Source organism: Corynebacterium sp. CQ3829_602738 (assembly GCF_054478435.1).
Genome location: NZ_CM137003.1, coordinates 2,212,266 through 2,439,065, shown reverse-complemented (window position 1 = coordinate 2,439,065; position 226,800 = coordinate 2,212,266). Strand labels below are relative to the sequence as shown.

The 226,800-nt window shown below is 65.3% G+C and carries 206 protein-coding genes, 1 tRNA gene, 3 rRNA genes, 9 pseudogenes and 1 riboswitch (1 of these 220 cut by a window edge); of the genes and pseudogenes, 122 read left to right on the top strand and 97 right to left on the bottom strand.

Going from position 1 to position 226,800, the window contains the following annotated elements:
* The 3 genes from ACX1NL_RS11690 to ACX1NL_RS11680 all read left to right on the top strand — a co-directional run.
* Nucleotides 1-660, top strand: the 3' portion of a protein-coding gene (locus tag ACX1NL_RS11690) for a M20 family metallo-hydrolase (protein WP_181889343.1). Its footprint begins 600 nt before the window's first position; the window shows 660 of its 1,260 coding nt (coding positions 601-1,260); the start codon falls outside the window, past its left edge; it ends in the stop codon at nt 658-660.
* Between the two features lie 64 nt (nt 661-724).
* A complete protein-coding gene (locus ACX1NL_RS11685) occupies nt 725-2,116 on the top strand; it encodes an aromatic amino acid transport family protein (protein ID WP_239356515.1) in 1,392 nt (463 codons plus the stop codon).
* Between the two features lie 13 nt (nt 2,117-2,129).
* Entirely contained in the window at nt 2,130-3,167 is a 1,038-nt protein-coding gene (locus tag ACX1NL_RS11680; protein WP_181889341.1) for a histidinol-phosphate transaminase, read from the top strand.
* Nucleotides 3,168-3,234: 67 nt separating this feature from the next.
* On the opposite strand, the gene ACX1NL_RS11675 is transcribed toward ACX1NL_RS11680, so the two are convergent.
* On the bottom strand, nt 3,235-3,687 hold the full coding sequence (locus ACX1NL_RS11675) for a hypothetical protein (protein ID WP_181889340.1): 453 nt from the start codon (nt 3,685-3,687) through the stop codon (nt 3,235-3,237).
* Between the two features lie 171 nt (nt 3,688-3,858).
* On the opposite strand from ACX1NL_RS11675, the gene ACX1NL_RS11670 reads away from it, so the two are divergent.
* Nucleotides 3,859-5,178: an amino acid permease gene (locus ACX1NL_RS11670; RefSeq protein ID WP_269952709.1), complete on the top strand. Its 1,320-nt coding sequence runs from the start codon at nt 3,859-3,861 to the stop codon at nt 5,176-5,178.
* Nucleotides 5,179-5,181: 3 nt separating this feature from the next.
* Here the strand turns inward: ACX1NL_RS11670 and ACX1NL_RS11665 are convergent, their stop codons facing one another.
* Nucleotides 5,182-5,598: a DUF488 domain-containing protein gene (locus ACX1NL_RS11665; RefSeq protein WP_458898231.1), complete on the bottom strand. Its 417-nt coding sequence runs from the start codon at nt 5,596-5,598 to the stop codon at nt 5,182-5,184.
* Between the two features lie 341 nt (nt 5,599-5,939).
* On the opposite strand from ACX1NL_RS11665, the gene leuS reads away from it, so the two are divergent.
* A complete protein-coding gene (leuS, locus tag ACX1NL_RS11660; RefSeq protein WP_458898230.1) occupies nt 5,940-8,768 on the top strand; it encodes a leucine--tRNA ligase in 2,829 nt (942 codons plus the stop codon).
* Between the two features lie 402 nt (nt 8,769-9,170).
* Complete coding sequence (locus tag ACX1NL_RS11655; RefSeq protein ID WP_458898229.1) at nt 9,171-10,175, top strand: hypothetical protein; 1,005 nt, start codon at nt 9,171-9,173, stop codon at nt 10,173-10,175.
* Here ACX1NL_RS11655 and ACX1NL_RS11650 read toward each other — a convergent pair.
* Nucleotides 10,165-11,103, bottom strand: coding sequence for an acrylyl-CoA reductase family protein (locus ACX1NL_RS11650; protein WP_239356510.1), 939 nt, complete (start codon nt 11,101-11,103; stop codon nt 10,165-10,167). The two genes, ACX1NL_RS11655 and ACX1NL_RS11650, sit on opposite strands and share 11 nt — an antisense overlap.
* Nucleotides 11,104-11,157: 54 nt before the next feature.
* Here ACX1NL_RS11650 and ACX1NL_RS11645 point away from each other — a divergent pair, with 54 nt between their 5' ends.
* A complete protein-coding gene (locus ACX1NL_RS11645) occupies nt 11,158-11,442 on the top strand; it encodes a hypothetical protein (protein WP_070472274.1) in 285 nt (94 codons plus the stop codon).
* Between the two features lie 345 nt (nt 11,443-11,787).
* Here ACX1NL_RS11645 and ACX1NL_RS11640 read toward each other — a convergent pair whose 3' ends face one another.
* Nucleotides 11,788-12,186, bottom strand: coding sequence for an SHOCT domain-containing protein (locus tag ACX1NL_RS11640; RefSeq protein WP_458898228.1), 399 nt, complete (start codon nt 12,184-12,186; stop codon nt 11,788-11,790).
* A 174-nt stretch (nt 12,187-12,360) separates the two neighbouring features.
* On the opposite strand from ACX1NL_RS11640, the pseudogene ACX1NL_RS11635 reads away from it, so the two are divergent.
* Nucleotides 12,361-12,609 (top strand): annotated as a pseudogene (locus ACX1NL_RS11635) (integrase core domain-containing protein); the annotation flags it as partial.
* Here the strand turns inward: ACX1NL_RS11635 and ACX1NL_RS11630 are convergent.
* The 4 genes from ACX1NL_RS11630 to ACX1NL_RS11615 all read right to left on the bottom strand — a co-directional run bounded on the left by ACX1NL_RS11630 (nt 12,596) and on the right by ACX1NL_RS11615 (nt 14,644).
* Nucleotides 12,596-13,072, bottom strand: coding sequence for a hypothetical protein (locus tag ACX1NL_RS11630; RefSeq protein WP_202032106.1), 477 nt, complete (start codon nt 13,070-13,072; stop codon nt 12,596-12,598). The pseudogene ACX1NL_RS11635 and the gene ACX1NL_RS11630 overlap by 14 nt on opposite strands.
* On the bottom strand, nt 13,069-13,512 hold the full coding sequence (locus tag ACX1NL_RS11625) for an HIT family protein (protein ID WP_141741251.1): 444 nt from the start codon (nt 13,510-13,512) through the stop codon (nt 13,069-13,071). Before ACX1NL_RS11625 ends, ACX1NL_RS11630 begins: the two co-directional genes overlap by 4 nt.
* Nucleotides 13,509-13,982, bottom strand: a complete 474-nt coding sequence (locus tag ACX1NL_RS11620; RefSeq protein WP_181889333.1) for a TIR domain-containing protein — start codon at nt 13,980-13,982, stop codon at nt 13,509-13,511. The genes ACX1NL_RS11625 and ACX1NL_RS11620 overlap by 4 nt, the downstream gene beginning before the upstream one ends.
* Nucleotides 13,983-14,218: 236 nt before the next feature.
* Nucleotides 14,219-14,644 carry an excisionase family DNA-binding protein gene (locus ACX1NL_RS11615; protein WP_070472254.1) on the bottom strand — a complete coding sequence of 142 codons (426 nt, stop codon included), beginning with the start codon at nt 14,642-14,644 and terminating at the stop codon, nt 14,219-14,221.
* A 129-nt stretch (nt 14,645-14,773) separates the two neighbouring features.
* Here ACX1NL_RS11615 and ACX1NL_RS11610 point away from each other — a divergent pair, with 129 nt between their 5' ends.
* Genes ACX1NL_RS11610 through ACX1NL_RS11600 form a run of 3 tightly spaced genes read left to right on the top strand, consistent with a single transcriptional unit; the run spans nt 14,774 to nt 15,950 of the window.
* A complete protein-coding gene (locus ACX1NL_RS11610) occupies nt 14,774-15,277 on the top strand; it encodes a VanZ family protein (protein WP_181889332.1) in 504 nt (167 codons plus the stop codon).
* On the top strand, nt 15,274-15,639 hold the full coding sequence (locus ACX1NL_RS11605; protein ID WP_181889331.1) for a YidH family protein: 366 nt from the start codon (nt 15,274-15,276) through the stop codon (nt 15,637-15,639). The genes ACX1NL_RS11610 and ACX1NL_RS11605 overlap by 4 nt, the downstream gene beginning before the upstream one ends.
* Complete coding sequence (locus tag ACX1NL_RS11600; RefSeq protein ID WP_181889330.1) at nt 15,636-15,950, top strand: DUF202 domain-containing protein; 315 nt, start codon at nt 15,636-15,638, stop codon at nt 15,948-15,950. The genes ACX1NL_RS11605 and ACX1NL_RS11600 overlap by 4 nt, the downstream gene beginning before the upstream one ends.
* Nucleotides 15,951-15,966: 16 nt before the next feature.
* Here the strand turns inward: ACX1NL_RS11600 and ACX1NL_RS11595 are convergent, their stop codons facing one another.
* The 5 genes from ACX1NL_RS11595 to ACX1NL_RS11575 all read right to left on the bottom strand — a co-directional run bounded on the left by ACX1NL_RS11595 (nt 15,967) and on the right by ACX1NL_RS11575 (nt 21,073).
* A complete protein-coding gene (locus tag ACX1NL_RS11595; protein WP_239356508.1) occupies nt 15,967-17,253 on the bottom strand; it encodes a plasmid pRiA4b ORF-3 family protein in 1,287 nt (428 codons plus the stop codon).
* A gap of 17 nt (nt 17,254-17,270) precedes the next feature.
* A complete protein-coding gene (dcuC, locus tag ACX1NL_RS11590) occupies nt 17,271-18,695 on the bottom strand; it encodes a C4-dicarboxylate transporter DcuC (protein ID WP_181889328.1) in 1,425 nt (474 codons plus the stop codon).
* Between the two features lie 86 nt (nt 18,696-18,781).
* On the bottom strand, nt 18,782-19,324 hold the full coding sequence (locus ACX1NL_RS11585; protein ID WP_181889327.1) for a pirin-like C-terminal cupin domain-containing protein: 543 nt from the start codon (nt 19,322-19,324) through the stop codon (nt 18,782-18,784).
* A gap of 10 nt (nt 19,325-19,334) precedes the next feature.
* The gene (locus ACX1NL_RS11580) at nt 19,335-19,937 is read right to left on the bottom strand and encodes a response regulator (RefSeq protein WP_458898227.1); all 603 of its coding nucleotides are present in this window, start codon (nt 19,935-19,937) and stop codon (nt 19,335-19,337) included.
* Nucleotides 19,934-21,073: a sensor histidine kinase gene (locus ACX1NL_RS11575; protein ID WP_458898226.1), complete on the bottom strand. Its 1,140-nt coding sequence runs from the start codon at nt 21,071-21,073 to the stop codon at nt 19,934-19,936. The genes ACX1NL_RS11580 and ACX1NL_RS11575 overlap by 4 nt, the downstream gene beginning before the upstream one ends.
* A gap of 91 nt (nt 21,074-21,164) precedes the next feature.
* On the opposite strand from ACX1NL_RS11575, the gene ACX1NL_RS11570 reads away from it, so the two are divergent.
* The 3 genes from ACX1NL_RS11570 to ACX1NL_RS11560 all read left to right on the top strand — a co-directional run bounded on the left by ACX1NL_RS11570 (nt 21,165) and on the right by ACX1NL_RS11560 (nt 23,300).
* Nucleotides 21,165-22,142 carry an ABC transporter permease gene (locus ACX1NL_RS11570; RefSeq protein WP_458898225.1) on the top strand — a complete coding sequence of 326 codons (978 nt, stop codon included), beginning with the start codon at nt 21,165-21,167 and terminating at the stop codon, nt 22,140-22,142.
* Complete coding sequence (locus tag ACX1NL_RS11565; protein ID WP_458898224.1) at nt 22,142-22,783, top strand: ABC transporter ATP-binding protein; 642 nt, start codon at nt 22,142-22,144, stop codon at nt 22,781-22,783. Before ACX1NL_RS11570 ends, ACX1NL_RS11565 begins: the two co-directional genes overlap by 1 nt.
* A gap of 106 nt (nt 22,784-22,889) precedes the next feature.
* On the top strand, nt 22,890-23,300 hold the full coding sequence (locus ACX1NL_RS11560) for a hypothetical protein (RefSeq protein ID WP_458898223.1): 411 nt from the start codon (nt 22,890-22,892) through the stop codon (nt 23,298-23,300).
* Here ACX1NL_RS11560 and ACX1NL_RS11555 read toward each other — a convergent pair.
* From ACX1NL_RS11555 to ACX1NL_RS11530, 6 genes are all read right to left on the bottom strand, one after another.
* A complete protein-coding gene (locus ACX1NL_RS11555) occupies nt 23,210-24,322 on the bottom strand; it encodes an MFS transporter (RefSeq protein ID WP_255711198.1) in 1,113 nt (370 codons plus the stop codon). The two genes, ACX1NL_RS11560 and ACX1NL_RS11555, sit on opposite strands and share 91 nt — an antisense overlap.
* Nucleotides 24,323-24,400: 78 nt before the next feature.
* Entirely contained in the window at nt 24,401-25,309 is a 909-nt protein-coding gene (locus ACX1NL_RS11550; protein WP_239406326.1) for a hypothetical protein, read from the bottom strand.
* Between the two features lie 919 nt (nt 25,310-26,228).
* Entirely contained in the window at nt 26,229-27,863 is a 1,635-nt protein-coding gene (locus ACX1NL_RS11545) for an IS3 family transposase (RefSeq protein ID WP_181889013.1), read from the bottom strand.
* 219 nt (nt 27,864-28,082) lie between these two features.
* The gene (locus ACX1NL_RS11540) at nt 28,083-29,039 is read right to left on the bottom strand and encodes an NAD(P)-binding domain-containing protein (RefSeq protein WP_458898222.1); all 957 of its coding nucleotides are present in this window, start codon (nt 29,037-29,039) and stop codon (nt 28,083-28,085) included.
* Nucleotides 29,032-30,603 (bottom strand): bifunctional ADP-dependent NAD(P)H-hydrate dehydratase/NAD(P)H-hydrate epimerase, encoded by a 1,572-nt coding sequence (locus tag ACX1NL_RS11535; protein WP_458898221.1) that lies wholly within the window; start codon nt 30,601-30,603, stop codon nt 29,032-29,034. The genes ACX1NL_RS11540 and ACX1NL_RS11535 overlap by 8 nt, the downstream gene beginning before the upstream one ends.
* 21 nt (nt 30,604-30,624) lie before the next feature.
* Nucleotides 30,625-31,431, bottom strand: coding sequence for an Fpg/Nei family DNA glycosylase (locus ACX1NL_RS11530; protein ID WP_458898220.1), 807 nt, complete (start codon nt 31,429-31,431; stop codon nt 30,625-30,627).
* A 25-nt stretch (nt 31,432-31,456) separates the two neighbouring features.
* On the opposite strand from ACX1NL_RS11530, the gene ACX1NL_RS11525 reads away from it, so the two are divergent.
* The 4 genes from ACX1NL_RS11525 to trhO are packed head-to-tail and all read left to right on the top strand — an operon-like array spanning nt 31,457 to nt 34,969.
* Nucleotides 31,457-32,950: a DUF1846 domain-containing protein gene (locus ACX1NL_RS11525; protein ID WP_239307186.1), complete on the top strand. Its 1,494-nt coding sequence runs from the start codon at nt 31,457-31,459 to the stop codon at nt 32,948-32,950.
* A 54-nt stretch (nt 32,951-33,004) separates the two neighbouring features.
* On the top strand, nt 33,005-33,340 hold the full coding sequence (locus ACX1NL_RS11520) for a helix-turn-helix domain-containing protein (protein WP_181889315.1): 336 nt from the start codon (nt 33,005-33,007) through the stop codon (nt 33,338-33,340).
* Nucleotide 33,341: 1 nt separating this feature from the next.
* Complete coding sequence (locus ACX1NL_RS11515) at nt 33,342-34,040, top strand: PIG-L deacetylase family protein (protein WP_239307184.1); 699 nt, start codon at nt 33,342-33,344, stop codon at nt 34,038-34,040.
* A gap of 38 nt (nt 34,041-34,078) precedes the next feature.
* Nucleotides 34,079-34,969: an oxygen-dependent tRNA uridine(34) hydroxylase TrhO gene (trhO, locus tag ACX1NL_RS11510; RefSeq protein WP_239307183.1), complete on the top strand. Its 891-nt coding sequence runs from the start codon at nt 34,079-34,081 to the stop codon at nt 34,967-34,969.
* Here the strand turns inward: trhO and ACX1NL_RS11505 are convergent.
* The 3 genes from ACX1NL_RS11505 to ACX1NL_RS11495 form a co-directional block, all read right to left on the bottom strand.
* A complete protein-coding gene (locus tag ACX1NL_RS11505) occupies nt 34,959-35,417 on the bottom strand; it encodes a hypothetical protein (protein WP_181889313.1) in 459 nt (152 codons plus the stop codon). The two genes, trhO and ACX1NL_RS11505, sit on opposite strands and share 11 nt — an antisense overlap.
* Before the next feature lie 10 nt (nt 35,418-35,427).
* Nucleotides 35,428-36,306 carry a universal stress protein gene (locus tag ACX1NL_RS11500; RefSeq protein ID WP_181889312.1) on the bottom strand — a complete coding sequence of 293 codons (879 nt, stop codon included), beginning with the start codon at nt 36,304-36,306 and terminating at the stop codon, nt 35,428-35,430.
* Between the two features lie 167 nt (nt 36,307-36,473).
* Nucleotides 36,474-36,938, bottom strand: a complete 465-nt coding sequence (locus ACX1NL_RS11495) for a MarR family winged helix-turn-helix transcriptional regulator (protein ID WP_311389932.1) — start codon at nt 36,936-36,938, stop codon at nt 36,474-36,476.
* 67 nt (nt 36,939-37,005) lie between these two features.
* On the opposite strand from ACX1NL_RS11495, the gene ACX1NL_RS11490 reads away from it, so the two are divergent.
* From ACX1NL_RS11490 to ACX1NL_RS11435, 12 genes are all read left to right on the top strand, one after another.
* Nucleotides 37,006-37,368 carry a DUF5318 family protein gene (locus ACX1NL_RS11490; protein ID WP_239307182.1) on the top strand — a complete coding sequence of 121 codons (363 nt, stop codon included), beginning with the start codon at nt 37,006-37,008 and terminating at the stop codon, nt 37,366-37,368.
* Nucleotides 37,369-37,470: 102 nt separating this feature from the next.
* Nucleotides 37,471-39,732 carry a transglycosylase domain-containing protein gene (locus ACX1NL_RS11485; protein WP_458898219.1) on the top strand — a complete coding sequence of 754 codons (2,262 nt, stop codon included), beginning with the start codon at nt 37,471-37,473 and terminating at the stop codon, nt 39,730-39,732.
* Nucleotides 39,733-41,274 (top strand): glycosyltransferase family 87 protein, encoded by a 1,542-nt coding sequence (locus tag ACX1NL_RS11480; RefSeq protein ID WP_301614882.1) that lies wholly within the window; start codon nt 39,733-39,735, stop codon nt 41,272-41,274. It begins immediately after the preceding gene.
* Between the two features lie 3 nt (nt 41,275-41,277).
* Nucleotides 41,278-41,466: a hypothetical protein gene (locus ACX1NL_RS11475; RefSeq protein WP_181889309.1), complete on the top strand. Its 189-nt coding sequence runs from the start codon at nt 41,278-41,280 to the stop codon at nt 41,464-41,466.
* A gap of 275 nt (nt 41,467-41,741) precedes the next feature.
* Nucleotides 41,742-42,038: a 30S ribosomal protein S6 gene (rpsF, locus tag ACX1NL_RS11470; RefSeq protein ID WP_181889308.1), complete on the top strand. Its 297-nt coding sequence runs from the start codon at nt 41,742-41,744 to the stop codon at nt 42,036-42,038.
* Nucleotides 42,039-42,089: 51 nt separating this feature from the next.
* Entirely contained in the window at nt 42,090-42,734 is a 645-nt protein-coding gene (locus ACX1NL_RS11465) for a single-stranded DNA-binding protein (RefSeq protein WP_181889307.1), read from the top strand.
* Nucleotides 42,735-42,782: 48 nt separating this feature from the next.
* On the top strand, nt 42,783-43,235 hold the full coding sequence (gene rplI / locus ACX1NL_RS11460; protein WP_181889306.1) for a 50S ribosomal protein L9: 453 nt from the start codon (nt 42,783-42,785) through the stop codon (nt 43,233-43,235).
* 127 nt (nt 43,236-43,362) lie between these two features.
* Nucleotides 43,363-44,124, top strand: coding sequence for a chymotrypsin family serine protease (locus ACX1NL_RS11455; protein ID WP_181889305.1), 762 nt, complete (start codon nt 43,363-43,365; stop codon nt 44,122-44,124).
* 54 nt (nt 44,125-44,178) lie between these two features.
* Complete coding sequence (locus ACX1NL_RS11450) at nt 44,179-44,466, top strand: antitoxin (RefSeq protein WP_181889304.1); 288 nt, start codon at nt 44,179-44,181, stop codon at nt 44,464-44,466.
* 8 nt (nt 44,467-44,474) lie between these two features.
* Nucleotides 44,475-44,873: a type II toxin-antitoxin system VapC family toxin gene (locus tag ACX1NL_RS11445; RefSeq protein WP_181889303.1), complete on the top strand. Its 399-nt coding sequence runs from the start codon at nt 44,475-44,477 to the stop codon at nt 44,871-44,873.
* A gap of 2 nt (nt 44,874-44,875) precedes the next feature.
* Nucleotides 44,876-45,562, top strand: coding sequence for an AAA family ATPase (locus ACX1NL_RS11440; RefSeq protein ID WP_311389933.1), 687 nt, complete (start codon nt 44,876-44,878; stop codon nt 45,560-45,562).
* Between the two features lie 163 nt (nt 45,563-45,725).
* Nucleotides 45,726-46,400: an AAA family ATPase gene (locus tag ACX1NL_RS11435; protein ID WP_458898218.1), complete on the top strand. Its 675-nt coding sequence runs from the start codon at nt 45,726-45,728 to the stop codon at nt 46,398-46,400.
* Here ACX1NL_RS11435 and ACX1NL_RS11430 read toward each other — a convergent pair.
* Together ACX1NL_RS11430 and ACX1NL_RS11425 are read right to left on the bottom strand one after the other, a co-directional pair.
* Complete coding sequence (locus tag ACX1NL_RS11430) at nt 46,397-46,771, bottom strand: type II toxin-antitoxin system death-on-curing family toxin (protein ID WP_458898217.1); 375 nt, start codon at nt 46,769-46,771, stop codon at nt 46,397-46,399. The genes ACX1NL_RS11435 and ACX1NL_RS11430 overlap by 4 nt on opposite strands.
* Complete coding sequence (locus ACX1NL_RS11425) at nt 46,768-46,974, bottom strand: CopG family transcriptional regulator (RefSeq protein WP_239307176.1); 207 nt, start codon at nt 46,972-46,974, stop codon at nt 46,768-46,770. Before ACX1NL_RS11425 ends, ACX1NL_RS11430 begins: the two co-directional genes overlap by 4 nt.
* Before the next feature lie 71 nt (nt 46,975-47,045).
* Here ACX1NL_RS11425 and ACX1NL_RS11420 point away from each other — a divergent pair, with 71 nt between their 5' ends.
* Nucleotides 47,046-49,106 carry a RecQ family ATP-dependent DNA helicase gene (locus ACX1NL_RS11420; RefSeq protein ID WP_448231423.1) on the top strand — a complete coding sequence of 687 codons (2,061 nt, stop codon included), beginning with the start codon at nt 47,046-47,048 and terminating at the stop codon, nt 49,104-49,106.
* Here the strand turns inward: ACX1NL_RS11420 and ACX1NL_RS11415 are convergent.
* Nucleotides 49,095-49,439 carry a hypothetical protein gene (locus ACX1NL_RS11415; RefSeq protein ID WP_181889299.1) on the bottom strand — a complete coding sequence of 115 codons (345 nt, stop codon included), beginning with the start codon at nt 49,437-49,439 and terminating at the stop codon, nt 49,095-49,097. The genes ACX1NL_RS11420 and ACX1NL_RS11415 overlap by 12 nt on opposite strands.
* Nucleotides 49,440-49,876: 437 nt before the next feature.
* Between ACX1NL_RS11415 and dnaB the strand changes: the two genes are divergently transcribed.
* Both dnaB and ACX1NL_RS11405 read left to right on the top strand, forming a co-directional pair.
* Complete coding sequence (gene dnaB / locus ACX1NL_RS11410; RefSeq protein ID WP_181889298.1) at nt 49,877-51,394, top strand: replicative DNA helicase; 1,518 nt, start codon at nt 49,877-49,879, stop codon at nt 51,392-51,394.
* Between the two features lie 106 nt (nt 51,395-51,500).
* On the top strand, nt 51,501-51,689 hold the full coding sequence (locus tag ACX1NL_RS11405) for a hypothetical protein (RefSeq protein WP_070844554.1): 189 nt from the start codon (nt 51,501-51,503) through the stop codon (nt 51,687-51,689).
* Nucleotides 51,690-51,707: 18 nt separating this feature from the next.
* Here the strand turns inward: ACX1NL_RS11405 and ACX1NL_RS11400 are convergent, their stop codons facing one another.
* From ACX1NL_RS11400 to ACX1NL_RS11385, 4 genes are read right to left on the bottom strand one after another with little or no spacing between them, the layout of a single operon-like run.
* Nucleotides 51,708-53,021, bottom strand: a complete 1,314-nt coding sequence (locus ACX1NL_RS11400) for an MFS transporter (protein ID WP_458898216.1) — start codon at nt 53,019-53,021, stop codon at nt 51,708-51,710.
* Between the two features lie 41 nt (nt 53,022-53,062).
* Entirely contained in the window at nt 53,063-55,327 is a 2,265-nt protein-coding gene (locus ACX1NL_RS11395) for a heavy metal translocating P-type ATPase (RefSeq protein ID WP_458898215.1), read from the bottom strand.
* A gap of 21 nt (nt 55,328-55,348) precedes the next feature.
* Complete coding sequence (locus ACX1NL_RS11390; protein ID WP_301614897.1) at nt 55,349-55,549, bottom strand: heavy-metal-associated domain-containing protein; 201 nt, start codon at nt 55,547-55,549, stop codon at nt 55,349-55,351.
* Nucleotides 55,550-55,561: 12 nt separating this feature from the next.
* Nucleotides 55,562-55,762, bottom strand: coding sequence for a heavy-metal-associated domain-containing protein (locus ACX1NL_RS11385; protein WP_070472153.1), 201 nt, complete (start codon nt 55,760-55,762; stop codon nt 55,562-55,564).
* Nucleotides 55,763-55,883: 121 nt separating this feature from the next.
* On the opposite strand from ACX1NL_RS11385, the gene ACX1NL_RS11380 reads away from it, so the two are divergent.
* Together ACX1NL_RS11380 and ACX1NL_RS11375 are read left to right on the top strand one after the other, a co-directional pair.
* Nucleotides 55,884-56,255, top strand: coding sequence for a thioredoxin family protein (locus ACX1NL_RS11380; protein ID WP_181889294.1), 372 nt, complete (start codon nt 55,884-55,886; stop codon nt 56,253-56,255).
* 88 nt (nt 56,256-56,343) lie between these two features.
* On the top strand, nt 56,344-57,309 hold the full coding sequence (locus ACX1NL_RS11375; RefSeq protein WP_181889293.1) for a PspA/IM30 family protein: 966 nt from the start codon (nt 56,344-56,346) through the stop codon (nt 57,307-57,309).
* A 311-nt stretch (nt 57,310-57,620) separates the two neighbouring features.
* Here ACX1NL_RS11375 and ACX1NL_RS11370 read toward each other — a convergent pair whose 3' ends face one another.
* Nucleotides 57,621-59,027, bottom strand: coding sequence for an NYN domain-containing protein (locus ACX1NL_RS11370; protein WP_458898214.1), 1,407 nt, complete (start codon nt 59,025-59,027; stop codon nt 57,621-57,623).
* A gap of 183 nt (nt 59,028-59,210) precedes the next feature.
* Here ACX1NL_RS11370 and ACX1NL_RS11365 point away from each other — a divergent pair, with 183 nt between their 5' ends.
* From ACX1NL_RS11365 to eccB, 10 genes are all read left to right on the top strand, one after another.
* Nucleotides 59,211-59,585, top strand: coding sequence for a GntR family transcriptional regulator (locus tag ACX1NL_RS11365; RefSeq protein ID WP_458898213.1), 375 nt, complete (start codon nt 59,211-59,213; stop codon nt 59,583-59,585).
* Nucleotides 59,582-60,340: an ATP-binding cassette domain-containing protein gene (locus ACX1NL_RS11360; protein WP_458898212.1), complete on the top strand. Its 759-nt coding sequence runs from the start codon at nt 59,582-59,584 to the stop codon at nt 60,338-60,340. The genes ACX1NL_RS11365 and ACX1NL_RS11360 overlap by 4 nt, the downstream gene beginning before the upstream one ends.
* The gene (locus ACX1NL_RS11355; RefSeq protein WP_458898211.1) at nt 60,340-61,338 is read left to right on the top strand and encodes a hypothetical protein; all 999 of its coding nucleotides are present in this window, start codon (nt 60,340-60,342) and stop codon (nt 61,336-61,338) included. Before ACX1NL_RS11360 ends, ACX1NL_RS11355 begins: the two co-directional genes overlap by 1 nt.
* Before the next feature lie 554 nt (nt 61,339-61,892).
* Nucleotides 61,893-63,409, top strand: a 16S ribosomal RNA gene (locus tag ACX1NL_RS11350).
* 402 nt (nt 63,410-63,811) lie between these two features.
* Nucleotides 63,812-66,892, top strand: a 23S ribosomal RNA gene (locus ACX1NL_RS11345).
* 171 nt (nt 66,893-67,063) lie between these two features.
* Nucleotides 67,064-67,181 (top strand): 5S ribosomal RNA (gene rrf / locus ACX1NL_RS11340).
* Together the 16S, 23S and 5S rRNA genes form the textbook arrangement of a ribosomal RNA operon.
* Before the next feature lie 368 nt (nt 67,182-67,549).
* The gene (locus tag ACX1NL_RS11335) at nt 67,550-68,788 is read left to right on the top strand and encodes an IS256 family transposase (protein ID WP_458898199.1); all 1,239 of its coding nucleotides are present in this window, start codon (nt 67,550-67,552) and stop codon (nt 68,786-68,788) included.
* A gap of 59 nt (nt 68,789-68,847) precedes the next feature.
* Nucleotides 68,848-69,675, top strand: coding sequence for a tRNA pseudouridine synthase A (locus tag ACX1NL_RS11330; RefSeq protein ID WP_458898210.1), 828 nt, complete (start codon nt 68,848-68,850; stop codon nt 69,673-69,675).
* 48 nt (nt 69,676-69,723) lie between these two features.
* The gene (locus ACX1NL_RS11325) at nt 69,724-71,883 is read left to right on the top strand and encodes a DUF6541 family protein (RefSeq protein ID WP_458898209.1); all 2,160 of its coding nucleotides are present in this window, start codon (nt 69,724-69,726) and stop codon (nt 71,881-71,883) included.
* A 98-nt stretch (nt 71,884-71,981) separates the two neighbouring features.
* Nucleotides 71,982-73,277, top strand: a complete 1,296-nt coding sequence (eccB, locus tag ACX1NL_RS11320; protein WP_458898208.1) for a type VII secretion protein EccB — start codon at nt 71,982-71,984, stop codon at nt 73,275-73,277.
* A 333-nt stretch (nt 73,278-73,610) separates the two neighbouring features.
* Here eccB and ACX1NL_RS11315 read toward each other — a convergent pair.
* The 8 genes and pseudogenes from ACX1NL_RS11315 to ACX1NL_RS11280 form a co-directional block, all read right to left on the bottom strand.
* Nucleotides 73,611-73,955: pseudogene (locus ACX1NL_RS11315) on the bottom strand (integrase core domain-containing protein); the annotation flags it as partial.
* Nucleotides 73,861-74,763: a transposase gene (locus tag ACX1NL_RS11310; protein WP_087117185.1), complete on the bottom strand. Its 903-nt coding sequence runs from the start codon at nt 74,761-74,763 to the stop codon at nt 73,861-73,863. The pseudogene ACX1NL_RS11315 and the gene ACX1NL_RS11310, both read right to left, overlap by 95 nt.
* 470 nt (nt 74,764-75,233) lie before the next feature.
* On the bottom strand, nt 75,234-77,006 hold the full coding sequence (locus ACX1NL_RS11305) for a penicillin-binding transpeptidase domain-containing protein (protein ID WP_458898207.1): 1,773 nt from the start codon (nt 77,004-77,006) through the stop codon (nt 75,234-75,236).
* Between the two features lie 111 nt (nt 77,007-77,117).
* The gene (locus tag ACX1NL_RS11300) at nt 77,118-77,864 is read right to left on the bottom strand and encodes a serine hydrolase (RefSeq protein WP_458898934.1); all 747 of its coding nucleotides are present in this window, start codon (nt 77,862-77,864) and stop codon (nt 77,118-77,120) included.
* 134 nt (nt 77,865-77,998) lie between these two features.
* On the bottom strand, nt 77,999-78,880 hold the full coding sequence (locus ACX1NL_RS11295) for a LysR family transcriptional regulator (RefSeq protein WP_458898206.1): 882 nt from the start codon (nt 78,878-78,880) through the stop codon (nt 77,999-78,001).
* A gap of 346 nt (nt 78,881-79,226) precedes the next feature.
* Nucleotides 79,227-79,631 carry an NADPH-dependent FMN reductase gene (locus ACX1NL_RS11290; RefSeq protein ID WP_458898205.1) on the bottom strand — a complete coding sequence of 135 codons (405 nt, stop codon included), beginning with the start codon at nt 79,629-79,631 and terminating at the stop codon, nt 79,227-79,229.
* A gap of 4 nt (nt 79,632-79,635) precedes the next feature.
* The gene (locus ACX1NL_RS11285) at nt 79,636-79,788 is read right to left on the bottom strand and encodes an NADPH-dependent FMN reductase (RefSeq protein ID WP_210400808.1); all 153 of its coding nucleotides are present in this window, start codon (nt 79,786-79,788) and stop codon (nt 79,636-79,638) included.
* A gap of 47 nt (nt 79,789-79,835) precedes the next feature.
* A pseudogene (locus ACX1NL_RS11280) lies at nt 79,836-80,346 on the bottom strand (integrase core domain-containing protein); the annotation flags it as partial.
* 75 nt (nt 80,347-80,421) lie between these two features.
* On the opposite strand from ACX1NL_RS11280, the gene ACX1NL_RS11275 reads away from it, so the two are divergent.
* The 8 genes from ACX1NL_RS11275 (at nt 80,422) to ACX1NL_RS11240 (ending at nt 86,644) form a co-directional block, all read left to right on the top strand.
* The gene (locus tag ACX1NL_RS11275) at nt 80,422-80,658 is read left to right on the top strand and encodes a transposase (protein WP_087117188.1); all 237 of its coding nucleotides are present in this window, start codon (nt 80,422-80,424) and stop codon (nt 80,656-80,658) included.
* Between the two features lie 315 nt (nt 80,659-80,973).
* Nucleotides 80,974-81,342, top strand: a complete 369-nt coding sequence (gene rpsM / locus ACX1NL_RS11270) for a 30S ribosomal protein S13 (RefSeq protein ID WP_005286639.1) — start codon at nt 80,974-80,976, stop codon at nt 81,340-81,342.
* 3 nt (nt 81,343-81,345) lie between these two features.
* Nucleotides 81,346-81,750, top strand: a complete 405-nt coding sequence (gene rpsK / locus ACX1NL_RS11265; protein WP_458898204.1) for a 30S ribosomal protein S11 — start codon at nt 81,346-81,348, stop codon at nt 81,748-81,750.
* A gap of 29 nt (nt 81,751-81,779) precedes the next feature.
* On the top strand, nt 81,780-82,385 hold the full coding sequence (gene rpsD / locus ACX1NL_RS11260; RefSeq protein ID WP_458898203.1) for a 30S ribosomal protein S4: 606 nt from the start codon (nt 81,780-81,782) through the stop codon (nt 82,383-82,385).
* Nucleotides 82,386-82,448: 63 nt separating this feature from the next.
* Nucleotides 82,449-83,462, top strand: coding sequence for a DNA-directed RNA polymerase subunit alpha (locus tag ACX1NL_RS11255; protein WP_458898202.1), 1,014 nt, complete (start codon nt 82,449-82,451; stop codon nt 83,460-83,462).
* Nucleotides 83,463-83,512: 50 nt separating this feature from the next.
* Complete coding sequence (rplQ, locus tag ACX1NL_RS11250; RefSeq protein ID WP_458898201.1) at nt 83,513-84,100, top strand: 50S ribosomal protein L17; 588 nt, start codon at nt 83,513-83,515, stop codon at nt 84,098-84,100.
* A 143-nt stretch (nt 84,101-84,243) separates the two neighbouring features.
* Nucleotides 84,244-84,957, top strand: a complete 714-nt coding sequence (locus tag ACX1NL_RS11245; protein ID WP_458898200.1) for a hypothetical protein — start codon at nt 84,244-84,246, stop codon at nt 84,955-84,957.
* Between the two features lie 448 nt (nt 84,958-85,405).
* Nucleotides 85,406-86,644 (top strand): IS256 family transposase, encoded by a 1,239-nt coding sequence (locus ACX1NL_RS11240; RefSeq protein WP_458898199.1) that lies wholly within the window; start codon nt 85,406-85,408, stop codon nt 86,642-86,644.
* Nucleotides 86,645-87,295: 651 nt separating this feature from the next.
* Here the strand turns inward: ACX1NL_RS11240 and ACX1NL_RS11235 are convergent.
* Nucleotides 87,296-88,276 carry a pseudouridine synthase gene (locus ACX1NL_RS11235; protein WP_458898198.1) on the bottom strand — a complete coding sequence of 327 codons (981 nt, stop codon included), beginning with the start codon at nt 88,274-88,276 and terminating at the stop codon, nt 87,296-87,298.
* A 22-nt stretch (nt 88,277-88,298) separates the two neighbouring features.
* Between ACX1NL_RS11235 and ACX1NL_RS11230 the strand changes: the two genes are divergently transcribed.
* The 6 genes from ACX1NL_RS11230 (at nt 88,299) to ACX1NL_RS11205 (ending at nt 91,513) form a co-directional block, all read left to right on the top strand.
* Nucleotides 88,299-88,445: a hypothetical protein gene (locus ACX1NL_RS11230; protein WP_458898197.1), complete on the top strand. Its 147-nt coding sequence runs from the start codon at nt 88,299-88,301 to the stop codon at nt 88,443-88,445.
* Nucleotides 88,446-88,504: 59 nt separating this feature from the next.
* Nucleotides 88,505-89,401: a universal stress protein gene (locus tag ACX1NL_RS11225; protein WP_458898196.1), complete on the top strand. Its 897-nt coding sequence runs from the start codon at nt 88,505-88,507 to the stop codon at nt 89,399-89,401.
* 102 nt (nt 89,402-89,503) lie between these two features.
* The gene (locus ACX1NL_RS11220; protein ID WP_239356149.1) at nt 89,504-89,773 is read left to right on the top strand and encodes a GlsB/YeaQ/YmgE family stress response membrane protein; all 270 of its coding nucleotides are present in this window, start codon (nt 89,504-89,506) and stop codon (nt 89,771-89,773) included.
* Nucleotides 89,774-89,885: 112 nt separating this feature from the next.
* Complete coding sequence (locus ACX1NL_RS11215; RefSeq protein ID WP_070475886.1) at nt 89,886-90,512, top strand: TetR/AcrR family transcriptional regulator; 627 nt, start codon at nt 89,886-89,888, stop codon at nt 90,510-90,512.
* A gap of 24 nt (nt 90,513-90,536) precedes the next feature.
* Entirely contained in the window at nt 90,537-91,358 is an 822-nt protein-coding gene (locus ACX1NL_RS11210; RefSeq protein WP_458898195.1) for a class E sortase, read from the top strand.
* Nucleotides 91,359-91,360: 2 nt separating this feature from the next.
* Complete coding sequence (locus ACX1NL_RS11205; protein ID WP_168160630.1) at nt 91,361-91,513, top strand: hypothetical protein; 153 nt, start codon at nt 91,361-91,363, stop codon at nt 91,511-91,513.
* A gap of 4 nt (nt 91,514-91,517) precedes the next feature.
* Here the strand turns inward: ACX1NL_RS11205 and ACX1NL_RS11200 are convergent, their stop codons facing one another.
* Both ACX1NL_RS11200 and ACX1NL_RS11195 read right to left on the bottom strand, forming a co-directional pair.
* Nucleotides 91,518-92,459: a TIGR00730 family Rossman fold protein gene (locus ACX1NL_RS11200; RefSeq protein WP_458898194.1), complete on the bottom strand. Its 942-nt coding sequence runs from the start codon at nt 92,457-92,459 to the stop codon at nt 91,518-91,520.
* Nucleotides 92,456-93,013, bottom strand: coding sequence for a DUF2020 domain-containing protein (locus ACX1NL_RS11195; protein WP_458898193.1), 558 nt, complete (start codon nt 93,011-93,013; stop codon nt 92,456-92,458). The genes ACX1NL_RS11200 and ACX1NL_RS11195 overlap by 4 nt, the downstream gene beginning before the upstream one ends.
* Here ACX1NL_RS11195 and ACX1NL_RS11190 point away from each other — a divergent pair.
* Nucleotides 93,012-94,289, top strand: a complete 1,278-nt coding sequence (locus ACX1NL_RS11190; protein ID WP_458898192.1) for a sensor histidine kinase — start codon at nt 93,012-93,014, stop codon at nt 94,287-94,289. The two genes, ACX1NL_RS11195 and ACX1NL_RS11190, sit on opposite strands and share 2 nt — an antisense overlap.
* Entirely contained in the window at nt 94,267-94,905 is a 639-nt protein-coding gene (locus ACX1NL_RS11185; protein WP_181889282.1) for a LuxR C-terminal-related transcriptional regulator, read from the top strand. The genes ACX1NL_RS11190 and ACX1NL_RS11185 overlap by 23 nt, the downstream gene beginning before the upstream one ends.
* Before the next feature lie 3 nt (nt 94,906-94,908).
* On the opposite strand, the gene ACX1NL_RS11180 is transcribed toward ACX1NL_RS11185, so the two are convergent.
* Nucleotides 94,909-95,544 (bottom strand): DUF6474 family protein, encoded by a 636-nt coding sequence (locus ACX1NL_RS11180; RefSeq protein WP_448238294.1) that lies wholly within the window; start codon nt 95,542-95,544, stop codon nt 94,909-94,911.
* Between the two features lie 88 nt (nt 95,545-95,632).
* Here ACX1NL_RS11180 and ACX1NL_RS11175 point away from each other — a divergent pair, with 88 nt between their 5' ends.
* Nucleotides 95,633-97,108, top strand: a complete 1,476-nt coding sequence (locus ACX1NL_RS11175) for a TM0106 family RecB-like putative nuclease (protein ID WP_458898191.1) — start codon at nt 95,633-95,635, stop codon at nt 97,106-97,108.
* 5 nt (nt 97,109-97,113) lie between these two features.
* On the opposite strand, the gene ACX1NL_RS11170 is transcribed toward ACX1NL_RS11175, so the two are convergent.
* A complete protein-coding gene (locus tag ACX1NL_RS11170; protein WP_458898190.1) occupies nt 97,114-98,286 on the bottom strand; it encodes an MFS transporter in 1,173 nt (390 codons plus the stop codon).
* 278 nt (nt 98,287-98,564) lie between these two features.
* A complete protein-coding gene (locus tag ACX1NL_RS11165; protein ID WP_311389065.1) occupies nt 98,565-99,167 on the bottom strand; it encodes a superoxide dismutase in 603 nt (200 codons plus the stop codon).
* 90 nt (nt 99,168-99,257) lie between these two features.
* On the opposite strand from ACX1NL_RS11165, the gene msrA reads away from it, so the two are divergent.
* Nucleotides 99,258-99,911, top strand: coding sequence for a peptide-methionine (S)-S-oxide reductase MsrA (msrA, locus tag ACX1NL_RS11160; RefSeq protein ID WP_458898189.1), 654 nt, complete (start codon nt 99,258-99,260; stop codon nt 99,909-99,911).
* Here the strand turns inward: msrA and ACX1NL_RS11155 are convergent, their stop codons facing one another.
* Nucleotides 99,912-101,828: an alpha/beta-hydrolase family protein gene (locus ACX1NL_RS11155; protein WP_458898188.1), complete on the bottom strand. Its 1,917-nt coding sequence runs from the start codon at nt 101,826-101,828 to the stop codon at nt 99,912-99,914.
* A gap of 64 nt (nt 101,829-101,892) precedes the next feature.
* Between ACX1NL_RS11155 and ACX1NL_RS11150 the strand changes: the two genes are divergently transcribed.
* From ACX1NL_RS11150 to ACX1NL_RS11140, 3 genes are read left to right on the top strand one after another with little or no spacing between them, the layout of a single operon-like run.
* Nucleotides 101,893-102,648, top strand: coding sequence for a glycerophosphodiester phosphodiesterase (locus ACX1NL_RS11150; protein WP_338025182.1), 756 nt, complete (start codon nt 101,893-101,895; stop codon nt 102,646-102,648).
* A gap of 9 nt (nt 102,649-102,657) precedes the next feature.
* The gene (locus ACX1NL_RS11145; RefSeq protein WP_181889276.1) at nt 102,658-103,347 is read left to right on the top strand and encodes a glycerophosphodiester phosphodiesterase; all 690 of its coding nucleotides are present in this window, start codon (nt 102,658-102,660) and stop codon (nt 103,345-103,347) included.
* A gap of 37 nt (nt 103,348-103,384) precedes the next feature.
* Complete coding sequence (locus ACX1NL_RS11140) at nt 103,385-104,308, top strand: DUF5926 family protein (protein WP_458898187.1); 924 nt, start codon at nt 103,385-103,387, stop codon at nt 104,306-104,308.
* On the opposite strand, the gene hutI is transcribed toward ACX1NL_RS11140, so the two are convergent.
* A complete protein-coding gene (gene hutI / locus ACX1NL_RS11135) occupies nt 104,305-105,498 on the bottom strand; it encodes an imidazolonepropionase (RefSeq protein WP_269952609.1) in 1,194 nt (397 codons plus the stop codon). The two genes, ACX1NL_RS11140 and hutI, sit on opposite strands and share 4 nt — an antisense overlap.
* Nucleotides 105,499-105,590: 92 nt before the next feature.
* Nucleotides 105,591-107,282, bottom strand: coding sequence for a urocanate hydratase (gene hutU / locus ACX1NL_RS11130; protein ID WP_181889268.1), 1,692 nt, complete (start codon nt 107,280-107,282; stop codon nt 105,591-105,593).
* Nucleotides 107,283-107,488: 206 nt separating this feature from the next.
* On the opposite strand from hutU, the pseudogene ACX1NL_RS11125 reads away from it, so the two are divergent.
* Nucleotides 107,489-107,917, top strand: a pseudogene (locus tag ACX1NL_RS11125) (transposase); the annotation flags it as partial.
* A gap of 150 nt (nt 107,918-108,067) precedes the next feature.
* A complete protein-coding gene (locus ACX1NL_RS11120; RefSeq protein ID WP_458898929.1) occupies nt 108,068-109,177 on the top strand; it encodes an IS30 family transposase in 1,110 nt (369 codons plus the stop codon).
* Nucleotides 109,178-109,405: 228 nt separating this feature from the next.
* Here the strand turns inward: ACX1NL_RS11120 and hutH are convergent, their stop codons facing one another.
* Together hutH and ACX1NL_RS11110 are read right to left on the bottom strand one after the other, a co-directional pair.
* A complete protein-coding gene (gene hutH / locus ACX1NL_RS11115; RefSeq protein ID WP_458898186.1) occupies nt 109,406-110,947 on the bottom strand; it encodes a histidine ammonia-lyase in 1,542 nt (513 codons plus the stop codon).
* Nucleotides 110,948-110,980: 33 nt separating this feature from the next.
* Nucleotides 110,981-111,715 carry an IclR family transcriptional regulator gene (locus ACX1NL_RS11110; protein ID WP_458898185.1) on the bottom strand — a complete coding sequence of 245 codons (735 nt, stop codon included), beginning with the start codon at nt 111,713-111,715 and terminating at the stop codon, nt 110,981-110,983.
* Nucleotides 111,716-111,752: 37 nt separating this feature from the next.
* Between ACX1NL_RS11110 and hutG the strand changes: the two genes are divergently transcribed.
* Nucleotides 111,753-112,703, top strand: coding sequence for a formimidoylglutamase (gene hutG, locus ACX1NL_RS11105; protein WP_458898184.1), 951 nt, complete (start codon nt 111,753-111,755; stop codon nt 112,701-112,703).
* Nucleotides 112,704-112,714: 11 nt separating this feature from the next.
* Here hutG and ACX1NL_RS11100 read toward each other — a convergent pair whose 3' ends face one another.
* Nucleotides 112,715-114,223: a YjiH family protein gene (locus ACX1NL_RS11100; protein WP_458898183.1), complete on the bottom strand. Its 1,509-nt coding sequence runs from the start codon at nt 114,221-114,223 to the stop codon at nt 112,715-112,717.
* A 190-nt stretch (nt 114,224-114,413) separates the two neighbouring features.
* On the opposite strand from ACX1NL_RS11100, the gene ACX1NL_RS11095 reads away from it, so the two are divergent.
* On the top strand, nt 114,414-115,967 hold the full coding sequence (locus tag ACX1NL_RS11095; protein ID WP_181889260.1) for an amino acid carrier protein: 1,554 nt from the start codon (nt 114,414-114,416) through the stop codon (nt 115,965-115,967).
* 189 nt (nt 115,968-116,156) lie between these two features.
* On the opposite strand, the gene ACX1NL_RS11090 is transcribed toward ACX1NL_RS11095, so the two are convergent.
* From ACX1NL_RS11090 to ACX1NL_RS11080, 3 genes are all read right to left on the bottom strand, one after another.
* Nucleotides 116,157-116,483 carry a heavy-metal-associated domain-containing protein gene (locus ACX1NL_RS11090; protein WP_458898182.1) on the bottom strand — a complete coding sequence of 109 codons (327 nt, stop codon included), beginning with the start codon at nt 116,481-116,483 and terminating at the stop codon, nt 116,157-116,159.
* Between the two features lie 111 nt (nt 116,484-116,594).
* Nucleotides 116,595-117,722 carry a sensor histidine kinase gene (locus ACX1NL_RS11085; protein ID WP_181889258.1) on the bottom strand — a complete coding sequence of 376 codons (1,128 nt, stop codon included), beginning with the start codon at nt 117,720-117,722 and terminating at the stop codon, nt 116,595-116,597.
* Nucleotides 117,719-118,441 carry a response regulator transcription factor gene (locus tag ACX1NL_RS11080; protein WP_181889257.1) on the bottom strand — a complete coding sequence of 241 codons (723 nt, stop codon included), beginning with the start codon at nt 118,439-118,441 and terminating at the stop codon, nt 117,719-117,721. Before ACX1NL_RS11080 ends, ACX1NL_RS11085 begins: the two co-directional genes overlap by 4 nt.
* A 403-nt stretch (nt 118,442-118,844) precedes the next feature.
* Here ACX1NL_RS11080 and ACX1NL_RS11075 point away from each other — a divergent pair, with 403 nt between their 5' ends.
* From ACX1NL_RS11075 to lnt, 5 genes and pseudogenes are all read left to right on the top strand, one after another.
* Nucleotides 118,845-119,420 (top strand): CueP family metal-binding protein, encoded by a 576-nt coding sequence (locus ACX1NL_RS11075; RefSeq protein ID WP_085957612.1) that lies wholly within the window; start codon nt 118,845-118,847, stop codon nt 119,418-119,420.
* A 71-nt stretch (nt 119,421-119,491) separates the two neighbouring features.
* Nucleotides 119,492-120,976 carry a multicopper oxidase family protein gene (locus ACX1NL_RS11070; protein ID WP_181889256.1) on the top strand — a complete coding sequence of 495 codons (1,485 nt, stop codon included), beginning with the start codon at nt 119,492-119,494 and terminating at the stop codon, nt 120,974-120,976.
* A gap of 79 nt (nt 120,977-121,055) precedes the next feature.
* Nucleotides 121,056-121,292, top strand: a pseudogene (locus ACX1NL_RS11065) (TlpA family protein disulfide reductase); the annotation flags it as partial.
* 10 nt (nt 121,293-121,302) lie between these two features.
* A pseudogene (locus ACX1NL_RS11060) lies at nt 121,303-121,608 on the top strand (apolipoprotein N-acyltransferase); the annotation flags it as partial.
* Between the two features lie 284 nt (nt 121,609-121,892).
* Nucleotides 121,893-122,669: an apolipoprotein N-acyltransferase gene (gene lnt, locus ACX1NL_RS11055; RefSeq protein WP_338025183.1), complete on the top strand. Its 777-nt coding sequence runs from the start codon at nt 121,893-121,895 to the stop codon at nt 122,667-122,669.
* A 230-nt stretch (nt 122,670-122,899) separates the two neighbouring features.
* Here the strand turns inward: lnt and ACX1NL_RS11050 are convergent.
* Nucleotides 122,900-123,499, bottom strand: a pseudogene (locus tag ACX1NL_RS11050) (M23 family metallopeptidase); the annotation flags it as partial.
* A gap of 241 nt (nt 123,500-123,740) precedes the next feature.
* Nucleotides 123,741-123,992: a type II toxin-antitoxin system prevent-host-death family antitoxin gene (locus ACX1NL_RS11045; protein WP_070471922.1), complete on the bottom strand. Its 252-nt coding sequence runs from the start codon at nt 123,990-123,992 to the stop codon at nt 123,741-123,743.
* 185 nt (nt 123,993-124,177) lie between these two features.
* On the opposite strand from ACX1NL_RS11045, the gene ACX1NL_RS11040 reads away from it, so the two are divergent.
* The 3 genes from ACX1NL_RS11040 (at nt 124,178) to ACX1NL_RS11030 (ending at nt 127,526) form a co-directional block, all read left to right on the top strand.
* On the top strand, nt 124,178-124,387 hold the full coding sequence (locus ACX1NL_RS11040; protein WP_034997583.1) for a heavy-metal-associated domain-containing protein: 210 nt from the start codon (nt 124,178-124,180) through the stop codon (nt 124,385-124,387).
* A gap of 170 nt (nt 124,388-124,557) precedes the next feature.
* Nucleotides 124,558-126,894, top strand: coding sequence for a heavy metal translocating P-type ATPase (locus ACX1NL_RS11035; RefSeq protein WP_458898181.1), 2,337 nt, complete (start codon nt 124,558-124,560; stop codon nt 126,892-126,894).
* A gap of 290 nt (nt 126,895-127,184) precedes the next feature.
* Complete coding sequence (locus ACX1NL_RS11030) at nt 127,185-127,526, top strand: metal-sensitive transcriptional regulator (protein WP_269511641.1); 342 nt, start codon at nt 127,185-127,187, stop codon at nt 127,524-127,526.
* A 314-nt stretch (nt 127,527-127,840) separates the two neighbouring features.
* On the opposite strand, the gene ACX1NL_RS11025 is transcribed toward ACX1NL_RS11030, so the two are convergent.
* Nucleotides 127,841-129,115, bottom strand: coding sequence for an LCP family protein (locus ACX1NL_RS11025; protein ID WP_458898180.1), 1,275 nt, complete (start codon nt 129,113-129,115; stop codon nt 127,841-127,843).
* 31 nt (nt 129,116-129,146) lie between these two features.
* The gene (locus ACX1NL_RS11020; RefSeq protein ID WP_458898179.1) at nt 129,147-129,845 is read right to left on the bottom strand and encodes a CPBP family intramembrane glutamic endopeptidase; all 699 of its coding nucleotides are present in this window, start codon (nt 129,843-129,845) and stop codon (nt 129,147-129,149) included.
* A gap of 17 nt (nt 129,846-129,862) precedes the next feature.
* On the opposite strand from ACX1NL_RS11020, the gene ACX1NL_RS11015 reads away from it, so the two are divergent.
* From ACX1NL_RS11015 to ACX1NL_RS11000, 4 genes are read left to right on the top strand one after another with little or no spacing between them, the layout of a single operon-like run.
* Nucleotides 129,863-130,765 (top strand): DUF2891 family protein, encoded by a 903-nt coding sequence (locus ACX1NL_RS11015; protein ID WP_458898178.1) that lies wholly within the window; start codon nt 129,863-129,865, stop codon nt 130,763-130,765.
* 21 nt (nt 130,766-130,786) lie between these two features.
* Nucleotides 130,787-131,677 (top strand): hypothetical protein, encoded by an 891-nt coding sequence (locus ACX1NL_RS11010; protein WP_239356119.1) that lies wholly within the window; start codon nt 130,787-130,789, stop codon nt 131,675-131,677.
* Entirely contained in the window at nt 131,674-132,501 is an 828-nt protein-coding gene (gene pheA, locus ACX1NL_RS11005) for a prephenate dehydratase (protein WP_311389080.1), read from the top strand. Before ACX1NL_RS11010 ends, pheA begins: the two co-directional genes overlap by 4 nt.
* A gap of 2 nt (nt 132,502-132,503) precedes the next feature.
* Nucleotides 132,504-132,911 (top strand): hypothetical protein, encoded by a 408-nt coding sequence (locus ACX1NL_RS11000; RefSeq protein ID WP_458898177.1) that lies wholly within the window; start codon nt 132,504-132,506, stop codon nt 132,909-132,911.
* Nucleotides 132,912-132,917: 6 nt separating this feature from the next.
* Here the strand turns inward: ACX1NL_RS11000 and ACX1NL_RS10995 are convergent, their stop codons facing one another.
* The 3 genes from ACX1NL_RS10995 to ACX1NL_RS10985 are packed head-to-tail and all read right to left on the bottom strand — an operon-like array spanning nt 132,918 to nt 135,124.
* Entirely contained in the window at nt 132,918-133,265 is a 348-nt protein-coding gene (locus tag ACX1NL_RS10995; protein WP_239356117.1) for a metallopeptidase family protein, read from the bottom strand.
* Nucleotides 133,266-133,267: 2 nt separating this feature from the next.
* A complete protein-coding gene (locus ACX1NL_RS10990; RefSeq protein ID WP_458898176.1) occupies nt 133,268-134,386 on the bottom strand; it encodes a septum formation family protein in 1,119 nt (372 codons plus the stop codon).
* Nucleotides 134,387-134,395: 9 nt separating this feature from the next.
* Complete coding sequence (locus ACX1NL_RS10985; protein WP_239306127.1) at nt 134,396-135,124, bottom strand: GntR family transcriptional regulator; 729 nt, start codon at nt 135,122-135,124, stop codon at nt 134,396-134,398.
* Between the two features lie 80 nt (nt 135,125-135,204).
* On the opposite strand from ACX1NL_RS10985, the gene serS reads away from it, so the two are divergent.
* From serS to ACX1NL_RS10970, 3 genes are read left to right on the top strand one after another with little or no spacing between them, the layout of a single operon-like run.
* The gene (gene serS, locus ACX1NL_RS10980) at nt 135,205-136,458 is read left to right on the top strand and encodes a serine--tRNA ligase (protein WP_458898175.1); all 1,254 of its coding nucleotides are present in this window, start codon (nt 135,205-135,207) and stop codon (nt 136,456-136,458) included.
* Nucleotides 136,458-137,288: a lysophospholipid acyltransferase family protein gene (locus ACX1NL_RS10975; protein WP_458898174.1), complete on the top strand. Its 831-nt coding sequence runs from the start codon at nt 136,458-136,460 to the stop codon at nt 137,286-137,288. Before serS ends, ACX1NL_RS10975 begins: the two co-directional genes overlap by 1 nt.
* Before the next feature lie 4 nt (nt 137,289-137,292).
* The gene (locus tag ACX1NL_RS10970) at nt 137,293-138,126 is read left to right on the top strand and encodes an HAD family hydrolase (protein WP_458898173.1); all 834 of its coding nucleotides are present in this window, start codon (nt 137,293-137,295) and stop codon (nt 138,124-138,126) included.
* Here the strand turns inward: ACX1NL_RS10970 and ACX1NL_RS10965 are convergent.
* Nucleotides 138,123-139,004, bottom strand: coding sequence for a hypothetical protein (locus ACX1NL_RS10965; RefSeq protein ID WP_458898172.1), 882 nt, complete (start codon nt 139,002-139,004; stop codon nt 138,123-138,125). The two genes, ACX1NL_RS10970 and ACX1NL_RS10965, sit on opposite strands and share 4 nt — an antisense overlap.
* A gap of 313 nt (nt 139,005-139,317) precedes the next feature.
* Here ACX1NL_RS10965 and glpK point away from each other — a divergent pair.
* Nucleotides 139,318-140,778, top strand: a pseudogene (gene glpK / locus ACX1NL_RS10960) (glycerol kinase GlpK).
* On the opposite strand, the gene ACX1NL_RS10955 reads toward glpK, so the two are convergent.
* Nucleotides 140,775-142,706 carry an N-acetylmuramoyl-L-alanine amidase gene (locus tag ACX1NL_RS10955; protein ID WP_458898171.1) on the bottom strand — a complete coding sequence of 644 codons (1,932 nt, stop codon included), beginning with the start codon at nt 142,704-142,706 and terminating at the stop codon, nt 140,775-140,777. The pseudogene glpK and the gene ACX1NL_RS10955 sit on opposite strands and share 4 nt — an antisense overlap.
* Nucleotides 142,707-142,865: 159 nt before the next feature.
* Here ACX1NL_RS10955 and glf point away from each other — a divergent pair, with 159 nt between their 5' ends.
* The 3 genes from glf to ACX1NL_RS10940 all read left to right on the top strand — a co-directional run bounded on the left by glf (nt 142,866) and on the right by ACX1NL_RS10940 (nt 146,219).
* Nucleotides 142,866-144,056, top strand: a complete 1,191-nt coding sequence (gene glf / locus ACX1NL_RS10950) for a UDP-galactopyranose mutase (RefSeq protein WP_458898170.1) — start codon at nt 142,866-142,868, stop codon at nt 144,054-144,056.
* 12 nt (nt 144,057-144,068) lie between these two features.
* Nucleotides 144,069-144,320: a hypothetical protein gene (locus tag ACX1NL_RS10945; protein ID WP_301614837.1), complete on the top strand. Its 252-nt coding sequence runs from the start codon at nt 144,069-144,071 to the stop codon at nt 144,318-144,320.
* Between the two features lie 186 nt (nt 144,321-144,506).
* On the top strand, nt 144,507-146,219 hold the full coding sequence (locus tag ACX1NL_RS10940; protein WP_458898169.1) for an RNA-binding domain-containing protein: 1,713 nt from the start codon (nt 144,507-144,509) through the stop codon (nt 146,217-146,219).
* A 303-nt stretch (nt 146,220-146,522) separates the two neighbouring features.
* On the opposite strand, the gene ACX1NL_RS10935 is transcribed toward ACX1NL_RS10940, so the two are convergent.
* Nucleotides 146,523-146,666, bottom strand: a complete 144-nt coding sequence (locus ACX1NL_RS10935; protein ID WP_458898168.1) for an ATP-binding protein — start codon at nt 146,664-146,666, stop codon at nt 146,523-146,525.
* A gap of 215 nt (nt 146,667-146,881) precedes the next feature.
* On the opposite strand from ACX1NL_RS10935, the gene istA (ACX1NL_RS10930) reads away from it, so the two are divergent.
* Nucleotides 146,882-148,504, top strand: a complete 1,623-nt coding sequence (gene istA / locus ACX1NL_RS10930) for an IS21 family transposase (RefSeq protein ID WP_448239028.1) — start codon at nt 146,882-146,884, stop codon at nt 148,502-148,504.
* Nucleotides 148,446-149,186 (top strand): annotated as a pseudogene (locus ACX1NL_RS10925) (ATP-binding protein); the annotation flags it as partial. The gene istA (ACX1NL_RS10930) and the pseudogene ACX1NL_RS10925, both read left to right, overlap by 59 nt.
* Here the strand turns inward: ACX1NL_RS10925 and ACX1NL_RS10920 are convergent.
* Both ACX1NL_RS10920 and istA (ACX1NL_RS10915) read right to left on the bottom strand, forming a co-directional pair.
* The gene (locus ACX1NL_RS10920) at nt 149,151-149,960 is read right to left on the bottom strand and encodes an ATP-binding protein (RefSeq protein ID WP_458898167.1); all 810 of its coding nucleotides are present in this window, start codon (nt 149,958-149,960) and stop codon (nt 149,151-149,153) included. The pseudogene ACX1NL_RS10925 and the gene ACX1NL_RS10920 sit on opposite strands and share 36 nt — an antisense overlap.
* Nucleotides 149,957-151,600, bottom strand: a complete 1,644-nt coding sequence (istA, locus tag ACX1NL_RS10915; RefSeq protein WP_458898166.1) for an IS21 family transposase — start codon at nt 151,598-151,600, stop codon at nt 149,957-149,959. The genes ACX1NL_RS10920 and istA (ACX1NL_RS10915) overlap by 4 nt, the downstream gene beginning before the upstream one ends.
* 173 nt (nt 151,601-151,773) lie before the next feature.
* Between istA (ACX1NL_RS10915) and ACX1NL_RS10910 the strand changes: the two genes are divergently transcribed.
* The 6 genes from ACX1NL_RS10910 to ACX1NL_RS10885 all read left to right on the top strand — a co-directional run bounded on the left by ACX1NL_RS10910 (nt 151,774) and on the right by ACX1NL_RS10885 (nt 158,540).
* Nucleotides 151,774-153,363 carry a cation:proton antiporter gene (locus ACX1NL_RS10910; protein ID WP_181889235.1) on the top strand — a complete coding sequence of 530 codons (1,590 nt, stop codon included), beginning with the start codon at nt 151,774-151,776 and terminating at the stop codon, nt 153,361-153,363.
* Nucleotides 153,364-153,516: 153 nt separating this feature from the next.
* Nucleotides 153,517-154,737 carry an ATP-binding protein gene (locus ACX1NL_RS10905; protein WP_311389091.1) on the top strand — a complete coding sequence of 407 codons (1,221 nt, stop codon included), beginning with the start codon at nt 153,517-153,519 and terminating at the stop codon, nt 154,735-154,737.
* Nucleotides 154,738-154,849: 112 nt separating this feature from the next.
* Complete coding sequence (locus tag ACX1NL_RS10900) at nt 154,850-155,752, top strand: siderophore-interacting protein (protein WP_269951900.1); 903 nt, start codon at nt 154,850-154,852, stop codon at nt 155,750-155,752.
* Nucleotides 155,753-155,758: 6 nt separating this feature from the next.
* A complete protein-coding gene (locus tag ACX1NL_RS10895) occupies nt 155,759-156,778 on the top strand; it encodes a FecCD family ABC transporter permease (RefSeq protein ID WP_311389092.1) in 1,020 nt (339 codons plus the stop codon).
* Complete coding sequence (locus ACX1NL_RS10890; RefSeq protein ID WP_311389093.1) at nt 156,775-157,773, top strand: FecCD family ABC transporter permease; 999 nt, start codon at nt 156,775-156,777, stop codon at nt 157,771-157,773. The genes ACX1NL_RS10895 and ACX1NL_RS10890 overlap by 4 nt, the downstream gene beginning before the upstream one ends.
* The gene (locus ACX1NL_RS10885; RefSeq protein WP_448237279.1) at nt 157,773-158,540 is read left to right on the top strand and encodes an ABC transporter ATP-binding protein; all 768 of its coding nucleotides are present in this window, start codon (nt 157,773-157,775) and stop codon (nt 158,538-158,540) included. Before ACX1NL_RS10890 ends, ACX1NL_RS10885 begins: the two co-directional genes overlap by 1 nt.
* 6 nt (nt 158,541-158,546) lie before the next feature.
* Here ACX1NL_RS10885 and ACX1NL_RS10880 read toward each other — a convergent pair whose 3' ends face one another.
* The 4 genes from ACX1NL_RS10880 to ACX1NL_RS10865 form a co-directional block, all read right to left on the bottom strand.
* A complete protein-coding gene (locus ACX1NL_RS10880; protein ID WP_458898165.1) occupies nt 158,547-159,494 on the bottom strand; it encodes an ABC transporter substrate-binding protein in 948 nt (315 codons plus the stop codon).
* Between the two features lie 112 nt (nt 159,495-159,606).
* The gene (locus ACX1NL_RS10875; protein ID WP_458898164.1) at nt 159,607-159,945 is read right to left on the bottom strand and encodes a hypothetical protein; all 339 of its coding nucleotides are present in this window, start codon (nt 159,943-159,945) and stop codon (nt 159,607-159,609) included.
* 27 nt (nt 159,946-159,972) lie between these two features.
* Nucleotides 159,973-161,511, bottom strand: a complete 1,539-nt coding sequence (locus ACX1NL_RS10870; protein WP_458898163.1) for a SulP family inorganic anion transporter — start codon at nt 161,509-161,511, stop codon at nt 159,973-159,975.
* A 125-nt stretch (nt 161,512-161,636) separates the two neighbouring features.
* Complete coding sequence (locus ACX1NL_RS10865) at nt 161,637-162,326, bottom strand: GAP family protein (RefSeq protein ID WP_458898162.1); 690 nt, start codon at nt 162,324-162,326, stop codon at nt 161,637-161,639.
* A 73-nt stretch (nt 162,327-162,399) separates the two neighbouring features.
* Between ACX1NL_RS10865 and ACX1NL_RS10860 the strand changes: the two genes are divergently transcribed.
* From ACX1NL_RS10860 to ACX1NL_RS10805, 12 genes are all read left to right on the top strand, one after another.
* Nucleotides 162,400-162,975 (top strand): TetR/AcrR family transcriptional regulator, encoded by a 576-nt coding sequence (locus ACX1NL_RS10860; protein ID WP_311389099.1) that lies wholly within the window; start codon nt 162,400-162,402, stop codon nt 162,973-162,975.
* An 87-nt stretch (nt 162,976-163,062) separates the two neighbouring features.
* A complete protein-coding gene (locus ACX1NL_RS10855; RefSeq protein WP_458898161.1) occupies nt 163,063-165,012 on the top strand; it encodes a glycosyltransferase in 1,950 nt (649 codons plus the stop codon).
* Nucleotides 165,002-165,502 (top strand): phosphatase PAP2 family protein, encoded by a 501-nt coding sequence (locus ACX1NL_RS10850; protein ID WP_458898160.1) that lies wholly within the window; start codon nt 165,002-165,004, stop codon nt 165,500-165,502. Before ACX1NL_RS10855 ends, ACX1NL_RS10850 begins: the two co-directional genes overlap by 11 nt.
* Nucleotides 165,502-166,497: a decaprenyl-phosphate phosphoribosyltransferase gene (locus ACX1NL_RS10845; protein WP_458898159.1), complete on the top strand. Its 996-nt coding sequence runs from the start codon at nt 165,502-165,504 to the stop codon at nt 166,495-166,497. The genes ACX1NL_RS10850 and ACX1NL_RS10845 overlap by 1 nt, the downstream gene beginning before the upstream one ends.
* Nucleotides 166,498-166,522: 25 nt before the next feature.
* The gene (locus ACX1NL_RS10840; protein WP_458898158.1) at nt 166,523-168,334 is read left to right on the top strand and encodes a hypothetical protein; all 1,812 of its coding nucleotides are present in this window, start codon (nt 166,523-166,525) and stop codon (nt 168,332-168,334) included.
* A 66-nt stretch (nt 168,335-168,400) separates the two neighbouring features.
* The gene (locus ACX1NL_RS10835; RefSeq protein WP_239356091.1) at nt 168,401-169,414 is read left to right on the top strand and encodes an alpha/beta hydrolase; all 1,014 of its coding nucleotides are present in this window, start codon (nt 168,401-168,403) and stop codon (nt 169,412-169,414) included.
* A 276-nt stretch (nt 169,415-169,690) separates the two neighbouring features.
* Nucleotides 169,691-171,637, top strand: a complete 1,947-nt coding sequence (locus tag ACX1NL_RS10830) for an alpha/beta hydrolase-fold protein (protein ID WP_311389103.1) — start codon at nt 169,691-169,693, stop codon at nt 171,635-171,637.
* A complete protein-coding gene (locus ACX1NL_RS10825; protein ID WP_458898157.1) occupies nt 171,637-172,128 on the top strand; it encodes a hypothetical protein in 492 nt (163 codons plus the stop codon). The genes ACX1NL_RS10830 and ACX1NL_RS10825 overlap by 1 nt, the downstream gene beginning before the upstream one ends.
* Nucleotides 172,129-172,152: 24 nt before the next feature.
* The gene (locus ACX1NL_RS10820; protein ID WP_301614812.1) at nt 172,153-173,109 is read left to right on the top strand and encodes a cutinase family protein; all 957 of its coding nucleotides are present in this window, start codon (nt 172,153-172,155) and stop codon (nt 173,107-173,109) included.
* Between the two features lie 36 nt (nt 173,110-173,145).
* A complete protein-coding gene (locus tag ACX1NL_RS10815) occupies nt 173,146-174,963 on the top strand; it encodes a FadD32-like long-chain-fatty-acid--AMP ligase (RefSeq protein ID WP_458898156.1) in 1,818 nt (605 codons plus the stop codon).
* Nucleotides 174,964-174,998: 35 nt separating this feature from the next.
* Entirely contained in the window at nt 174,999-179,708 is a 4,710-nt protein-coding gene (pks13, locus tag ACX1NL_RS10810; protein ID WP_458898155.1) for a polyketide synthase Pks13, read from the top strand.
* A complete protein-coding gene (locus ACX1NL_RS10805; RefSeq protein ID WP_458898154.1) occupies nt 179,705-181,246 on the top strand; it encodes an acyl-CoA carboxylase subunit beta in 1,542 nt (513 codons plus the stop codon). Before pks13 ends, ACX1NL_RS10805 begins: the two co-directional genes overlap by 4 nt.
* Before the next feature lie 121 nt (nt 181,247-181,367).
* Here the strand turns inward: ACX1NL_RS10805 and ACX1NL_RS10800 are convergent, their stop codons facing one another.
* The 7 genes from ACX1NL_RS10800 to trmB are packed head-to-tail and all read right to left on the bottom strand — an operon-like array spanning nt 181,368 to nt 189,309.
* Nucleotides 181,368-181,718 (bottom strand): DUF3054 domain-containing protein, encoded by a 351-nt coding sequence (locus tag ACX1NL_RS10800; RefSeq protein WP_458898153.1) that lies wholly within the window; start codon nt 181,716-181,718, stop codon nt 181,368-181,370.
* 10 nt (nt 181,719-181,728) lie between these two features.
* On the bottom strand, nt 181,729-183,015 hold the full coding sequence (locus ACX1NL_RS10795; RefSeq protein WP_458898152.1) for a class I SAM-dependent methyltransferase: 1,287 nt from the start codon (nt 183,013-183,015) through the stop codon (nt 181,729-181,731).
* 16 nt (nt 183,016-183,031) lie between these two features.
* Nucleotides 183,032-184,483 (bottom strand): FAD-binding protein, encoded by a 1,452-nt coding sequence (locus tag ACX1NL_RS10790; RefSeq protein WP_458898151.1) that lies wholly within the window; start codon nt 184,481-184,483, stop codon nt 183,032-183,034.
* Nucleotides 184,484-184,541: 58 nt separating this feature from the next.
* Nucleotides 184,542-185,537, bottom strand: a complete 996-nt coding sequence (locus tag ACX1NL_RS10785; RefSeq protein WP_458898150.1) for a lysylphosphatidylglycerol synthase transmembrane domain-containing protein — start codon at nt 185,535-185,537, stop codon at nt 184,542-184,544.
* Nucleotides 185,527-187,851: an MMPL family transporter gene (locus ACX1NL_RS10780; protein WP_458898149.1), complete on the bottom strand. Its 2,325-nt coding sequence runs from the start codon at nt 187,849-187,851 to the stop codon at nt 185,527-185,529. Before ACX1NL_RS10780 ends, ACX1NL_RS10785 begins: the two co-directional genes overlap by 11 nt.
* A 10-nt stretch (nt 187,852-187,861) precedes the next feature.
* Nucleotides 187,862-188,536, bottom strand: coding sequence for an NYN domain-containing protein (locus ACX1NL_RS10775; RefSeq protein ID WP_239306160.1), 675 nt, complete (start codon nt 188,534-188,536; stop codon nt 187,862-187,864).
* Nucleotides 188,537-188,538: 2 nt separating this feature from the next.
* The gene (trmB, locus tag ACX1NL_RS10770) at nt 188,539-189,309 is read right to left on the bottom strand and encodes a tRNA (guanosine(46)-N7)-methyltransferase TrmB (protein ID WP_239356079.1); all 771 of its coding nucleotides are present in this window, start codon (nt 189,307-189,309) and stop codon (nt 188,539-188,541) included.
* Between the two features lie 271 nt (nt 189,310-189,580).
* Between trmB and ACX1NL_RS10765 the strand changes: the two genes are divergently transcribed.
* On the top strand, nt 189,581-191,407 hold the full coding sequence (locus ACX1NL_RS10765) for a phosphoenolpyruvate carboxykinase (GTP) (RefSeq protein ID WP_392398707.1): 1,827 nt from the start codon (nt 189,581-189,583) through the stop codon (nt 191,405-191,407).
* Between the two features lie 182 nt (nt 191,408-191,589).
* Here the strand turns inward: ACX1NL_RS10765 and ACX1NL_RS10760 are convergent, their stop codons facing one another.
* Nucleotides 191,590-192,333 carry a class I SAM-dependent methyltransferase gene (locus ACX1NL_RS10760; RefSeq protein ID WP_392398708.1) on the bottom strand — a complete coding sequence of 248 codons (744 nt, stop codon included), beginning with the start codon at nt 192,331-192,333 and terminating at the stop codon, nt 191,590-191,592.
* A 35-nt stretch (nt 192,334-192,368) separates the two neighbouring features.
* On the opposite strand from ACX1NL_RS10760, the gene ACX1NL_RS10755 reads away from it, so the two are divergent.
* Genes ACX1NL_RS10755 through ACX1NL_RS10745 form a run of 3 tightly spaced genes read left to right on the top strand, consistent with a single transcriptional unit; the run spans nt 192,369 to nt 194,099 of the window.
* Nucleotides 192,369-192,659 (top strand): type II toxin-antitoxin system Phd/YefM family antitoxin, encoded by a 291-nt coding sequence (locus tag ACX1NL_RS10755; RefSeq protein WP_181889207.1) that lies wholly within the window; start codon nt 192,369-192,371, stop codon nt 192,657-192,659.
* 1 nt (nt 192,660) lies between these two features.
* Complete coding sequence (locus tag ACX1NL_RS10750) at nt 192,661-193,044, top strand: type II toxin-antitoxin system VapC family toxin (protein WP_392398709.1); 384 nt, start codon at nt 192,661-192,663, stop codon at nt 193,042-193,044.
* Nucleotides 193,041-194,099 (top strand): glycosyltransferase family 4 protein, encoded by a 1,059-nt coding sequence (locus ACX1NL_RS10745; RefSeq protein WP_458898148.1) that lies wholly within the window; start codon nt 193,041-193,043, stop codon nt 194,097-194,099. The genes ACX1NL_RS10750 and ACX1NL_RS10745 overlap by 4 nt, the downstream gene beginning before the upstream one ends.
* On the opposite strand, the gene ACX1NL_RS10740 is transcribed toward ACX1NL_RS10745, so the two are convergent.
* The 4 genes from ACX1NL_RS10740 to ACX1NL_RS10725 all read right to left on the bottom strand — a co-directional run bounded on the left by ACX1NL_RS10740 (nt 194,091) and on the right by ACX1NL_RS10725 (nt 197,340).
* Nucleotides 194,091-194,543 carry a DIP1984 family protein gene (locus ACX1NL_RS10740; RefSeq protein ID WP_239306166.1) on the bottom strand — a complete coding sequence of 151 codons (453 nt, stop codon included), beginning with the start codon at nt 194,541-194,543 and terminating at the stop codon, nt 194,091-194,093. The two genes, ACX1NL_RS10745 and ACX1NL_RS10740, sit on opposite strands and share 9 nt — an antisense overlap.
* Nucleotides 194,544-194,879: 336 nt before the next feature.
* Nucleotides 194,880-195,116, bottom strand: a complete 237-nt coding sequence (locus ACX1NL_RS10735) for a three-helix bundle dimerization domain-containing protein (RefSeq protein WP_181889203.1) — start codon at nt 195,114-195,116, stop codon at nt 194,880-194,882.
* Between the two features lie 168 nt (nt 195,117-195,284).
* Nucleotides 195,285-196,703 carry a hypothetical protein gene (locus tag ACX1NL_RS10730; RefSeq protein WP_448237241.1) on the bottom strand — a complete coding sequence of 473 codons (1,419 nt, stop codon included), beginning with the start codon at nt 196,701-196,703 and terminating at the stop codon, nt 195,285-195,287.
* Entirely contained in the window at nt 196,687-197,340 is a 654-nt protein-coding gene (locus ACX1NL_RS10725; protein ID WP_448237239.1) for a hypothetical protein, read from the bottom strand. The genes ACX1NL_RS10730 and ACX1NL_RS10725 overlap by 17 nt, the downstream gene beginning before the upstream one ends.
* A gap of 37 nt (nt 197,341-197,377) precedes the next feature.
* Here ACX1NL_RS10725 and ACX1NL_RS10720 point away from each other — a divergent pair, with 37 nt between their 5' ends.
* The gene (locus tag ACX1NL_RS10720; RefSeq protein WP_458898147.1) at nt 197,378-198,430 is read left to right on the top strand and encodes an acyltransferase family protein; all 1,053 of its coding nucleotides are present in this window, start codon (nt 197,378-197,380) and stop codon (nt 198,428-198,430) included.
* Here the strand turns inward: ACX1NL_RS10720 and ACX1NL_RS10715 are convergent.
* Together ACX1NL_RS10715 and ACX1NL_RS10710 are read right to left on the bottom strand one after the other, a co-directional pair.
* Nucleotides 198,337-201,246 carry an alpha-(1->3)-arabinofuranosyltransferase domain-containing protein gene (locus ACX1NL_RS10715; protein ID WP_458898933.1) on the bottom strand — a complete coding sequence of 970 codons (2,910 nt, stop codon included), beginning with the start codon at nt 201,244-201,246 and terminating at the stop codon, nt 198,337-198,339. The two genes, ACX1NL_RS10720 and ACX1NL_RS10715, sit on opposite strands and share 94 nt — an antisense overlap.
* Nucleotides 201,247-201,261: 15 nt before the next feature.
* On the bottom strand, nt 201,262-201,471 hold the full coding sequence (locus ACX1NL_RS10710) for a DUF2613 family protein (RefSeq protein WP_239306170.1): 210 nt from the start codon (nt 201,469-201,471) through the stop codon (nt 201,262-201,264).
* 104 nt (nt 201,472-201,575) lie between these two features.
* On the opposite strand from ACX1NL_RS10710, the gene ACX1NL_RS10705 reads away from it, so the two are divergent.
* From ACX1NL_RS10705 to ACX1NL_RS10695, 3 genes are all read left to right on the top strand, one after another.
* On the top strand, nt 201,576-202,763 hold the full coding sequence (locus ACX1NL_RS10705; RefSeq protein ID WP_458898146.1) for a glycoside hydrolase family 3 N-terminal domain-containing protein: 1,188 nt from the start codon (nt 201,576-201,578) through the stop codon (nt 202,761-202,763).
* A 129-nt stretch (nt 202,764-202,892) separates the two neighbouring features.
* Complete coding sequence (locus ACX1NL_RS10700) at nt 202,893-204,548, top strand: VanW family protein (RefSeq protein WP_458898932.1); 1,656 nt, start codon at nt 202,893-202,895, stop codon at nt 204,546-204,548.
* Between the two features lie 282 nt (nt 204,549-204,830).
* Nucleotides 204,831-205,598, top strand: a complete 768-nt coding sequence (locus tag ACX1NL_RS10695; protein WP_458898145.1) for a hypothetical protein — start codon at nt 204,831-204,833, stop codon at nt 205,596-205,598.
* A 61-nt stretch (nt 205,599-205,659) separates the two neighbouring features.
* Here ACX1NL_RS10695 and ACX1NL_RS10690 read toward each other — a convergent pair whose 3' ends face one another.
* Nucleotides 205,660-207,183, bottom strand: coding sequence for an HNH endonuclease signature motif containing protein (locus ACX1NL_RS10690; protein ID WP_458898144.1), 1,524 nt, complete (start codon nt 207,181-207,183; stop codon nt 205,660-205,662).
* Nucleotides 207,184-207,334: 151 nt separating this feature from the next.
* A complete protein-coding gene (locus ACX1NL_RS10685) occupies nt 207,335-208,156 on the bottom strand; it encodes an esterase/lipase family protein (protein ID WP_458898143.1) in 822 nt (273 codons plus the stop codon).
* Between the two features lie 79 nt (nt 208,157-208,235).
* Nucleotides 208,236-208,370, top strand: a riboswitch (SAM riboswitch).
* A gap of 16 nt (nt 208,371-208,386) precedes the next feature.
* Between ACX1NL_RS10685 and ACX1NL_RS10680 the strand changes: the two genes are divergently transcribed.
* The gene (locus ACX1NL_RS10680; protein WP_458898142.1) at nt 208,387-208,965 is read left to right on the top strand and encodes a hypothetical protein; all 579 of its coding nucleotides are present in this window, start codon (nt 208,387-208,389) and stop codon (nt 208,963-208,965) included.
* Between the two features lie 29 nt (nt 208,966-208,994).
* On the opposite strand, the gene ACX1NL_RS10675 is transcribed toward ACX1NL_RS10680, so the two are convergent.
* A tRNA-Gly gene (locus ACX1NL_RS10675) sits at nt 208,995-209,065 on the bottom strand.
* Nucleotides 209,066-209,126: 61 nt separating this feature from the next.
* Between ACX1NL_RS10675 and dcd the strand changes: the two genes are divergently transcribed.
* The 4 genes from dcd (at nt 209,127) to ACX1NL_RS10655 (ending at nt 214,505) form a co-directional block, all read left to right on the top strand.
* Entirely contained in the window at nt 209,127-209,690 is a 564-nt protein-coding gene (gene dcd / locus ACX1NL_RS10670) for a dCTP deaminase (RefSeq protein WP_293831829.1), read from the top strand.
* 51 nt (nt 209,691-209,741) lie between these two features.
* Nucleotides 209,742-211,070 (top strand): UDP-glucose dehydrogenase family protein, encoded by a 1,329-nt coding sequence (locus ACX1NL_RS10665; protein WP_239306176.1) that lies wholly within the window; start codon nt 209,742-209,744, stop codon nt 211,068-211,070.
* Nucleotides 211,071-211,150: 80 nt separating this feature from the next.
* Entirely contained in the window at nt 211,151-212,689 is a 1,539-nt protein-coding gene (locus tag ACX1NL_RS10660; protein WP_458898141.1) for an FMN-binding glutamate synthase family protein, read from the top strand.
* A 292-nt stretch (nt 212,690-212,981) separates the two neighbouring features.
* On the top strand, nt 212,982-214,505 hold the full coding sequence (locus ACX1NL_RS10655) for an ABC-F family ATP-binding cassette domain-containing protein (protein WP_458898140.1): 1,524 nt from the start codon (nt 212,982-212,984) through the stop codon (nt 214,503-214,505).
* 9 nt (nt 214,506-214,514) lie between these two features.
* On the opposite strand, the gene ACX1NL_RS10650 is transcribed toward ACX1NL_RS10655, so the two are convergent.
* The 11 genes from ACX1NL_RS10650 to ACX1NL_RS10600 form a co-directional block, all read right to left on the bottom strand.
* Complete coding sequence (locus ACX1NL_RS10650; protein WP_448230874.1) at nt 214,515-215,756, bottom strand: pyridoxal phosphate-dependent aminotransferase; 1,242 nt, start codon at nt 215,754-215,756, stop codon at nt 214,515-214,517.
* Nucleotides 215,757-215,777: 21 nt separating this feature from the next.
* A complete protein-coding gene (locus tag ACX1NL_RS10645; protein ID WP_202032101.1) occupies nt 215,778-216,392 on the bottom strand; it encodes a DUF1707 SHOCT-like domain-containing protein in 615 nt (204 codons plus the stop codon).
* A gap of 55 nt (nt 216,393-216,447) precedes the next feature.
* The gene (locus tag ACX1NL_RS10640) at nt 216,448-216,657 is read right to left on the bottom strand and encodes a hypothetical protein (RefSeq protein WP_181889189.1); all 210 of its coding nucleotides are present in this window, start codon (nt 216,655-216,657) and stop codon (nt 216,448-216,450) included.
* Nucleotides 216,658-216,677: 20 nt separating this feature from the next.
* On the bottom strand, nt 216,678-218,633 hold the full coding sequence (locus ACX1NL_RS10635; protein WP_458898139.1) for an ABC transporter ATP-binding protein: 1,956 nt from the start codon (nt 218,631-218,633) through the stop codon (nt 216,678-216,680).
* Nucleotides 218,630-220,336 (bottom strand): ABC transporter ATP-binding protein, encoded by a 1,707-nt coding sequence (locus ACX1NL_RS10630; RefSeq protein WP_458898138.1) that lies wholly within the window; start codon nt 220,334-220,336, stop codon nt 218,630-218,632. The genes ACX1NL_RS10635 and ACX1NL_RS10630 overlap by 4 nt, the downstream gene beginning before the upstream one ends.
* Before the next feature lie 111 nt (nt 220,337-220,447).
* Nucleotides 220,448-221,686, bottom strand: coding sequence for a DUF418 domain-containing protein (locus ACX1NL_RS10625; RefSeq protein WP_458898137.1), 1,239 nt, complete (start codon nt 221,684-221,686; stop codon nt 220,448-220,450).
* On the bottom strand, nt 221,683-222,378 hold the full coding sequence (locus ACX1NL_RS10620; RefSeq protein ID WP_458898136.1) for a hypothetical protein: 696 nt from the start codon (nt 222,376-222,378) through the stop codon (nt 221,683-221,685). The genes ACX1NL_RS10625 and ACX1NL_RS10620 overlap by 4 nt, the downstream gene beginning before the upstream one ends.
* Nucleotides 222,379-222,396: 18 nt before the next feature.
* Nucleotides 222,397-223,248: an ATP-binding cassette domain-containing protein gene (locus tag ACX1NL_RS10615; protein ID WP_181889184.1), complete on the bottom strand. Its 852-nt coding sequence runs from the start codon at nt 223,246-223,248 to the stop codon at nt 222,397-222,399.
* An 82-nt stretch (nt 223,249-223,330) separates the two neighbouring features.
* Complete coding sequence (locus ACX1NL_RS10610) at nt 223,331-223,993, bottom strand: response regulator transcription factor (RefSeq protein ID WP_458898135.1); 663 nt, start codon at nt 223,991-223,993, stop codon at nt 223,331-223,333.
* On the bottom strand, nt 223,990-225,138 hold the full coding sequence (locus ACX1NL_RS10605; protein WP_458898134.1) for a sensor histidine kinase: 1,149 nt from the start codon (nt 225,136-225,138) through the stop codon (nt 223,990-223,992). Before ACX1NL_RS10605 ends, ACX1NL_RS10610 begins: the two co-directional genes overlap by 4 nt.
* A 190-nt stretch (nt 225,139-225,328) precedes the next feature.
* Nucleotides 225,329-226,699: an FAD-dependent oxidoreductase gene (locus ACX1NL_RS10600; RefSeq protein WP_458898133.1), complete on the bottom strand. Its 1,371-nt coding sequence runs from the start codon at nt 226,697-226,699 to the stop codon at nt 225,329-225,331.
* Nucleotides 226,700-226,800: the final 101 nt, after the last annotated feature.

Genomic DNA, 226,800 nt, shown 5'->3' with positions numbered 1-226,800 from the left:
AACGGCAACCAAATCGGCCTGGTCACCGCCACCTGGGGCGCAAGCAAGTTCGCCGCCACAGTTCGCGGCGAGCAGGGCCACACTGGATCCACCATGATGCGGGACCGCCGCGATGCCCTGTTCGGCGCCTCGTTGGTGATTGCCGGCGTGCGCCGCCTGACAGAAGAGTTTGAGGAAGGGCAGCTGCAGGCGTCGGTCTCGCAGCTCACGCTGGAGCCCAACTCGCCGGTGACCATCGCGCGCGAGGTCCGCTTCAACGTCGACCTGCGCTCCCCTTCCGCGCAGGTGCTGGAGAAGGCGCGGGCGCGTGTGGACGAGATCGTTGCCGCCGCCTCCGACGAGGCAAAGGTCGATGTCGACCTCGAGCTCACACACGAATGGGCGCTCAACCCCTACCCCGAGGCCGGCGTAGAGCTGGCGCGCACGTGCGCAGAGGAACTCGGACTGTCCCACCAAGAGATCTTCACGGTGGCGGGCCACGACTCAACGAACATGAAGGAGCACTACCCCACCGTCATGCTGTTCATCCCCAGCGTCGACGGCATTTCCCACAACGAGGCCGAGTACACCACGGATGAAGACTGCCTCACCGGACTGGCTTTGCTTACCCGGGTGGTCGAAGAGTTGGCGGTTGGCAAGCTCGCACCCGATGAACGCTGATGCTCACCTGATTCAAACCAACCAATTCAGATGGCAATAGCCCCTACGAAAAGGATCCACACTTATGTCCACTACGTTTAGCCGGTCTTCTTCCGGCGAAAAGATACATGGCGGTCTGCCTGAGCTGCACAGCGACGAACACATCGCGCAGTCCCGAGCCGAGTTTCAGATGGACCAGCTCTCGGCGGCTGATGCTGAGGTGATCAAGGAAAACCGGGCTGGAGACGTTCCCGACGGCAACTTCTTGTCCTGGGCCATCACGCTGTTCGGCACCGCTGTCGGCGCCGGCATTCTGTTCTTGCCCATTGATGCCGGAAGTTTCGGATTCTGGCCGCTACTCATTGCCACGTTCCTCGTGCTGCCGCTCGTGTTTTTCTCCCACCGCACGTATGCGCGCATTGTGTCCGCGTCCCCGGAAAAAGGGCTGGATGTCTTGCAGGTCGTCACAGCCTTAACCGGGCGCAAGCGCGGCCTGGCTACAGCCATCCTCTACTGGCTCGCCATCTACCCGACGGTGCTGATCTACGGCATCTCCATCACCAACACGGTGGACAGCATGATCGTCAACCAACTCAACGGGCCGCACGTGAACCGTGTCGTGCTCGCCACGATTTGCGTGGGCCTGATGACGGGTGCGTTCGCCCTGGGCAAGAAAGCAACCCTGTGGCTGGCCAACATCCTTGTCTACCCCCTCATCATCGCCCTCGCCGCGGTGTCCATCTACCTCATTCCTAAATGGGACCTCGCCGGCTTCATGGAGTACGAATCTGGCACTCCGCTGTGGAAGTCCATGCTGCTGCTTCTGCCGGTGATGGTGTTCTCCTTCAGCCACATGGCGGCGCTGTCCCAGTTCGCCCTCGACGTGCAAAAGAAGAAGAAGGGCGACGTCGCGGCCACCGAGCGCGAAGTGTCCAAGATTGAGCTGATCACCGCGATCATGCTCGTGTTCTTCACCATGTTCTTCGTGTGGTCCTGCTCGCTCACCCTCGGCGCGGAGGGCATGGATGAGGCCCGCGCGCAGAACATCCCGATCCTGTCCTACTTCGCCAATGTCACCAACACCCCGTTCATGGCGGTGATCAGCCCGGTGATCGCCATCTGCGCGATCGCATCTTCCTACTTCGGCCACATGCTGGGCACCGAGGAAGGAACGTCCTACCTCATCCGCGTGGCGGCTCCGAGCGTAGCGGACAGGATTAACCCGCAGGCGTTGCGCTGGTGCATCTACGTCTTCGTGTTCGTGACTACGGTTCTGGTGGCAGTGCTCAACCCGTCGATTCTGACGCTGATTTCCGCGGTCGGCGGCATCTTCGTCGCCTTCCTCGTCTACATCGTGCCCAACCTGCTGTTTAACAAGGCCACCGCGTTCAAGCATTACGCTCGCCGTCCAGACACGATTTTCGTCCTCATCATGGGATTGATCATCATGGGCGTGACTATCTGGCAAATGTTCTAAGAAAGGACCGCTTGTGCTTCGTGCAGATCTTTCCCTCTTCCCGGACTACAAGCCCGGAAAGTCCGACGAAACAAAATTGAAGTTGTCCGCCAACGAGGCGAACTTCGGGCCCCTGCCTACCGCGCTAGAAGCGATCCGTGAATCGGCGTTGCGGGCGAACCGGTACCCCATCTCCGGCTCGCCGGTGTTGCGAAAGGCGTTGGCTGATCGCCTAGGTCTATCGGAAGAGCAGGTTGCGGTCGCGCCCGGGGCGTCGGCGGTGATCCAGCAGGCCGTACTGATGACGTGTGCGGCAGGCGATGAGGTCCTCTTTCCCTGGCGCAGCTTCGAGGCATACCCGCTCTACGCTCGCGTCGGCGGGGCCACCCCGGTCCAGGTCCCACTCGGCGAGGATGAGGCGATTGATTTGGATGCGGTTGCAGACGCAATCACAGACCGCACCCGCCTCATCATCATTTGCAACCCGAATAACCCCACCGGCCTGACCATCACCAAAGACGAGTTCACTGAATTCATGCGGCGGGTTCCGGAAGACATCGTGGTGGTGTTGGATGAGGCGTATTACGAGTTCAACGATGCCAAGGACACTCCGGACGGCGTCGAGGAAATCGCGAAGTATCCAAACCTTATCGGTGCGCGTACCTTCTCTAAGGCCTACGGTTTGGCGGGGTTGCGTGTCGGCTACGGCTTCGGCAACCCGGAGCTGATTCGCTCGCTCGGTCTAGTTGCGCTTCCGCTCACTGTCACCGAACTTTCGGAGCTTGCAGCCGTCGCGTCGCTGGAGGCGCATGATGAACTCATGGTGCGAGTTAAAGAGACTCAAGCCCAGCGCGACCGGGTCTCTGAGGAGCTCGGCGTACAGCGTTCTCACGGAAACTTCGTCTGGATTCCAGGCGTGAACGGCGCTGAGATTGAGCAGAAGATCAGTGCCGAGGGCATCATCATCCGCAGCTACCCAGATTCGGGAGCGCGCGTGAGCATTACCGACGAGGCAGAGACTGATCAGTTCCTTACCGCATGGCGGCGCGCGGGACTGCCTGTTAGCACGTAAGACAGCCTGCTGTTCGCCCGTTCCTGCCGTAAAATAGCGCTATGACCAGCGTCTTCTACACCACGTATTAGCGGCCGAGCTTCGGCAGCTGGATTGCGCCGGACTGCAGCGCGAAGTTCGCGATTAGGCCGAGCACCGCGAGCACAACAGTGGCGATGATGCCGCCCTTGATGCCCGCCTCCAGCGGCTCGGACTTGTAGTCCTCGCCGTCCAGGCACGCCTGTACAGCCTGGGCGTTGTTCGCCTTCTGCTGCGCCGCGGTGTCGGTGGAACCGAATGCCTCGCCGACGGCCGCGGCGGTGCGCTGGATGCCGGTGAGCTTGTTCAGCTCCACGCCCTCGATCCCCTTCTCCGCCACGATTTCCTGGGTGACGCTCTTGGAGCCGATGCCGTCGAGCTCAAGCTTGCACACCGGAGTGTTCTTGCTGCCGGCCATGGTGTTGGACGCGGCGTCTGCGGGGCCGGCCGCCAGGGAAACGGCCATCGTGGCGGCAACCGCGGCGGCGGTGAACTTCTTCATGGGAAACTCCTGTTCAGGGGCGGGAAACAACAATAGTCAATATATCCTGCGCCGAGACGGCTGTCCGCAAGAGGCCGTGGTGTACACCCGTGGTCTCCCCAGTTATTGCTGCGCGTTGTGGTGCCTTATGATTCCGTGTGGCTTAAACCACTCACGTCTTAAGGAGTACCTTTGACCACAGCGGGCAAAGAGTTCAATTTGGACCACCTCACCGTCGCCGACAAACGGCAGGTGGAGGAAAACCGGTCCGGCGCCGTCCCCGACGGCGGCACCCTGTCCTGGGCTATCACCCTGTTCGGCACCGCCGTCGGCGCCGGCATCCTGTTCCTCCCCATCGACGCCGGCAGCTTCGGCTTTCTCCCACTACTGCTGATCACCCTGTTCATCGGCCCGATGGTGTTCTTCTCCCACCGCACTTACGCCCGCATCGTGGCCGCCTCCCCGGTCAAAGGCTTGGACGTGCTGCAGGTGGTCACCGCGCTCGCCGGCCGCAACCGCGGCCTGATGACGGGCCTGATGTACTGGCTGTCCATCTACCCCATCGTGCTCATCTACGGCGTGAGTATCACTAACACCATGGACAGCTTCGTGGTCAATCAGCTCGGCGGCCCCGAGGTGCCGCGCTGGCTCATGGCCATCCTGTGCGTCGGCGTGCTCACCGGTGCCTACGCCTTGGGCAAGAAGGCCACCCTGGCGTTTGCGAACCTGCTGGTCTACCCCCTGATCATCGCGCTGGCCGCGGTGTCGTTCTACCTCATCCCCCAGTGGGACCTGGCCAGCTTCCGCTCCTACGAGTCCGACGTGCCGTTCTGGAAAGCGATGCTGCTGATCCTGCCGGTGTTCGTGTTCTCCTTCAACCACATGCCGGCGATGTCCCAGTTCGCTCTGGACGTGCAGAAGAAGTACCCGGATGACCTGGAGTCCACCAAGAAGGCCGTGGCGAAGACCGAGCTCATCACCACCGCGCTGCTGGTGGTGTTCACCATGTTTTTCGTGTGGTCCTGCACCCTGGCGCTGGGCGCCGACGGCATGGACGCCGCCCGCGAGCAGAACATCCCCGTGCTGTCCTACCTGGCCAACGAGACCCACACGCCGTTCCTAGCGATCCTCTCCCCGATCGTTGCCCTCTGCGCGATTGCGTCGTCCTACTTCGGCCACGTCATGGGCGCCGAGGAAGGCACCACGTACCTGGTGCGTGCCGTGGCGCCTGGCGTCGCTGAGCGTATGGACCCGAAGAAGCTGCGATGGGGCATCTACGTCTTCATCTTCGTCACCACGGTGATCGCCGGCATCCTCAACCCGTCGATCCTGGACCTGATCTCCGTGGTCGGCGGCGTGTTCATCACCTTCCTGGTGTACATCGTGCCGATGCTGCTATTCCGCTACGCCAAGGACTACCAGCGCTACGCCAACAAGCCGGAAACCTGGTTCGTGTTCGTGCTCGGCGTGGTCATCATGGGTGTCGCCATCTGGCAGATGTTCGCCGGTTAACGCCTAGAGGTGCACGACCTCGAAGTCGCCGTGCTCGGCCAGGTAATCCGCCGCCACGGATCGGTGGCACACGGCGGGGTCGGGTTCTGAACAGAGGAGGGCGGAGCCGTCGATAAGCTTTGGCATTGTGCGCTCCGCGAACTCGGCGCGCAACCGCTTCGCAAACGTGTCGAACGGTAGGCCCTCCTTGCGGTACGCGCGCATGAGGTCCTCGCTGGGCGCGAGTGCTAGCTCGTGGGAGTAACCGATGCCCGCGATGGTGTCGAGGAACCACGGCAAATCCGACTTCTTGGTAAAGCCGGCGAGCTGGTTTGTGTTGTGCCGCCGGATATCCACGACCTGCTTTACGCCGTTGTCCCGGAGGATGTTGAAGAACTCCTCCGCGGTCTTCTTGCTGTAGCCGATGGTGTAGAGCTGCATATTTGCGACCATAGCGGTGTGGCTCGCGGTACGTTGGCGCGGTTGCGGACTCCGCATTGCGGACAATTTCGGGTGGACCAACTATTGGTAATCGCCAACGAAAAGTGGGTCGAGACTGTCGGAACTCGAGCGGCAGGAACTGTGATTTTGTAAAAGTTTACATGCGAAACAGTGCATAAGCTCTCTACCTGCAGTGTTAAATCTGGACGCTCGTCTGAATTGTCGATTCGTACAAAACCACCTAGAACCCGCCCCCACCGAGAGCCCACCCAGAACCTGCTCCGCCCCGGACCCCGCGCCGGGCGCCTGCATCCAAATGCCCTTAACTACACTGCATAACCATGACTGAGGCGACCCCGCACCGCTATACGGCCGAGCTGGCCAACACCATCGAGCAGAAGTGGCAGGCGTACTGGCGCGACAACCAGACGTTTTACGCCCCGAACCCGGTCGGCGACCTTGCCACCGGCGACGAGCTGCCCAAGGACAAGCTCAACGTCCAGGACATGTTCCCCTACCCCTCGGGCGCGGGGCTGCACGTGGGCCACCCGCTGAGCTACATCGCCACGGACGTCTATGCGCGCTACAACCGCATGCTGGGCAAGAACGTGCTGCACACGCTGGGCTACGACGCCTTCGGCCTCCCCGCGGAGCAGTACGCCATCCAGACCGGCACCCACCCGCAGGTGACCACCGAGGCGAACATCGCCAACATGCGCCGCCAGCTGGCCATGCTGGGCCTCGGCCACGACCCGCGCCGCTCCGTGGCCACCACGGACCCGGAGTTTTACAAGTGGACGCAGTGGATCTTCCTGCAGATTTACAACGCCTGGTTCGATGAGGATCTGCAGAAGGCCCGCCCGATCGAGGACCTGGTCAAGGACCTCATGTCCGGCGCCCGCACCACCAAGGACGGCCGCAACTTCCGCGACCTGACCACGGAGGAGAAGCACAAGGCTATCGACGAGTTCCGCCTGGTCTACCTCTCCGACTCCATGGTCAACTGGTGCCCGGGCCTGGGCACGGTGCTGGCCAACGAGGAGGTTACCGCCGAGGGCCGCTCCGAGCGCGGCAACTACCCGGTCTTCCGCAAGCGCCTGCGCCAGTGGATGATGCGCATCACCGACTACTCGGACCGCCTGCTCGACGACCTTGACCTGCTCGAATGGCCCGAAAAGGTCAAGAGCATGCAGCGCAACTGGATCGGCCGTTCCCGCGGCGCGGACGTGCATTTCGCCTCCCCCGCCGGCGACATCACGGTCTTCACCACCCGCCCGGACACGCTCTTCGGCGCGTCCTACGTGGTGCTTGCGCCGGAGCATCCGCTTGTCGACGAGCTGGTCACCGCCTCCTACCCTTCCGACGTAGACAGCCGCTGGACCGGCGGCACCGACACCCCGCGCGAGGCAGTCGATGCCTACCTGCGCTCGATCGCCGCGAAGTCTGACGTGGAGCGCCAGGAGAACAAGGAAAAGACCGGCGTGTTCCTCGGCTCGTATGCCGTGAACCCGGTCAGCGGCGAAGAGGTCCCGATCTTCATCGCCGACTACGTGCTCACCGGCTACGGCACCGGCGCCATCATGGCGGTGCCGGCGCACGACGAGCGCGACTTCGAGTTCGCCACCGTCTTCGGCCTGCCCATCACCCCGGTGCTGGACGGCGACGTTACCGAGGCGGCGTTCACCGGCGACGCGGAGCACATCAACTCCGCCAATGACAACGGCCTGGATTTGAACGGCTTGGGCAAGGGTGAGGCTATTGAGCGGGCGATCCTTTGGCTCGTCGATAGGCAGAGGGGCTCCGAGAAGATCCAGTACAAGCTGCGCGACTGGCTGTTCGCGCGCCAGCGCTACTGGGGCGAGCCGTTCCCGATTGTGTACGACGAGAACGGCCAGGCGCACGGGCTGCCCGAGGACATGCTGCCGGTGGAGCTGCCGGAGGTGGAGGATTACAACCCCGTCGCCTTCGACCCCGACGACGCCGACTCCGAACCCGCCCCGCCGCTGGCTAAGGCCACCGACTGGGTCGAGGTGGAGCTGGACCTGGGCCACGGCAAGCAGAAGTACTGGCGCGACACGAATGTGATGCCGCAGTGGGCCGGTTCCTCCTGGTACCAGCTGCGCTACATCGACCCGACGAACGCTGACGCATTCGTGGACATCGAAAACGAACGCTACTGGACGGGTCCGCGCCCCGACGCGCACGGCGAAGGCGACCCGGGCGGCGTGGACCTCTACGTCGGCGGCGTGGAGCACGCGGTGCTGCACCTGCTCTACGCCCGCTTCTGGCACAAGGTGCTGTTTGACCTGGGCTTTGTCACCTCCCAGGAGCCGTACCGCCGCCTGTTCAACCAGGGCTACATCCAGGCCTACGCCTACACCGACTCGCGCGGCGTGTACGTGCCGGCGGCCGAGGTGGAGGAAAAGGACGGCAAGTTCTTCTACGACGGCGCCGAGGTCAACCGCGAGTACGGCAAGATGGGCAAGTCCCTGAAGAACTCCGTCGCGCCCGATGATGTGGTGGAAGAGTACGGCGCCGACACCCTGCGCGTCTACGAGATGTCCATGGGGCCTTTGGACACCTCCCGCCCGTGGGCGACCAAGGACGTCGTCGGCGCGCACCGCTTCCTGCAGCGCCTCTGGCGCCTGGTTGTGGACGAGGCGACCGGTGAGACGTCGGTCGTGGACACCGCGCTCACCGACGAGGACTCCAAGACCCTGCACCGCACCATCGCCGGCGTGCGCGACGACTACGAGCACCTGCGCGACAACACCGTCGCCGCCAAGCTCATCGAATACGTCAACTACCTGACCAAGACCTACCCGAACGGCGCGCCGCGCGCCGCCGTCGAGCCGCTGGTGCAGATGGTCTCGCCGCTCGCGCCCCACATCGCCGAAGAGCTCTGGTCGGTGCTGGGCCACTCTGAGACCATCACGTTCGAGCCGTTCCCGGAGTTCTCTGAGCAGTGGCTTGTCGACGACACCGTGGAAGTGCCCGTCCAAATCAACGGCAAGGTCAAGGCGCGCATCGACGTCGCCACCGACGCCTCCAAGGACGACCTCGAGGCCGCAGCACTTGCCGACGACCGCGTGGCCGGCCTCATCGCCGGCAAGAACGTGGTGAAGGTGATCGCCATCCCGGGCCGCATGGTCAACCTGGTGGTCAAGTAGGGGTCTTGGGCTTTGGGGCGGGGGCCGCCCGGCCCCGGCCCGCCCGACCCCAATTTATTCACCCGCCGGGGCCTCCTCGGTGAACAAATCCCTTTTTGGGCGGTTGATTTGTTCATTTTCCCCAGGTCGCTGCGGCCACGAGGGTGATCTATTCATCGCGAGGTGAATGAATTTGCTCGGGCGGCGAAAATCGGGCGGGCCGGGGCCTGCCCCGCGCCACTCCTCCCGACACATCGCGGCTGAATCCGTCAGGCGGCCCGCAAACCCCCAGGTCGGCGCAAACGGCTGCCGTGATGTGTCAGGAGCCCGGCCGGCCCGGCCCCGCCTGCCGCCCGGGTCTGTGACTGGTGTGACTGATAAAGTCCCAAGTGAACGGAACCCACGATCACGAAGGATGAGTGCATGTCCACCCCTTATAACGGCGGCGGGTACGAGCCGTACCCGGAACACCCGGAAGGCAGCCACCCGGAAAACGGCAACTACCCCACCTACGGCAACCCCAACACCCAAAACACCGAAAACGCCTACGACGCGTTCGAGGTGAACTCGGCGGCGTCGATGGCCGGCGCCTCCGCGTTGCGCTTCCACGGCCAGCAGCTCACTGACAACGCCCCCGGCGACGGCGTGTCCCCGCACCCGATCAACGACCCGGCGTCGAACGGCTGGTTCCACGTGAAGGGCAACGGCAAGCTCGAGATCATGGAGGCGCTGAGCTGGGGCGGCAAGGCCCTGTTCGCCAACGCCAAGCTGTGGATCCCGTTGGGCGTGGCCTACACGTTGCTAGCGGTGTTGGGCCAGTTTTTGCCGGGTGCGGGTGCGATGATCGGCTCGATCGGCATGCTGCTGCTCGCGCCGTGGATGGTCGGCGTGGCGTTGCAGCAGACGTTGGTGAAGCAGTTCACGTACAACGAGGCGAAGGCGCCGGCGTACGGCAAGACGCTGGGCGTGACGGCGTTGCTCGGCGTTGTAGCGATGATCGTCTCCATGATCCTGCTCATGGTGCTCGCGTTCGGCGCGCTGACCACCATCGACCCGTCCACGCTGCCGGATAACCTGGAAAACCTCACCCCGGAGGAGATGTGGAACATCGTCCGCCCGATTCTGGGCGCGTTGGCCGTCACGGGTGTGATTGGCCTGCTGGTGCTGCCGTTTTTCACGTTCCAGGCGTGGTACGCGGCGGATAATAACGGCTCGTTCGGCAACGCTATTTCCGCCGGTTTCAAGGCTGGCGCGTCGAATTACCTGAAGATCCTGGGCTTCGTGGTGCTCGCCGGGTTGATCAACATCGTTGGTGCGGCGCTGTTCTTCGTCGGCCTGATTGTCACGATGCCCGGCACCATGCTCGCCGCGGCGCACGCGTACCGCCAGATCTCCGGCGGTCCGGTGCCCAAGGAAGCTACAGCGTAACGACGGCGCGTCCGCTCCACCCACCATCGAGCAGCGAACGCCCAACTTCTTTAACGCCGTCCAATCCGACTTCTTCGGTGCGGATGGCGTTGGTGTCTACGGATTCGTCGAGGAGCGACCACGCCTCGTCGCGAAGCTTGTTCGGCGCGTCGACGGAGTTGATGCCCACCAGCTGCACCCCGCGCAGGATGAACGGCAGGACGCTGGCGGGCAGGTCGTTGCCGGCGGCCATGCCGCAGGCGGTGGCCACGCCGCCCCACTGCAGCTGCGACAGCGCGTTGGCCAAAACGGTGGAGCCGACGGTGTCCACCACGCCGGCCAGGCGAGCCTTCTGCAGCGGCTTGCCGGCCTCGGCGAACTCGGCGCGGTCCACAACCTCAGCGGCGCCGAGCTCCTTCAGCCAGGCGCCATGCTTATCGACGCGCCCCGTCAACGCCCACACCTCATACCCCCGCGCCGCCAGGAGCTGCACCGCGATAGATCCGACGCCGCCGGTGGCGCCGGTGACGAGCACGGGGCCGTCGAGAGGCGAAAGCGCGACGCGCTCCAGACCTGCGACCGAAAGTGCTGCGGTGTAGCCCGCGGTGCCGATCGCGGCCGCCTCGAACGCGGAGAAGCGCTCGGGCACGCGGGTGATGTCTTTAGCGTCGATACGCATCTGCGGGGTGTAGCCGCCGTGGCGGCGCTCACCGATGCCGCGGCCGTTGACGGTGACCAGCGTGCCGTCCTCGAGGGTGCCCACCGCGTCGATGCCCGGCACCGTCGGCAGTTCGCGCAGGATGCCGCGGTTGCCGGACAGCGCCATCGCGTCCTTGTAGTTCACCGACGAGTGGCTCACGTTGATCAGGGTGTCGCCCTCACCCGCGAACGCCGCTTGCGGCTCTATGATCTCCGGTCCATTTTCAGTGACAATCAAGCTGCGATTCATGGCCGCCAGCATAGGCGCACAGGCTGATGTCTGCGGACAGTTTAATCTGGTGTCATGGTTTCCGTGCGGCCGACGACTAGGGTGCTGAAGACGCTCAACGGATCTGACAAACTTCCCCCGCGAACTGCCGCGGCGTACCGATGTGCAACGCGAGTCGACGATCCAGATACGCAGGTCAACTACCTGCGGGAGGCGGTTTCACACGCCCAAGAGGAGCTCGCATTAGCCACCTACATTCAGAAGAGATTCGACCAGGGCATCTTCGAACGGCACCGCAGTTTCGCGGATCCCATCTTCGAGTCGCGCGACACGGCGCGGCCAGCTGGCGCGGCGCTGTAGTGCACGCGGGAGGCGAGTATGCCTGGCTTGTCTATGTGGCAATCCACGACCACTTCCACTCGGAAGTGAAAGCTGCATTGCAAGGTATGCGGCGGGCCGGCACACTTGGACCAAGCGGCGCCGCGGGTGGCGGGCGCGACCTTACGCTGTGAACCGGTGCACAACCAGAGCCATCGAGTGACCCCCAAGGTCAGGTGGCGCCCCCTCGATGGCGGCGCGGCACCCGGAGCCTAGGAGCCAAGCTGGCCAGCGTCCGGCGAACCGCGAATTCGCCCCGCGACAAGGCCGCGCCGGATGGTCGCCCTCGGACCGCGACGCTGCGGCTGTCGAGGGAGCGGACCAGGGTCAGACCGAGGAGAGCGCCCTTGCCTTGATCTGGTCGAACTCCTGCTGGGTAATCGCTCCCGAGTCGAGAAGGGCCTTCGCCGAGGCGATCTCATCGGTCGGGCTCGATCCGGCGGAGCCGCCGGCGACGGACTTGATGTACTCATCCTGCCGCTGCTGGAGCTCCTGGCGCGCCTCGACCGCGCGGTCGGTCATCCCCCGACCTCGAACAAGCAGGTACGCGAGCATTCCGATGAACGGCAGCACGATGATGACCACCACCCACAGCGCCTTCGCGAAGCCGCCGAGGTCCTTGCTGCGGAAGAGATCTCCGAAGATCCACCACAGGGACATGAACCATGCGAAGAAGATGAAGAACTCGAACATGGCGAGTAGGAATGAGCCGTTGTCGTCGAACATCTGCTGACTGCCTCCTGACTGGATGGACGCTGGCCGAGCGGTCCACGCGGACCCCAGCGCACGACGGTTAGGAACAAGGACGTGCTCGGGCCATCGCCGAACCACATTAGCAGCTCTTCCTCACCAAGTGTGGTAGCCGGGTTGCGACACGCTGACCGGGTTGGGCTGGTGAAGAACATCAAACACAAGCGGACCCGGCCCTACAGACCCCAGACCAACGGGAAGATCGAACGCTTCCACCGCACCCTGGCCGATGGCTGGGCCTACGCACGCTGCTACACCTCCGAGGCCGAGCGCCGCGGAGAGCTCGACGGCTGGCTCCACTACTACAACCACCACCGCCCCCACACCGCCTGCGGCAACCAGCCACCCTTCTCACGATTGACGGGCATTGAGGCCAAGTCAACTGCTAGGCAGCCATGAAGATCGCCATGCCGACCAGGAGAAGGACCCCGTAGAAGGGTGCAATCGACCATGAAGCCCACACGCGCCCGCGAGGGATCCAGCAGTGGAGCCGCGCCAAGGTGCGTTCCCATCGGGTAACGGGCTCAGGAGTCGGATCGGAAGCGTGCGCAACATCCAAGGAGAAGAGTGGTACATCGCGAGTTCCATTTGCCACCGCGTCGTAGAGCGCGCGATACGCCTGCTCCTGCCGGAGGTAGTTCGCGTCGAGGAAGCCGAATAGTCCAGCCGCCAATACCCCCAAGAGCGCGACAGTTCCTGCATGTTGAGTCAACGCGTAGCCATATGTCGCAGTCACAATAGGGAGAAGCCACGCCTTGGCATTCGCGGAGGCGGCTGACATCCTGGTGACCACCGCCTGGATGAAGTCGAGGTGCTTGCGCACGTCCTCGGCCTTCGCAGAACCACCTTCGGCGGCCGTCATGAGGGCGGCACCTGTCGACAAGCGATTCGCAGCTTCTCCCATGCAGCGTCCTTCTGCTCCTCGGTGTAGTTCGTTATTGGCGGCCAGATGCGACCAACGGAGTCGTTGCTCCATCGAGGGACGATGTGAACGTGGAGGTGGAACACAGTTTGCGTGGCAGCTCTCCCATTCGACTGGATGACGTTGAGGCCCTCAGGACGCAGCACGTGCTTGACCACTTGAGACAATCGGGTGGTCGCAACGCCTAGGTGCCGCGCGAGCTCGTCGTCGAGACTCCAGATGTCCGAGATATGGTGCCGGGGAACCACCAAGGTGTGCCCCAGTGTGGCAGGCTCCAGCGGGAAGAAGGCAACTACGTGTTCGTCTCGATACACCTCCCGCGCATCCGGATCCTCCCGCTGCACGATCTCGCAGAAGGGACACTCTTGAACGTCGATCATGGCCGCACAACCCCCTGCGCAGACCACCGTTCCAAGTTGTCGACCAACTTGCCGTACGTGGCCTTCGAATCGATGCCACCGGTCCAACTCAGGACGGTCGGATCGAAGACCGGGATGCCAGCAGCGGGATTGAAGGGACTCCGCCCCAGGGAATCCACGCTTCCCATCGAGGACAGTCCGTGGATATGGACGCCAAGAAGGGGTTTCCTGTCGGCCCATGCCTTCTTGATCTCGTACTTGACCCAGGGGCGACTGGCTGTCTCTTGACCGATGAGCACGATCACTGCCTTCTTGTATGCCATCTCCTTCTGGATCCAGTTCTTGATCGCCTGATCGCCCTGACGGCGAACTGATTCCCATCCCTGAGCGTTCAGCAGTGGCTGCCCCTCCAAGGCGTTGATGTTGCGCACCAACTGGACGCGGTGAACGTCGCGGAGATAGTGGAACGAGTAGAAGACGGACTTAGCCATGATTCCCGAGCGCCTTCCTTTCCCTGCGGCCAGAGCGTCCCGGACGAGCCATGCTTATCAGCTCCGTCTGACACTTCGCCCGAACCGTCTTCGAACTGCTGCAAACGCGAAGACTGCCTTGACTGGTTGACAGGCGCAGCGGTGTTCCCGCTCCGGTGGCACTGCTAGAAGACTAGACCTGAGACCCAACGCACCCAAGGCCGCCAGTTTTCGACCAACGTCTTCGGTCAGTACACCTAGAGGTCCTCCAGCTCCGACAGGGCATCGCCCGAGTATTTGGAATGCGCAGAATCATGGGTGTCGTGCAACGCGTTGGCGACGAACTCCGCCCCAGCCTCACGAGTCGCCATGAAATCGCGGAGATCGGACATCTTTAGGCGCTGGTGGCTGCCCACGAGGTGGAAGGGAAGGTCACCGTCCCTCATAAACTTTAGCAGGTGCGGGCGGCTCATTTTCATGAGCTTTGCAGCCTGGTTCGGGGAGAGCTCCGCATCGTCGGCAAGCAAGTTCACGGTGATGCCGTCTTCGTTTGCCTCCGCGACCCGCTGAAGAAGGACACCCAGCGGGGAATCTTGTTCCTTGCGTATGAATTCGCGCAGACGCTCAAGTTCCGCCTCGCCGAGCGAATTCCCCTCCAACTGACCAAGCAGTGCGTTGGACATGGGGTCCTCCTTCCATCGTTCATCTGTAATAACTGTAACTGCGGGCCGGCGGGAAGTGCAACCCCACGGTTATCCACTTCATATGCACCATCCAAGCCGCAAGCAGAATCTGCGCCTACGGTGGGCCGGGTGAAATCAACGAGCAAAACCAACGACGCCGCTACCCACGTCGCGGCGGTGGTGACCGCGCTGGTCGTGCTCGCGTTCACGGTGGGCAAGGCGTTCGTGTCCATCCCAGGGTTGTGGTCGGCGGAGTCGCACCAGGTCAGCCAGATCCGCCTGAACCCGCTGGAGACCTTCGAGTACGCGCGCGTGTGGTGGGGCCCGTGGTTGAACCTGTTCGGCAACATTGCGCTGTTTCTGCCGGTCGGCTTCGTCGCGTACCGGGGGTCGGTGGGGCGGGCGGTACTGTTCGGCCTGGTGTGCAGCCTCGGCATCGAGGTTGCCCAGTACGTGTTCTCGTGGGGCTACAGCGACACTGACGACGTGCTCTGCAACGTCGTGGGTGCGTGGCTGGGGGCGGGGGCGGCCGGAGGGACGTCGAGAGGCAATCGCGCAACGGTGCTGTGGTGCATCGCCGCGGCCGGTGCGGTCGTGCTGGTTGTGTGGGCGGCGCTAGGGTTGAGCGCATGAGTGAGCGCGGATGGTTTACCAGGCGGGTCTTCCCCGACGGCGGGGAGCCCGACCCGCGCTTCACCCTGGCCAACGAGCGCACCTTCCTCGCCTGGACCCGCACCGCGCTGGCGTTTCTCGCGGGCGGGATCGCGCTCGAGGCGTTTGAGCTGCCCGGCATCGAACCCGGCGTGCGCAAGGTCGCGGCCGCTGCGGTCATTCTGATCGCCATGGCCATTTCCGCAGGTGCGGCGGTGCGGTGGGTGCGCATCGAGCGGGCCTTGCGTCACGACGAGCCGCTGCCCGCCCCCGCCATCATCCCCGTCTTGTGCGTGGTGGTGTTCGTCGCGGCGATGGTTGTGGCGGTGAGCCTGCTCGCATGATCGCCGTCGCCGACCCCGGCCTGCAGCCGGAGCGCACCGCCATGAGCTGGACGCGCACCGCGCTGGCCATGCTCGTCTGCGCGGCCACGCTGCTGCGGTGGGCCGGTGCTTACCCGGCGCTGATCGTGGTGGCGTCGGTGGTGCTGGCGGCGGGCGCGCTGGTGATCGTGGCGCTGAACCGGCGGGCGTACCGCTTCGAGGCCTCCGCGCTTGCCGACGAGCGCAGCGCCCCCAACGCCGCAGCCGTGTTTTTGCTGACCGCGATGATGCTCGGCACCGGCGGGCTGGGGCTGTACCTGGTGGTGGGGTGAGGGGCTGCCCGCGCCGCTAGCCGTTACGGAAGCGTTTTGTCTGCTGGTAGTTATTGCGGTGGACGCGCATCATCGCGCGGCCCTGGTCGGAAAGGTGGGAGTGTCCGGGGGAGGTTTCCTCCACGACGTTGAAGGCGTAGAGCCAGGGGATGAGGAAGTCCATTGACTCGGGTGGCGTGGCGCCGCCGTCGCCGATGAACCATTCGATGGTGGCTTCCCAAAGCTCCCACCCCACCAGTGCTTCGAACAGGCGGAGCGAGTGCTCGACGTAGAACCTGTGGGTGGAATCGTCAGCCAGGAACTGTTCGCCCGCCTTGGTGAGGGTGATGACGCCCTTGCGCTTTTTCAGCAGCCCGGATTCCACGAGCACGTCCGAGACCTCGTCGGGGTCCCGTAGCTCGGTGATCGCGACGATCCCGCGCGCAGTCTCAAGCGGCAGGAGTCCCCTTTTCAGCGTGACGCCGTCGGCGAACAGCTCCACGAGCTGCTCGACTACACCGGTGAGGGTGAGCGGGGGCAAATCGTCGAAGGAGCCCGGCACCTCTACCCCGTCCGGCCCGCCAAGCATGTCGCCGAAGAACTCGGTCACGGCGTTGATCATGGTGGGGTTGCGCTCCGGGTGCGGGTCCATGTCGATGATCTGGAGCAGGTCGGGGCGGGACTGGAGGAAGTCGTCGAAGTGCTGGGCCAGGCCGGGGCCGTCGCCGTGCTCGTCGGCGGCGGCGACCTCGTCGAAGAACATCTCCTCGGCGACGTTGCCGATGCGGGTGGCCACGGACACCGGGTCGGCCTGCGTCATGCGGTCGAGCATCCGCTCCGGCGGCATGACGGGCAGGTAGGAGAACATCAGGGTGATGGTCTCTAAGTCCGGCTCGATGCCGGCGGCCAGCAGGCGGGCTTGGTTGCGGAAGGTGGTCATCAGCTCTGGTCCCGAGCAGGCTTCGACGACGTCGGGCCCGGCGGCGTCGATAAGCATGGGCGTAGGCCCCTCGATGTTGGAGGGGCCGAGGACCTCGACGTGGATGTTCCAGTTGGCGGCTGGGTCGTAGACGTAGGTCATGGGCCGCATCTCGGCGACTGTGAGCTCGTTTTCCTGGTGCTCGCCGGGGCCGGGCACGGCAGTAAAGACGGAGCGCTGCGTGCCCTCCTGGCTGACGTAGAGGTGGGTGGCGGCGCCGGTGAAACCGAGGGATGCGTCGATGATCTGGGAGAGTTCGCCGAGCGTCATCGTTTCCTCGACGTTGACGCAGCGGGAAATTTCGGGCGAGGTGCCTTCCACGATCATGAGCACTGAAACGGTCATACCGGCAACCTTACGGCCTAAACCACGAACAGGAAGGCACACACGACGGCAGTCACCGCGCCCGCGGTCAGCGGCACGGCGGTGCGGCGGACCACATCGATCGGGTTGACCTGCAGCGCACCGGCGACGATGAGCACCGCCGCGTTAACCGGGGAGGCCTGGCGCATGGTGTTGGAGGCGGCCCATATGGAGGTGAGCATCTGCGGGGCGGACACGGCGGAATCGGCGGCGATGCCGGGCACCATCTCGGAGAACGCGAAGTAGGGCGCCACGCCGGAGCCGGTGAGCAGCGCCATCGCGGCGGTGGCGAGCACGAACACCAGCACCATCAGCACGGCGGCGCCGGAGGAGGCCTGGGCCAGGTTGGTCAGGGCCTCGATCACGCCCATCTGCGTGATGCCCTCCACCAGGATGGCGGCGGCGACGATCAGGGAGACCACGCCGGCGGCACCCTCGCCCAGGCCCTTGAAGAACTCCTGCAGGGAGTCGGTGGCGTAGTTGACGTCGCGCAGGCGGATGGCCTCGATGATCATGGTCACCATCAGCGAGACCACGGTCACCGGCAGGATGCCGGCCTCGAAGGAAACCACGCCCAGGCGGTTCAGGGCGGCGGAGACGATGATCAACAGCAGCGGCAGAAGCGGCAGGATGGCGTAGAAGCCGGGCAGGCCCTCGGCGCGCTCGACGGCTTCGCGGATGCGGCGCTCGGACTCGCTGTCCTTGGCCGCCTCAAGCTCGGCGTCCGACGCGCCGGCACCGGACTTGACCAGGTCTTTCTTGTCGCAGTGGCGCTGCCACCACATGTGCACAAACGCGATGACCACCAGCGCGGGGATGGTGGCTTTGGCCACGTTGCCGAAGGTGAACTCGGTGACGGTCATGCCGGTCAGCTCCGCGCCCTGGATCAGGCCGGCCTCCAGCGGCGACGGCGCGATGGTGGAGGCGGTGGCCACGATCGCGCCGACGGTCAGCGGCGTCAGCCCCGCGGCGATCAGCGCCGGCATCAGCGTGGCCACGAGCAGCAGCGACAACGCACTGGCAGAAGGCACGACGAAGGACAACAGCGTAGCGACGGCAAACCCGATGGGCACGAGCCAGTAGGAGCCGTGGAAGCGGCGCAGCGGGCTGGACAGCGCCACCACCGTCTTGGCGTCGGCGCCGATGTGGCGCATGTAGCCGACGAAGCCGAACAGCACCATGATCGCCATGCCGGTGCCGGCGAAGCGGGACTTGAACAGGGACTCGATGATCAGCAGCTCGTCGTAGAACGCGTTGCCGGAGGACTCGATGTCCGCGGTGGAGTGGTCAATGCGCCCGGTGGCTGCGGCGATCATCAGCAGCAGCACGCCGACAGCGAAAATGGAGGAGGCCGCGTGGACCTTCTTGGCAATGAAGTAGCCGACGGCAATGACGGCGAGAATGGCAAAGAAAATATAAAGCACGCTGCGATTATGCAGTGCGAAACCACACCCCGCTGGGCGAATGCGTAAGGTGTGGCAAATCTCTCGGCGAAAACCCGCCGCAAACGCTAAGCCGGCTGCCCGCCCAGGATGAGCACGTGAGCGATGTTCTCGGAGCGGTTCTTCAGCCCCAGGGTGCGGTGGCCGGCGTCCAGCATGCCGGCGGAGTGCGGCGGCACCGGGGTGTTGTTCACGGTGATGTCTCCGTCGGGGGCGACCACGGCGTACTCGAACTCCTCGTAGACCGTGACCGCCAGTTCGGTCTCCGGCGCGATGGTCAGCTGCGCTGCCACGCAGGGCTCGTCGGTTTCCACCGCACCGGTGCGGCCGAACATGCGCCCGGCGAAGACGAAGGCCTCGCCCGCGGATTCGGTGGTCACGCTGCGCAGGCCAAACGCGTCCGGTTGGGCGCGCTGGATCTTGTCGGGGACCGCTTCAGCGTCGATAAGCACCTGCACCTGCGCGCGCTCGAGCACGCCGCCGAGGCGCGCGGTGCCGTCGTGCCGCCATGCGAAGGATTTGCAGCCTGCGGGGGTGTCGTCGGGGCCGCCGAGGCCCCTGAGGAATGCGACCCCGCGCCAGGGGCCCGCGTTCAGCTCAATGAATGACATGGTGGCAAGCTTATATGATCCGGCGCTGCCGGGCTTCCTCCACAGCGGCGGTGCGGTTGTCCACCCCGAGTTTGGAATAAATGTGGATCAGGTGCGTCTTCACGGTCGCATGCGAGATGAACAGTTGCTGGGCGATTTCCTTGTTGGAGGCGCCGGTCTGCACCGCGCGCAGCAGCTCAATCTCGCGCGCGGACAGCGCCTCGGCCGGGTTGACCAGCCGGTCCGCCAGCACGTTGGCCACCTGCGGGGAGAGCACCCTTTTGCCTTGCGACGCGCTCCGCACCGCTTCGTACAGCTCATCTTCCGGCGCGTCCTTGAGCAGGTAGCCCATGGCGCCTGCCTCCACCGCGGCGACCACGTCCGCCTGGGTGTCGTAGGTGGTCAGGATCAACACCGGCGGCCCGCCGGCGGCGACCAGGCGGCGCGTCAGCGCGATGCCGTCCGCGCCGGGCATCTGGATGTCGGAGACCACCACGTCCACCCCGTCGGGCACCTCGGCGTTGCCGTCGGAAGCCTCGGCGGCGACTTCCACGCCGTCGAAGGAATTCAGCACGGCGCGCAGGCCGGCGCGGACGACCGGATGGTCGTCGATAAGCATGACGTTCAGTGTCATCCGTTCTCCTCCACAGGCAGGGTTGCGGCGAGGACGTTGCCCTCCACCGTGAGCTCGCCGCCGACCTCCTCCACACGCGCGCGCAGGCCCTTCAGGCCGTAGCCCTCGGGCCCAGTGATGCCGCGGCCGTTGTCGAAGACGTCGATGGTTGCGGTCGCACCAAGCCTATCGACGGTCACCACCGCCGACGAGGCACCCGCGTGGCGCACGATGTTGCTCAGGCCCTCCCGCACAACGCGCTCCGCCACCGACGCGCACGGTTCCGGCAGGTCAACGGCCTGGACGCGGACCCCGAGCTGCTCGCCGAGCGCGCGCTGGCGGTCCTGGGCGTGACGCGCCAGGCGCTCAAGGCGCACCGGCAGCGTCTCGCGCTTCGGGGCCTGCGGCTGCGCGGAGTTCTCCGCGACGAAACGACGCGCCTCCGCCAGGTTGTCGGAGGCGGTGGAGCGGATCACGCCCAGCGTCTCGCGCGCCGGGTCGCCCTCGCCGAGCTGCTTGTCCATCGCCCGGCCCAGCAGCACGATGGAGCTCAAGCCCTGCGCCATGGTGTCGTGCACCTCGCGCGCCAGACGCGCCCGCTCCTCCGCCACGCCCGCCGCGTGCTCGGCCTTCGCGGCCTCGCGCTGGGCGGCCTTGAGGTCCTCGGCCATCTGCCGGTAGTGGTCCGCCTCCGCGCGCAGCGCCTGGTAGGCGTGCACGATGATCACCGCCAGCACGGTGCCGATGGTGGGGCCGATGACCGCGCCGGGCCCGCCGCCGGGGGCGGTGGCGGAAAGCGCCACGGCCAGAAACGCCGCCGCGGCCGCGAGCTCCCACCACGCGGGCAGCAGCACGCAGGCCAGCATGACCAGCGGGAACTCCAGCCAGACGAACTCTTCGGACATCTGCACCAGCCCCACCCACAGCGCCGCCACGACCGCGAGCCACGCGTAGGGCGCCCACGCCGGGTAGTCCTTGCCGTGGAAGTGCCAGACGGTGCCGGCCATGTACACGCAGGCGAACGCCAGGGGCAGGGCGAGGGCGGTCACGGGGGCGTCGCTACGCAATTGCCCCACGAGCCCCACCGCGAGCAGCACGGCGACGAGCACGTGCAGGCTCACGCGCAGAAAATCGAGCAGGCGGGTGGTGGACAACATGCGTCTGAGCGTAGATCAACCGATCGGTTGAGCGGGATTTCAACCGCCAGCGCGATGTATCAAGGTGCAGGTCAACGGCAGGATTTACACCATGTTCGTAGGAATCAGAGAAATCACGTCAGCCAAGGGGCGCTTCGGGCTGATCGCAGGCACCGTGGCGCTGATTACGCTGCTGGTGGTCGTGCTCACTGGCCTGACCGCCGGCTTGGGCAAGCAGAACACGTCCGCGCTGGAGGCGCTGGACCCGAAGTCTGTGGTCTTCCAGGACCCGGAGGACATCTCGTTCACCACCTCCCGCGTCGAGGCGCGCGACGGGCTCACCCCGCTCGGCGCCAGCCAGATGCTCATGACCAAGGGCAACGGCGAGGACGCTGCCGTGGCCATCCTGTCGCTGCCGAAGGGCACCGAGCTTCCCGGGGGCCAGAAGCTTTCCGACGAAGCCGTGGCCGCACCCTCCCTCGACGTCGGCGAGGGCGAGACCGTGACCGTCGCCGGCAACGACATCACCGTCGGCGCGATTGGCGAGGACCTCGCGTTCTCCCACTCCCCCGTCCTGTGGGTGCCCACGGAGTTCTGGCAGGCGGCGATGCACACCGATGCTGACGGCTCGGTGCTGCTGGCGGACCACGACGTCGACGGCGGAGTGAGCCTGAAGGAGGCCTTTGACGGCCTGCCGGCGTACTCCTCGGAGCAGGGCTCGCTGAAGCTCATCCAGGGCTTCCTCTACGCCATCGCCGCGCTGGTGATCATCGCCTTCCTCACCGTGTGGACGATGCAGCGCACCCGCGACCTGGCCATCCTGAAGGCCATCGGCGCGTCCAACACGTACCTGCTCAAGGACGCCCTCGGCCAGGCCGCGGTGATTTTGGGGCTCGGCGCGCTCATCGGCGGCGTCGCCGCCTTCGGCCTGGGCCTGCTCATGCAGGGCGGCGCGCCGTTCTCGCTGACCGCGCTCACGGCGGTCGCTCCCCCGGTGGCCATCTGGGCCCTGGGCATGGTCGGCGCCCTGATCGCCACCCGTTCCATCACGAAAGTTAACCCTCAGGCGGCTCTTGGAGGTGTCGCATAATGCTCGAACTCAACGATGTCACCGTCGCATTCAAGGACGGCCAGGAAATGCGCACCGTGCTGGACCACCTGGAGTTCACCGCCAAGCCCGGCGAGATGACCTTCATCGTGGGCGAGTCCGGCTCCGGCAAGTCCACCCTGCTCTCCGTGGCGGCCGGCCTGATTCAGCCGGACTCCGGCACCGCGAAGCTCAACGGCCAGATCGTGGACAACGACGTGCGCCGCGACAAGATCGGCATGATCTTCCAGCAGGCAAACCTCATCGCCGCGCTGAACGTGCGCGACCAGCTGCTGGTCACCGACCACATCCGGGGCATCAAACCCCGCCGCGGCCGGGCCGAGGAGCTGCTGGCCACCGTCGGCCTGGAGGGTCTGGGCGACCGCCGCATCGGCGAGATGTCCGGCGGCCAGCGCCAGCGCGTCGGCATCGCGCGTGCGCTCATGGGCGAGCCGTCGCTTCTGCTTGCGGACGAGCCCACCGCCGCCCTCGACGCCGACCGCTCCCAGGAGATCGTGGCGCTTCTGCGCCAGCTCACCACCGAGCGAAACATCGCCTGCGGTTTTGTCACCCACGACCGCTCCTTGATCGAGAGCAGCGACGAAGTCTTCGAACTCGGCGTCAACGCCCCCGCTTACGCCTAAACTGGCGCGCGTGTTCTACCGCGCCACAGGCCCCGCCCCGCTCGACCCCGCCCTGCTCGCCAGGGAGATCGAGCGCAGGGCGGGGCTTTCGTCGTGCGGGCCCCAGGTGCGCACTCTTCCGCAGGTGCCTGACGACGCGCTCGTGGCCGGCGATGGCTATTGGCTGGCGGGGCGGAGCGCCGTCGATAAGCTGCGCGCTTTCGACCGCAACGTGGTCGCGTACGCGGTGGGCGAGGCGTTCATCGTGACCTCGCTGCAGGAAATCGGCGCGACGATGCTGCGCGGCCGCGACCTCGTGCGTGTGCCGCACGGCATTTTCCGCGTGCCCGAGTGGGGCCAGCGCACGTTTGTCGCCGGCGAGACCGCGGAGTTTCTGCGCGGCTACCTGGAGCTGGAGGCCGCCGGGCGGTTCGTGGAACCCGCGCGCTACCGCAGGAGGGACCGGGAACGGGTGGCCATGACGGTAAACGCCAACGCGCCGAGCACCGCCGTCGACAGCAGCGTGCCGCCCAAGTAGCCCAAGTCCACGGTGGCGGCGCCCAGCGCCGAGCCGGAGGCGATGCCCACCTGGAACGTGACCACGTACACCGAGCTGGCCAGATCCTGGTTGCGCTGGCCGGCGAACAGGAAGATCGTTGTGGCCACCGTGGGCAGCGCGCCCGCGGCGATGCCGAAGACTACGATCACCGCGAACATGCCGATCCCCGTGTTGTAGTGCAGCGCGAGCAGGCCCGCGATGCCGGAGGCCACCAGCGTGGCAGTGGCGATGCCGTTGAGGCGGATCATGCGCGCATCCACCAGGCGGCCGGACAGGGTCACGCCGACCAGGCCCGCGATGCCGTACAGCGCCACGCCGTAGGGCACGAACTGGTGGCCGGCCGTGGCCTCAATGAGCAGGGCCAGGTAGGTGAAGGTGACAAAGATCGCCATCACGGCCAGCACTAGGTAGATGACCAGAGACGGAATGGCCGACTTCGTCGCCTGCGCGTCGGCCTGCTGGGCCGGCGGCTTCGCGGGCAGGCTGGGCAGGGAAATCACCATCATGACCAGTGCGCCCACCACCGCGGCGCCGAGCACCCAGGTGGAAGCGCGCCAGCCGATCGCCGAGCCCATCGCCGTGGTCAGCGGCGAGCCGACCACCATCGACAGCGTTGAACCAAACGACACCGCAGCGACCGCCTTGCCCATCTGCCCCGGTGGGGCGATACGCGCGGCAACAGGGTTGACCAGCGACCAGAACAGGCCGTGGGTGAACGCCGCCGTCACACGGCCCGCCACCAGCGTGGCGTAGCTCGTGGCCGTGGCCTGCAGGACGATGCCGCCGAGCAGAAACACCAGCGTGGCAATGAGCAGGTAGCGCCTGTTCACCTTCCGCGTGACGTGCATCAGCGGAATGGTCACCACCGCGACCAAGCCAGCGTAGACGCTCATGAGCAGGCCAATCTGGCCCTCAGAGACGTTCAGGTCCCGCGCCATCGGAGAAATCAGGCCGATGGCGAACATCTCGAATGTGACGTACACGAAAGCAGCGAAGCTCATCGCCGTCAGCGGGACGACGGGGAACTTCGCTGCTTGCTGCGGAGATTGCTGCGTGTTTCGCACCGAGCCAAGATACGGCTACTGGTCAGACAGCGCAAACGCTGCGCCTGCGGCGCCAAGGGCCACCAGGATCGCCACGATCACACCGATGATCGTACCCGTGCTCGCGGAAGAGCCGCCGGACGCGGCTTCCATGGTCTGCTCAGTCCTGTGGGTGGTCTGGGATACGGTCAGGCTGGTCAAAGTGTCGGTGGTCACCGAAGTGGTGACGTTGCCGTTGGTGACCGTGTGAGTCACTGTGTCCCTGCTCTTGCCTTCCTGCCCACTCGGAACCGCGTTGGTGCTTGTCGTCGGCGTGGTGGTCGGGGCGTCCGGGTTCGGGCCGTCGGTAGGCAGCAGTGCGTTGCCGCCACCTTTGGCACAAGTCTGACGAGCCTCCTCGAACGCCACCATCAACCTTGCCACACGACGAGCCTGCTTCACGTCCGGCAGCTGCTCATACGCATCAACCCACGCCTCGACCTGGTCCTTCGGCATGGCCGGGTAATCGCGAGACTGCTGCTCAACCAGCCCCTCGCGGTCCGGGATCAACGCGAACTCCGCGAAGCCGTCGCGAGCCGGCACAGTGATCTCGCCGTTGCTCACAGCGGTATCAATGATGTTCCAGTACTTGGTCATGTCGAACGCCTGGTGGTCGCTGACCGCCGCCGAATTCCACACCTGCGTGAAGTACGCGCGGGAAGAATCGATGTCCGCCCCAGTGTCCTCAGCGACTCGCTGAGCCCAGTTCTCGATGTTGGCCTCAAGGTTGCTGTTGAAGTAGGTCACGTACGAGCCGGTGAACAACTCCAAAAACGGTGCGACGGTGTCCGGAGCAGCCGGGTACAACTGCTCAAACGCGGACGCCCAGCGGGCCCGCTCATCAGATGCGCCGACGCCGACACTGCGGTCGAGCGAATCAATGTACTTACGTTCAGCGTCATTCACCTTCAGCGAGCACACGCCATCGCTGGGTTCGCCCACGGTAGCTGCACCGGCGGAAGGCACGACAAACGCGGCCGCTGCAGTTGCGACTGCGCATGTGAGCGCTGCTATCCTCCGATTTTTTAACATACCGATAGCGTAGCGCAGAGGAACAACATTTCAGTATCCGAGAGAGGGGTGACGTGGCTCTCTTAAACGGCTCGACCCGTTTAAATTCGGGGAAAGTGCAGGTTACCGGAACGTTAACTCAACTTTCTAAGCAAAATAAAAGGTAAGTTTTGGGGTTTGATACGCCCTTTAAGGGGCATTTGCGCTTGTCAGTGGGTAAGTTACACGCTTGTAATTCAAAGGTATCGACGTTTTTTATGCGTCTGGGGTGGCTGTCGGGGGGGGGCGTTCTCTTTTGCGGTTTCTGCTGTTTGCGGTAGCTGGTCGGGTCAAGGGGGCGGCAGCCGGGGGCCCGGCTACTGTGGGGGCCGAGGTCCAGTCGGCTGTTCCCAGCTACAAGGTTCCAGCTATTCGGCATAAACGACGATTGTCGAGGTCCTGATAGCTGGATCCGCGGCTATGGGGCGGGCGGTCACAGCATCTGTGCGGTGCTTTTGCTCGAGCTTGCGGACTCCGCAACTCCGCAGTGCGGACAACTGGAGGTGGGCCAACTATTGGTTGCGGACAAACGATTTGAGGAGCAAGGCGCGGATGGCGGTTTCGATGTTGGTGTCATCGGTGCTGAGCTTGCGGACTCCACAACTCCGCATTGTGGACAATCAAGCAGGGACCAACTATTGGTCCGCACCCACCAAATTCGAGCCGGGATGTCTGGGTCGGTGGGCTGTTTCCAGCTACAAGGGCCCAGCTATTCGGCGTAAAACGGGGATGCGGACAAATTCTTGGAGTGCATTTGGGGGACTTTGTCTCGTTGTTATGCACTCAGTGCTTGTCGGTGTTCGGCGATGGTGGTGTAGCCGTCGCCGAGTGTCGACTTCAATCGTCTGTGAATGTAGAAGTCGATGTAGGTGTCAATATAGTCGCGCATTTGCTCCACCGTCATCGTTGACACCACAGGCCTGCCTTTGAGCAGTTCTTGTTTCATCGTGCCGAAGAACCCTTCGGTGCGCGCGTTGTCGCCGCTGGTGGCTTTGCGTGACAGTGACGGGATGTATCGCCACCGGGTGTCGCACCACGCATCGGCCTGGCAGTCGGGGCAATCCAGGATGTTGTGGGTGTGGTCGGTGATCAGGCTGACCCAGCGTTCACTGCGGTAGAGCCCGCCACGGTCGGAATGGATAATCGGTTGCGCACCGTCGGGTTTTACCTCGTCGATTCGCGCGATCATCTCGGCGACCAAGTCGTGATTCGGCGACGTCGACATGGTGACCGCAATCGGCATCCCGTCGTAGAAATCGATCGCTGCCGACAGGAACAACTTCCCGTCTGGGCAGTGGATTTCGGTGACGTCGGTGCCGATTTTCTCCCACGGGGCATCCGCGTGGAAATCGTGGGTCAGCCCCTGAGTGTCGGCGTGGTCGATGAAATACTGCGACGGTGCAACAACCGGCCGGGCCGCATCCGAATCCGCATCCCCGTCGCTGCTGTCGGGTGGGGTGATCAGCAGCAGGTTTGCCGGTTTGTGGTCGGTTTCACCGGTGTAGGAGGAGTACTTGCCCGACGCCTTCGCCGGCGGGCGGCACCCAAGCTCTTTCATGAGGGTGCGCACGATCTTTTCCGACACTGTATGCCCCATGATCTTTAACCAGGCGTGGATGCGCCGGTAGCCGTAGCTTTGCCCGGATTCGGCGGCTGCCTGCAAGATCAGCGGTTTGAGTGCAGCGTGGCGCTGTTCGCGCTGTTGCACTACCTGCGTGTGTTTGTGTCGGTGGTAGTAAAACGTCGACTGCGCAATCCCAACGACCGCGCATGCTCGAGCGATGGAAAACTCGTGGGCGTCCGTGAGGGCAACCACCACTGCGGCTTTCGCCGCGGTGGACAGCTCACCGTCACGGACGTCGTCTTTTCCCCGCGACTCACCGTCGCGGACGTTGTCTTTTCCCCGTGGCTCACCATCGCTCATGAGCACGTGGATAATGGCGTCTTTGACCGTTTCCCGGTCGCGCATCTCAACAACGAGTTTTTTCAGCTCGTCCATGTCACTGGGTAAATCAGCGATATCGTCTATCGGCCCAGGCCCTGGCAGCCACTCGTTGACTGGCCGGGGTGGTTTCTTCGCATTGGCTGCCTCATCGACTCGCTGCTGCTGATGGTTGCGTTGGACTTTGCGGTGTTTGCTCACGCGTTCCATTGTCGCCGCATAGGCCTCGTCGAAAGTCATCGACGCTGCCGAATCGCGTTCGTCATCGTCGGGCCAAAACCGCTTCGTCCAGGTCAGTGCCGCGGTGTCGTGGACATCGAACTCCACGGCAATGTCACGCACTGTCGCCTGCGAGGTCAATCTGCGTGCGACAACTTTTGCGATGGTCTCAGCGTCGTAGGCGCGTCGCGTACCGTCCAAGCTCTGGCCACGACGCTTGGCCGCAACCCAGTTGCCGACCGTGGCCACCGACGGTCGGCGACCACACGCGTGTTCAGCCCAGTCGCAGACCTCACGGGCAGACGACCCAGCCAAAAACCTCTCAACCGCACCAACGCGGATATCAGATGGAAAACCTGCGGGCATCGGAATACCTTCCAGCCCCCAACACTCCAACTTTTTGTCCGCGCTCCCAACAGCGATTGTTGAGGACCTGATAGCTGGATCCGCGGTTATGGGGCGGACGCGCTAGCCCTTGCTCGCGATGCGCCGGGCGATGTCGCGGGCGAAGGGGCTCACACCGCCGATGGTCCCGGCGCCGGGGCCGTTGAGCGAGTCGAAGCCCAGGACGAACAGGCCGGGCGTGTCCAGGCCGCGCTCCAACCCCCGCACGGGAGACAGTGCGGGGCGGAAGCCGGTGGCCCAGATCAGGGCGTCGAAATCCGAGAGCTCGTCCAACGACTCGACCATGGGTTCGGCGTCCAGCAGATCGAGTGATCGGGCCCGGCGGACTTCGGGGACGAGGACGATGTCGCCGCCGAAATCGGCGCCTCCGGGATCGTCCTCGCCGCGTGAGATGGCGACGAAGCGCTCGCGGTTACGGCGGAAAAGCTGCTCGCCGTCGACATCCTCCGGCATGAACGCGGGCGGTCGGCGGGTGAACCATTGCACGTCCACCCCGCCGAGTGCGAGGTCCGCGACGATCTGCGCACCGGAGTTTCCGCCCCCGACGACAGCGACGCGCTGCCCGGCGAAATCCTCCGGCCGCCGATACTGAGCCGAGTGCCCCTGCTCCCCCGCGAACGACCCGGGGATGAAGGGCACAAACGGTGCGGACCAGATGCCGGTGGCCATCACCACATTGCGGGTGGAGTGGCCGTTGAGGTGGAAAGCGGAGCCGTCGTGAAGCACGTGTTTGACGCGCTCACCTCGTCGGATGGGCAGGTCGTAGCGCTGCTCGTAGTCGGACAAATACTCAACGACGTGATCGCGCGGCGGGTAGCCGTCGAAGTGGGGCATGGGCCAGCCGGGCAGGTTAGAAAACTCCGCGCGGGAGAACAGAGTCAGTGCGTCCCAGTAGTGCGGCCATGCCCCGCCGGGCTCATCGGAGGCGTCGAGAACAACAAACGAAGCGCCATATTTACGCAGGTAGTACGACACGGCCAGGCCGGACTGGCCGGCGCCGACAACGACGGCGTCAAGCATGGGTGTCCCGGGTGCATAGCGCGGTCGCGGGGCGGACAAATTCGGCGATGCGGCTAGCCGGCGCGGTGGCGGGGCCGAACGGGGTCTCGGCGGCGAGTGACGCTGCGAGCGCGTGGACGGTCACCGCCCCGGTGGTTGTGGCGGCTATGGCGGCGTCGGCGTATGGGGTGCGTGCCGCAGCCAGCGCCAGGTGCGCACCCATGATGCCAGCGAGCACGTCGCCGGAGCCGGGTGTCGCAGCCCAAGAATGGCCGGCGTCGACGGCGTGGATCAGGTGCGGCTCGTCCTCCGGCGCGACCAGGGTGATTCGGCCCTTGCGCACGATGGTCGCGCACAGCGTTGCAGCGAGAGCGAGTGTCTCTTCGAAGCGGATTCCCGCGGCAACTCCGGCCGCTTTCTGGAGGCGCGCGAACTCGCCGTCGTGGGGCGTGAGCACTGTAGTCTGCTGCCGTTTCGCCACCTGTTGGCGCAGGTCAGGGTGTTCGGCGAGGAGGGTGAGGCCGTCGGCGTCGATGAGCACTGGCACCTCCTGGCGCAAGATCCAGGAGAGCTCAGCGGCGGCCACCTTGTCGGTGCCGGCGCCAGGGCCGAACACCCAGGCCTGCACCCGTCCCGCATCCTCGAGCGTTTGCGTGACGACGACCTCCGGATGCGCCCGCACCACCTCAGTGGCCTGCGGCCCGACGTAACGGACCATGGCGGGCGTGGCAAGCACCGCGCCGGACACGGCGAGCACCGCAGCCCCCGGATACCCGGTACTGCCTGCGCGGATGCCCACTACTCCCCCGCTGTACTTGTCGTCGTACGGACCTGGCTCGACGGGTTGGACTGGCGCGGCTGGCAGCGGAATCAGGGAGCTAGGCCACTGGCCGGGGCCTGGCACGGCCCGGTTGGCAAGCACGAGCTCAGGGCCCTCGTGTGCCCATTCCGGCAGTGTGTCCAGCAGGGTGCCGTGCAGCGGACGCCCCGGCAGGCCGATGTCCGCGAGCAGCTGCACACCGCACTCCGGGGCAAGCGCGTGCGCACGACGAAATCCGCCGAACGTGATGGTGGCGTTGGCAGTGACGTGCAGCTCGCCAGCCTCGCCGGTGTCCGCATCTACGCCAGAGGGCACGTCCACGGCCAAAACCTTTACGCCCCGCAGCCATGCGACCGTGTCCGTGAGCTCCTCGCGTAGACCGCCGGATCCGCCGATGCCGGTGATGCCGTCGATGGCAAGGGCGTATTCCGCGGAACCTTCGGGCAGCCGTTCCAGCACAGTGCCGCCGGCGTTGGTGAACGCCGAAAGGGCCCGCTCTTGGGCGTGTCCGGCAGTCAGCAACGCATCCACGTTGTGGCCGGCGAGCTGCAACTCGGCACCGGCGTAGAGCGCGTCGCCGCCGTTGCCGCCCGGCCCGGCAAGCACGAGCGTGCGGCCGCCCGTGCCGTCCGCAAGCATCGCCTTCGCCGCCTCGAACACCGCGTGCGCCGCCGACTGCATGAGCTCGTCGGGGTGTGACTGGGCTTCCAACAGCGGCGCCTCCGCCGCCCGAATCTGGTCTGCGGTGAAAGTCGTGGCGTGCATGCGCACCACACTACCCGCGCCCTAAAGTGCCTGGCAGGACGGGCAAAAGAACAGGTTGCGGCCTTCGAACTGCTGCTTTTCGACGGGGCGCCCGCACACGTAGCAGGGCTCGCCGGTGCGGCGGTAGACGTAGACCTCTCCCCCGTGGTCGTCCTCCCGTGGCGCGCGCGACATCGCCTCGGGCAAGTGTTCAGGCCGCACTGTGTCTATGCGCCCGGTGGCCACCCCGTCGGCCATGAGCGCGACCAGGTCGGCCCAGATGGCGTCGAAACGCTCGCGGCCCAGCTCGCGCCCCGGGGTGAACGGGGAGATGCCCTGGCGAAACAGCGGCTCGGCGCGGTAGATGTTGCCCACCCCGGCGAAGTACGCCTGGTCCATCATCAGCGAGCCGATGGCGCGCCGGGAGCGCCGCACCCGCTCGAACAGTGCGTCCGGGTCTGCGGCGGGAGAAAGCGGGTCCTCGCCGGCGGCGTCCAGAATCGCCTGCTGCTCCGCCGGGGTGATGTAGGCGCATGTCTGTGGTCCGCGCAGGTGGGCGGCTATATCCCCTGCTCCCCCGTCCGGCACGAGCCGCAGCCGGATCTGGCCGCGCAGCGTGTCGGCGGGCTCGAAGGACAACTTTCCGATCAGGCCCAGGTGCACGTGCACCATCGCGTCCGTGAAATGCAGAAACAGGTGCTTTCCGTGGGCTGCAGCGTGGCTCAGCGGAGTGCCGTCGATAAGCGAAGGCTCGAAGCGCCCCTGCGGGGAGCTCGCGGAGACCGGCGCGGGCCGGAAATCCGTGTTGAAGCGGCGCGCAAGCCGGTGAATGACATGACCCTCAGGCACGGTCGCTGACTGTACTATTGCACCCATGCCGTATGAGATCGGGTTCGACCGCGAAAAATACATCCAAATGCAGTCCGAGCACATCCAGGAACGGCGCGCGGAGGTGGGCGGCAAGCTGTACCTGGAAATGGGCGGCAAGCTTTTCGACGACAACCACGCCTCCCGCGTCCTGCCCGGATTCACGCCCGACAACAAGATCGCCATGCTGGACCGGATCAAGGACGAAGTGGAGATTGTCATCTGCTTCAACGCCGGCGACGTGGTGCGCCAGAAGATGCGCGCTGACCTGGGCATCAGCTACGAAGACGACGTGCTGCGGCTCGTGGACGTGTTCCGGGACCGCGGGTTTTTGGTGGAAAACGTTGTGGTCACGCAGCTGGAGGGCCACAACCAGAACGTGGAGGCCTTTGTGGAGCGCCTGGGCCGGCTGGGGCTGAAGGTGGCGCGCCACTACATGATCCCGGGCTACCCGAACGACACCGCGAAGGTGGTCAGCGAGGAAGGCTTCGGCCGCAACGACTACGTGGAAACCTCCCGCGACCTGGTGGTCATGACCGCGCCGGGGCCCGGTTCCGGCAAGCTGGCAACCTGCCTTTCCCAGGTGTACCACGAGCACAAGCGCGGCATCGACGCTGGTTACGCCAAGTTTGAGACGTTCCCGATCTGGAACCTGCCGTTGTCGCACCCGGTGAACCTGGCGTACGAGGCCGCCACGACGGACCTGGACGACATCAACGTCATCGACCAGTACCACCTGGACGCCTACGGGGAGAAGGTCTCCTCCTATAACCGCGATATCGAGGTTTTCCCGTTGCTGAAGACGCTGCTGCGGGAGGCCACCGGTGCGGACCCGTACCAGTCGCCGACCGACATGGGCGTGAACATGGCGGGCTACTGCATCTCCGACGACGCCGCGTGTCGCCACGCCGCCGAGCAGGAGATCATCCGCCGCTACTACGCGGCGCTTGTGGACGAACGCCGCGCCGACGCCGACTCCACTATCTCCGACCGCAACCTCAACGTCATGCGCAAGGCGGACCTTTCCGTGGAGGACCGCGTGGTGGTCGCGCCCGCGCTCGAGGTGGCGGAGCGCACCGGCAAGCCGGGCGCGGCGCTGGAGCTGCCGGACGGGCGCATCGTCACCGGCAAGACCTCCGACCTGCTCGGACCGTCCGCCGCGGTGCTGCTCAACGCCTTAAAGCTGCTGGCCGGCATCGACGACGACGTGCACCTGCTCTCCCCCGATTCCATCGAGCCGATCCAGACGCTGAAGACCCGCCACCTGGGCTCGGTGAACCCGCGTCTGCACACCGACGAGGTGCTCATCGCGCTGTCCGTGTCGGCGTCCGGCAACCCGGACGCGGCGCTGGCACTGGAGCATTTGAAGTCGCTGCGCGGGTGCGACGCGCACATCACCACGATTCTGGGGTCCGTAGACGAGGGTATCTTCCGCAACCTTGGCGTGCTGGCCACCTCGGAGCCGAAGTACTGGCGCAAGGCGTTGTACCACAAACGCTAAGTTTTCCAACACTAACTATTGCGCTCGTTTCGGTTGTGGTTTATTGTCGAGCGCATGCGGGAACAGCAATCGCCGGTGGAAGACGCACTAGCAGAGCTCAACAACAACCTTGCCGTGGCGCGCACGCGCGCAGAAGACCACGTCACGCTGCCGAAACAGACCGCCGTGTGGGTCCGTGACCTGCTCGAGGACCTCGCGGAGGGCCGCCTGGTGCGCCCGCCCGAACCGGACGAGGAGATGACCACCCAGCAGGTGGCCAACCTGCTCGGCGTCTCGCGCCCGTTCGTGGTCAAGCTCATTGACGACGGCAAGCTGCCCGGCCACAAGGTGGGCACCCACCGCCGCGTGTACACGCGCGACGCCCACGCGTTCAAGGAAAAGCGGGGTTAAGGTGCGGGAGCTTTCGCTTAGCGACGGCGCACGCGTCCTCGCCGTCGTCGCCCACCCCGACGACATGGAGTACGGCGCCTCGGCCGCCGTGGCCAAATGGGCCGAAGACGGTATCGAGGTGGCGTACCTGCTGCTCACGCACGGCGAGCACGGCATCGCGGGCGGGGATCCTGTGCAGGTGCGCGAGATCCGCGCGAAGGAGCAGCGCCGCGCCTGCGACATCGTCGGCGCAGGGGAGCTGGAGATGCTCGACTTCACCGACGGCCTGCTGGAACACACCCTTGAGCTGCGCAAGGCCATCGCCGGAAAGATCCGCACCTTCAAACCCACCGTGGTGCTCACCCAGGACTGGAGCGTTGTCGCCCCGTGGGGCCTGAACCAGGCGGACCACCGGGTGGCGGGCATAGCGGCGGTGGACGCCGCGCGCGACGCTGGCAACGAGTTCCTCTTCCCGGAGCTGGGCCCGCGCCACCAGGCGGAAACGCTGCTGGTCACCGGAGCCCACGAGCCGGACGTCGCGGTGGCGGTGGAGCAGCGGCACGTGGAGAAAGGCGCACAGTCGCTGGACGCCCACGAGGCGTACTTCCAGGCGCTACCGGACCACCCCAGCGGCGCGGAGATCGTCGGCGGGGCGGCCACGCAGGGCGGGGAAGCGCTGGGAGTGCCGCTGGCTATCGCGTTCAAAGCCTTCGACCTCTAACTTTCCCCGCTGGCCTGGGTGGACATAGACTGCCAGGCATGACCAGCAAGATCCTGCTCTACTACAAGTTCCAGCCCATCGCCGACCCGGACGCGGTGCGCCTGTGGCAGCGGGACCTGTGCGAAGGACTGGGGCTGACTGGGCGCATCATCGTGTCCAAGGACGGCATCAACGGCACCGTCGGCGGCGACATCCGCGCCTGCAAGACCTACGCCAAGAAAACCCGCGAGTACTTCAAGGGCATCGAGTTCAAGTGGTCCGAAGGCGGGGCAGAAGACTTTCCCAAGCTCAGCGTCAAGGCCCGCGAGGAGATCGTCTCCTTCGGCGCGCCGGGCGAGCTCAAGGTGGACGACAATGGCGTGGTTGGCGGGGGAGTGCACCTCACCCCGGAGCAGGTCAACGAGCTGGTGGCCGACAACCCCGAGGCCGTGTTCTTCGACGGCCGCAACGCCCGCGAAGCAGAGATCGGCAGGTTCAAAGGCGCGGTGGTGCCGGACGTGGAAACCACCCACGACTTCATCAAGGAGCTCGACTCCGGCAAGTACGACTGGATGAAGGACAAGCCCGTCATCTCGTACTGCACCGGCGGGATCCGCTGCGAGGTGCTCTCCAGCCTCATGATCAACCGCGGGTTCAAGGAAGTCTACCAAATCGACGGCGGCATCGTCCGCTACGGCGAAAAGTTCGGCAACTCGGGGCTGTGGGAGGGCTCGCTGTACGTCTTCGACGACCGCATGCACACCGAGTTCGGCGCGCCGGGCGACCCGGACTACGTGCAGCTCGGCCACTGCGTGCACTGCGGCGCGGCCACGAACCAGTTCTACAACTGCGCCAACGAGCCGGAGTGCCGCCGCCAGTACTTGAGCTGCGAGGACTGCCGCGAAAACAACCCGTACTGCGGGGAGTGCGCCCAGCGCGCTACTGCGTAGCCAAGATCCCCAGCGTGATAATCAACCACGCCATGGTGAAGGGCACCAGCGGGATCCAGAACACGCCGATCCAGGGGATCCAGCGTTCGTAGCGGTTGAGCTTGCGCACGGTGATCACCGCGCAGGTCAGTAGCCCCACCACCGGCGGGATCGAGGTGGTCACGGCCCACCACGTGCGCCAGGACTCGGTGCAGAGCCAGGCGGAGCTGCCGTCGCAAAGCGGACCGCCCTGCGCGCGCGAGATCACCGCAAGAATGAACGCCAGCAGTAGGGTCACGGCTACCGTGCTCATCGCGAACGTGATCGCCTGGCGGGTGGAGCGGCGGTTTTTCCGGTCCACCTCCAGCGGATCCGGCTGGTCCGCGAGCTCGTCGAAGGAGCGCGGCTCGGGCCGCATACGCGAGAAACGGTCGGCGGGGGAGTGAAGGTCGTTCTCCGGGTGCTCCATGGAGCCCAACCTACTGCGCCTTCGGGGAGTGCGGGCACACCACCACAGGCACCGAGGCGTAGCGGATGAACTCGCCTTCCAGCGTGCCCACAAACACGCTGGTGAACTGGGGCGACGGATGGGTCCCCAGGAACATGATGTCGCCCTTTTTCCACTTCACCGAATCAATGGAGCGCTTCCAGCTCTTCGCCGCCGAGACGGAGCTGGTGACGTGGAAGGTGTCGCACACGTCCGGCGCGACCTCCGCCGCCAGCGCCCACGCGTAGTCGCGGGCGTGGTCGAGCATGCCCAGCGTCTGCTCGTTCCAGGTGGACGTGTGCTTCTCGTAGGCGGTGGGGGAAAACGCGATAATGCGCAGCGGCAGCCCCAACTTGCAGGCCAGAGCGGTGGCGTAGTCCAGGCCGGAAAACTCCGGCTCAGCTGGGTCGTCCTCCGCCACGATCGCGTACGTCACGCGGGTGATGCCCTTCTTGGAGAGCTTCACCCCGCGTGGCGCAAGCCCCAGCGGGACGGGGCAGGAGCGCATCATCTCGTCCGCAACGCTGGACGGGCGGAACCGGCCCTTCGGCGTCTTCGCGCGAGAGCCCATCAGGATCAGGTCCGCGCCGAAGTCCTTCGCGGTCTCGTACAGGGAGCGCACCCTGTCCTTGCTGTCCACGAGGCGGGAAACGTCCTTCGACCACTGCTCGCGCGGGATGTGCTCCGTCAGCGCCTTCTCCACGCGGGAGTCGAAGGTGGCCTGCGCCTCCTTCATGCGCTTCTTGCGGCCCTTGGTGGCGTTGGCCAGGGATTTTGTCCATTTGGACTGGGTGCTGGACATCACCTGCACGGTCACCGGCAGCGAGCGGCCGAGCCACGCGGCGAATTCCACTGCCTCGGTGTTTGCCACGTCCCAGCCCACAAGCACGCGCAGGGGAAAGGCAAGGGCCGCAAGATGGGCGCTGTCAGCGCTTGGGGAGCTGCTCAGGGCCTTCCTCCTTGACACATGTCCGCATACGCGAGTTTTCAGATAATACAGACATCATAAACATGTGCCGTCCTGGAGACGGAAAGCGGTTAGTCCGCGGAACCGGTGGCGTACGCGCGGGCGAGGTCGTTGAGGACCCCGGTCAACGAGTCCAGCTTCTCCAGCGCCTCCGCATCCAGCGCGCTGAGCATCTGGGCGAGGGAGCGGGTGCGTTCTGCGCCGACGCGCTCCAGCTCAGCGCGGCCGAAATCTGTCAGCTCCACGGACACGCCGCGGCGGTCGTCCACCGAACGCACGCGCCGCACCAAATTGCGCTTTTCCAGCTGGTTGACGGTGTTGGAGGCCGTGGGCAGGCGCACGCCTTCCTCGGCGGCCAGCCTGCTAATTCGCGTGGGGCCGCTGAAGCCAAGCCTGTGCAGCACGGACAGTTGCGGGCCGGTCAGGTCCGAGTCCTCCGCGTTGCGGAAGTACGCCACGTACAGGCTGGTCATCGCGGGGCGGATGTCCGCCGCGATCCGCATGGCTTCCGCGGAGGGTTCGTCGTGCGCCGCCACTGTGCACCTCTTTCTTCCAAGTACTTTTCAAAATTTAGCAGCAAGGACTGGGGTTATGATGGCCGGGATGTTCACGTACGAGCACGAGGTGTCCCACGAGTGGCAGCGCCGCCAGACGCTGCGCGAGCTCAAGCGGGGGCATTTGCCTATCGACGAGGTGTGCGACGCCGACTTCCTGCTCCGCGCCGCCGCGCAGCACCACGGCGAGGATTCCGCCCGGCCCTGCCCCGTGTGCGGCGAAGTGATGCGTGACGTGCGCTGGGTCTACTCCGAAAAGTTGGGCAGGCGCACAGGCACCGCGCGCAGCGAGGAGGAGATAGACAGACTCGTGGGCGAGGTGGGGGCGCTGACCGTCCACGTGGTGGAGGTGTGCCCGTCGTGCAAGTGGAACCATCTGTTACAAGAAGTCACAGCCGTACCAGTAGTGTGAATCCGAACTGGGCAGGTAGGGTGTCCGGTAGGAATGTAGTAGGTAGCTCGCCCGTTTGCCCTCCCCGCGGGCGCGGCGGGTGCAATTGTGCAGGGAAAACGTGTGACTGAACAGAGCGCTGAAAAGAATACGGCGAAGGCGAAGGGCTCCAGCGGCACCACGGCCGTGAAGAAAAAGAAGAAGTCCCGCGCGTGGCAGTGGGTGCTTGCCTTCTTGCTGTTCCTCCTCCTGCTCGCCTGCGTGCCGGTCGGCTGGTTTATGTGGAAGTACTCCAAGGCCGAGGTCCCGGGTCCAGGCGAGATTGAGACGGCGCAGATCTCCTCGATCTACTTCAACGACGGCGAAAACGAGCTCGCCCGCCTCGTGCCGCCCGAGGGCAACCGTGAGCAGGTGCCCCTCGAATCTGTGCCCGAGGAGGTGCAGAATGCTGTGCTGGCCGCGGAGGACCGCGACTTCTGGACCAACTCGGGCTTCTCGCCGACCGGTTTCGCCCGCGCGGCGCTGGGGCAGATCACCGGCAACACCTCTGCAGGCGGCGGCTCCACCATCACCCAGCAGTACGTGAAGAACGCGCTGGTGGGCAACGAGCACTCCTACGAGCGCAAGGCCAATGAGCTGGTCTACTCCGTGAAGATGACCAACCAGTGGTCCAAGGAGGACATCCTCCGCGCCTACTTGAACACTGTGTACTTCGGCCGCAACGCCTACGGCGTCGAGGCCGCCGCGCACGCCTTCTTTGACAAGCCGGCGTCCCAGCTCACCCTCGAGGAGGGCGGCGTGCTGGCCGCCTCCATCCAGCTGCCCAGCGAGCTGGATCCGTGGACGAACCGCGAGGCGGCGGAGCAGCGCTGGAACTACGTCATGGACGGCATGGTGGAGATGGGCAAAATCACCCCGGAGCAGCGCGCCGGCTTGGTGTACCCGGAAACGCGCGACCCGGCCTCCTACTCCGCCTACACCGAGGCCACCGGCCCGAACGGCCTGATCAAGAACCAGGTGATCCAGGAGCTCGAGGCACTGGGCATCACCGAAAGCGACTTGACCAACCGCGGCCTGCAAATCACCACCACCATCGACGCCGCCTCCCAGGCCAACATGGAGCGCATCGCACGCGAGCGCCTGACCAACCTGCAGGAGGACGCGCGCACTGGTGCGGTGGCCGTGGATCCGTCGACAGGCGCAGTGCGCGCGTACTACGGCGGCGACGACCCCTCCGGCTGGGACTACGCCAACGCCGGCCTGCAAACGGGCTCGACGTTCAAGATCTTCGCCCTCGCGGCCGCCCTGCAGCAGGGCATCCCGCTGACGTCCATGTTCGATTCTTCCCCGGTGACCCTGCCGGGCAACCACGTCGTGACCAACTGGGACGGCGGCGGAGGCGGAATGCTGTCCATGACTGAGGCCACCCGCGTGTCCTCCAACACCGCCTACATGCGCATTCAAGACGAACTGGACAACACCACGCAGGACACCGCCGACATGGCGCACGCCCTGGGCGTGGCCAAGTCCATCCCCGGCATCCCGCTGACCTTGCGCGAAAACGGCGGCCAGCCGTACGAGGGCATCGTGCTGGGCCAGTACCAGTCGCGCGTGCTGGACATGGCCACCGCCATGGCAACCCTGACCAACCGCGGCCTGATGCACCCGACCCACTTCGTGGAAAAGATTGAGGACGCCACCGGCGAGGTCCTCTACCAGGTGGACAAGGACTACACCGAGCGCCGAGTGGCCGAGCAGGTCGCCGACAACACACTGCAGGCCATGCAGGGTGTGGCTGGCTACTCCAACGCCGTCCTCGCAGGCGGCCGCCAGTCCGCGTCCAAGACCGGCACCGCCCAAATGGGCGACACCGGCAACAACAAGGACGCCTGGATGGTCGGCTCCACCCCGCAGCTCGCCGTGGCCGTGTGGGTGGGCACCGCCGACAACACCTCGCCAATCTTTAACGAGTGGGGCGGCATCATGTACGGCTCCAACACCCCGTCCCAAATCTGGAAGCAGTTCCTGGACACCGAGTTGGAGGGCCAGGAGTTCATGAGCTTCCCCAACGCCAACCCCGTCTACTGGGGCGTGAACCCGTACTCCGGCGGTGTCGGCCTGGGCGGCTACTACTCCAACCCGACGCCGAGCTACACCGGCGGCACCGGCCAGGCGCCGTCCGCCCCGAGCTCCGCGGCACCGGCGGACCCGTCGGCCCCAGCAGCGCCCGAGGCACCGGGCGGGGAGGAGGCACCGGCGCCCGCACCCGCACCGGCGCCAGCCCCGGCACCCGCGCCAGCCCCCGCGCCGGCACCGGCGCCAGCGCCGAACCTCAACGACACGATCAACGACGTCCTCGATCAATTCCAGGGAGCGTTCCAATAAATGACTGAGCCGACGCAGACTACGCAGGTCACCTGGCCGGACCCGGCGGACCGTGTCCAGCCCGGCCGCACCGAGCCGCTCGCGCGCGGCTGGGTGGAGTTCCTCGGCGGGCCGATGGGCCGCTTCGCCCAGATCGGCCGCGCCCGGTTCTGGACGCCGCTGCGCTCCATCCTCGCCGTCGCATACGTCTTCTTGTCCTTCGGCCTGCTGCAGAAGGCGCACTGCGCCGGCGGCAAAGCCGACGACAACGGCATCATCCAGCTCAACTGGGACGGCAACCGCCAGTACACCGCCGCCTGCTACAACGACATCATTCCGCTCTACGGCGCCCGCGGCCTGGACCAGGGCGGCTTTGTCTACGACTACTCGTGGGTGGAAGACGGCCTGACCCGCTACATGGAATACCCGGTACTCGCCGGCCTGTTCCAGCAGCTGTCCGCCTGGCTGTCGCGCAGCACCTACTTCCTGGTGGACAACTTCGTGCCGGATTCCGGCTGGTACTTCTACGTCACCGCGCTGCTCATGTCCATCATCTGGGTGATCACCATCCGCATGGTCGCCGAGCTCGCGGGCAACCGTGTCTGGGACACCCTCCTGGTCGCCGGCTCTCCGCTGCTGATCGTCCACGCGTTCACCAACTGGGACATCCCGTCCATCTTCTTCGCCGTCGCCGCGATGCTGGCCGCCCGCAACCGGAAGTTCTGGCTCGCCGGCGTGCTCATCGGCTTGGGCACCGCGTTCAAACTCTGGCCGATCTTCCTGCTCGGCGCGTACCTCACCGTGGCGCTGCGCAAGCGCGACCTGGCCCCGTTTGGCAAGATGCTCGCCGCCATGGTGGTGTCCTGGCTCGTGGTCAACGTGCCGGTCTACCTGCGCAACCCGGATGCCTGGGGTGAGTTCAACCGCCTCAACACCGACCGCGGCTGGGAGTGGACCACCATCTACGCGGTCATCTCCCGCATGACCGGCTGGACCGGCTTCGACTCCGGCGAGGGCGCCCCGGTGATCCTCAACGCCGTGACGCTGATCCTGTTCCTGCTGGGCTGCCTGGGCGTGCTCATCCTGGGCCTGAAGGCGCCGCAGACCCCGCGCATCGCGGAGCTGGTGGCGCTGATCGTCGGTCTGTTCCTCATCTTCAACAAGGTGTGGAGCCCGCAGTACTCCCTCTGGTTTGTCGTCCCCGCGGTGCTGGCGCTGCCGTACTGGCGCCTCCTTTTGTCCTGGATGGTCGTGGACATGGCCGTGTGGCCGGTGCTGATGTGGCACATGATGGGCGCGGACAACATGGGCGTGCCGGGCTGGTTCCTCAACATCGTGATCATCTCCCGCGACGCCTTCATCATCGCCATCATGGTGCTGGTGGTGCAGCAGATCCTGGGCAAGCGCCGCGACAAGGTCCGCGACGCCCACAACGGCCACGACCCCCTCATGTCGCTGCCGTACCAGTGGAAGGAGCCTTTGCCTATCGACGCCCCTCCGGCCGACCCCGTTTCCGAACCCGCCGACGCCGAGCCGGCCGGCTCCACGGTCGCCAAGGTCTAGCCGATGAACGCCACCACAATCCTGGGCATTGCCTCCATCGTGGTGGCGTTTTTCCTGTTTTGCGCCTCGTTCTATTTTGCGGTGAAGGGGCGGAAGCAAGCGTCGATAAGCTTCGGCTTGATCGCCTTCCTCTTTATGACCGTGATCCCGGTCTCCCTCGCCCTCTTCTCCGCGGTGCCCAACCCGCACTAGGCGGATTTTGTACGAATCGACATTTGGGCCGCTTCTGGCGTTGCAAACGCCCAGGTCAGCATTTTGCCGCGTTGATTCGTGCACAACGTGGGTCCGCACCAATAATTGGTGGTGGCGGGATTGTCCGCAATGCGGAGTCCACACGAGCGCACCCGAAACCCAAGGTTTTGAGCTGGTCAAACCGTGGGGTAGTCTGTTCGGGTTGCTTGACGCAACGACCCTCCTGCCATGACCACAAGGGTGATGGCCGAAAACAACCGAGACCATAGGAGGTGATGAGGTCCGTGCGTCACTACGAAGTAATGATCATCCTCGATCCGCAGCAGGATGAGCGCACCGTTGCCCCGTCCCTGGACAAGTTCCTGGAGATCGTCCGCAAGGAAAACGGCAAGGTGGAAAACGTTGATGTGTGGGGCAAGAAGCGTCTTGCTTACCCGATCAACAAGAAGGAAGAGGGCATCTACGCCGTTGTCAACCTCGACTGCGAGGCAGACACGGTCAAGGAGCTCGACCGCGTGCTGAACCTGAACGAGAACGTTCTGCGTACCAAGGTTCTGCGTACCGACAAGTAAGAACCGGTAGGCTCAGAAACCACACGATCAGCAGGTAGGAAGGTTTAGGACATGGCTCAAGGCGATACCCCAATTACCGTTGTCGGCAACTTGGTTGCGGACCCGGAGCTGCGCTTCATCCCGAGCGGCGCTGCCGTTGCGAATTTCCGCATCGCGTCCACGCCCCGCACGTTCAACCGGGAAACGAACCAGTGGGAAGACGGCGAAGCCCTGTTCCTCACCTGCAACTGCTGGCGCCAGATGGCGGAGAACGTCGCGGAGTCCCTGACCAAGGGCATGCGCGTCGTGGTCACCGGCAAGCTGCGTCAGCGTTCCTACCAGACCAAAGAGGGCGAAAACCGCACCGTGTTCGAGGTCGAGGTCGACGAGGTTGGCCCGTCCCTGAAGTACGCCAGCGCGTCTGTCACCCGCAATCCGCGTGAGGGCGGTGCGGGCGGCTACGGCGGCGGCAACCAGGGCGGCCAGCGCGGCGGTTTTGGTGGAAACCAGGGCGGTTTCGACCAGGGTGGCCAGGGCGGCCAGGGCCAGAATCAGGGCCAGGGCGGCTACAACCCGGCGAACGGCGGCTTCGGCGGCCAAAGCCAGGGCCAGACCCAGGGCAACCCGAACCAGTCCCAGCCTCAACATGATCCGTGGGGTTCCGCTCCGGATGCCGGCGGTTTTTCCGGCGGCGCGGGCGATGAGCCACCGTTCTAAACGACAACCACACATCAAGCATTTTTCACCATAAGGAAGGTTAGGATTATGAAGCTGATCCTCACCGCTGCCGTCGAGAAGCTTGGCGAGCCTGGAGAGGTCGTCGAGGTCAAGGACGGTTACGGACGCAACTTCCTGCTCCCGCGCGGCCTGGCTATCCCGGCTACCCGCGGCGCAGAGAAGCAGATTGAAGACATTAAGCGCGCCCAGGCTGAGCGCCAGGTCCGCGACCTGGATCACGCGAAGGAACTGCGTGACCAGCTCGACCAGCTCAAGGGCGTCAAGGTTGCTGTGCGCACCGCTAACAACGGCAAGCTGTTCGGCTCTGTGAAGGCCGGCGACATCGCCGACGCTGTGAAGGCCGCTGGCGGCCCGAACTTGGATAAGCGCCGCATCAACGTGCCGAAGGGCCTTGTTACCAAGACCGGTGGCTACCAGGTCAAGGTCAACCTCCACGACGACGTGGAGGGCAAGGTGAACTTCGAGGTCGTAAGCGCATAACGCTTATCGACGACTGCTCCGCCTGAGAACGGAAAACTGCAGTCCAACGACAACAGCATTTAAAAGCGCGGGTCCCACTTGTGAGGAGTGGGGCCCGCGCTTTTAGTGTGCCGATACAATACCGCCCATGACGTTTTCCGTGGCGCGCCGCGTGCGCACTTTGGCTGTGTCCCTCCTGCTCGCGGCGGCTGCTGCGGCCGGGTTCGCCATGCCGGCGCAGGCCGTGGCGATGTACGCCGGCGACAGTATCCGCGTCGCGTACAGCGACGGTTCCCGTTACGGCTGTTCGCTGAATACGGTGGCGCACCGCGACGGGCAGGCTTACGGCGTGACGGCGGGCCACTGCCTGGCGCCGATTGGTGGCGCGGTGCCGGTGGCGGTGTACGCGGCGGATGGCCGCACGAAGATCTCGGGCGACCTGCGGGATTCGGGCTACGAGATGCGCGGCGACAATACGCTGGGCAGCCCGCTCCGAGACGTCGCCTGGTTCCCGCTGGCCGGCGGCGTTACCAACGCCGCGGCCGCCCGCGGTGGGGCCGTCGACATCCCGGTCATCGGCGCGGTCAATCCGTTGTCGGACGCAGTCCAGCGCATCAACCCCACCCGCCGTGTTGCGGGCTACCACCCGGTGACGGCGGTGAAGCCGGGCCAGATTGTGTGCAAGGACGGCGCGCGCACCTCGCGCACCTGCGGCCCGGTGTTGAAGGTGAACCCGGACACCGGCGAGCTGGCAGTGCTGATCTTGGCGTTGCACGGCGATTCCGGCGGGCCGGTCTACACCGTCAACCCGGATGGCAGCGCGAACATCATCGGCGTGGTCTCCGGCACGGCGTTCGGCGTGCTGCTCGCGGTGGACGGACTGCTGCCGCTGCCCGCCGGATTGCGGTAGTTGTCAGGGTGTGTATATCCTCTCGGATATACACTTGAACTAGGGGTGATTGCTATGGCCGAACCAATTCAGGACGGGCCAGTCCGCACGACAGTGTTCATGTCGGGAAACAGCCAGGCCGTCAGGATTCCGGCGGCACTGCGCTTTGATTCGGACAGAGTGATGATCGAACGTGTGCCGGAAGGTTTGCTGCTGCGGCCGGAGGAAGAATCGTTCGGGCATGTGGTGGCGAGGTTGCGCGAGTTCCAGCGCGTAAACGGTATTGAACCTGGGCTGGTCGAAGAAGTTGATGATCTGCCGGAGGACCTTCCCCCCGATCTTGACCGCGGCGACGAGCGATAGGAGATTCGGTGCGGTACCTCCTTGATACAAATGTGTGGATCGATATTGAACGTGGTGACCATCCAGAGGTTGTTCGCAAAAGTTCTGAGCTAGCTAGTGCGCAGCTTTGCTTATCAACTGTGGTTCTTGGCGAAATTCAGGCCGGAATCGAGAGGTCCCGCAGGCCAGAAGCTATGCGGCGGGTGTACGACCTCCTGCTGCACGGTTGCCCTGTGTTCGAGGTCGATCGGGAGTCCGCATGCCTATACGGCAAGCTCCGGTCTGATCTCCTGAATCGGGGGCAGGTCATCGGCTCGAACGACCTCTGGATCGCGGCGCAGGCGATCCGAAATGATCTAGTGCTTGTGACTGCAAACGAGCGCGAGTTTGCGCGCGTGCCCAACCTGAAGCTGGAGAATTGGCGGTAGCCATGTTCGTCACCCAGGTCCGCATCGACGCGCCGGTGGAGGGCTACGCCCGCGACCTGCCGGTGGTGCGTCGCTTGGCTGAAAAGCCCCTCGAGCTCGCGCAAACCACGATCCTCACCGGCGACAACGGGTCGGGGAAGTCCACGCTGGTGGAGGCGATCGCTATGGCCGCCGGCGCCAACGCCGCGGGCGGTTCCCGCCACGCCCAGTTCCAGGCAGCGGACCATTCCCGGCTCCACGCCTCGCTCACGTTGACCCGCCGCGCGAACCCGAGCGACGTGTACTTCCTGCGCGGCGAAACATACCTCGACCTCGCCGAATACCATGAAAGCCTCGGAATCGAAGACCCGTTGCAAGACCTCACTCGCCGCAGCCACGGCCAAGGCATCATGCGCATGGCCCACGAACGCTTCGGCCCGGACTCTTTGATCATCCTGGACGAGCCCGAAGACGGCCTCTCGGTCTTCTCCCAGCTCGAACTGCTCGGCCTGCTCGCGGTGCTGATCCGCCGCGGCGCGCAGGTGCTCATGGCCACGCACTCGCCGGTGCTGCTCGCCGTCCCCGACGCCCGCATCCTCACCGTGCCCGCCCTGGAGCACATGCCTTTCGAGGACTGCGAGCCCGTCACCGCCACCCGAGAGTTCATCGACGACCCGGCCGGCACGGCGAGATTCCTGGTGGACGGCTAGGGAGCCTGCCCCTGAGCGCCCATGTCGATATCTCGAGGTCGATAGTCGCTGGTTACAGCGTTTTCGGATTTTGGAGTCCCGGCAGGCCAAGAGGCGCTGACCTGCAACTATCGACATGGAGTTATCGACCTCAACGTATTGACCCCGCCGTAGGATGAGCCCCATGTTCATCCAGCACATCTCCGTCGACCCGTCGAAGGCCCCGCCGTGGGCCCTCGACGCGCCGGCGGTTGAGCACGTCGCGGAGTTCGGCTTCCCGCTGACACACCCGGTCACGCTGATCACCGGCGGCAACGGCGTGGGTAAGTCGACGCTGTTGGAGGGGATTGCCCGCGCGTGGGGGTTTAAGGTCGAGGGCGGGCCGTGGGGCGTCGATAAGCCTGGCGCCCGTGACCCGATGTTTGGCGCGCTGACGCTTCGGACCGGGCCGCGCGCGAAGGCCGGGTATTTCCTGCGCGGCGAGACGCACACGCGCGTGACAGAGTTCGGCGAGCGGTCGCACGGGGAGTCCGTGTTGGAGCTGACCTCGCGGTTTGCCAAAGATGCGCTGTACTTGCTGGACGAGCCCGAATCGGGGCTGTCCGCCGTCGCGCAGATGGCGCTGGTGGCGCAGCTGCACGCAATCGGCGAGCAAAGCGCGCAGGTGATCGCGGTGACGCACTCGCCGATCGTGCTCGGGATCCCTGGCGCGGAGATCGTGGAGGTCGGCGAGCACGGCGTGGACCGCGGCCTGGCGGTGGAAGACACGCTCGCGTTCCGGGCGATGCGCGACTTTCTGGCGGACCCGCACGGCATCGCCGAGTACATGGCGGACTGGGCGGAGGGCGAGCTGGGTTAGCTAGCTAGCCTCCGTAAGTGGGCAGCGATAACGGATACCTCCGGGTGGTACTTGGCCACGTCACAGGCGAGGTCGAAAAGATCATCTTCGGCAAGGACTTCGTCGTCGACACCGTGGGACGCGAGCATGAGCAGGCAAAGCAGTACTCCGATGCGCTTGTTGCCGTCATGGAGGGGGTGGCTCGATTCGATGCTGTCGAGGACGGCTGCCGCCTTGTGCCACACGTCGGGATAGAGGTCTCTATTGCCGAATCGGAGCCACGGACGTTCAATTGCCGATGCCAATAAACCCATATCCTTGATATGGAATCCTTGGACCTTCACCCATTCGGCGATGATCTCGACTTGAAAGAGAGAGCGCGGATCCGTCATGCGTCTTTTAACCGGTCCATGAGCCTCGAACGGCTTTGGAAGATGCGATCCAACTCAGCATGAGCGTGCCTACGAGCTTCTTCCTTCTCCCACTCTTGGTGGATCAATCGAAGCAAGGTCTGCTGCTTGGATGTTCCAGAGCTTTTGGCCAGATCGGAAAGCATTTTGTCGTCATCATCGGTCAGTCTCAAATTCAGCGCCATGATAACGATAGTACCGTTTCAGTACCACTGTTCGAACACCCGTGTCGGGGCCGTGGTATATGGTGTGCGCCATGACTGCGACACGCGAACAAGCGGACGAACTTCTCAAGGGCATCGCGGGGCCCCACGCCGCCCTGCGCGACGACCAGTGGACGGCCGTCGATTCCCTCGTTAACCAGCGCAAACGCATGCTAGTGGTGCAGCGCACGGGCTGGGGAAAATCGGCGGTGTACTTTATCGCCGCGAAGCTGTTGCGCGAGGCGGGCGAAGGTCCGTCGATTATCGTCTCGCCGCTGCTCGCGCTCATGCGCAACCAGGTCGAAGCGGCCGCACGCGCCGGCATCCGGGCGGCCACGATCAACTCCGCGAACATGACGCAGTGGGAGGAGATCCAGGCAGACGTCGACAAGCTGGACCTGCTCCTGATCAGCCCGGAGCGCCTCAACGCGCCGGGCTTTCGCGAGGAAGTGCTGCCACAGCTCGCGCGGTCCGTCGGCATGCTGGTTGTGGACGAGGCCCACTGCATCTCCGACTGGGGGCACGATTTCAGGCCGGATTACCGGCGCATTTCTTTGCTTATCGACGACCTCCCGGCCAACACCCCCGTCCTGGCCACCACCGCAACGGCGAACGACCGCGTGGTGGCCGACGTGGTCGCCCAGCTGGGCGAAGGGACCGGCGTGCTCCGCGGCGGGCTGGACCGAGAGTCGTTGTCGCTCAACGTAGTGCGCCTGGCAGACCCCACCCAGCGTGCTGCCTGGATCGCGCAGTACTTAGCGCAGGTGGAGGGCTCCGGCATCATCTACTGCTTGACCGTCGCCGCCGCGCACGACCTGGCGGAGGCGCTGGAGACCGCCGGGTGGAACGTGGCCGCCTACACCGGCCGCACGGAGGCGGAGGAGCGCGAGCGCCTCGAGCAGGCGCTGATCCACAACGAGCTCAAAGCCCTGGTGGCCACATCGGCGCTCGGCATGGGCTTTGACAAGCCGGACCTCGGCTTCGTGGTGCACCTGGGCGCGCCGAGCTCCCCGGTGAGCTACTACCAGCAGATCGGCCGCGCCGGGCGCGCCACCGACCACGCCGAGGTGGTGCTGTTGCCCGGCCCGGAGGATCAACGCGTGTGGGAGTACTTCGCGTCCGTGTCCATGCCGGAGGAGCCGGTGGTGCAGCAGCTGCTGGGCGCGCTCGGCGATGATCCAATCTCCACCCCGAAACTCGAAAACGCCGTGGACTTGTCGCGCACACGCATTGACCAGGCGCTGAAAGTGCTGGACGTTGACGGCGCGGTGCAACGCGTCAAGGGCGGCTGGGTTGCTACCGGTGAGTCTTGGGCCTACGACCACAAGCGTTACGACGGCCTGGCGGACGCCCGCGAGCGCGAACAAAACCTCATGCTGGCCTACGAGTCCACGGACGCCTGCCGCATGGTGTTTTTGCGCAGCGAGCTGGACGATCCGACGATCGGGGAGGGGGAGCGCTGCGGGCGCTGCGACAACTGCACCGGCAACCACCTGCCCACCGACGTGGACCCGGCGCTCGCCGAGCGCATCGACGCCCGCCTGAAGGCCCCCGGTGTGCCGCTTTCCCAGCGCAAGATGTGGCCGACAGGCTCCGCGCGCCGCGGCAAAATCAAGGGCGTACTCGGCGGCAAGGCGCTGGGCCGGCTCAACGACGTCGCCCGCGGCCCCGCCCTGGCCCAACTCTTGCGCGACAACGCTTACCGCCCCGCCGAGAATTGGCGCGACGACCAGTGGCTGACCCGCTTCGTCGCCGTGCTGGCGGACTGGGACTGGGACACGCGCCCGGCCACAGTGGTGGCACTCGGCTCGGCGGACCCGGCACGGGCGGAGATGGTCGCCTCCACTGCGGAGGCGCTCGCCCGCGTGGGGCAAATGGCTTACGGCGGGGCAGTGCAGGCCGGCGGGGCAGAGGTGGAGGCGCGCAACTCCGCCTTCCGTGTCAACGCGCTGGATAGGTACTTCGACTACTCGGGGCTTGCCATGGCCGAAGGACCCGTGCTGCTGCTTACCGGCGAGGTGGACTCCGGCTGGTCGGTCACCGTCGCCGCAGCCGATATCGCCGAGCGTTTCGGTGTGGAGGTGCTACCGCTGGCGTTCGCCTCACGCGCGTGAGGTCCTCGCCGCCACGGTCTGCGCAACGGCCGTGCCCAGCAGGATGAACAGGCCGATCGGGAGAAGGTACAGGAAGAGGTTGATGGTGGGCAGATCCATGCCCGCCTGGTATTCCTGCCAGCTCGAGTCGGCGACAGAGCCGAAGCCCACGGCAAGGCACGCTGTGGCGATCCAGACGGCCACACCGTGCGCAGGGCCACTCCGCCGCGCTGCCGCAGTGTAGGTGGCAGCCCATCCGACCGCTCCCGCTGCCGCAAGCACGGCGAGGACGGCGAAGGCGAGGCGGTAGGCCGCGAAGTCGAGATTGCCGCCAACCGTTCGCATCCCAGCCACGCACACTGCTGGAAACGCCACTGCAAAGACGAGGTAACTCCAGAGAATTGCTCGTGGGGACATGCGACGACGGTAACAAAAACACACCGGGTGCGCCCCTGTGACGGAATGTGGATAAGTGGTGGGTTATACAGCCTGGGTAGGGGTTAGATTGTCCACTCGAGTGGACATTTCGTGGTTGTCAAACGCCGTGGTCAACCGAGTTATCCACCTAAAACGTCACTCGGCGTGAGTTTGAAAATATACAGGGTGAACTGCGGAAATGTACCGTTGTCCAGTGGCTTGGAGTCTCGAATTCACACGAATTCCACACCGCAAACACCACCCCTGTGGAAAACTCACCCGCACATTCCCCAATTGTCCACACCCCCTGTGGATAACTCGGTTTGCGGTTTGCATTACGGGGTAGTCTCATACACACAGCGAAAGGGGAGCCCATGGGTGCAGACGACAGCTTCGACGACTACGTGCCGCCGCCGGAACCGGCCGCGGACTACGGGGACTTCAGCGACTCCGACTTTGACGCGTTCCAAGGCAACAGCGGTAACTCGAGGGGGAAAGGTGGGAGGGGCGGTAGCTCGTCGAGAAGCAACCGCTACTCCAACTTCAACCGCGGCAACAACGAGCTGCAGGAATACCGCACGCCGCCGCACGACGAGCTGGCGGAGCGCTCCGTCATCGGCGCGATGCTGCTCAACCCCGACGTCATCCTGGATGTGGCGGAAAGCCTGCGCCCGGACGACTTTTACTTTCCGGCGCACCAGCTGATCTACCAGGCCATCCTGGACCTGTTCGCGCAGGGCAGCAACGTCGACGTGCTCATTGTCGCTGGGCGGCTGGACCGCATCAACGAGCTCGAGCGCGTCGGCGGCGCGCCGTATCTGCACACGCTGATCTCCGAGGTTCCCACGGCGGCGAACGCCCGCTACTACGCGGAGATCGTGGAGGAAAAGTCGATCCTGCGCCAGCTGGTCAACGCCGGCACGCAGGTGGTGCAGCTCGGCTACGAGGGCGAGGAGGGCATGGAGGTCGACGCGATCGTCGACCACGCCCAGCAGAAGGTCTTCAACATCACCCGCAACCAGTCGGGCGAGGACTACCGCCCGCTGTCGGAACTGCTCAAGCCCACTATTGACGAGCTGACCATGATCGCCTCCGGCGGCGCGCTCGAGGCGGGCGTGCCCACCGGGTTCATCGACCTGGACAAGCTCACCAACGGCCTGCACGCTGGCCAAATGATCATCATCGCGGCGCGTCCCGGTGTGGGTAAATCCACGCTCGCGCTGGACTTCATGCGCTCGTGCTCGATCCACCAGAACAAGACGTCCGTGATCTTCTCGCTGGAGATGAGCGCCTCCGAGATCATCATGCGCATGCTGTCCGCGGAGACGGAGATCAAGCTCTCGGCGATGCGCTCGGGCCAGATGGAGGAGCGTGATTGGGAGAAGCTCACCCACCGCCTCACCGAGATTCAGGACGCGCCGCTGTTTATCGACGACTCGCCGAACCTCACCATGATGGAAATCCGCTCCAAGGCGCGCCGCCTGAAGCAGCAGCACGGCCTGGACCTGATTGTGGTGGACTACCTGCAGCTGATGAGCTCCGGCAAGAAGGTCGAGTCGCGCCAGCAGGAGGTCTCGGAGTTCTCCCGCCACCTGAAGCTGCTGGCCAAAGAGCTCGAGGTGCCGGTGATCGCCATCTCTCAGCTCAACCGTGGCCCGGAGGCCCGCACCGACAAGCGCCCGCAGCTGGCTGACCTGCGCGAGTCAGGCTCGCTGGAGCAGGACGCCGACATGGTGTTTCTGCTCTACCGCCCGGACTCGCAGGACCGCGACGACGAGCGCGCGGGCGAGGCGGACATCATCGTGGCGAAGCACCGCGGCGGCCCGATCGACACCATTCCGGTGGCGCACCAGCTGCACTACTCGCGCTTCGTCAACATGGCGCACGGCTAGTTAACCTGCCCTATGAACAGTTAGGCATGGCTTTCCAACGGTGACACGCTGCGGAAACGCGTTTATGCTTCAACAGCACAACGCAAAAGCTGCAAAGGAGAAAGCCATGACCGTGCGTTCCATGAACGGCCCCGCCGCCTGCGCGAGCACGGTGGCCAAGCTCGACCCGAGCATTACCGTCGCCAAGACGGGGGAGAACACGCTCCTGCTCAACCTGCCGCGCAACATCGAGGAGATCGACAAGGCGACGGAGGACAAGTCGCTGCTGTCGCGCATCACGCGCTTCTTTGCTTAGCGACGGGCTCCGCCTGAACTACGCAATCGCCACCCCACGCTGCTCAGGCAGCGTAAACGCCGCCGCGCAGGCCAGCGTGAAGGCGGCGGCGAACACGCCGAACACCGCCGTCGAGCCGCCGAAGGCGAGCACCGGCGGAACCACCAGCGGCGCGAGAATTGAGCCGATGCGGCCGAACGCCGCGCCCGCGCCCGTGCCGGTTGCGCGGATAGCGGTGGGGTAGAGCTCCGGGCCGATCGCGTACAGCGCACCCCACGCCCCAAGGTTGAAGAAGCTGAGCAGGCAACCCGCAGCGATGATCTGCCACTCCGTGCTGGCCATGCCGTACGCGAACGCAGCAATCGCCGAGCCCGCGAGGAAACTCGCCAGCGTGGTGCGGCGGCCCCACCGCTCGATGAGCCAGGCGGCCGCGGCGTAGCCGGGCAGCTGCGCCAGGGTGATGATCAGCGTGAAGGTGAACGAGCGAACCAGGGAGAAACCCTGCTCCACCAGCAGGGACGGGATCCAGATGAACGCGCCGTAGTAGGACAGCGACACGCAGAACCAGATAGCCCAAAATGCGGCGGTGCGCCCGCGCAGCTCCGGGCCCCAGATACCGCCATCGACGGGGTGTTCCTGGGCTGGCGCGGCGGTGTCGTACTGCGCGGGGTCAGCCTCGGCCTCGAACTCGCGGACGATCCGTTCGGCTTCGTCGTGCCGCCCCGCTGACTCGAGGAAGCGAACGGATTCCGGCAGTCCCATGCGCACGTAGATGGCGTACATCGCTGGCACCGCGCCGAGCGCGAAGCCCCAGCGCCAGCCGTTGTCGCTCTGCGCCACCACGAAGGTGCCGATGACGGCCGCCATGATCCATCCCACCGCCCAGAACGCCTCTAAGAGCACGACCATGCGCCCCCGGACCTTCCGCGGCGAAAACTCGCTGACCAGTGTGGACGCAACGGGAAGCTCCGCGCCGAGGCCAAGGCCCACCAGGAAGCGGAACACCATCAGCGACGCCACCGACCACGCCAGCGCCGACGCGCCGGTGGCCAGTCCGTAGAGCAAGAGCGTTGCGGCGAAGACTTGGCGCCGGCCGATCTTGTCGGCGAGCAGCCCGCCCAGGCTCGCGCCGATGGCCATGCCCACGAACCCCACCGACGCAATCCACCCCGTAGTGGTGTTGTTCAAATTCCACTGCGCGGCCAGCGCGGCGAGGATGAAGGACACGAGGCCGATGTCCATCGCGTCGAGGGCCCAGCCGATCCCGGAGCCGACCAGCAGGCGCTTGTGTTTCGGGGTGACCGGCAGGCGGTCCAGTCGCTCAGTGCGGGTGAGCTGCGCAGAAGAGTTCATGCGGGGAGTGTAGGGCGCGCTCGCCCGCGCGTTGGCAGTTTTTATTCACCTGCGCCCGACGACACGGAGTTGAACGCCCGCAGCCGCAGCGAGTTCGACACCACGAACACCGAGCTGAACGCCATCGCGATGCCGGCGAGCATCGGGTTGAGAAAGCCCAGCGCCGCCACCGGGATGAGGATGACGTTGTAGGCGAACGCCCAGAACAGGTTGCCCTTGATCGTCTTCAAGGTCTTGCGCGACAGCCTGATCGCGTCCGCCGCGGAGGTCAGCGAGTTGCGCATCAGCGCGATGTCCGCGGCCTCGATGGCCACGTCCGTGCCCGCGCCCATGGCCAAGCCCAGGTCCGCCTGGGCGAGCGCGGCGGCGTCGTTGACACCGTCGCCGACCATGGCCACGTGTTTGCCCTCGGCCTGGAGGCGCTTGACCACCTCCACCTTGTCCTCCGGCAGGACGCCCGCGGTGACGTTAGCCGGGTCGATGCCCACTTCCGCCGCGACGGCCTCTGCCGCGCCGGCGTTGTCGCCGGTGAGCAGGTGAGGTGTAAGCCCCAGCCCGCGCAGCTGCGCCACGGCGTCGGCGGAATCTGCCTTCACGGTGTCGCGCACCGCGACGAACCCGGACAGGGCGCCGTCCACTTCGACGGCCACCGGGGTCGCCCCGGCTCGTTCGGCGTCCTCGAAGGCGCTGGCCAGCCCGCCAAGCGGCAGGGAGGGGCGGCCGACGCGGACCGGGTGGCCGTCGATAAGCGCGGACGCTCCCTTGCCCACCTCATTTTGGAAGTTCTCCGAGGCTGGCACCTCGCTGGCCGCCTCCACGATCGCGCGGGCGATCGGGTGCTCGGAGCCGGTCTCCACGCCGGCGGCGAGCCGCAGCACTTCGTCGGCGTCGAAGCCGTCAGCTGCGACGACGTCCGCAACCCCCATCTCGCCCGACGTGATCGTGCCGGTTTTGTCCATGACCACCGTGTCCACCTGGCGGGTGGATTCGAGCACCTCGGGGCCCTTGATTAGCAGCCCCAGCTGGGCGCCGCGGCCGGTGCCCACCAGGATCGCGGTCGGGGTGGCAAGCCCAAGCGCGCACGGGCAGGCGATGATCAGCACCGCCACCGCCGCGGTGAACGCGTGGGCGACACTGTGGCCCACTAGGAGGTGTCCGGCCAGCGTCACCAGCGCAACCAGCACCACCACGGGCACGAAGACCTGCGAGATTTTGTCCACCAGCCGCTCCACCGGCGCCTTGCCGGCCTGCGCGTCGCGCACGAGCTTGCCCATCTGCGCGAGCGTGGTTTCGGCGCCGACGCGGGTGGCCTCCACCACCAGGCGACCGGAGGTGTTCAGCGTCGCGCCGGTGACCGCGGAGCCCTCGGAGACCTCCACCGGCACGGACTCGCCGGTGAGCATGGATTCGTCCACGGCCGAGTGCCCGGACACCACGCGGCCGTCGGTGGCGATCTTCTCGCCGGGCCGCACGATGAATTGGTCGCCCACCGCCACTTGGGCAATCGGCACGCGCACTTCCTTGCCGCCCCGGATCACGGCGGCGTCCTTGGCGCCCATGTCCAAAAGCTCGCGCAGCGCCTCCGAGGACTGCCCCTTCGCCCGCGTTTCAAACCACCTGCCTAGCAGCAGGAACGTAATCACCACGCACACGGACTCGAGGTAGATCTCGTCCATGCCGGCGTGCGACGGGAAGATGGACATCTCCATGACCATCCCCGGCTCGCCCGCGTTGCCGAAAAACAGCGCCCACACGGACCACAGGTACGCCGCGGACGTGCCCAGCGTGATCAGCGTGTCCATCGTCGCCGCGCCGTGCTTCAGGTTCACCCAGGTCGCGCGGTGAAACACGCTGCCCGCGGCGAAAAACACCAGCGTCGCCGCCGCGAACGCCGCCCACTGCCAGTTGGTGAACTGCAGCGCCGGCACCATGCTCACCAGCATCACCGGCAGCGACACCAGCGCCGCCCAAATCGTGGTGCGTTTCAGCTTTTCGGCTTCCTCCAGGCGGGCATCCTCGAGCTTCTCGCTTGTCGACGCCCCCTTGGCCGCCGCTTCACCCCCCACCGCGTCATCAGTCATTTCAAACGCGTCGTACCCGGCGGAGCGCACTTCGTCGATAAGCACCTGCGACGACGTCTTCGCCGGGTCGAAATCGACGGTGGTCGTCTCGGTGGAGAAGTTCACCGTGGCGTCCACGCCGTCGAGTTTGTTGAGTTTGCGCTGCACGCGCGAAGAGCACGACGAGCAGGTCATCCCCGTGACGCCCAGCTCGACGTGCTGCAATGCTATCGGGGTTTCAGTCATAACCCCCAGCTTAGGCCCGGGTTAGGCCAGTGTGTAACCGGCCTCTTTCACCGCGGCCGCGATGTCGTCGGTGGAAAAGCCGTCGCCCTCGACGGTGACTTTCCCGGTGGTGTGGTCCGCCTTCACAGCGGTCACGCCCGCGACCTCAGAGATCTCCTCCTGCACGCTCATTTCGCAGTGCCCGCAGGTCATGCCCTCAACGTTGAACTCGCGTTCAGCCATGGTGTGTCCTCCTTATATCTCGATTACGTAGCCGGCGTTTTTCGCCGCCTGCACAATATCTTCGTCAGCGAAGGTGAAGCCGACAACGGTGAGGTGCCCGGCCTCGAGGTCCACATCTACCTCGTGGGTGCCGTCCACCAGCGACAGCTCGTCTTTGAGCGAATCGACCGCGACTTCGTCCTTCGGGCCCGAGATCCGGTACGTCTTCGTCATGGCTGCTGCACGCCTCCTGGTTTCCACTCGTTCCAGCCCGGCTTGGAATAGCTCGGACATTGTTAGGGTTGTACCCGTTGCAATCTCTACAACAATAACCAAAAGCTTTAGGGAGCGTACTTTGAGCACGATCGATGTAACCGATGACACTTTCCAGGACACCGTTACCCAAGACGGCATCGTGTTTGTGGACGCATGGGCGGACTGGTGCGGCCCGTGCAAGCAGTTCGCGCCGACCTACGAGAAGGCCTCTGAAAAGCACACCGATGTCACCTTTGCCAAGCTCGACACCGAGGCCAACCAGCAGGTGGCCAGGGGGTTGGACATCCGGGCGATCCCGACGCTGATGGCGTTCCGCGACGGCATCCTGATTTACCAGAACGCTGGCGCCTTGCCGCCGGCCGCGTTGGACGACCTTATCCAGCAGGTCAAGGACCTGGACATGGATGACGTCCGCCGCCAGATTGCCGAGCAGAACGCCTCCGAGCAGTAGGCCTTTTTATTCAGCGCCCGCGAGACGGGCGCTTTTTTCATGCGTACACTTGCCTAACGACGAACCCCACCACCGGAAGGACACTCCAATGGCGAACCCGTTTAGCAAGGGCTGGAAGTACCTCATGCAGTCGTTCGACACCAAGATCGACCAGAACGCAGACCCGAAGGTGCAGATCCAGCAAGCCGTCGCTGCTGCGAAGGAGCAGCACAAGGCGATCTCCGAGCACGCGGCCAACATCATCGGCAACCGGAACCAGCTGCAGATGAAGATGGAACGCCTGATCAAGTCCCAGGAGGACCTGCAGAACAAGGCGCGCACCGCCCTGCAGGCCGCGCAGAAGGCGGAGGCGGCCGGCGACGCCGAGAAGGCGCAGCAGTTCAACAACGCCGCCGAGGTCATCGCCACCCAGCTGGTGTCCGTGGAGCAGGAGCTCGAGCAGACCAAGCAGGCCTACGCGTCCGCCGACCACGCCGCCAAGGAAGCGCAGCAGAAGCAGCAGCAGTCCGAGGCGCACCTGAAGGAGCAGCTCTCCCAGGTCTCTCAGCTCGAGTCCCAGCTCAACCAGGCCCGCATGCAGGAGCAGACGGCCAAGACCATGGACTCGATGAACCAGTTCAACGACGACAACGTGCCCACCCTCGACGGTGTGCGCGACAAGATTGAGCGCCGCTACGCCAACGCCCTGGGCCAGCAGGAGCTGATGAAGGACTCCATGACCGACCGCATGGCCGAGATCGAGTCCGGCTCCACCGACGCTGCCGCCGCCAGCCGTCTGGACCAGATCCGCGCGTCCATGTCCGGCGAGCTCGAGGCCGGCTCCGGCGCGGGCGCCGGTGACGCGGACCGCCAGCTCGAGGCGGGCTCTGGTGAGGGCGAGGGCTCGCAGGGCGAGGGCGCCGACTCGGCCACCGACTCGGCCGCCGAGCAGAAGCCGTCCGGCAGCTCCCGCCGCGTCGCCGCCGACGCCCCGGAGACCTCCAGCACCGACAACGCCAACAACACCGACGACATCCTCGCCGACGCCGAGAAGTACATGCGCGACGAGGACTAACCGCCTCCAACTAGCAGATCACAAACGGCCGCCTGACAGATTACGGCGGCCGTTTGTGCTGACCTGGGGGTCGAGGGGCCGCCTGACAGATTCCGCCACGAAGTGTCGGCGCCCTCTGGCAAGTTTGTTCACTCGCCGGGAGCGGTTTGGTGAATTAGTTCCACTTGGGCGGTTGAATAATTCAATATCCCCAGGTCGCCAAAAACTCACGGCGGGATAGTTCACAAGCGAGTGAACTATCCCGCAATTGGGTCGGAAAAGGCGCCCCGAGGGCCGAAGCCCCGGAGCGCCGCAACACCTCCAGAACCGCGCTAGCTCTCCCGGCGGATGTTGATGAGTACGCCGCGGATGCCGGAGTGGAACCCGTCGCGGAGGTTCACGCGCTGAGTCTCGGACAGGGTGTACTCGTGCAGGGTTTCGCAGGCGAACTGCAGCAGCGGCCGGTCGATTTCCGGGGGCAGCCCGCCGCCGGACAGGAGGTGGGCGTTGTCGCGCTGTTCGCTGGAGGCGGCGTTTTCAAACCACCAGTTGGCGTACTGCTGGCCCACGTCGTAGGGGGTTTGGAAGCCGGCGGAGGTCCACACTTCTTCGGGAAGCGGCACGTAGCGGGAACGCAGCTTGCGGCGCGGGGCCATCATCGACGGCTTCGGCGCAGGCTTGGGGCCGGGCTTCGGCGCGCTCGCAGGCGCGTCCGTGCTGGTGCCGGCGAGCGACGCGGGCGACGGTTTCGCCCCCTCGGCGGGTGCCGACGGGGCCGGGGCCGACGGGGCCGGCGCCGACGGGCGGTCGGGCTCGCTGGAGACGTTCTGGTTGCCGGGCTTGTTCGACTCGTTGTTGGCCTCCACCTGTGCCTCGGAGGGCTCGTCCATCTCTGGTTCGTCCGGGCGGCGGGTGCGTTGTTGCGAGGTCGGGGTGCCCACGATGTCCGACGGCTTCGGGGCGGCAGGGGCGGCGGGTGCGGCAGCAGGCGCCTGTCCCGGCTTCGGGGCGGACGAAGCACCCGCAGAGGCGGCATCCGAAGTAGCGTCCGAATCCGAGTTGTCCCCCGCAGCGCCGGCGTCCGGCCGGAGCGGGTCGGGGCCCAGCCCTGGAACCGCGGTGGGGCCGTCCGCCTCTTCGAGCGGAGCAGCGTCGTTAAGCGGGCGCTCCCTGATGCTGGGCGGAAGCGGGCCCTCGAGCACCTGGAGACGCATGGCGTCGGCGAAGTCCTCGCGCGGGTCGAGGATGGTGGTGCTGTCACAGGCGTGGCGCAGGGCGGAGGACATGGAGTCCCAGCCGAAGCCGTAGAGGTGCATGCGCGCGCCGCGGCTGGTCACTTCCTCGACGCCGGGGATCATGTCCGCGTCGCCGGAGACCAGCACGAAGTCGGTGAATTTTTCGCTCACGCCGTTGACCACGAGGTCGGCGACGAGGCGGGTGTCCACGCCTTTTTGGGTGCGGCGCTCGCCCCACTCGATGAGTTGGCCGGTGCGCAGTTGCACGCCGTCGCAGGTGCGCAGCGCGCGCTGGTAGCGGTGCGGGCCTGAGTCGGGGATGCCGTCGTACCAGAACTGGCGGTGGATTGGTTGGTTGAGCTGGTCGGTGATCATTTTGCCGAGGGTTGCCACAACCTCCGGCAGGTCAATTTCTAACTGTGCGCGGGCGCCGATTTCCCACGAGTTGTAAAAGCTCGCGAGCAGGTATGACGTGTCGACGAACACAAGTGTGCGTTCAAGCATGGCTCCTAAATTCCGATTCTTTTTCGTTACTAAGTTGCGTTACATGCACCATCTTGCCTGAAAAACCTCAGTCATTCCACGTCGTAGTTGTCACGGTTTCCTGCGAACCCGTTGCGCTCGCCCGGGCCCCATGGTAGTTAGTTAGTTACTCGAGTAACTAACCCATCAACCGGGGGGCAGGGCATGAACACTGACGCAGAGCCGCTCTTCGTGCAGATCGCCAGTTTCGTCGCCGACCTCATCGTCGACGGCACCCTGAAGCCCGGCGAGCAAGCACCGTCGACGAATCAGCTCGCCCAGTTCCATGAAATTAATCCCGCGACGGCGCGCAAGGGGCTTGCATTGCTTGTCGACGATCACGTGCTGGAAAAGCGCCGCGGCCTCGGCATGTTCGTCACCGACGGGGCTCGCGACCGCATCTTGGAAAAGCGCCGCGACGACTTTGCCGGCGACTACGTCGCCCCGCTCATCGACGAAGCGCTGCACCTCGGCTACACCCGCTCCAACCTCCATGACCTGATCGACCGCGTCGCAGAAAGCAGAGGCATGTACCAATGACCATCCACACCCGCGACCTCACCCGCCGCTTCGGCTCCAAGGAGGTGCTCACCGGAGTCGACCTGGATCTGGGCCCCGGCATCCACGGCCTGCTCGGCCGCAATGGCGTGGGAAAATCCACGCTGTTGCGGATCGTCGCCGGCCAGCTGAAGCCCACGTCCGGCACTGTCGAGGTCTTCGGCGTGCGCCCCTTCGACAACGCGTTTGTCATGGACAACACCTGCCTGACCGGCGTTGACACCGCCTATCCGGGCGCATGGTCCGGCGCGGACGTGATCAAGGGCGCGCGCCTGCGCTACCGCACCTGGAACCAGCAGCTTGCCAGCGACCTGACCGCCGACTTCGCCATGGACCAGGCACTGGAAACCCGCTACGAGAAGCTTTCCCGCGGCCAGCGCGCCATGGTCGCCATCGTCATCGGCCTGGCATCCGGCACCGATCTTCTGCTCCTGGACGAGCCCTACGTCGGCCTGGACACCCACAACACCGACGTGTTCTACCGCCACCTGTTGGCCCAGGCCGAGACCGGCCGCACCATTGTCATGGCCACCCACCACATCGATGACGCGGCGAAGGTGCTGGATACGGCGGTGATTCTGGGGCGTGAGGGGGTCGTCGCAAAGCAATGTGCCCCCGAGGATGCCGACAGCTTCGCGGTGGCTGGAGGGGAGCTTTTGCCTATCGACGCCGCTTCGCGCCATGCCCGCCCCGCCCACTTCGACGACCTCATCGAGCACTACCTGGAGGTGTACTGATGAACACGACCCTGCTCGGATTCTTCCGTCACCAGTTCGTCGCCCCCTCGCTGTATAGGCTGCTGTGGATGGTGCCGCTGGCGGTGATGTTCGGCCTCGGCGCGGCGATTACGGACCATCCGCTTACTGCGGTGATGACACCTGCGATGGTGACCCTGTTTGTGATTGGTGCGCTGTCGATGGAGGAGACGGCGTACATGGCGTACGGGATGCCCCGGGCCTGGCGGCTGCGCCTGACTGCGATGGCCGTGGTGCCCGCGGTTGTGTTGGGTGCGGTTGTTGCGCTGCTGCTGCGACCCGATTGGGTTGGCGTGCTGGGCGCCCTGGGTGCGCTGGCGATCGGTCTGCTTATGGGGCAGCGCTTTGTCACCGGCGAAGTGCCGGAAGGGCGCGAACGCGTTCGCGGGCGCCTGGGGTCTGGCGGCTTCCTTGTCGAGTTGGTGTGGAAACCGCAGCTGCTGTGGGCTTTGGGTATCGCGGCGGCGCACTGCGTGACGCTGTACCTGGCCAGCTTCATCGGTAGTGAGCCTTTGAGGATCTGGATCGGGGCGTTGCCGCTGCTGGTGTGGTACGGCATGTATTGCATACACGGCTCAGGGATCGGCGGCCCGGACGTCGGCGCTAGCTATGGCGTGCCGCGGCGGCGCTGGCTTGCGGTGTCGCTGGCGGCCTCGGTGGTGTCGGTGCTGGTTTACCTGTTGATTGTTGGCTTTGTCTCGCACTTGAGCTGGGCCGCGGTTGCGGTCGGGGCCGCGGGCGCGTTCGCCTGCGCGGTGCTGGGGTCGGCGATGAAGGTGCGACGCAGCGGTATGGGGCTGCTGCCGGCGATGTTCCTAGCCATCCCGGTCTCGCGGACTGCGGACGTGTCGTCCTTCATGGACGGGGAGGCCTTGTACTGCCTGGTGGTCTCCGGGGTTTTCCTGCTCATCGGTGTTGGCATGCACGCCGCGTTCTTGGGTGGCTATATGAACCCGAAACAAGCACGTAAGAATGTGTAGAAAATAGGCTGTGCGCTGCGGGTTTGTGTTGTGTGTGGGGTGTGTGTAACTTATATCGAGTCAGCGAGACCGACAACGCCCCGCTGGAAGGTGAGATTCTTTCCGGTTTGTGTGGCGGGCAGGAAAACAATCGCTGGCAGATTCCAAAGTCACTTGAGGCTGGCTCACTGTTGTGTGGGTTGGTTTGGGTGTGCTGGTGTTGTTTGAGAACTCGATAGTGTGCCAATGTACTTTTGTTGCGTGGGTGTGTTTGCCTGCCTTGTTTTGTGCACTGTGTGGTGTGTGCCTTTTTGTGGGTGTGTGCCGGTGGTGGCGTGGTTGAATTCCAATGACTAATCGCGTCATCTGTTTGGTTCATAGTGTGCGTGGGGTGTGGTTGAACATGTTTCACGTATATTTTTTGGCCGACCCCCTTTGTTTTGACCCCGTCGGGTTGGGGGTTGGTTGTTTGAACCTTTGTAATTTTTGGATTTTGCCAGTCCAGCATTTTGTGTTGGTTGGTTTGTTTTTGGTTGGGTTTGGGCTTTTCACGGCCTGTTTCTGCTGAAACTGTTTTTGTGGAGAGTTTGATCCTGGCTCAGGATGAACGCTGGCGGCGTGCTTAACACATGCAAGTCGAACGGAAAGGCTCCTGCTTGCAGGGGTACTCGAGTGGCGAACGGGTGAGTAACACGTGGGTGATCTGCCCTGCACTTCGGGATAAGCCTGGGAAACTGGGTCTAATACCGGATAGGACGATGGTTTGGATGCCATTGTGGAAAGTTTTTTCGGTGTGGGATGAGCTCGCGGCCTATCAGCTTGTTGGTGGGGTAATGGCCTACCAAGGCGTCGACGGGTAGCCGGCCTGAGAGGGTGTACGGCCACATTGGGACTGAGATACGGCCCAGACTCCTACGGGAGGCAGCAGTGGGGAATATTGCACAATGGGCGCAAGCCTGATGCAGCGACGCCGCGTGGGGGATGACGGCCTTCGGGTTGTAAACTCCTTTCGCTAGGGACGAAGCGCAAGTGACGGTACCTGGAGAAGAAGCACCGGCTAACTACGTGCCAGCAGCCGCGGTAATACGTAGGGTGCGAGCGTTGTCCGGAATTACTGGGCGTAAAGAGCTCGTAGGTGGTTTGTCGCGTCGTTTGTGTAAGCCCGCAGCTTAACTGCGGGACTGCAGGCGATACGGGCATAACTTGAGTGCTGTAGGGGAGACTGGAATTCCTGGTGTAGCGGTGGAATGCGCAGATATCAGGAGGAACACCGATGGCGAAGGCAGGTCTCTGGGCAGTAACTGACGCTGAGGAGCGAAAGCATGGGTAGCGAACAGGATTAGATACCCTGGTAGTCCATGCCGTAAACGGTGGGCGCTAGGTGTGAGTCCCTTCCACGGGGTTCGTGCCGTAGCTAACGCATTAAGCGCCCCGCCTGGGGAGTACGGCCGCAAGGCTAAAACTCAAAGGAATTGACGGGGGCCCGCACAAGCGGCGGAGCATGTGGATTAATTCGATGCAACGCGAAGAACCTTACCTGGGCTTGACATACACCAGACCGGGCCAGAGATGGTCTTTCCCTTTGTGGTTGGTGTACAGGTGGTGCATGGTTGTCGTCAGCTCGTGTCGTGAGATGTTGGGTTAAGTCCCGCAACGAGCGCAACCCTTGTCTTATGTTGCCAGCACGTTATGGTGGGGACTCGTGAGAGACTGCCGGGGTTAACTCGGAGGAAGGTGGGGATGACGTCAAATCATCATGCCCCTTATGTCCAGGGCTTCACACATGCTACAATGGTCGGTACAACGCGTCTGCGAGCCTGTGAGGGTGAGCTAATCGCTGTAAAGCCGGTCGTAGTTCGGATTGGGGTCTGCAACTCGACCCCATGAAGTCGGAGTCGCTAGTAATCGCAGATCAGCAACGCTGCGGTGAATACGTTCCCGGGCCTTGTACACACCGCCCGTCACGTCATGAAAGTTGGTAACACCCGAAGCCAGTGGCCTGTCATGGGAGCTGTCGAAGGTGGGATCGGCGATTGGGACGAAGTCGTAACAAGGTAGCCGTACCGGAAGGTGCGGCTGGATCACCTCCTTTCTAAGGAGCTTTTATTTGTGTGCCCACAGTTGTGGGTGTTGTTTTGTGTGGTTGAGTCGCCGAGTGTGCGACTGCCACGAAAGTATTTTGCCGGGTGGAGACACACCTGAAGGTCATGGTGGCACCGTCTGGATGGTGGTGCGGCTGGGCTGAGAAGGGGTTGTGCTCACATGGTGCCTGGTTGGTGGTCACACCGGTTTGCGTGACAAAAGAGTATGCGTTGGTGCACTGTTGGGTGTCTGGGGCAGCACAAGGTTGTTCCTGTTGGGCTCTCATGTGGGCTGGCCACGTTGGTTGTGGTTGGTTGTGTGTGGGGGTTGTGTTGTGTGAGAACTGTATAGTGGACGCGAGTATCTTTCTTTTTTGTGTTTTGGTGTTTGTACCTTGATTGTTTGTGTGTCCGTGTGTTTTGTTACGGGCGTATGGTGGATGCCTTGGCATGCTGAGCCGATGAAGGACGTGTGAGGCTGCGTTATGCCTCGGGGAGTTGCCAACAAAGCGTTGATCCGAGGATGTCCGAATGGGGAAACCCAGCACCAGTTGTGTGGTGTTACCCGCAGGTGAATACATAGTCTGTGTGGGGGTTGACGCGGGGAAGTGAAACATCTCAGTACCCGTAGGAGAAGAAAACAATTGTGATTCCGTGTGTAGTGGCGAGCGATAGCGGATGAGGCTAAACCGTGTGCGTGTGATACCTGGCAGGGGTTGCGTGTGCGGTGTTGTGGGGCGCAAATGGTGCAGGCTGTCAACTGCACGCGCAATGCATATACATCAGCGGAAGCATCTGGGATGGTGCGCCGGAGTAGGTGAAAAGTCCTGTACGTGAAGGTGTGTGTGGTTGTGTTGTTTGTGTTTTTCCCCGAGTAGCAGCGGGCTCGTGGAATCTGCTGTGAATCTGCCGGGACCACCCGGTAAGCCTAAATACTCAGTGTGACCGATAGTGAATTAAGTACCGTGAGGGAATGGTGAAAAGTACCCCGGGAGGGGAGTGAAAGAGTTCCTGAAACCATGCGCTTACAATCCGTCAGAGCACCGTTTGTGTGTGATGGCGTGCCTTTTGAAGAATGAGCCTGCGAGTCAGCGGCATGTCGCGAGGTTAACCCGATTGTGGGGTAGTCGTAGCGAAAGCGAATCCGAATAGGGTGGCAAGTGGCATGTCCTGGACCCGAAGCGGGGTGATCTACCCATGGCCAGTGTGAAGCAGCTGTAAGAGGTTGTGGAGGCGCGAACCCACTTAGGTTGAAAACTGAGGGGATGAGCTGTGGGTAGGGGTGAAAGGCCAATCAAACTCCGTGATAGCTGGTTCTCCCCGAAATGCATTTAGGTGCAGCGTGATGTGAGCTTGCCGGAGGTAGAGCTACTGGTTGGTTGAGCGGGACTATCATCTTAGCGACGTCAGCCAAACTCCGAATACCGGTGAAGTGGTGCATTGCAGTGAGACTGTGGGGGATAAGCTTCATAGTCGAGAGGGAAACAGCCCAGATCGCCGGTTAAGGCCCCTAAGGGTGTGCTAAGTGGAAAAGGATGTGGGATCGCGAAGACAGCCAGGAGGTTGGCTTAGAAGCAGCCATCCTTGAAAGAGTGCGTAATAGCTCACTGGTCGAGTGGTTCCGCGCCGACAATGTAGTGGGGCTCAAGCACACCGCCGAAGCCGCGGCAACAGTTTTCTGTTGGGTAGGGGAGCGTCGTGTGTGGGGTGAAGCCGTACCGGAAGGAGCGGTGGACTGCATGCGAGTGAGAATGCAGGCATGAGTAACGAATGGCAAGTGAGAATCTTGCCCGCCGGATGACTAAGGGTTCCTGGGTCAAGTTCGTCTTCCCAGGGTGAGTCGGGTCCTAAGGCGAGGCCGACAGGCGTAGTCGATGGTTAACGGGTTGATATTCCCGTACCCGTATATGCGCGCCCAGTATCGAAGCGGTGATACTAACCACCCTGACCCGCCGACCGTTGCCATCCTTTTAGGATGGTTGGTTGGCGGTGATGCGTGGGGCCTGATCCGTTGTAGGTCAGTGATGGGGTGACGCAGTGAGGTAGCCGAGCCGCTGATTGGATTGCGGTGCAAGCGTGTGGCACGACACCATGGTAAATCCTGGTGTTTTTTGTGTGAGGCGTGATGCGTAGCCCATAGTTGGGTGATGTTGGTGATCCTGGACTGCCGAGAAAAGCCTCTAGCGATGTGCGTATACGGCCCGTACCCATAACCGACACAGGTGGTCAGGTAGAAAATACTCAGGCGAGCGGGTGAACTGTGGTTAAGGAACTCGGCAAAATGCCCCCGTAACTTCGGGAGAAGGGGGACCTGCACTAGTCAAGCACTTCACGTGCGGCAGCTGGTGTGGGTCGCAGAGAAGAGAGGGGAGCGACTGTTTATCAAAAACACAGGTCCGTGCGAAGACGGTTAAGTTGATGTATACGGACTGACGCCTGCCCGGTGCTGGAAGGTTAAGAGGACCTGTTAGGACGTCATGTCCGAAGCGGAGAATTTAAGCCCCAGTAAACGGCGGTGGTAACTATAACCATCCTAAGGTAGCGAAATTCCTTGTCGGGTAAGTTCCGACCTGCACGAATGGCGTAACGACTCCCCTGCTGTCTCAACCACAGGCCCGGTGAAATTGCAGTACGAGTAAAGATGCTCGTTTCGCGCGGCAGGACGAAAAGACCCCGGGACCTTCACTATAGCTTGGTATTGGCATTCGGTGCGGTTTGTGTAGGATAGGTGGGAGACTGTGAAGCATGCACGCCAGTGTGTGTGGAGTCGTTGTTGAAATACCACTCTGACCGTAGTGGATATCTAACCTTGGCCCATGATCTGGGTTGGGGACAGTGCCTGGTGGGTAGTTTAACTGGGGCGGTTGCCTCCCAAAATGTAACGGAGGCGCCCAAAGGTTCCCTCAGCCTGGTTGGCAATCAGGTGTTCAGAGTGTAAGTGCACAAGGGAGCTTGACTGCGAGACTGACTAGTCGAGCAGGGACGAAAGTCGGGACTAGTGATCCGGCACCTACTTGTGGATGTGGTGTCGCTCAACGGATAAAAGGTACCCCGGGGATAACAGGCTGATCTTCCCCAAGAGTCCATATCGACGGGATGGTTTGGCACCTCGATGTCGGCTCGTCGCATCCTGGGGCTGGAGTAGGTCCCAAGGGTTGGGCTGTTCGCCCATTAAAGCGGCACGCGAGCTGGGTTCAGAACGTCGTGAGACAGTTCGGTCTCTATCCGCCGCGCGCGTTGAAACTTGAAGAAGGCTGTCCCTAGTACGAGAGGACCGGGACGGACGTACCTCTAGTGTGCCAGTTGTTCCGCCAGGAGCACGGCTGGTTGGCTACGTACGGGAGGGATAACCGCTGAAAGCATCTAAGCGGGAAGCCTGTTTTAAGATGAGGTTTCATTTGAGGTTCCCAGAAGACGACTGGGTTGATAGGCCGGACCTGGAAGCACAGTAATGTGTGGAGGCGACCGGTACTAATACACCAATAAACACACTTCGCCACACACCAATCACATGGGTGTGAACACCGCGAAACAACACAACAAAGCAAAACACTTGCGTCCACTGTGCAGTCACTGACACAACACACCAACACCACACACGGTGTTGGCCGAAAATTCAATTGCATACTGCTGACATGATCAGCCGTACACGCCCCAAAAGGTGTGTCGGTGGTTGATGGCGGCGGGGAAACGCCCGGTCCCATTCCGAACCCGGAAGCTAAGCCCGCCCGCGCCGATGGTACTGCCCCCGGGAGGGAGTGGGAGAGTAGGTTACCGCCGACCCAACAACTTCACACACAGCACCCGCCACACAAACCCCCATGGTTTGTGCGGCGGGTGCCTTTGCTTTTGTCATGCCCGAACCTTTACAGGTGCCGGCTGGTGGGGTGGCCTACACAGCTGTCCGCATTGCGGACACCCACACCCGCACCAACGATGGGTGCACACCCAGGGTGTGTAAAACTCGGCGACATCGCCACCTGCCCTTTGCCGCGACCAGCACAAACACACCTCGATCGGACGACTTTTACAGGTTGCGTCCCTTAGTGTGGTGTAACGCTTGCTGATGGTGGGCCCTGCGAAATAGTGGGGCGGCCACCGTCGGTAACCTTTCGACTCAACTACCACATCTCACCAAAAGGCACATGACGATGACCGCTGCACCACATTCTATCGACCCTGCAACCTACCTGGATGATCTGCTCGCCCAAGCCTCCCCGGATCTGATGCGGCAGATGCTGCAAGGGTTTATCAACCAGATCCTCTCCGCCCAGGCCGACACCGTCTGCGGCGCCGAATACGGCGTCGCTTCTGAACAGCGGGTCAACCACCGCAACGGGTACCGCCACCGCGAGCTCGACACCCGTGTCGGCACGATCGATGTGGCAGTACCGAAGCTGCGCCACGGCGCGTTCTTCCCGGACTGGCTGTTAGAACGCCGTTCGCGTGCGGAACGCGCACTATCAACGGTGATTGCCACGTGCTACCTCAAGGGGGTCTCCACCCGCAGAATGAACGACCTCGTTGCCACGCTGGGGATTAACAACCTGTCGAAATCGCAAGTCTCACGCATGGCGGAAGAACTCGACGAGATGGTCGCCGATTTCAAAAACCGCCCACTCGATCCCGGCGGCTACGCCTACTTGTCGTGCGACGCGTTGACGATCAAAGTGCGCGAAGGCGGCCGTGTGGTCAAATGCTCCGTGCTGCTAGCTACCGGGGTCAACGCCGACGGGTATCGCGAAATGCTCGGCATGCACGTCGCCACGGCCGAGTCGAATGCCTCCTGGAAGGGCTTCTTCCAGGACCTGAAAGCCCGGGGACTGACCGGCGTCTTCCTAATCACCAGTGACGCCCACGAAGGTATTCAGCACGCGATATCTGAAGTGCTGCCCGATGCGTCGTGGCAGCGCTGCCGCACCCATTTCGCGAAGAACCTCTACGAGAAAGTCCCCAAGACCCAGTGGCCGATGGTTTCAGCAATGTTCCAGACCATCTTCCAGCAACCTGACGCTGATTCCACCTGGGCCCAAGCCCGCGAAGTGGTCGATCTATTAGAACCGAAATTCCCACAAGTTTCGGCGTATCTGGAGGAATCCCTCGATGAAGTGCTGGCGTTTACCGCAGCGCCGAAACCGGTCTGGACAAAGGTGTGGTCGAACAACCCCACCGAGCGGTTAAACAGAGAAATCCGCCGGCGCACCGACGTTGTGGGCATCTTCCCGAATCGGGAATCGATCATCCGGCTTGTCGGGGCGGTTCTTGCCGAGCAGCACGACGATTGGATCCAGCAAAAACGCTACATGTCACTATCCGCACTCGAACAAACCAAACACCTCATGCACCGCACAGGAGACGACCATGGTGACCACCACCAGCTAACCGCCTAACCAAACACCGAACTTCATACCGAGCCGAAAGCACCAACGGCTACACCACTACACGGGACTTGACCCAGACACCATCCCGCGGGGAGGAGCTCCGCACGGTGCAGGGCGTGCTTGAGAACGCCTTGAGCTTGATCCTGCGCTACCCGGCGGAGCTGACCGTGGCGGGCCGAACGGATGCGGGGGTGCACGCCTCCGGTCAAGTGGCGCATGCGGATATCCCAGTGGCATCGCTGGACCAGCGGTCGATTGAGGGGGATCCGGGGCGGTTGGTGCGTCGATTAGCGAAAATGCTTGAGCCTGATGTGCGTGTTTCGGCTGTGTCCGCCGCGCCCGACGGCTTCGACGCGCGTTTCTCCGCGTTGACGCGCACGTACCGCTACCGGGTGACCACCGCGGACGGCGGGGCATTGCCTCTGCGCGTGCGCGACACCGCCGTGTGGCCGAAGAAAGTGGACCTCGACGCCGCGCAGCAGTTCGCGAATGCGGTGGTGGGGCTGCATGATTTCGCCGCATTCTGCAAAGCGCGCCCGCACGCCACCACGATCCGGAAAGTCCACTCCTTCGAATGGCGTGACATCTCCACCGACGAGGAACCGGAACTCTACGAGGCGGTCATTGTCGCCGATGCGTTCTGTTGGCACATGGTCCGCGCGCTCGTGGCGACCTGTCTCGACGTCGGTTCCGGCAAGCGTGACGACGACTGGGCTGCCGCACTGCTGGGGGCGAAGGAGCGCTCGCCGGCGGTGCGCCTGGCACCCGCAAACGGGTTGACCTTGATGCGCATTGACTATCCGGCGGACGACGAACTCGCAGCTCGTGCGACGGTGACGCGCGACCGGCGCGACGCTTCGGAGGTGCACTCCGAGTCACCCCGTGCAACGGAATAAACTGCTTGGGCAGGAATCGTCCGAAAGAGTTGCCCGGAGGTAGAACGCATGGATGCAGTCGGCGCCGTGTGGCTGGCCATCGCTGTGTTCACCCTGCCGGGACTCATCTTCGCGTGGGTCGCGGGCGCGAAACTGCCCGCTGCCGCTGCGGCATCCTTGCCCGCGACCTTCGGCATCGTCGGGCTGGGCAGCTGGCTGTACGGCGCGATGGGAATCCGCTTCGGGTGGCCGTCCTTCATCGTGTTCTTAGTGCTCATGCTGTGCCTGGCGGCCGGGTGGCGCTACGCATTCGCGCGACGGGCGAAAAAGCGCGCCGCGAAGAACTGGGTGCGCGCCCTGTGGCCGGGTGACTGGCGGCGCGGCAGCATCGCCGACCCGTCGTGGGTGCTCCCCGGCGCCGGTGTTGTGGCCGGCGTGTGGATGCTGATCGCGAAACAGCTCGAACTCCAGTCGAAGGTGCCTGGCCAGCTGAACAATATTGTCCAGGGCTGGGACATCCAATGGCACGTCAATGCCGTGCGTTTCATCATGGAAGAAGGCATCGCCTCACCCACCCGGATGGGCGAGCTGCAGAACCCTGAAACGCACATCGACCTGTTCTACCCGTCCGCGTTCCACGCCGCGACCGCGCTGTTCGCCAAAGCTGGCGGCCTCGCCCCTGTGGAGGCAGTGAACTTGGCATCGATCGTTCTCCCGAGTCTCGCCCTGCCCGCCGGCGCCGCGGGACTGGCATGGGCGATGGCGCGCGGCCACGGCATGGTCGCGCAGATCGCCGCGGGCTTGGCCGCCATCGGTGTGTACGCGGCTCCGGTCTTGGTATGGATCGGCGATTTTGTGGGCATGCGCCCCTACATCGTCGCGATCGGCCTGTCCGGCCTCGTCATCGCACTGTTCCACCAGGTGCCGCGTTACCGGGCACTGGCCCTGCCGACGCTGTTCGCCTTCCTGGGCATGATGCAGGTCCACCCGTCGGCCGTACTCGTGGTGGTGCTCGCCGTCCTGCTGTACTGGGCGACGTACCTGGTGTGGCGCCCGGACCGCTCGCGCGTCGGCGATGTCCTCTGGTTGGCCATCCCGGCGCTTGGCGCGACGGTGGCGTTCCTCCCGCAGCTGCTCGCCGGCCAGGCTCAGTCGGGGGAAGTGAACACCTGGGACGCGCGTGAGAATGTCACCGCTGAGGAGGCCTGGGACAAGGCGTTCATGATGGAGACCCGCCACGTGGGCGAGTTCTTCCCCGATTTCGACCCCACCATCTTGCTGTGGCTCGCCGGTTTCGGTGCCATCGCCATGGTGGTGTGGCGAGGGCAGGTCTGGGCGCCGGTGTTCTACGGGATCATGGTGGCCACCACCGCGCACGCGCTGCACCCGTTCGACGGGATGTGGGAACCGCTTTTGACCATGCTGGGCGCGCCGCACTACAACTCGGCGCACCGCATCGTCACCGTTGTGGCGCTGACCGTCATCGCCGGTGCTGCCGTCGGTGCGGCCGTGATCATCCGCGTCTTCACGCTCGCGCCCATCGCCGCCCGCTACGGCACCCGCCCGTGGGTGTGGGGCACCTCGCTCGCATCAGCCGTGCTCGCTGCGCTGACCGGGTGGGGTGCTGGCGCCTGGGCGACCACCGTCGCCGTCGACGGCGCCGAAATGTCATTCGACGCCTCCCGCCTCAACGACCGCATGGTCGACGACGACCAGATGACCGCCTATGCGTGGCTCGGCTCCCGACCGGAAGCGCAGGAGGGGCTCGTTATGGGTGAATCCACCGACGGCTACTCCTGGGCCTATGCCATCAACGGCGTCCCCACCGTCGCCCGCCACTACCTGTGGCCCAACGGCGGGATGGGCGTCGACTCGAACCTGCTCGCCGACCGCGCCGGCCAGCTCGGCGCCGGTGAACGCGGCCGACCGAACGAGAAATCGCCCGCCGACGACGCCGCTGCCGACCTGGGCGTCCGCTTCATCGTCTCCTCCGGCAACACCTTTTGGCCCGGGCCCAAGAACTGGCAGGTGGACAAGGCCCTGTGGACCACCCCCGGCGTCACGCCCGTCTACCAGCGCGGCCGCGTGACCATCTTCGCCGTCAACGCGCAGCTCACCCCAGCTGAGATCAAGGAACTCCAGCGCGACGCCGTCGCCAACGGCGGCTCCACCGAACTGCCTGAGCTGACTCCGACGAGTGAGGAGCTGGCGGCCGCGGACGTCGAATAGCGTTGCGCATTTCAGTGCGCATTTTCGGGTTGAAGCCCGCCCCGCATGCGCTTAGCGTCGTTTAAAGAAGCCATTGCTAATCGACGGGGGGCGTCCACATGGCTCAGCACACTCATGCCATTTCGGGGGAGACAAAGCAGGCGCGCAGGCTGTTGCCGACGACGCGTTCACAGGTGTCCGGGCACCGTTTCATGCGCCGGCGCGTGGAGCACGGGCTCATCTACGGGGATATCCGGATGATTCATGATCCGTTGGCGGCGAGGCGGCGTTCGGCGATCTTCGGGATTGTCGCGGTGGCGCTCATCGCGGCGGGTTCAGGGCTGTTCGCGTGGTTGCGGCCGAATCCGGATCCGGGCGCGGCGGCGATTCTGCGGGCCAACGACGGGGCGATGTACGTGCGGGTCGGGGAGGTGGTGCACCCGGTGACGAACCTGACGTCGGCACGTCTGATCGCAGGCAGCGCGGAGGAGCCGCAGCGCGTGGGGGAGGAGCGGCTCACCGAGATGCCGCGCGGTGTGCCGTTGGGCATCGCCACGGCGCCGGCGATGTTCGCGCCGGGCGACGCGGAGGATGCTGCGTGGTCGGCGTGCGAGGGGCAGGAGCGTGTCACGGTTGTCGCCGGGGAACCGGTGCAGCAGCTCGCCGACGGTCAGGCTGTCGCGGTAACCCAGGGCGGGACCGAGTGGATGCTCACCAATGAGGGGCGCGCAAAACTTCCGTCAGACAGCGATGCACAGGGCAGGCTGATCCGACGCGCCCTGGGCATCGACGCGCGGGTCGTCCGCGCAGACATCAGCGCGCCGGTGCTGTCCGCGATCCGCGAACTTCCGCCGGTCCGCCTGCCGCACCCATTGCCGCGCCTGTTGCTCGCCGACGGCACCGATGAAGCATGGGCTGTCACACAGCACGGCGGCATTCAGCCCGTTTCGGAATTGCAGAAGCAGTTGCTTATCGACGCCGCCGCCCCCACCTCAACCTCTTCCCCCTCCCAGATCGCCGCGTATCCGGATGCCCAAGTCCCGCTAGATATCGCCGTTCCGGAGAAAGCGCCGGAGTGGGTTGATCCACAAGGATCGGCCGTGTGCGTGACGGAGTCAGGCTCTGTTGCACTCGTTGCCCCAGATTCGGATGTCTTGACCGCAGGATCGGTCGAGCTGTCCGGTGATAGCCCCGCGACCCATTTCGTCGGCTTAGCCTCCGGTGCTGTCGGCGTCGACACCGGTGCCGGCTACCACGTTGTGTCCGCTTCAGGTCAGCGCCATCTGGTGGATACCAGGGACAACCTCGATGTCGTCGGCGCACTGCACGTGGACACCGTTCCGTGGAGCATCCTCAGCCTCCTGCCCGAAGGCCCGGACCTCACACGCGAGGCAGCGCTGACCGCGACCTACTGATAGCGCTGCCGCGCCAGCCAATCTGGTCTCGGCGCTCCACCCTCGCGGCGAGTTTTAACCGTGGTGAATGGAGCGATGCCGGGGCCGGCCCTGGAGGAGTATCCGTCGAAAAGCGCCCACTGCGACAGCAAGGGCGGCGACGAGCACGACGCTTGCCACCGTGAAACTGCTTCGGTGTGGGGCAGCGGAATCAATGGTCTCAATTGGGCGTGCACGCAGCGGTGTGGTGTCGGCTCTCTGCTCGCGTTCGACGAATGAGACAGCCCGCAGCGGGTCGACGGCCCCTCCCTGCGGTTCCGCGGAGGCGGTGATCATGATAGTCAGTGCAGCTAATCAGGCGGCTTCAAAGGCATTCGGCGAGCGGTAGCCGGACCATGAGTGCAAACGTTTCGTGTTGTACCGGGTGCACCACCGAAACACATCCCGGCGGCACACCAGCTGACTTGGAAAAACAGGCTCATCCTGAAGGACTTCCCGCTTCAGTGACGCGTTGAACGACTCCGCCAACGAGTTATCCGCACTCGTCCCGATCGCTCCCATCGACTGGGTGACGCCGAACTACTCACACAACCTCCGGTACTGCTCAGAGGTATAAACACTGCCGTGATCCGAGTGGAAAATCGCCCCATTCAGGTCTCCTCGTACCTTCCAGGCCATCGTCGGGGCTTCGGATGATAATCCGCATATCTGTGGGGTATTTGTCGAGGTTAATGCCCAGTGCTTCCCCGGCCCAGGATCGCATCCGGGAAGTGATGTCTGCGACATAAGCGTCCGTGGTGTCGCTGACCGTACCGCCCGCGCGGATGATGCCTTGTTTGATGCCCTCGCCGAGCGTGGAGGCGATGTCGCCGATCTGCCAGGTCACCGGCAACCCCACCGAATACGCCAGGCCTTGTTGGTTGAGGTGTCCCAGAAAGGCCTGGGATCCGCCGGCGGAATCCGTGCGTATCAGCAAACGCTTCCCCCACTCCTGACCATCGACGCGGTTGGGGATCGCGGCCAAGGCCTGGTCGAGGACGTCCTTGTGGTCGTCGGCGGTATTCGAGCCGACGTTGTCCGGACGCAGCAGGACGGCTGCGGGTTCACCGGTCAGCCCGTCGCCGTGGTCGATGATCGCGCACAGCGGGTGGAACCCGTAGTGCTTCTTCCAGGTCGGGGCCGCTTTTTCCTTGTCTGAGTGGGCGAGGATTTCCGTCGCGTCCAGGTCCAGAACCAACGGAGCATCGGTGCTGGCCGCGGCGGCGGGGTTGCGGGCACCGCAGGCGGTCCAGTCCGCGGTACGGGCTGTTTTCATGCCGGCCAGCACCGCGGTTGTGCCGGCACCGGCAGCTTCGTCGTCGTGGTCGGCGAGTTCCTTGCGGCGGCGGTGCACCGTGGAGTGCGACGGCACCTGGTCGACCAGGCCGGTGGCCACCAACGGGCCCAGGAGATCAACATCGCCTGCGTCGTCCCCGCTGAGGGCCAGTGCCAGGGCCAGTGCGGTCATGGTGTGCAGCAGGTTCGGGTTCTGTCACTCGGCCAGTTCCACGTCGATGGCATCGGCGACTTTGACGGCGTCGGCGGTGGCGGCCAATAACATGAGTCCGGCGTTCGAGCACAGTTGAGCAGGAGCGGGGTACCGACATGGAAGCTGGTAGTCTTCACCCTGAAGGTGATCCCTTCGAGCAGGCAAATTGTGACATCAACAACTACTAATTTGCCTGGTCAATGGTCACTTTCCTTGGATCTTCACCACGTGTCAGTCGGCTTCCCGTGAAAACACCGGGTTACCTTCTCGAATATGTTGACCGACAGTGAACGACTCCTCATTTTTTAACGCAGAAGTTGACGTGACCACCCGAGGTATTGCGGACTTTTGTCCGGAACGTCCTCTTCCGCCCCCTGAATGGGGCTGACCTGCACTAATACTACTTTTGGGGGATCGACGTGAGCGTTGGCCCGGGTGATGGGGTCCGCTCAGCGCCACTCCGACATCGCGTCATCGCGCAGGAAACGGCCCGTGGCCGCCACCGCCGGTCCCGAGGACTCCGCCCCGGCGACGAAGGTGCAGAACGCCAGGTCACCCTTGATGCCGGCGAACCAGCCGTGGGCGGGCCGGTTGCCCCCGACCTCCGCGGTCCCGGTCTTGCCGCCGAGACCGTGGATGTCGCTCAGGCTGGCGGCGGTCCCGGAGTCCACCGTCTCCGCCATCATCGCGCGCAGGGCCCGCACTGTCGCCGGGTCGAGCGGCTCGGGGTCCTGATCGGCGGTGGTCTCCTCACCCTGGATCAGGGTCGGCAGCACCATCCGGCCGTTGTTGCCCAGGGAGGCCTCCATGACGGCCAGCCCGAAGGGGGAGGAGAGGACCTCGCCCTGGCCGATGGCGGCCTCCACCCGGGCCGCGCCGGGCTCGGTGACGGGGACGGAGCCGGTCACCGAGTTCATGCCGGGCGCGGTGAAGTCCACGCCCAGTCCGAGACGCGCCGCCGTGTTCCTCATGTCGTCCGGCTCCAGATCCTGGGAGATGAAACCCTGGGTGGTGTTGCAGGACTGGGCGAAGGCCTGCGTCATGGAGACGTCCCCGAGGGCGAAGTTGCCGTCGTTGGGGATGACGCGGCCATCGATCTCCGCGGTGGCGGGGCAGGCGACGGTGGAGTCGGGTACCACGGTGCCGCGTTCGAGGGCGGCGGCGGTGGTCACCGTCTTGAAGGTGGAGCCGGGCGGGTACAGCCCGCTCAGCGAGACGGGGCCGAGGGCGTCGGCGGCGTCGTTCTGCGCGACGGCGATAACCCCGCCGGTGGAGGCGCTGAGGGCGACGATCGCCGCGGGCTGCTCGATCGGCTCCAGGGCCCGCTTCGCGGCCGTCTGCACCCCGAGGTCCATCGTGGTGCGCACGGGTTCGCTCTCCTCCGGTTCCACCTGCCCCAGGATGGTCGTGCCGGTGGGGGAGGTGGCCTGGAGGGTCCAGCCGGCGTCGGCCGTGATCTTCTCCGACCAGTAGTCGCGCAGGCCGCCGTCCACCGGGGAGGCAGTGTCCCGGGTGGGGCCGAGCATGCGGCCCTCCTCCCGCAGGTCCAGTCCCTTGATCGCCCGCAGGGCGTCCCCTATCACGGCGAAGTCCCGCTCTCGGAGGGTGAACAGCCCCACCGGGGAGCCGTCCCCGGACTCGATCTGGGCGGTGACGGATTCGGCGGTGGAGGTCGGCACGACCGGGCGGACGGCGGCGGCGATCTCCCCGGCCCGCGGGATCAGCTCCGGGCCCGCGGAGACGACGGTGACAGGTGTCCAGGACAGGATGTCGGTGCCGTTGCGGTCGGTCACCGGCAGAGTGAAGGTCTTGTCGTCGGAGTAGAGGAAGCGGCTGTCCCCGTTCAGCTCCGTGGAGAAGATCCGCTTGTCCCAGGTGATGAGGTCGCTGTCCTGTTCGGAGAGGGTGATCGTCCCGGTGGTAGTGGACTCATCGCCATTCGGGACGGTCCAGGTGGCGGTGATCTCGGTGGCGCCGTCCTCCTCGCCGCCGGCGTCCAGTTCCACGCTGGTCCCGCCGATGCCCGCGCGCAGCTGCTCCAGGTCGGCTGCGGCCCGGGCGGGATCGTCGCTGAGTGTGGCGGCACCGGCGTCGTCACCGGCGTTGAAGGCGGCGACGAACTCGTCCACCGCGTCCCGGAACCAGGGCACGGTGCAGGAGGAGAGCGCGAGCGCCGTAGCGGCGAGCAGGGCGGAGACACGGACAGTGGTGCGGGTGGTCATGCCGGATGAGATTAGGCCCACGGGCTCACCGCTACCACGTTCCCGCACGACTTCCGGCCAGTCGGGAGACGAATATCGCCTGTTCGGCGGGGAGTTCTCCGGTGGGAAATCTCAGCGCGACATGCGCAGTTCATCGACGAGTAACCGGGCGATGCGGCCGATCGCGGCGTCCGCGGCCGCGAGGTTCGGGCCGCTGCGGGCTGAACGGGTGATCACGGCGACGACGATGGGTGCCTCCTCGTCGACGGCCACCACGGAAACCTCGCCACGCACGGGGCCGATCGTCCCGGTCTTGCCGTGGAAGCGCACGCCCCCGGCGGGGAAGCCGGAGGGGATCCGGTGGCCCCACACCTGCTGCCCGAGCACGGTCCGGGCGAAGGCACGGGAGACCCCGGTGAGATCCGGGCCCGTCCAGATCCAGTCCAGCAGGCGGCACAGCTGGCGTGGGGTGCTCACCGAGCGGTAGGTGGCCGGATCCTGGTGGACCCGGGGGTAGGAGGCCAGCAGCCGGATCGCCTCGCTGGCCGCGGAGCCGTCCTCTGGAAGGGCCGGGAGTTCGGACTCGGTGGTGCCCGGGGCGACGATCGTGGTGTCCTCGAGATTCGCCAGGGAGACGACCTCCCCGACCAGGCCCGGTGGGAGACGCCGCTGCAGCACCCGGGCGGCGATGCTGTCGGAGAGCACCACCATCTGACGCACCAGATCCCGCAGGCTCATCGTCACGGGATCGGCGAACAGCCCCACTCCCGGGGTCCCGACCGGGCCGTCATCCGTGCTGAGCGTCACCGCGTCGAGCGGATTCAGCAGCCCGCGGTCCACGGCTAGGCAGAAGGCGGCCAGGAGGTGGACCTTGTACATCGACGAGATGCTGGTCTGACTGTCGGCGCCGACCCCGACGCCGGCCGCCTCCTCGCCGACCGGGTGCGCCCAGCACCAACCGTCACAGCCCGCGGCGACCAATTCGGTGCCGATCCGGGCCCGCAGGCTCCTGGTCATCCGGTCTCTCCCAGACGCCCGAGGGAGCGCCGCAGGGCACGGTCCACGACGTCGCGCAGATCCCGCTTTCCGTCGGCCCCGCCCCGTTGCGGCGGCACCACACACCGCAGCCGCAGGTGGAAGGCCGTCGGCATCGGGAACGCGGGCAGGCCCCCGAGTTGATCGGGGGTGAGCAGCACCATCGCGCCTCCGGCACCGAGCCGCGCGGCCAGGGCCGTCCGGTCCGGCCACAGCTCGGTCTCCGGGTGCAAGCCGATGGTGAAGAAGGCGTCGGCCAGGCGTCCGGCGGCCGCCGGGCTGACGGCGGCGGTGTTGTCCAGCAGGGTGTGTCCCCGCAACGCCGCCCAGGTCGCGGGCTTTTCGGCGGGCCCGGCGAGCAGCCGGGGAACCTCGTGCAGCTGCCCGCGAGACAACTCACCCGTCGGCGCCGGGTCCTCGATGACGGCACAGTCCAGACGGCCCTCGCCCACCCGGGTGACCAGCTGCGACACCTCGGCCGTGTGCACACTGACCCGGCCGACGTCCCGCAACGCGGAGGTGAGGTCGAAGGCGATGCCCGGCGGCACCGAGGGGGCCAGCCCCACGCGTACCTCGGCCCCGGCGTCGGTGATGGCGTGGGCCATGCTCTGCAGTTCCGTGGCGTCCCGGACCAGAATCCGGGCCTGCGGGAGCAGGGACCGGCCGGCCTCGGTGAGGGTGGCACCGGTGGTGGAGCGGCGGATCAGGTCGAGGCCGAGATTCGACTCCAGACGTTTCAGCCCCTGGGACACGGGGGACTGGGTCAGCCTCAGCCGCTCCGCGGCACCGGTGACGCTGCCCTCCTCGGCCACGGCGACGAAGTACTCCCAGTGCCGGAGGGAATCCGGTCGAGTTGTCATGTGCCCCGAGCCTAGTGGAGGGGACTCTGACGAGCTGAGCGAGGTACGGGGAACAAGGGCTCACCGGGCCTGTCGTGCAGCGGATTGCCGTGGTGGGTCCAATTCAGGCGAAGATGCGTATGACAGCCGAACCGGCACCGTCCCGGGCCAGGGGAGAGACCCCTTTTCCCACGGCACCAGAACTGATCTGTGCGAGGGGGAATCGGCGAACTTCAGCTACCTGACCGCTACCCTGGATGCGTCCATCCGTGGAGCGGGACCCGCGGTCGGGGAGTGGCCGGGCAGAATCCACCGGGTGGAACCCCGGTCCCCTTCGAGGACGACCCCGACCTGACGGACAAGCGGTTTACGGGCAGTGGAGGAGATCCTCGACTGAGAGCCGCACGCCCGAGGTGGTCCGGGAGATGCGGGGCAATCCGGAAGAACTCGAACGGCTCGGCATTGAGGCGAGCAACGAACGACAACGCGGCGGGAAACCACAGGTTTCTCGCCGCGTTCGGCCTGGTTCAGACCAACTACCGGTCAGCCGCCACGCCTCCACGGAGCGGGTGCCGCCGGCGCTGCCGTAGCTGACGAAGCCGATGGCCTTGTTGTTCCACTCCGCGTACAGGAGGTCCACGGCGTTCTTCAGTGCGGCGGGCACGGAGTGGTTGTACTCCGGGGTGACGAAGACGAAGCCGTCGTAGGAGGCGATCTTCTCGGCCCAGGCCTTGGTGTGATCCTTCGAGTACTGGCCCATGGCCGGGGGCATGGGCTCATCCAGCAGGGGCAGGTTCTGGTCGGGCGATGTCCACGAGCTCGAACTCGGCGCCGCCGTGCTGCTGCGCGTGCTCGTGCACCCATTCGGCGACCTGGGGTGCCAGGCGGTTGGGGCGGGTGCTGCCGACGATGATGGCGATGCGGGTCATGGTTTTACCTCCGAATAGTGGTGGTGGTGACATTCCCGTCTCCCACGCTAGCTGTACTTCCCCGTGACGTTGTGAACGCGTTGCAGGGGGAGTTAACCCTCCGATAGCAGTGTGAGCCCGGTTGCAATTGTAATCGTGGATGAACCCCGCATACGCTGCCTGCCGGGCCTTCTCACTGTCATAAGCCCTCACATAGGCCCACTCCTGCATCAACGTGCGATTAAACCTCTCGACCTTGCCATTGGTTTGCGGACGATACGGCCTGGTGAACTTATGGCCGATACCGTCACCAAGCGCGTCAGCAAACACATGCGAACGGTAGCAACCCCCGTTATCCGTCATCACCTGTTTGACGGTGAACCCGCCTCCAGCGAAAAAGGCCCTCGCCCGCGTCCAGAACCCGGCAGCAGTATCTTTCCGCTCGTCTCCCAGGATCTCCGAGTACACCAACCGTGAATGGTCATCGACGGCATGATGCAGGTAGGAATATCCCCGCCCGGGTTTCGCCCCGGCCTTGTACAGCGCGTCTCGTCGACGCCCGGCCGCCCGGTCCTGGGCAGAACCGCGCTGATGAACGCGCTGGTTCGCCCCGGGTTTAATGGAGGGTAAGAAATTGGAAAAGGAAACCTTCACATGCCCGTCAGGTACACCCCGGAGCTCAAGCAGCGTGCTGTAGAACTCGTGCTCCACGCCCAGGCCGACCCGGCAACCGCCCACGGCGCGGTGACCCGCATCGCCAATGAGCTCGGCCTCAGCAAAGAATCCCTCCGTGTCTGGGTCCGCAACCACAATACGGCGCCGACAGCCCCGCTGAATCCCTCGATCTGGAAGCAGAAAACCGCAGACTACGAGTCGAACTCGCGGAAGTAAAACGTGCCAACGACATCCTCAAGAAGGCCTCGGCTTTTTCGCGGCGGAGCTCGACCGCCTCCAGAAATAGTCGTCCGGTTCATCGATACCCGGTACAAGTAACTCACTGAGCTGCTTGCATCAGCTGCACCCACAAAAGAAAGCCTCCTTATTCACGGCATGCCCCTAGGTGGGCATGTTTTCTCACCTCCGGCTGCGGTGGCTGGAGCCGCGTGAACCACGACCCAAGCGTCCGGAACGGACCGGACCCAAGTGTCGCGTGGCGCGGACGAATAGGGAGAAAACCACCGAAACAACCTGAAAGGCACGTACCACATGGCACGTCTAGCTGGTGTGGACCTTCCGCGCAACAAGCGCATGGAAGTCGCACTTACCTACATCTACGGAATTGGGCCTGCCCGTTCCAAGGAACTGCTCGAAAAGACCGGCATTTCTCCCGACCTGCGCACCGACAACCTGACCGATGATCAGGTTGCGGCTCTTCGTGACGTCATCGAGAACTCGTGGAAGGTCGAGGGTGACCTCCGCCGCGAAGTTCAGGCTGACATCCGCCGCAAGATTGAGATCGGCTCCTACCAGGGCCTGCGCCACCGTCGTGGACTTCCCGTCCGCGGCCAGCGCACCAAGACCAACGCGCGTACCCGCAAGGGACCGAAGAAGACCATCGCAGGAAAGAAGAAGTAATACATGCCTCCGAAGACTCGTTCCGGCGCGCGCCGCACTGGTCGCCGCGTAGCCAAGAAGAATGTGGCCGCAGGCCACGCGTACATCAAGTCCACCTTCAACAACACCATCGTGTCCATCACGGACCCGAACGGTGCTGTCATCTCCTGGGCCTCCTCCGGCCACGTCGGCTTCAAGGGCTCCCGTAAGTCCACGCCGTTCGCCGCGCAAATGGCCGCCGAGTCCGCAGCCCGCAAGGCAATGGACCACGGCATGAAGAAGGTTGACGTCTTTGTCAAGGGTCCGGGCTCCGGCCGCGAGACCGCAATCCGTTCCATCCAGGCCGCCGGCCTGGAGGTGTCCTCAATCTCCGACGTGACCCCGCAGCCGTTCAACGGTTGCCGTCCGCCGAAGCGTCGTCGCGTTTAACAGGCTGAAAGGAAAAGAGGTAACTACACATGGCTCGTTACACCGGCCCTGCTACCCGTAAGTCCCGTCGCCTCCGCGTCGACCTCGTCGGCGGCGACATGTCCTTCGAGCGCCGCCCTTACCCTCCGGGGCAGGCTGGCCGCGCTCGCGTCAAGGAGTCCGAGTACCTGCTCCAGCTGCAGGAGAAGCAGAAGGCACGCTTCACCTACGGCGTCATGGAGAAGCAGTTCCGCCGCTACTACGAGGAGGCTAACCGCCTCCCGGGCAAGACCGGCGACAACCTGCTGGTGCTCCTGGAGTCCCGTCTGGACAACGTTGTGTACCGCGCTGGTCTGGCACGCACCCGCCGCCAGGCACGTCAGCTGGTTTCCCACGGCCACTTCACGGTCAACGGCAAGAAGACCAACGTGCCGTCCTACCAGGTGACCCAGTACGACATCATCGATGTCCGCGAGAAGTCCCGTAACATGCTCTGGTTCGAAGAGGCCCAGGACAACCTGGTCGACTCTGTCGTCCCGGCCTGGCTGCAGGTCGTTCCGGAGACCCTGCGCATCCTCGTGCACCAGCTGCCCGAGCGCGCTCAGATCGACGTTCCGCTGCAGGAGCAGCTCATCGTCGAGCTTTACTCGAAGTAAAACTTCACAGTCATCCATATCCCCTACGGCGTCATATAGCGGTCGCCACCAAGGAGAAGTTCAATGCTCATCTCACAGCGTCCTCAACTCACCGAGGAATACATCGAGACCAACCGTTCGAAGTTCGTCATCGAGCCGCTCGAGCCTGGTTTCGGCTACACCCTCGGCAACTCTCTGCGCCGCACGCTGCTGTCGTCCATCCCGGGCGCAGCCGTGACCTCCATCAAGATCGACGGTGTGCTCCACGAGTTCACCACGATCAACGGTGTCAAAGAGAACGTCTCTGAGATCATCCTCAACGTGAAGAACCTGGTCCTGTCCTCCGACTCCGACGAGCCGGTGGTCATGTACCTGTCCAAGGAAGGCCCGGGCGAGGTCACCGGCGCAGACATCGATCTGCCGGCTGACGTCACCGTGCACAACCCGGACCTGCACATCGCCTCGCTCAACGAGCAGGCGCGCCTGGAGATGGAACTCGTTGTCGAGCGTGGCCGCGGCTACGTTCCGGCAATGACCAACTCCGGCGGCGAGATCGGCCGTATCCCGGTCGACCAGATCTACTCGCCGGTGCTGAAGGTCTCCTACAAGGTTGAGGCGACGCGTGTTGAGCAGCGTACCGACTTTGACAAGCTGATCATCGACGTGGAGACCAAGAACTCCATGACCGCCCGCGACGCCCTCGCGTCCGCAGGCTCCACCCTCGTCGAGCTGTTCGGCCTCGCACGCGAGCTGAACACCGCCGCCGAGGGCATCGAGATCGGCCCGTCCCCGCAGGAGACGGAGTACATCGCCGCGTACAACATGCCGATCGAGGACCTGAACTTCTCCGTGCGTTCGTACAACTGCCTGAAGCGCCAGGAGATCCACACCGTCGGTGAGCTCGCTGAGTGCACCGAATCGGACCTGCTGGATATCCGCAACTTCGGCCAGAAGTCCATCAACGAGGTCAAGATCAAGCTTGCTTCCCTGGGCCTGACCCTCAAGGACGCCCCGGAAGACTTCGATCCGACCCAGCTCGAGGGCTACGACGCTGAGACCGGCGACTTCGTCGACGGCGCCATGGATGACGCTGAGTAAACGCCGAGTAAACAAAGCGCACTGACACAAACAACACGAGGAGTACAACAATGCCTACCCCGAAGAAGGGCCCGCGTCTCGGCGGTTCGGCTAGCCACCAGAAGCACATTCTGTCCAACCTGGCCAGCCAGCTGTTCGTGAACGGCTCCATCAAGACCACCGAGGCCAAGGCCAAGGTTCTGCGCCCGTACGCAGAGAAGATCATCACCAAGGCCAAGTCCGGTTCGGTCGCTGACCGCCGCGCCGTGGCCAAGGACATCCCGAACAAGGACGTCACCGCGTACCTGTTCGATGAGCTCGCCCCCAAGTTCGAGAACCGTGCAGGTGGCTACACCCGCACCATCAAGCTGGAGAACCGCAAGGGCGACAACGCTCCGATGGTCAACATCTCCCTCGTTCTCGAGGAGACCGTGGCTTCCGAGGCGAACCGCGCTGCACGCGCCGCCGCCTCCAAGGAGAAGGCCGCCGAGGCTGAGGCAGCTGCTGCCGAGGCCGACGAGAAGGCTGAGGAGACCCCGGCTGAGGCTGAGGAGACCAAGGCTGAGACACCGGCTGACGCTGAGTCCAACGACGAGGCCGTCGCCGAGGACACCGCTGAGGCTCCGGAGGTCCAGGAAACCGCCGAGGACGAGAAGTAAGACCTTCTCGCGCCTGTAAGCGCTAAGCGCCCGCTCCCTTAATGAAAGGGAGCGGGCGCTTCTCGTTGCTTCCTGCAGCTCAATAGTGTGTTCAGCTCGAATGCTACTTTCTGACCTACCGAATTGAGGAGAAGGGGGCTTCCGTGGGCAGAGAGTTACATCCGTCACTTATCCGCGTGTACGACTGTTCGGGCGAAGCAAAGATTGCGTTCGTCGACGAGACCTACACCGCTTTAAGAGATGAAGGGAAGTCCTTTTACGCGCTCACCGCGACTTTGTATCGGAGAGACGAGCTCTCCACCCTCCGTGAAGACTTAATTGAAATCGTGGACGATTTCTTTGGGATGTCGCGGCCATATTGGCATACGACGGAAGCGTTGAGGACTTCGTCGGGGAAGAAGAAGTACACGGAGTTGCTGGAATATCTTTCTCAAAACGAGGACATCTCATTCGTCACGTGCCAGACGGCTATCGAACCGAATGCGCCCGTCCAAACAAACTCGAAGAAGAAGACCAGTCCGGAAGAGTTCGCGCGGCGCGAATGTTTGAAGCAGGCGTTCTTGAGGTTCCTGAACCATGAACCGGATTTACGAGGAGTAGTTTTCGAAAAGCGCAAGTCGAATGAAGAAAATGATCGTGATAAAGCGTTCCTCAAAGCATTGAGGCGACGCGGTGAGATACCTAATCTTCAGCGGGCATGGGTGTCGCCGTACGACGAGATAGCGCTCTGGGTGCCAGACATCGTGGGAATGGCATATAGACATAAGCGGGTTTTGCCATCGACGTCACTTGGCGCTTGCTTTGACCGCTATTTAGCTGGCAGTACGCTTGTCTATGAGTTTGAGCCACAAATATGAATGGGCCCCGCGCGCCAGTAGCAAACAACGGGGCCCGAACTGCTGTGCCGAAGCCGGCAGGGCAGTTCCACGGCCTCGATTATAGAGAAAGTAAAAGAATTTCTCATCCGCAGCCCCGTTCTAGGCAAGATCGATTTGCGTTCGGGCCAAGGTTGCGAGACTTCTCAAAATCCTGTCTCCCCCGGTGAACCTGCCTATTTCGGGCCATTTATTCTGAAGGTATGACTGACACAGGCATACGCGCATCACACGGGGAAGAGATGGTGCGTCTGCGGTTCGATGTGGCCTACGACGGAACCGATTTTCACGGCTGGGCGCGCCAGACACCAGGTTGCGTCCCTTAGTGTGGTGTAACGCTTGCTGATGGTGGGCCCTGCGAAATAGTGGGGCGGCCACCGTCGGTAACCTTTCGACTCAACTACCACATCTCACCAAAAGGCACATGACGATGACCGCTGCACCACATTCTATCGACCCTGCAACCTACCTGGATGATCTGCTCGCCCAAGCCTCCCCGGATCTGATGCGGCAGATGCTGCAAGGGTTTATCAACCAGATCCTCTCCGCCCAGGCCGACACCGTCTGCGGCGCCGAATACGGCGTCGCTTCTGAACAGCGGGTCAACCACCGCAACGGGTACCGCCACCGCGAGCTCGACACCCGTGTCGGCACGATCGATGTGGCAGTACCGAAGCTGCGCCACGGCGCGTTCTTCCCGGACTGGCTGTTAGAACGCCGTTCGCGTGCGGAACGCGCACTATCAACGGTGATTGCCACGTGCTACCTCAAGGGGGTCTCCACCCGCAGAATGAACGACCTCGTTGCCACGCTGGGGATTAACAACCTGTCGAAATCGCAAGTCTCACGCATGGCGGAAGAACTCGACGAGATGGTCGCCGATTTCAAAAACCGCCCACTCGATCCCGGCGGCTACGCCTACTTGTCGTGCGACGCGTTGACGATCAAAGTGCGCGAAGGCGGCCGTGTGGTCAAATGCTCCGTGCTGCTAGCTACCGGGGTCAACGCCGACGGGTATCGCGAAATGCTCGGCATGCACGTCGCCACGGCCGAGTCGAATGCCTCCTGGAAGGGCTTCTTCCAGGACCTGAAAGCCCGGGGACTGACCGGCGTCTTCCTAATCACCAGTGACGCCCACGAAGGTATTCAGCACGCGATATCTGAAGTGCTGCCCGATGCGTCGTGGCAGCGCTGCCGCACCCATTTCGCGAAGAACCTCTACGAGAAAGTCCCCAAGACCCAGTGGCCGATGGTTTCAGCAATGTTCCAGACCATCTTCCAGCAACCTGACGCTGATTCCACCTGGGCCCAAGCCCGCGAAGTGGTCGATCTATTAGAACCGAAATTCCCACAAGTTTCGGCGTATCTGGAGGAATCCCTCGATGAAGTGCTGGCGTTTACCGCAGCGCCGAAACCGGTCTGGACAAAGGTGTGGTCGAACAACCCCACCGAGCGGTTAAACAGAGAAATCCGCCGGCGCACCGACGTTGTGGGCATCTTCCCGAATCGGGAATCGATCATCCGGCTTGTCGGGGCGGTTCTTGCCGAGCAGCACGACGATTGGATCCAGCAAAAACGCTACATGTCACTATCCGCACTCGAACAAACCAAACACCTCATGCACCGCACAGGAGACGACCATGGTGACCACCACCAGCTAACCGCCTAACCAAACACCGAACTTCATACCGAGCCGAAAGCACCAACGGCTACACCACTACACGGGACTTGACCCTTTTACAAAACCCACCTGCGCCTGCGGAAGAGACGACGGGGCCGTGACCCGCACCAACTCCGCATTGCGGACAACCACACCTAGACCCATTATTGGTTGGCGCCCACCAATACCCGGGATGTGCGGACTCCACATTGCGGACAGTCAGGCGCGCCCATCATTGGCGCGCACCTATGAACAACCTTGCTGCGGCCGGCGCTCTCGCAAAACTTGACAAGAGCGTTCCGCGACCTGGGGAAACAGCGAGCGAAAACCGGCCGGTCGTCAACTTCTGCGAGAACACCCCACCCGAAGCCCCCTAGCGGACTCCGCATTGCGGACAACAACCGCGTCACCCATCATTGGTGTCCACCCACGAATTGTACGAATCGACGAAACGACCCCACCGACTCAAAATTTACCTGGGGAAATGCGGTTCCGATGCCGATTCGTGCACAACCGGTACCCGGATGACAAGACCGGGGCGCATCATTTGGGGGCGAAGCCCACCTTGCGAACTCCGCAATGCGGACAACGACGGCCCCACCAACTATGGGCCGCCGCCCACCAATCCAAGTGGAAGCTTTCGACGCGGAAGGGCCGCAGTTAGAACACAGGCCAGTCGTCGGTGAGACGGAAGTCCCGAGCATCTCCGCTCAATGGGTCGGTGAACTCTAGACCGGTGCATCGCAGCAGCATAGGCACGGAGAAGTCCTCGCTGTCGGCGGGCAGCAAGGTGGGGTAGATCCGGTCGCCGAGGATGGGCGCGGCTTCCGTCATCATTTGCACGCGGAGTTGGTGGGTGCGGCCGGTTTCGGGCTGCAGCACGTACCGTCCCAGCGCGCCTGAGACACCGTAGCGAGTCTGCAAGGCCAACTCTTCGGCAGCCGATAGCCGCGAAACGCTCGCCACCACGGTTGACGCGTTCGGCTCCGCGCCAGGCACTAACCGGGCGGCGGGCTCGCCGGATTGTTTGGTTAGGTGGTGGTGCCAGGGGGTGGCCGGAGGGACGTCGTGAAGCAATGCGATTGCTTCGTACTCTTTGCGGACCTCGCGGCGCGCGAAAAGTTCCTGATACGCGCCACGGATCTCGCGTCGTTTGGTCAGTAGAAGGAGACCGGAGGTCGCGCGGTCGAGGCGATGCGCGGGCGTGAGCTCTTCGTTGCCGGTTACGCGCCGCAGCCGCACGGTCGCGGTTTCGGTGATGTGGGACGCGCGCGGCATGGTGGCCATGAACGGTGGTTTGTCCACGACGAGGAGGTCGTCGTCCTCGAACACTGTGGTGATCTCGAAGGGGACTGGCTTCTCGGGCGCGGGCCGGCGGTAGAAGAAGACGTCGGTGCCGGGTTCCAGCCAGGTCTCTGGGGTGAGCGGGGAGCCATCGCGCTTGACGACGGCACCTTCGGCGAACCTCGCTAGAACCGCATCCACGTTGTCGTCTGGATGGCGGTGGCACTGGGTGGACACGAGGTGCCAAATGAAGTCGGCGGCCTTCATACCCTGGCCTTCTGGCACGCGGGCGCGGGTGGCGCCGAGGCCGTTGCGGGGCGGCAGCGGCCCCGTCGTGAGAGTCTTTTTCCGTGCCATGCTGTGTAGTAGATTAGCCGCCATGGATTTAGGAGCATTGGTTGAACCGCTGACGGCATTTTTCTCCGAGGGCATCGGCAAGGCCATCATGGACGCCCTGAGTGTGATCTACCAGGTGTTGTTCCCGGCAAACGCGCCGGCGGCGACGCCGCAGGAACTGCCACGCTAACCGTCTCGGACGGCACTAGACTGGGGGTATAACCAGCCGATCCGAGGAAAGGTTTGCATATGACCCAGGAAGATATCGTTGTTGTTGCCGTAGACGGCAGCCCCGCCTCCGATAATGCAGTGCGTTGGGCTGCAAATACGGCGATGAAGCGCAACATTCCGCTGCGCCTCGCGGCGGCGTACTCGATGCCGCAGTTCCTCTACGCGGAAGGCATGGTGCCGCCGCAGGAGGTCTTTGACGAGCTGCAGCGCGAAACCCTGCAGACCGTGGACCGTGCGCGCGAGATCGCCCTCGAGGTGGCACCGGATCTGCATATCGGCCACGCTGTGGCGGAGGGTTCTCCGATTGACATGCTGCTGGAGATGTCCAAGGAATCCACCATGGTGGTGATGGGCTCCCGCGGCTTGAGCGGGATTTCCGGCATGGTGCTCGGCTCCGTGTCCGGCGCTGTGGTCTCGCACGCGTCCTGCCCGGTGGTGGTCGTGCGTGAGGACAATGCGGTGACGGAGGCGAACAAGTACGGCCCCGTCGTGGTCGGCGTGGACGGCTCTGATGTGTCGCGTCGTGCCACCGAGGTGGCCTTCGAGGAGGCGGCCGCCCGCGGTGCGGAGCTGCACGCGGTGCACACCTGGGTGGACACCCAGATCCAAGGGCCGGGTGCTGGCTATGCGGTGTCTGATGACCACTGGCAGGCTGTGCAAACGGAAAAGGACGAGTTGCTGGGCACGTACCTGAACGAGTTGGCGAAGCAGTACCCGGATGTGGTGGTGAAGAAGACCATTACCCGCGACCGTCCGGTGCGTGCGCTGGCCAGCGCGGCGCAGGGTGCTCAGCTGCTGGTTACCGGTTCGCATGGCCGCGGCGGCTTCAAGGGTATGCTGCTGGGCTCGACCTCCCGCGCGCTGCTGCAGGAGGCGCCGTGCCCCATGATGGTCGTGCGTACACAAGATTTGTAAGCGAATTGTTACGCAACTGCATGCGATGCGTTGCTCGCCCAATCTATAAGAGGCGCATAATGGCTCCCGTACTGATTAACAATTAGAAGGGTCTGAAACACTATGGCACCTGCAATGGGTCTTATCGGTTGGATTGTTATCGGCGGTCTTGCTGGCTGGATCGGTTCCAAGATCCAGAACCGTGACGCGCAGATGGGCATCGGCCTGAACATCGTGGTCGGCATTATCGGCGGTCTGCTTGGCGGCTGGCTGCTCTCCGTGTTCGGCGTCGACGTTGCCGGCGGCGGGCTGTTCTTCAGCTTCCTCACCTGCCTGCTCGGCGCGGTGATTTTGCTGTGGATCATCAATATGGTGACCAGTAAGCGTCGATAGGCAAAAGCGCGAAATCCCTCGGGTTGAACCCGGGGGATTTTTTCGTGCCCGGTGGACTATACGTACCGGTTTGTCTATATTGATATGCGACCGACGCACGAAGGAGTTTTCCTTGGCCACCACCAGCAAGAAGAAGCCGGCGCAGCGGCGCCGCGACCGGCCGAGCCCGCGCCAGCGGCTGCTGGACGCTGCGACAAAGCTGTTCACCGAAGAAGGCATCCGCGTCATCGGCATCGACCGGATCTTGCGCGAAGCGGACGTGGCCAAAGCCTCGCTGTACTCGCTGCTGGGCTCGAAGGACAACCTTGTCATCGCCTACCTGGAGCAGCTGGACGAGCAGTTCCGCGCCCGGTGGGGCGAGCGGGCCGCGAAAGCTCCAGACGCGGACGCGAAGATCCTCGCATTCTTCGACATGGCTATCGACGAAGAGCCGGACAAGGACTTCCGCGGCTCGCCCTTCCTCAACGCCGCGGGCGAATACCCGCGCCCCGAGGTGGAGTCGGAGGAACGCATCATCGCGGCGTGCATGGCGCACCGGTCCTGGATGCACGAGACCATCACCGCCCTGCTGACGGAGAAGAACGGCTACGAGTCCTCCGCGCTTGCGGACGAGCTGCTGATCTTCCTCGACGGCGGGCTGTCCGGCGCGAGAATCCTGCACAGCGTCGAGCCGCTGCGCACCGCCCGCGCGCTGGCGGAGAACACGCTGGGCGCGCCGCCGCCGGATTACTCCATCTAGCGCGCCGGCGCTACGCTGAGCCGCATGACCACGGCCCCCATGCATACGCAGCCGCGCCGCATCACCGTTTCACAGGTGATCGGCGAGCTGCTGCTCACCTTCGGCGTGCTGCTGCTGTTGTTCGCGTTCTACGAGTCTTATTGGACCAACATCGCCTCCGGCCGGATGCAGGACGAGGTGCAGACTCGCCTGGAAGAGCAGTGGGTCAACCCCCGCCAGGCCAAGGTTACTGAGCTGGGCGACGCGTTCGCGCGCATGTACATTCCGGCGTTTGGCCAGGACTACCAGTTCGCCATCGTCGAAGGCGTGCAGGAGCACCAGCTACTTACCGGCCCGGGCCACTACCCGGGCACGCAGCAGCCGGGCGAGGACGGCAACTTCGCCGTGGCCGGGCACCGCGTGGGCAAGGGCGCGCCGTTTAACGACTTGGGTGCGCTGAAGGCTTGCGACGCCATCGTGGTGGAGACGCAGACCGAGTGGGTGACCTACCGCGTGCTGCCGATGTCGCTGGACCCGGGGGAGCGCCGCAGGGAAGGCATCGATTGCCTGCCCGGCGAGCTCAACGAACGCATCGCGGCAGGCGACTACGTGCAGGTCAAAGGCCGCGAGATCACGCTCCCGGGTGACATTGAGGTGGTCAACCCCATCCCGGGCAACCGCTCGACGAAGGTAGAGCCGGGCATGGAAGGGCTGATCACGCTGACCACGTGCCATCCGCAGTTCTCCAACGCGGAGCGCATGATCATCCACGCGGTGCGCACGGAGGTGCAGCCGAAGGACCCGTCGGGCGCGCTGCCGCCCGCCATGAAGCCGGCGCAGAGCACGGCACAGAAAGAGGTGCGATAGCAATGTACGCGGCACTGTGGCGCAAGCTTCCCGGCCCCGCTCCGGTGAAGTGGCTGCTCACCCTGATCATTCTGGTGGGCGTGTTTTTCCTGCTCATGGAAGTTGTCTACCCGTGGGTGTCGTCGTTGATGCCGTACAACGACGTCGCGGTGTAAAAACCTAGAGCCAACGCGGCACCGGCGGCGCCCAGGCGCGCAGTTTGGCAAGGAGCTCCTGCGGGTCGTCGGCGACGATCATGTGGGCGCGATCTGTGCGCCGCATGAAGCCCTGTTCCACCATGTGGTCGACCATCGCCACCAGCGGCGCCCAGAACTCGCTGCCGAGCAGCCCGATGGGTTTGTGGTGCAGGCCGAGTTGCTGGCTGGTCCATTCCTCGAACAGCTCGTCAAGGGTGCCGGCGCCGCCGGGCAGGGCCACGATGGCGTCGGCAAGCTCGCTCATGCGCGCCTTGCGTTCGGACATCGTCGCCACCACCTCGAGGCGCTCGAGGCCTTCGTACTGCAGCTCGTAGTTGACTAGGTGCTCGGTGAGGACGCCAATGCTTCTCGACGAACCTCCGGCCACCTCACCCATCAGCCCCACCTTCGACCCGCCGTAGACCAAGGTGATGTCGGCCTCCGCCAACGCCTCGCCGAACGCCCTGGCCAGCGCTGTATTGGCGGGGTTGGTGCCCTCGCGCGCCCCGGCGTAGACGGCGATGGCTTCGATCTCGCGGGCCTTCAGCGCCGGGAAGACCTCGCCGCGCAGCAGCGGCGCGATCTCGGCGTCGGGGGCTGTGGGGTCGATCCAGCGCGCCTCGGCGATCTCCGCGGCCGGCTCGGGGGACAGGCCGGCGCCGGGGTGTAAAAACACCGTCGAAGTGACGGTGCAGCCGGGCTCGTTGGAGGCGGGCGCGCTGAACTGGCCCAGGTAGCTCAAGTCCTCCGGGTCGACGTCCAGGCCGACCTCCTCCCGGGTCTCGCGCAGCGCGGTGTCCACCAGCGTCTCGCCCGGCTCCGGTTTGCCGCCCGGCAGCTGGAAGCGCGGGCTGGTGTGCTTGCGCACGCACAGCACTTTCCCGGTGTCGTCGGTGAACACGATGGCGGCTACGGAGATAATCACAGGGCCAGGTTAGCGATTACTTCCTTGGCCACCGATTCGGCCTTCACGGACTCGTGCTGGTTGGTGAACACCGCCACCGCGGTCGGCCCCTTGGCCACGGCGTACGCTGCACCGATGCGGCCGGGCACGTCCCCGCCGCCGTGGCGGCCGCCGTCCCACCCGCCGGGCAGCGTTGCCGGCTGGGTCAGGTCCACCGGGGCGACGAAGTCCACCACGGCGCGGGCGTCCTCCTCGGAGTCCATGTGGCGCACAACCACGGTCAGCTGCGGCTCTTCGGGGTAGGACCAGAACTGGCACGCCGGCGGGTCGAAGCGGGTGTCTGTGCCCACGCCGGTGACGCGCTGGCCGTTGGTTTGCGCGACCCAGTCGGTGTCCAGGTAGGGGCACTCGGTCCAGCTGTCGCGCGGGGTGTCGGGGAGTGCCTCTACTGGCAGGGCTGGTTCAGGGGCTGGTTCGGGTGCGGGGGCGGCCGAAGGGTCGTCGATAGGCGAAGGCTCCTGCGAACACCCGGCGAGGGCGAGCACGAACAGGGCGGTGGGTACTCTCAGACGCATGAGCTCCAGATTAGTGCTGTTGGAGCAGCATCCCGGAAAGACCGCGGACTACCGGGCGCTCGATTTGGGCATCACGGTGCTGGCGGTGTGCCTCATGCTCGTCTCGTTCGGCGCGCTCGCGCGCATGCCGCTCAACGAGGCGCTGTTGCACATTGTGCTGACCGCCGCGTTCGCGTTTCTGCTGTTCTACGGCATGGTGGAGATGTACCGCTGGGGCGCGTGGGGGCGCGTGGCCTGGATGCTGGGGGCGACGGCGGTGTGGGTGGCGGACATGACCGTCTCGCCGGTGGCCGTGTACTGGGTGTTCGTGCTGTTCTTCGTGGCGCTGCGCGCCTTCGACAACTGGGTCGGCTACGCGTGGGTGGTGGCGTGCCTGGCCATTTCGATCGCCATGCAGATCCCGGCGGGGCTGACACTCGGCGGGATCATGGGCCCGGCGCTGTCCGCGGTGGTTGTGGTGGCGATCGCGTACGCCTTCGACACCATCACCCGGGTCAGCCGTGAGAGGCAGCAGCTTATCGACGAACTGCTGGCCACACGCGACCGCCTCGCCGACACCGAACGCGCCGCCGGCGTGGCCCAGGAGCGCGAACGCCTCGCGCACGAACTGCACGACACGGTGGCCCAAAACCTCTCCTCGATCCAGATGCTGCTGCACTCGGCGGAGCAGGACGTGCGGGCCAGCGGGCTGCCGGAGGGGGTTGCGCAGGTGCCGTTGAGGAAGATGGAGACGGCGCGTCGGGCGGCGTCGAATAACCTGGCGGAGACCCGCGCGATGATCGCCGCGCTCGCGCCGGCGCCGCTGACCGAGTCTTCGCTGCGCGACGCGCTCGCGCGGGTGGCCGGGGACTTCGGCGAGGCCGGCGGCCTGGACATCGGGGTGGAAGTCGACGGCGAGGCCGTCCCGCTGCCCATGCGGGTGGAGGCCGGGCTGCTGCGCATCGCCCAGGGCGCGGTGTCCAACGTGGTCAACCACGCCGAGGCGAGCGCAGCGCGCATCACCCTGACCTATGCGCCGGAGGAAGTGCGCCTGGACGTGGTGGACAACGGCCGCGGCTTCGACGTGAACGCGCAGGGTCTCAAGCCCAGCGGGCTGGGCCACCTGGGGCTGGACGCGATGCGCTCGCGCGCTGCGGAGCTGGGCGGAATGTTGGAGATTGAGTCCGCGCCCGGCGGGCCGACGGCGCTGACCGTGGCCGTGCCGGTTAGTATCAACCAAAAGACTGACCTTGACTCTGGGGAGGAGACCGACGTTGATCCGGGTACTGCTGGCTGACGACCACGAGATTGTCCGCCTCGGCCTGCGCTCCGTATTGGAAGCCGCCGAGGACATCAAAGTGGTGGCCGAGGTAGCCACCGCCGAAGGCGCGATTGCCACCGCGCAGGCCGGCGGCATCGACGTCATCCTCATGGACCTGCGCTTCGGCGCCGGCGCGGAAGGCCAGCGCGTGACCACCGGCGCGCAGGCCACCGCCGCGATCCGGGCCAACATGACCAACCCGCCCAAGGTGCTGGTGGTGACCAACTACGACACGGACGCGGACATCCTCGGCGCCATCGAAGCCGGCGCCGTGGGCTACCTGCTCAAAGACGCCCCGCCGGAGGAACTCGTGGCAGCCGTGCGCTCCACCGCCCGCGGTGACGCCACCATGTCCCCCGTCGTGCGCAACCGGCTCGAATCCAGGGAACGCACCCCGCGCTCCTCGCTCACCCCGCGTGAGCTGGAAGTGCTCCAGCTAGTCGCGGCCGGCTCCTCCAACCGCGAAATCGGCCGCCAGCTCATGCTCTCCGAGGCGACCGTGAAATCCCACCTCGTGCACATCTACGACAAGCTGGGCGTGCGCTCGCGCACCTCCGCCGTGGCGTCCGCGCGCGAGCAAGGCGTTTTGTAAGGCCTACTTCGACAGCTTGGCGTGCACCTGTGCCGCCAGCTTGTTCAGGTCCTCGTCGATGGAGTTGTGCGCCAGGCGGCGCTGCTCCGGGTTGGCGTGCTCGGCGTTGCGCACGGCCTGCTCCAGCTCGTCGAGACGCACGCGCGCGTCGCCCTTGAAGCCCTCGCCGAGGTTGTCGGTCTGGTTGATGTTCTGCCGGACGGCGTCGATACGCGCCTTGAGCTCGGCGCCGCGGCCGGAGTGGCGCGCGAGATCCTGCGACGTCAGCCCCAGACCGGCGGCGCGGTTGTTCACCTGACCCTGCTGGAACGAGGTCAGCGCCTTGTACACCAGCGGCAGCAGCACCGGCACCAGGATGCGCGCGGCGGAGATCCACTGCTTCGCCTTCTTCTGCGTCACGCCGGACTCCTGGATGCGCTTCAGGTGCGCCTTGGCCAGGTCCTTCTCGTGCTTCTGCTTGCGCTTCAGACCCTTCTTCTCCTCCTTGAGCAGGCGCTTCTCCGCCTTGTCCAGGAGCTTGGCCACGCGCTCGTCGGCCTTCGCCTCCTGCTTGGCCAGCTGGCGCGCGTGCGTCTGCGCCGCCTTGACCTCGGCCTTCGTCTTCGCGCGGGACTTGCGGATGGCCTCGAAAACACCCATGGTTGTATCTCCTCTAATCGTTCGCTCTAACGCCCATTCACTGTACCTTCCGGGGCGCTACCCCTGCCCAGGTATCGTTTGGGGCATTGTGAGTAAAGAACCTGTGCGCGCCTCGGACCTCGTGGGCTGCCGCTTCCGCCAGCGGCAGCGCCGCGCGCACCCGGACGTACCCGAATTGCCGGAGGCGCTGCTGCGCCAGCCGCAGATCGACGCCGCCCGCGCCGCCGTGTTCGACCTGCTGCCCGTCAAGCGCGCTCTGGGCGACGGCGCCGGCAAGACGTTTGTGCGGGTGGACATCGACCCCGGGTCGGACCGCGTCGCGGCGACGCAGGATGCTTTACGACGCCGCGCGCACCTGATCACCAACGCCACCCTGACCGGCGCGGTGGAGGGCGTGGACGCGGAAGCCGACGTGGACGTCCTCGTGCGCACCGACGCCGGGTACCTGCCCGTGGTGATTTCCAACCACCGCGTCGCCCGCTCGCACCCGAGCGCCGAGCTGGAGATGATCCCCACTGGCCGGCTCGGGCTGGGCAAGCCACTTGTGGTGGGGGCGAAGGCGCGCCACCATACCGTCGACGGCTACCGCGTCACGCTGGCGCACCTGCTGCTCGGCGAGCGCGCGGACGGCCGCGGGGCGGTCATCGGCCAGGACCGCACGCGCGCGTACCTGTGCGACCCGTCGCGCTACATCGAGCCGCTCGTGGGCGCGCTGCTGGTGCCGCTGCCGACCGAACCGAAGCGCCTGAAACAGTGCGCCACCTGCCGTTTCTGGCCGCTGTGCGAGCCGCGCCTGGTCGAGCTCGACGACATCTCGCTGCTGCTTCCGGGCGGCCGCGGCGACGTGTGGCGCGAGCGCGGCATTGACACAGTGCAGCAGCTTATCGACGAAGCTCCGCCCGAACCCGCCGCCCTCGCCCGCGCCTGGCGCGCAGGCATCCCCGTGCTGCGGCGCCCCGGATTCGCGCCCGCGCCCCGCGCCGACGTGGAGGTCGACGTGGATATGGAGGCCTACCTGGACCAGGGGGCCTACCTGTGGGGCACGTTCGACGGCGCCGACTACCGCGCGTTTGTCACCTGGGACGATGTCGGCGGCGATGCCGAGGAGGAGAACTTCGCCGCGTTCTGGTCCTGGCTGATGGCGCGCCGGGCGGCCGCCCACGCCGAGGGCAAGACCTTCCGCGCCTACTGCTACGCCGCGGGCGGGGAGAACCACTGGCTGCGCTCCTCCGCGAAGCGGTTCGGCTCGGTGGACGAGGCCGAGGTGGCCGCGTTCATCGCCTCCGACGAGTGGGTGGACGTGTTCGCCCATGTGCGCCGTTCGCTCGTGGGCACCGACGGGCTGGGCCTGAAGGTGCTCGGCCCGGTCGTGGGCTTTGCATGGGAGGACGACGACGTCGACGGCGAGCGCTCCGTCGCCCTGCGCCGCGCCGCCCGCTTCGGCGACCAGGCCGCCCGCGACATGCTGCTGCGCTACAACGAGGACGACTGCCGAGCCACCCGCGCCGTGCGCGACTTCCTCGCCGCCGGCGCGCCGGGCGTGCCGGAGTTCGGCGCGGTGTAGCGGCCCTACCGCTCCGCCTTCCACAGCGCCGCGGCCACCAGCGTCAGACCACCGAGCAGCACCGCCAGCACCGCAACGAACCCGGCCCACGGCAGTCCCTCGTAGGCCCAGCCGGTCGCGGCCCCCAGGATCGACGAGCCCATGTAGTAACAGAACACGTACATGCTGGATGCTTCCGCGCGGTCGCGCTCGGCGATGAGGCCGACCCAACCGGAGGCCGTCGAGTGGAGCGCGAAAAAGCTCGCCGTGAACACCAGTAGGCCAGCGAGCGCGATCCACAGCGAAGGCGCGGCGACGGCCAGCGCGCCCGCCAGCATCAGCAGCGCAGAGGCCAGCACCACCACGCCGCGCCCGTAGCGTCGTGAAAGTGCCCCGGCGCGTGCGCTCGACCAGGTGCCGGACAGGTACACCACGTACACCAGACCCGACAGCGCGGCGGGCAGCCCGTAGTCCAGCACCGCGCGGAAGCCGAAGAAGTTGTACATGGACACGAACACGCCCATCGCGATGAACGCGGTGGCATACAGCCCCACCAGCCGCGGGTTTTTCAGGTGGCCCAGCATCGCGCGCACTTCCACGCTCGGGCGTATCGACGCCTTCGGCACAAAATTGCGCTGCTCCGGCAACGCCCACGCCGCCAGCGCCGCCAGCGTGAAGGCAACCATGGCGCTGCCGAACATGGCCCAGCGCCAGGAGGTGACCTCCAGAAGCCCGGCCGGGATAAGGCGCCCGCTCAAGCCACCGATGGAGTTACCGGCGATGTACAGGCCCATCGCGCCGGGCAGGTCGCGCGGGTCCAGCTCTTCGGAAAGCCAGGTCATGGCTACCGCAGGGGTGCCGGCGATGAGCGCGCCCTGCACTGCGCGAAGGGCGATGAGCTGCCCCGCGGTCTGCGCCAGCGGAAGGGCGAGGCCGAGCGCGGTCGCGCCGAGCGCCGAGACCACCAGCACGCGCCCGCGCCCGTACTTCTCCGACAGGATCGAGGCGGGCACCACGCACAGCGCCAGGGCGCCGGTGGCAGCGGAGACGGTCAGGGCAGCGGTGGACGGACTCACCTCCAGCTCGGTGGTGAGGGTGGGCAGCAGCGCCTGGGTTGCGTACAAGGCGTTGAAGATGGCCAGCCCGAACGCGAGCATGGCCCACGTCGCGCGACGGTATTCCAGGCTGCCTTTCTGCATGCCCACCATGCTAACCAGACCTCAAGGAAATGTGCCCTGTAAATCCCCAGGTCGCGAGCTGCGCTGAGGTCTGGTTTGTCGCTGAGGTCTGGTTACGCCACCGTAACCAGACCTCAGCGGAGGTGGGGAAATTTCAAAACCCCTTGCGCGATAAGGTAAGCCTAACCTAGTATCAATTCTGAGTTCGCAGGGACTCGACGTATCACAGGGAAAGCCAGCGCCCGCCGCCTCCAAAACGGAGGTGGCGGGCGCTGGTGTGAGGGGAGGCGGAGCCGTCGTTAGGCAGATGCCTTTGCGTAGCGCTCGTTGACGTCGTCCCAGTTGACAACGTTCCACCACGCCTCGACGTAATCAGCCTTGACGTTCTTGTACTGCAGGTAGAACGCGTGCTCCCACATATCCAGCATGAGCACCGGCGTGAAGTCCACGGAGATGTTGCCCTGCTGGTCGGTCAGCTGCTGGATGATCAGGCGGCCAGCGATGTGGTCGTAGCCGAGCACTGCCCAGCCGGAGCCCTGCAGGCCGGTGGCCACGCCAGCGAACTGCTTCTTGAAGGCATCGAAGGAGCCGAAGTCGCGGTCGATGGCCTCAGCGATCTCGCCGGTCGGGTTGCCGCCGGCGTTCGGTGCCATGTTCTTCCAGAAGATGGAGTGGTTGGTGTGGCCGCCAAGGTTGAACGCCAGGTTCTTGGACAGGGCGCGCAGGCGGTCCGGGTTCGCCTCACCGTTGCGCTCGGCCTCGAGGGCCTCGAGCGCGGCGTTCGCGCCAGCGACGTAGGTCGCGTGGTGCTTGTCGTGGTGCAGCGTCATAATCTCGGCGGAGATGTGCGGCTCCAGCGCGTCGTATGCGTAGGGGAGATCGGGAAGCTCGTAAACAGCCATGATTGATTCCTTTCGTCTGCGAATCAGTTGCGGGCCCCATGGTAGAGAAAATTTGGGAACAGTGTTGTGGCCGAAGTCGTTGTGTAGGGCATGGGATTTCTTTTCGCACCATCGCCAAAGCTTGTCGACGTCAGCTCCGCCCTCCCCGGCCGCCCCGAGCCTGTTCTGGCGAACCCGCGCGAGCACGCGGTGCTGGGCACGCCCACCACGGGGCCGTGGCGCGAGGGCCAGAAACGCGTGCTCGTGGGCATCGGCTGCTTCTGGGGCGCGGAGAAGATGTTTTGGCAGCTCGACGGCGTGAACTCCACCTCGGTGGGCTACGCCGGCGGCGTCACGCCGAACCCGACGTACCGCGAGGTGTGCTCCGGGCAGACCAACCACGTTGAGACGGTGGAGGTGGTCTACGACCCGGAGGTGATCACGCTGAAAGAAATTGTGAAGACCGCGCTGGAGGCGCACGACCCGACCCAGGGCTACCGCCAGGGCAACGACGTGGGCACCCAGTACCGCTCCGCCTTCTACACCGACACCGAGGAGGAGGCCGAACAGGTCCGCGGGTGGATCCGCCAGTACGAAAAGGACCTGCAAAGCGCCGGGTACGGCGACATCACCACCGAGGTGAAATCCGTGGAGGCCGACGGCGTGAAGTACTACCTCGCTGAGGAGGAGCACCAGCAGTACCTGCACAAGGTGCCCAACGGCTACTGCCCGCACCACTCCACCGGCGTGGCCTGCGGGATCTAGCTAGTAGCCGTGCTTTGAGGGGAACCCGTCTTTGGGCATGCGGGTTTTCGTGGCGTCGTTGTGGATCCAGCGCGCCACACGCACCAGCTCGGGGCGGGAAAGCGCCGCCTCATCCGCGTCGTCGCCCGCGCCGTGGATGACCGCGTTCCAGTAGGCGACGGTTTCGTCGTGGTAGTTGTGCCCGTGGGGTGAGGGGTAGTCCTTCGACGGCAGCTGGTCGATGCCGATCTGCCAGTACGTCACCAGCGGCATCCAGCGCATCGTGTCCAGCGCGTCCAAGTGCTGGGCGGCCGGGGCGGGCTCGCCACGCGATCCGGGTTCGCGCAGCCAGTCCGGGGCCTTCCACGCCAGGGACGGCTCCCACCACACCACCGGGTCAGAGGCATGCTGGGCGAAGACGAACCGGGGCTCGACCCAGGTGTTGGCGTAGGAATGGCCGCGGAAGTCGTGGCGCAGGTGCGCGGGGTGGGCGGTGAAGCGGACGTGGCGGCCGCCGTCGATAAGCGGGAGGCGCTGCGGGGAGCCCTTCTCGCGGTGACGGGTGAGGTAGCTGTGGTTGCTGGCGAAGCCGGGCGTGCCCGTGAACACGCCGCCTGAGGTTTGCTCAAGGAACTCCTCGACGGTCTCGAACGCGTCCGACACGCCGTACGCGCCCAGCGACTCGCCACCGACGTACAGCTTCGGACGATCGTTGGGGTCGAGTTTTTGCAGCTCGCTGCGGATTGCCTCGATGAGCACGCGCGAGGAGTTCACCGGGTTCTTGCGGTCCGCCAAATAGGAATACGCCGAGGGCAGGTAGGAGTACTGCATGGCCACCACCGCGGAGTCGCCGCGGGTGACAAACTCGAAGCCCGAGGTGTGAAAGTCGTTGATCCAGCCCGTGCCCGCCGCCGACATCACCGCGATGTGGCTGCGCTCGAACGCGCCGGTGCGGCGCATCTCCTCGACCGCGACGGCGGCCATTTCCTCGAAGTCCGGGGCATCGTCGCGCTCGGTGTCCAGGCCGACGAAGATGCGGATCGGCTCCATCGCCTCGCCGTCAACGAGGCGCTCGATGTCCTCCTTGCGGGGGCCGCCGGCCACCACCGCGCGGCCCTGGCGGCCCATCGTGTTCCAGTCCACCAGCGACTCCGGCGAACCGGAACGCTCAGGCCGCTTCGGCTGGTCCGCCCCGCGCATGAACTCGCGGTCCAGCTCCTGCGCCTGGCGGCTCACGCGCACCGCGAAGCGGCGCACCACCATCTGGTCGCCAACCAGAATCAGCAGCGCGCCGCCGCCCGCGATCGCCAGCGGCCACGACGCCACCGGCGGCAGCTTCTTGCCCAGCAGCTCGTTGATCGCGTCGATGAACGTCTGGATCGCATCGCCGACAAGCAGCACCACGCCGTAGCCCAGCGTGCCCACCGTGATGCCGAGGATCTGCGGGCTGACCTTGAACTTCTCGTCGCTTTCCACCAGCTTTTCCTGGTGAGCGCGGCGGTGCAGCGACGTGACAAACACGCCGGCGGTCACACCCGTCATGGCCAGGCGCACCGGGCCGGGAAGCAAGCTCTGCGGTTCGTCGGAGCGGACGGGGCGGAGGGCCTGCGAAGCTACCGTCGCAAAGCCATGGCCCAGGCCCTGCAACACACCGACGTTCGCGGCAGTCGCCCACCAGCTGTGAGGCAGCAGCGACGGCGACACCGCACCCCACGTCGCCACCTCAGCCCCCGCAAGCCCCGCGCGGAAACTCGGAGGCAAGCGCCGCAGACCACCCATGCGCACGCCCGGGGAGATGTCAGCCAGCACCTCCAACACGCCCATCGGCAACGCCAGCACACCGTCGCGCTTGACGGAATAGCGCGAACGCGCGCGTTGCAGCGCGTCCGGCAGCTGATCTAAAGCGGTGCGGGCTTTGACGAGGAAATTGGAAGGCACGGAAGCGATTGTTCCAAAAATGTTCCGGTCGCGGGGGCTGCTGCGCGCGGGTAGCCTCGCAGCCGTGAGCGAGAAGATGCCCAAGATTGTTGCGCACCGCGGATTCTCCGGACACCACCCCGAGCTGACGCGCCGGGCGTTCGAAGAAGCTTTGAAGCTGCCCATCCACGGCATCGAATGCGACGTGCGCCTCAGCCGCGACGGGCGCGTGGTGGTCTTCCACGACGCGTCGGTCAACCGCACCACCGACGGCCGCGGCCGCGTGGACTGCCTGGACTTCTCGGCGTTGCGGGAGCTCAACTGCGGCACCAAAGACGAGCCGCAGCAGATCATGTGCCTGGAAGAACTGCTCGAACTCATGCAGGACTACCCGGACAAGCACATCTACATCGAAACGAAGCACCCCACCATCTACGGGCCCGAGGTGGACGAGCAGACCTTGCGAACGTTGCGCTACGCCGGGCTGCACGAATCCGAAAACGTGCACGTGATCTCCTTTTCCCACCGCGCCGTGCGCTACTTCACCGAAATGGCGCCCGAGCTGGAAACCTTCTACCTGTTCCGCCTGAAAGAGATGCGGTGGAACCGCAAGAGCCGCATGCTCTCCCGCCCCTACGGCGTCGGGCCTGCGCTGCAGCACCTGCAACTGCGCCAAGAGCTGCTGGGCTACCGGGGGTTGCGCACCTACACCTGGACCGTGAATACCCCGCGCCAAATGCGCTGGTGCGCCGACAACGGCGTCGACGTCATCGCCACCGACCTGCCGGACGTCGCTTTGGCCGCGTACGGGCAGGTGCCGGCCGCGGCGGTGGCGGGGTAGGGAGGAAATATGACTGGAATCATCGCGCACCGCGGCTTCAACGGCCTGTACCCGGAAAACACCCTTCGCTCCTTCGAGGAGGCGCTCAAGCTGGACATCGCCGGCATCGAGTGCGACGTAAACCTGACGGCAGACGGACAGGTGGTGGTCATCCACGACTTGACCGTAGACCGCACCTCTGACGGCTCTGGCGAGGTGGCGCAGATGCCTCTCGACGAGCTCCGCCAACTCAACATCGGCACCGAGGACGATCCGCAGCAGATCATGCTGTTGGACGAGCTGTTGACTTTGCTGAATCAGTATCCCGGCAAGCACATTCTCATTGAGACGAAGCACCCGTCGCCGTTCGGCGGGGTGCTGGAAGAGGCCGTGGCCGACGTGCTGCGCTCCCGAGGCATGGAACGTGATCCGCGCGTCCACCTGATCTCTTTCAACCCGGAGGCGGTCGAACGTTTCCAGCGTCTCTTGCCGGAACTTGAGACGTTTCTGCTTGTTGAGGAGGCATTCGAACCAGTGGGTGCTTGCGGCGCCGGGCCGAGCGTACGCATGGCGAAGGCCCACCCCGAGCTGCTCGGCGGAGAATTCCGCACCTACGTGTGGACCGTGAATCTGCCTAAGGACATGATCTGGCTGCAGCAACACGGCGCGTCGCTGATCGGCACCGACCTGCCGCATATCGCGTTAGAGACCTTGGCGTAGCGTTCGCGGCCGTAGCGTGGCCGGTACGATTGCGCGCATGGTGCAACGCAAGCCGAAAAAGAAGAAGAACCGCGAGGACCTGCCCGAGGGCATGTCCCGCCGCGAGGCCAAGCTGGCCGCCCGCGCAGCCGAGCGCGAGAAGCTGCAGAAGGACCCCCGCCCGTTCGGCGGCCTGGCCGCAGAGGCCGACCTGGTCGCGCTGCAGGAGTTCGTGCCGTCCGCCGTGGCTAAGTTTGACATCAAGGGCACCCCGGTGAACATCGTCACCGTGCTGCCGGGAGCCGGCGCCGCGCTGGTGCGCGAGGAGTCCGAGGGCGGCGAGCGCTTCGTTGCCCTGCAGGTCACCTCCCACTCCCAGAACCCGGGCCGCGACCTCGCGTACGCCCTGAACTGGGTCGTCGATGCGGCGCCGGGCGAGACGCTGCAGTCCACCGTCGCCGATGGTTCGCAGCCGGAGCTCGCTTCGCTTATCGACACCTCCGTGGTGCCCGACATCACCACCTACGACGATTTTGCCTGGTGGTTCCCCGAAGGTGCCGCCGTTCCGCCGCAGATCCAGCAGGCGCTACAGCAGGCCAACGACGCTGTCCTGCCGTCCGAGAAGGTCGGCGCGGACCTGCCGGGAGCGATCTGGTGGGTCAACCCCGGCGGCGGCAAGGCCCACATCCGCTGGGTGCGCACCGAGGACAACGAGGCGCAGATGCTCTCCGCGCTGGCCCGCATCGCCGCACGCGGCGAGCTGAACCTGGGCGAAGGCACCAAGTTCGCCGGCGCCTTCCGCACCCACGGCTTGGTCGTGCCGGTATTCGACCTCGACCCGTCCGTGGAGGCAGGCTCCTACGGCGAGGCGCTGGCCGCGCTGAACAAGCAGATCGAGGCGGAGTACACCAACGACGCTGCGTTGACCGCCGACGAGCGCAAGCAGCTGGACAACATCAAGTCCCGCCAGGTGACCATCTAGCCGTAAACCTTCTTGCCGGCGACCCAGGTCTGCCAGGTGATTGGCATGCCTGGGCGGTAGGCCAGGTTGATGGCGTTTTCGGCGTCGAGGATGTGCAGGTCGGCGGCCGCGCCCGGCACCAGCGTGCCCTTCGCCGGACGGCCCTGGGGGTCCTTGCCGTCGCCGACGTTGTGGCGTCGCAAGGCTTTGGCGCCGCCGGTGGTGGCGGCTTCGATGGCCTCGTCGAGGGTGAGGCGCTGCTGCAGCACCGCGGTGGTGACGCAGAAGTTCATCGAGGACGTAAACGAGGTGCCCGGGTTCAGGTTGGAGGCGATGGCGACGGTGGCGCCGGCGTCGATGAGCTTGCGGCCCGGGGCGAGCTCCTCGCGGGTGGACAGGTCGCAGGCGGGCAGCAGCGTTGCGACGGTTTCCGATTCCGCCAGCAGCTTGAAGTCCTCATCGGACAGGTAGTTCACGTGGTCGACGCTGGCCGCGCCCATCTCCACGGCGAGCTTCACGCCCGGGCCTTCGCCGAGTTGGTTGCCGTGCACGCGAACGCCCAGTCCAGCCGCCTTGCCGGCCTCGAGGACGCGGCGGGACTGCTCCTCGTTGAACGCGCCGCGCTCGCAGAACACGTCGATCCACTGCACGTGGTCCTTCACCGCGTCGAGCATCGGGCCGACCACCTCGTCGAGGTACTCCTCGGCGTCCGCCCCCGGCGGCACGAGGTGGGCGCCGAGGAAGGTGACCTCGTCGACGTGGCGGGCGGCCACGCGCGCGGCCTCGGCCTCGGATTCGACGTTCAGGCCGTAGCCGGTCTTGGTCTCAAACGTGGTGGTGCCGAGCGCCTGCGCCGCGGCGATGCGCTCCGCCACCAGCTTGTCCAGGCGCTCCTCGCCGGCGGAGCGGGTGGCTTCCATGGTCACGGCGATGCCGCCGGCGGCGTAACCTTTGCCGGCCATGCGCGCCTCGAATTCCTCGGCGCGGTTGCCGTCGAAGACCATGTGCGAGTGGGAGTCCACCCAGCCGGGAAGCACAGCTCGCTTCTCGACGTCTACAGTTTCCTCCGCCTTCGCCGCCTCAGCCGGCGCCTCGTTGGCGGGGCCGACCCAGGTGACCACGCCGTCGTCGATAAGCATTGCGGCGTCTTTGATCGTGCCGAGCTCGGAGACGGTGCGCAGCTCGGAAATACCGGTGATGAAGGTGCTCATGAGTGCCTTTCTTCGGGGATTTTGCAGGGCCCAGGGTAATGAAAAGCGCTGACGCGCCCACGAGGGGGAAACGTCAGCGCTTGGGGTGTGGATTAGTCGCGCGCCTTGAACTCCATCGGGATGCGCACGCCGCGCTCCTTGGCCACCTCGTTGGCGCGGGTGTAGCCGGCGTCCACGTGGCGGATAACACCCATGCCCGGGTCGTTAGTGAGCACGGCCTTGAGCTTCGCCTCGGCGAGCTCGGTGCCGTCAGCCACCGTGACCTGGCCGGTGTGGATGGAACGGCCCATGCCCACGCCGCCGCCGTGGTGGATGGACACCCAGGTCGCGCCGCCGGAAACAGCGGTCATGGCGTTGAGCAGCGGCCAGTCCGCGACAGCGTCGGTGCCGTCGAGCATGGACTCGGTCTCGCGGTACGGCGACGCCACGGAGCCGGAGTCCAGGTGGTCGCGGCCGATGACGATCGGGGCCTTGACCTTGCCTTCCTTGACCAGGTTGTTGAAGATCACGCCGGCCTTGGCGCGCTCGCCGTAGCCAAGCCAGCAGATGCGCGCCGGCAGGCCCTCGAACTCGACGTACTCCTCGGCCGCGTCCAGCCAGCGGTGCAGGTGCTCGTTGTCCGGGAAGGCCTCCTTGATGGCCTGGTCGGTGACCTTGATGTCCTCCGGGTCGCCGGACAGGGCAACCCAGCGGAAGGGGCCGAGGCCCTCGCAGAACAGCGGGCGGATGTAGGCCGGGACGAAGCCCGGGAACTCGAAGGCGCGGGTGTAGCCGGCCTTGCGGGCCTCGTCGCGGATGGAGTTGCCGTAGTCGAACACCTCGGCGCCCTCGTCCTGGAACTCCACCATCGCCTGGACCTGCGCGGCCATGGCCTCACGGGCCTTCTTGGTGAAGGTGGTCGGATCCGCGTCGGCCTCGTTGTGCCAGCTCTCGAACGGGATCTCGGTGGGCAGGTAGGACAGCGGGTCGTGCGCGGAGGTCTGGTCGGTAACGATGTCCACGGTGAACTCGCCGGCGCGGTGGCGGCGCAGCATCTCCGGGAACACCTCAGCGGCGTTGCCCACCAGGCCCACGGACAGGGCGCGCTTCTCGTCCTTCGCCTCGGTGACCAGCTTAATTGCCTCTTCGAGGTCGGTGGTGACCTCGTCGAGGTAGCGCTTGCCCTGGCGGCGCTTCAGGCGGCCCTCGTCAACATCCACGATCAGGCAGGCGCCGCCGTTGAGCGTGACGGACAGCGGCTGCGCGCCGCCCATGCCGCCGCAGCCGCCGGTCAGGGTGAGGGTGCCGGCCAGCGTGCCGTCGAAACGCTTCTTCGCAACAGCCGCGAAGGTCTCGTAGGTGCCCTGCAGGATGCCCTGGGTGGCGATGTAGATCCAGGAGCCGGCCGTCATCTGGCCGTACATCATCAGGCCCTCGTCCTCGAGCTCGCGGAAATGCTCCCAGTTCGCCCAGTCGCCCACCAGGTTCGAGTTGGCGATGAGCACGCGCGGCGCCCACTCGTTGGTCTTCCACACACCGACCGGCTTGCCGGACTGCACCAGCAGGGTCTCGTCGGACTCGAGGTCCTTGAGCGTATCGACGATCGCGTCGAAGGCTTCCCAGCTGCGAGCAGCGCGACCGGTGCCGCCGTAGACGACCAGGTCGTCCGGGCGCTCCGCGACCTCCGGGTCGAGGTTGTTCTGCAGCATGCGCAGCGGCGCCTCGGTCTGCCAGGACTTCGCCGAGATCTCAGTGCCGCGCGGGGAGCGGACCTCGCGTGCGCCTTCGGACCAGTTCTTCGCCATGGGAATTCCTTTCTGTTGTTGCCCAATCGAGGTATCGGATAGACAGTAACGCCCGTCACACGGGTTGGGTTGGTCGGTTTTGGGCGATTTGTCTCGGATATGAGACTTTTGGGTGGTGCGGGGTGGGGCGTTTGGCACTGGTCGCGCGGGAAAGCACAGACCCTGGGAGGCAAAGCCTGGGAACGGCCGGAGTTGTCAGTGGGTGAATGCGCCACCTCGACTTGGAGGTTGTTGTGGCTGGTCGTTGGACTCCGAAGGATGTGAAGGCTGCTTCTGTGGCGCGGCTTGTTGCAGGCGATGATGTCGGCGAGATTGCTCGTGATGCCGGAGTGGCAGAGGCCACGGTTTATGAATGGGTCAAGCAAGCTGGCGCACTCCCACCGATGAAGGCGTTGGCGCGTGAGCGTGACCAGCTTGTCGACGACGCGGTGGCGCTGGTGATGTCAGGCATGTCGGTACCGGACGCGGCTGCGACGTTGGGCATGTCACCAGGGGCGTTGTACCAGCGGTTGGCGAAAGTCGGTGTGCGGACCGAACTGCAGCAAAAGCCCCGTATCACCCCGCAGCAAAAAGCAGACGCGGTCGAGCGAGTATTAGCTGGTGAGCCGGTTGACAAGGTCGCGGCAGCGTTCGACAGGTCTGCGAATTCGGTGTATCGCTGGGTGCAGCAAGCACGCCAGGAGAAAGCGGCGAAACGCGTTGATGCGCCACAGCGCGCGGACACGCCGGATGCTTGCGCGGTAAAGACCCCTGCACACAGCAAAGTTGATTCCGTGCCAGCACCAATGAAAACACAGGCAGGCCACGTGCCTGCCGCCCATGCCGAGGACCGTGTGAAAGTCGGCCGCGGGGTCCAACTGTCGTTTGAAGACCGCCTGACGATCCAACATGGGTGCAGCCAGGGATTGTCAGCCAGACAGATCGCCACACTTCTGGGGCGCCACCACAGCGTGATCAGCCGGGAAATTGCCCGCAACGGATGGGAAATCATCGACGATGACGGCGAAAAGAAGGTGTTCTACAACGCCCGGCGTGCCCACACGGGTGCTCAGGCGCGTGCGTGCCGGCCGAAGGTGCGCAAGCTCGACGACAACCCGGCACTTCGCGCTGTGGTGGTGGAGTGCCTTGCCCGCCGGTGGTCACCCGGGCGCATCAGTGTGTGGCTTCAGCATGCTTTCGCCGATGATGAAAGCATGCGTATTTCCCACGAAGCGATCTACAGCGCCTTATACATCCAGGGCAAAGGCAGCCTGCGCGCCGAGCTTGAAGCGGTGATGAAGACCCAAGATGTGCTCATCCGCGGCGGGAAACGCCGAAAAACCCGGCCCCGCAATGCAGGTCTGCTCACCGGCAAGCCGTGGATCAAAGGCGCTGAAATCACCAAGCGCAGCCCAGAAGCCGACGACCGGGCAATCCCCGGGCACTGGGAAGGCGATCTTGTCATCGGCAAAGGCGGCAAAAGCGCGCTGATCACCCTAGTTGAGCGCACCAGCCGCTACACCCTGCTTGGACATCTGCCCACCGAACACACATCGATGACGGTGATTGCAACGATCCAGCAGATGGTCAAAGACCTCAACGCCGAACAGCTCAAGACCATCACCTGGGACCAAGGCGTGGAAATGGCTGAAACCGCACGTGTGCGCATCAAAGACGGCTGCGAGGTGTACTTTTGCGACCCGCACTCGCCGTGGCAGCGGCCCACCAACGAAAACACCAACGGTGAGATCCGCCGCCGGTTCTACAAGAAAGGCACCGACTTCGCCGAAGTCACCCCCGAGCACGTCGCCTGGGTACAAAACGAACTCAACGACACACCACGACAAGTCCTCGGCGGAGCAACACCACGTGAAATACTCGAGCAAATATTCAAACGTGGCGCATTAACCGCTTGATCCCGCCGCCAAAATCGGCGCGATCCCAGGCTTTCGATCCCAGGGTCTGTGGGAATTGGGGAGTGAGCGCGGCGCGGTTCCTGACACATTGCGGCGGCCGTTTGTGGCGACCTGGGGCGATCGGGGCCGCCTGACAGATTCCGCCGCGAAGTGTCGGGGATGTGAGGATTTGTTCACTCGCCAAGGCGCGGCGGGCACACAACCGGGAGCCCAAAGCCCCCCAAACGCCTAACGCAGTTGGCCCACCACAGCCTCGACGGCCTCGACGTAGTCGCCGCCCTTGACCAGCTGCACGGAGTGCTCGATTTCGGGGGAGAGGTAGCGGTCGGTGCCGGGGCCGTCGACAAGCTTGCGCAACGTGGACACGGCGGCACCGGTGCCTGCGGAGGGCTCGCCGTGGCGCATGTCCAGGGCACGGGCGGCGGTGAGGATCTCCACGGCGAGCACGCGCTGCAGGCCGTCGATGCTGCGGCGCAGCTTGCGGCCGGCGGACCAGCCCAGGGAGACGTGGTCTTCCTGCATCGCGGACGACGGGATCGAGTCGGCGGAAGCGGGCACGGCGTTGCGTTTGAGCTCGCCGACGATGCCGGCCTGCGCGTACTGCGCGATCATGTGGCCGGAGTCCACGCCCGGGTCGCCGGCGAGGAAGGCGTTGAGGCCGCGGTTGCGGGCGGGGTCCAGGAAGCGGTCGGTGCGCCTTTCGCTAATCGACGCCAAGTCGGCCACGACAATCGCCAAAAAGTCCAGCACGTAGGCCACGGGTGCGCCGTGGAAGTTGCCGTTGGAGGCCACCCGGCCGTCCTTGGCCACCACGGGGTTGTCGTTGGCGGCGGCGAGCTCCCGGTCGGCCACGGTGGTCACGTGTGCCAGCGTGTCGCGGAATCCGCCGGCGACCTGCGGGGTGCAGCGGATGGAGTAGGCGTCCTGCACGTCGTTGGCCTTGAAGCTGTCCAGGGCGGCGGCGAGGATCGGCGAGTCCGCGGCGACGGTGCGGATGTTGTAGGCGGAATCGGCTTGGCCCGGGTGGGGGCGCAGCTCCTGCAGGTCTGCGTCGAAGACGGACAGGGTGCCGTTCAGGCCCTCGACGCTCATGGCGGTGGCGATGTCGGAAACCTTGGCCGCCTCGCGCAGGTCCGCGATGGCCAGGCAGAGCATGCCGAGCATGCCGTCGGTGCCGTTGATCAGCGCCAGGCCCTCCTTTTCGCGCAGGACCAGCGGCTCGATGCCGGCGGCTGAAAGCGCCTCGGACGCAGGGACGATTTCGCCGCCGCGGACGCGGACTTCGCCCTCGCCGAGCAGCGCCAGTGCGCAGTGGGCCAGGGGCGCCAGGTCGCCGGAGCAGCCGAGCGAGCCGTACTCGCGCACCACCGGGGTGATCTCGGCATTGAGCGCGGCGGCGTAGGTCTGCGCCACCACGGGGCGCACGCCGGTGCGGCCCGTGCACAGCGTGGACAGGCGCAGAAGCATCAGCGCGCGGATGACCTCTTCCTCCACCTCCGGGCCGGTGCCCGCGGCGTGGGAGCGGACCAGGGAGACCTGCAGCTGGGCGCGCATGTCCTCCGGGATGTGCTTGGTGGCCAGCGCACCGAAGCCGGTGGAGACGCCGTAGACCGGGGTGGGGTCTGCGGCGAGTTCCTCGACGCGCTCGCGGGTCGCAGCGATCTCATCCAGAGCCGCCTGGTCGATGGTGACCTCGGCTCCGTGGCGGGCGACGGCCACAACGTCCTCGACGGACAGGGCCCCAATACCAACTGAAACTGCGTGTGTCATGGGCGTGATACTAGCCCACAAAAGTGCGTCCGATCACACGTTTCCGAAGAACTGTGCGCGCAACCCTTCGGCGGCGGTCTGCAGCGCGCTGACCAGCTGCTGCGTGTCCGCTCTGTCCACAGCGAAGGTCACCGCGAGCGCGGCCGCAGGGCGCGAAAGGTGGTCCAGCACAGCCACCGCCACGGACTCCTGGCCACGGGAGATGGCTTCGCGCTCGGTGGCGAACCCTTGGCGTCGATAGGCAGAAAGCTCCTCTTTGACCTCGCTGTAGCGGCGGCGCTCGCCCGAGGAGTTGTACGCGGCGCGCAGCTCCGCCTCCGGCAGCTGCGCCAGCATGATGCGCCCAGAAGCGGTCTTCAGCGACGGCAGGCGCACGCCCACCTCCGTGACCAGCGACACCGCGCCGGGGGCGCGCACCTCGTGCAGGTACACAATCTCCGGTCCGGCAAGGCGCGTCAGGTGCGCTGAACCGCCCGCGAGCTGCGCGATCCGTGCCAGCGGCTTCGTGGCCAGCCGCACCAGCGGCTGCTGCGTGGTGTACGCCTGCGCCATGCGGTACGACGCCAGCCCCAACCCGTACGTGCCCGGTTTGCGCAGGTGCACCACAAACCCGGAATCCTCCAGCTCGCGCAGCAGGTGGTAGGTGGTGGAACGCGGCAGGTCCAGCTCGCGCTGGATGCGGGTGGCGGAAATCGGCGCGTCCGTGGTGGATAGAAGCGCCAGGATGCGCAACACGTTGTGCGCGGCGGGAACCTGCGGCTTATTCATCGCATTAAGTATGCCCACGGCGCTACCCTCGGAGGGCATGAATACCGTAACTGCACCGCTTTTCACCCCCGCTTCCAACTGGTCCGGCCGCAACGACGGCCCTGGCCCTGAGCACGCCCGCTGGCACAGCGTCGTCGACACCGCCGCCGAGCCCACGGAGGGCGCCGTGCACCTGATCGGCTACGCGTCCGACGAGGGCGTCGAGCGCAACGGCGGCCGCCAGGGCGCGGCCAAGGGGCCGGAGGCGTTGCGCGCGGCCCTCGGCTCGCTCGCGGTTCACGAGAGCACATCGCTTCTCGACGCCGGCACCGTGACCACCCAAGACACCGACCTCGAAGGCTCCCAACGCGAGCTGTCCGACCGGGTGCGCGACCTCGTGGCGGCGCAGGGCGCAGACGGGATGACCGTGGTCCTCGGCGGCGGGCACGAGACCTCGTTTGCCACCCACCGCGGCGCCTACGGGGCGATCGGGCCGATGCAGGTGATCAACTTCGACGCCCACTTCGATCTGCGCACCGAAACCCGCCCCACCTCCGGCACCCCGTTCAAGCAGATCGCCGGCCTGGTGGGCGAGGACTTCGACTACAGCGTCTTCGGCATCTCCAAGCCCAACAACACCAAGGTGCTCTTCGACACCGCCGACGAGCTCGGCGTGACCACCGTGCTGGACACCGAGCTGGCGGAGATGACCGTGCGCGAAGCCGCCGAGCGCGCCGTAGAGGCGGTGGCCGGCGACAAGCCGATTCATCTCTCCATCGACCTGGACGTGCTGCCGGCGGCGGTCGCGCCGGGCGTGTCCGCGCCCGCCGGGTTCGGCGTGGAGTACGCCAAGCTGCGCGCGATGGTCGCCGCGGTGGCTGCGACGGGGCGCGTCGCGCTTCTGGACGTCGTAGAGCTTAACCCCGACTTCGACGTGGACAACCGCACCGCCAAAGCTGCCGCGCGGCTGATTGACGATGCGGTTGTGGGGGCGAAGCTGCGTCGATAGGCAGCTGCTTCTTAGAAGAGCAGGTGCGCCACCGGCACAGTGATCAGCACGGTGAGCACCACGCGGATGAACCAGATCTGCACCATCTTCCAGATGCTCAGCGGGATGTCGGTGGCCAGCACCGCCGGCACCATCGCCGAGAAGAAGAAGATCTGGCTCACGCACACCACCGCCATGGTGAACTTCAGCACCATGTCATCCGAGCCTGCGCTGAGCGTCGCCGGCAGGAACATCTCCGCCAGACCCGACGCGAGCGCGCCCGACGTCGCCCACGGATCCGGCAGGCGCAGCGCCCACACCAGCGGGTAGAACGCGACGCCCAGGATCTTGAACACCGGGGTGTAGGTGGCCAACACCAGGCCGATCGTGCCCACGGCCATGATGCCCGGGGTGACCTGCACGGCCATGATCAAACCGTCGCGGAAGTTCGCCCACAGCACCTTGCCCAGAGATTCGGCGCGGTTGAGCTCCAGCTTCGCCTCGCGCCACGCGGCCTTGAAACGGTTGCCCTGAATCTCCTTTTCCGGGTGCGGCTGCGCGCCCGGGTAGTAGTCCTCCGGGATGCGGGTAATCGGTGGGATGCGCACCACGATCGCGGTGACGATGAAGGTGATGATGAACGTGATGAAGAAGTACGCCGTCCAGTGCTCCATCATGTCCAGCGTCTTCGCCACGATGACCATGAACGTCGCGGACACGGTGGAAAATCCCGACGCGACAATCGACGCCTCGCGGCCGTTGTAGCTGCCGTTTTTGTACATGCGGTCCGTGATGAGCAGGCCCAGGGAGTATGAGCCCAAAAACGACGCCACCGCGTCCACCGCGGACTTGCCCGGGGTGCGGAACACCGGGCGCATGATCGGCTGCACCATCACGCCGATAAATTCCATCAGGCCGAAGCCGACGAGCAGGCCGAGGAAGATCGCGCCCACCGGGATGAGCAGGCCCACAGAGATGACCAGCTTGTCCAGGATGAACGGGCCGATGTCAGGGTTGAACAGCCACGCCGGGCCGAAGCCGAACGTGAGCATCGCGCACAGCACGATTGCCAGCACTGACAGCCCCGCGAACACCATGCGCGGGTAATCCTCTTTCCAGCGCCCGGAGACGAACTGGTAGATCGTGCCCGCGATAATGGCGAACAGCGCCAGGTAGCGGGTGCCCTCGCCGAGCGTGGTGGTGATCCAGCTGACAATGTGGTCCAACAGAATCGTGGACTTGGAATCGCCGATGGTAAACGGCACGAAGAACGCGAAGATGCCGATGGCGCTGTAGACGAAGAAGCGCCACACCGCCTTCGGTTTCGGGTCAGCCTCGTCCGCGGTGCTCTGTGGTGCGGGTTGGCCCTGGTTTTCGGCGCGGGTGATGTGTTCGGTGTTGTCGGTGGGGTCCTCAATGCCCTCGAAGCGGGGATTGTCCAGCTCCGGGATCAGCGCCTCCGCACCCGCCGGCAAGTTCTTCACCGGCCAGGCGGGGGAAAACCTGCGCCGAGAGTTCACCGGCTTCGCAGTCTCGTTCATGGTGTCCTTCCATCTCGTGCGTTTAGCACCGCAAAACCCTGCGGATATTGCGCAGAACGGAATTTTTCGGTGTCGGCGCATAATTTTTACACGAAAAGTGACGCAAAGCACAACTAGATGTCCTATGTTCTCTAGTTACCTGCAAGGTTTCCCTGAAAACTCCCAGCGCATACCCCTTTAGGAGGGTCCCGTGGAAGGTTTTATCGACTCCCTCAACGGTGTGATTTGGTCCAACGCACTCGTCTATCTGTGTCTCGGCGCGGGTGCGTACTTCACGCTCGCCACCCTGTTCCTACAGATCCGCTGCCTGCCGGACATGATCCGCCAGCTCAAGTCCGGAGAAAGCTCTGAGCAGGGTATTTCCTCGTTCCAATCCCTGATGATCTCGCTCGCCGGCCGCGTCGGTGTGGGCAACATCGCCGGCGTGGCCACCGCCATCGCGTTCGGCGGCCCGGGCGCGGTGTTCTGGATGTGGCTGGTGGCCCTGCTCGGCTCCGCCACCTCGTTCATCGAGTGCTGCCTCGCCCAGATTTACAAGGAGACCGACCGCGACACCGGCGAGTACCGCGGTGGTCCCGCCTACTACATTGAGAAGGCGTACAAGCACACTGCCGCAGCCCCGTTCATGCTGGTCTACGCCATTATCTTTGCGGTGTGCATGCTGCTGGCAACGTCCTACTTCCTGCCAGGGATTCAGGCCAACGGCGTGGCTGCGGCCGTCGATAATGCATGGGGCATCAATATCTGGGTTTCCGCCACGATCATGACCGTGCTGCTCGCGTTCATCATCATCGGCGGTATCAAGCGCATCGCGAACTTCGCCTCCATGGTGGTGCCGTTCATGGCCGGCATCTACATCATCATTGCCATCGTGGTGCTGTTCGCGAACGCTTCCCAGATTCCCGAGGTCTTCGGCACCATCGTCCGCGCCGCCTTCGACAAGGAAGCCGCATTCTCCGGCATGCTCGGCGCCGCCATCATGTGGGGTGTCAAGCGCGGCATTTACTCCAACGAGGCCGGCCAGGGCACCGGCCCGCAGTCCGCGGCCGCCGCCGAAGTCTCTCACCCGGCGAAGCAGGGCTTCGTCCAGGCGTTCGCCGTCTACATCGACACCCTGTTCGTCTGCTCCGCCACCGCCTTCATCATCATCTCCACCGACATGTACCAAGTCTTCGAGGGCCAGTCCGAAGACGGCGCGGTGATCTACGAGGGCTCGCTTACCGACGGCATCCCTGTCGGCCCCGGCTACGTCCAAGAAGGCCTGAACTCCTTTGCCGCCGGCCTCGGCCCGTCGTTTATCGCCCTGGCAATCATGTTCTTCGCCTTCACCACCGTGCTGGCGTACTACTACATGGCAGAGACCAACTTCACCTACCTGAACCGCTGGGTGAAGAACGAAGGCGCACGTAAGGCCATCATCTGGATCCTGCGCGCCCTGATCCTCGTGGCTGTCTTCATCGGTGCGACCACCACCCCGGGCACCGCCTGGGCGCTCGGCGACATCGGCGTCGGCGCGACCGCGTGGCTCAACATCGTGGCGATCATCTTCCTGCAGGTCCCGGCGCTGAAGTGCCTGTGGGACTACCGCCGCCAGAAGAAAGCTGGCATTGACCCGCACTTCGACCCCGAGGCGCTGGGCATCAAGAACGCCGACTTCTGGGTGGAGCGCAAGAACCGCATGATCGAGGCCGGCACCTGGCCGGGTGTTGAGGGCAAGGTTGTCACCACGACCCGCAACATCTAGCCGTAATCAAACCGGCTACCTACTGCCGCCGTAATCAAACCGGCTGTCGTGGCTGGCATGATCCGGGTGGTGGGTGTGGTCTGTTTCCGGAGCGGGGTGATCACCATGGTGATCACCGGAATGGTGGGGAGTGCTCATGACGTTCCTTCCGCTCAACCCGGTCGGGGTCGGGATGATGGGTAAAACTGATCAGGATAAGACGGTGTAGCCGGCCTCTTCGATGGCCCGGCGAACCATCTCCGGAGGTACGGCACCGGTGACCGTGACGGTGGAAACACCACCAGCAGCGAGATCAATCTGGACGTCGTCGACCTGGGGGAGGGCCTGAAGGGCCTGGGTCACGCTTTTCGCGCAGTGCCCGCAGGTCAGGCCGGTGACCTGGTAGCTAGGGGAGGATCCTCCTGTTGACGAGTCGCTGGCGGCAGGGATGGAGGCGGTGTCGACATGTGAGGCAGGTCCGCAACAGCTGCAGCCATGGGAGGCCATTGGCAAGAGGTGGGGCGGGGGGTTGGTCATGGGAAAGCTCCTATGGGTCGGTGGGATGCGGTAACGCTCGCTAGCATATACCCCCCCGGGGTACATTTTCAAGGGGCGGAGGGCACGGCCCTGACGCGGGGCAGGGTGTGGTCACCGAGCAGCCTCCTCGCTGTCGGGAGGGGACAGCGGGAGGCGGAGGGCAAACACCGCTCCGCGACCGGGTCCGGGGGAGGTGGCGGTGAGAGTGCCGCCGTGGGCCTCGATCAATGCCCTGGAGATAGTCAGACCGATACCGGCCCCGCCGTTATCCCGGCTGCGGGCGGCATCCCCCCGGTAGAAGCGTTCGAAGATGTGTCCGAGCTGGCTAGGTGGGATGCCCTCGCCGTCATCGGCGACGTGGATGAGCGCGGTGGACGCCCCCTGTCGGTGGACGCTGATCCGGACCTGCCCGCCGGCCGGGGTGTGCCGTAGCGCGTTCGACAGGAGATTGCTCATCACCTGGCCGAAGCGTTGCCGGTCCACGAGCACCCGGGCGGTGTCCGTAATGGTCTCGACCTGTAAATCGACGCCTTTGTCGGCATAAGCTTCCCCCGCGGCAGCAGCGGCGGTATGGAGCAGATCCCCGAGCCTCTCCTCCGCTAGGTCCAAATCGATCCGGTGTTCCTGGGCCCGGGAGACATCGTCAATGTCTTCCATCAACCGGGTCAGGCGGGTGAGTTGGTCAGCCATGATCGCGTGGGTGGCATTATCCCAGTCCACGACCCCGTCCTGGAGACCATCGAGGTAGACCGTGAGCACCGATAAGGGCGTGCCCATTTCGTGGGCCAGATCAGAGAGCATCTGGCGGCGGACCTGTTCGGTGTGTTCCAGCCGGTCGGCCATGGAGTTGAAGGCATGCGCCAGGGTGGTGACCTCGGGGCCTGCTTCTCCGGCGGGCACGCGGATACGATAGTTGCCGGCCGCCAGGCTGGTAGCGGCGCGGGTGAGATCCTGCAGGGGGGTGCGCAGGCGACGCGATAACCACAGGCTAGCCAGCAGGGCGCTGATCAAGGCGGTGGGCAGGGCGACGGCCAGGGTGATCAGGTTGGCGTCCCGGTAGGCCTGCTCGGCATGGAACAGCTCCAGCGAGGGGTCCTCCCGGCCGGCCATCGACATATGATCATGAAACAGGGTCGGGCCCACCACCGTGGCCACGGCCGCGGCCACCAGCAGGCTAATCACCACGACCAACACCTGGGCGGCCAGGAAGCGGAAGGTCAGGCCGGGTCCGTGATTCATGGCTGCCCCACCCGGTAGCCCACGCCACGCACGGTGTCAATAAACCCCCGGCCCCGGGTGTCGGTGCCGAGCTTGCGACGCAAGTTGCCGATGTGGACATCGACGATGCGTTCATCACCGACCCAGGTGGTGTCCCAGACCTCGGCGACCAGGTCGTGGCGGGTCAGCACCTGGCCGGGGCGCAGGGCCAGGGCAACCAGCAGCTCGAACTCCGTGCGGGTGAGCTCCACGGTCGTCTCCCCCACCCGCACCTGATGGGCGACGGGGTCAAGGATGAGGTCACCAACGATCAAGGGGGTGGTCACCTGCGGTGGGGTGGTGCTGGTGCGCGGGCGGCGCAGCACCGCATGCACCCGGGTCACCAGTTCCCGGATGCTAAAAGGTTTGGTGATGTAGTCATCCGCCCCCAGGGTCAAACCGCTGATCTTGTCGTCCTCGCTGCCACGCGCGGTGAGCATGAGGATGTAGCAGTCCGAGAAGGTGCGGATCCGTCGGCATACCTCCAGGCCGTCGAGTTCGGGCAGCCCCAGATCCAGTACCACAACATCGGGGGAAAAGCGACGGGCCTCGTCCACGGCCTGGGTGCCGGTGTACGCCTGGCGGGTATCGAAGCCGGCCCGGATGAGGTAGGAGGCCACCATCTGAGCCAGGGGTTGTTCATCATCGACGACCAGCACCCGCCCCGGGGGCGTGGCGGTGGTCGGTGTGTGGTCAGCCATAGACCCCAGTATCGCTCCGGCAAGGGGGAATACCACCCTCGCTCAGTGCCCGGCGGGGAAATCTTCATCAAATCTTCAAACATCACCCTTCGACCGCCGTCACCCCTGTGCCCTACCCCGGGCCGGCGGCATCGCCTCTCCTCGTCGGTTCAGCAGGCGCCACCAGGGATTTCACTGCCTGCACCGCATACCCGGGGCGGGTAGAACGACATCGCCCACGGCTGAGAGGTGGTGTTCCGGTGGTGACCCAGCCCACCGAATTCACCCCCTTTTCGCCCTGTTATAAGGCTGTGAGCAGGGTTTTTGAATCCTAGTCCGTCAGGCACCCGTGCTAGATAAAGGTATGGCATCGACCTTGAGGCGGTGTCTTCTCACGGTCCTACCACGATCCAAGGAGATTGACGTGAAACGAGCAGCGATCGCAGCCGCGGCCCTTGCCCTCGCCCTCACGGGGTGTTCGGCCGCCGACCCGGAACCCACCGCCGACGGGACGGAGTCCCAGGACACATTCCTGACTACCCATGGCCTGGCCGACATGGACGCGGTGGAGATCATTGATCACCTCGACCGGCAGAAGGTCACTGAGCGTCCCACGGATCTGATCGCCTCAGTGCGTGCCGATGAACTACTGCTCTCGAGCGATGACCAGGAAGTCGCGCTCGATCTTCCCGACAATCAGACGTATGTCTCGATCGCACCCTATCTCACCTCCACCCACGACTGCTTCTACCACAGCCTCACGACCTGCCAGGGGGAACTCGACAATGAGGATATCCAGGTCACGATCACCGATGAGGCGACCGGTGAGGTACTGGTGGACGAGGCGACAACCACCTTCGACAACGGGTTTATTGGCTTCTGGCTTCCCGATGATGTCACCGGCCTGATTGAGGTCAGCTACCAGGGGCATACCGGCTCCACGGAGTTTTCCACCACCGACGACGGTGCCACCTGTGTCACAGACCTGCGCCTGACGTGATAGCTCAGCAGGATCCTCACCTGCGACTGTCTCCCGTATCACTGAAATCTTGCACCAAGGAAGGTTAAATCATGACGAACGCGTTTTCCCGACGACAGTTTCTGCTCGGCGGGCTCGTCCTCGCCGGCACCGGGGCCGTGGCCGCCTGCACCAGCGACCCTGGACCCGCTGCCTCGGCACCAGGTCCCTCCCTTCGCCCCACTCCCACCCCCACTGCGCTCGGTGAGCCGACGGTGCGCCGGACACTGACCGCCCGGCCCCTCTCCCTGGATATCGGCGGCATCGAAGCCAAGACGTGGGGATACGTCTCTGACACCGGGGATGCGGCCATTGAGGCCACCGCCGGCGACGTCCTGCAGGTCGATATCACCAATGAACTGCCTGAGAGCACCTCCATCCACTGGCATGGCATCGCACTCCACAACGCAGCCGACGGTGTGCCCGGCATGACCCAGGACCCCATTGAACCTGGCGAGTCTTTTTCCTATGTTTTTGAAGTCCCCCACGGTGGCACCTACTTCTACCATTCCCACACCGGCCTGCAACTCGACCGGGGTCTGCACGCCCCTCTGATCGTCCGCGACCCGGACGACGCTGAGGATCAGGACGTCGAGTGGACCATCGTGCTCGACGACTGGGTCGATGGCATCGACGGCAGCACTCCCGACGATGAGCTCGACAAGCTCACCGGAATGGGTTCGGGCGACCATGACGGGAGGATGGGAATGGGAGGTCACGGCCAGATGATGCACGGCACCCCGGACCGGGTACTGGGCGGGGATGCCGGCGATGTGATGTATCCGCACTACCTCATCAACGGGCGTATCCCCCGTGCTCACCGGACCTTCGAGGCTCGCCCGGGCGACAAGGCCCGCCTGCGGTTTATCAACTCCGGCGGTGACACCATCTTCAAGGTGGCTCTCGGTGGTCACCGCATGACCGTCACCCACACCGACGGCTTCCCTGTCCAGCCCTGGGAGACCGAATCGATCTACCTGTCGATGGGCGAGCGTGTCGACGTCGAGGTCATCCTCGGCGACGGCATCTTCCCGCTCACGGCTTTGGCGGTGGGTAAGGACGACCGCGCCTTCGCCGTCATCCGCACCGCCGGCGGCCAGGCCCCCCGCCCCGATGTCGACTTCCCCGAGTTGTCGTCCACCGGACTGCTTCTGTCCTCCCTAAAGCCAGCAGACCGTGCACTCCTGCCCGAGGGCACACCAGACCGAGAAGTCAGCATCGACCTGGGCGGGCAGATGATGCCGTATGAATGGAGCATTCTCACCGACGGCCAATCCTCCTCCGCGACCGTGCAGGAGGGCCAGCGCCTGCGGATGGTCATGCGCAACAGGACCATGATGCCCCATCCCATGCACATCCACGGCCACACGTGGGCGCTACCCGGCAGCGACGGGCTACGCAAGGACACTGTCCTTCTCCGCCACGGTGAAACCATGATCGCCGACCTGATCGCTGACAACCCCGGTGAGTGGGCATTTCACTGCCATAACGCCTATCACATGGAAACCGGGATGCTCAGCTCGCTTCGCTACGAATAACCCCCACAGCAGGGGTGGAGTGCCGAGGTGGGCAGAGTCGCTGCAGACCACCCACCGGGCAGCACGATGACCTCCCTCGGTGTTGTGGTCTTCCGGGACAACCAGAACACCGTCTTCTTCCCCACCGCCCCGGAAAACCGAGATTATCTACGCAGAGGAGGAACGTGCCCCGCTGCCGGACTTCTCCGGCCCGTCGCTGATGGAGGAGGGTGAGGAGATCAGCCTGTCTGTTTTTGAAGGCGAGGTCGTCGTCCTCAACGCTTGGGGCCAGTGGTGTGCACCGTGTCGGGCGGAAGTCGATAACCTGCAGCTTGTCCACGCAGATCATGGAGATGTACTCGTACATATTTCCCAGCGGCTGCGTATCTGTGGCGCACTACGCTCTTGCTCTGCGCTGGCTCACCGACTTCAACACTGCCGGGTATGCTGCTGTTGTTGCCGTTCAGGCGCTACTGTTAATGCTGGTTGCCGCGGTATCGTCTAACGAGGCGGCTTTTCGCAGCCGCTGGTCGGGCTGGTGGCTGCTCACCCCTGCGGCCCTGGTGTTATTGGAGGCTGTGCAGCACCGGTTCCCGTTCGGCGGTTTCCCGTTGTCCGCTTTCGGATACAGCCAGACCGATGGTCCTTTCATGGCGGCAGCGCCCCTGGGAGGGACTCTCCTGGTGACCGCGTTGGCCGCAGTTGCGGGGGCCGTTGTTACCGCTGTCATCTTCGGGCCGAGACGAGCCCGTGCAGCATCCGTGGTCGCAGTGGTCGTGGTACTCGCGGTACCGGCGTTCGCGTCAACGATCGTAGATGATACGGCAGAAGGCAGCCTTGACGTCGTGCTCGTGCAGGGTGGAGGCCCCGTGGGCTTCGCGCGGTCAATACCGATCCGTTTGATACGACCCGCCGGCACCTACAGGCTGCCGACGATATCACCGGGGACCCTGATCTGGTTCTGCTGCCCGAAAACGTCGTCAATATCGACGGCTCAATCGACGGGACGCGCGTTGATGCAGCTTTCGCTGAACTGGCCAGGCAACTCGACACGAACATCGTCGTCGGAATTACCGAATCTGAGGATCAACATTTCAGGAACGCATCCATAGTGTGGGGGCCGGACGGGACCCGGTTAGGACGCTATGAGAAGCATCATCGTGTGCCGTTCGGCGAGTACATCCCTATGCGCAATCTGATTGAACGACTCAGCGAGGACGCACGGTTCATCCCCCGCGACGCCATTGCCGGAGAGGGACCGGCGGTGCTCGATCCCAGCGGGACACCACGATTGGGGATCGTCATTTCTTATGAGGTCTTCTTCGCCGACCGGGTCGCTGATGCCGTTCGCAATGGTGGGCAGCTACTCCTCGCACCGACCAACGCCGCGTCTTTTGTGACCGAGGAAGTACCTGCAATTGAAGTGGCCGCATCCCGGATGCGTGCCCGCGAGTTTGGCCGCACCGTTCTCCAGGCTGCCCCCACCGGATACTCCGCAGTTATCCAGCCCGACGGCATAGTCTCACAACTCAGTGGCCTGGGCACGAACGAACTGCTGACGGCAACCGTTCCCCTTCATACTGGTTTGATGCCGTATGCGCGCATGGGGGATACACCCCTGTTGGTTCTCGCGATGCTGGCTCTTGCATGGCCTGCGGTTACCGGCCTCGTCAGCTGGCGCAGGAGAAGGCAGGTTACGGGAATATCCCACTAAACGTGGATTACGGCACCTGCTCCTCGTTGGCGGGACGCTCGCCGCCCCCATATATGACGAGCACGGACTGCCTCCCCTGTGCCCCGGTCTGGCCTGCCTGGAGAAGCTATCAAGTCCGGGCTGTGTCGGCGATGAGTGAGAAGCGTCTCTGCGGTCTGAGGCGGGTGCCTCACGCCCAGTCACTGTCGCCGGTTCCGGTGTCGGGGCCGGTCCTGGTGAGTGCGGGAAGGTTAGAAGGTGACGCCGTGCTCGGCGAACCAGGGCAACGGGTCGACCGCCCCGTTGCCAGTCGGGTAACGCTCGAGGTGCAGGTGAGAGCCGGTGGAAAACCCCCGGTTGCCCATGCCAGCGATCCTCTGACCAGCGGTGACGCGTTTTCCAACGGTCACGTCGAAAGTCTCCATATGACCGGAGACGGCAATCGAGCCATTATCGTGCTGGATGCGGATCCACTGCCCGAAACCGGAGGCCGGGCCGGAGTCAATGACAGTGCCGCCCATCGCCGCGAGGATCGGGGTACCTACGACGTTGGCGATGTCGATACCCGCGTGGAGGGTTCCGCAGTGCACGCCGGAACCGGAGGTGAAGGTGCCTTCAGCGAGCTTGACCACCGAGGGCGCGCGGGCAGCGCGCTCCTTCTCGGCCCGCTCGGCGTTGTACTGGATGGCCTTGTCCAGCTGCTCGTCGATGTTGGCGACCGGCTTGAATTCGGAGATCGCGAGAATCTGCGGTGCGGCCTGCGTCCCACTCGAGGACAGGGCCGTGTCGTTGGTGGCCAAATCCACCTCGACGGTGGCAGCCTCCGGGGAGACCGGAGCCTCGACCTCGGCCGGGGCTTGGAACCGAGACGCTGATCAGCTCACCGTCATTGACGGCCGTGGACTACCCAGCTACAGCACTCCCCGTCGTCGCCCCGCAACTTTTCCACTCCGCCGAGACGGCGGAACGTGGGCCAGGGCGTCGATGGCGGTGGCAATCACTGCTGCCATTGCCGGGCCAGCGTGCGAAGGGCTGTCGCAGTTGAAAGCTTATCGATGATCAGATACCGCGGCACAGGTATGGACAGGCAGGTCAGTCCAGTTTGGGGTCGGACGTGAACTCCTTGTGGGAGACACCGCCCGCCTCCTGACGGGTAGCCGCTGCGGCACGGATATCCTCGCCATCCTCCAGCGCCTGAACCGCCCGGTCGTAGAAGTCCGGGGAGACCACCACCGCCCGGCGGCGGGGCCCGCGACTGGAGATGGTGACCGGTTCACCTTGGGCGGCATCAAGATAGTGGCTTTGTTCGCTGCGGAACTGACTGAGGGTGACCGTGATGCCCATACCCTTTAACGTACATTTTGTACAAGAAGTGCAGCAACGATCGCGGCCGTTCCGGAAGTCCTGCCCGCCGAACGGGACGCTTAGGGGCAGACACCTCCTTGACTGATACCCCCCATGGGTATAGGTTGAAGGTTGTTGGGCATCTCCACTCCTGCCCTTCAGGACATCAAGGAAAGGATCATCTGATGAGCGCCGTAACAAAGAAGTACATCATCGAAGGCATGACCTGCGGACACTGCAAGTCCTCCGTGGAGGAGGAGATCGGCGAGGTCGCCGGTGTGACCATGGTGGAGGCCACCGTGGATACCGGGCAGGTGACCGTCACGGGTGAAAACTTCACCGACGACGATGTTGTCGCCGCCGTCACGACAGCCGGCTACACCGTCAAGCCCTAATCCCTGGGCCCGGTCCCCGCCTCGCGTAGACACGGCCGGGCCAACCCTGCTGGATATGCCCATCAGGCCCAGCCATGCCGGTTCGATATCCCCGACGGTGCATCTGTGGGCGGGCCTTTTGGGACCTCGGAGATGCACCTCACGACTGTTTACTGAAGGACTGATCACTGATGATTCAAACTCAACCGTCGGTTGACCTACTCCAGGTCGATCTGGGCGTCACCGGCATGACCTGTACGTCGTGCTCAGGGCGGGTGGAACGCAAGCTCAACAAGCTCGATGGCGTGGAGGCCACCGTTAACTTCGCCACCGAATCCGCCTCCGTCAGTTACGACCCCACCAAAGTCGACGCCGATCGGCTGATCGAAACCGTGCGGGGTGCCGGGTACGACGCGTTCACCATGGGGGATCAACACGCCTCCGCCGTGGACAGCGGTCCGGAGGAGGACACCGAGGTGGTCGGTGACCGCCACGAACAGGCCCGCGAGGCCGAGGCCACAGACCTGAAGACGCGTCTGATCGGGTCGACGATCCTCTCCGTTCCGGTGGTCGCGATCTCGATGATCCCGTCCCTGCAGTTCATGAATTGGCAGTGGGCCCTGCTCGTCATGTCCACCCTGATCTACTTCTACGGTGGCGCCCCGTTCCACCGGGCGACCTTAACCAACCTGCGTCACGGCTCGACCACGATGGACACACTCGTGTCTCTGGGCACTACCGCTGCGTATCTGTGGTCGCTGTGGGCCTTGTTTTTCGGCAACGCCGGGCACCCCGGCATGGTGATGGAGATGAGCCTGCTGCCCCGCGATGACGGCATGGACCACATCTACCTCGAGACCATCGCCGTAGTCATCACCTTCCTGTTGCTCGGCCGGTGGTTTGAGGTCCGCGCCAAGGGCCAGTCCTCCGCGGCGCTGAAGTCCCTGCTGGACATGGGTGCGAAAGACGCCGCGGTGATCCGCGACGGTGAGGAAGTCCGCGTCCCGGTCTCCCAGCTGACAGTCGGTGACGTCTTCGTCGTCCGCCCGGGTGAGAAGATCGCCACCGACGGTCGTGTCATCGAGGGCACCTCGGCCATCGACGAGTCGATGCTGACCGGCGAGTCCGTTCCCGTCGAGGCCGCCCCCGGCACCCCGGTCACGGGCGCGACGATCAACACCTCCGGTCGACTGCTGGTCGAAGTCACCCGCACAGGTTCGGAGACCACGCTGTCCCAGATGGCCAAGCTGGTCACTGACGCCCAGGCGAAAAAAGCCCCGGTCCAGCGCCTGGTGGATAAGATCTCCTCGGTCTTCGTCCCGACGGTCATTGTCGTCTCCATCATCACCCTGATCGTCCACCTCGCCGCCGGCAGCGGGGCGAACTGGGCCTTTTCCGCCGCAGTCGCGGTGCTGATCATCGCTTGCCCATGCGCCCTGGGACTGGCCACCCCGACCGCCCTGCTGGTGGGCACCTCCCGGGGCGCGCAGCTGGGCTTGTTGATCAGGGGCCCGGAGGTCCTTGAATCCACCCGCCAGGTCGACACCATCGTCATGGACAAGACCGGCACCGTCACCTCCGGGGTCATGTCGGTCACCGGCGTCCACGCCGCCGACGGCTACACCAACAACGAGGTCCTCGCCTTGTCGGCGGCCGTCGAAGCAGGTTCCGAGCACCCCATCGCCAAGGCGATTGTCACCGAGGCCGAGCGCTCCGGGAACATCCAGGAGGCCACCGACTTCGACAGCACCGCCGGCCGGGGCGTCACGGCCACCGTCAAGGGTCACGTCGTCACCGTGGGCCGTCCCGCCGGCCAGCTGCCCCGTGACCTCACCACCGCCTTCGACCACGCACAGTCGCAGGGCGCGACCCCGGTGGCCGTCTACGTCGATGACCAGCCCGCCGGTGTGGTCGTGGTGCGCGATGTCATCAAAGACTCCTCAGCGGAAGCGGTCGCCCAGTTCCGCAGGCTGGGGTTGAGGCCGTACCTGCTCACCGGCGATAACGCGAAGGCCGCGGCCGCCGTCGCCCAAGAGGTGGGCATCGATGCGGCCAACGTGAGTGCCGAGGTCATGCCGCAGGACAAGGTCGCGGTCATCGAGAAGCTACAACATGAGGGCAAGAAGGTCGCCATGGTCGGCGACGGCGTCAATGACGCGGCCGCCCTGGCCCAGGCCGATCTGGGTCTGGCCATGGGGGCGGGCACGGATGTGGCCATCGAGGCCTCCGATATCACCTTAATGAACAACGACCTGCGCTCCGCGGGCGATGCCATCCGTCTGTCACGTCGCACGCTGGGCACCATCAAGGGCAACCTGTTCTGGGCGTTCGCCTATAACGTCGTGCTGATCCCGGTCGCCGCGATCGGTTTCCTCAACCCGGGGTTGGCGGGCATTGCGATGGGCTTCTCCTCGGTGTTCGTGGTCTCCAACTCCCTCACGCTGCGTAGATTCAAGTCCTCCCACGACAACACAAGTTCCTCACCGCAGCCCGCTCGCCCCTCCGTGCGGCAGCCGGACACCGCCTAATCCACATCCTTTTCTAGCGATAAGGAACCCCGTGTCCCCCTCCTGTGGCTGAGTCCCTCCAATCACACTCAGACCTCCGTCCCCAAGTACCTGCTCCTGACCTCTCCCCGGCCCCACCCGGCAGGCCCCTCCGGGCCGACAATCTGCCGACTACTTATCCGAATAACGCCACAGGGCGTGGGGACCATGAGGTCCTCATGCCTCATTCCATGCCCTCGGGCTTTCCATCCTGATCGACCCGCAACTGACTCAGGACATACCTGCCCCCTTTTTTCAGCAAGGAGACCATTGTGGATACTCGCACCCCTGATCAGGCCGCTTCTTCCTCGGGTGGGGCCGACACCTGTCACACCACCCATGGCTACATCAACGACAAGGATCGCTATCTCGCCCGCCTCAAGCGCATCGAGGGACAGGCCCGGGGCCTGCACAGCATGGTCGACGAGGAACAGTACTGCATCGACATCCTTACCCAGATCTCCGCGGTCAATGCTGCCCTACGCAGCGTTGCCCTGGGACTACTCGATGACCACATGAAACACTGCGTCCGTGACGCCGCCAAGTTAGGAGGAGAGGAGGCCGACGCCAAGTTCCAGGAAGTCACCGACGCTATCGCCCGTTTCGCCCGGTGACAGGCCGGGACCCGGCCACCACACCCCCGTCGAGAACGGCGGCCAGGCCACTCTGACCGCCCCTGTTGCCGGCTGGAGGCTTCGGAGTCCTGCTGCTGGCGGCGACATGATCGGGTTGATGGCCACTGTTGCTGCTGGTCGAAAAGATCGCGCCACTGAACAACCTTGACCACATCCCCACCTGCAACATCAACCGGTGCTGCCCCCAACACTCCAACTTTTTGTCCGCGCTCCCAAATCGGTTGGTAGCCGGATCTAGGTAGCCGGTTTTCCGCCTGTGGACGCTTGTTGCGCCAACCGCCCCGCTCGGCGCCCTACCGCAGGGAAGCGAACAGCGCTTCGGCCGCGGTGTCGTCCCAGAGCACCACGTTGCCCACTTCGGTGTCGGCGAAGCCGCCGATGGGCACGGTTTCCGTCTCTAGGCCGCCGCGCAGCGCGATGACGATGCGGGCGAGGTTCCACGCGTGGTCGTCGGAGTTGACCGTCAGCAGGGTGGGCGTGACCCACAGCAGACGCGCCATGCGGAACGGGTTCAAATACACGGACGGGGACAGCACGCGCGTGACCAGCGTGGTCATGAACTCGCGCTGGCGCGCCACTCGGTCCAGGTCGCCCTGGGCGGTGGCGCGGGTACGCACGTAGCCCAGTGCTGTGGGGCCGTCCATCTCCTGGCAGCCGGGTTGGAGGTTGATGTTGGCCAGCGGGTCGTCGATAGGCTCGGCGACGCAAATCTCCACACCACCGGCTGCGTCGACCACCCCGGCGAGGCCGCCCATGCCGATCTCCGCGTAGCGGTCCACATGCAGCCCGGTGTTCTGCTCCACGGTCTCCACCAGCAGCTGCGGCCCACCGATGGAGAACGCGGCGTTGACCTTGTCGTAGCCGTACCCGGGCACGGTCACGTACGAGTCGCGCGGGATGGACACCAGCGTCGGCTTTCCGCGCAGCGGCAGGTGCATGAGCATGATCGTGTCGGTGCGCACGGTGCCCAGGTCGCCGCCGGTGCCGAGGCGTTCGACGTCCTTTTCGCTCAGGCCCGTGCGCGAGTCGGAGCCCACGAGCAGCCAGTTCGTCCCCGAGGTGTTCGAGATTTGCTGGTCGGGCATGGCGGCAGTGCGGTTTAGGCGCGCGTCCGCGACCAGCACCGAGCCGATCAGCAAGGCGATGATCAGGGCGAGCACTGCGCCGCAGCCGGGGAGCTTTACTTTGCGACGCACCTTCGGCCCCCGCCGTCTCCCCCTCGAGACCTGCAGCGGGACGTCCTCCGGGGCAGGCCGCGCAGGGCGTTGCTGCACGGGACGCTGCTGCACCGGCCGGCTGCGCGGGTGCTCCGGCGCGCGCCGTGGCTCGTACGCGGCCGGGGGTTCGTAAACGGTGTGGCCCGGCTCGACCCGCGGCGAAACCCTGCGCGCGCGGGGCTCTACGCGCGTGAATTCGTCGGGGTGGCGGGCGGCGGGGTCGCGTCGAGAAGCAGTTGTGCGACGGCGAATGGGCCGGCCGTAGCGGTCCACGAGGGGCTTGCCGTCTTTGCCCAGCACGAACTCGCCCGCGTTATCGCGGGGGTCGTTGGAATGGGGCGTAGTAGACATGCGCTTAGTGTAACCAGTGTGACGGAAGTGCTTAGATTCCGAGCCACGACAGATCCAGTAGCGGGTAGGCGATAAACGCCACGGCATCGATGAAAAAGTGCGCGAGGATCAGCGGCCACACCCGGGAAGTTTTGTGGAAGTACCAGGCAAAGATTACGCCCATGACAATGTTGCCGACACCCGCGGAGACCCCCTGGTACAGGTGGTAGGACCCGCGCAGCACCGCCGAGGCCGCAATACACTGCCAGGGTGTCCACCCCAGCTGCTTCAGGCGCGTGACCAGGTACATCACCACCACGATCTCTTCGCCGAAGCCATTGGCGAAGGACCACAGAAGCGACGTCGGGATCTGCACCGCGGCGGTGGTCGGCACCACCACCTTGGACAGGCCGAGGTGCACCGCGGCGACGTAAAACGCCAGGCCGGGCAGCCCGATCAACGCCGCGAACCCGGCCCCGCGCCACAAATCCGCCCAGCGGGGCCAGCGCCAGCGCTCTTCCAAAAGGAACCACGCCAGCCCGCCCCACGCGAACAGCGTCAGCGCGGAGGTCGCCTGCAGCGCCAGGTCCAGCCAGGGAACCGACGAGGCCGCGTCGTGAATCGTGGTGCTCTGCTGGTTCAGCGGGGCTTTCAACAGCGAGTCCACAAGCCGCAGCGCCGCCCGCAGCCCCGCGGTGCCGAAGGTGACCGCGAGGACGAGCACGATTTCGAGCTTCAGGCGCCGAGTCATGCGCTAACTTTAACGCCATGCAGGATTCGTGGGCGCGCACTATCGCGCAGGTTGTCGGCCAGGAGTACCCCGCCGCCATGCACCATGAGCAGGCTGGCCCCGGCCACCCCGACCCGCGGGCGCTGCACCCGGCGTTTTGGGGGTCGTACGACTGGCACTCGTGCGTGCACATGCTCTGCACTGCGGTGAAGCTGCATATGCGTATCGACGACCACAGGCTCGCCGACCTCCTCGACGAGCGCCTGACGGAAGAGAACATCGCCGCCGAGGCCGAGTACCTGCGCACGCATCCCGTCTACGAGCGGCCGTACGGCTGGGCGTGGGCGATGCAGCTAGTAAAGGAGTGCCGAGGCACCCGGTGGGAGGGTGCGCTCGCGCCCCTTGAGTCCCAGCTGGAGCGCAACATCGCCGCGTGGCTGGGCACGCAGCAGTGGCCGGTGCGCCACGGCGTGCACTCGAACTCGGCGCTGGCGCTACTGCTCATTCACGACGCCGCACCGGCGATGCGCGAGCTGGTGGAGCGCACCGCCCGCGGATGGTTCGGCGACGACCGCGCCTACCCGCACACCTGGGAGGTTTCGGGCCACGACTTCGTCCCCAACGGCCTGGCAGAGGCCGCCCTGATGCGCCGCGTGCTGCCGGCCGGCGAGTTCGCCACCTGGCTGGGCGGCTTCCTCGCATCCGAGGCGTTCGAGTTCTACACCGCGCCGATTCAGGTCGCGGACCCGGAGGACGGCCAGCAGGCCCACCTCATCGGGCTCATGCTCACCCGCGCGTGGTTGCTGCGCGAAATTGGTAGGCCGGAAGGAACACAGGTGCTTATCGACGCAGCTTCGCCCCACCTGACCGGCCAGAATTTCATGGCCACGCACTGGCTGATCACCTACGCGCTGCTCGCCGAAGACGCGCCGGGAGCGTGACATTCGTGTACAAACGTGGCTATGGGAGCCGGTGAGAACCCCCGGGCGGGCAGCCCGAAAGAGCCGTACCAGCAGCTGGTGCGCACCATTGTCGAGCAGATTTCCAACCACGTCCCGGTGGAGGCGTTCTACTCCGTCGTGATCGCCCACGAGGGCAAAACCTACGTCGCCGCGATGGTCCAGCTTGCGGGCCAACCGCCGCAGACCGCGACGATCGACTACGAGAACGAGCACCGCGAGCTGTTCTACGAGGTGTTCTGGCAGGAGGTCGCGGAGACCGGCCAGGGCGGGCCGACGCAGATCTACGCCGCCAGCTTCGCGCCCAAGTCCAACTCGTTTGTCTACCACGGCAGCCACCCGTACGACCCAGCCCAGGGCGTGCCGGACGCAGCTGCGCTGCAGCGCTTCGCCCAGGGACTTCACGGGGCGCACATCAACACAATGGTGCACGCCCACCTCATGGAGCGCTCAGCCATGAAGCCCGCGTACCGCCCCTCGGGCGCCCACCTCACCGAGGAGCTGTTCACCCGGCTCGGCTACGAAGTCAACGAGCAGGCGAAGTACTTCGGCGCAGATTGGGCCGCGCTGAACGCCTTCTTCGCGCTTTCCTCCGGTCCAGACGGCACGAAGCTCGAGCAGGTGGACGCGATTTTCTACATGGAGAACCTCTCCTACATCTACGGCGTGTTCTCCCGCGCCGCGCTTGAGCCCTTCGCCACCGCCTACATTGACGCGCTGGCGGACGGAAAACCGTTCCACCACGCGCAGGTGCAGATCACCGTAAACAGGCAGAACGGCGAGTTCACCAGCAGCGTGTCCTGGGACGATTGGGCCGAGCGCATCCGCACGACCGCGGAGAACTGGAGGGACGTGGCCAACGACACCCACCCGCTGATGCAGAGGCAGCCATGACCCGCGTCGCGTATTTGGGCCCCGCGGGCACGTTCACGGAAGAAGCCGCGCGCCGCTTCGGCATCGAGGGCGCGCAGTACGTGCCCGTCGAGTCGCCGGCCGCGGCCCTTGCCGCCCTGGACGCGGGCGAGGCGGAGTACGCGGTGTGCGCGATTGAGAACTCCATCGACGGCGCGGTGACCACCACCATGGACGCGCTCGCCGCCACCGACAGCGCGCGCATCGTGGGGGAGACCGAGCTGGCCATCGCGTTCGCCGTGATGACTAGGCAGGGGCACAAGCTTGACGACGCCCTCCGGCTCGCCACCCACCCCGTCGCCCACCAACAAGTCACACGCTGGATCGCCGAAAACGCACCGAACACGGAGTTCATCCCGGCGCCGTCCAACGCCGCCGCGGCGAAGATGGTGGCCGACGGCGCCGCCGACGTCGCCGTTGCTCCGGAGCGGGCGGCGGAGCTGCACGGGTTGGAGGTGCACGCCCGCGGTGTCGCTGACGCGGAGACGGCGCGGACCAGGTTCGTGCTCGTCGCAAAGCAGGCTGCTCCGCCGCAACCCACCGGCAACGACCGCACCGCGATTGTCTTCCGCACGAAAAACGAGCCCGGCGCGCTGGTGCGCGTGCTGCAGGAATTCGCGGCGCGCGGGGTGGACATGACGCGCATCGAGTCGCGGCCCACGCGCGAAGAGCCGAACACCTACGACTTCTTCGTGGACCTGGCGGGCCATGCAAGCGACGCGGCGGTGGCGGCGGCGCTTGAGGCCGGCGCCGAACGCACTACCGAGATGCGGCCGCTAGGCACCTGGCCGCGGGAGGGACGATAGCTATGGCATTTACTATGCCGACTGACAGGTACCCATGGGCGGGTAACGCGGTTGAGCGCTTCGAGTACGAAGTGCGCAGCCAGATGCATTATGTGCACGAGAAATTCCCGCTGAGCTTGTTCATGGGGTGCAACCCGAGAGGGCAAGTGTTCTTCTTCGTTCTCGGGGAAAGCGACGGCCAGGTGGGGCTGGTGGAGCTCGACTTCGAGGAGCAGCTGCACCGCCTCATGTACGAGGTGCTGCTTCAGCGCCGCCCGGCCGAGGACCCGTGCTGGGGCCTTGCGGTGCACTACGACCCGGACGCCGACGAGATCCAGTACCGGGGCCTTGACGGCCTGGGCGCCATGGGGGACGAAGAGCGCGCGCTGGAGGTGCAGCGGGTGGCCAAGGAGATGGGCGGGCTCTCTTAAGGGGGATTAGCCCCATCCGAGGGCGTGGAGCTCGTGCTCTTCTAGCCCGAAGTAGTGGCCCACCTCGTGCAGCACGGTCACCTTCACCTCGTGGCGCAGCTGTTCCTCATCCACGCAGATCGCCTCGAGGGCGTTTTTGTACACGAAGACCGCGTCTGGCAAGAACCCGGAGTGGTTCGAGTGCTGCTGCGTTAGCGGTACCCCCTCGAACAGGCCGAGCAGGGTCGGATTGTCCGGGTTGTAGTCCCGCGCCAGGATCACCATGTTTGTCATGTGCTGGGCGAAGTTGTCGGGGATGGTGTCCAACGCGTCGTTGATCATCTCCTCGAACGCCTCGTCGCTGACCGGGAGCATGGCTACTGCACCGGAGCCTGTGCGGGTGCCTGCGCGGGGTCCTGCACACCTGCTGCTGGGTCCTGCGCCGCGCCGGCGGTGGGGTCCTGCGCAGCGCCGGCGGTGGGCGCTGGGGCAGCCGGGGTCTGCTGGTCCCTCAAGGGGCGGCGCTGGGGGCGTTCGGGGGGCGGAGCGTCGTCGATAAGCAACTGCCCACGGCCCTGCGTCGCAGACCCGGTGAGGTTGGCAAAGCCACCCTCCGGGCGTGAGAACATCAACGCGCAGTTGACGCTGTGAGAGCCGCCCTCCCAGGCGGCGGGGGTCTGCGTGGTCCAGAACGGGCGCAGCGCGATCTGGTAGAGGTTCTCCTCGCTGCCCATGTAGTCCTGCGCGGCCTGGGTGCACACGTCCTGGAGGTATTTGTCCTGCTCCTCAACGGCCGGGGTGTGATCCGGGAAAACCTGCTCCAGCGAGACCTGGCTGGTGATCTCCAGCTGGTGCGGGTCCGCGCACTTGACCGCGGTGAGCGTGTTGGACGCGTCGATGGACACGCACTGGCCGGGCTCGAACACGCGGGCCTGGTCCTGGTCCACCACACGCCCAGACGTCAGGATCGGCGCGCCGGCGCGGTCGGTCTCCTGCAGCCCGCACAGCATCGTGCGGTCCCCGCGGGCCCACGCGTCCGCCGGCGGCAGGATCGGTGCGATGGAGTAGCGGCCGTTCGGGTCGTACTTGCCTTCCAGATAACGCAGCGTGCCGGCGCCGCACAGCTCCTCGCGCAGCTGGGCCTGGCGCGTCGGGTTCGGCATCGGCGCCTCCGGGCCGAACTCGGAGGTGGGGTAGGTGGCCAGGTTCTGGCGCAGGGACACCTCGAAGCGGTGCTCGCCCTCGCAGTCCGCCTGCTCGAAGCCGGTGATCGTGCCGTCTTCGGCCACCTGCCAGGTCAGGCAGGCCCCGGCGTCGGCGGTGGTGAACGTCGCCGCCTGGTCGGGCGAGACGGTGGAGCTGGCGGTGGTGGAGGAGGCCTGGTCCCCAGTGTCAGTCTCCGAGGGGTCGGCGGCGAGCGTGTACGTGCCCGCGCCGACGGCACCCGCCAGTGCGGCGATGAGGAAGGAACGCAGCGCGCTCTGTTTCGAAGCCATGGCGGCCCATTATTCCACTTCTCGCGCTACCCGAGTAGTCAGCCGGTAGCGATCCGTGCGGTACACCGAGGAGCAAAACTCCACGTTGTGCGTTCCTGACCGGGCGAAACGCACGATGTGCAGCAGGGCTGTGTCCGGTTCGACGTCTAGCAGCGGGGCATTGTCCGGACCGGCGGTGACCGCGGTGACGGTCTGCTCCGCCTCCGTGACGCCCAGGCCGTAATGCTTGTCCAGCAGGGTGTAGACGGAGTGGTAGACGTCGTTTTCCAGAAGGTCCGGCACCAGGGTGGCGTTGTACCAGGCGTCGTCCACGGCGTACGGTTCGCCGTCGCCAAGCCTCAGCCTGCGCAACCGTATGTGCGTTGCGGTGGGGGCGGTGCCGAAAAACTGCGCGACCTCCTCCGGCGGGGTGGTGCGCTCGCACAGCAAGATGCGTGACGACGCCTCCACGCGCTGCGCCCGCATCTCATCCGAGAAACTCGCCAGGTGCAGGCGCGACACCAACGGCGCCGGGGCGACGAACGTGCCCTTGCCGCGCACGCGGCGCAGCCGGCCCGCCGCCACCAGATCCCCGATCGCGCGGCGCACCGTGATGCGGGAGACTCCGTACTCCTCCTCCAGCGCGCGTTCACCCGGCAGCGGATCGCCGGGGGAGAACTCCGCGGCAATGCGGGACTCCAGAAGCGAGCGGAGCTGCTCGTGCTTGGGCACAGGGCCGTCTGCGATCGGGAGTGTCATACGCCCACCATAGCGCACTGGTTATGACCGGACGCCGTTGTGCCGTTGCAGCATTGGGGGACAATGTAAGGTGAACAAGCGTGATTGATCTGAAGCGTGTGCGCGAAAACCCCGAGGCTGTCCGCGAGTCCCAAAGGGCCCGCGGCGAAGACCCTGCGCTTGTGGACGAGCTGCTGGCCGCCGACGAGGCCCGCCGCTCCGCCATCCAAAAGGCGGACGAGCTGCGCTCCGAGCAGAAGGCGTTTGGCAAGAAGATCGGCCAGGCCGCCCCCGAGGACCGCCCGGCGCTGCTGGAGGGCTCCAACGAGCTCAAGGCCCGCGTGAAAGAGGCCGAGGCGGAGGAGGCCGCCGCGCAAGAGAAGCTGGAGAAGCTGCAGTACTCCATCGCCAACATCATCGAGGGTGCGCCGGCCGGCGGCGAGGAGGACTTCGTCGTAATCGAGCACGTCGGCGAAGTGCCCGAGTTCGACTTCGAGGTCAAAGACCACCTGGATCTCGGCGAGGCGCTCGGCATCATCGACATGAAGCGTGGCACCAAGGTCGGCGGCGCGCGCTTCTACTACCTGGCGGGCGACGGCGCCTGGCTGCAGCTGGGCATGCTCATGCTCGCCGCCCAGAAGGCGCGCGAGGCCGGGTTCAAGCTCATGGTCCCACCCGTGCTCGTGCGCCCGGACGTCATGCAGGGCACCGGCTTCTTGGACGAGCACGACGAGGAGATCTACTACCTCGAGCGTGACGACATGTACCTGGTGGGCACCTCCGAGGTGGCGCTAGCCGGCCTGCACCAGGACGAGATCATCGACCTGTCCGACGGCCCGCTGCTCTACGCCGGCTGGTCCTCCTGCTTCCGCCGCGAGGCCGGCTCCTACGGCAAGGACACTAAGGGCATCCTGCGCGTCCACCAGTTCGACAAGCTGGAGATGTTTGCCTACTGCAAGCCCGAGGATGCCGAGGAGATGCACCAGAAGCTGCTCGGTCTGGAGCGCGAGATGCTCGGCGCCGTGGAGGTGCCCTACCGCATCATCGACGTCGCGGCCGGCGACCTCGGCTCTTCCGCTGCCCGCAAGTTCGACACGGAGGCGTGGGTGCCGTCGCAAGGCACGTACCGCGAGCTGACCTCCACCTCTAACTGCACCACCTTCCAGGCCCGCCGCCTGCACACCCGCTACCGCGACGCCGACGGCAAGACCCAGACCGCCGCCACCCTCAACGGCACCCTGGCCACCACCCGCTGGCTGGTAGCAATCCTGGAGAACAACCAGCAGCCCGACGGCTCCGTGCGCGTGCCCGAGGCACTGCGCCCGTGGGTGGGCAAGGAAGTGCTCACGCCGTAATGGATACGCGCCGATACCGCGGTTTCACGGTCCCGCGGCTCTACGAAGGCATCGCCGCCAACCGCGACGAAGCAGTGGAGAAGTTCTACCAGGGCCTCGTCGGCTTCGCCCGCCGCCTCATGCGCGCGGCGAACATCGAGGTCACGGTCATCGGCGCCGAAAACCTCCCGGCGGAAAGCGGCGCGATGCTCGCCGGCAACCACACCGGCTACGCCGACTTTATCCTGATGGGCACCGGGCCCTACCTGCACGGCGAGCGGCTCGTGCGGTTCATGGCTAAAAAGTCCGTCTTCGACGTGCCCGTGCTGGGCCGGCTGCTCAAGCTGATGAAGCACGTGCCGGTGGACCGCGCCCACGGCGGCGCCTCCATCGCCCCAGCGGTTGAGATGCTGCGCGAAGGCAACCTCGTCGGCATCTTCCCCGAGGCCACCATTTCGCGGTCGTTTGAGCTGGCCGACTTCAAAACTGGCGCCGCGCGCATCGCCCACCAGGCTGGGGTGCCGCTCGTGCCCTGTGTGATTTGGGGCTCGCAGCGCATCTGGACCAAGGATCTGCCGAAACACTTCCGCAACGTGCCCGTCATCGTGCGTTACGGCGAGCCCGTCCACCTCACCGGCGATGCCGAGGCGGACACCGCCGAGCTGAAGCGACAGATGCAATTGCTTCTCGACGCCTCACGGTCCGAATACGCCTCCCTCTACTCCGACGGCGCGGGCGAGGCATGGATGCCGGTCGCCCTCGGCGGCACCGCGCCCACGCCGGAGGAGGCCGAGGAGCTCTACGCTCGGGAACGTGCCGAGCGTGAGGCGAAGAAGCAGCGCAGGAAGTGACGACATGAACGCCACTGGTGATGCCCCGCGCCTGATCATCTCCGACATCGACGGCACCTTCATCACCTCCGCCGGCCGCGTCACCGGCAGGCTGCGCGCAGTGATCGTGCGCGCCGTCGAGTCCGGCGCCCACTTCGGCCTGGCCACGGGGCGTCCGCACCGCTGGCTCATCCCCGTGCTGGAGCAACTTCCGCTCGCACCGGTGTGCGTGTGCGCCAACGGGGCCGTGGTCTACGACCCAGCCACAGACCGGGTGCTGCACGCCTTTGAGCTCTCCCCGTCCGCGATGGCCGAGGTCGTCGAGGCGGCGGAGCGCGTCCTCGCCGATGTGCCGCACGGCTACGGCGTGGAGCGCGTCGGCTCGTCCGCGCTCGACCCGGAAGAGGAGTGCTTCATCATCACCCCCGAGTACAACCGGGACGCCTGGGACAGCCAATTCGGCGTCACCGACACCCAAACCCTGATCAGCCAGCCCGCCGCGAAGCTGCTGGTGCGCTGCTCGTCCATGACCTCAGCGCAGATGTTCGAACTCATCGCGCCAGAGGTAGACCCCGAGCTCGCGCACGTGACCTACTCCATGGACGAGGGGCTGATCGAGGTGTCCTGCCCCGGCGTGAACAAGGCCGCCGGCGCGCGCTACCTGGCCGAGCGCTACGGCGTCACCGCCGCCGACGCCGTTGCGTTCGGCGACATGCCCAACGACCTGGAGCTTCTGCGCTGGGCCGGTGTTGGCGTGGCGATGGGCAACGCGGTGCCCATGCTTCACGACGCCGCCGACCACGTCACCGCCACCAACAACGAATACGGTGTCGCGCGCGTGCTCGAGCGCTGGTTCTAGCTCGCCTGCTGCTCCAGGCCCGCGAGCCAGGTGCGGTACGGCGTGGCAATCCGGTTGGGCAGCTGGTGCACCCCCGGGCGCTGGTCAATGGCGGTCTGGATCTGCGCGATGAACCCGTCGGTGCGCGCGTTATCCCACCCCACCCTGCGCACCACGGCGCCTTGATTCTGAAGTTGGGTTTCGCGGTGGCGTTCACGTCGTAAAGCTTCTGCTGCATCCCCGAACACCCCGCTGTTCTTCTCCAGCCCGTCCGCCTCGAGCACGAGGAAGCCGTTGATGAGCACGTCCGCCCAGGCAACGGTGGGCCATCCATCCGCTTCGGTGATGCGGAACCCCACCTGGAACTCGATGGTCTCCACCCCCGTGAGGCGGCCCTGCGCGATCGCGCGCAAAATCGCATAGCGCACGATGGTCTCCAACGCGCTCGCGGACGTGTCGGCGGAGTAGCAGATCAGTTCACGGAACGCCTTGATGCCGCGGGCGCGGGTGAGGGTTTCGGTCTTTTCCAGCAGGTAATCCGTGGTGAGGTGCTCGTGCTTGAAGCGCGCGGACTCGATCTGCACCAGCGCCTCGAGCGGGCCGTAGTAGCGGAACGAGTCAAACATGGCTCGTATCGCTGTCGCGGTGCGGATGCCGTTGTGCTCCACGAACTCGGCCGCGCGGAGGAGGCCGCCGTGATACACCTTGCGCGGATCCTTGTCACCCCAGGTCCGTGAGTTGCCGGGCAAGGCGAGATCCACCTTTGTTACCCAAGTCTTTGTGGAAAGGTCAAGCCACCGTGCAGCGGCCGGGCCTGTGATTGCTGCGGTTTTGCACTGTGCTGCGACCTTCTTGATCAGATCCAGCTCAGCCTGACGTTTCTCTTGAACTCCCCCCATGACAGGGAGTATTGCACGGTCTGTGCTGCTCGTCCACGCGAGCGCCGTGGGTCGAGTGGGGTGTCTGGGGTGGTGATGTACGGATCGTCTAGCACGGTGGGAACTGCTGCTAGACGATCCGCTTTTGACGCACGCGTTTCCCCAGTTCGTAATGAACATCAGTGCCAGTAGTACGCTGATCGTCTAGCAAGCTGCGGCTGTTGCTAGACGATCCGTGCTGCTAGACGATCCGAGCAGACGTTTTGGTGCGAAACCTGCCCTCAAGCACCCACCACAGCCAGCGCACCCCACCCCCACCCGTAGAATCACGCGCATGGCTTTGATTGCGGCGATTGACCAGGGCACGACGTCGACGCGCGTGTGCATCACACGCACCGACGGCAAGGTCGTCGCCCAGTCGCAGTTCGAGCACGCCCAGCACATGCCGCAAAAGGGCTGGGTGGAGCACGATCCGATGGAGATCTGGCGCAACACGCGCCGGGCCTTGAGTGAGGCGCTCGCGGACGAGGACATCAGCGAGCAGGACATCGACGCGCTCGGCTTGACCAACCAGCGCGAAACCGCCGTGATCTGGGAGAAGAAGACGGCAAGCCGATCTACAACGCCATCGTATGGCAGGACACCCGCACGAACCACGACGGCGACGCCGCGAAGTATCTGCGCAAGACGGGCCTGCTCCACAACTCGTATCCGGCGGCCCCGAAGTGGGCGTGGATCCTGGACAACGTGCCAAACGCTCGCGAGCGCGCGGAGAACGGCGAGCTGCTTGCGGGCACGATCGACACCTGGCTGATCTGGAACCTCACCGGCGGCGCGAAGGACTTGGACCGCGCGCTGCACTTGACGGATGTGACCAACGCGTCGCGCACCCTGCTCATGGATCTGGAGACGCTGCAGTGGGACATGCAGCTTTGCGACGAGCTCCGCATCCCGCCACAAATCCTCCCCGAGATCCGCCCGTCGGTGGGCAACTTCGGCAAGATCCGCCCCCGCGGTCCGTTGGCGGGCGTGCCGATCACCGGCGTGCTCGGCGACCAGCAGGCCGCCCTGTTCGGCCAGGGCGGCATCCGCGAAAAACGACGCGAAGATGACCTACGGCACGGGGCTATTTATGCTGCTCAACACTGGTGCGACGCCGAAGTTCAGCGACCGCGGCCTGCTCACCACCGTGGCGTACCAGATCCAGGGCCAGCCGCCGGTGTACGCGCAGGAGGGCTCGGTGGCGGTGGGTGGTTCGCTGATTCAGTGGCTGCGCGACCAGCTCGGGATCCTGGGTACCGCCGCGGAGTCTGAAACTCTGGCCAGCCAGGTCGAGGACAGCGGGGGAGTGGTGATCGTGCCGGCATTTTCGGGACTGTTCGCGCCCAGGTGGCGCCCTGATGCGCGTGGGGTGATCGTGGGGTTGACCCGGTTCGTCGATAGGCGGCATATTGCCCGGGCCGCGCTCGAGGCGACGTGTTTGCAGGCGCGCGAGGTGGTGTGCGCGATGGGCGGGGAGCCGAAGGCGCTGAAGGTCGACGGTGGGATGACCACGAACGACCTGCTCATGCAGATGCAGGCCGACATCCTGGGCTTGACCATTGAGCGCCCCGCGAACACGGAGACCACGGTGATGGGCGCGGCGTCGGCGGCGGGCATGGGCATTTCGCTTATCGACGAACCGCTCACGCTCGGCCCCGCAACCACCTGGGAAAGCGAAATGGCCGACCCCGAAAGGGACCGGCTTGTCGCCGCGTGGGAGGACGCGGTGTCGCGCTGCCTAAATCTGGCCTAGTTGGTGTTGATGTCCACCGTGTTGGCGGACGGGTTGTAGGTGATGAAGCCGCCTTCGAAGTCCACGCGGACGGTGTCGGCGGTGGGGTTGAACTGCTGCGTCACCGGCATGCCCAGCGGGCCGGCGTCGAGGCCCTGCTGCAGCCAGGCCTCGGCGATCTTGCCTACCAGGGCGATGATTTCGCCTTCGTTGTTGCGGGCGCCGATGCCGTTGGAGTACAGCGCCACGGCCGGGCCGGTCGGGCCGCCGACGCCGGCGACGAGCTTGCCCAGCGTGGGTTCGAGCGCGGTCCACACCTGGGCGGCCTCGCTGGAGCCGAACGCGTTGAGGGTAGGTGCCACGGCCGGGCTGATCTGCTTGGATAGGTCGGCTGCCTGCGCCAGCGTCAGGCCCTCGAAGACTTGGGTGTCGCCGGCGTTGGAGACGGTGGGCAGTTGGTCCTGGGCCGCCAGGAACAGCAGCACCAGGCCGATGGCAGTGCCGGCCACGGTCGCGATGGTGTTCGGGTCGCCGGAGGACAGCGCGGCCAGGGTGCCGTCGGGGGTGCCGTTGCTCGGGCTGCCCTGGCGCGTCGGTGTCGGTGCCGGTGCGGCCCCGGTGTCGCGCGCGTCCGGGTCCGCCGGTGCGACCGGGCTGGTCGCCGTGGTTGACGTGCTGTCGTCGCCGTTCAAGCGGTCCAAGACGGAGCCGATGCCGGAGCGGCCGCCGCCCAGGGAGCGGTATTTCGTGGCTGCGGTAGCGCGGATCACGGGCAGCTTGGAGTACAGGTTGTCGCCCGGGCAGGTGTTGTAGTGGAAGTCGCGGTGGGCGTTGATGTTGTTAAACATCGCGCCCTGGCCGGCTGCGTACTTCGAGCCGCGGAAGTTGCCCTCGGCGACGTGGTAGCTGGAGCCGGTTGGGTCGAAGCCCGCGACGGCAGCCTTCCAGCCTATGATTTCGCCCATGGCGCGCAGCGCGGCCGGGGTGGGCTCGGCCTGCTGGTAGTCGCCCAGCATGGACACGCCCCAGGTGTTCTGGTTGAAGGAGCCGACGTGGGCGCCTTGTGGGCCGCGGTCCATGCCGCCGGCGCGGCCTTCGTAGATGTTGCCGTACTTGTCCACGAGCGCGTGGTAGCCGATGTCGCCCCAACCCAGGTTGTTGGCGTGGTAGTTCCAGATGCCGCGCACGATTCCCGGTGCCTCGGCTTCGGAGTAGTTGTTGGAGCCGGCAGTGTGGTGCACGGTGGCGGCGGTGGTGGGCTCGCTGTAGTAGGGGGCGCTGCTGCGGCCGGCGCCCCACTGCGCGCGGGAGATCACCTCGGGCATGCCGCGGGTGTAGGAGTCGGCAACCGGCTGGATGCCGCCTTGCGCGGTGCCGGTGCCGCCGTCCAGGAACACGGCTTCGATGTCGTTGGCGGTGGTGGGGGCGTCGGAGACGGCCCGGCCGCCTTCAAGCAGGTCCACGTTGCCGGTGGAGACCTGGATGCGTGTGGTGCGGCCGACGTAGATCGGCTCGGTGCCGAACTTGTCGGAGCCCGCCTGCGGGTCTACCGGGTCCATCTCGAACCACTCGGACCAGGCGCCGTCGGCCTTCTGGGAGCGCACGTACGCGGCGATGTCGCGCTCGCCGGTCCAGGTCAGGCCCACGATGGAGAACTCGCGGTCGTTGGTGAACTCCTTGACCACGCGGCGCACCTGCTCTTCTTCGCCGCCTTGGGTGCGGATGGCGGCGTCGTCGACGGTGATGTTGTCGCCGGCCGCGAACGACGAGGTGGTGGTGTAGACCTCCGGGGCGCCTGCGCCGAGGGACTGCACCTGCAGAATGCGGTTGCCGCTGAACGCGTTGGCGGCAACGAGTGCTGTGACGAGGAGGACGGACACGATCACGGGCATGATCGCGGCCCGGGCGGGGTGGGCCGCGCCGCCCTGAATGCTGCGACGTTGCTGCACAGTAATACTCCTGGGGTTTTTGAGGTTCGCTGCGAAAGCAGTGGCAAATGTGACAGAAACGAAGTGTAGTGCAAGTTCAAGTCTCAAGAAAGACTTGAGACTTCTGGGGCGTGTCGTGGCGGAGCTCCGTCGATAGGCAACTGTGCGAAAATAGGCCGCATGGCATACGACCTCATTGTTGTTGGATCGGGTTTCTTCGGCCTCACCGTGGCCGAGCAGACGGCGAGCGAGCTGGGCAAACGCGTGCTGGTGGTGGAAAAACGCAGCCACATCGGCGGCAACGCGTACAGCGAAAACGAGCCGGAGACGGGCATCGAGGTGCACAAATACGGCGCCCACCTGTTCCACACCTCCAACGAGCGGGTGTGGGAATACGTCAACCGGTTCACCGACTTCACGGATTACCAGCACCGCGTCTTCGCGATGCACGACGGCACCGCCTACCAGTTCCCCATGGGGCTCGGCCTGATCAACCAGTTCTTCGGCCGCTACTACTCGCCGGAAGAGGCGAAAAAGCTCATCGAAGAGCAGCGCGAAGGCCTCGACCCTGCGGCCGCGACGAACCTGGAGGAGCGCGGCATCGCGCTGATTGGCAAGCCGCTCTACGACGCGTTTGTGAAGCACTACACCGCCAAGCAGTGGCAGACCGACCCCACAGACCTGCCGCCGGAGATCATCTCGCGCCTGCCGGTGCGCTACACCTTCAACAACCGCTACTTCAACGACACCTACGAGGGCCTGCCCGTCGACGGCTACGCCGCGTGGCTGGAGAAGATGGCGGAGCATGAGCTAATCGACGTCCGCACGAACACCGACTGGTTCGCCGTCGCTTCCGAGATCCGCGCCGAGAGCCCGGACGCACCCGTGGTCTACACCGGGCCGCTGGACCAGTACTTCGACTACGCCGAGGGCCGCCTAGGCTGGCGCACCCTCGACTTCGAGCAGGAAGTGCTCGAGATCGGCGACTTCCAGGGCACCCCGGTGATGAACTACAACGACGCGGACGTGCCGTACACCCGCATCCACGAGTTCCGCCACTTCCACCCGGAGCGCTCCGAGTACCCGTCCGATAAGACGGTGATTGTAAAGGAGTACTCCCGCTTCGCCTCTGACGACGACGAGGTCTACTACCCGATCAACACCCCGGAGGACCGCGAAAAGCTCGAAGCGTATCGACGCCTCGCAGCCGAAGAATCCGAGCAGAACAACGTCCTGTTCGGCGGCCGCCTGGGCACCTACCAGTACCTGGACATGCACATGGCCATCGCAGCAGCGCTGACCCTGTTCGACAACCAGCTGCGCCCGTTCTTCGAGTCCGGCGAGCCGCTGAGCCAGCCGCGCGGGCACTAGGGGGGGGGCGGCATGGCAATTCAAGAGATTTTTGTTCACCCCGACTGTCCGGACTGCGCGGGCGTCATCGCCGAGTATAACGACAACCCGAACAGCTTCGGCGACGCGGAGCTTGTCGACGTCACCGAGCTCGGCAGTCTGAAGCGCTTCCTGCACTACCGTGACCGGCTTTCCGGTTACGCCGCCGCTCGGGACGCCGGCAAGATCGGGGTGCCCTCGAAGGTGCTCGACGGCACCACGGTGGAGTTCTTCGACGCGGTGTAGCGGCCACGGCGGCGCGGTGCCGGGGTCGCCCGGCACCGCTGCCCCAGTCGAGTTATAGACAACTCGAAACAACTCCAAACAACTATCCTGAACTGCGTCGATGGACTGATTTTGGGCGATTTTTGCGGTAAGTTGTTTCGGAGTTGTTTCAAACAACTTTGAAACAACTTTTGTTATTCTGGGCCCATGCTCGATTCGGGTTTTGAGGGTGTGGAGGAGGCGCTGTCGGCGATTGAGGCCGGAGATAGCGCCGATATCTGGGAATCCCAGGTACTGGATTTCAAGGAGGATCCTGCCGTCCACCCGATGAACAAGAACCCCGATGCGGGTCTTGTGGAGTTTCTCATCGACGAAGTTATTTGTTTCTCCAACGCCGACGGCGGTGTCGCCTACATCGTCCTTGGCGTCAATGACAAGAAGGCAGGCCCTGCTGCGTTCACTGGTACTGATCGCTCATGCGATTGGTTGGTGGAAAAGATTTACAGCAAGACGCAGCCTCATATTCAGGTCGAAGCTTCTGAAATCGAGCGCTGTGGCAAGCGTTTGATTGCGTTGCGCATCCCGCGGGGGATGGCGTTGTATCAGCGTTCCAAAGGCCAGGCCAGTAAACGCGTCGGGAAAAACTGTGTTCCTTTGGGGGAGGATGAGCGTCGCAGTATTCACCTGTCCCGTTCGAACCCTGACCTGAGCGCTACTGTGTCTCGACGAAGCCCTGACGATCTCGACCCTAAGGCAATCGAGCAGGCTAAAGCACTCCTTGCCAACCGGAAGCATGCCTTGGGTGATGACTCGCCTGTACCCCAGACGAGTCTTCAACTCTGCAGTGAGTTGGGATTGCTTACGGCCGATGGCGCGCTGACATTTGCGGCAGAAATTCTCTTCATGCAGCCACTGCACAACCGGACGGTCGTGAGACATTTGCTTCGCGACGTGCCCAGTGGCGATCCGAAAGTAACCGAGATCTCCGCACCGTTGATTACTGCGTCAGAACAGCTACGTGCGTTGATTAAGGCTCACACGTCGCAGGAGATTGCGCGAGTGCAGCTCCCGAACGGGCAAGAGTTTCCCATTCCGGCGTTTCCTGCGGCTGCTGTAGATGAAATTGTTTCTAACGCATTCGCGCACCGCGACTGGGGAGCGACCACTGCAATCGTCGTTGATCAGTCTCCGACCAGTCTGACCGTATGGTCTCCTGGTGGTCTCCCCGTAGGCGTGCCCGAGGAGAGGATTCTGACCACCCAATCGATTCCGCGCAACCCGATTCTGATGGGTGCACTGCGACAGTTAGGACTTGCTGAAGAATCTTCGCGAGGCTTCGATCGCATGTGGGTCTCCATGCTTGCTAGTGGTAGGCAAGCCCCCAGTCTGAATGCCGATGGGCCGTTTGTTGAGGTCACGTTGCCCGCCGGAAATGTCGATTCGGCGTTTATTAAGACGCTGTACCTGTTGCGTACTGAGTTTGGTGAAGCGATCTTCAAGAGTGTGGATGGGCTTTTGGTTGCGCGTCATCTAGCGAACAACCAGATTTTGATGACGTCCACGGCAGCTCGACTCATGCAAGTCCCGGAAGCGCAGGCCCAAGAAACCTTGGGGTGGTACGCAAGTCAGGGCTTCCTAGAACCTTTGCGGGATGCTCCTGAGTGGATACTGTCCGCTCGAGCTCGGACGGCCTTTGAGGGGAACGAATCTACTGGGATTGCATCCGTGACTACCGAGGACTGGATCATTGCTCAGTTGCGCGAGGGGCAGTCCCTGAACGCTCGTGAGGTTGCGAATGAACTCGGCGTAGAGCGTGAATCAGTGAGCCGAATCCTTCGCCACCTTCGAGATTTGGGTAAAGCGAAGATTGCCGACGGTAGCCCGACTCGAGGTCCGAGTGTTCGGTGGGTTTCCCTCTAAACAACTCCAAACAACTATCCTGACCTGCTCAGATGGGTTGATTTCGGGTCAGTTTTACGGCGAGTTGTTTCGGAGTTGTTTCAAACAACTCCGAAAAGGGTTGGTTAGGCGCTCAGGGCCGGGGCGACGAAGGTCGAAACGAGGTACCGGTTGATGTCGACGAACGTTGAGATGGAGGATCAGCTTCGGCGACACCTGCTGCCGCCCGTTGTTTAGAAGATCGAAATGGAAGCGGTGTGGTGAGTTTGTGGTAGCGCTTGAGTGGGGATCCGGTAGCGGGTCCCTGCTCAGGCGTTTGTGGGGTTACTGGTTAGCTTCCAGTCTCATGTTGGGTCCTTCGAGGGTGATGATTTCGGCGCCGGCGATGAGTCGGTTGAGGATGGACTCGGCGATGACGGCGTCCGGGATGGATCTGTACCAGTCTTGCGGGGTGAACTGTGAGGTCACGATTGTTGATCGGTTGCCTTCTCGTTCGGAGAGAATGTTGAAGAGCAGGTGCGCGGTGGCGGCGTGACCGGCTCCGGTTTTTGGTACCGGTTGGGCGGGTATCGGGTACTGGGTGTGCGTGTATTGGGTACCGGGGGTAGTTGGGTTGGCAGTCTGTGGTTGACGGCCTGCGCAGTGTGTACGCGCGGGCCGCGTAACCATGGAAGGAGTTTGGTGTGGTCACCAATTACAGGTTGATCATGCTGGCGCTTGTGCAAGGCCGCTCGTGGTCGCAGATCACGTCGGATTTGGGGTGTTCACGCAGCAGTATCGATAAGGCCAGCCGAGTGTTGCGCTCGACTGGAATGGACGAAGACGCAATTACCGCGTTGTCGGCGCAGGAGCTTTCGGAGTTGTTTCCGGATAACCGCCGGCGGGATTCGGACGCGTTTGTGGAGCCGGATTTCGCAGGTATCGCTGCCCGCCGCCGACGCGGTGAGCGGGTGACGTTGAAGGTGGAACACCATAAATACACCCGGCGTCAGGCCGCTTCTGGCCAGCAGCATTATTCCTACCGGCAGTTCTGCGCGCTGTTTGAAAACTACGTCGATGTCAACGACCTGACTGCGCTTTTGACCCATGCCCCTGGTGAGGAGCTGTGCGTTGATTGGTCCGGGGAAACCATGGCAGTTGTTGACCCGTTGACCGGGGTGTCTGTGCGGGCGTATGTGTTTGTGGCGTCGCTGCCACATTCGGGGCTCATCCATGCCAGTGCGTGGCCGGATATGCGGATGCGGTCGTGGCTGTGTGCTCACCGCGACGCGTTGGACTACATCGGTGGCGTGCCGGTGCGCATCGTTCCCGATAACGCCTCGACAGCAACCAACCAGGTTGCACGTGGTGCGACGGTGCGTGAGGTCAACGAGCGCTACCAGCAGTTCGCTGAATTCTACGGTTGCGGGATCACCCCGGCTAGGCCGGGTAAACCCAGGGATAAGGCTCATGTGGAAAAAGCGGTCGATATCGTCCAGACCTGGGTCGTAGAAGCGTTGTCGGGCCAAGAGTTCGCCACGCTTGAGGTACTCAACGCCGCTATTGCAGCACAGGTTGACTGGATCAACGACCGGGAAGGATTCCGGGGCCGGAAAACAACCCGCAGGCAGCTGTTTGTTGAAAGCGAAGCAGAAGCGTTGCGCCCGCTGCCTACGCAGCGCTGGTCGTATTCCACGTGGCGCACCGCCAAGGCCGGGGTGAACTACCACGTCCAAGTGGAGAAGCATTTCTACTCTGTGCCGTGGAGCTTCGCCGGTAAAAGTGTCGACGTGCAGATCTTCGACGATGTCGTCGACATCTTCAGCGCGGGTGAGCGTATCGCTTCCCACCTGAAGAAACCGGGCAATATGCAGTACTCCACAGATAAAGAGCATGTGCCGGCAAAGCACCAAGACTTGGCCACGAAGTGGGATCGGGGCCGGATTGAGTCATGGGCTCAAAGTATTGGGGCCGCAACCTACGAACTCATCCGCCAGATGTTTCACGCCCGCCAAGTTGAAGCCCAAGCCTACAATAGCGCCCTTGGCGTGTTGGGCCTGTCGAAGAAGTACTCCCGCAGCTTGCTTGAACAAGCCTGCCAAGACGTCCTCGATTCCCGCATGGTGCCGTCGGTGCGCAAAGTCCACGACACCATCAAAGACCTCGAAACTCGCACCGCCACTGCCACAGGTGGTGCGCAATCACCAACATCATCTGCTGCGTCAACTAGGCCGGTGGCGCGTCGCGCCCCAGCTGCGCAGGTGTCGCATGTACGGGGCAAAGCAGCGTTCGAGTTCAGTGAGCTTGAATTCGGTGAGGAGGCGTAGAAGCATCATGGCGTTAACCGATGAAGATTTCGACAAGCTCGGCTCGCTGCGCGGGATGCGCGTGTTCGCCGCGACGATCCAAGAGATCGTCAACGACCCCTCGCGCGATAACGACTCCTTCGAAGACAAGATCAAAGAAGCCCTCGAAGCTCAACTCACCGCCCGCGACAACAAGGTCATCCAGACAAGGTTGCGTGAAGCGAAACTCCTTGGCTCAACCGCCGCACTCGAGCGCTTCGATGCCTATCCTGGCCGCGGTGTAACCCAAGACCGCATCGACCGGCTCGCCACCTGTGAATGGGTCGACTACGGCAAAGACCTCATCATCGTGGGAGCTACCGGCACCGGTAAAAGCTTCCTCGCTCAAGCCCTGGCCGTCGCGGCGTGCCGCAAAAAACTCACCACCCGCTACTTCCGGCTTAACGACCTGGCCAACGATTTCGACGCTGCGGCTGAGCATCCCCAGGCCCGCAAACAACTCCTCGCCGACTTGCAGGCCCCGGCACTTGTCGTCATCGATGACTTCCTCGCCACCGATGTCTCAGCGCACGCGTTGAACCAAGTGTTCAACCTGCTCGTCGGGCGTGAGCATGCCTCTACCGTGATCGCCAGCCAGCACGAACCCGATTACTGGTACGACGTGTTCTCAGAGGCAGCACTGGCGGACGCGGTGATGTCCCGTCTTGCCAACCACGGCTCGAAACTCACCCTGACGGGAGAAGACATGCGAACCCGCGACGACATCAAACAAGAAAGGATGGGCCCTGCCATACCCAAACGGCTGCGTCAACCCCAGAAGCCGTAACCGGGGGTAAAAAACGGGTACCGGCAACCACCAACACCCCGGTACCCGATACCGCCCTACCGGTACCGAAAAGAAACGCCCGTCAGCGGCGTCGACTGGGGTGGTGAGGAAGTCGTCGAGGACTAACACGTCGACGCTGATCAACTCGCGGGTGAGTTTGAGCCGGGCTGGGTCGTCGAGCGGCATCACTGCGAAGTGCGCGGCAAGCATGTCGGTGCGGTAGAACCTGGCGGAGTAGTCGTTGCGGCATGCTGCGGTGATCAGAGCTTGGGCGAGGTAGGTCTTGCCGACTGAGGATTTGCCCAAGATGACAATGTTTTGGCCCAGGTGGCACCATTGTCCGTGAGCGAGTCGGCTGACTTGTTCTGGGTTGATGTTGCGGTCAGGTGCGTAGACGACGTCTTCGAGGCAGGCATCGGGGTTTGGCGATCGTGATGCCTTGAGCAGTTTGTTGATGCGGCGTTCGCGTCTGGCCGCGACTTCTTTGTCGAGTGCGTAGAGCACCTTTTGGGAGAAGGTCCACGTGTCGAAGGCTGGGTCGTTGGCGATGTCGATGACGCTTTTGCCGAAGGCTGTCATGCGCATCGCTGTGAAGTCCGCGAGGACGGATTCGTCGAGGAAACGCTCTTGAGGCGGGGTCGGTGGGGTCATGGCGTTGTGGTTCCTTTCTTGATGAGGTTGTCCAGACTGAACTGTGCTGCGCCACCGAGGTAGGCGCCGCTGGTGTCGCGTGTGGCAGCGGCGGGTGCGTGGGCCCGATGCCCAGGTGTGGCCGGTGCCGGTTGGTCGAAGCCGTGTGGTCGGGTTGCGGCTTCTTTGCGTACGGCGGCCATCATGTTTTTGACCGCGGTGTAGGACACCGCCCGGCGGGTCCCGTCGGAGGAGACCAAGCGCTTACATGCTTCTTCCAACACGAGCTTGTTGGCGTGTTTGCCCATTGACAGCACGTTTCTGCACGATTGGTACGCCTGGGCCGGGATTGCTTTCGCCGCGATCATTTCCTCGATGACGGTGCGTGTCGCCGGGCCGATCTTTTGGGCTTCGCGCAGGAAGTAATCGCTCGTCCACAGTCCTTGGGTGTGATCCATGTTCGCCGGTATGTGGTCGGCATCGGTGACATACGCCCCGCGGGTGTGGGCAAGCGTGTGGGTTGTAACGGCACGGCCACCATCGAAGACCGTGAGCACTTGCCCGGTGATGCGCACATCGACAGTGCGGCCAACGAGCTGGTGCGGCACGGAGTACCGCACGCTAGCTACGGTGATGTGGAAATCTGGGGCGATCTTGGCGCGTTTCCACTCGGTGCGCTGCCACGGGGTATCGGGAAGCGCTGTCAACAGGTGCCTTTCATGCGCATCGAAAATGTCTTTGCGGCTTGACTGCTGGTGACGAAACGGTACCGCCTGGTTGATCTGGTCAACCAACTGCCTAATGCGTGTGTTGAGTTCGTCAAGGTCGACGCACTGGTGGCCATCGAGTGCGTGGATGACCTTGTGGGTGACGATCTTGACTGCGGCTTCGACATTCGCTTTGTCTTTCGGCCGTTTCGCCCTCGTGGGCAGTGCTGCGGTGTTGTAATGCTCCAAAAACTGCTCGTAGGTGTCGTTGACCTTGCGGTTTCGATCCGCCGCGCTGATCGCGTTCGACGCAGTCGAGGCATTATCCGGCACCACAACCTCAGGCACGCCCCCGAAGTAGGCGAACGCGTGGTGGTGGGCATCAAGCCAGGAATGCTGGCGCTCATCCGGACATGCGAGGGCAAAAATCATCCCGGAATACGGCATTGAGGCAACAAGTACGCTGACCTTCACCCCCGGCGCGCCATAAGGGTCTAACAGGCGCATCTTGGTGCCTGCCCAATCCACCTGCATGGTGTGCCCCGGAGTGTGGGTGATGCGTGCGGTCAAACCGGCCGCATCGACATGAGACGCCACCAACTGTCGAAACCGGTCGTAGCTGTAATGGAGCTGGCCGGGTAAAGCAGGTGTGGTGGTGTAGCGCGCCCACAGCACTTGCAGTGTCTGCTTGTTACGCCCCGTGCGGGCTTTGACCACCGCATCAAAATCGATAGGGACGAACTCGCCCTGGCCGGTACTGCGCCCATCTACGAATAACTCGTCGAGCTCATCATCCGTCAACGCCAAAACCTGGTCGACGGTGCGAATCCCAAGGGATCGAAGCACCTGATTCGACCGGGAAATCGTGCGGTGCGAGCACCCGAGCTGTTGTTCAATCTGGCGGTACGAACGCTGCTGCACAAGCAGCTTCATCACCGCCCGGTAATCCGTCATCAGCGGACTCCTTCCGGTAACCGGCTACACCCCTGTGGTGCAACCACCCGAAAGCATCACCCGCCACCGCCAACCCCGCTACCGGAAACCCACTGAACCGCTACCCGAAAGTCACCACACCGCTACCAACTAGCCGGTCGCAACACCCGTGGTGCCCCGTACACTGACCCATCGTGGGAACTTTCATAGCACTTATCGGCCTGCTGCTGGCCACCGTCCTCGTCGCCGCGATCGGTGAACGCACCGGCCTGCCGTGGCCGGCGCTTCTGACCGTGGTGGTCGCACCGGTGATCTTCATCCCCGGCATCGACACCGTCTCCATCGATCCGCACTTGATCTTGCCGATCTTCCTGCCGCCGCTGCTGTGGTCGCTGGCCCGGCGCACGAGCTGGGGGCAGATCGGCTCGCAGCTCAACGTGGTGCTGACCATGTCGATCATCCTGGTGTTTCTCACCATCGCCGCGCTGACCGCCACGGCGATGTGGATGCTGCCCGGGCTTAGCCTGGCCACCGCGATGGTGCTCGCCGCCGCGATTGCTCCGCCGGACCCGGTGGCGGTGGACGCTGTGGCTGGCCCGGCCGGTATCCCGAAACGCATCACCGGCACGCTGCAGACGGAGGGGCTGTTCAATGACGCCGCCTCCATCGTGACCTTCAACGTCGCGATGGCGGCCGCGGTCGCGAACGGCGAGGTCGACTTTGGCAAGGGCGTGTTGCAGTTCCTCTACGCCGCCATCGCCGCGGTGCTGATCGGCCTGGTTGTGGGCAGGTTGGCCGCTGTCTTCGCCAACTCCGTGCCCGATTCCGTGATCCGCACAGCGTTTACCTGGGTACTCCCGTTCGCCATCTACGCAGGCTGCGAGGCCATCGAAGCCTCCGGCGTCATCGCGATTGTCATCGCCGCGGTGGAGATGTCCTCGCGCTCCACCATGACCGCCGAGGACCGCCTGACCGGACACTTCTTCTGGGAGACGGTGGAGCTGCTGTTTACCGGCGTGGCGTTCGGCCTGATCGGCATGAGCGTGCGTGACGCGCTGGACACCGCCGGCACGCACATCTGGCAGGCGGTGCAGGTGGGCGTTGTCCTGTCCGTCGTCGCGTTTGCTGTGCGCTTCGTGTGGATGTGGGTGCTGTACAAGCTCAACGAGAAAAAGCACCGAACGAACGTCTCTCCGCTGCGGCTGCAGGAGGTTCTGCTCATGGCGTGGGCAGGCATGCGCGGGCTGGTCACGTTGGCGCTCGTGCTGGCAATCCCGGCATCAGCGACGAGCTACCACCACGAACTGTCGGTCATCGCGCTGACCGTGCTCACTTGCACGATGGTGGTGCCGGGGTTGTTGCTGCCGTGGCTCGTGGACAAGCTTGACCTGCAAAACGGGCCTGGCGCCGACAAGGCGCTCGAGGAGCTGAACCAGCGGGCGTACGCGGCTGCGCGTAAGGCGGTGCGCGAGCACGGCGAGGAGTACCAGCCCGAGGCGTACAAGATGGTGCAGGAGTGGCTGGACTCGATTGCGGAGAAGCGCTTGCAGGATCCGGAGGGCTCTGAGGAACGCAAGGAGGCGTTTCTGCGGGCCCGCGCTGGGGCGGTGCAGATGCAGGAGGTTGCCCTGCGCGCCGCCAGCCGCGAACTGCAGCAGGCGCGCCGCGAGCGCCGCTACAACCCGTCCGATGTCGACGCGGTGCTCGCCGACCTGGACCGCCTCATCCTCGCGCGCGACCGCAAGGCTCTCACCGGCCCGAGCAGCTTGTGGGAGCCGAAGTAAGGGGCTTTTGCCTATCGACGAGCCCTGACCCACCCCGTTTTCAAAATGCCAAGCAGATCGCTTTCAAAACGCCAAGCAAACCGTTTTCAAAATGCCAACCAAATCGTTTTCAAAACGACAACCTAGATCGTTTAGCTGGTAATATGCAGCGGTATGGAAAATGGGTATATTCCACGACTGGCGGATGCTGAATTAGAGCGATCGCTCCGCAGGCAGGGCGGTGTCCTTATTCAGGGGCCGAAAGGCTGCGGGAAAACTGAGACGGCAAAACAGCAAGCTGCGAGTTTTCTTAACGTAGAAACGGACCCTGGCGTCACTCTCGCTATGGATAATGACCCGCGGCTGCTGCTCGAAGGTGCCACGCCGCGCCTCATCGACGAATGGCAGTTGCAGCCGAGACTGTGGGATTTCGCGCGGCACGCCATTGACGAGCGTCAGGCGAAGGGGCAGTTCATCTTCACCGGTTCCACGGCCCCAGGGGCGGACACGACGAGCCACTCGGGTGCCGGCCGGTTCGCACGAATGACGATGTCGACGATGACCCTTTTTGAAACCGGAGAATCGGATGGGTCGGTTTCGCTTGCCGCGGCAGTTGCAGGGGACCCGTTGCCGTTTTCGGCACCAGCGTTAACACTGCCGCAGCTGGCGGAACGAGTGTGCCGGGGTGGCCTTCCTTACAACGTTGGTCTCCCATTTGAAGATGCGCTTGAAAACGTCCGGGACTACGTACAAACCGTTGCGGCCGTGGATGTCCACGCCCCTGGCAGAGTGAATCGTGATTCAGAGCGGGTGAGGCGGATGATCCGTTCGTTAGCTCGTGGCGTGGGTACCGAGCTCGAGCTGCAAACCATCGCGACCGATGCCGATACCTCGCGGGAAACAACCCGGGACTATCTCGATGCTCTCGCGAGCATCTTCGTCTCTGTGGACCAGCCTGCGTGGTTCACGCACCTGCGCTCTAAAGCGACGCTGAGGAAAGCGCCGAAGCGCCATCTCGCTGACCCCTCTTTTGCTATGGCAGCGCTGGATCGAGGGCCGGAGCATCTACTTCGGGATCCGGCTTATTTCGGCCAACTTTTTGAGTCACTCGTTGTGCACGAACTACGTGCGCTCACGGGCAGAACGGTGTACCACGCCCGGCTTAACACGAAGCTGGAGGTTGACGCGGTCGCGAACGTCGGCGGCCGGGACGTGCTAGTCGAAGTGAAACTGGGCTACACCCCAGAGGTGATTGAGCATGCGGCCGACACACTCAAGCGGTTCGCAGGGCACCTTAGTGACGACCCAGCCTTGGTGGTGATCACCTCGGGAGGCCCCGCGCTACGCCGCAACGACGGTGTGGCAGTAATTCCTATTGGGGCTCTGGGGCCGTAGCTAAATGCTAGTTTCGGAGGAGTGGCCCATTTGTGTGGCAGCAGTAAGAACCTTTGCTGATCGACAAGCCCCGCACTTTTGTTAAGTTAGGCAATCCTATATAGTCCGTGCGGTGAGTTTCCGGCCCTTCCTTGCAACAGTCGTTCGCAGCGAGCGCATCGCACCGAATTTTCAACGTGTGACGTTCACTGGTGTCGACGCAATGGGCCCCGCTGTGCCCATCATGGATCTGCGGATCAAGCTCATCATCCCGTCGGCGGCAGGGCTTGTTGATTTGCCGGCCGAGGGGTGGTGGGACCTCTGGCGCGCCATGCCGGAACACACGCGCGGGCATCTCCGCACCTACTCCATTCGCGCCCTCCGGCGCAACGACGGTGACCCGGACGAACTCGATGTGGATTTCGTGCTGCACGGCCACAACGCTGGGCCGGCCTCCGCGTGGGCAGAAAGCGCGCTGCCCGGGCAGGCGCTGTGGATCATCGGGCCGACCCGCGATGACGCGACCGGCGTCGGCATCGAATTCGCTCCCGGCGCTGCCGCGGCTGCTCGACTGTACGGCGATGAAACGGCTCTTCCGGCGATTTCCCGAGTGCTGGAGGACTGGCCCGAAGACCTCGCCGGTTCCGCTGACATTGAGGTGCCGGCGGGCAACAGCCTTCAAATCGATGCGCCTGCCCACGTTGATGTCCGCTGGCACTTCCGCACCGAGCCCGAAGTCGGGCATGGGGACAAGCTCTACGCGCAGCTTAAACAGGACATTGAGCCGTTGTGGGGCCCAGCAGCTCCCACCACCGATGAGCCCGATAACGACGGTGGCCTCCAGCGAGACAATGTCTGGGAAACCCCGACGTATTCGGGAAGCGGGGAACCCATCAACAGTGGGGCGGGCGCGTCCGGACACACCTACTACTGGATCGCCGGCAAGAACACTTCGGTGAAAGCGATGCGCCGCCTGTTGGTTAAGGAGGCGGGGTTGCCGCGCGAGCACATCTCGTTCATGGGGTATTGGCGGTGACAGGCCATGAGTGCGACTAGACACGCGGGATTCGCCATTGCGCTCGGGATTTCGGCTGTCGCCGCGGTGTTGCTCTCGCTCGCCGTCGGCGCGCGGCAGATGGGCGTGTCAGAAAGCATCAGCGCTGTGCGTGACGGGCTTGCCCTCGCGTTCCACACCGAATCTGGGCAGGTCAGCGAGGAGGCGCAAGTGGTTGCCCAACTGCGGGTTCCACGCACGCTGCTCGGCCTGCTCGCTGGCTCGGCGCTTGGCACAGCGGGAGCTCTGCTCCAGGGGCACACGCGCAACCCGCTGGCCGACACAAACCTGCTGGGCATCGCCCCGGGGGCGGCGCTTGCGGTGGCTGCGGCAACCGCCGTGTTCGGCTCACTACCGGTGCTGGTCGCGGTGGGGGTCGGTTTCCTCGGCGCGACAATGGCGGTAGCGCTCGTCTTCGCACTGAGCGCGCGAAGCCGCGGATCCACCCCGATCACGGTGGTACTCGGCGGGTCCGCGCTCGGGGCGGTGTGTTCCGCGCTGACCAGCGGCATCGTGCTCACCAGCACGCAAAGTCTCAATGACATGCGGTTTTGGACGGCGGGCTCCGTCGCAGGCCGGGACATGCACATCGTCGCCGCCGTCGCCCCGGTCGTACTGGTCGGCCTAGTCGCCGCGTTCGCCACGGCGAACCGGGTGAACATGCTGAACCTGGGTGATGACGTCGCGCACTCCCTCGGCGTCAACGTCGCGGCTGCACGCGCGGTGGGGATCCTGCTGGTCGCCCTGCTTGCCGGTGCAGCTGTGGCGGGGGCGGGCCCGATCGGGTTTGTCGGCTTGGTCGTGCCGCATATCGTCCGCTCCCTGACCGGGCCGGATTACCGGCTGGTGCTGCCGTGCTCGGCGCTTGCCGGTGCGACGCTGCTGCTCTTCGCGGATGTCGCCGGCCGAGTCATCGCCCGCCCCGGTGAGCTGCAAGTTGGCATCACCCTTGCTTTCGTCGGCGCCCCGTTCGCCCTGTACCTGCTGCGGAAGGGGGCGAAGCTGTGACCCGCACGTTCGCAGTCAATGTCGTGCTCGCGGCGTGTGGGCTCGCCGTCGCGCTCGGAGGCATCATGGTGGGTGAATTCGGGCTTGGGCTTCACGACGTCCTCGCCGCCCTGACCGGACAGTCCACCGGCATGGCCCGCACCGTGGTCGTCGAGTGGCGCCTGCCGCGTGTTGCCACGGCGCTGGCGGTGGGGGCCGCGCTCGGATTCGCGGGCGCGATCTTTCAGACGATCACTCGTAACCCGTTGGCCAGCCCAGACATCCTGGGCGTTGTTTCAGGTGCGTCGGCGTTCGCACTTACAGCGCTGCTCGCGGGTGGCGGTACCGGGGCGCTGCTCAGCGCGCTCGGGGTGCCGCTGAGCGCGTTTGTCGGCGGGCTAGCGGTCTCCTTGGCGATGTGGTGGCTTAGCCGCGCCGGCGGCCTGGGATCGTTTCAGCTCATTTTCGCCGGCATCATCCTCAACGCCCTGGCGGTGGCGTACAACTCGTTCCTCCTCGTCCGCGCCGACTACCGCGATGTGGGCAAAGCCCAGGCGTGGGTGACAGGCTCGGTCGGATCATCGGGTTGGGGCGACGCCGCCGCTGTGTTGGTGGCGCTTGCGCTGGTTGTACCGCTGCTGCGCTGGGCGTCATTCCAGCTCGAAGCCCTCTCTCTCGGGGACGACACCGCTGCGGGGCTGGGCGTCGATCCGCGCCGCACCCAGCTTGTGCTCATGGTGCTTGCCGTGGCGTTGACATCGACGGCGGTGGCGGCTTCCGGTCCGATTGCTTTTGTGGCGTTTGTGGCGCCGCACGTGGGCCGTCGATTAGCAAATGCCCCCACGCCCCCACTTGGCACCGCCATGATTGCCGGCGCGCTGATCGTCGCCGGTGCGGACCTCGCGGTGCGCACTGTTGTGCCGGGAGATTTGCCGGTAGGCGTGGCCACGTCAGCGTTCGGCGGGGCGGCTTTGCTCTACGCGCTGATGCGCGCGACCAGAAAGGTGACCTTGTAATGCTTCACGTGCGTGATCTCACCGTCAGCTACGGTGCGGCAAAGATTATCGACGGGCTCGCCCTCGACGTCCCACGCGGCGGCGTCACAACCATCGTCGGGCCGAACGGCTGCGGTAAATCAACGTTGTTGCGCGCGGTTGCTGGCCTGATCCCGCGTGAGCGCGGCGAGGTGGTCCTGAACGGCCGAAACACCGCGGAGATGAAACGCCGCGAGATCGCCCGCACGCTCGCGGTGCTGCCGCAAACCCCCGTAGCGCCGGACGGGCTGACAGTGCGTGACCTGGTCGGACGCGGGCGCCACCCGCACCAGACGTGGCTGCGCCAGACCTCGGAGAAAGACAGCGCGATGGTGGACGAGGTGATGGAGCTGACCCAGGTGGCCGAGTTTGCGGAGCGCCCGCTCGAGCGGCTCTCGGGCGGGCAGCGGCAGCGCGCGTGGATCGCGATGGTGCTCGCCCAAGACACCCCGCTCGTGCTTTTGGACGAGCCGACCACGTATCTGGACCTTTCCCACTCCGTCGAGCTACTTGCACTTATTCGCCGTCTTGCCGATGACATGGGGCGCACCGTGGTCATGGTGCTGCACGATTTGAACCTCGCGGCGCGTTTTTCCGACCAGTTGGTCGTGATGAAAGGCGGCGAGGTGCAAGCGGCGGGCACGCCCGCCGAGGTTGTGTCGGAGCAGTTGCTTGCCGACGTATTCTCTCTGCCCGCCGTGGTCGCCGAGGACCCGGTGGCAGGAGGGCCGCTGATCGTGCCCCGCTAGCGCGCTCTAGAGCTCCTGGTCAATCTGTGTGATCGCGTACGGGATGGTCAGCGGGTTGGGCATGCTCATCGCGTTGGCGGTGTCGGTGTCCAGCCAGTGCACGCCCCCGCGCGTGTTCACGTCGAGGTTCGCAAACGAGGCATCGTTTTTCAGCGCGTCGATCGCGTCGTAGTAGTCCAGGATGAACACGTAGTCCACGTCATTGAGGTCGGAGTAGTTCTCGGGGGACCAATCGATGAAGAAGCTGGATCCGTCACCGTTAAACTTGTCCGGAATGGTAAACCCGAGCTTTTCAATGAAGGAGCCGCGGCCGTCGCCTGCCGTGTACACGCCGAGCTTGCCGTCGTAAGGCATCCCGATGACCGCGGTCTTGCCCTGCAGCTCCGGATGCGCCTGCCGGAAGTCCGCGAAAGCCTGCTCGGATTCTGCGATGAGCTTGTCGCCCTCCGCTTCCTGGCCTAAAGCCGCCGCGATCTCCTTGATCTGCTCGTCCCACGGCACCTGCCAGTCTTCATGTTGGTCGGAATGGAAGGTCGCCGGCGCAATCTGCTGCAACAGGGCCTGCTTGTCGCTGTCGAAACCGCTGTTGACCGCGATGATCTTGGTCGGATCGAGAGCTGCGACCTGCTCAGCGGTGTCGGTGCTGAACTCGGTGGTGGTGTTGCGGATCGGGTTCGGCTCGGCGGTGAGCTTGTCTTTCGCCCACGGTCCGAGGCCGGACGGATCGCCGGAGCCCTCTGCCTCCCAGGTGGCGTAGCCGACTGGTTGCTCCCCCAGCGCGAGGACGGTGTCCACGTCGCCAAGCCCCAGCGTGACAATACGGTCGTTCGACCCCGCCGCGTCGGAGTGCTGGTCGGAGTCTGCGGACTCGCTGGAGCAGCCGGTGAGCAGCAGCGCAGCCGCAGCGAAGGTAGCTGTCAGCCGCTGGAGCGACAGTGGGGAAGTGCGTTTCAAGGTTCGCCCTTTCGGTCTGGAACGAAAGCACCCTGAGTTAGGTGTGCCTAAGCTAACGCGATTAGCTTAGGGTACGCCGCCGCCACCGGGCAACACCTAGGTGTCGCGGGCTTTAGCGGTGCTGACCGTCGCCGAACTCGCGGCGGAAGTTGCCGTCCCAGTCGTAGTCTGCGCCCGGGTCCTGGGTGCCGAAGTTTTCCCGCTCGAGCGCCTCTGGCTGCCGGGCGCCGCTGCCCTGGATCCCCATCACCAGAAACACCGCCCCGGTCACCGCGCCTGCGACGCCGATGAACACGGCGGTGGAGCCGGTGAGGAATGCGAACGAGAGCACGGCCACCACGATGCAGGCTGCGCCGATGGCGTAGTTGCGCGCTGGCGAACCGGAGCTGTTGCGTGGTCCACCTGCGGGGTCGTGGGGGAGACCGTCGTCGTTGTATCCCTTGAACTGCATGATTCGCAGCCTACGGGAGAAGCGCCGCTATTGGCTGTTGAGTTTTCCGGACAGGCGGTCCAGGCGGTCCTTGCTTGGCCCGTCGAGGCCGACGATGGTGACGGTCTTGCCTCGTTCCTCGAACTTGCGGGTGACGGAGTCCAACGTGGCCACGGTGGAGGCGTCCCACACCTCGGCCGCGCTCAAATCGAGCACGATGTTCTCTGCCGGGTCGGTGTAGTCGAACGCGTAGACCAGGTCGTTGCTGGAGGCCCAGAACAGCTGGCCGTGGATGCGGTAGGTGCGGGTGTCCACCTGCCCGTCGTTGGTGGTGTCCTCGGCGGAAACCTGCTCGACGGAGGCGAGGTGTGCGACGCGGCGGGCGAAGGTGATCATCGCGGTGATCACGCCGAGCACCACCCCGACTGCGAGGTTGCTGGTGGCAAGCGTTGCTACGACGGTCACCAACATCACCACGGTCTCCGACAGCGGCATGAATTTCAGAGTGCGCGGGTGTACCGAGTGCCAGTCGATGGTGCCCACGGACACCATGATCATGATGGCCACGAGTGCCGCCATCGGGATCTGGCCCACCACGTCGCCGAGTAGCAGGATGAATGCGAGGAGGAATACGCCGGCCAGCAGCGTCGACAGGCGGGTGCGCGCCCCAGATTCGCGGACGTTGATCATGGTCTGTCCGATCATGGCGCAGCCGCCCATGCCGCCGAAGATGCCGGAGGCGATGTTCGCCACGCCTTGTCCCCAGGATTCGCGGGTTTTGTCGGAGTGGGTGTCGGTGATGTCGTCGACAAGCTTGGCCGTCATCAACGACTCCAGCAGGCCCACGATTGCCATGGCAAGGGAATACGGCGCGATAATCTGAAGCGTCTCCAGCGTCAGCGGCACGTCCGGGACGAACAGGCGCGGCAGGGAATCCGGCAGCTGACCCATATCCGACACGGTGGGTACGCGGAATCCGGCAAACCCCACGACAGCACTGATGACGACGATGGTGATCAACGGGGCGGGGATAGCGCCCGTAAGCTTCGGCCACCCGATCATGATCGCGATGCCAGCTGCGACGAGGACGTAGACGACCTTTGGTACGTCGATAAGATGCTCCAGCTGCGCGGTGAAGATCAAAATACCCAGCGCGTTGACGAAGCCGGTCATCACCGACCGCGGGATGAAGCGCTGCAGCTTGGCCACCCCGAGCGCCGCGAGCACGATCTGCAGCACGCCCGCCAGCAAGACGGTTGCGATGAAGTAATCCACCCCGTACTCGCGGGCCACCGGGGCGATGACCAGGGCGACCGCACCCGTGGCGGCCGAGATCATCGCGGGGCGCCCGCCGGTAAAGGCGATGGTGATGGCCATGATCACCGAGGCGAACAGCCCGAGCGCCGGATCAACGCCGGCGAGGATTGAAAACGCGATGGCCTCGGGGATGAGCGCCAACCCGACGGTGAGGCCCGCCAGCACCTCCTTACGCAGGCGAGTAGGCGACGAAAATGCGTAGCGGAAGGACTCTACAACCCCCGTCGGAGCGGGCAGTTCGTGAGAAATCTCGGTGTGAGCGAAAGCCATAGACTTTACCGTTCTGAATGCGCGGGAAACTGCACCCTCGGGCAGGTGAGGGCGTGAAAACGTAGCTACCGTATCGGTCCTGCGCATCAAGCGCCAATGCAACCGCCGCGCGAAAACAGACCTCATTACGAGGCGGGGAGGTCGCCGCGGATCGTCGCCACGCTGTTCGCCACCATGTAGATACCGACGATGGCGGCGATCCAGAGAAGCGTCACTTTTGCCTCGTACTCGAGGCGGGGGATGAGGCGCTCGAGCCGCGGGAAGAACTTCTGGCCGAAGAGCAGTGCCACGGTGGCGAGGATGACTGTCGGCAAGATCATGACGAGGCAGTAGACACCCACGGCCCCGGCCTTGGCCACGGAGGGGATTCCCCAGCTGCCGATGATGCCCATCGCTGCGATGTACGGCAGCATTGTCGCCGCCTCGGTGAGAGATGCGCCGAGGCCCAGGGCGACCATGCTCGGCACACTGCTTGTGGCTCCGGCTGCGCGTTTCGGCAACTGCCCGGGTTCGGGCTTCTTGGGGTTGGGGGCGAAGATGCCGAAGAGCGCGAGGGCCGCTCCCAGTATCAACGTGATCCATGGAAAGGCATCGGTCTGCGTGATCCGTTCGGCGGCCGAGCCCAGGCCAGCGAACCCGAGAAGCATCCCGAGCCCGAGGAGGAAGTAGACCGCCGCGACAGTGGTCAAATACGCGGTCAGTGCGGGAACGCGGACGGCGCGCCAGTGGACGATAAGCGCAAGGGGGATGACAAGGGTGCCCAAGCTCAGGCTGTCGAGCAGCGCCAAGCCAACGACTGCGATGACTGAACCCATGGGACGCTCCGATTCTCTCGTACGAACGTATTACGCCTTACGAACGTACGAGAATCTAGACTGGTGCGCAACCATGAATGACTTTTCCCTGGACCATCAGTTCTCAGAATCGGCCGCGACCATCGCCGACGCGACCATCCGCATCATCGCGTCGCGCGGCCTCGATGCCGTGAGCGTGCGGGAGGTGGCGAAGAAATCCGGGTTCGCCGCTGGCTCGGTGCAGTACCACGCTCCGAACAGGGACACCCTGCTGGCTCACGCGTTCATCCGCTCCATCCAGCGCCAGAGCGAGCGGGTAGCGGCGGTGCCTGAAAGGGAAAATGAGCTCGAAACCTGGGTGGCGAGGCTCGCCGAGCTTCTCCCGATCGGAGGGGTGCGTTCCGAAGATGCCGCGATCTGGGTCACGTACGGCTCCGCCTCTGCAACCCGGGACTGGATTGCGAAGCTCTATACCGAGGTGCTTGAAGATTTTCAGAGCAGCGTTGTCGCTGCGCTCGGCGGCGAGGAGGAGGACGCAAAGCCAAAGGCACGCCTCGTGACCGCGCTGATCAACGGCCTCACGCTGGACAACCTGCGGGTTCCCGAATCTGAGGCCGACCGAATCGTGGCCGACCTCCGCGAGGGCCTGCGCCTCCTCTTCTCCAGCTAGCCCGCACCGAACCGCGAGCCACACCAAGGAATCACCTTTGGAGCGATTACGCTTGGCTCCAACTGCCCACAACAGAAAGTGAGAGCTGTGGAGACGAGCAAGACCCTCGCCGTGGACACGCTGCAGCGCGTCCTCATGCCGAAGAAGGGCGAGCCGCACGACGTGCGCATGCTGTACCTGATCGAGCAGGAGCACAACAAGCAGCGTCTGCGCTGGTCCGACCGCACGAGCTTCGAGGTCCCCGCGGGCAACGAGGTCAGCTTCGAGACGTACTTCAACGCGTTCCCGGCGAGCTATTGGCGCCGCTGGTCGCAGCTGGACACCGTGGTCCTGGCTATGGAAGTCGAAGGCCGCGCGACCATCTCCGTCTACCGGTCCAAGCACGACGGCACGCGCGTGAGCGTCACCAACGTCGAGGCAACCGGCCGCATCGAGGTCCCGCTGAAACTCAGCAACTTCGAGGACGGCGGCTGGCTGTGGTTCGACGTCACCGCCGAGGACGACACGCGCATCGAAAACGCCGCCTGGTGCTCCCCGCAGGAGCCCAAGGAGCAGGTGCTTGACGACGGCACCGTGGTCCCGCCCCAGCCCAAGCAGGTGGCCGTGGGCATCCCCACGTTCAACCGCCCCCGCGACGCGGTCAACGCGCTGCACGCGCTGGCGGAGGACCCGTACGTGGAAGCCTGCATCAGCAACGTGCTCATGCCGGACCAGGGCAACCAGCACCCGGCGGACGAGCCGGACTTCGCCGAAGCCGAGAAGAACTTGAACGGCAAGCTGGAGATTTTCCAGCAGGGCAACCTGGGCGGCTCCGGCGGCTACTCCCGCATCATGTACGAGGCGCTGAACCACACCGATGCGCCGTTCATCCTGTACATGGACGACGATATCGCCATCGAGCCGGACTCCATCGTCCGCGCCGTGCAGGCCGCGCGCTACGCAGCACAGCCGATCCTGGTAGGCGGGCAGATGCTCAACCTGCAGGACCGGAGCCAGCTGCGCACCACGGGTGAAACGGTGGACCCGGAGATCTTCATGTTCTCCGCCGCCAAGCACGCCGTCTACGACCACGACTTTGCCAAGTACCCGCTCGGCTACGTGGGCACGGACGAAGAGGACCTGGATCCGAAGAAGACCACCTCGCGCCCGCTGCACCGCCGCATCGACGTGGACTACAACGGCTGGTGGATGAACCTCTTCCCGCGCGTTGTGGCGGAGAAGATGGGGCTGCCGCTGCCGCTGTTTATCAAGTGGGACGACAACGAATACGCGCTGCGCGCCAAAGAAGCGGGCTTCCCGACGGTCACCTGGCCCGGCGTGGCCATCTGGCACATGGCGTGGGCGGACAAGGACGACGCGATTGACTGGCAGGCGTACTTCCACATGCGCAACCGCCTCATCGTGGCCAGCATCTACGGCCCCGACAACCCGGAGGCGATGCTGAAGAACATGCAGAAATCCACCGCGAAGCACTACTTCTGCATGGAGTACTCCACCATCGCCATCCAAAACGAGGCGATGCGCGACTTCCTCGCCGGCCCGGACCAGCTCTTCGACATCCTCGAATCCTCGCTGCCGCGGATTCAGGGCATCCGCAAGGAGTACTCCGACGCGCAGGTGCTGCCGTCCGCGACCGACCTGCCCGCGCCCACCGGCGCGCCGGGCGTGCCCACCAACAAGGTCGGCGGGCGCCTGGCCAAGATCAAGAAGATCCCGTGGGCCGTCAAGGCGCTGATGCACCTGCGCAAGGACGAAGACCGCGCGCACTGGGACGCGCCGCAGCTCAACCTCACCGCCGAGGAGGCGCGCTGGTACACCCTCGCCCGCGTGGACTCGGCGACCGTGTCCACCGCCGGCGGCACCGGCGTGGCGTTCCGCAAGCGCGACAAGAAGCTTGCCGACGACCTCGTGGCAGAGCAGAAGGAACTCCGCGAGCAGATCAAGGAACGCTGGCCGGAGCTCAAGCGCACCTACCGCGACGCGCGCGGCGAGCTAACCAGCCACGAGAACTGGGGGAAGATCTTCGATGCGCAATAAAGAGGTAGACCTGCTCGTCGCCATCCAGGACCAGCTGTACACCCCGCAAACCGCGAAGGCCGCCCGGGGCTTGAGCTACTTCGGCGAGCACGACCTCGGTTGGCTGGCGGTGGCGGGGGTTGGCGGAGCCGTCGATAAGCAAAATCGCTCCAAGTGGCTGGCGCTCGGAGTGGGCACCTTCGCCGCGCACGCCGCGACCGTGGTGCTCAAGCGCATCGTGCGACGCCCGCGGCCGAACGACCCGCGCGTGAAAATCGGCGTGAAAACGCCCTCGCAGCTGAGCTTTCCGTCCTCGCACGCCGCGAACACCGGCGCCGCCGCCGCGCACCTGGCGGACATCACCGGCAAAAAGTGGCCGTGGCTGCTCGTGCCGGTGATGATGCTGTCGCGTAACGTGCTCGGCGTGCATTACCCAACCGACACCCTCGCGGGTGCCGCCCTTGGCGCGGCGACGGCGAAGGTGGCAATCGAGGCTGAGAAGAGGATCTAGTGGCAAACACCCGTGAACCTGTGGACGAGCCCCTGATCAAGTCGGAGCCGCACACCTCCGGCGTTGACCAGGTGATGAAGAAGGCGCCGCCGAAGAACCTCCCGGACGCGATGATCAAGGGCCTGCGGCCCAAGCAGTGGGTGAAAAACGTTCTCGTGCTGGCCGCGCCCCTGGCCGCCGGCGCGGATGCCTTCAACTCTCGCACCGCCGTGGACATCCTGCTGGCGTTCGTGGTGTTCTGCTTCGGCGCGTCCTCGATTTACCTGATCAACGACGCGCGCGACGTCGAATCCGACCGCCGCCACCCGACCAAGCGGTTCCGCCCGATCGCCTCCGGCATGCTGCCGATCAACCTGGCGTACGTCATGGCGGCGGTGCTCATCGCGCTGGCGCTTGGGCTTTCGCTTCTGGCTACCGACGGCACGTCGCTGGCCTGGGTCATCGGCATCTACATCGCGCTGCAGCTGGGCTACTGCTTCGGCTGGAAGCACATCCCGGTGATCGACATTGCCCTGGTGTCCTCCGGTTTCATGCTGCGCACCATGGCAGGCGGCGTAGCAGCGGGCATCGACCTGTCCCAGTGGTTCCTGCTGGTGGCGGCGTTCGGGTCGCTGTTCATGGCGTCCGGCAAGCGCTACGCCGAGCTGTTGCTGGTCAAGGAAACCGGCGCGGAAATCCGCCGCTCGCTGCAGGGCTACACCGAGACCTACCTGCGGTTCGTGTGGACGCTGTCCGCCACCGCGGTGGTCATGTCGTACGCGCTGTGGGGCTTCCAGCTGTCCAACTCCGTCGAGGGCACCGCCGCCATCTGGTACCAGGTGTCCATGGTGCCGTTCGTCATCGCGATCCTGCGCTACGCCTCCGTGGTCGACGGCGGCCAGGGCGGCGCGCCGGACGAGATCGCCCTGGAGGACCGCGTCCTGCAGCTGCTCGCCTTGGCGTGGCTGTTCTGCATCGCCATGGCAGTCTACGTTGTGCCGAACTTAGGCTGGTAGGCCTTGACCCACTAACATCGTCGCAATGACAAAGAACGCCCGCCTCTCCGCGCTCGCCGCAGCCGTAGTCGCGGGCATCTTCGCGTTCTGGGGCGGATGGACCCGCCGCTGGATGTCCGACGACGGGCTGATCGTCCTGCGCACCGTGCGCAACCTGCTGGCCGGCAACGGGCCCGTGTTCAACGCCGGCGAGCGCGTCGAAGCCAACACCTCCACGCTGTGGCAGTACCTGATCACCGCGTTTGGCTGGCTCACCGGTGCGCGACTTGAGGACGTGGCCATGTGGCTCGCGCTGATCTTCACCGTGGCAGCGGCCGCGCTGGCCACCTTCGCCTCGGGCCGGTTCTGGGGCAAGGTGGGCCCCGTTGTGCCCCTGGGCATCGTGATCTACCTGGCGCTGCCGCCGGCGCGCGACTTCGCCACCTCCGGGCTGGAGTGGGGCCTGTCGCTTTTGTGGATCGCCGGGTGGTGGGCCGCGCTGGTCGCGTGGGCCGAACCTGTGCGCCGCCGCGCGCCGGAGGCCGGGTACTTCCTCGCCTTCTGGTGCGGCATGTCCTGGCTGGTGCGCCCCGAGCTCGCGCTCTACGGCGGCGTAACCGGCATCCTGCTCATCTGGTTCTCCCCACGCAAAACCCCCGGCATCCTCGCCGCGGCGCTGCCCGTGCCGGCCGCCTACCAGCTCTTCCGCATGGGCTACTACGGCCTGCTCACCCCGCACACCGCCGTGGCCAAGTCCGCCTCCGGCGCCGAGTGGGCGCGCGGGTTCGAGTACTTCGCCGACTTTGTGGGCTACTACTGGCTCTGGCTGCCCGTGCTGGCCACCGCGGCGTTGGTGGGGTGGATGATGCGGGGGACCGGAGGACGTCGATTAGCAATTGTTTTGCTTGTCACCGGCTGCGCGCTCGCCCACATCCTCTACGTGCTGCGTGTCGGCGGCGACTTCATGCACGGGCGCATGTGGCTGCTGCCGCTGTTCGCGCTGCTGCTGCCCGCGATGGCCGTGCCGATTACGCGCGTCAGCATTGCTTTGGCGACCGCCGTGGCCGTGTGGGCGGGCGTGACCATCGTGCGCGCCCACCCCATCGACTGGGAGGCGTACCAGACCGGCGAAAAGGAACTCGGCATCGTGGACGAGCGCGAGTTCTGGACGCTCGCCGTCGGCCGCGAGCTGACCGATCCGCCGCGCTACGCCGAAGACTTCCTCGGCTCCAAGCTCATGCAGAACTGGGAAGACGCGCTGGACAAAGGCATCGCCGCAGACGCCGCGCAGCTCAACCTCGCCTACGTCTCCGCCGACCCAGAGATGTACAGCTGGTACTACCGCGACCGCGAAGACGCGGAGTCGGACTTAAGCAACCTGCCGCTGACGGCGTACCTGATCAACCTGGGCATGACCAGTATGAACGCGCCGCTCGACGTGCGCATCCTGGACACCGTCGGCCTGGCCACCCCCATCGCCGCGCGCATGCCGCGTGACCCGGAAGGCCGCGTCGGCCACGACAAATTCCTCGACCCCGCCTGGCAAGCCGCCGACACCGACACCTACCTGGACGGGCTCCCGCCGTTTATCAGCTCCATGCGCGCGAAACAGGCGCGCGCGGCGCTGCGCAGCCCCGAAATCGCCGAACTGCTGGCCACCTCGCGCGAACCCATGAGCTGGGAGCGGTTCTGGAAAAACGTGCGCTATTCGCTTACCGACGGCCGCACGCTGCAGCTTTCCAGCGACCCCGGCCTCTACATCGACGCCGACACCCGCCGCGCGATCCGGCACGGGGCGAACCCAGGGATGGAGGGCGCACAGATCGCCTGGCCGGTGCAAGCGCACACCGGGGAATAGCGGGTCACGTTTCGAATTGGTAACGTGAACGTGTCTTTTGCCTGAAAACACGTTTTGAGGGGATCTATGAACTCCAAAAATTCTGTGCGCCGCAAGCTCACTGCGCTGCTCATGGCCCTGGTCACGGGCCTGGCAGCGGTGATCGGCGCTCCGCAGGCGTCGGCGGCGCACCGTGACTGGCTGCGACCCGACTCCACCGGCCACTGCGAGTGGGACCGCGTCGGGTTCTGGGTGCAGCGCTGCACGGTGTGGTCCCCCGCGATGAACCGCCACATCCCCGTCCAGATCCAGCCCGCGCAGCGCGCCGGCAACGCTGGCCTGTACATGCTCGACGGCCTGCGCGCCACCGAGATCACCAACGCCTGGGTCAACGACGTCAACGCGGCCCAGATGTTCAAGGACAACAACATCACCTTGGTGATGCCCGTCGGCGGCCAGTCCTCCTTCTACACCGACTGGAACGCCCCGGCGACCTACGACTTCAACCACCCGGTGACCTACAAGTGGGACACCTTCCTGACCAAGGAGCTGCCGCCCTACCTGCAGCAGCACTTCGGTGTTTCGCCGACGAACAACTCCATCCTCGGCCTTTCCATGGGCGGCACCGCCGCGATCAACCTCGCCGCGCTGCACCCGAACCAGTTCCGCCAGGTGCTGTCCTACTCCGGATACCTGACCACCACGGTGCCGGGCGGCCAGACGGCACTGCGAGCCGCGCTTCTCGACGGCGGCCTGTACAACGTCAACGCCATGTGGGGCTCCTCGCTGAACCCCCGCCGTTTTGAAAACGACCCGTTCTTGAACATGGGCAACCTCCGCGGCCGCGACGTCTATGTCTCCGCCGGTTCCGGCGTGCCGGGCCCGGCCGACCAGAAGTACCTGCCGCAGCACCGCGCTGCCGGTATCGCGCTGGAAAACGTCGCGAACGCCACCACCCGCGCGTGGTCCGCGAAGGCCACTGTGACCGGCGTGAAGCACACCGCCGTGTTCACCCCGACTGGCCTGCACAACTGGGACCAGTTCGGCTCGCAGCTCGAGGCCACCAAGCCGCGCATTCTGAACGTGATGAACGCCTGGTAGGGCGCTATCTGGCCCGGACCGCCGCGCATATCCTGCCGAAACCGGCTACCTACAAACGGCTACCCGCTGATTTTCCAGCACATAGCCGGATGTAGGTAGCCGGTTTTCGTCGTCTGCGCGGATCGGGGCCGGGCCCGGGCTGGGGGCAGGCGCGGCGGCGAGGGGCGGGGCTCGTCGTAACGCATCGCGTGTCGCACACGACTAAACCTTCAAGTGAAACTTAAGCTTTTGGTCGATACTCTTGTGACACCAGTAGCCAGACGAGGTAGGAGACTCATGCGAGACAACCGAACCACCCCAACGCGGATCGCCGCCGCACTGCTGCCCGCCGCTCTTGCGCTTTCGCTGGCACCCGCAGTTGCCACCGCGCAGCCGGCACTGCCGAGTGACCTGTCCTCGCAGCTGTCCTCCAACCGCGGCATCTCCGACGGCCTGCGCCCGCACGACCCGCCGAAGCGCACCCCGATCGAGGTGGAGACCAGCCCGCAAATCCCGGGCCTGCCGGACGGCGTGAAGGTGGACCGCATCGAGTGGATCACCAACCGTCGTGTGGCGGTGTTTATCAACTCCCCGTCGATGCCGGACCACCCGATCCAGGTGCAGATCCTGCTGGCGCGCGACTGGCACTCCAACCCGACCGCGAAGTTCCCCGAGGTGTGGGCACTTGACGGTCTGCGCGCGCGTGACGACGAAAACGGCTGGACCATCGAGACGAACATCGAGCAGTTCTACGCCGACAAGAACGTCAACGTGATCCTGCCGGTCGGCGGCGAGTCCTCCTTCTACTCCGACTGGCAGCGCGAGAACAACGGTAAGCACTACAAGTGGGAGACGTTCCTGACCAAGGAGCTCATCCCGGTGCTGAACAACGAGTTCCGCTCCAACGGCTCCCGCGCCGTGGTGGGCCTGTCCATGGGCGGCACCGCCGCCGTCAACCTGGCTGAGCGCAACCCGAACCTGTTCAAGTTCGTCGGCTCCTTCTCCGGCTACCTCGACACCACCACCACCGGCATGCCCACCGCGATCAAGGCGGCGCAGTTGGACGCCGGCGGCTACAACGCCGAGGCGATGTGGGGCCCGCTGGGCTCGCAGGACTGGATCGACCACGACCCGAAGCTGGGCATCGAGAACCTGAAGGACATGACGGTCTACGTCTCCGCAGGCTCGGGCCGCGACGACTTCGGCAACCCGGAGTCCGTGGCCAAGGGCCAGGCGAACCCGGCCGGCATCGGCCTGGAGGTGCTGTCCCGCCTGTCCACCCAGACGTTCGTGGACTACGCCTCTCGCACCCCGGTCAAGCCGATCGTGCGCTTCCGCCCGTCAGGCGTGCACTCTTGGGAGTACTGGCAGTTCGAGATGGCGCAGGCCTGGCCGTACATGGCCAACGCGCTGGAGGTGCCGGAGGCGGACCGCGGCTCCAAGTGCACCCCGGTCGGCGCGATCGCGGAGGCCACCAAGTCCGGCACGATCGGGTCTTGCGTCAACGACGAATACGACGCGGGCAAGGACACCAAGGGCAAGGCTCAGGACTTCCGCGGCGGCACCGCCTTCTGGTCCCCGGACACCGGCGCGCACGCGCTGTTCGGCGCGATCCTGGCCAAGTACAATGCGCTCGGCGGCCCGGCGGGTTGGCTGGGCTTCCCGGTCACGGGTGAGACGCCGGCGCCGGACGGCGTGGGCCGCTTCGTGCACTTTGAGCACGGCTCCGTCTACTGGACCCCGCAGACCGGCGCGTACGCCATCCCGGGCGACATGTTCGCCGCGTGGGGTGAAAACGGCTACGAGGGCGGCGACCTGAAGTACCCGGTGGCCGAGGCGAACCAGGTGGGCGAGGGTTACGTGCAGAAGTTCCAGGGCGGCTTCCTCACCCGCAACCCGGACGGCAAACACTTCATCGTCCACGGCGCGATCGCGGAGAAGTACGGCGAGATCGGCACCGCGACCTCTGAGCTGGGGTACCCGACCGGCAACGAGATTGCGGTCAAGGGCGGCTTCTTCCAGCCGTTCGAGCACGGCAACATCTACTGGTCCGCGGCCACGGGCGCGCACACCATCCTCACCGGCGACATCTTCGACGAGTGGGGCAAGCGCGGCTACGAGCAGGGCGAGCTGGGCTGGCCGGTCAAAGACATGGAGAAGATCCAGGCCGGCGGCCTGACCATCGACTTCCAGCACGGCACGATTGAGCAGGTCAACGGCAACGTCAACGTGAGGAAGAAGTAGTGCGCAAGGTTGCATTCTGCTTTGCGACGGCCGCTGCCGCCGTCGCCCTGGCCGCCTGCGGAGGCGCCACCGTGGACTCCGACGACGTTACAGAGACCCCGACGGTGGCCAGCGAGACCACTGAAGCGGAAACTGAATCCGAGACGGAAACTGCGTCATCGTCGGTCGCACCGTCGTCGTCGGCAGTTGTGCCGTCGCAAGGCAAACGCGCCGACGACCAGCCGGCCCGCGAGGTGACCGACGTGCCCGAGCAGGCCAGCGCATTCTCCCCGCAGGAAGAGGCCTACCTGGCCACCCTAAGGGAAAGCGGAGTCAACGTCGACGGGATTGAAGACCAGCTCACAGCCACCGGGGCTACCGTATGCGCGGACGACCTGATCACCCGCGACGCGGTGGCAGGCCAGCTTGTGGAGCAGCGCCGCACCGACATGGATGCGGCGGGCGTGGCGGAGCTGATCAGCGACACCGCACGCGCCAACCTCTGCTCCTAGCAGTACAGAAGGGAGCGTGGGCTCATGCGCGCATCGCGCAACGTTTTTGTCGTCGCCGCAGTGATTGTGGTGCTGTCCTTGATTGGGCTGGGGTTTTACCAGTGGCGCTCCGGCGAGACCGGGCTGCCGTCCGCGGACGGGCCACTGGCGACCTCCGAGGCGCCTGAGGAACCCTCGGAGTCGCAGGCGGTGGAGCCGGACTGGTGCCCTGCGGTCGAGTTCGTCTCCGTGCCCGGTACTTGGGAGTCCGCGGCGGACGACGACCCGTTCGCGCCTGCGGCCAACCCGGCGAGCTTCATGCTCTCGATCACCCAGCCGCTGCAGCAGATGTACGACATCAACCACGTGCGCGTGTTCACGGTGCCGTACACCGCGCAGTTTAGGAACATCCAGACGGCGCACGGGCGCGCCGAGATGACCTACGACGACTCGCGCGCCGAGGGCACCGCGAAGCTGTCCGGCGAGCTGCGGTTTGTGGCGGAGACGTGCCCGTCGACGAAGTTCATCATCGCCGGGTTCTCCCAGGGTGCGGTGATTGTGGGCGACGTGGCGTCGAAGATCGGCAACTCTGCGGGGCCTATCGACCCGGAGCGGCTGCTGGGCGCGGTGATGATCGCGGACGGCCGGCGTGAAAACGGCGTGGGCGTCAACCCGGGCGCCGAGGTCGGCGGCGTGGGCGCGGAAATTGTCATGCAGCCGCTGCAGGGGCTTGTGGACCGGGTCACCCCGGGCGCGACCATGACCGGCCCGCGTCCTGGCGGCTTCGGCCTGGTTGAGGACCGCGCGTTTGAGATCTGCGCGCCGGACGACACGGTCTGCGACGCGCCGAAGGGTGTGGGTAACGCCATCGACCGGGCTCACGCGCTCATTGCGGCGAACGGCAATCACGCCATGTACGCGACCAATCCGGCCGTCATCCCCGGGACCACCACGCCGGAATGGACTGTAGGTTGGGTCCAGAACGTGGTAGACAGTTTGTAGTCCAAAATCATTTTGTCCTGAAAAGGAGTTACGGGTATGGATCTTCAGCAGCTCATCGCGCAATTTTTCGACGATGACGGCCAAATCGCGCTCCCGGAGCACTTCACCCTCCCGAGCCTGAGCGAGACGATCTACCAGGCCCACCTGGCCACCGGCGGCGGCGACGCGGTGAACATCCGTGACTGGGACTTCACCTCCAACTCGGAAGGCGAGGCGCGCGAGTTCACCCGCACGCAGGTCAACACCCGCATCAAGGCCGTCGCTGCGCGTCTGGCACAGGTGGGCGAGCCGGGGGAACGCGTGGCGATTATGGCCCCGAACTCCGCCGAGTACCTCTTCGCCTTCATGGGCGCGCTGTACGCAGGCCTGGCTCCGGTGCCGCTGTACGACCCGAACGAGCCCGGCCATGAGGCCCACCTGCGCGCCGTGCTCGACGATGCCAACGCGCGGCTCGTGGTGACCAACTCCGCCGGCGCCCCTGCCGTGCGCGCCTACTTCGCCGACCGCCCGGCTGCCGAGCGCCCCCGCATTATCGCCGCGGACTCCCTGCCGGACACGCTCGCCGAGTCCTGGCAGCCCATCGCCCCGGTCGAGGGCGAGGACACCGCCGGCGCCATCTGCTTCTTGCAGTACACCTCCGGCTCCACCCGCAATCCGGCCGGCGTGATGATCACCAACGAAGCGCTGGTCACCGACGTACTCCAGATCAACGAGGCGCTGCGCTTCGAAGCCCCCATGCGCATCCCCACCTGGCTGCCGCAGCACCACGACATGGGCGCCATCGTCGCCGTGGTCAGCCTCGTGCTGGGCCAGGTGCTGGAGATCATGAGCCCGCGCGACTTCCTGCAGAACCCGAAGCGCTGGGTGGACATGCTTTCGCGGCGCGACGACGACCCGGCCGACGTGCACATTTACTCCTGCATCCCCAACTTCGCGCTGGATCTGGCCGCCCGCTACGCGGCGCCGGAGACCCCGGACCAGTACGACTTCTCCGGCGTGCACTGCATCCTCATCGGCTCCGAGTCCGTGACCAAGCCGGGCGTGGAGGCCTTCGTCGGCGCGTTCGGCGAGTCCGGCCTGGACCGCACGGTGCTGCGCCCCTCCTACGGCCTGGCGGAGGCCACACTGCTGGTGTCCACGGACCGCACCGAGGAGCGCCCGAAGTTCATTGAATTCGACCGCGAAGCACTCGCCGACGGCAAGGCCGTGCCCGCCGAAGGCGGCGTGCCCATGGCGTCCATCGGCCAGCCGGCGAAGTGGATGCACTTCGCCATCGTGGACACCGAGACCAAAAACGAGCTGCCCGAAGGCGAGATCGGCGAGATCTGGGTCAACGGCAACAACGTCGCCGCCGGCTACCTGGACCGCCCGGAGGAAACCGAGGCGACGTTCCGCAACACCATCGGCGCCACCCTCCAAGACGGTCTGCCGAAGGACAACTGGTGCGCCACCGGCGACTTGGGCACCGTGCTGGACAACCACCTCTACCTCACCGGGCGCGTGAAAGACCTCGTCGTCGTGGCGGGCCGCAACCACTACCCGCAGGACATCGAGGCCACCGCGATGGAGGCCTCCGACCACGTGCGCAAGGACTCCGTCGCCGCGTTCGCCGTGCCGGGCGACGACGTGGAGCGCCTTATCATCCTCGCCGAGCGCGCCGACGACGCAACCGAGGAAGGCGACGCCGCCGCCGAGGACGCCATCCGTTCCGCCATCACCACCAACCACGGCATCTCGCCGGAGGTCGTGGAGTTCCGCGCGCCGGGCGGGGTGGCCCGCTCCACCGCAGGCAAGATCGCCCGCCGCGTCAACGCGAAGCAGTTCACCGAGCGCGAACACGCTGCAGCGGAGTAACGAAAAGCCCGGATGGGCCGATACTCTGAACTGTTATGAACGAGCATCAACTGATCCAGTGGCTCACCAGTTGGGTCGAGGGCGCCACCGGCGTCGACTCGGTGGACCCGACCACGCCGCTCGAAACCTACGGCCTCGCATCCCGCGATGCGGTGATCCTCTCCGGCGAGCTGGAAAAGAAGCTCGGCCGCCGTGTTGATCCCACCGTCGCCTACCAGTACCCGACCATCGCGGCGCTGGCGCAGGCGCTCCTTGCGCAGAGGCAGGCAGCGCCGAAGGTTGAACGTCGAGAAGCAACGAGCTCCCACGACATCGCGATCGTGGGCTCCGCGGGGCGCTTCCCGGGCGCGAAAAACAACGACGAGTTCTGGCAGATGCTTATCGACGGCCGCTCCGCCACCGGCCCGCTTCCCCCGCTCCGCTGGGACGAGTACCTGGGCGATCCGGTGGTGCGCACCAAGATGGCGGAGGAGAACACCGACGGCGGCTACATGGACGGCATCGCGTCCTTCGACCACGAGTTCTTCGGCATCTCCCCGCTCGAGGCGCAGAACATGGACCCGCAGCAGCGCATCATGCTCGAGGTGGCGTGGGAGGCGCTCGAGGACGCCGGCTTGGCGCCCAGCGAGCTCCGCGGGGAGCCTGTGGGCGTGTTCGTGGGCTCGTCCAACAACGACTACGGCATGCTGATTGCCGCTGACCCGAATGAGGCGCACCCGTACGCGCTGACCGGCGCGTCCTCCGCCGTGATCCCGAACCGCATCTCGTACGCGTTCGACTTCCGCGGCCCGTCGATGAACGTGGACACCGCGTGCTCCTCCTCGCTCGTGTCGGTGCACCACGCGGTGCGCGCGCTTCGCGACGGCGAGGCCGACGTCGCCCTGGCCGGCGGCGTGAACATCCTGGCCAACCCGTTCGCGACGCTTGCGTTTTCGGAGCTCGGCGTGATCTCGCCGACCGGGCGCATCCACGCCTTTTCCGACGACGCTGACGGCATCGTCCGCGCCGATGCCGCAGGTTTTGTGGTGCTCAAGCGCGTCGAGGACGCCGTGCGCGATGGTGACAACATCTTGGCCGTGATCAAGGGGTCGGCGACCAACTCCGACGGCCACTCCAACGGGCTAACCGCCCCGAACCCGGAGGCGCAGGTGGACGTTTTGCGCCGCGCCTACGCCGACGCCGGCGTGGACCCGCACCAGGTGGACCTGGTCGAAGCTCACGGCACCGGCACCATCCTCGGCGATCCGATCGAGGCCACCGCGCTGGGCGAGGTGCTCGGCCGCGGACGCGAGGCTTACCAGCCGCTGCTGCTGGGCTCGGCGAAGTCCAACATCGGGCATTCCGAATCCGCCGCCGGCGTGGTGGCGCTGATCAAGGTGCTGCAGGCGCTCAAGCACGACACGATTCCGGAGTCCATCAACTTCGCCGCACCGAACCACTACGTGGACTTCGACGCCGAGCGCATCGAGGTCGTCCAGGACCCGCGCGAGTGGCCGCGCTACTCCGGCCGCCGCGTCGCCGGTATCTCCGGCTTCGGCTTCGGCGGCACCAACGCGCACGTGGTCGTGGCCGACTTCGACCCGGCCGACTACGACTTCGACGTGGTTGAGGATGAGCCCGCGTTCGAGGGCGTTTCCGTGGCGGCGCTGCCGGTGTCTGGGCTGTTGCCGTCGCGGCGCAAGGAAGCCGCCGGTGTGCTCGCGGACTTCCTCGAGGGCCGCGACGACGCCGACCTGATCCCGGTTGCGCGCTCGCTGGCCAAGCGCAACCACGGGCGCTCCGCTGCCGTCGTGCAGGCGACCGGCGTCGAGGAGGCCGTGCGCCGCCTGCGCCAGGTCGCCGACGGCAAGATCGGCCCCGGCATCGCCGCCGCCGACGCGCCCACCCCGATGGGCCCCGTCTTCGTCTACTCCGGCTTCGGCTCCCAGCACCGCAAGATGGCCAAGGAGCTCATTGCACGCTCCCCGCTGTTCGCGCGCCGCATGCGCGAGCTGGACGAGATGGTCAAGTTCCAGGCCGGCTGGTCCATGCTCGAGATTATCGAGAACGACGAGCTGACCTACGACACTGAAAACGGCCAGGTCACCATCACCGCCATCCAGATCGCCCAGACCGACCTGCTCGCCGCCGCCGGCATCACCCCGGCCGCCACGATGGGCATGTCCATGGGCGAGATCGCCGCGGCCTACGGCGCCGGCGGCCTTTCCGCCGAGGAGTGCATCCTCGTCGCCACCACGCGCGCCCGACTCATGGGCGAGGGCGAAGCCATGATCGCCGGCACCGAGCAAGAAGGTGCGATGGCGGTGGTGGAGCTCTCCCGCGAGGAGTTGGCGGAGTTCGTCGAGAAGCATGAGCAGGCTCGCGGCGTGGAACCCGCCGTGTACGCGGGGCCCGGCATGACCACCGTCGGCGGGCCGGGCAAGGCCGTCGACTACGTGGTGGCAGCGCTGGAGGCTGAGGAGAAGTTCGCGCGCAAACTCAACGTGCGCGGCGCCGGCCACACCAGCGCCCTCGACCCGATCATGGGCGACCTCGCCGGCGAAATCGCCGGTCTGGAGGCGCGGCCTCTGCGCGTACCGCTGTTTTCCTCCGTAGACCGCGGCGAGGTGTACCAGCCCGGCCAGACCGTCCATGACGACGAGTACTTCCTGCGCATGACCCGCCAGCCGGTGTACTTCCAGGACGCCACCGAAGCCGCGTTTGCCGCCGGCCACACCACGCTTGTGGAAATCACCCCGAACCCGGTGGCGCTGATGGGGATGATGAACACCGCGTTCGCCGCCGGCAAGCCTGACGCGCAGCTGCTGTACACCACCAAGCGCAAGGTGGACGAGCTGGAATCGGTGCTGGATTTGGCCGCGAAGCTGTACGTGAACGGCATGGACGTGGACTTCGGCGCGTTCTACGGCGCGGGTGAAGTGGGGCAGGCGCCGAAGACCGTGTTCAAGCAGGTGGACCACTGGACGCCGGCGCGGCCGTCGTCCTCGCGCGCGTCGCTTCTTGGCTCGCGCGTGCGCCTGCCGGGCGGCGAAGTGGCGTTTTCCACCGCCGCCGACCAGATCTTCAGCCCGCACCAGCTCATCGAGTCCGCTGCCGCCGAGGTCTCGCCCGACGCACGCGTGGTGGCCACCGAGGAACACGGCTACCTACCCGCGGACGGCGAGGTCACCACCATCGTCGCCTCCTCGCTCGGCGGGGTGTCCATCAAGGTCTTCGACGGCGCGACACTTCTCGCGGAGGGCTTCGCTTCCACCATCGACCGCGCGCCGGTGCAGGGCGTCATAGAACAACCGCTTGACGACGAACCTTCGGTGTCTGACGCCTCCGAGGAAGACACGGACGAAGAAGCCGTGCGCTGGGACCCGAACTCCGGCGAATCGGTGGAGGACCGTCTGCGCGACATCGTCTCCGAATCCATGGGCTACGACGCCGCGGACCTGCCCGACGAGCTGCCGTTGATCGACCTCGGCCTGGACTCCCTGATGGGCATGCGCATCAAAAACCGCGTGGAAAACGACTTCCAGATCCCGCCGCTGCAGGTGCAGACGCTTCGCGACGCCTCCGTCGCCGACGTGATCCGCATCGTCGAAGACGCCGTCGCCGGCAAGTCGGACGCGCCGCAGCCGATGGCGTACAACGACGAAGCGCGCGACCCGGCCGCGGCGGCCGAGAAAACTCAGGGTGTGGGCGTGGCCCCGCGTGACGCCTCCGAGCGCATGGTCTTCGGCGCTTGGGCCAAGTACGCGGGTGCGGCGGCGGCCGGTGTGACGTCGGAGTTGCCGTCGATTAGCAAGGAGCAGGCGGGCGAGATCGCCGCGCACCTGACCGAGCGCTCCGGCATCGAGGTCACCGCGGACGACGTGCTCGGCGCCGAGACGCTCGAGCCGCTGGCGAACCTCGTGCGCGAGGGGCTGGAAACACCTGTGGACGGCAACATCCGCGTCTTCCGCGACGGCGACGCCGAGGTTTCCCCGGTGTTCGTGTTCCACCCGGCCGGCGGGTCGTCGTCGGTGTACGCGCCGCTCGCGCGCCGCCTGGACGACAACGTGCCGGTCTACGGCGTCGAGCGCCTCGAGGGCTCCCTGGAGGAGCGCGCCGCCGAGTACGTCAAGGACATCGAGCGCATCGCCGACGGGCGCAAGGTCGTGCTCGCCGGCTGGTCCTTCGGCGGCGCGCTGGCCTACGAGGTCGCGCACCAGCTGGGCAACGACAAGATCGACTACATCGCGCTGTTGGACACCACCCAGCCGTCCGAACCGATCCCGGACACGCTCGAGGAGACGAAGGCCCGCTGGGGCCGCTACGCCGCGTTCGCCAAGGAAACCTACGGCCTCGAGTTCGACGTGCCCTACGAGCTGCTCGAAACCGCCGGCGAAGACGCGCTGCTGCAGATGCTCACCGAGTTCCTGGCCACCACCGACGCCTCCGAGCACGGCCTCGCCGCCGGTGTGCTGGAGCACCAGCGGGCGAGCTTCGTGGACAACCAGATCCTCAACCACCTGGACTTCACCCGCTGGGCGGATGTAAAGGTGCCGGTGCTGCTGTTCCGCTCGGAGCGCATGCACGACGGCGCGATCCAGCTCGAGCCGAACTACGCGCACATCGACGAGGACGGCGGCTGGGGCGCTATCGTGGATGACCTGACCATCGTCCACCTGCCCGGCGACCACCTCGCGGTGGTGGACGAGCCGGCGGTGGGGATCGTCGGAAAGCATATGAACGCATGGATTGAGGGGAAGCGATGAGTACCGCAGACAAACTCGCCGACCTGCGCGAGCGCCTGGACAAGGCGCAGGACCCGGGCTCCGAGCGCTCCCGGAAGCGCCGCGACGACGCCGGGCGCACCACCCCGCGCCAGCGCATTGACGCGCTGCTGGACGAAGGCTCCTTCGTCGAAATCGGCGCGCTCGCCCGCACCCCCGGCGACCCGGACGCCGTCTACTCCGACGGCGTGGTAACAGGCTACGGGCGCATCGACGGCCGCCCCGTCGCCGTGTACGCCCACGACAAGACCGTCTACGGCGGGTCCGTGGGCGTGACGTTCGGGCGCAAGGTCACCGAGGTCATGGAGTTCGCCATCAAGATCTCCTGCCCCGTGATCGGCATCCAGGACTCCGGCGGCGCCCGCATCCAGGACGCGGTGACGTCGCTGGCCATGTACTCCGAGATCGCGAAGCGCCAGCTGCCCCTGTCGGGCCGCGTGCCGCAGATCTCCATCATGCTGGGCAAATCCGCCGGCGGCGCCGTCTACGCGCCGGTGACCACGGACTTCGTCGTGGCCGTCGACGGCGAGTCCGAGATGTACGTCACCGGCCCGAACGTGATCCGCGAGGTCACCGGGGAGGACATCACCTCCGCCGAGCTCGGCGGGGCGCGCGTGCAGGAGGCCGCCGGCAACATCCAGGCGGTTGTGGCGACGGAGGAGGACGCATTCGACTACGTCAAGGACCTGCTCGCGCACCTGCCGACGTCCACGTTCGACGCCGCGCCCGTCGTCGCCGCGCAGCCCGACGAGGAGCTCGACGACACCGCGCTGGAAACCTTCATGCCCGACGATACCAACGCCGGCTACGACATGATGGACCTGCTCGTGCAACTCGGCGACGACGAGGACCTCGTCGAGGTCCAGTCCGGGTACGCCGAGAACCTCATCTGCGCATTCGGGCGTATCGACGGCCGCGCCGTCGGCTTCGTCGCCAACAACCCCATGTACGCCGCCGGCTGCATCGACGCGGACGCCGCCGACAAGGGCGCGCGCTTCATCCGCACCTGCGACGCCTACAACGTCCCCATCGTTTACGTCGTGGACACCCCCGGCTACCTGCCGGGCGTGGAGCAGGAGCGCGAGGGCCTGATCCACCGCGGCGCGAAGTTCGCGTTCGCGGGCGTGGAGGCCACCGTGCCGAAGGTCACCCTGGTCGTGCGCAAGGCCTACGGCGGCGCGTACGCGGTGATGGGGTCGAAGAACCTCAATGGCGACATCAACCTGGCGTGGCCCACCGCCCAGATCGCGGTGATGGGTTCGGCGGCGGCGGTGGTGATGCTGCAGGGCAAGCAGCTCGCCGCCATCGAGGACCCGGCGCAGCGCGAGGCCATGAAGAAGATGTTCATGGACTTCTACGACCAGGAAATGACCTCGCCGTACGTCGCTGCGGAGCGCGGCTACATTGACCAGATGATTGAGCCTTCGCAGACCCGCATCGCTTTACGGCGAGCCCTGCGGCAGCTAGCCTCCAAGCAGGAATTCGACCTGCCTAAGAAGCACACCATTAGTCCCCTCTAGTAAGGTTTCACCCCATGCTTTCTTCTACTCTTGACATCTTCGGCGACCTGATCAGCATGCTGGTCTGGTTCATCAATGGCATCCAGACCGGAAACCCGGCCTGGAATTTCGGCATCGGCTTCTAGGACTTCTTCACCAGCTTGGCTACGCCGCGCCAGCCGAGCATGAGCAGCGCGGACATCACCGTGGCCACGATGATGAACGACCAGTGCGGAATGGCCTGGTTGCGGATGCCCCAGATCACCAGGCCGGTGACCACGGTGACAATCCAGATGACCCCGCCCTTGTTTTCGCGGGAAATCAGCCAGCCGAGTGTGACGCCAAGGGCGAACGGCCACAGGGTGGACAGCCAGCCGGAGAAGTTGAACGGCATATCGTCGGACTGGTGCGCCGCACGCGCCAGGAGGGCGAATGCGGCGATGGCGACGTAGTCTGCGGCGATGGCGTAAGGCTTGGAAATTGTGTTGCGCATGATGGTCACTTTAGAACACTGAGTCGTTCCACCACCGGCGCTCCGGCGTGCCGGCGCGCGAGCCGTCGCTATCAAGCTTGATGCCCACGACCTGGTGCAGCTCGACGACGTCGTGTTCAAAGCCCCACTCCGAGCCCGCCATGTACATGCCCCACAGCTTTGCGGTGTTCATGCCGACGAGCGACACCGCCTCGTCCCAGTTGGCCTTGAGATTCTCGCACCAGTCGCGCAGCGTGCGCATGTAGTCGAAGCGGATGTTCTCCTCGTGGAAGACCTCGAAGCCGTGGTCTTGCATCTCGTGGATGATCGTGCCGGAGCCGGTGAGCTCGCCGTCCGGGAAGATGTAGCGGTTGATGAAGTCGCCCTGTGGCGTCTTGTGGTTGTCCGGGTAGGTGATGCAGTGGTTGACCATCACGCCGCCCGGGCGCAGCTTGCCGGCGAGGAACTCGAAGTACGAGGCGTAGTTGTTCACCCCGATGTGCTCGAGCAGGCCGATTGAGGAGACGCCGTCGAAGCCGGTCTCGGTGACGTCGCGGTAATCGAGGAAGCGCACCTCCGCAAGCTCCTCGAGGCCCTCCTCTTTAATCTTCGCCTGCGCCCACTCTGCCTGTTCCTTTGACAGGGTGACACCGAGGGACTTCACGCCCTGGCGGGCGGCGTAGCGCACCATTGAGCCCCAGCCGCAGCCGACGTCGAGGTGCCTGTCGCCGGGCTTGAGGTTCATTTTCTCGAAGACGAGGCGGAACTTGTTTTCCTGCGCCTCGTCGAGGGTGGCGTCCGGGGTGGGGTAGTAGGCGCAGGTGTAGGCCATGGACTCGCCGAGGAACAGTTCGTAGAAGCCGTTGCCCACGTCGTAGTGGGACGAAATGACCTGTGCGTCGCGCTCCTTCGAGTGTGGGGCGAGGCCCTGGCGGATGGTCCGCTCGAGCCAGGAGGCCTGTTCCGCCTCTGGAATGGGCTGGATTTGCAGCGCGCCCATGGAGCGCAGGGAGCGCGCGATGCGCACAAGTTCGCGCGGGTTCGGGCGCTTGTAATTGTTGTAGAGGGTGCGCATGTCGTCGAAGACGTCGTAAGGGTGCGCCAGGTGCGCGCCTTCAACAGTCAGACCGTCGGTGACCCAGGCGCGGGCGAGCCCGACATCGCCGGGGTGGGTGACGATGTACGACAGGCCCTCGGGGCTGTTCACCTTCACGGTGTGCCTGGCGTCTGCCGGGCCCGTCGAGGAGCCGTCGAAGGCTTCCCATTTGAACGGCGTGCCACCGGGGAAGAGGGTGTTGACGATATCTGCGACGGTCATGTGCATGGTCATTCTCCTACGCGTTTTCCACTGTTTTTTCGTAGAGGCCCGGGAAGCGCCGGTCCGGGTCGTACTGGGCCTTCATGCGCTCCGGCAGATCCCCGCCGTAGAGACGCTCGAACTCGGCGCGGTCGTAAAACGCCTCCGAGTACAGGGACTTATGCCCGCCGAGATCGGAGACCTTTCGCTCAATGACCCTGTTGAAGGCCCCCGGCTTCACCTCCGGTACGCCGGACCAGAAGCCGACGTTCACCCAGGTCGTCCCCGGCTCGAGAGGGTAGAGCGGCCACGGCGCCTGGGCGTCCAGCCCGACGCCAGCCAGCGTTTCGACGCCGTCGCGCAGCCGGATCGGACACAGCCAGACCGGCTCGATGTCGCTGGCCTTAAAGAACCAGTCGAGGAACTCGGCGACCTGTGTGTCCCGCACCTCGATGTCTTGCACAACTCGCTCAGTGCGCGGCAGACCCTTCGGCTTTTTCAGGAACCGGTACTCGAGGTCGTACTTCTTGTCTAAGCCCACCAGCTTCCAGTAGAACGCGCTGCGGCGCAGCTCGCGCGGCCAGAGTTTGCGCACCCTCGGGTGCTGGGCGCCGAAGGCTCGGGAGCACCAGAACCAGTCGGTGTCCCAGCGCCAAATGTAGTCGCGGACGGTGAGGAAGTCGTGGTGCACTCCGGACGGGTGCTGAAGCGAGCGATAGTACACGGCATCGCGCGTGTAGTCGGAGGTCCCCGGTGCCTGGTCGACCTGGAAGGCGCAGACTAGGTACTGCTCGGTGGGGGAGAACGCGACGGCGTCGAGGCCGTGCAGGGCGCGCCCGGCCCATTCACCGGTGGCGGCAGCGTCGGCGAGGGCGTCCTGGAAGGCCGTGAGGTCGTCGTAGCGCACATGCTGGAGCTCAACAAACGGCTCAACCTCTTCCAGCTCGATGGTGAGGCGCACCGCGTAGCCAAGCGAGCCGTACGAGTTCGGGAACGCGCGGAAGAGCGCGACGTTTTCGTCGCGTGAACAGGTGACGATGTCGCCGGTGCCCACGAGCACGTCCATCTCGAGCACGGACTCGTGCGGCAGACCGTTGCGGAAGGAGGTGGACTCCACGCCCATGCCGGAAACTGCGCCGCCGAGAGTAATAGTTTTTAGCTGCGGCACCACCAATGGCGCGAGGCCGTACGGCAGGGTGGCGTCGACGAGGTCCTCATAGGTGCACATTCCCTGCACGTCGGCTGTTTTCGTCACCGGGTCGACGGCGATGACGCCGCGCAGGCCCTCTACATCGAGTCCGGCGCCGCCGGCGCTACGGGAGCGGAAGAGGTTCGACGTCTTCTTCGCCAGGCGCACCCGCTGGGCGTCCGGTACCCGCTGGAAGCTCTCGAGGAGCGCGGCGACCCCCTCCTCGTGCGCGTGCCAGCCGACCGGCAAAACGCGTTCGAAATCCACACTGCGACCGTAAAGCATGCTGGAAACGCTCATGTAGGGCCACCTTAGACCCATTTTGCGCACGGCGCGCAAGTGAAAACGTCACGCCAGCTCAAACAGCGTCGCCGGCAGACGGTCGCCCGACCATGAAGCCACGACCCGCGTATACCGCGGCGTAGACCACCCACCCGATAGCCGTGATGAGCAGGAACGACACCGCCCGGTACACCACCGTCGCCGCCGTGGCGTGGGCCAGCGGCAACCCGGCGGCGACCAGCATGCCCACCGCCACGGGCTCCACCGTGCCGAGCCCGCCGGGCGTGACCTGGGCCGAGCCGGCCAGCTTGGTCATGATGAATGCCAGGCACACCCCGGCAAGTGGCGCGCCCTGGCCGGACACGGCCCACACGGCGAAGACCATCGTGGCCAGGTCCAATAGCCGGTTCGCAAGAGAGAGCCCCGCCGCTGCGAAAAACGCCGGCGCGGAAATGCGGATCGCGGAGACCTGGTCGATCACGTCCACGACCCGCCCGCGCACCTTCTCCGGCAGAAACCGCACCCAGCGCTTCAGCACCGCAGGGTGGAGGGTCGCCCAGAACACCGCGCCGATCGTCGCCAGCGCCACTGCCAGCGACGCCACCAGCGACCACACGGACAGCTCCGCGCCCAAAAGCGCCACGGCGACCACGCCGATGAGCACCATCCACACCGTGGACAGCGCGCCGGAGACCACGAAAAACCAGCCGCACAACCCCACCGACGCGCCCCAGGACCGGTGCACCCTAAACGTCAGCCACGCCGACAGCGCGGGCCCGCCCGGCACCGTGGTGGACCAGGCGTTGGAGGCGAAGACGATTGCGTTGGTGCGCGCCACCCCCGTGACGCGGCCTTCCACGTTGAGCAGGATCTGCATCACCCCGGACATCGCCGCCAGCGACAGCAACGCCGTAGCCACAGCGAGCAGCACTGGGCCTGTCGACGCCGCGCCGACGGCCCTCCACGCCTCCCCGAAAAACGGCATCTCGTCGCGCAACACCACCAGCACGACCGCCAAGATGGCCACGGGCGCGAGCCAGCGCAGCCACTGGCGCCACGTGTTAGCGCTCAAGTTCCTTCTTCTTCAGCTGCTCCAGCGCCTGGCGTGCGCGGCGCTCCTCAAGGTCGCGCATGAGCTGGGTAAACGGAACCAGCGAGGCGTCCTCGGACACCGACACTCCCGCGCGGCCGGGTTGGGTGTCGGGCACCATGTCGGAGATGGGGGTATCGGTGCGCGGTGGCGTCGATAGGCTTGAGCCCTCCCCGAACGCGCCGGCCAGGCGCTTGACCCAGCGCGGCGCCCACCAGCTGTCCTCGCGCAGCAGGTGCATCACCGCAGGCACGAACAGCAGGCGGATCAGGGTGGCGTCGAGGGCAAGGGAGAAGATCATGCCGTAGGCGATGTACTTCATCATCACAATCTCGCTGAGCGCGAAGGCGGCGGCGACCACGATCATGATGAGCGCCGCGGCGGTGATGATGCCGCCGGTGTGCGCGGTGCCGCGCTTGATCGCCTCGTCGGTGCTTTCGCCGTCCTGGCGCGCCTCCACCATGCGCGAGACCAGGAAGACCTCGTAGTCCGTGGACAGGCCGTAGAGGATGGAGATGATCAGCACCAGGATCGGGCTCATCAGAGGGCCCGGGGTGAAGTTCAGCGCGCCGGCGCCGAGACCGTCGACGAAGACGGCGGTGAGGAAGCCGAGCGTGGCGCCGATGCCGAGCACGTTCATGATCACGGCCTTCGCCGGCAGGATCACGGAGCCGAACACTAGCGCCATCAGCAGGAACGTGGCGATGACCATGTACAGCGCCATCCACGGCAGGCGTTTCAGCAGCGCCTCGATAGACTCGGTTTCCATCGCCGGGGTGCCGGCGACGTAGGTCTCGACGCCCTCGGGGGTGTCGATGTTTCGCAATTGCTTCACGACGTCCGCGCCCCCGGCCCTATCCGCCAACGGGGCGGAAAGCACCGTGGTGCCGTCCTGCGTGGCGTGCGCGGGTTTGAGCGGCACGGCCAGGCCCTCGACCTGGCGGGTCTGCATCACGATGTCCACCAGCTGCTGGTTGTCCGCGCCGGTGACCACGAGCTTGACCGGGTCGGTGCGGAAGGCGGGGAACTCCTCGTTGAACTCGTCCTGGGCCTGGCGGGTGGCCTGGCTCGGCGGCAGGTACGTTTCGTTGATGCCGCCGAACGTGATGCCCACGATCGGCACGGTGAGCAGGAGCAACAGGGCCGCGCAGCCGACCACGACGGCCTTGGCGTGGCGCATCGCCCACGCCGGAATCTTGTACCACACGGTGTCTTCGAGGCGGCGTGCACGTCGAGAAGCTTTACGCACCGACCACATGTCGATCTTGGGGCCGAGCATGCCGAACAGCGCCGGCAGCACTGCCACGGAGATCACGGCGGCGAGCAGCACCGCGCTCATTGCACCGTAGGCCACGGATTTGAGGAAGGCCTGCGGGAACATCAGCAGCCCGGACAAGGCCACGCCCACCATGAGCGCGGAAAAGAACACGGTCTTGCCGGCGGTGTTGGTGGTCACCGCCACCGCCTCCTCGACGTCCGCGCCGCGGTCCAGCTCCTCGCGGAAGCGCGAGACCATGAACAGGCCGTAATCGATGGCCAGGCCCAGACCAAGCAGCGTGATGATGGACTGCGAGAAGATGTTCACCTGCTGGTACTGCGCCAACACCGACAGCAGCGACAGCGAACCGATGATGGACAAAATGCCCACGATCAGCGGCATCGCGGCAGCCACCACGCCACCGAACACAAACAACAAAATGACGGCGACGAAGACCAAGCCGACCTTCTCGGCGCGGGCGATGTCGTTCGCCATGCCGGTATCCAGCGCGTCCGCCACCGCCGTGGCGCCGGCGACCTGCACGGTCCCGTACGGCGACTCCATCGCCTCGAGTGCGGGCTTGATGGTGCGGAAGTCCTTCAGTGTCTGCTCGCCGTCGCCCTTCAGGCCGATCACCGCGAACGCCTTGGTGTGGTCGTCGTTGACGAGCTGCGGGTTGGGGCGCTCGAAGTAGCTGGTGATGTGGTCGATCTCGTTGGGGAACTGGTCCCGCAGGCCGCTGATCTGTGTGTTCATTGACTCCACGAGCAGCGGATCGTCGATGCTGACCGGGGTTGCCGAGTCGTCGGGTGTGCTCACCAGCAGGATCACATCGCCCGAGTTGTCGCGGCCGAAGGTGTCGTACTCGATCTGCGCGGCGGTGGTCGAGTCCGCGCCTGGGTCCTCCCAGCCTTCCTGGGAGAGGCGCTCGCCCAGCTTCGATCCGAACAGCACCTGCATGGCCAGGATGAGCACGATGACTACCAGCGGAATGATCCGGCGGTGGCGGAACGCGAAACGGCCCCACTTGTAAAACATCTCCGGCCTCCTAGTCGCGGGTGTTGTGCAGCAGGGAGCGCAGCGGGCGGAACGGCTGCAGCCACGCGCCGCCGTCCGGCAGCCGGTCCAGGTTCACACGCGGCAGCGGGTTCTGGAACACGCCCGGGATGTCCTCCAAGTCCACAAACTCCACGTCGGGGGAGTTCACCGCCCAGGAGGCGTGCTCGTGGAAACCGAGGACGGTCACCGGGATGCCGGCGTCGACCAGCTCGAGCAGCGGCTCCTGGAAGTTCTGCCCGTCAGCGGAGGCGACCACGACGCCCTGGAGTACGCCCTCGTCGCGGCGGCGCTGGATGTGGGCCAGCATGTCCTGGTCCACGTCCGAATCCTCGTCGCTCTTCGGCTTGGCAAACACCGCGAAACCGACGTTGCGCAGCGCTTCCACCCACGGGCGGATGGAATCCGCGCCTGCGGCGGCGACGTTGGTGAACACCGTCGCCTCCGGTTCGATGTCGCGGCCAAGCTCGTCGGCGCGGGCCTCGGCTTCGTCGATAAGCCAGCGCCCGATCGCGTCGAAGCGGGGACGGTGCGCCGCAGTCGGGCGTCCACCCAGGATCGCGCCGAGGCCCATGTCCAAGTTCGGCGCATCCCACACCAGCAGGTAGCTTTCCGGGCCGGCGGGTGCGCCTGGGGTGTACGGGTGCGACAGCGCTTGCAGATCCATGCTCACTTCTTCTCCCACAGGTACTCGCGGATCACGTGATCCTTGTCCAGGCCTTTGCCTTCGAACTTAGTGATCACCTGCCGGTCCGTGAGCAGCGGCGCCTCCTCCCACGGCCAGCCCTTGTACTCGAGGGTGGGTTCAACGTTCACGAGTTCGTCGATCCACTCGGCGTAATCCGCGTGGTCCGTGGCAACGTGCAGCACACCGCCCGGCTTCAACCGAGTGGCAATCAGGTTCAGGGTGCCGGACTGGATGATGCGGCGCTTGTGGTGGCGCGCCTTCGGCCACGGGTCCGGGAAGAAGATGCGCACGCCGTCGAGGGACTCCTCGCCGAACATGCGGGCCAGGACCTCCACGCCGTCGCCGCGCACCATGCGGATGTTGTCGATACCGCCGCGCACCACCGAGCCCAACAGCTTGGCCAGTCCAGGCTTGTACAGCTCCACGGCGATGATGTTCGTGTCCGCCTCCAGCGGCGCCATCGCGGCGGTGGAGGTGCCGGTGCCCGAGCCGATCTCGACGATGGTGGGGTGGCCGGAGCGGCCGAACCACTCGTCGACGTCGATGGGATCGTCCGAGCCCTCCGCCAGTACGCGGCCCAGGCGTGGCCAGTGCTCGTCGAACAGGGCCTCCTGGTTTTCCGTCAACGTGCCGCGGCGGAAGGTCACGGAACCCAGGCGCGGGTAGTCCAGGCCGGTGTCGAACTCGGTTTGCAGCGGGCGGCCCGCCGGCAATTCGCCCGTTCCCGGACGCAAATTTTCAGTATTATTCATCAGATTTATTGTCCACATGAACAGGGCAAACGCAAGCTCCACGGGGCACCCCCGAAGGCGTCGTAAAGCGAAGGCTCAAGAACGGGCGACGGGGGTAGGGCGTCACCCCCGCTTGCGGCAAAGGTCGTGCTCGTGCGGTCTGGTTATATCCAGTGGACGCGGATTGGTCGGAACTTTTGGCCAGATGAACGCCCGTTTCGATAATCTTGTGACGCAACAACGATGAATTTCGCACGCGCACTGGCCATAACCAGTTGAACAAGGAGTACGTATGACCGCCGAAATCAAGCGCCTGGAGGGGACCAACCCCACCGACAACGAAAAGCTAATCGCTTGGATCAACGAGGCGGTCGAGCTCTTCCAGCCCGACAAGGTCGTCTTCGCCGACGGCTCCCAGGAAGAATGGGACCGCCTCACCGCCGAACTTGTCGAGTCAGGCACCCTGATCAAGCTCAACGAGGAAAAGCGCCCCAACTCCTTCCTCGCCCGCTCCAACCCGTCCGACGTCGCACGCGTCGAATCCCGCACCTTCATCTCCACTGAGAACGAAGAAGACGCAGGCCCGACCAACAACTGGATGAAGCCGGCCGCGCTCAAGGAAGAGATGCTGGAGCACTTCACCGGCGCGATGCGCGGGCGCACCATGTACGTCGTGCCGTTCTGCATGGGCCCCATCTCCGACCCGGACCCGAAGCTTGGCGTCCAGCTGACGGACTCCGCCTACGTCGTGCTCTCCATGCGCATCATGACCCGCATGGGCACCCAGGCGTTGGAGAAGATCGAAGGCGAGAATTTCGTGCACTGCCTCCACTCCGTCGGCGCCCCGCTCGAGCCGGGCCAGGAAGATGCGGCGTGGCCGTGCAACGACACCAAGTACATCTCCCAGTTCCCGGAGACCAAGGAGATCTGGTCCTACGGCTCCGGCTACGGCGGCAACGCCATCCTGGCCAAGAAGTGCTACGCCCTGCGCATCGCGTCCGTGATGGCGAAGGAAGAGGGCTGGATGGCCGAGCACATGCTCATCCTCAAGCTCACCTCCCCGGAGGGCAAGGCCTACCACATCGCCGCCGCCTTCCCGTCGGCTTGCGGCAAGACCAACCTGGCCATGATCACCCCGACGCTCGACGGCTGGACGGCCGAGGTCGTCGGCGACGACATCGCCTGGATGCACCTGCGTGAGGACGGCCTGTACGCCGTGAACCCGGAAAACGGCTTCTTCGGCGTCGCCCCGGGCACCAACTACGCCTCCAACCCGATCGCCATGCGCAGCATGGAGCCGGGCAACATCCTGTTCACCAACGTCGCACTTACCGACGACGGCGACATCTGGTGGGAAGGCATGGACGGCGACAAGCCGGCCCACCTCATCGACTGGCGCGGCGAGGACTGGACACCGGAATCCTCCTCCAAGGCAGCCCACCCGAACTCCCGCTACTGCGTGGCCATCGAGCAGTGCCCGGCCGCCGCACCGGAGTTCAACGACTGGCAGGGTGTCAAGATCGACGCCATCCTCTTCGGCGGCCGCCGCCCGGACACCGTGCCGCTGGTCACCCAGGCCCACAACTGGGAGCACGGCACCATGATCGGCGCGATGCTCTCCTCCGGCCAGACCGCCGCCTCCGCGGAGGCGAAGGTCGGCTCCCTGCGCCACGACCCGATGGCCATGCTGCCGTTCATGGGCTACAACGTGGGCGACTACTTCCAGCACTGGCTGGACATGGGCGAAAAGGGCGGCGACCGCATGCCGGAGATCTTCCTGGTCAACTGGTTCCGCCGCGGCGACGACGACCGCTTCCTGTGGCCGGGCTTCGGCGACAACTCGCGTGTGCTCAAGTGGGTCATCGACCGCATCGAGGGCAAGGTCGACGCCGACGAGACCGTGGTCGGCTACACCGCCCGCGCCGAAGACCTGGACCTGACCGGCCTGGACACCCCGATCGAGGACGTGCGCGAGGCGCTCACCGCCGACCCGGAGCTGTGGAAGGAAGACGTCGCGGACTCCCGCCGCTACCTTGAGGGCCTCGGATCCCGCGTGCCGCAGGAGATCTTCGACCAGCTGAAGAAGCTGGACGAGCGCATCCACGCTGCGACGAAGTAATCGCTTGAGTAGCACGGCAGTGATGTTGTATCGTTGCTGCTGGAGAACTTCAGACAGGATCTGTTGTTAATAAAGCTTAAGGCCTGCCGTTTGGCAGGCCTTTCGCTATTCTCATCGGTATGGCGGGGGAACTTGTAAGAAGCCTTAGCAGTGCTCGGATCCAAGCATATTAAGCCCCAGTACTAACCCTTGCGCAGCACGAGCACGAGGTTCGACACCGCGAACTCGCGCAGCAGCGGCACGCGGGTGACCCACCACGCCCACCACGGGTGGTAGCGGGGGAATGCGGCCGCGAGCTGGCCGGTGCCCTCCGCCCAGGCGAGGCCCTCGCCCGCGGAGACGGCGAACAAGCTCTCGCCGAAGATGTTCTTCGGGTCGCGGCCGTGCACTTTTGCGTATCGACGGCGCGCGTACTGCCCGCCGACGTAGTGCTGCCACAGCCCCGTCTCGTGCCCGCCGAACGGCCCGAGCCACACCGTGTAGCTGAGCACCACCAGCCCGTCTGGCTTGGCCACGCGCAGCATCTCCTCGCCCATGGCTTGCCAGTTCGGGATGTGCTCGGCGACGTTGGAGGAGTACACCACGTCGAACGAATCGTCGGCGAAGGGAAGGGCGGTGCCGTCGCCGCGCACCGCCCCGAAGCCGGTCAAACCCGCCGCCGACAGTTCGGAGACGTTTGGTTCCAGGCCGACATAGAAGCAGTCCGAGAACGCGTCGGCGAAGTAGCCGGGTCCGCCGCCGACATCTAGCACTGACTGGCCGGTGACGGGGGTGCCCAGGAGGTCGTGCGAGAGGGCGTCGATAAGCGAACGCGTATCGCGGGCGAGCATGGAGTAGAAGATGCGCGGGCGGAATTGTTCGTAGGAAAACGCGCGCAACAGCCGGAGCGAGCGGGAAAGGGTGGCCATCCGGCGGGTACGGTGCATAGGCATACCGTAGCAACCGTGCTACAGTGTGGTGCATGGCCACGCCGGGATACGACGAATCGCTAGTCGAGCGCAGGATATCGCAGCGCGAACTACGCAACGACTCTGCGCGGATCCTGCGCGCGGTGCGGGCGGGGCACAGCTTCGTTGTCACCAACAACGGCGAACCGGTGGGGCGACTTGTGCCTCTCGACGAACCGAAGCCGCGGCTGGCCATCACACGCCCCGCCACCCGTGTCGGCGGTTGGCTGGACCTTCCGGTGGAGCCGGCGGATGGCGAGCCGTTGGCGGAGATGCTCGATGACATGCGCGAGGACCGCTTTTAGGATGCGGCGGGTGTATACGGATACGTCGGCCATCGCCTGCCTGCTGAAAGCGGAGCCGCACACGCACGCGATGCGGCTGTGGCTCGAGGCAGGGGAGGGCGAGGTAGTTTCGTCGGACTTGCTCGAGATTGAGCTGCGGCGGCTGGCCGTGCGCTTGGGCAGGCCCCAGGGAGAGGTCACGCTGATCCTGCGCGGCATTTCGCTTGCGGAACTGAACCGGGCGACGCTGCGCAGCGCGAGCATGCTGCCCATGTCGTATCTTCGAACGCTGGATGCGATCCATCTGCAGGCCGCGCTGGATTTGGAGGCCGATGCGATGCTCACCTACGACGACCGTCTCGCTGACGCCTCGCGTGAAGTGGGACTCGAGGTTATCGCGCCATGAAGATACTGCTTCTGTGCTGGCGCGACTCCACCCACCCGCAAGGCGGCGGGTCCGAGCGCTATCTCGAGCGCGTCGGGGAGTACCTGGCGTCGCAGGGCCACGAGGTCATCTACCGGACGGCGAAGCACACGGACGCACCGAGGCGATCCCGGCGCAACGGGGTGCGCTACGAGCGCGCCGGCGGCAAGTTCGGCGTGTATCTGGCGGCGCCGCTGTCGATTTGGCGCAACCGTCCGGACGTGGTGGTGGACACGCAAAACGGCATTCCGTTCTTCGCCAGGCTGTTCACGCGACGGCCGGTGGTGCTGCTGACGCATCACTGCCACAAGGAGCAGTGGCCGGTGGCGGGCCCGCTGATCCGCCGCTTGGGGTGGTTCTTGGAGTCGAAAGTGGCGCCGAGGGTGTACCGGGGCGCGCAGTACGTGACAGTGTCGCAAGCCTCGAAGCGCGACCTGGTGGCGCTTGGGGTGCGTGAGGAGGACATTGAGATCGTGGAAAACGGCGTCGACCCGGTGCCGGCGCACACGCCTGTGCTTCACGACGACCAAAGGTTGCACCTGGTCACCCTCTCCCGCCTGGTGCCGCACAAGCGCATCGAGGAGGCTATCGACGCGGTGGCGGGGATGGATGGCGCCGTCCTGGATGTGGTCGGTTCCGGCTGGTGGGAGGACCAGCTGCGCGAGTACGCCGCCCCGCACGGCGACAAGGTGGTCTTCCACGGGCACGTCTCCGAGGCTTACAAGCACGCGCTGCTTGAGCGGGCCGCGGTGCACCTGCTGCCGTCGCGCAAGGAGGGCTGGGGGATCGCGGTGATCGAGGCGGCGCAGCACGGGGTGCCCACCGTGGCGTACGCGTCGGCGGGCGGGGTGGCCGACTCGATCCGCGACGGCGAGACTGGTCGGCTAGTGCAACCCGGGGAGGAGTTTGGGCAGGTTGTGGGGGAGACCTTGGGGCGTCGAGAGGCAATGGCTCCTGCGGCGCGAAAGTGGGCGGCGCGGTTCTCCTGGGAGGAGACCGGCCGGAGGTTCGCGATGATTATTGGAGCCCTAAAGTAGCTCAGTTGTCCAGTTGAGCTGCTGGATCTTTGTATCCAGCTCGCGGTAGGCCTTCGCGGCGCTGTCGGCCATGTCGCGCAGGGCTTTCACGTCCACGGCGGGGACGAAGCGGACCTCGGAGCGGGAATAGCGGGAGCCGGTCATGGTGCCGGCGTCGGCGACGGCGGCGTAGAGGCGGCGGGAGCGCAGCAGTGCGTCGCGGCGCGCGATGGCGTCGGTGAGCGTGGCGCCCTCGAAGGCGGTCTGCGCGTTGGTGTGGTTGATGCGGCGCACCAGCGTCTCAATCTCCTGCAGGAGTGCGGCCGCCTCCTCGAGCATGGCCGCCGGGTCCTCGACGGGTGTGTCGCCCTCCTGGATCATCGCGCCCTGCACCAGGCGTTCCTGCAGCTTGTTCAGGCGGTCCTGCGCCTCGGCGCGTCGCGCCAGTGCCTCTGCGAGCAGCATGAGTGCCTCCTTGTACGTTTCTGTCCCCGTTCCCAACCCTCGCGGATCCGCCCGGGGCACCCCCAACGTCGCGGTAGTAAACAGTGCTCGGTGCAACCCTGTGGTGGGGGTCGTGCCCGTGTGCGTCGTGCAGGCCGCATGCGTTGTGCGTGTGAGCGGAATCGAACCGCTTCAGCCCTGATACGGCCACAAGGCGCCATGAGTGCGCCCTTTTCCCCGGACGCGTGGGGTTGACGTTCGCTGGGTGCCGGCGAGCTTTCCGCTACCGACAGTTTCGATCTAACATAGCAAAACGCCCAGCCGCTGGGAAGGGCTGGGCGTTGGGGTTGTGCGGGTTTACGCCGCGGAGGGGAACAGCTCGCCGTCGCGGAGACGGTCGCGCATCTCGGCCTCGACGAGGACCGGGATGAAGTCCTCGATCACAGCGGAGTTGCGGTGGGTGCGCAGGACAGCATCGAACGCGTCGTTGATCTCGAGTGCGTCGAACTTGCCGGCGTACTCGGCGAGCAGGTCCTCGCGGATGTTGCGCAGTGCGCGCTCGCGGATGATGCTGAAGTCAATTGTGTTAGCCATGTTGTGTTCCTCCTTGCAGAAGCTGTATCTGCTCCTTTTCTAGGCTCAGGGTTACGCATGTACGTAACCTGTTGTTAACTTGGCGTTCACTTTAAGCGACGAAAAGTGAACGATGCAAGAGGGTCAATGATTGGAATTTGTCATTAATTGGTCGGAGCCAACTAATTTTTAGAAATGTGCTGGTGAGGGGGTACGGTGCGCTCCCGTGTGATTTCGGACACACTGTAGCAATGGCACCATGCACCACAGGGCGAACAACGCGATCCCGGCAGGCGGTAGCGGGCGCGCGGGCTCACCAGTCTCGGCCACGGAACCGTCGGCGCGCACCACCACACCGACGCCCAGCTCGCGCAGGCGTTCCTGGTCGTCCAAGGCAGCCTGCGCCGCCGTCCACCGCAGCGACGGCGGGTCCACCGCCACCCCGTCCACCGTCAGCGCGCCAGATTCGACGACGTTCATGGCTTTGGGGGTGGGGTCGACGACCGGATGGCCGTCGATAGGCACAAGCGCGGGGCGGGATTCGAAGAGGACGTCGCGGCCGCGGTGGTCGACAGCGGGGACCTCGATGGAGGTGGGGGTCAGCGCCGCGAGGGCGATCGGCGCGTCCGGGACCTGGAGCAGGGCGAACGCGGCGGCGGCGAGTGCGCGGCGGGGCTCGAGCGCTCCGGCGGCGGCGACGAAGGCCGGGATGGCGAGGATGAGCCATTTCTGGCCGTCGCGGAGCAGGCCGCCGCCCGGGAGGTGCTGGATGAGTGGCGCGGTCAGGCCGGCCCAGGAGGCAAACGCCACCGCGAACCCCAGCGCCGCCAGCAGCAGAAAACGGCGGGGCACCGACCGCCAAGCCAAAGCGAGCAGGGCGCACAGCGCCACCCCGAACAGCGCGAACCCGAGCTCGCGGGAGGCCGGCACCGCCTGCCCGTTCCAGATCCCGCCCAGGCCCAGCAGCGAGCCGAGGGTGCCGGCGTAGGCCTCTGCGCGGGGTGCGAACGCCGCGGCGGACGCGGCCGAGGACGTGCCGGGTGTGCTGGCAAACACACCCGCCACCACCCACGGCAGGCAGGTGCACACGCTGACCGCAACTCCGCGCCACCCGCGGGAAAAACACGCCGCCGCTAGCGCGCCGGTGGGGGTCAGCGACGCCAACCAGTGCGCCAGGCCCGACGCCGGCACACACCCCAACGCCACCAACGGCAGCAGCCACGCCGCCGCGGCCAGCGACCACTGCCCTTGCAGCAGCCGCTCCACCACGAACGGGTTCCACACCGCCACCGTCATCGCCGCCGCCTGCCCGAACGGGGTGCGCCCGAACCGGTGCCCGGCCCACGCGGCGCACCCGGCAGCGGCGACCATGAACACGCGCACGAACGCCACCGGCCACGGCAGGATCCCCAACAGCGCGTCCTGCGGCACATTGCGCGCGGCCAGGTCACCCCAGCCGAGCGATGCCCGGGTGAGCGCCATAGCATCGAACACCATCATGTCCCGCAGCGCGAACGCCTCGCCGGGCATAAGAAACGGCCAGGTCAGCGACAACACCAGTAGCGCGCCGTACGCGGGCGCCCACCAGCGGCTAACGGCGGCGCGCATACAGCACCAGGCCCGCCACAAACGCCGCGGCGGCGATCACGCGCGTGACCACCGACATCACCTGCAGCCCCCGCAGCCACGCCACGTCGCGCCCCGCCGCCGACACCTGCGCCGCCTTGGTCTCCTCGGCCAGCACCCACTGGTCGGCGCCGCAGTCCCACACCTCGTCGACGATGCGGCCGGTGCGCCGCTCCGCATCCACGGTGCGCACGCAGCCGTCCGAAAGCGCCGCCGAGTACTTGTACGTGTCCAACCCCCGCACCGAACCGGGGCCCAGGTAGTCCAACCCGACGTCGTCGCCGGACGTGGAGTCGAACATCGGGTAGGTGCGCCGCTCCGGGCGGTAGGGCAAAAGCGGCCCCAGCCCGGCGCGCCCCTTCGCGGGAAAGGCGGTGGAGGGGTCGATGGGAAACGCGTCCACCTCTTCGCCGTCCAGCGTGACTACCGCATCCAGGCTCTTCGGGGCCTTGGTGAGCTCGATGGTGCGGGTGCGGGGCGAAGTGCCGTCGAAAAGCATGGTGTACTCGCCCGGATCCAGGGTGCGCTGCTGCGCAATCACGATGGGGGAGGCGAGGTTGAGCGCGCCGCACACGACGATGATGCCGAGGCAGGCGGCAAGTCGGCGTCGCAGGTTCACCCGTGTCACCCTACCGGGTGGCTAGACTTGCGCCATCGTGAACAGACCCGCCATTTTGCCCGAGCTCGACGGCCTGCGCGCCGTGGCCGCCTACGGCATCGTGGCCACGCACGTCGCCTTCCAGACCGCCACCGGCTCCGCGGTGCTGGAGCGCTTCGACTACTTCGTGGCCGTCTTCTTTGCGCTTTCGGCGTTCCTCCTGGCGCGCGGCGGTCTCCGTGAGGGCTACTACGGGCGGCGGGTGTCGCGCCTTGCACCCGCGTATCTTGTGTGCGTGGTTGTGGTGCTGCTCGCGCTGCCGCCGCTCGCGGGGGTGACGTGGGGCCAGGTCGCGGCGAATGTGCTGCTTGCGCAGATTTACGTGCCGCATTCGCTTATCGACGGGCTCACGCAGATGTGGTCGTTATGCGTCGAAGCCGCCTTCTACTTGGTCCTGCCGCTGTACCTGCGCCTCGGGTCGTGGGGGCGGCACGCGGCGCTGGCGGGGGCCGTGGTGCTGGGCCTGGCGTGGCCGTGGGCGGTGTCGGGTGTGACGGATCCGGCGGTGGTGAACATGCAGATCTGGCCGCCGTCGTACGTCCCCTGGTTCGCGGTGGGGCTTGTGCTGGCGGAGCTGGAGCGCGCCGGTGTGCGCTACGCCGGGCCGCGCTGGCCGGTTGCGGCGCTGGCGCTGCCGGTGGCGTGGGTCGGCGGGGTGCTGGGCCCGCGAGGGCTGGCACACCCCTCGCCGGCCGAGTTCAACGTGCGGGTGCTGCTCGGCGCGGTGTTCGCGGCGCTTGTTGTTGCGCCGTTTGCGCTGGGGCAGCGTCAGCGCGGCACGGTGCTGTCGTCGAAAGTCATGCGCACCCTGGGCCACTGGTCCTACTCGGTGTTTTTGTGGCACATGGCGGTGCTGTACTTCGTCTTCCCGGTGCTGGGGGTGCCGATGTTCTCGGGCGGGTTTGTACTGGTCTACGCGGCCACCGCGCTGGCGAGCACCGCCGTGGCGTACATCTCCTACGAGCTGGTGGAGGTGCCGGGCGCGCGGTTGGTCAGGCACGCCACGGCGAACAGGCCGGCCACGACCAAGAAGGTGGAGGAACCGGCGTAGTTCGCCGCCGGCCACGGCGCGCGCGCCAGCACCAGCCCGCAGATGGCCATGGTTGCGGCCGCGACGCGGTGCATCGGTAACACGGTGAAGCGGCGCACCACCCACGCGAGCACCACCGCCGCGAGGCCCTGGAACGGGAACGCGGCGATCACCGCGACGGTCGGCACCCAGTTCGCGCCTGCTTTCGGCACGTACGGGGCATCGTCTTCGCGCCGCCACGGCACCCACAAACACAGTGCGAGCACGAGGAGGCTGAACGCCCCGCCGAAAATCAGCGAGTAGCGGTAGGCGCCCTCGCCCGTGAAGCGCATCTCGAACTCGCCGTCGGCTCCCGGAGGGACGCGGAAGGCCTGGGCGCCGGCGTCGATACGCCAGGGCTCCAGCTCGGTGCCGCCGAGGGTGGCGCGGAGACCGTCGTTGAACGCGCGCGTGGTCAGGATCAGCCGGTCGCCGGTGCGGTCTGGCAGCGGCGCACGGGAGAGCATGATCGTGTCGGCGCGGGTGAACAGCTCGTGGGCGCCGGCTTCGAGGAAGACGCTGCCCACGCGGCGCTCGCCGTCGATGGTGGCGGGCGCGGTGAGCTGCCACGTGGCGTCCTCGGCGGTGGTGAAGCGGCGCTGGATAACCGTGTGCTCGGGGAAATGCCGCTGGAAGAAGTAGCGGTCCGCGGTGCCTTCCACCTCGACGATGCGGTGGATGCCCACGTCGAGTTCGCGGATGCCCACGGGTTCGGTCAGCTGCAGGATGGTGGCGTCGCCGCGGGTGAGCCTGCGCGGCTGGTCTTTGACCAGGGTGACGCTGCGGCAGTTGCTGTGCCCGTCGCACAGCTGGACGGTGGTGTCCGCGGTGGCGGCGATGGTGACGTGCTCCTGCTGGGTTTGGAACTCGATCCAGGCGTCGCGGTCGCCGGGCGCGGGCCACCAGGCGGTCTCGTTTACGCCGTCGAAGGCGGAGGTGAGCGACTTCGACGCGTCGGGACCGCCGAACGCGCCGGCATCCGCGGCCGAGGACGACGCGCGGGCGAAGCCGTCGGCCGCCACCGCCGCGCGGGAGCCGGCAGACGGGTAGTCCTTCACACGGTTGCGCACCGTGCCGTCCTCCCACTCGGCGGTGAGGTAGCCGGACTGGCCGTCGATGGTGCCGTAGTTGCGCACCGCAAGCGCCGGGGTGTCCGTAACAATATCGGCGGGGGCGCTTGCGCCCTCGCCGGTCAGGCTCGCCGGGAAGTAGCCGAGCTCGCGCCACAACAGCGGCAGCACCTCGCCGCCGCCGTCCACCGCAACCGGCTCGCGGTCCGACTCCATCACGTCCGCGTGCGGGTCCAGCAAGAAGATGTCCACCTCGCCGAAGCTCGCATCCGGCTCGCCCAAATTCGGCGTCGGCGGTTGGCGTTCAAGGTCGCGGCGCACCACCACCGCGCCCACACCAATGGAACGCAGCGCTTGCCTATCGACGAGCTCCGCCTGCCCCTCCAACCCCCGAATCGCCTCCGGATCCACCAGGGGCACCGCGTCGCGGAACGCGAAACGCGCCTGGGTCAGCGCCTGGATCGGCTCGTCACGCGTCCACCCCCACGTCTGCCGCGCAAATGACGTTGGCGGGACCACTAGCGTGCGGGTGCCGGCAGCGTGCTCGTCCAACCACTGGCCCGCGGCGACCCAGTCCTCGGACACCTCGTGCCAGGTGCCCTCCGGCAGCAGGCGCAGCGACCACGCCGGCGCCACCGCCACCACGGTGGCAAGGGTGACGCCGACAGCCTTGGGGCGGTTCACGTTCGCGGCCAGGTGCCCGGCGCCGAGCGCGAGCGGCAGATGGACCAGGGGGTCGAATTTGTGCAGGTTGCGGAAGGGGGCGAGAGCACCGTCGTAAAGCGACGTGCTCATGTGCGCCGAGCCGAGCACCCAGAACCCCACCGCGAACACCGCAAGCAACGGCCCGCGCCACGGCATGTCGCGGCGCGCCAGGCCCGCGAGCCCGAACGCGGCGACGAGGCAGGTGGCGATAACGAACGTCGGCTCCGCCACCAGCAGGTGGCCAGCGGCGCGCTCCGTGTCCACAAACGGGGTCCAGCTGGTGGTGCCGCGCAGGATCTCCACTGGGTTGAGCCACGCGGTGGTCACGCCGGCGGATTCGATGAAGTCCGTGAACGGTGGGGAATAGCGCCCCAGCACCAACAGCGGCCCGATCCACCACGCCGACACCGCCGCCGCCCCGACGGCGAACTTGCCGGCGGCTGCGTAGGAGCGCCGGGCGATGAGCAGCACGAACGCCGGCAGGCACGCGGCGATGGTGGCGGTGGCGTTGACCGCGCCCATGCACGCCACCGCCACCACCGCCGGCGCCACCTGTGGGTTGCGGCGCGTCAGCGGGATCAGCGTCCACGGTACGAGCGCCACCGGCCACGCCTCCGAGGAAATCGCGGTGAGGGTGGTCAGGATGCGCGGGCTCAGCGCGTACACCGCCGCCGCGAGGACCTGCGGGAACGTGCCGCGGATGCCCACGCGCCGCGCCAACGCGAGCGCGCCGGAGTACGCCAGGCCCAGCAGAAGCCACCACCACGCGCGCTGGATCAGCCAATCGGGCACGTGCAGCAGATCCCCCGCCAAGAAGAACGGCCCCTGCGGGAACAAATACCCGTACGCCTGGTTCTGCACCTGGCCCAGCGGAAACTCGTCCGTGTAGGCGTGCGTCGCGCGGCGCAGAAACCGCGCCGGGGCGGCAACCAGGTCGAACTTCGTGTCCGCCGCAACCTGGCCCGGCGGCTGTGCAAGCACAACAACGAGCAGGACCAGCCAGCCTGCGAGGTGCGCGCGCATCCCCCGCACCAGCGCCTACTTCCTCGAGCCGTACTCCGGCCCGCCGAGAACCGCCTCATCCGCCGGCACCGCCGAACCCTGCGGCACCGTGGACTGCCCGGACACGGATGCGATGCCGAGCACCCCCACCACACCGAGCACCACGCCAACGACCGTGCTGGCCAAAACGGGCGCGGTGGCGCGCCGGGCAAGCGACGCCGGCAGGGCAAATACTCGGTGGGACATGTCGGAGAAGCCTACCAGCAGCGGGTACAGTGGCTGTGGTTTGAAACAGGGTTTGAAACAGGCGACAAGGGGAATGGTCTATGCGGGCTCGGACAGGTGCGGCATTGCTCGCACTTGTTTGCCTATCGACGATCAGCTTCGCCGGATGCACGCAACAGCAAGAGGACAACGCTGCTGAGTCGGCGGTTTTGGAGACTGCGGTTGCGGGCCGGGAGGACGTCGACAAGCAAGAAGCCCCCGAGATGGTGCCGCCTACTTCGCCCCCGGCCGCGCCCGCACCCTTGTCGCCCGCGCAGCAGCGCGTGCCGGACGACCTGCGGCAAAAGGTTGCTTCGCTCATGGTGGTCGGCGTGGCCAACTACGATCAGGCGCGGTTTGCGCTTGACCAGGGTGTCGGCGGGCTGATCATCCCCAGCTGGGCTGACCCGGCGCTGCTGACCGAGGTGGGCCGCGACATCAACGCCCTGCGCGCCCAGTACCACCGGCCGTTCAGCGTCGCCATCGACTTCGAGGGCGGCCGCGTGCAGCGGCACACGCAGGTCCTCGGCGAGTTCATGCCGCCGCGCGCGCTCGCCGGGCAGCCGCCCGAGGTGATCCGCGGCACCGGCTACGACATCGGCCGATCCCTGCGCGCCCACGGCATCAACGTGGACTACGCACCGCTGCTGGACCTGGACGTCAACGGCCTGGACATCGTGGGCGACCGCTCCTTCCACGGCAACCCCGACGAGGTCGTGCGCGTCGCCGGGCTGTTCTCGCAGGGGCTTATCGACGCCGGGGTGACCCCGACGTTCAAACACTTCCCCGGCCACGGGCGCGCCTCCGGGGACACGCACCACCACTTGGCCGTTACCCCGCCGCTGGACCAGATGCGCGAGCTGGACCTGCGCCCCTACGGCCCGCTGCTGGAACAGTACCCGCGCGCGAGCGTGATGATGGGCCACATGATCGTCCCCGGCCTTGGCCCGGACGGCGTGCCCAGCTCCATGAACCCGGACACCTACCGGCTGCTGCGCACCGGCGACTACCCGGGCGGGGTGCCCTTCGAAGGCGTGGTGGTCACCGACGACCTGTCCGGCATGCGCGGCATTCTGGACTATGCCCCCACTCGCGACGCCGTGGCCAGGGCGATCGGCTCCGGCGCGGACCAGGCGCTGTGGTCCTCCGGCGCGGACCTGCCCGGCATCATCGACCACATCGTGTGGTGCGTGCACAACGGCTACATCCCTGAAGCCCGCGTGGACGAGGCCGCAACCAGGGCGCAGCAGCAGCTCATTGACGTGGGCTTGTAGGCGGGCTTGTAGCGCTTCCACGGCTATGAGTGATCAAAGATCTGCATTATTGTGGGGCGCGTGACTACGGTAAAGGCGACCTCGCACAGGAAAGGACGCGCAGGCACCGCCAAAAGCGGGCCGGGCGTGATGGGCCGCGGAGCCAAAATCACGCTAGGTGTGCTCTTAGGCATCCTCGCCGTGGCGCTCGCGATCTATCTGGCGGATCTGGCTACCCACCGGGGCAACGTCCCCCGCGGCACCCAGGTGGGCGGCGTGGACATCGGTGCGATGGCGCCGGACGAGGCACGCGAGAAGCTCCAGGCTGAACTTGGCGGCGTCGCCGACAAGGCTGTTCCAGTCAAGGCGGGGGAGAAGGCAACCGAGTTCATCCCGGCGAAGTCCGGCCTGGGCATCGACTTCGACGCCACAGTGGACGCCGCCGGCATCGAGACCGCCAACCCTGTCGAGCGCCTCCGCGGGCTGTTCACCACCCGCGAAGTGGACGTCGTTCCGACCGTCGACGACAAAGCCCTGGGCGGCCAGCTCGACCGCATGACCGACGAGCTGCACGTGGAACCCGTCGACGGCACCATCCGTGTGCAGGGCGGCAAGGCCGAAACCACCGACCCGAAGCTGGGCCAGGACGTGGACCGCGCCACGCTGCGCGACGAGGTGACCACCGGCTGGCTCAACCCGGACGGCGTGGAGGTGGAGCCGTCGCAGACGCAGCCCGCCATCAACGACGACGCCATGAAGGCCGCGCTCGGCGGCCCCGTGCGCGCCGCCCTGGACGGCCCGGTCACGGTCACCGGCAAGGACGGCGTCGCCGCCGCCGTGCCGCAGGACCGCATCGGCGAGATCGTGCAGTTCCCCGCAGTGGAAGGCCGCATCACACCCGAGGTGAACCTGGATGCCACGCGCACCATCCTGGGTGACCAGCTCGCGGAGACCGAGGTGGAGGGCAAAAACGCCCGCGTGCTTGCCGGCGGCGGGATTGAGCCGTCCGTCGACGGCTCCGTGGTGGACTGGGACGCCACCCTGGCCGGCTTTGAAAAGCGCCTGACCGGCGACGAGCCCCGCGCCTGGGACGCGGTGTACAAGGACGTGCCCGCGCAGTTCACCACTGAACAGGCGCAAAACGCGACCTTCAACGACGTGGTCGGCTCGTTCACCACCAGCGGCTACTCGGGCGCGTCCGGCACCAACATTGCGCTGGTAGCCCAGACCGTCAACGGGGCGATCGTGAACCCGGGCGAGACCTTCTCCCTGAACGGCTACACCGGCCCGCGCGGCCCCGCTCAGGGGTACGTGGAGTCCGGCATCATCCTCAACGGGCGAGCGGACACCGCGGTCGGCGGCGGCATCTCCCAGTTCGCCACCACCTTGTACAACGCCTCCTACTTTGCCGGCATGACGGATGTGGCGCACATGCCGCACTCCTACTACATCTCCCGATACCCGGCCGGCCGCGAGGCAACTGTGTACGAGGGCGCGATCGATCTGCAGTTCCGCAACGACAGCCCGTACCCGGTGCGCATCGCCACCAGCGTCGGCGGCGGGGAGGTCACGGTGAGCCTGATGGGCGTCAAGACCGTGACCGTCGAGTCCGTCAACGGCGGCCGGTGGGCGCAGACGCAGCCGCAGCCGGTGAACGTCTCCGGCTCGAACTGTGCGCCGTCTTCGGGCGCGCCTGGTTTCACCACCTCTGACACCCGCATCATCTACGACCTTGCCGGAAACGAGCTCAGCCGGGAGACCCAGACCACGGTGTACGACCCGCAGCCGATCGTGCGCTGCGGTTAGCGGTTCGCGTGCGAACTAATGTTCGATACGGGGTGCTAATTCGCGCAAATGCATCGGGGGACGTGGAACAATTAGCGAAAAGGTAGTTGGGTAAGGAGGCCAAAATGTCAGCACCCTTGATGAGACACCTGACGCCGCAGGAGGCTCGCGGAGAACTACACAGACTTGAACGAAGCGTGGACGGTGGAATCGAGAATTTTGAAGAGCGTGCTCGATTCTTCGATCTCTCGCCACGAGAGCAGGCGGTTTGGGAGCGTATCCGGGAACTTCGGTGGCTTCTCAATGGCTGATTTGGGAGGTCGAAGTCTCGAGAACGCGGTAAAAGAATTCGACCGCGAACTTTCTGCGTCGCTCTCCGCCTTTGCTGGCTCGTGTCCGCCGTTTGAATACAGCTGGCTGGATGCTGGGCGCGGCGTATCGGTCTCGATACGATTCGAGCAGCAGAATGAGCGGCCGGGTATCCTTCCGCTGCTGTCCAAGGGGAAGGCAGTCATCGGAATTAAACCTGAGTACCGCTGTTCGTGGGATACGACTAGACGGTTTCTAGCTGTTGAGAGTTCGAGTTTTGCCGTTCACCCATACGCGCAACCGGGGTTGGACCCGCTGTTTCGTGTTGAATACCTGCGGGGGAGCAGTCGCAAATACCCAACCTCTCATTTCCATGTGCATGCGCATCGAGATGAATTCACGCACTTACTGGGATTTGCGGCCAAGCTTGATACACAAAAATCGGCGCAGGTGAACACGTATTTCAAGCGTGGCACCCTCCTTTCGGATTTTCATTTTCCTACCGGGGGTCCTCGTTTCCGGCCCTGTCTTGAGGACGTCCTTGAAGCATTGAGGGTCGAATTCGACCTCGATGTCGACAATGCCCGCTGGCAACAACAACTCCAGAACGCCCGGGAGAAGTGGCGTCGAATTCAAACCGCGGCGGTTGTGCGCGACTGTCCAGACGAAGCAGTTCGTGTGCTAATTGAGGACTTCGGACTTCCCGTCCCAGAGGGGTGGGATGCCCCGGTTTGCGATGTGGAGAAGATGACTAGGAGCTGACTGTGCAGTACGGATGGCAGGGTGCAGTTGGTGCCCTGCCATGTGCGCGCAGCGCCGATTCTCACGCTGTGTTACCACCCCGGTCGGGGCCGGCCCTGGACTCGTCGCCGAGATCAAATAACGGCGGGTCGGTAGTGGTCTGGTTCGGAGGGTCGTCGAACGCGGGGTATTTCTTCCGCACTCGCCGAATAGTCCTCTGACCAGGCGATTCCTGGTACTGATGTGTTGTGGTCGGCGTCGGTGGCCCGCCATCGGCGGGGTGGTGGGTGACGTCCCAGGTGGAGGGGTCTTTCTCGAAGTGCCCCTTGCCGCCGGCGCCGTCCCTGTTGTCGTTGTTGCACATGTGGTGCTCGCGACACAGGAGGACCAGGTTTTCCAGGTCTGTGAACCCGCCGTGCAGGTACGACTGGATGTGGTGGGCTTCCAGTTGCACGCCTGGCTTGGTGCATCCGGTCCAGGCGCACACCTGCTGCATGGCCAAAAGCACCAGTTTCTGCTCCACGCTGGCCAACCGCGCCCGCCCGAGAGATAGAGGCACCCCGGTGCACGAGTCCAGCTGCAGGGCAAACGAATCGCCCGCCAACCCGAGCCGGACCATGTCCAACGCGGTTAAGGAAACAGAGGTGTTGGTGGCGAACTCGGTGTAGGCGTCCGCCCCCATGAGGTCTTCCAGCGTCAGCGTCATTACCACGGTGCCGATGCCCTTGCGCGCTGCAGCGGAGGAGTTCGCGTGGTCGCCAACAATGTCCATGAGTTGGTCGAACCGCCGCTGCCCGCGGGTGCGCTTGTCCTCGGCGCCGGGCGGCAGGTTTGCCCCGGGTGCCTCGCCGGCGGCCAGCGCGGCCTCGAACGCGGCGCGGCTGGCTTTGTCGAAGTAGATCTGCCCCCAGGAACCGCCGTCGCTGTCTTCCTCGCCGAAGATCATGGTGCGCTTCTTAAACGCGGCGAGTGGATCTTTGTTGCCCTCGTAGTCCTGACCCTTGCGGTTGGCGCGCTTGACCAGTGTGTTCACGTGCTTCCGCAGCTCTTCCGCGGACATCGTCTCCGCCGCCTCGAGCGCCTGCGCGTAGATCTCGTCGCGGCCCGGGTCCGAGTGTTCGTTGAGCTGCATCAGCGCCCGCTCGATGATGCGCTTCTTCTCCGCGTTGGCCTTCGCCGCGGCCTTCCGGGCGCGCTCTTTGGCCTTGCGCGCTTCCTCCTTGCGGCGCTCTTCTTCCTTGGCCTGCTTCTCGCGTTCCTCCTCGTCCATCAGCGGATCCGACGGCGGCGTCGGCACTTCGACCTCGCCGAACATCGTCTTCGCCTGGTTGAGCAGGCTAAAGGCGTCGGCCCGCGGGAGACCGAGCTGCTTGGTCAGGTACTCCACTGGGTGGTTCGCGCCGACCAGCCGGCCCGCCCCATCGCGCTCGCACAGGTGCGCAAACGCGATGTTCGCGTTGGACAGCAACGGCAGCGCCGCGTGCAACCGCTCCATCGCCTGGTGTGTGGACAACAGGTGGAGGGATTCGGGCTGCATCATCAGTGCCTCGAGAGCCTTCAGGCTATCGACGAGCTGGTCCACGTGGTGGTCAATCACCGTGGTCATGGCCGCATCCCTCCCTCCGGAAACGCACTGTCAACGAATGAACAATGCATAAGCTATGACACGCCTCCGACACGACCGCCACAAAACCAAACACACGTTCGAATAACCCCCGACAGCCAGCAACTTTAGCTCGTCGATAAGCAATAGGTGCTCACTCAAAATGTGCAGGCGGCACATGGTCGCCCACCTCGCGCAGCAGCCCCCACGCGGTGAGGTTCGCATAGAGAGGGTCGCGCGGCATGAGCGAGTGGTAGGGCGCGTAGCCGTCGTACCACTGCCCGGAGTCGATGTTCGCCACGTCCGCATCCGGGCCGGCCTCGAGCATCGACGTGGATGTCGGCGTAACCACTGTGTCCGCCGGCGAGTAGATGGAGGTGTACACGATCCCCGGCGCGGTGTCCGGGCCGCTCGCAAACTCGCGCAACCAGGCGGAACCCGCGAGCTGCTGCGCCGCCCCCGGGGCGAGCAGCGCGGTGAAGTGCGGGTGCTTCGAGGCGAACGCGCCCATCTGTCCTGCCATCCCGCGGAAGTCGGTGCCGTGGAAGTTGCCGCCCATCGCCACCACGCGCCGCACCTTCGCCGCGCCTCCGCGCGAGATGAACAGCTTGGTCATCAGCGCGCCTTGCGAGTGCGCCACAATATCCACCTGGTCCGCGCCGGTTTTCCGCAGCACGCGGTCCACGTGCTCTTCCACATCCCCCACGATCGAATTCAAGTCGCCGGCGCCGAAAAAGCCGGGCGCGATCATGTCGCCGTAGTCGTAGCCCCAGACCCAAAACCCCTGCTCTTTCAGCCTTTGTGCGTTCGCTTCAAACGCCGCGGTGCGCGAGTTGATCCCGTGCACGTACATCACCGGCGTGGGGTGTGTGGGCTGAAAATTCCGGTCGTTGAACGGCATCGGCGGGCGGTTTTGCAGCCCGCGCACCGCCCCGTACCCGGCCGCCAGTGTCATCATCGCGCTGCTGAGTTTCATCCTTTTGAGCATATTGCTTATCGACGTCCTCCGGTCCCCACTTGCGGTAGACCAAGCGGTCTGTTATTGTCTGTTCCTGGATCAAGAAGTCCGACGCACCCTGCATAAGGGGAAAGCCTCCCGGCTCGTCGGCTGGCAACCGCGCACATCGCGCACGGTGCCCCCGGGAGAAGATCCGCCGGCACGGGCAACCGCCGCGCCGGAAGTGCGATTCTCAAAGGAGATCAACCATGTCCTCCGACATGAACGACATGCCCAACATGCCCACCGACTGGACCCCTGCCACCCTGGCCCACATGAGCGGAACTACGTTCGCGTTCACGCTCGATGAGACGGGCGAAAGTGTCGTCGCAAAGTTCGACAGCCCGATGGAAGCGGCCCGTTTCGTGGGTAACACTGGCCCGAAGTTCGACTACTCGCCGAAAGCGGGCGCGATCCGCGTCGGGGATGCCGTTGTCCCGCTGCCCAAGCAGCCGGCCGGACGCCGTGAATGCACTTACAAAGAGTGCGACAGGCAGGCCGAAGGCCACAAAAACCACTACATCCCGGTGCTTCGCGCCATGAACCTGAAGCACTCCTGGTTCCCCGTCGAGGCGGCGGAGCAGGACGGCACGAAGCTCACCTTCCGTTTCCGCAGCGCAGTGGGGGAGGAGAACGTCACCGGCTATAACCACGACCCCGAGGAACTTGCGCTGGCGGAGGAGTACAACCCGGATTGGAACATCCTGCGCTTCAAAACGGAGAATGGGAGGTACCGCGCGGTGTTGCTGAGCAAGAAGCCGCTGACGCCGTGCACCACGGAAAGCTAGATCCGAGGAAGCCCCCAAAAAGAAAAGAGAGCCGGCGACGAGAATCGAACTCGCACTCTCAGCTTGGGAAGCTGATGTTCTACCACTAAACTACGCCGGCAGCTCTGCCAACTTTAGCACCACGGATTCGCGGCCCAAAACAGGGAAGTACACTCTGATTCGTGTTGCTTTCAGATCACGACATCCGCGATGCCATTGACTCCGGCCACCTCGGTATCGAGCCGTTCGATGCCGAGCTCATTCAGCCGAGTTCGATCGATGTGCGCATTGACAAGTTCTTCCGTGTTTTCAACAACTCGAAGTACACGCACATCGACCCGAAGCAGGAGATGCCGGATCTGACCACGCTCGTCGAGGTGCCGGACGGCGACGCCTTTGTCCTGCACCCCGGCGAGTTCGTGCTCGCCTCCACCCTGGAGTGCTTCACCTTGCCGACGGACCTGGCCGGCCGCTTGGAGGGCAAGTCCTCCCTTGGCCGCTTGGGCCTGCTCACGCACTCCACCGCGGGCTTCATCGACCCGGGCTTTTCCGGCCACATCACGCTCGAGCTGTCCAACGTGGCCAACCTGCCCATCGTCTTGTGGCCGGGCATGAAGGTCGGCCAGCTCGCGCTGTTCAACATGACCTCGCCCGCGGACACCCCGTACGGCTCCGGCAAGCTCGGCTCGAAGTACCAAGGCCAGCGCGGCCCCACCCCGTCGAAGGCGTACCTGAACTTCCAGTAAATCCGTTCTTCACCCTGCCGACGTCGCCGCTCCACGGCATAATGGCCACTTATGCGGATGACTGTGATTGGCACTGGTTACCTCGGGGCGACGCACGCGGCGTGCATGGCTGAACTCGGCCACGAGGTGCTGGGCGTAGACGTTGATGAAACCAAAATCGAGGCGCTGAAGAACTCCAAGGTGCCCTTTTACGAGCCGGGCTTGCCCGAGGTGCTCGAGCGCAACATCGAAGCAGGTCGCCTTGGCTTTACGACGGACTACGCCGAGGCCGCCGCGTTTGCGAACGTCCACTTCATCGGTGTGGGCACCCCGCAGCAGCGCGGCTCCTACGCGGCCGATACCCGCTACGTTGAGGCCGTCATCGACGATCTGGTACCCCAGCTCGAAGGCGAGCACCTGATCCTGGGCAAGTCCACCGTCCCGGTCGGCACCGCCGCCGCCCTGCAGGAACGCGCCGACGCACTCGCCGCCGCCAACGGCAACAAAGGCCAAGTGGAGATCGCGTGGAACCCGGAGTTCCTCCGCGAAGGCTACGCGGTCAAAGACACTATCGAGCCGGACCGCATCGTGCTAGGCCACCGCGCCGAGAACTCCCGAGCAGAGGAGATCGCCCGCGAGGTCTACGCCACACCACTGGAAAACAACACCCCGTTCATCGTGACGGATTTGCAGACCGCGGAGCTGGTGAAAGTCTCCGCCAACGCGTTTTTGGCCACGAAGATCTCCTTCATCAACGCCGTGTCCGAGGTCTGTGAGAACGTCGGCGCGGATGTCACCCAGCTGGCGGACGCCATCGGCTACGACGACCGCATCGGCCGCAAATTCCTCGGCGCGGGTCTCGGTTTCGGCGGCGGGTGTCTGCCCAAGGACATCCGCGCGTTCATGGCGCGCGCCGGCGAGGTCGGGGCCGACCAAGCTTTGACGTTCTTGCGTGAGGTCGACGCGATCAACATGCGCCGCCGCCAGCGCGTGATTGACCTGGCCCGCGAGGAGCTCGGCAGCGTCATCGGCCGCAACATCACCGTGCTCGGTGCCGCGTTCAAGCCGAACTCCGACGACGTGCGCGACTCGCCGGCGCTCGCTGTGGCCGGCCAGCTTTCGCTCGCCGGCGCAAGCGTGCGCGTCTACGACCCGCAGGGTATGGACAACGCCCGCAAGGTCTTCCCCACCCTCGACTACGCAACCAGCCTCGAGGACGCACTGCGCGGCGCGGAGCTGGTCATCCTCGCCACCGAGTGGCAGGAGTTCAAGGAGATGGATCCGCGGTGGGCGGCGGAGCTCGTCGACAAGCAATTGCTTATCGACGGGCGAAACGTCCTCAACATCCAGCAGTGGCAGCAGGCGGGCTGGCAGCTCCGCGCCCTCGGCCGGAGCCTGTAGTTTCGTAGTACCTAATTCGGGCATACCTGCAGGGTGTGCCCGTCTTAGTATTTCTGGCTGAGTGGGGCATGATAGTCCGCATGTCCAAGGAGAAGTCAGGAAAGTTTGCCAAGGGCGCCCTGGGCGCTGCCGCCGCGGCGCTGGGTGGCGTCGCCATCCACGACCTCACACAAACCAAGTACCCGGTCCTGCGCAACTACCCCGTTTTAGGGCACATGCGCTACCTGCTCACGGACATCGGTCCGGAGCTGCGCCAGTACTTCATTGAACGCGACTGGGACGGCCGCCCCTTCAACCGCGACCAGCGCAACGCCATCTACGAGCGCGCGAAGGGCAAGCAGAGCGAGACGTCGTTCGGCACCGTCCAGGACGTCTACGACACGAACCACGAGCACCTCGTGCACTCCATCGCCCCGGTGGAGGAGCCGGCCGAGCCGCCGCGCGCGCTCGTGGGCGGCAAGGACTGCACCAAGCCGTACTCCATCTCCATGCTGAACGTGTCCTCCATGAGCTTCGGCTCCCTGTCCAAGAACGCGGTGCGCTCCCTGAACAAGGGTGCGGCCATGGGCGGGTTCGCCCACAACACCGGTGAGGGCGGCATCTCCCCGTACCACAAGGAAAACGGCGGCGACCTGATCTGGCAGATGGGCACCGGCTACTTCGGCGCCCGCACCGAGGACGGCGGCTTCGACCCCGCCAAGTTCCGCGACAAGGCCCAGGACGACCAGGTCAAGATGGTGGAGCTGAAGCTCAGCCAGGGCGCCAAGCCGGGCATCGGCGGCGTGCTGCCGGCGGACAAGATCAACAAGGAAGTCTCGGAGATCCGTGGCGTGCCCATGGGCGTGGACTGCATCAGCCCGGCCGGCCACCGCGTGTTCAGCACCCCGGTCGAGCTCATCGAGTTCATCGCGCAGATGCGCGAGCTTTCCGGCGGCAAGCCGGCGGGGTTCAAGATGTGCGTCAGCAGCCGTCGAGAAGTGCTCGCCATCTGCAAGGCAATCCGCGCGGTCGGCACCGCGCCCGACTTCATCGTGGTGGACGGCTCCGAAGGCGGCACGGGTGCCGCGCCCATCGACTTCGAGGACCACATGGGCATGCCGCTGACCCACGGCCTGATGCTCATGCACAACGCGCTGGTGGGCACTGGGCTTCGCGACCAGATCAAGATCGGCGCCTCCGGCAAAGTCGCCGGCGGCTCCGACATCGTCATGCGCATGATCCAGGGCGCGGACTACACCAACTCCGCCCGCGCCATGATGATGGCCACCGGCTGCATCCAGGCGCAGCGCTGCCACACCGGTGAATGCCCGACAGGCGTTGCCACCCAGGACCCGCGTCGCAACCGCGCCATCGTGGTGGAGGACAAGTCCAAGGCGGTCTACAACTTCCACAAGACCACCGTCAGCACCGCCGTGCGCCTCATGGCCTCCATGGGCGTCTCCGATCCGTCGGAGCTTCGCCCCGACATGCTGCGCCGCAGCGTCTCGCCGACGGAGTCGCGCTCCTACGCCTCCATCTACGAGTGGCTGCGCCCGGGGCAATTGCTTGACGACGCCCCGTCGGTCTGGGCCCCCGACTGGAAAGCTGCCTCCCCGGACACCTTCCGCCCCGTGGCGTAGCTGCCGGTGGTGGGCCTGGGGTGGGCTGGCTGGCCAGCTCCCAGGCCCCAGCTCCAACCAAGCTCAACCGGCCCCACCCAGCCCCAAAACGCGGATCTGCTAGTTCGCTCAGGAGACAACCACCGACGAACTAGCAGATCAGCGTCATGTCTGGTCACTTATTGGACGCAAAGTGCTTGACACGCACACTGGTTCACCGTAGTTTCTGAACAGACCGCGTCCCCGAGGGAAGGAGTAGGCAGTGCTCACGTTCCGTGTTTCCGCATAACACGAACCAGAAAGACAGATGAGCATGCCTATTTCCCTGAACAACATTTCTCTCGAGTGGCCCAATGGAACCACGTGCTTTGAAGGCCTGAACGCCGTATTTGATAGTCGGCTTACCGGGTTAATCGGCGACAACGGATCCGGTAAATCCTCCCTGATCAAGATCATCCTCGGTCAGCTCGAACCGACGAGTGGATCGGTGGAACGCCCCACGAATATCGCGTACTTGCCGCAGGACCTCACGCTGCGGGCGGATGACACCGTGGCTGATGTTTTTGGAGCCACTGAAATCCTCAACGCAATTGCATCGGTGGAGGCCGGGGAGTTCGATCCCCAGCTGTTCGAAACCATCGGTGACCGGTGGGATATCGCCGCAGAGATCACCGCCACACTGTCCGCGCATGGACTCGACCTGCCTTTGGATAGAACCCTGAATACGCTTTCCGGCGGTGAAACAGTCCGGGTAGCGTTGGCCGCGTTGTTTTCCGGCGCCCCCGACTTCGTTGTCTTGGATGAGCCAACAAACAACCTCGACCACCACGCGAAAGAGCAGCTCATACGGGTGCTGGAGGCGGCGTCGGTACCTGTGCTCGTCGCAAGTCATGACCGCGACTTGCTGCAGAGCGCCACCGAAATTGCTGAGCTGCACGACGGCCGGCTGCGAATGTTCTCCGGCAACTTTTCCGCATACAAGGAGACGCTCGCGCAGGAGCAGGAATCAGCGATACGCGGGGTGAGGGACGCAAAAGCGAACCACCGCAAGCAGGTCAAGGAGCGGGAAGCGATGCAGACACGCATCGATCGGGATGCGCGCCGTGGAAAGAAGTTCGCCGCCTCGAAGCGCAAGCCCGGCATGGCGATGGGATTGGACAAGGACAGGTCTGAAAAGACTGCGGCGAGACGGGGGTCGGCCCACGCAGGAGCGGTGGAGGGCGCGCTCGCCGCCTACAACAAAGCCCAGGAAAAAGTCCGCGATGATCAAGCTGTCTTTATCGATTTGCCCGGCACCGAGCTGCCCAATGGTACCCGGGTCTTGGACATTCCCGGACTGACAGTCGTAGGTCCCGAGCGGGTGCGCATTACCGGTCCTAACGGAAGTGGCAAGACTACGCTGCTCAACTCCATCGCGAGTGGGCAGGCAGGCTACGTCATCGACGACGTGGGTTACCTTCGCCAGCGCATTACGCTCAACCCAGAGCTGACGGTGCTGGAGCTGGTGACGCAAACCAACCTCGAGGCAGAGCCGCAGTATATCCGCGACCAACTTGCGCAGCTGCTGTTTCAGAACGACACCGTGCACGCCCCCGTTGGCACGCTGTCTGGCGGGGAGCGATTCCGCGTTGAGCTCGCCCGTATCCTGCTTTCTCACCCAGCCCCGAAGCTATTGCTTCTCGACGAGCCCACCAACAATATCGACATTTCCACAGTGGACTGGCTCGTCTCCGCACTGGACAGCTACGCCGGTGCGATCGTCCTGGTCAGCCATGACGAGGATTTCTGTGCGCGAATAGGTCTCACCCGCGAAGTCACCATTGAGACCTTGCAGTAGGACGAATCCCTAGTGCTGGTGGTAGTCCGCCAGGAAGTTGCCCAGGCGCTCGATGGCGTTTTCCAACTGCGACGCCCACGGCAGGGTGACCACGCGGAAGTGGTCCGGGGTGGGGTAGTTGAAGCCGGTGCCCTGGACCATCAGGATCTTTTCGGATTTGAGCAGGTCCAGCATGAACTTCTCGTCGTCGTGGATGTTGTACATCTCCGCGTCGATCTTGGGGAAGCAGTACAGCGCACCCTTCGGCTCCACCACGGACACACCGGGGATCTCGCGGAGCTTCCGCACTGCGACGTTGCGCTGCTTGTGCAGGCGCCCACCCTCGGCAGTGAGCTCGTAGATGGACTGCCGTCCGCCCAGTGCCACCTGGATGGCGTGCTGTCCGGGCACGTTCGCGCACAACCGGGTGCCCGACAGCAAATCAAGGCCTTCGATGAAGCCCTTGGCGCGGCGGCGCGGCCCCGTGATCACCATCCAGCCGGCGCGGTAGCCGCACACCCGGTAGGCCTTGGACAGGCCGTTGAAGGTGATGCACAGCAGGTCGGGGGCGATCTCTGCCATGGAGATGTGCGAAGCTCCGTCGTAAAGCACGCGGTCGTAAATCTCGTCGGCGAGCACCATGAGCTCGTGCTCGCGGGCGATGTTGGCGATGCCTTCGAGCACCTCCCGCGAGTACACGGCGCCGGTGGGGTTGTTGGGGTTGATCACCACGATCGCTTTGGTGCGGTCGGTGATCTTGGAGCGGATGTCCTCGAGCGAGGGGTTCCAGTCGTCCTCCTCGTCGCACATGTAGTGCACGACCTTGCCGCCGGCGAGCGTGGACGCGGCGGTCCACAGCGGGTAGTCGGGGGCGGGGATGAGGATCTCGTCGCCGTCGTTGAGCAGCGCCTGAGTGGTCATGCTGATCAGCTCGGACACGCCGTTGCCCAGGTAGACGTCGTCGATGTCGAAGGGCGGGAAACCGTCGATCATCTCGTAGCGCGTGACCACCGCGCGCCGCGCCGAAGTGATGCCCTTGGAGGTGGTGTAGCCCTGGGAGGTGGGCAGGTTGGCAATCATGTCGCGCATGATCACGTCCGGCGCCTCAAAGCCGAAGACGGCCGGGTTGCCGGTGTTGAGCTTCAAAATGGTGTGGCCGTCGCGCTCCATCTTCTCCGCGGTGGCGGTCACCGGCCCGCGGATGTCGTAGAAGACGTTCTTCAGTTTGTCCGCTTGGTCGAAATGGCGGTGCTTTTGCAGTGGCTCACTCATGCCACACCACTGTAGGCCTCTTTAGTTCTTGCGGAAGCGGTTTATCGTGTTTTGCGCGACATCGAGCGCATCCGAGGTCAGCTGGTTGAACTGATCCTTGCGCTGCACCCGCATCATGGCCTGCTGGTGCGCCTTGGCGGATTCGATCTCCAGCTGGCGGCGCTTGATCTCCTGGCGGCGCTGCTGCTCCAGCTGCCGCAGGCTGGGGGTGTACCAGGAGTCGGGGCCGACCTTCATCACGTACAGCAGGATGAACAGGGTGGGGATGATCAGCAGGAAAACCGGGTGCAAAGCGGTCAGCCCGAGCGCGCCGACCGTGCCCAGCCAGAAGACACCTGCGCGCATGCGCTTGCCGGAGCGGCGCGCCTGCATGATCTCGCGGCCGCTGTAAAACACATCGCCCGAGTGCACTTCTTGCCTCTCGACGGCACCTCCGGCCGGCTGCGGCGGCAGATCCCCCAAAATCGGATCGAGGTCGGAGTGGACCTGTGCCTCGGCGACTTGCCGGCAGCGGTCGTCGAACTCGCCCATGTTGAGCCGGCCCTCGCCGAGTGCGCGGCCGAGGGTGTCCATGGCGTCCATGCGCTCCTGGTCGCCGATTCTGAAGTTGCCGTATGGGGTGCTCACGCCGGACATACTAACGCCCCGGACGGCTGTCATGCACGTCCGGGGCGCGGGGAGGGGATTGGGGTTAGTCCTGCGGGCGCGGCTGCTTGCCGTCGTTCCAGCGGGAGTCGTCCTCGTGGGTTTCGGCTTCTTCCACGGTGTGCACGCCCTCGCCGAGGGGCTTGGTGTCCATGTCCTGGTTCGGGTTGTCCGCACCGGCTGAAGCAGCCTTGTTAGCTGCGCCGTCTGCCGGAGTGTCGATGCTGGTGTACAGACCTTCGTTTTCTGCAGTCATGCGTCCGATGCTACCCGCGTTTAGTCCCCGCTGAACTGGGATTGGTGCAGGCGCCAGTACGCACCTTGCTTTGCGACGAGCTCCGCATGCGAACCTTGCTCCACAATCCTGCCGTCTTCCATCACCACGATCACGTCCGCGTCCCGGATGGTGGACAGACGGTGCGCGATGACAAAGGAGGTGCGGTTGGACCGCAGCGCGTTCATGGCCTGCTGCACCATGACCTCGGTGCGGGTGTCCACAGACGAGGTCGCCTCGTCCAGGATCAGCAGCGCGGGCTGCGACAGGAACGCGCGCGCGATGGTGATCAGCTGGCGCTCGCCCGCGGAGACGGACCCGCCGTCCTGGTCGACTTCCGTGTCGTAGCCGTCCGGAAGCGAGCGCACGAAGCGGTCCACGTAGGTGGCCTTCGCCGCCTCAATGACCTCCTCGTCGGTGGCATCGAGCCGGCCGTAGCGGATGTTGTCCATGATCGTGCCCTTGAACAGCACAGCGTCCTGGAGCACCATGCCGATCTGGTTGCGCAGGTCCTCGCGGGAATAGTCCCGGATGTCCACCCCGTCGAGGGTGATCGCGCCCGAATCGACGTCGTAGAAGCGCATGATCAGGTTCACCAGCGTGGTCTTGCCGGCGCCGGTGGGGCCGATAATCGCGGCGGTCTGGCCGGGCTTCACCCGCAGGTTCAGGTCCTGGATCAAAGGCTCGTCGGTGTAGGAGAAGGAGACATCGCGGAACTCCACCAGGCCCTCGGCGCGGCCGTTGATGCGGGCTTGGGAGCTGTCTTCGGGTTCCTCTTCAGCGTCGAGAAGCTCGAAGACGCGCTCCGCGGACGCGACGCCGGACTGCAGCATCTGCATCATGCCGGCGATCTCGCCGAGCGGCTGGTTGAACTGGCGGGAGTACTGGATAAACGCGGTGGCGTCGCCGAGCGTGAGCTTGCCGGAGGCGACCTTCACGCCGCCGAGCACCGCGATGGCCACGTACGACAGGTACGAGATGAACTGCATGGTCGGGTGCATGGAGTTGGCCAAAAACTGCGCCTTCTGCGCTGCGCCCGCGAGCTCGTTGTTGCGCTCGTCAAAGGTGCGGCGCAGCTCGTCGGTGCGCCCGAAAATGACCGCCACGTCGTGGCCGGAAAAGGATTCCTCAACATGCCCGTTGACGTCGCCGGTGGCCTTCCACTGGGTGGTGAACTGCTTTTGGCTGCGCGTGCCCACCAGGCCCATGACTAAGCCTGTCAGCGGGATGGCCAGCAGCGCGACCAGCGCTAGCTGCCAGGAGATGGCGAACATCATCACCAGGATGCTCACCACAGTCAGGATTGCGTTGAACAGCGAGGACAGGGACTGCTGCAACGCTTGCTGCACGTTGTCCACGTCGTTGGTGGTGCGCGACATGACATCGCCGCGCTGGCGTGTGTCAAAGTAGCGCAGCGGCAGGTGGTTGATCTTCGCCTCCACCCGCTCGCGCAGGTTGAACACCGCGCGCATGGTCAGCTTGTTTAAAATCGCGCCCTGCGCCCACATCAGCAACGACGCCGCCGCGTACAGCGCCACCACCAGCACGATGAGCTGGCCGAGGCGGTCGAAGTCGATGCCGGAGCCGGGGGTGAGCTCCATCGCGGAGGCCATGTCCGCGAACCGGTCCTGGCCCGCGGCGCGCAGGCCCTCGATCGCCTGTTCCTTGGTGGTGCCCGGCGGCATGTGCTTGGACATCACGCCGGAGAAAATCACGTCCATGGCCCGGCCCATCACGCGCGGGGCGTACACGGCCAGCACCACGGACGCGGCGTTCATGACAAACACCGCCGTCAGCGCCATTTTGTACGGCGCGAGCAGCCCCAGCAGGCGTTTTGCGGACGGCCAGAACTGCTTGGCCTTACGCGGCGCCTTGTTGGAGTACTCGTCGCCTGCCATCTTCTCTTCGTATTCGGCGAGCTGGTCGTCGGTCAGCTCGGACCCGTGCTGGTTGCTCATGCGTCCACCTCCGCCTGGCTCGCCGCGATCTCCCGGTACGTCTCGCTGGTTTGCAGCAGCTCGTCGTGCGTGCCACGCGCGACGATGCGCCCGGCCTCCATCACCAAAATTTGGTCCGCGTGCTTGATCGAGGACACTTTCTGCGCCACCACAATCACCGTGCGGTCCTGCACGATCTCGCGCATCGCCGCATTCAGGTTCGCTTCGGTGGTCGCGTCCAGCGCGCTGAACGAGTCGTCGAAGACGTACACCTTCGGATCCGCCACGAACATCCGCGCGATGCACAGCCGCTGGCGCTGCCCGCCGGAGACGTTGGTGCCGCCCTGGGCAATCGGCATGTCCAGATCCTCCACGAACCCGGCTTGCGCGACGCGCAGCGCCGCCCACAGCTCATCATCCGTGGCATCCGGGTTGCCGATTCGCAGGTTCGACGCCACCGTGCCGGAAAACAGCCACGGTTTCTGCGGCACCATCGCGACGGCCCCCACCAGGTCTTGGCGCGGGATGTGGGTGACCGGATGGCCGTCGATAAGCACGCGCCCCGAAGTCGGCGAGTACAGCCTGGGCAAAAGCCCAGCGAGCGTGGTCTTGCCGCTGCCCGTCGAGCCGATGATCGCCGTCGTGGTCCCCGGCGCCGCCTCAAACGAGATGTGCTCCAGCACCGGCTTCTCCGCGCCCGGGTAGGTGTAGGAGACATCCTCGAAGCGCACGGAGCCCTTGCCTATCGACGCCCCTCCGGTCACCGGCGCCTTCACCTCATGCCCGAGCACCTCTTCGATGCGGTCGGCGCAGACGATGGCGCGCGGCAGCATCATCAGCATGAACACACCCATCATCACCGCCATGAGAATCTGCATCAGGTATTGCATAAACGCGGTGAGCGAGCCGACCTCCACCAGGCCCTCGTCCACGCGGTGGCCGCCGAACCACAGCACTGCGGCCGTGGCCAGGTTCAAAATCAGCATGATCACCGGGAACATGGTCACGAACACCCGGCCGATGTTCAGGCTCAGCCTGGTGATGTCGTGGTTCGCCTCCGTGAAACGCTCGGCCTCGTGGTCCTCACGGCCGAACGCGCGCACCACGCGGATACCCGCGATCTGCTCGCGCAACAGGCCGTTGATCGCGTCCAGCTTCTTCTGCATGCGCTTGAACAGCGGCATCAGAACCGCGGCGGTGATCCCCACCACGACCGCGAGAATGAGCACCGCGGTGACCACCAGCCACGACATGCCCGCGTCCTGGCGCAGCGCCATGATGATGCCGCCGATAGCCATGATGGGTGCCGCGACCATGAAGTTCATGAACAGCAGGAACGTCATCTGCACCTGCTGGACATCGTTCGTGCCGCGCGTGACCAGTGTGGCGGCGCCGAAATGCGCCATCTCCTCGCTGTCGAAATCGGATACCCGGTCGTACACGGCGGCCCTGATGTCCCGGCCGGTGTTCATGGCCACCTGGGAGGCGAACCACACCGCCGCGATCGCTGCCGCGATCTGCACCAGTGCCACCACCAACATCGTGCGGCCGGTGTGCCAGATGTACGGCACGTCCGCTTGGGCGACGCCGTTGTTGATGATGTCCGCGTTCAGGTCCGGCAAGTACAGCGTGGCCAGCGTGGTGACCAGCTGCAGCACGATGACCAGTGCGATCTTGCCGCTGTACCGCCTGCCAAAGCGTGCGGTGAGGCGGATGAGATCCATGAGTGCCCCTCTCTTTTTGTCCGGGGCAATCGTAGACCGGTGGGGGAGAAACGACGGGCCGAAGGGAGCGCAGGCGCAGTGCGATCTCCGGCTGCGTCTGCTCCGGACAGCCTAGCCAGGGTAGTGCTCGGGCAGGCCGTCTTTGCCGTACGACAGACGACGGTGCAGCCATTCGAACGGCCCCGGCTTGCCGGCCCACTCGAGCGCCCACGCACCAGCCACCGTAACCAGCCAGACAACCAGCGCCCAACCGAGCTTGCCGGCGATCGTCGCATCGCGAGTCACCCACCAGAACGCGGGCTGGGTTGTCAGGATGAAGAGGATCGTTTGCGCAAGGTAGCCGCTCATGGAACGTTTCCCCAGCGCCACTAGCGGTTGGGCTAGGTGCGGGAGGGAGCCGGAGGCGTTGATACGCGATTGCAACGGCCGGCACGCGAGGGAGATTGCGGCGAGAATGCCGGGGCCGGTGAGCATGCCGACGAGCTCGTTGGTGGCATTGAGCCCTGTAGCCCACCTGGGTTCGAGCGCGCCGATTTCCGCACAGCCCCATGGGATGCCGACGGCCGCGATAACTGCGGCTGCAAGAATCGCCCACCCGCGGAGCATCCGGGAGTTGCCGTCGACGTCGCCGAAGATACCGCGGCGGCCCCAGACGAACCCGACCACGACAAGCGGGAAGAAGGCGAGCATCTCGATCACGCCCATTGCCGGGTACACCCAGAAGTTGGTCAGGCCCGCGGCTATGCGGTCGCTGAGGTCGACGATGCGCGCGGGGCTGCCGTCTATTGGTTCCGCTGTCGACGAAAACGCGGCGAATACGCCAGGTGCCCGAAGCACCGCGTTCAGGGCGAACGCAGCACCTGCGAGGGCGTAGAGGGCCTTGTCGCTCCACCCGATGAACAAGCACAGGATGAGTGCCGCGATGCCGTAGGCCGTCATGATGTCGTTGGTGAAAAACAGCGTCTTATGCACCAGACCGAACAGAAACAGGAACCCGTAGCGGCGCGCGAGCACCCCGCGCCGGGCGCGCAGCGGGTAGCCGCGCCGTTCGAGGCTGACAAAGATCATGCCCATGCCAACACCGAGGAGGGTGGCAAACATGGGTAGGCCGCGCACATGCACGAAGAGCGTCTCTAGGAAGACGAGCAGCTTCTCCCACGCGGTGCCGTCGCCGTTGTAGCCGCCGAGGCCCGCCGCGTGGTCGACACCCTCCGCCGGGTCCCAGTCGGTGACTATGTTGGCCATCGCGATGCCGACTAAAGCGAAACCGCGGGCGAGGTCGGGGGCCACGAACCGCCGACGGGCGGCGGTGCGCTCACCGGCATGTCTTGTGCTCTCTTTTAGGGTCATTTCACGGCCCTCCGCTGCACGGCAGCGTACGCGGCGGCGGCAAGGACCGCGACCCAGACCGCAAGAGTGACCACGCCGGCCGTGCCGTTCCCGGCCGCGCCGCCCGGCAGGAGCTTTTCCAGGGCCGCGGCCCACGGCTGGTTGATCGCGCCGAGGGCAGTCTCCACAATGAGCGACTCTACGACCCAGACGAAGAAGGACGCGGTGCCCGAACCGAGCAGTACGGCTGTCAGGGCCGCGAGTAGTGGGTACACGATCCACAGCTCGGCCTGGCTGCGCACCATATCTGCGCTGTCGGCGCCTCCCAAAGCGACGCTGTCGACAAACACGTGCGCGCCGCCGAGCCCGATCGCCGACGCGGCAAACGCCGTCAGTATGCAGGCGAGAGCTGCGATTCCGACGCGACATGCGAGCTCCCAACCGCGGTGGTTCGACGCGAGGTAGGCGTAGCCGATCGTGCCGCGCGAGTGCGCGCTGCCAGCGGGGAAAGCGCCCGCGGCGAACGCCACAGGGAGCATCAAAGCGGCCGGGATGAGCAGCATTGCAGGGTCTGCGGTGCTTGTACCGTTGGAGCCGACGAGCATCGCGACGGCCATGGGCCCGAGAATGAGGGCGGCCGCGACAAACGCGAGCAGGATGCGCGTCGCGGGGCGGGAAAAGATCTCCCGCAGCGTTGCTTTCAGTGTGTGCATGGAAAATCCTCCTACGTCCTATTTCGTCGACTCCAGGAACACTTCTTCGAGGCTGCGGCGGGATTCCTGGAGGGAGTACACCGTCACGCCGGCGCGCTGGGCGGCCTCGCCGACGTCTCGGGCGGTGGCGTCATCGACGACAACGGAGTCGCCGATGACCTGGCCGCCGACGGCCTCAGCCAGCCGCGCCGGGTCGCTGCAGGTCGCCTCAACCCGGTTGGAGCCCAGGAAGTCCTCGAGCGGGCCCTCACCGGCGAGGCGGCCGCGGTTGATCACCACAAGGCGGTCCGCAGTGAGCTGCATCTCGCTCATCAGGTGCGAAGAGACGACTACCGCACGACCCTCGGCGGCCATCTCGCGGATGCGCCCCCGCATCCAGGCCACGCCCTGCGGGTCGAGGCCGTTGACCGGCTCGTCCAGGATGACGTTGGATGGGTCCGCGATCAGCGCGCTGGCCACGCCGAGGCGCTGTCGCATGCCGAGGGAGTAGTTTTTCACTTGCCGTTTTGCTGCTTCCGCGAGCCCGAACGCCTCAAGCGCCTCGTCGGCGCGGGATTCCGGCACGCCGGCGTAATCGGCGACCATCTTCAGGTGGCCGCGCCCAGTCATGTGCGGGGCGATCCATTCCGGGTTGAGCAGTGCCCCGACGGCGCGTGCGGGCTGGTCGAGGGATCGGAAAGTGGAGCCGTCGATAAGCGCCTCGCCCTCGTCTGGGGTTTCTAGCCCGACGATCATGCGCATGGTCGTGGACTTGCCGGAGCCGTTCGGGCCCAAGAAGCCTGTGACGTCGCCGTCCGGCGCGGTGAACGACAGCGCGTTGACGGCGGTGGAGCTTGAATACCGTTTGGTCAGGTTGTGAACTTCGATCATGGTTCCCACAATCGCGCGTGGCGCAGGCGAAATCGTCCGCCCGCGGGTGTAAATCGGCGCGTACACCCTGGGGTGTAGGCGGCTAGTGGCCCAGCAACTCGCCGGTGCCCACCAAGCCCGCGCGGAACGCGAAGAGGACGGCGTGGACGCGGTCGCGGGACTCGGTCTTGAACAGAATGCGGTGCACGTGTGTCTTCACCGTCGCGGGGGAGAGCGTCTCGGCCTCGGCAATCTCCTCGTTTGAGTAGCCCAGCGCCACCAAGCGCAGGACCTCCACCTCGCGCGGGGTAAGGCGCTCGAGCATTGCCTCGTTGCGTGCCGCCTCCTGATGCTCCGGGGCTTGCGCGGCGCCGATGACGTGGCGTGTCACCTTCGGCGCGAGTACCGCGTCGCCGCCGTGGACGGTGCGCAGCGCGTCGAGCAGCTCGTCAGGGTCGGCGTCTTTGAGCAGGAACCCGGAGGCCCCGGCATCAAGCGCGCCGAGGACGAGGTCGCGCTCGTCAAAGGTGGTCAGCATGATCACGCGGGTGTTCGGGTGCTCGGCGAGCAACGCGCGGCAAGCCTCGATGCCGTCCGTGCCGGGCATCTGGATGTCCATGAGCACGATGTCCGCCGCCGGCTGCCCGGCCACCCCCGCGCCGTCGCCCGCCTGCCAGATCACGTCCATGTCGTCCTGGGAGGTGACGAGCAGGGAGAAGCCGGCGCGCACGAGCGGCTGGTCATCCACAAGCGCTACGTTGATCATCGGGGTACCTCCGCGGTCAGGACGAACTCGCCGCCGTCATCGGTCACGCTCACGCTCACGCGCCCGCCGTGCGCCGCGACTCGCTCGCGGATGCCCACGAGCCCGAAACCGTCGGGGCCGTGCTTGCTTTTCGGCGCAGCGTTGACCGCCTCCACACGCACCGACTTCGCGTCGGCGGAAAAGGTGAGCGCACCTTCCGGTGCGGGCGCGTGGCGCAGCATATTAGTGATGGCCTCCTGGCAGACACGGTAGATGGTGAAGAGCGTGAGCGGCGGCATATCCTCGGGGAGCTCGTCGAAGCCCGCGACGGTTAAGTCGAGGCCACGGGCGCGGGCGTCGTTGAACAGCGCGGTGAAGTCGCGTCGGCCCGGGGCAGCGCCGGTGGGTGCCGTGGCATCGTCGTCGCGTAACACGCTGAGCAGTCCGCGCATCTGCGACAGTGCGGTGCGGGATTCGGCGCTGATAGTTTCAAGGGCATCCCTGGCCACTTCTGGGTTGTGTTTGGATGCGTATCGCGCACCGTCCGCCAGGGTGGTGATCCCGGCGAGAGTGTGGGCGACGATGTCGTGCATCTCCCGTGCGATCTGGGTGCGCTCGCGGACGTGAGCGAATTCGATCTGCTGCTCCAACTCGGAGATCTTTTCCCGCCGGTTGCGAAGCTGAGCGCCGAGAAGGAAAAAGAAGCCGAGGAAGACCCATGACAGTGCCACCGCGCGGGCCGCGACGGCGGCGGCACGCCCCGCCGACTGACTGCCCGGCCAGTCCGGTGTGAACATGCTGTGGGTGAAAAGTGCGACGGTGGGTATCGCGAGGAGCCAGACGGTCAGCCAGGTGCGGTTGCGCCGGGGCACCCGGGAGGTCGTGACGACCGCGCCGAAGGCGAGCGCTGGCTCCCAGTAGAGGGGGATGCTCAGGGCATTGAGGCACAGCGCAACGCTGGCGCACGCGGCGATCCCGGCGACGGCTGCGGCGGGGCGGACGCCGTACGCCGCGCAGCAGGCACCGCACACGGCGATGAGGGCGGCGCCGACGGTGGTACCGGCCGCACCGTAGGGGGACTGGACTGTGACCCAGTCGAAAGCGAAGAACAAGGTCAGGATCGCGATGACTACGAGCACGGTCGCCCGCTGCCAGGTTATGTTCATGCGTTCGCCCCGTTCTCGGCGAAGAAGCGCTGCATCGTGGCCAGCCATTGCATGCGAACCAGGATAGGTCCTCCCGGGTGACCCAGCGGCGGTCAGACACCCGCTCCCGTCGAGGTCAGTTCCGCAACAGAAGATCGACACGTCGCGCGGACGTGTCGATTCGGTTGATGTGGTTTTCCGCCACGAGGCCCTAATGGCCGGCGCGGGAGTGGCCGAGCATGTCCTCCCACTCCACGATCTTCTTACGCTCGCGCGGGAAGTTCGGGTCGGCGGCGCCGAGGGCGCGCTCGGCCTCGTCCAGCTTGTACCAGCCTTCCCAGGTGGCGTAGTCCACACCGCGCTCGCGGAGCAGATCGAAGATATCGTCCGCGCCGGTGTGCGACGGGGCGGCGAGGCGGCCTGCCGCGGCGTCGGCCACGAGCATGTCGGTGGTTTCCTTGGCGTCGGACTTGGTGTTGCCGATCAGGCCAACGGGTCCGCGCTTGATCCAGCCGGTGACGTAGAGCTTGTCCTCCGGTGCTGCGCCTTCCTCTGCGGTGACCAGGACGTGGCCGCCGTCGTTGGGGATGACGTGGCGCTCGAGGTCGAAGGGCACGCCCTCGACCGGCTCGGAGCGGTAGCCCACGGCGTGGTAGACCTGCTGGACCGGCCAGTCGGTGAACTTGCCGGTGCCGCGGATGCCGCCGTTGCCGTCGAGCTCCTGGCGCTCGGTGCGGATGCCGGTCACGGCGCCGGAGTCGTCGGTAAGCACCTCCACCGGCTCCTCGAAGAAGTGGATGTGGATCTTGTGCGGGGCGTCGTCCGGCTCGCGCATGGCGTACTGCTCCAGCACCTGGCAGTTCAGGTCGATGGACTTGTCGGAGCGGCGGACCTGCTCGGACAGCTCGTCGTAGTCGATGTCCTCGGGGTCCACGAGCACCTGAATGGTGTCGGACTCGTCGAGCTCGCGCAGCTCCTTCGGCGTGAACTTCGCCTGGGCGGGCCCGCGGCGGCCGAACATGTGCACGGTCTCGGCCTTGTTGTTCTTCAGGGACTCGTAGACGTTGTCCGGGATTTCGGTGACCGTGAGCTCGTCGCCGGTCTTGGCCAGGATGCGGGAGATATCGAGTGCCACGTTGCCCACGCCGACGACGGCGACTTCCTTGGCCTCGAGGTTCCAGTTGCGCTCGAAGCGCGGGTTGCCGTCGTAGAAGCCGACGAACTCGCCGGCGCCGATGGACTTGTCGCCGCCCGGGATGAGCAGCTCGCGGTCGCGCACCGCGCCGGTGGAGATGACCACGGCGTCGTAGTAGTCGCGCAGGTCGTCGATGGTGATGTCGCGGCCGACGGTGACGTTGGCGATCAGGCGCAGCTTGTCCTTGTCCAGCACGTTGTGCAGGGACTTCACAATGCCCTTGATTCGCGGGTGGTCGGGGGCCACACCGTATCGGATCAGGCCGAAGGGGGCGGGCATCTGCTCAAAGAGGTCGACGTGGACGTCGTGCTCTTCGTTGCGGATTAGCAGGTCGGAGGCGTAAATGCCGGCTGGGCCGGCTCCAACTACGGCGACGCGCAGGCTCATAAGTTCGTAGTCCTTTCGCAAAAGGGTGTGTTGATGTTGGACACTATAGCGTATAGACCGAGTGGTCTTAAACCTGCAAATATTTTCATTCCCAACCCCCG

Excerpts from the sequence above, each read along its gene's own strand:
- ACX1NL_RS11685 (WP_239356515.1), top strand. The coding sequence starts at position 725 with ATGTCCACTACGTTTAGCCGGTCTTCTTCCGGCGAAAAGATACATGGC.
- ACX1NL_RS11675 (WP_181889340.1), bottom strand. The coding sequence starts at position 3,687 with ATGAAGAAGTTCACCGCCGCCGCGGTTGCCGCCACGATGGCCGTTTCC.
- ACX1NL_RS11665 (WP_458898231.1), bottom strand. The coding sequence starts at position 5,598 with ATGCAGCTCTACACCATCGGCTACAGCAAGAAGACCGCGGAGGAGTTC.
- leuS (WP_458898230.1), top strand. The coding sequence starts at position 5,940 with ATGACTGAGGCGACCCCGCACCGCTATACGGCCGAGCTGGCCAACACC.
- ACX1NL_RS11655 (WP_458898229.1), top strand. The coding sequence starts at position 9,171 with ATGTCCACCCCTTATAACGGCGGCGGGTACGAGCCGTACCCGGAACAC.
- ACX1NL_RS11650 (WP_239356510.1), bottom strand. The coding sequence starts at position 11,103 with ATGAATCGCAGCTTGATTGTCACTGAAAATGGACCGGAGATCATAGAG.
- ACX1NL_RS11645 (WP_070472274.1), top strand. The coding sequence starts at position 11,158 with ATGGTTTCCGTGCGGCCGACGACTAGGGTGCTGAAGACGCTCAACGGA.
- ACX1NL_RS11640 (WP_458898228.1), bottom strand. The coding sequence starts at position 12,186 with ATGTTCGACGACAACGGCTCATTCCTACTCGCCATGTTCGAGTTCTTC.
- ACX1NL_RS11630 (WP_202032106.1), bottom strand. The coding sequence starts at position 13,072 with ATGACGGCCGCCGAAGGTGGTTCTGCGAAGGCCGAGGACGTGCGCAAG.
- ACX1NL_RS11625 (WP_141741251.1), bottom strand. The coding sequence starts at position 13,512 with ATGATCGACGTTCAAGAGTGTCCCTTCTGCGAGATCGTGCAGCGGGAG.
- ACX1NL_RS11620 (WP_181889333.1), bottom strand. The coding sequence starts at position 13,982 with ATGGCTAAGTCCGTCTTCTACTCGTTCCACTATCTCCGCGACGTTCAC.
- ACX1NL_RS11615 (WP_070472254.1), bottom strand. The coding sequence starts at position 14,644 with ATGTCCAACGCACTGCTTGGTCAGTTGGAGGGGAATTCGCTCGGCGAG.
- ACX1NL_RS11605 (WP_181889331.1), top strand. The coding sequence starts at position 15,274 with ATGAGTGAGCGCGGATGGTTTACCAGGCGGGTCTTCCCCGACGGCGGG.
- ACX1NL_RS11600 (WP_181889330.1), top strand. The coding sequence starts at position 15,636 with ATGATCGCCGTCGCCGACCCCGGCCTGCAGCCGGAGCGCACCGCCATG.
- ACX1NL_RS11595 (WP_239356508.1), bottom strand. The coding sequence starts at position 17,253 with ATGACCGTTTCAGTGCTCATGATCGTGGAAGGCACCTCGCCCGAAATT.
- ACX1NL_RS11585 (WP_181889327.1), bottom strand. The coding sequence starts at position 19,324 with ATGTCATTCATTGAGCTGAACGCGGGCCCCTGGCGCGGGGTCGCATTC.
- ACX1NL_RS11580 (WP_458898227.1), bottom strand. The coding sequence starts at position 19,937 with ATGACACTGAACGTCATGCTTATCGACGACCATCCGGTCGTCCGCGCC.
- ACX1NL_RS11575 (WP_458898226.1), bottom strand. The coding sequence starts at position 21,073 with ATGTTGTCCACCACCCGCCTGCTCGATTTTCTGCGCGTGAGCCTGCAC.
- ACX1NL_RS11570 (WP_458898225.1), top strand. The coding sequence starts at position 21,165 with ATGTTCGTAGGAATCAGAGAAATCACGTCAGCCAAGGGGCGCTTCGGG.
- ACX1NL_RS11565 (WP_458898224.1), top strand. The coding sequence starts at position 22,142 with ATGCTCGAACTCAACGATGTCACCGTCGCATTCAAGGACGGCCAGGAA.
- ACX1NL_RS11555 (WP_255711198.1), bottom strand. The coding sequence starts at position 24,322 with ATGAGCTTCGCTGCTTTCGTGTACGTCACATTCGAGATGTTCGCCATC.
- ACX1NL_RS11540 (WP_458898222.1), bottom strand. The coding sequence starts at position 29,039 with ATGCTTGACGCCGTCGTTGTCGGCGCCGGCCAGTCCGGCCTGGCCGTG.
- ACX1NL_RS11535 (WP_458898221.1), bottom strand. The coding sequence starts at position 30,603 with ATGCACGCCACGACTTTCACCGCAGACCAGATTCGGGCGGCGGAGGCG.
- ACX1NL_RS11525 (WP_239307186.1), top strand. The coding sequence starts at position 31,457 with ATGCCGTATGAGATCGGGTTCGACCGCGAAAAATACATCCAAATGCAG.
- ACX1NL_RS11520 (WP_181889315.1), top strand. The coding sequence starts at position 33,005 with ATGCGGGAACAGCAATCGCCGGTGGAAGACGCACTAGCAGAGCTCAAC.
- trhO (WP_239307183.1), top strand. The coding sequence starts at position 34,079 with ATGACCAGCAAGATCCTGCTCTACTACAAGTTCCAGCCCATCGCCGAC.
- ACX1NL_RS11505 (WP_181889313.1), bottom strand. The coding sequence starts at position 35,417 with ATGGAGCACCCGGAGAACGACCTTCACTCCCCCGCCGACCGTTTCTCG.
- ACX1NL_RS11490 (WP_239307182.1), top strand. The coding sequence starts at position 37,006 with ATGTTCACGTACGAGCACGAGGTGTCCCACGAGTGGCAGCGCCGCCAG.
- ACX1NL_RS11480 (WP_301614882.1), top strand. The coding sequence starts at position 39,733 with ATGACTGAGCCGACGCAGACTACGCAGGTCACCTGGCCGGACCCGGCG.
- ACX1NL_RS11475 (WP_181889309.1), top strand. The coding sequence starts at position 41,278 with ATGAACGCCACCACAATCCTGGGCATTGCCTCCATCGTGGTGGCGTTT.
- rpsF (WP_181889308.1), top strand. The coding sequence starts at position 41,742 with ATGAGGTCCGTGCGTCACTACGAAGTAATGATCATCCTCGATCCGCAG.
- ACX1NL_RS11465 (WP_181889307.1), top strand. The coding sequence starts at position 42,090 with ATGGCTCAAGGCGATACCCCAATTACCGTTGTCGGCAACTTGGTTGCG.
- rplI (WP_181889306.1), top strand. The coding sequence starts at position 42,783 with ATGAAGCTGATCCTCACCGCTGCCGTCGAGAAGCTTGGCGAGCCTGGA.
- ACX1NL_RS11455 (WP_181889305.1), top strand. The coding sequence starts at position 43,363 with ATGACGTTTTCCGTGGCGCGCCGCGTGCGCACTTTGGCTGTGTCCCTC.
- ACX1NL_RS11450 (WP_181889304.1), top strand. The coding sequence starts at position 44,179 with ATGGCCGAACCAATTCAGGACGGGCCAGTCCGCACGACAGTGTTCATG.
- ACX1NL_RS11440 (WP_311389933.1), top strand. The coding sequence starts at position 44,876 with ATGTTCGTCACCCAGGTCCGCATCGACGCGCCGGTGGAGGGCTACGCC.
- ACX1NL_RS11435 (WP_458898218.1), top strand. The coding sequence starts at position 45,726 with ATGTTCATCCAGCACATCTCCGTCGACCCGTCGAAGGCCCCGCCGTGG.
- ACX1NL_RS11430 (WP_458898217.1), bottom strand. The coding sequence starts at position 46,771 with ATGACGGATCCGCGCTCTCTCTTTCAAGTCGAGATCATCGCCGAATGG.
- ACX1NL_RS11425 (WP_239307176.1), bottom strand. The coding sequence starts at position 46,974 with ATGGCGCTGAATTTGAGACTGACCGATGATGACGACAAAATGCTTTCC.
- ACX1NL_RS11420 (WP_448231423.1), top strand. The coding sequence starts at position 47,046 with ATGACTGCGACACGCGAACAAGCGGACGAACTTCTCAAGGGCATCGCG.
- dnaB (WP_181889298.1), top strand. The coding sequence starts at position 49,877 with ATGGGTGCAGACGACAGCTTCGACGACTACGTGCCGCCGCCGGAACCG.
- ACX1NL_RS11405 (WP_070844554.1), top strand. The coding sequence starts at position 51,501 with ATGACCGTGCGTTCCATGAACGGCCCCGCCGCCTGCGCGAGCACGGTG.
- ACX1NL_RS11400 (WP_458898216.1), bottom strand. The coding sequence starts at position 53,021 with ATGAACTCTTCTGCGCAGCTCACCCGCACTGAGCGACTGGACCGCCTG.
- ACX1NL_RS11395 (WP_458898215.1), bottom strand. The coding sequence starts at position 55,327 with ATGACTGAAACCCCGATAGCATTGCAGCACGTCGAGCTGGGCGTCACG.
- ACX1NL_RS11390 (WP_301614897.1), bottom strand. The coding sequence starts at position 55,549 with ATGGCTGAACGCGAGTTCAACGTTGAGGGCATGACCTGCGGGCACTGC.
- ACX1NL_RS11385 (WP_070472153.1), bottom strand. The coding sequence starts at position 55,762 with ATGACGAAGACGTACCGGATCTCGGGCCCGAAGGACGAAGTCGCGGTC.
- ACX1NL_RS11375 (WP_181889293.1), top strand. The coding sequence starts at position 56,344 with ATGGCGAACCCGTTTAGCAAGGGCTGGAAGTACCTCATGCAGTCGTTC.
- ACX1NL_RS11370 (WP_458898214.1), bottom strand. The coding sequence starts at position 59,027 with ATGCTTGAACGCACACTTGTGTTCGTCGACACGTCATACCTGCTCGCG.
- ACX1NL_RS11365 (WP_458898213.1), top strand. The coding sequence starts at position 59,211 with ATGAACACTGACGCAGAGCCGCTCTTCGTGCAGATCGCCAGTTTCGTC.
- ACX1NL_RS11360 (WP_458898212.1), top strand. The coding sequence starts at position 59,582 with ATGACCATCCACACCCGCGACCTCACCCGCCGCTTCGGCTCCAAGGAG.
- ACX1NL_RS11355 (WP_458898211.1), top strand. The coding sequence starts at position 60,340 with ATGAACACGACCCTGCTCGGATTCTTCCGTCACCAGTTCGTCGCCCCC.
- ACX1NL_RS11335 (WP_458898199.1), top strand. The coding sequence starts at position 67,550 with ATGACCGCTGCACCACATTCTATCGACCCTGCAACCTACCTGGATGAT.
- ACX1NL_RS11325 (WP_458898209.1), top strand. The coding sequence starts at position 69,724 with ATGGATGCAGTCGGCGCCGTGTGGCTGGCCATCGCTGTGTTCACCCTG.
- eccB (WP_458898208.1), top strand. The coding sequence starts at position 71,982 with ATGGCTCAGCACACTCATGCCATTTCGGGGGAGACAAAGCAGGCGCGC.
- ACX1NL_RS11310 (WP_087117185.1), bottom strand. The coding sequence starts at position 74,763 with ATGACCGCACTGGCCCTGGCACTGGCCCTCAGCGGGGACGACGCAGGC.
- ACX1NL_RS11305 (WP_458898207.1), bottom strand. The coding sequence starts at position 77,006 with ATGACCACCCGCACCACTGTCCGTGTCTCCGCCCTGCTCGCCGCTACG.
- ACX1NL_RS11300 (WP_458898934.1), bottom strand. The coding sequence starts at position 77,864 with ATGTACAAGGTCCACCTCCTGGCCGCCTTCTGCCTAGCCGTGGACCGC.
- ACX1NL_RS11295 (WP_458898206.1), bottom strand. The coding sequence starts at position 78,880 with ATGACAACTCGACCGGATTCCCTCCGGCACTGGGAGTACTTCGTCGCC.
- ACX1NL_RS11290 (WP_458898205.1), bottom strand. The coding sequence starts at position 79,631 with ATGCCCCCGGCCATGGGCCAGTACTCGAAGGATCACACCAAGGCCTGG.
- ACX1NL_RS11285 (WP_210400808.1), bottom strand. The coding sequence starts at position 79,788 with ATGACCCGCATCGCCATCATCGTCGGCAGCACCCGCCCCAACCGCCTG.
- ACX1NL_RS11275 (WP_087117188.1), top strand. The coding sequence starts at position 80,422 with ATGCCCGTCAGGTACACCCCGGAGCTCAAGCAGCGTGCTGTAGAACTC.
- rpsM (WP_005286639.1), top strand. The coding sequence starts at position 80,974 with ATGGCACGTCTAGCTGGTGTGGACCTTCCGCGCAACAAGCGCATGGAA.
- rpsK (WP_458898204.1), top strand. The coding sequence starts at position 81,346 with ATGCCTCCGAAGACTCGTTCCGGCGCGCGCCGCACTGGTCGCCGCGTA.
- rpsD (WP_458898203.1), top strand. The coding sequence starts at position 81,780 with ATGGCTCGTTACACCGGCCCTGCTACCCGTAAGTCCCGTCGCCTCCGC.
- ACX1NL_RS11255 (WP_458898202.1), top strand. The coding sequence starts at position 82,449 with ATGCTCATCTCACAGCGTCCTCAACTCACCGAGGAATACATCGAGACC.
- rplQ (WP_458898201.1), top strand. The coding sequence starts at position 83,513 with ATGCCTACCCCGAAGAAGGGCCCGCGTCTCGGCGGTTCGGCTAGCCAC.
- ACX1NL_RS11240 (WP_458898199.1), top strand. The coding sequence starts at position 85,406 with ATGACCGCTGCACCACATTCTATCGACCCTGCAACCTACCTGGATGAT.
- ACX1NL_RS11235 (WP_458898198.1), bottom strand. The coding sequence starts at position 88,276 with ATGGCACGGAAAAAGACTCTCACGACGGGGCCGCTGCCGCCCCGCAAC.
- ACX1NL_RS11230 (WP_458898197.1), top strand. The coding sequence starts at position 88,299 with ATGGATTTAGGAGCATTGGTTGAACCGCTGACGGCATTTTTCTCCGAG.
- ACX1NL_RS11225 (WP_458898196.1), top strand. The coding sequence starts at position 88,505 with ATGACCCAGGAAGATATCGTTGTTGTTGCCGTAGACGGCAGCCCCGCC.
- ACX1NL_RS11220 (WP_239356149.1), top strand. The coding sequence starts at position 89,504 with ATGGCACCTGCAATGGGTCTTATCGGTTGGATTGTTATCGGCGGTCTT.
- ACX1NL_RS11210 (WP_458898195.1), top strand. The coding sequence starts at position 90,537 with ATGACCACGGCCCCCATGCATACGCAGCCGCGCCGCATCACCGTTTCA.
- ACX1NL_RS11205 (WP_168160630.1), top strand. The coding sequence starts at position 91,361 with ATGTACGCGGCACTGTGGCGCAAGCTTCCCGGCCCCGCTCCGGTGAAG.
- ACX1NL_RS11190 (WP_458898192.1), top strand. The coding sequence starts at position 93,012 with ATGAGCTCCAGATTAGTGCTGTTGGAGCAGCATCCCGGAAAGACCGCG.
- ACX1NL_RS11195 (WP_458898193.1), bottom strand. The coding sequence starts at position 93,013 with ATGCGTCTGAGAGTACCCACCGCCCTGTTCGTGCTCGCCCTCGCCGGG.
- ACX1NL_RS11180 (WP_448238294.1), bottom strand. The coding sequence starts at position 95,544 with ATGGGTGTTTTCGAGGCCATCCGCAAGTCCCGCGCGAAGACGAAGGCC.
- ACX1NL_RS11170 (WP_458898190.1), bottom strand. The coding sequence starts at position 98,286 with ATGCAGAAAGGCAGCCTGGAATACCGTCGCGCGACGTGGGCCATGCTC.
- ACX1NL_RS11165 (WP_311389065.1), bottom strand. The coding sequence starts at position 99,167 with ATGGCTGTTTACGAGCTTCCCGATCTCCCCTACGCATACGACGCGCTG.
- msrA (WP_458898189.1), top strand. The coding sequence starts at position 99,258 with ATGGGATTTCTTTTCGCACCATCGCCAAAGCTTGTCGACGTCAGCTCC.
- ACX1NL_RS11145 (WP_181889276.1), top strand. The coding sequence starts at position 102,658 with ATGACTGGAATCATCGCGCACCGCGGCTTCAACGGCCTGTACCCGGAA.
- ACX1NL_RS11140 (WP_458898187.1), top strand. The coding sequence starts at position 103,385 with ATGGTGCAACGCAAGCCGAAAAAGAAGAAGAACCGCGAGGACCTGCCC.
- hutI (WP_269952609.1), bottom strand. The coding sequence starts at position 105,498 with ATGAGCACCTTCATCACCGGTATTTCCGAGCTGCGCACCGTCTCCGAG.
- hutU (WP_181889268.1), bottom strand. The coding sequence starts at position 107,282 with ATGGCGAAGAACTGGTCCGAAGGCGCACGCGAGGTCCGCTCCCCGCGC.
- ACX1NL_RS11120 (WP_458898929.1), top strand. The coding sequence starts at position 108,068 with ATGAAAACACAGGCAGGCCACGTGCCTGCCGCCCATGCCGAGGACCGT.
- hutH (WP_458898186.1), bottom strand. The coding sequence starts at position 110,947 with ATGACACACGCAGTTTCAGTTGGTATTGGGGCCCTGTCCGTCGAGGAC.
- ACX1NL_RS11110 (WP_458898185.1), bottom strand. The coding sequence starts at position 111,715 with ATGAATAAGCCGCAGGTTCCCGCCGCGCACAACGTGTTGCGCATCCTG.
- hutG (WP_458898184.1), top strand. The coding sequence starts at position 111,753 with ATGAATACCGTAACTGCACCGCTTTTCACCCCCGCTTCCAACTGGTCC.
- ACX1NL_RS11100 (WP_458898183.1), bottom strand. The coding sequence starts at position 114,223 with ATGAACGAGACTGCGAAGCCGGTGAACTCTCGGCGCAGGTTTTCCCCC.
- ACX1NL_RS11090 (WP_458898182.1), bottom strand. The coding sequence starts at position 116,483 with ATGACCAACCCCCCGCCCCACCTCTTGCCAATGGCCTCCCATGGCTGC.
- ACX1NL_RS11085 (WP_181889258.1), bottom strand. The coding sequence starts at position 117,722 with ATGAATCACGGACCCGGCCTGACCTTCCGCTTCCTGGCCGCCCAGGTG.
- ACX1NL_RS11080 (WP_181889257.1), bottom strand. The coding sequence starts at position 118,441 with ATGGCTGACCACACACCGACCACCGCCACGCCCCCGGGGCGGGTGCTG.
- ACX1NL_RS11070 (WP_181889256.1), top strand. The coding sequence starts at position 119,492 with ATGACGAACGCGTTTTCCCGACGACAGTTTCTGCTCGGCGGGCTCGTC.
- ACX1NL_RS11045 (WP_070471922.1), bottom strand. The coding sequence starts at position 123,992 with ATGGGCATCACGGTCACCCTCAGTCAGTTCCGCAGCGAACAAAGCCAC.
- ACX1NL_RS11040 (WP_034997583.1), top strand. The coding sequence starts at position 124,178 with ATGAGCGCCGTAACAAAGAAGTACATCATCGAAGGCATGACCTGCGGA.
- ACX1NL_RS11035 (WP_458898181.1), top strand. The coding sequence starts at position 124,558 with ATGATTCAAACTCAACCGTCGGTTGACCTACTCCAGGTCGATCTGGGC.
- ACX1NL_RS11025 (WP_458898180.1), bottom strand. The coding sequence starts at position 129,115 with ATGTCTACTACGCCCCATTCCAACGACCCCCGCGATAACGCGGGCGAG.
- ACX1NL_RS11020 (WP_458898179.1), bottom strand. The coding sequence starts at position 129,845 with ATGACTCGGCGCCTGAAGCTCGAAATCGTGCTCGTCCTCGCGGTCACC.
- ACX1NL_RS11015 (WP_458898178.1), top strand. The coding sequence starts at position 129,863 with ATGCAGGATTCGTGGGCGCGCACTATCGCGCAGGTTGTCGGCCAGGAG.
- ACX1NL_RS11010 (WP_239356119.1), top strand. The coding sequence starts at position 130,787 with ATGGGAGCCGGTGAGAACCCCCGGGCGGGCAGCCCGAAAGAGCCGTAC.
- pheA (WP_311389080.1), top strand. The coding sequence starts at position 131,674 with ATGACCCGCGTCGCGTATTTGGGCCCCGCGGGCACGTTCACGGAAGAA.
- ACX1NL_RS11000 (WP_458898177.1), top strand. The coding sequence starts at position 132,504 with ATGGCATTTACTATGCCGACTGACAGGTACCCATGGGCGGGTAACGCG.
- ACX1NL_RS10995 (WP_239356117.1), bottom strand. The coding sequence starts at position 133,265 with ATGCTCCCGGTCAGCGACGAGGCGTTCGAGGAGATGATCAACGACGCG.
- ACX1NL_RS10990 (WP_458898176.1), bottom strand. The coding sequence starts at position 134,386 with ATGGCTTCGAAACAGAGCGCGCTGCGTTCCTTCCTCATCGCCGCACTG.
- ACX1NL_RS10985 (WP_239306127.1), bottom strand. The coding sequence starts at position 135,124 with ATGACACTCCCGATCGCAGACGGCCCTGTGCCCAAGCACGAGCAGCTC.
- ACX1NL_RS10975 (WP_458898174.1), top strand. The coding sequence starts at position 136,458 with ATGGATACGCGCCGATACCGCGGTTTCACGGTCCCGCGGCTCTACGAA.
- ACX1NL_RS10970 (WP_458898173.1), top strand. The coding sequence starts at position 137,293 with ATGAACGCCACTGGTGATGCCCCGCGCCTGATCATCTCCGACATCGAC.
- ACX1NL_RS10965 (WP_458898172.1), bottom strand. The coding sequence starts at position 139,004 with ATGGGGGGAGTTCAAGAGAAACGTCAGGCTGAGCTGGATCTGATCAAG.
- glf (WP_458898170.1), top strand. The coding sequence starts at position 142,866 with ATGGCATACGACCTCATTGTTGTTGGATCGGGTTTCTTCGGCCTCACC.
- ACX1NL_RS10945 (WP_301614837.1), top strand. The coding sequence starts at position 144,069 with ATGGCAATTCAAGAGATTTTTGTTCACCCCGACTGTCCGGACTGCGCG.
- ACX1NL_RS10940 (WP_458898169.1), top strand. The coding sequence starts at position 144,507 with ATGCTCGATTCGGGTTTTGAGGGTGTGGAGGAGGCGCTGTCGGCGATT.
- ACX1NL_RS10920 (WP_458898167.1), bottom strand. The coding sequence starts at position 149,960 with ATGACCCCACCGACCCCGCCTCAAGAGCGTTTCCTCGACGAATCCGTC.
- istA (WP_458898166.1), bottom strand. The coding sequence starts at position 151,600 with ATGACGGATTACCGGGCGGTGATGAAGCTGCTTGTGCAGCAGCGTTCG.
- ACX1NL_RS10905 (WP_311389091.1), top strand. The coding sequence starts at position 153,517 with ATGGAAAATGGGTATATTCCACGACTGGCGGATGCTGAATTAGAGCGA.
- ACX1NL_RS10895 (WP_311389092.1), top strand. The coding sequence starts at position 155,759 with ATGAGTGCGACTAGACACGCGGGATTCGCCATTGCGCTCGGGATTTCG.
- ACX1NL_RS10885 (WP_448237279.1), top strand. The coding sequence starts at position 157,773 with ATGCTTCACGTGCGTGATCTCACCGTCAGCTACGGTGCGGCAAAGATT.
- ACX1NL_RS10875 (WP_458898164.1), bottom strand. The coding sequence starts at position 159,945 with ATGCAGTTCAAGGGATACAACGACGACGGTCTCCCCCACGACCCCGCA.
- ACX1NL_RS10870 (WP_458898163.1), bottom strand. The coding sequence starts at position 161,511 with ATGGCTTTCGCTCACACCGAGATTTCTCACGAACTGCCCGCTCCGACG.
- ACX1NL_RS10865 (WP_458898162.1), bottom strand. The coding sequence starts at position 162,326 with ATGGGTTCAGTCATCGCAGTCGTTGGCTTGGCGCTGCTCGACAGCCTG.
- ACX1NL_RS10860 (WP_311389099.1), top strand. The coding sequence starts at position 162,400 with ATGAATGACTTTTCCCTGGACCATCAGTTCTCAGAATCGGCCGCGACC.
- ACX1NL_RS10850 (WP_458898160.1), top strand. The coding sequence starts at position 165,002 with ATGCGCAATAAAGAGGTAGACCTGCTCGTCGCCATCCAGGACCAGCTG.
- ACX1NL_RS10840 (WP_458898158.1), top strand. The coding sequence starts at position 166,523 with ATGACAAAGAACGCCCGCCTCTCCGCGCTCGCCGCAGCCGTAGTCGCG.
- ACX1NL_RS10835 (WP_239356091.1), top strand. The coding sequence starts at position 168,401 with ATGAACTCCAAAAATTCTGTGCGCCGCAAGCTCACTGCGCTGCTCATG.
- ACX1NL_RS10830 (WP_311389103.1), top strand. The coding sequence starts at position 169,691 with ATGCGAGACAACCGAACCACCCCAACGCGGATCGCCGCCGCACTGCTG.
- ACX1NL_RS10820 (WP_301614812.1), top strand. The coding sequence starts at position 172,153 with ATGCGCGCATCGCGCAACGTTTTTGTCGTCGCCGCAGTGATTGTGGTG.
- ACX1NL_RS10815 (WP_458898156.1), top strand. The coding sequence starts at position 173,146 with ATGGATCTTCAGCAGCTCATCGCGCAATTTTTCGACGATGACGGCCAA.
- pks13 (WP_458898155.1), top strand. The coding sequence starts at position 174,999 with ATGAACGAGCATCAACTGATCCAGTGGCTCACCAGTTGGGTCGAGGGC.
- ACX1NL_RS10805 (WP_458898154.1), top strand. The coding sequence starts at position 179,705 with ATGAGTACCGCAGACAAACTCGCCGACCTGCGCGAGCGCCTGGACAAG.
- ACX1NL_RS10800 (WP_458898153.1), bottom strand. The coding sequence starts at position 181,718 with ATGCGCAACACAATTTCCAAGCCTTACGCCATCGCCGCAGACTACGTC.
- ACX1NL_RS10795 (WP_458898152.1), bottom strand. The coding sequence starts at position 183,015 with ATGACCGTCGCAGATATCGTCAACACCCTCTTCCCCGGTGGCACGCCG.
- ACX1NL_RS10790 (WP_458898151.1), bottom strand. The coding sequence starts at position 184,483 with ATGAGCGTTTCCAGCATGCTTTACGGTCGCAGTGTGGATTTCGAACGC.
- ACX1NL_RS10780 (WP_458898149.1), bottom strand. The coding sequence starts at position 187,851 with ATGTTTTACAAGTGGGGCCGTTTCGCGTTCCGCCACCGCCGGATCATT.
- ACX1NL_RS10775 (WP_239306160.1), bottom strand. The coding sequence starts at position 188,536 with ATGGATCTGCAAGCGCTGTCGCACCCGTACACCCCAGGCGCACCCGCC.
- trmB (WP_239356079.1), bottom strand. The coding sequence starts at position 189,309 with ATGAATAATACTGAAAATTTGCGTCCGGGAACGGGCGAATTGCCGGCG.
- ACX1NL_RS10765 (WP_392398707.1), top strand. The coding sequence starts at position 189,581 with ATGACCGCCGAAATCAAGCGCCTGGAGGGGACCAACCCCACCGACAAC.
- ACX1NL_RS10760 (WP_392398708.1), bottom strand. The coding sequence starts at position 192,333 with ATGCACCGTACCCGCCGGATGGCCACCCTTTCCCGCTCGCTCCGGCTG.
- ACX1NL_RS10755 (WP_181889207.1), top strand. The coding sequence starts at position 192,369 with ATGGCCACGCCGGGATACGACGAATCGCTAGTCGAGCGCAGGATATCG.
- ACX1NL_RS10750 (WP_392398709.1), top strand. The coding sequence starts at position 192,661 with ATGCGGCGGGTGTATACGGATACGTCGGCCATCGCCTGCCTGCTGAAA.
- ACX1NL_RS10745 (WP_458898148.1), top strand. The coding sequence starts at position 193,041 with ATGAAGATACTGCTTCTGTGCTGGCGCGACTCCACCCACCCGCAAGGC.
- ACX1NL_RS10740 (WP_239306166.1), bottom strand. The coding sequence starts at position 194,543 with ATGCTGCTCGCAGAGGCACTGGCGCGACGCGCCGAGGCGCAGGACCGC.
- ACX1NL_RS10735 (WP_181889203.1), bottom strand. The coding sequence starts at position 195,116 with ATGGCTAACACAATTGACTTCAGCATCATCCGCGAGCGCGCACTGCGC.
- ACX1NL_RS10730 (WP_448237241.1), bottom strand. The coding sequence starts at position 196,703 with ATGCGCGCCGCCGTTAGCCGCTGGTGGGCGCCCGCGTACGGCGCGCTA.
- ACX1NL_RS10715 (WP_458898933.1), bottom strand. The coding sequence starts at position 201,246 with ATGCGCGCGCACCTCGCAGGCTGGCTGGTCCTGCTCGTTGTTGTGCTT.
- ACX1NL_RS10710 (WP_239306170.1), bottom strand. The coding sequence starts at position 201,471 with ATGTCCCACCGAGTATTTGCCCTGCCGGCGTCGCTTGCCCGGCGCGCC.
- ACX1NL_RS10700 (WP_458898932.1), top strand. The coding sequence starts at position 202,893 with ATGGGCCGCGGAGCCAAAATCACGCTAGGTGTGCTCTTAGGCATCCTC.
- ACX1NL_RS10695 (WP_458898145.1), top strand. The coding sequence starts at position 204,831 with ATGGCTGATTTGGGAGGTCGAAGTCTCGAGAACGCGGTAAAAGAATTC.
- ACX1NL_RS10690 (WP_458898144.1), bottom strand. The coding sequence starts at position 207,183 with ATGACCACGGTGATTGACCACCACGTGGACCAGCTCGTCGATAGCCTG.
- ACX1NL_RS10685 (WP_458898143.1), bottom strand. The coding sequence starts at position 208,156 with ATGAAACTCAGCAGCGCGATGATGACACTGGCGGCCGGGTACGGGGCG.
- ACX1NL_RS10680 (WP_458898142.1), top strand. The coding sequence starts at position 208,387 with ATGTCCTCCGACATGAACGACATGCCCAACATGCCCACCGACTGGACC.
- ACX1NL_RS10665 (WP_239306176.1), top strand. The coding sequence starts at position 209,742 with ATGCGGATGACTGTGATTGGCACTGGTTACCTCGGGGCGACGCACGCG.
- ACX1NL_RS10660 (WP_458898141.1), top strand. The coding sequence starts at position 211,151 with ATGTCCAAGGAGAAGTCAGGAAAGTTTGCCAAGGGCGCCCTGGGCGCT.
- ACX1NL_RS10655 (WP_458898140.1), top strand. The coding sequence starts at position 212,982 with ATGCCTATTTCCCTGAACAACATTTCTCTCGAGTGGCCCAATGGAACC.
- ACX1NL_RS10650 (WP_448230874.1), bottom strand. The coding sequence starts at position 215,756 with ATGAGTGAGCCACTGCAAAAGCACCGCCATTTCGACCAAGCGGACAAA.
- ACX1NL_RS10645 (WP_202032101.1), bottom strand. The coding sequence starts at position 216,392 with ATGTCCGGCGTGAGCACCCCATACGGCAACTTCAGAATCGGCGACCAG.
- ACX1NL_RS10640 (WP_181889189.1), bottom strand. The coding sequence starts at position 216,657 with ATGACTGCAGAAAACGAAGGTCTGTACACCAGCATCGACACTCCGGCA.
- ACX1NL_RS10635 (WP_458898139.1), bottom strand. The coding sequence starts at position 218,633 with ATGAGCAACCAGCACGGGTCCGAGCTGACCGACGACCAGCTCGCCGAA.
- ACX1NL_RS10630 (WP_458898138.1), bottom strand. The coding sequence starts at position 220,336 with ATGGATCTCATCCGCCTCACCGCACGCTTTGGCAGGCGGTACAGCGGC.
- ACX1NL_RS10625 (WP_458898137.1), bottom strand. The coding sequence starts at position 221,686 with ATGACCCTAAAAGAGAGCACAAGACATGCCGGTGAGCGCACCGCCGCC.
- ACX1NL_RS10620 (WP_458898136.1), bottom strand. The coding sequence starts at position 222,378 with ATGCACACACTGAAAGCAACGCTGCGGGAGATCTTTTCCCGCCCCGCG.
- ACX1NL_RS10615 (WP_181889184.1), bottom strand. The coding sequence starts at position 223,248 with ATGATCGAAGTTCACAACCTGACCAAACGGTATTCAAGCTCCACCGCC.
- ACX1NL_RS10610 (WP_458898135.1), bottom strand. The coding sequence starts at position 223,993 with ATGATCAACGTAGCGCTTGTGGATGACCAGCCGCTCGTGCGCGCCGGC.
- ACX1NL_RS10605 (WP_458898134.1), bottom strand. The coding sequence starts at position 225,138 with ATGAACATAACCTGGCAGCGGGCGACCGTGCTCGTAGTCATCGCGATC.
- ACX1NL_RS10600 (WP_458898133.1), bottom strand. The coding sequence starts at position 226,699 with ATGAGCCTGCGCGTCGCCGTAGTTGGAGCCGGCCCAGCCGGCATTTAC.